We start from the raw sequence: 230686 nt of genomic DNA on the forward strand, positions 1-230686 counted from the left end.
CGGCGGCCACCGATCTTGACCTGGTCGTCGGCGCGCCCCTGGAACAGCAGGCCGGCGCGGTCGAGCGTCACGAGATCACCGCTGCGGTAGGCGCGGTCCCAGCCCAGAGTGGGCATGGGAGCGTACTTCTCGGCGTCCTTCGCCGAATCGAGGTAGCGAGCGAGACCGACACCGCCGATGACGAGTTCACCGGACGCGCCCTCCTCGACGGGGTTGCCGTCGGCGTCCACGACGGCGAGATCCCATCCGTCGAGGGGCAGGCCGATGCGGACCGGTCCGGTGCCGTCCATCAGCGACGCGCAGGCCACGACCGTCGCCTCGGTGGGGCCGTAGGTGTTCCACACCTCGCGTCCCGGAACGGCGAGACGTTCGACGAGATCGGGTGGGCAGGCCTCGCCGCCGAAGATGAGCAGACGCACCGCTTCGAGGGCTTCGGCCGGCCACATCGCCGCGAGGGTGGGCACCGTGGAGACGACGTTGATGTTGCGGGAGACGAGCCACGGCCCGAGGTCCATGCCGGAGCGGACGAGCGCGCGGGGCGCCGGAACCAGGCAGGCGCCGTGCCGCCACGCGAGCCACATCTCCTCGCACGAGGCGTCGAACGCCACGGACAGTCCGGCCAGGACGCGGTCGCCGGGGCCGAGCGGCGCCCCCTGGCAGAACATCCGCGCTTCCGCGTCGACGAAGGCCGCCGCGTTGCGGTGGGTGACGGCGACACCCTTCGGTGTTCCGGTCGAACCGGAGGTGAAGATGATCCACGCGTCGTCGTCGACGTTCGGGCCCCGCACGGCCGGGGTGCCCGACGGCGGTGCCGTGCCCGGTCCGATGCCCTCGTCGGTGACGATGGCGGTGACCTGCGCTTCCGAGAACACGAGTTCGGCCCGCTCGTCGGGATCGTCGGCGTCGACGGGGACGTACGCGGCGCCTGCGGCGAGAATGGAGAGAATCGTCACATACAGGTCGCTGCGCCCGGAGGTCATGCGCACCCCGACCCGGTCGCCGGCCCCGACGCCGGCGTCGTTCAGCGCGTACGCACCGGCGATCACCGCCTCGACCAGTTCGGCGTATTCGAGGACCGTCGAGCCGTCGTCGATCGCGGGGGCGTCGGGATGTGCTTCGGCGGTGCTCCGCAGCAGGTCGACGAGGGTGCGGGCGGGTGGGGCGTGCGACGCGCGGAGGAACTCGTCCGGGATGGGGGACCGGCCGACGGGGGTCGAGGATATGGCTGGCAACTCCGCGGGTCCTTCTGCTCGATGGATCTTCCGGTTATCTCACGTCCGGGTGGACGACAGGTGAACGTTCGGCGCGCAGAACGCGTGTCGTCCTCGTGCGGAGCCGGGCGACACGGGGCGGTGCGGGGTTGACACGGCACGGTCGTCCTGCCATTCTCTTCGCCAGGTCATGAGTACCAGCGTCAAGCCCCGGCTAGCTGGTCGGCAACCCTCCAACCGCGGTGGGGTGCTCCGGGTGACGACCGGGCCGTGAATCCACTACCGGACACGGCAAGCGCGGACTCCGTCGGCGACGAGAATTCTCCGTCGTAGGCGTCACCGGCGGGTCCCCGAGTACACGAGGGATTTGTCATGACTGCTGTAGCCACCGCCACCTGCGTCGCTCCGTTCGCCACCGTTTCCGGCTGTGACGTGCAGGTTCCGCTCGTCCAGGGTGGTACCTGCACCTACGCGAACTTCGACTACGCGGCGAGCGCACCGGCGCTGTCCGCCGTCACCGACCGCATCACCGAGCTGCTGCCCTTCTACGCGAGCGTGCACCGCGGCGCCGGCTACGCCTCGCGGATCAGCACCACCGCCTACGAGGACGCCCGCACCTCCGTGTCGCGCTTCGTCGGCGCGGCCGACGACCAGGTCGTCGTCTTCACGCGCAACACCACCGATTCGCTGAACCTGCTCGCGAGCGCGGTGCCCGGCGATGTCGTGGTGCTCGACATCGAGCACCACGCGAATCTGCTGCCCTGGAAGAACTCTCGCATCGTCGAGGCCGCAGACACTGTGTCGGAGACGGTGTGGCGCCTCGCGGTCGAACTCCAGCGCGCCCCCGCGGCCCTGCTCGCCGTCACCGGTGCTTCCAACGTCACCGGTGAGGTCCTGCCGATCGCCGAACTCGCCGAGCTCGCACACGCTTCCGGTGCCCGGATCCTCGTCGACGGTGCGCAGCTCGTGCCCCACCGCCGTGTCGATCTCGCCGAGCTCGGCGTGGACTACCTCGCCTTCTCCGGCCACAAGCTGTACGCGCCGTTCGGTGCGGGAGCGCTCGTCGGCCGCCGCGACTGGCTCGACGCCGCCGAGCCGTATCTCGCCGGTGGCGGCGCGGTGCGCGAGGTGCGCCTCGATCACACCGAATGGGCCTGCGCCCCTGCGCGTCACGAGGCCGGCACCCCCAACGTGCTCGGTGTCGCTGCTCTTGCCGCCGCGTGCGATGCGCTCGCCGGTTTCGACTCCGACGCGGTGACCCGTCACGAGGAGGCCCTGTGCGCCCAGCTCGTCGACGGTCTGCAGACCATCGACGGTGTGGAAGTGCTTCGGCTGTGGAACGATTCGGCCGACAGCGTGGGGATCGTCACCTTCACGGTCGACGGCTACGAGCCCGGCCACGTCGCCTCCTATCTGTCCGCCGAGCACGGCATCGGCGTCCGTGACGGACGTTTCTGCGCCCACCCGCTGCTCGCACGGGTCGGTCGCGCCGGCGGAGCCGTCCGGGCGTCGCTCGGACTCGGCAGCTCGTCCGACGACGTCGAGCGGCTCCTCGGAGCGCTCCGGTCGCTGGTCGAGAACGGACCGACGTGGGTGCACGCGAAGACCGACGGTGTGTGGAACCCCTCGCCGGAGACGCGCCCCGGTCTCGGAGCGACCGACGGCGACGCATCTCCGTGCGTCTAGCGGTCGACAATTCCCCATAGGATCAGTAGGGTAATTCGCATGGAACGGACGAGGACGATCGCCGCGGCACGCTGGTGCCGTCGCCATGTCGACCTCTGCCGTACGGCATCGGGAATCTGTCCGGACTGAAGGTCTTCTCCCTCACAGTCTTCCGGCTCACAGGCCGATCCCTCCGTGCCGCTCCGCGGCCCGTACCGAGAGGCATCCCATGTCCGTCGCATCCACCGTCACCCCTGTATCCGCAGATCCGGCCACCGCAGACCCGGCCGTCGTCGAGTCCGCCGCGATCCGGCCGTTGCGTGTCGCCGTCGAACTCACCGGTCACTCCGGGCCCGACTACTGGGCCGACCTGACCCTGGGACGTGCCGGCGACCCGCCGCTCGACCTCAGCGCCGATGTATCCAACGTCGTGCGGGTGCGTGCCGCCGACCTGCGTGAGGCCGGGAAACTGCGCGACCGCATCCGTGCGGAGGCCGCCGAGGAGGGCCGCGATCCCGATTCGGTCACGGTGCTCGTCGACGTCGAGGTCATCCTCGCGTCCGATGCCCGCACCGCGCGCACTCGGCGTACCCGTCCGGAATCCACTCGCGGGGAGGCCGCCACGCTGTCCTACGTCGGAACGCCCCACGGTCTCGCCGGGCTGATCGCCGACATCTACGCCGTGCAGGTCGCCGACGGCGTCACGCTGATCCCGCTCGCCGCGCCGTTCACCGTCGAGCATCTCGTCGACGGAACGCTGCCGTGGCTGGAGTCGCGCGGCCTCATCGAGGTCTCACCGACCGTCGTCGAGGTCCTGCGCCGGTTCGGTGAAGGTGCCCAGGCATCCGTGCGCGCTTCCTGACATATATCCGTATCACGAAGGAGGGGCAGGAGTTTCGACTCCTGCCCCTCCTTCGCATGCGTTCACGCCGTGCGGCGGTCGAGTGCTTCGACGACGTGCACGCGCGGATCGGGATCGAACCGGTAGCCCGACCCGCGGACAGTGGTGATGATGTTGCCGAAACGTCCCAGCTTGGAACGGATCCGGGAGACGTGGACGTCGACACTGCGGTTGCCCCGGTCGGTGTCGAAGTCGTCGTTCTCGGAATAGCCGGCGCCGAGCGGCCTCAGTGCCGCGCGGGACACCACGACGCGGGGCCGGCGAACCAGGTGCGCAAGAATCTCGAATTCGCTGTGACTCAACTCGACCCGCTGATTGTCGAGCACCAGCCCGCGGGCCGGCAGATCGATCACCAGAGGGGTCGGGCCGGGGCTGAGGAGGGTGTGGGTGCGCGCACCCGGGAGCAGATCGAGCGCGGTCTCCCGCAGGGCGTCGGCGAGGGCGGCGAGGTCGCCCGCCGACCCGGCGTTCGTGTCCGAGATCTGCACGATGAGAACGAGTTCGGGTGCATCGACCGAGCTGCCGGGCGGGTTCTCGATGGAGGACGTGGTCATGGAAGGGCTCCGCTGGTCGGAAGGTGAACGGCGCCGGACAGGCGACTACCCGCAGTAGTGCGGCGCCGGGAAAGAGGAAGGGATGGTGCGGATCTCAGAACGCACAGAGGCACGAGCGGGTACGGCACAGGTCGACATGCCTGCGGCTCCACGCTCGGACTGTCACGACGGAGAGTGTACCCGGGTGGAGATGCCGGCGGTACCGGTAGGTGGGCGGTCTCAGTCGACGTCGACGTCGATCGCCGCGGTGATGCGCATGAGCTCCGAATAGACGGTCCGGAACAGTGTGTTCGGGCATCCGCCCGACGCCCACAGATCCGGGTAGTGCTGCAGCGCACGGTCGATGTAGGTGGGCAGGTTCGTGGGATGACCGAGTGGTGCGACGCCACCGAGCGGCTGGCCGGTGACCTCCGTGACCAGATCGGGGGAGGCCGGCACGAGCTCGCCGCCGAGCCGCTCGCCGGTCCGTTCGACCGACACGCGGTGCGCGCCGGACACCAGCAGCAGGATCGGGTCGTCGTCGAGCAGGAAGACGAGCGACTTCACGATCGCGCCCACCTCCACACCCACCGCGGCGGCGGCCTGCTCGGCGGTGTGCACGGTCTCCGGCTGCTGGACGATCAGACCGTGATGGCCGCGGGCGATGAGCGTGTCCGAGACGCGGTGGGCATTCGGATGCAGCGACCTGGTCATGGATCAAGAGTAGGAAAATCGCCGCGCTATGGGCGCGGTTCCGAGGACGCATCGTCGTCGTGTCGTGGGGTGCGGTCGGTGCGAAACGAAGATCCACAAGTTACTCTTCAGTAATGTCCGATCACTCGCCCTGGAAAGCGTTCACCGTCGAACGCAAGGATCACGTCGCACAGGTCACGCTCATCGGCCCCGGCAAGGGCAACGCCATGGGTCCCGACTTCTGGGCGGAACTGCCCGTCCTCTTCGGTGAGCTCGACGCCGACCCCGAGGTCCGCGCCGTCGTCCTCGCCGGTTCCGGCCGGAACTTCTCCTACGGCCTCGACCTCGTCGCCATGGGCGGCAGCCTCGGCGCCGTCGTCTCCGGCAAGGCGCTCGCGAAGCCGCGCACGGACTTCCACACGCTGATCAAGAGCATGCAGGCGGCCATCACGGCCGTCGCCGACTGCCGCAAGCCGGTCGTCGCCGCGGTCCAGGGCTGGTGCATCGGCGGAGCGGTCGACCTCATCTCCGCCGCCGACATCCGCTACGCGAGCGCCGATGCGAAGTTCAGCGTCCGCGAGGTCAAGGTCGGAATGGTCGCCGATGTCGGCACCCTCGCCCGGCTCCCGCTCATCATCGGCGACGGTCACGTCCGCGAGCTCGCGCTCACGGGCAAGGACATCGACGCCGCCCGCGCCGAGAAGATCGGTCTCGTCAACGACGTCCACGCCGACGCCGACGCGGTGCTGGCCGCGGCCCACGCGACCGCCGCGGAGATCGCCGCCAACCCGCCGCTCGTCGTCCAGGGCATCAAGAACGTCCTCGACCACACGCGCTCGCCGCAGGTCGACGACAGCCTCCGCTACGTCGCGGCGTGGAACGCGGCGTTCCTGCCGTCGGAGGACCTCACCGAGGCGATCACCGCCGTCTTCGAGAAGCGCCCGCCGCAGTTCAAGGGCGAGTAGGCCCGCATACGACGGATCCCCCGGACGATCGCATCGTCCGGGGGATCCGTATTTGCAGGCTCTGTGTCAGTGCCCGCCGTTGTTCTTCAGGCGCTCGACCGACGCGGTCACCTCGGCCTCGGCCTCGGCGCGACCGACCCAGTCGGCGGCCTCGACGTGCTTGCCCGGCTCGAGGTCCTTGTAGTGCACGAAGAAGTGCTTGATGGCGTCGAGTTCGAACTGCGAGACGTCGCTGATGTCCTGGACGTGATCCCACCGCGGGTCGCCGGCCGGGACGGCCAGGATCTTGTCGTCGCCACCGGCCTCGTCGACCATCTTGAACATGCCGACGGGGCGGGCCTCGACGATCACGCCGGGGAAGACCGACTCGGGCAGCAGGACCATGCAGTCGAGCGGATCGCCGTCCTCACCGAGGGTGTTCTCGATGTAGCCGTAATCGGCCGGGTAGCCGAACGAGGTGTACAGGTAACGATCGAGCTTGACGCGTCCGGTCTCGTGATCGACCTCGTACTTGTTCCGCTGTCCCTTGGGGATCTCGATGGTGACCTCGAACTCCACGCCTTGCCTCACTTCGTCGGTGTTTTTCCGGCGGATACGACATCCGTATCTGCGGTGATGGTCCGCAGAGAGGATAACGGTCGCGGCGCTAGGCTGGAGGTGCAGGTACCGGGGCCCCGAGTGCGTCACAGCAGTATGCGGCCGGCAGCGGGAAGTGCGGGTAGCTGGTCGACCAGTGTGTGCAGGATGCAGCGGAGGCGTGTTGACGGGGCAGGGCGGCAACAAGAAGCAGGGTTCACTGGCAACCAGGCGACGACGGAACATGAAGATCCTCTTCGGGATCTGGGGAGCGGGTTTCCTCGCTCTCGTCGTCGGCGGGGCCTTCGCGATCTACGACGTGCGGGCGTCCGCCGGCGCGGTCGTGCTCCCCGCACCGGCACCGGTGATCGCGACCCCCGCGGTCGCCGCGGTCTCGCCCGACGCTCCGACGCCCGACCCGACCTCGCTGGCGGCGGCACTCGATCCGGTTGTGAACAATCCCGGCCTCGGTGACTTCGCCGGGTCGATCACCGACCCCACGACCGGCACTGTGCTGTGGTCGAAGGACGCCGATCGCGCGCTGATCCCGGCCTCCACGACGAAGATCCTCACCGCCGCGGCCGCCATGCTCGTGCTGCCCTCCGACCATCGGATCACCACGCGCGTCGTCGAGGGTTCGAAGCCGGGGGAGATCGTCCTCATCGCCGGCGGCGACCCCACCCTCTCGGCGATGCCGCCCGGACAGGAGAGCTTCTACCCGGGCGGCCCTCGCATCGCCGACCTCGCCGAACAGATCCGGCGCAGCGGCGCGACGGTCGAGACCGTCCTCGTCGACACGAGCCTGTACAGCGGAGATCCGCTCGCCCCGGGCTGGTTCCCGCAGGACGTCGGCGACGGCTACGTCGCGCCCATCGAACCCGTGATGCTCGACGGCGGCCGGTTGCGGCCGCTCGAGGACGAATCGCCCCGCAGCGCGACGCCCGCTCTGGACGCCGGTCGTGCACTGGCGACGGCGCTCGGTGCCGACCCGGCGCGGGTCGCGCCCGGGTCGGCCTCGCCGGGCGCGGCGCCCATGGCATCGGTGCAGTCGGCGCCGCTCACCGTCCGCCTCGGCCAGATGCTGCGCCGATCCGACAACGTCCTCGCGGAGACCGTCGGACGGGAGGTCGCGGTCGCGACCGGCAACGAGCACTCGTTCGAGGGCACGACGAAGGCTGTGACCGGTACCCTGCAGCAAGCGGGTCTGGACGTCACCGGAGTGACGTTGCGCGACGTCAGCGGGCTCTCGGTCGAGAACCGGATCCCCGCTCGCACGCTCGATCGCGTGATCTCGGAGGCGGCCGGACCGAACAGGACGGAGCTGCGGCCCATGCTCGACTATCTTCCCGTCGCCGGAGCGACCGGCACGCTCGCCGATCGCTACGGCACCACGACCCGTGCCGGCGCCGGATGGGTGCGGGCGAAGACCGGCACGCTGACCGAGGTCAACGGACTCACCGGATACGTCGTCGACTCCGACGGCCGCGTGCTGTCGTTCGCGTTGCTCTCCAACGGCAGGTCCCCGAGCGAGGCCCGGCCCGCCCTCGACGCCGTGGCGTCGGTACTCCGCGAGTGCGGTTGCCGATGACCGGCAAGGAGCGGGCACTCGGCGACGCGATCGACTGGTCGTTCGCGGCCGGGGTCGGCGTGCGCCTCACCCGCTCCGAGCCCGCGATGTCGCGGTACACCCGCGACGCGGTGCAGGACGAGTTGTTCTCGGCCGCCGCGCGCGCCGAGGGACCGGTGCGCGAGCACACGCGTCTCGACGACGGAACCGAGCCGCCGCCCGCGCAGGTCGTCGACCGGCCGGGCTGGGTGTGTGCGGCCGCGGCGTCGATGGCCGACCTCACCGCGACCTCGGGCGAGGATCCGGCCGGCTCCTCCCGCCGCTGGGTGGGTAAACCGGCGGGTGCGCAGGCCGGCGCCATGCTCGCCTACCTGTCGTCCGCGGTGCTCGGCCAGTACGACCCGTTCTCCCGTTCGCTGCTGCTCGTCGCGCCCAACGTCGTCGCGGTCGAACGCGCGCTGAAGGTGCCGCCCGCCGACTTCCGGCTGTGGGTGTGCCTGCACGAGGTGACCCACCGCGTGCAGTTCGCGCAGGCACCGTGGATGGCCGAGCTGATGCGCGAGGCCGCCGCCGACCTCGCCACCGCGGTCGAGGAACCGATGGGCGACGTCGCGACCCGCGTGGTGTCGGCGGTGAAGGACCTGCGCACTCCCGGCGACAAGCCGATGTCGGAGCGCGGCATGCTCGGAGTCGTACGGGCGCTGCAGGCACAATCGCAGCGCGAGTCGTTCGACCGGATCCTCGCCCTCGGAACACTCCTCGAAGGGCACGCCGATCACGTGATGGACGGTGTCGGCCCCGCCGTGGTCCCGTCGGTCGCGCGGATCCGGCGGGCGTTCGACAACCGGCGGCACCGCAACAGCAGCCCGGTGCATCGCCTCATCCGGCTCGTCCTCGGCATGGACGCCAAGATGGCCCAGTACGTGCACGGCAAGAAGTTCGTCGACGCCGTCGTCGCGAAGGTCGGCATGGACGACTTCAACGCGGTGTGGTCCGGTCCGGACGCCCTGCCCACCCTGACGGAGATCGACCATCCCGACGCGTGGATCGCGCGGGTGCTGAGCTGATCGTGGCTTCACCGTCGACCGATCGTCCGCTGCTGCCCGAGGCCCCGGCGATCCACGAGGTGCGCCTCGCCGTGCGGGCCTGGCTGGGCGCGCACCCGGCCGACGCGGTGACCGTCGCGTTGTCGGGCGGGGCCGATTCCGCCGCCCTGACCGCCGCCGCCGTCGCGGAGACCGAGGCGGTGCACGCCGTCGTCGTCGATCATCGCCTCCAGTCCGGTTCCGAGGTCGTCGCCGCGCGGGCCGCGGAGTTCGCCCGGGCCCGCGGCTGCGCGACCGTCACGGTGGTCGGTGTGGACGTCACCGGTGGGGGAGGCCTCGAGGCCGCCGCGCGCGCGGCCCGCTACCGGGCTCTCGACGAGAACCGCGACGGACGGCCCGTGCTGCTCGGGCACACCCTCGACGACCAGGCCGAGACGGTGCTGCTCGGTCTCGGCCGCGGCTCGGGTCTGCGTTCGATCCGGGGGATGGCACCCTTCGACCCGCCGTGGGGCCGTCCGCTGCTCGGCGTGCGCCGCGACACGACCCGCCGGGCGTGCGACGAACTCGGCTACCGCCCGTACGAGGATCCGCACAACACCGACGACCGGTTCACGCGCGTGCGTCTGCGCCGCGAGGTACTGCCGCTGCTCGAGGACGTGCTCGGTGGGGGCGTCGCCGAAGCCCTCGCACGCACGGCCGGGCAACTGCAGGACGACGGCCACGCCCTCGATGTCTGGGCCGGCGACCTGCTCGCGACAGCGCGGCGCGAGGACGACCTGCTCGACACCGACACGCTCGCGGCGGCTCCCGCCGCGGTGCGACGCAGAGCCCTCCGATCGTGGCTGATCGATCACACCGTCACGCCGAACGAGACGATGCTGCGGGCGGTCGACGACCTGGTAGTGGCGTGGCGCGGACAGGGGCCGGTCGCGGTCGGGCGGGGCCCGCGGACGGGGACGAGGTTGGTGGTGTCGCGTCGGCGTGGCACGCTTGCCGTGGAGTACGTCGACCGGGCGAAGGTCCGGGCGACCGGCAGCAGAAGGTAGGGAAGGACCCCGGTGTACGAGAACGACATAGCGTCGGTGCTGATCTCCGAAGAGCAGATCAAGGAGCGGACCGCAGAGCTGGCGCAGTCGATCGCCGAGCGTTACCCGGTGGGTGCGCCGGAAGGCGATCTGCTGCTCATCGGGGTGCTCAAGGGCGCCATCTTCTTCATGACCGACTTCGCGCGCGCTCTGCCGATCCCGACGCAGATGGAGTTCATGGCCGTCAGCTCGTACGGGTCGTCGACGTCGTCCTCGGGTGTCGTGCGCATCCTCAAGGACCTCGACAAGGACATCGCCGGCCGCCACGTCCTCATCGTCGAGGACATCATCGACTCGGGTCTGACGCTGTCGTGGCTGCTCAAGAACCTCTCGACGCGCAACCCCGCGTCGCTCGAGGTCGTCACGCTGCTGCGCAAGCCGGAGGCCGTGAAGATCGACGTCGAGGTCAAGGACGTCGGATTCGACATCCCGGACGAGTTCGTCGTCGGCTACGGACTCGACTACGACGAGCGCTACCGCGACCTGCCCTACATCGGCACGCTGGATCCCAAGGTCTACAGCAGCTGACCTCCGGGCGAGCCGGGTCGTGAGGTCCCCCGGCCCGGGGAACTCCGGTTCCGTCCCGATCGTTGTCGATTACGACGTCTTCCCGGTGTCGGCTCCCGCCGGTGCCGGGGCGACTGCTCGTTGCTACGCGGTAACCTTGCGTTGCCTGGTCAGTGACCGTCGCGGCATGCGGCCACCCCGGGCGCGAAGCGCCGCGACTGCGAGACCCCGACGAACTCGATCGAAAGGACCGGCCGCTCGGGCCGAACCTGTATGAACCGCAAGACAGTGTTCCGTAATCTGGCGATCGTCGCCGGCATTCTGCTGGTGATCTACGCCTTCAGTTACTTCGGCGACGACACGCGCGGTTTCACCCAGGTGGACACGTCCGTCGCGGTGTCCCAACTCGAATCGCAGAACGTCAGCGAAGCCCGCATCGACGACCGCGAGCAGCAGGTCCGGTTGTGGCTCGAGAACGGCAACGACGCGACCGAGGGCAGCACCGAGATCATCGCGAAGTACCCCGCGTCGGCCTCCGAGCAGATCTTCGACCTCGTCGCCGCGTCGGGCGCGCAGAAGTACGACACGAGCGTCACCCAGGAGAGCTGGCTGACGTCGATCCTCCTGTTCGTCCTGCCGATGATCATCCTGCTCGGCGTGTTCTTCTTCGTGATGAGCCGCATGCAGGGCGGTGGTCGCGGCGGCATGATGGGCTTCGGCAAGTCGAAGGCCAAGCAGCTGTCGAAGGACATGCCCAAGACGACCTTCGCCGATGTCGCCGGCGCCAACGAGGCCGTCGAGGAGCTCTACGAGATCAAGGACTTCCTGCAGAACCCGGCGCGCTACCAGGCGCTCGGCGCGAAGATCCCCAAGGGCGTGCTGCTCTACGGCCCGCCCGGCACCGGTAAGACCCTCCTCGCACGTGCCGTCGCCGGCGAGGCGGGCGTCCCGTTCTTCACGATCTCCGGTTCGGACTTCGTCGAGATGTTCGTCGGTGTCGGCGCCTCCCGCGTGCGCGACCTGTTCGAGCAGGCCAAGCAGAACGCCCCCTGCATCATCTTCGTCGACGAGATCGACGCGGTCGGCCGCCAGCGCGGCGCCGGCCTCGGCGGTGGGCACGACGAGCGCGAGCAGACCCTCAACCAGCTCCTCGTCGAGATGGACGGCTTCGGCGACCGCTCCGGCATCATCGTGATGGCCGCGACGAACCGCCCCGACATCCTCGACCCGGCGCTGCTGCGTCCCGGCCGTTTCGACCGTCAGATCCCGGTCACGAACCCCGACCTCGCCGGTCGCCGGGCGATCCTCGCCGTGCACTCGAAGGGCAAGCCGATCGATCCCAATGCGGATCTCGGTGCGCTCGCCAAGCGCACGGTGGGCATGTCCGGCGCCGACCTCGCGAACGTCGTCAACGAGGCCGCCCTGCTCACCGCCCGTGAGAACGGCACGGTGATCACCGAGGCGATCCTCGAGGAATCGGTCGACCGCGTCATCGGCGGTCCCCGCCGCAAGAGCCGCATCATCAGCGAGCACGAGAAGAAGATCACGGCCTACCACGAGGGTGGTCACACCCTCGCCGCGTGGGCGATGCCCGACATCGAGCCGGTGTACAAGGTCACCATCCTCGCCCGCGGCCGCACCGGTGGTCACGCGATGACGGTGCCCGAGGACGACAAGGGCCTGATGACGCGTTCGGAGATGATCGCGCGCCTCGTCATGGCGATGGGTGGTCGTGCCGCAGAGGAGCTTGTCTTCCGCGAGCCCACCACCGGCGCCTCGTCCGACATCGACCAGGCCACGAAGATCGCGCGCGCGATGGTCACCGAGTACGGCATGAGCGCGAGGCTCGGCGCCGTCCGCTACGGCCAGGAGCAGGGCGATCCCTTCCTCGGCCGGTCGATGGGCGTGCAGTCCGACTACTCGCACGAGGTGGCACGCGAGATCGACGAAGAGGTCCGCAACCTCATCGAGGCCGCGCACACCGAGGCGTGGGCTATCCTCAACGAGTACCGCGACGCCCTCGACGTGCTGGCAGGCGAGCTGCTCGAGCACGAGACGCTGACCCGCAAGGACCTCGACAGGATCCTGGCCGACGTGAAGAAGCGTCCGCGGATCACGACCTTCAACGATTTCGGTGACCGGGTCCCGTCCGACAAGCCGCCGATCAAGACGCCCGCCGAGCTCGCGGCCGAGCGCGGCGAGCCGTGGCCGCCGGAACCGCCGTCGCTGACGAAGCCGGCACATCAGCACCCGCAGTATCCGGGTCAGGGTGAGGTGCCCGCTCCCGCCGGTTATCAGCCCGGCGCACAGCCGCAGTACCAGCCGGCGAACGGCTACCCCCAGCCCCAGACGCAGGCACAGCCCCACACACAGGCACAGCCCCAGCCGCAGTCGCAGCCGGTCCCGGCCTCCGAGCCGCTTCCGGGCTTCCAGCCGGCGGCTCCGTACCCCGGTGGTCCGCGGCACGCGACGCGGCCCGACTACGGCGCTCCCGCCGGATGGTCGGCTCCCGGCTGGCCGCCGCGCGAGCAGACCCCGCAGGAACAGCAGGGTCACGGGCAGCAGGGCTCGGGACAACCGCAGGGTTACGGGTATCCGCAGGGCCAGAACCCCCAGGGCTACGGACAGCCCGGCTACGGACAGCCTCAGGAAACGCAGAGTTTCGGGCGTCCGCAGGAGTCGCAGGACGCCGACCGTCCGTCGGACTCCGGCGACAACGGTGCGGGAGATGCGCACCGCGGTGACAACCACGTGGGAGACTCGCAACCGCGCGATGGTTACGGCGCTCCCGAGCCCCCTCCCACACAGCGGTGGGAAGGCCCGGCCGGCCGGCACTGATCCGTGTCGGTGAGTCGGTACCGGGCGCACATCGGGACCGTCGGTTCCGATGGAGACGAGTGAGCGAAGAGTGGAGGGCGAGCGGGTGTCGGTGAACCACCTGAAGTCGGATACGGGTTCCGACCCGGAGGATGTGACGACCCACGAGTTGAGCGTGGACGCGGGACGCACGTTCGATCAGGCCCGAGCCGAAGCGGCCGTGCGCGAACTGCTGATCGCAGTGGGTGAGGATCCGGACCGCGAGGGCCTGCGCGACACCCCCGCCCGGGTGGCCCGTGCCTACCGTGAGGTGTTCGGGGGACTGTTCACGGACCCGGACGAGGTCCTCGACACGACCTTCGACGAAGGCCATCAGGAACTCGTCCTCGTGCGCGACATCCCGATGTACTCGACGTGCGAGCACCACCTCGTGTCGTTCCACGGGGTCGCCCACGTCGGATACATCCCGGGCCCGACGGGCCGCGTGACGGGTCTGTCGAAGCTGGCGCGTGTCGTCGACCTCTACGCCAAGCGTCCGCAGGTCCAGGAGCGCCTCACCAGCCAGATCGCCGATGCCATGATGCGCAAGCTGCAGCCGCGCGGCGTGATCGTCGTGGTCGAGGCCGAGCACCTGTGCATGGCGATGCGTGGCATCCGCAAGCCCGGCGCCAGCACCACCACCTCCGCCGTGCGCGGGTTGTTCCAGACCAGTTCGGCGTCGCGTGCCGAGGCCCTGGACCTGATCCTGCGCCGGTGACCGTCTTTCCTGCCGAACAGTGGCCCGTCGTGATGGGCGTACTGAACGTCACGAGTGATTCCTTCTCCGACGGCGGTCGCTATCTGGACCGCGAGACCGCGATAGCCCGCGGCTTCGAGCTGCGCGAGCTCGGCGTCGACATCGTCGACGTGGGTGGCGAGTCCACCCGGCCCGGGGCCGTGCGCGTCGACCCGGAGGTCGAGGCGTCCCGCGTGGCGCCGGTCATCGCGGCCCTGTCGGAGGCGGGCATCCCCACGAGTGTCGACACGATGCGTGCCTCGGTCGCCGAAGCGGCCGTGGAGGCCGGAGTGACGATGATCAACGACGTCTCGGGTGGGCGGGCCGACGCCGACATGGCCGCGGTGGTCGCCGAGGCCGGGGTGCCGTGGATCCTCATGCACTGGCGTCCCCTCGGCGAGTTCGTCCACGCGGGCGGTTCGACGCACTACGACGACGTCGTCCGCGAGGTCCGCGACGAGCTGCTCACGCAGGTCGACATCGCGGTGGCCGCAGGCGTGGACTCCGAGAAGATCGTGCTCGATCCCGGTCTGGGCTTCGTGAAGGAACCCGACCACAACTGGCAGTTGCTGCAGCGTCTGCCCGAGCTCACCGAACTGGGTTTCCCGGTGCTCATCGGGGCGTCCCGGAAGCGTTTCCTCGGTGCGTTGCTCGCGGCGCCGGACGGCACGGTCCGGCCGCCCGCGGGCCGCGAGGTCGCCACGGCGGTCGTCTCGGCGCTCGCCGCCACCCACGGCGCGTGGGGAGTACGCGTCCACGACGTGCAGGCATCCCGCGACGCGCTCGCGGTGGTGCGTGCCTGGCAGCGCGGCAGCGCGGAAGGAGTGCACGCGTGAGCGACCGCATCGAACTACGGGGACTGAGGGTCCGCGGCAACCACGGTGTCTTCGAGCACGAGAAGCGGGACGGTCAGGACTTCGTCGTCGACGTCGTCGTGTGGCTCGATCTCGCACCGGCCGCGGCGTCCGACGAACTCACCGACACCCTGCACTACGGCGAACTCGCCGAGCGTGCTGCGGCGATTATCGCCGGTCCGGGTCGCGATCTCATCGAGACGGTCGCCGGTGAGATCGCCGACGAGGTGCTCACCGACCCGCGTGTTGCCCGGGTGGAGGTCACGCTCCACAAGCCGTCGGCGCCGATCCCGCTGACCTTCGGCGACGTCGCCGTGGTGATCGACCGCTCCCGCAGCGACGCGACGGGGAACGCCTCATGAGTCGTGCCGTGCTGTCCATCGGATCGAACATCGGCGACCGGCTCGCGCACCTGCGGTCGGTCGTCGACGCATTGGGTGAGCGCGTCGTCGCCGTCTCGGCGGTGTACTCGACGGCACCGTGGGGCGGGGTCGAGCAGGAGGACTTCCTCAACGCCGTCGTCGTCGCGGAGGACCCCGCGTTCGGTCCGCACGACTGGTTGCGGTTCGGTCAGGAACTCGAGGAGGCCGCAGAACGCGTCCGGATCCGGCGCTGGGGTCCGCGCAGCCTCGACGTCGACGTCGTGACCTGCGACAGCGGCGACGGTGAGGTGCGCAGCGACGACCCGGAACTGATCCTGCCGCATCCGCGCGCACACCAGCGGGCGTTCGTGCTCGTCCCGTGGCTCGACGTCGAACCCGGAGCGGTGCTCACCGCCGACGGCCGGCAGTTGAGGATCGGCGAGTGGCTGGGCGAACTCGACGCCGCCGAACGTGAGGGTGTGCACCGCACCGACCTGACGCTGACCGGGCCGACGACCTAGGGGCGCAGCGAGTGCTGAAACAGACCCGGATCCGAGATCTGCTGGCACTGGCCGTGCTGGCAGCGATCGTCGCGTGGCTGCTCGTCCGCACGATGTACGGCTCGCTGCCGCCCATCCCCGTCTACGCGGGCGCCTCGCTGTATCCCGTTGCGATCATCGAAGTGGTCCTGGCGTTCATGATCCGGTCGCGGGTGGGCAAGCACGAGATCGGTGAGGGACCCGGCAGGCTGCATCCCATCACCGCGGCGCGTGCGGTCGCGCTCGCCAAGGCGTCCGCACTGGTGGGTGCCGCGAGCGCCGGAGTGTGGGCCGGCTTCCTGCTGTATCTCGTGCCGCAGCGCGGAGTCGTGCAGGCCGCCACCGACGACACCTCGGGTGTGCTCGTCGGAGCCCTCGCCGGCATCGCGCTGGCGGCGGCCGCGCTGTGGCTCGAATACTGTTGCCGGACACCGGAAGACCCCGACGAACCGAACGAACCGGCGCTCTGACCTCGGATTTCGCGGTGGGGCAGGGCGTGTCGTCCGGCACCGATCGGCGGACCCACCCAAGTACCCTGATGGTCATGGCAACCTCGGCGCGACCAGACAGGAATCGCCGTCCGTGGCGCAGTACCGGCTCGATGATCGTGGCCGGTCTGCTCGCTCTGGCGATGATCGCCTCGCTGTTGTTGATCTTCAGTGAGAGCGTGCAGTTGCTGCGTGTCGCGGTGGTCGTCGCCCTGTGGGCCGCGACCGTCGGAGCCATCGCGATGAACAAGTACCGCCGGGAATCGGCGCTCGACCGGGCGAAGGCCGACGACCTGAAGACGGTCTACGAACTGCAGTTGCAACGGGAGATCGCGGCGCGGCGCGAGTACGAGCTGACCGTCGAGGAGAAGGTCCGTTCCGATCTGAAGCTCGACGCCGGTGAGATGGCGGCCCTGCGCACCGAGCTGGCCACCCTGCGCCGCACGCTCGAGATGTTGTTCGACGGCCGGTTGCCCGACGACGTCGTCGCCCTCGAAGGCCAGGCGGAGAAGCTGCGTGAACTGAGCGAGGCGGCGCGAGTGTCCGCTCCGCGTCCGTCGGGGCCGGCCTTCGCGTCTCCCGACGACGAGCCGGTCACCGCGGAGACCGAATCGGTCGAGGCGGCCATGCGCGCGGCGAAGGCGTCGGAGAAGACACCCACGAAGGGTGACGGCGCAGAACCGCAAACCGAGAAGCAGGCGAAGGTCGAGGCTGCGTCCGGGAAGACGGCTACCGGGAAGACGGCTACCGGAAAGACCGCGACCGGGAAGGGCACGTCCGAGAAAGCTGCGACCGGGAAGGTAACGGCTGGAAAGGCGACCGCAGGACCGGACGTCGAGGACGCCGAGATCGAGGACGCGGAAGTCGAGGAGCCGAAAACCGAGAAGCCGGAGACCGAGAAGCCGAAGACTCCGGACCCGAAGACCGGGGCCACGAAGGCCGCCGGCGCCGAGAAGACGGCGGACGGGAAGCCGGAGCCGCAGAAACCCGGCAAGCACGAGTCCGGATCCGATCCCGACCCGCAGACGGGCGCAGACGAGGCCGGAGCGGCGTCGCAGGGCGATGACCCCGCCGAGGGGGCGAACACCACCGAGAAGGCCGCTGGAGCTGCGGAAACGGCCGAGGGGGACGACGAGGACGACGACGAATCGTCCGGACGTCGCTCCCGGCGCCGTCGTGCCGACGGTGAGGGCCGGACGGTCGCGGAGATCCTCGCATCGTTGTCGGCCGAGCGCTGATCACGGGACGGTCGCGCGGCAGCTCGCGCCTGCCCCACCTCGATCGATGAGGCGCAGATCACTCGGCTCGACCGTGGCGAGCCCCGGAAAGCGCGCGCTATTGTCGAGCGGAACGTCCGGTACCCGCTGAGCGGGACTGGAACGAACGAGAGGACTCCCGTGAATTCCTTCGGGATCACCAACGCACCCGCGCCTGCGCGCCTGTCGGTAGGAATCGTGTCCGCCGGACGGGTCGGCACTGCACTCGGCGCAGCTTTCGAACGCGTCGGTCATGTCGTCGTGGCCTGCTCGGCCGTCTCCGACGTCTCGCGGCACCGTGCCGCCACCCGCCTGCCGGATTCGCAGATCCTGCCGGTCGACGAGGTTGCCGGCCGCTGCAATCTCCTTCTTCTCGCCGTTCCCGACACCGAACTGTCGTCCCTGGTCAAGGGCCTTGCAGCCACCGGTTCGGTCGCTGCCGGCACGATCGTCGTCCACGTCTCCGGTGCCCACGGCACCGCGATCCTCGAGCCGCTGACCGAGCAGGGCGCCGTGCCGCTCGCGATCCATCCCGCGATGACCTTCACCGGCCACGACGAGGACATCGACCGGCTCTCCTCCGCGTGCTTCGGCATCACGGCCGCCGACGAGATCGGCTACGCCATCGCGCAGTCCCTCGTCCTCGAGATCGGCGGCGAGCCGGTCCGCGTCCCCGAGGCCATGCGCACGACCTACCACGCCGCGCTCGCGCACGGCAGCAACCACTTGGTCACGCTGGTCGCCGACGCCGTCGAGGCGCTGCGCAGCGCCCTGCAGGGGGAGGAACTGCTCGGCCAGCAACTCGTCGACGCCGCCCCCGGTGGAGTCGCCGAGCGGGTGTTGCAGCCGTTGCTCTCCGCGGCGCTCGACAACGTGCTGCGGCGCGGGCCCTCGGCCCTCACCGGGCCGGTCGCGCGCGGCGATGCCGACGCCGTGGCCGCGCACCTGCGTGCGCTCGAGGCCGTCGACCCGCAGATCGCCGCCGGGTACCGCGCGCTGTCGCTGCGATCGGCACAACGGACCGGGTCGAAGCCGGAACTGATGGCAATTCTCGAAGGAGCTGAATACGGTGAGTGAAGCAGGACAGCGCGGATACGTGCGAGGTGAACTGACCGTTCACCACGATCCCGCAGGCCTGACCAAGGTCACCCGGGCTCTGCGCGGCGTCGGCCGCACCGTCGCACTCGTGCCGACGATGGGTGCGCTGCACACCGGTCACCTCGAACTCGTGCGCCAGGCCAAGCTCACCGGTGCCGTCGTGGTCGTGTCGATCTTCGTCAACCCGCTGCAGTTCGGGAAGAACGAGGACCTCGACGCCTACCCACGCACTCTCGACGCCGACCTCGAACTGCTCCGCGAAGCGGGCGTCGAACTCGCCTTCGTGCCGACGGTCTCGGCGATGTACCCGCAGGGCCCGCGCACAACGATCCACCCGGGTCCGCTCGGGTCGGAGCTCGAAGGTGCTTCGCGCCCCGGGCATTTCGCGGGCATGCTGACGGTCGTCGCGAAGCTGTTCAACATCGTCGGTCCCAACACGGCGTTCTTCGGTGAGAAGGACTACCAGCAGCTCACCCTGATCCGTCAGATGGTCGCCGACCTGAATCTCGACATCCGCATCCTCGGCGTTCCCACCGTGCGCGAACAGGACGGGCTCGCACTGTCCTCCCGCAACCGCTATCTCGACCCCGAGCAGCGCGAGATCGCGACCACGCTGTCTGCGGCGCTCGTCGCCGGCGCACACGCCGCAGCAGGCGGATCCGAGGCGATCCTGTCCACGGCACGCGACGTGCTCGCGCAGAGCCCGCAGATCGAGGTGGACTATCTCGAGGTGCGCGGCGCCGATCTGGGGCCGGCACCCGAACGCGGCGACGGCCGACTGCTCGTCGCCGCACGGCTCGGCTCCACACGCCTCATCGACAACGTCGGGGTTGCCGTCGGCACCGGTTTCCTCGAACGAGCCACCGGCCCGGTGGATCCTGACGCCGAAGACGACCTGACGAACCGCTGACCCACCGATCGAATTCGGAAACGAGAAAGAAACCGAGGACGAGCATGTTCCGCACCATGATGAAGTCGAAGATCCACCGCGCCACGGTCACCCACGCGGATCTGCACTATGTCGGTTCGGTGACCGTCGACCAGGATCTGATGGACGCCGCGGATCTGCTCGAGGGCGAGCAGGTCTGCATCGTCGACATCGACAACGGCGCCCGGCTCGAGACGTACGTCATCGCCGGTGAGCGTGGATCGGGCGTCATCGGGATCAACGGTGCCGCAGCACGTCTCGTCAGCCCCGGCGATCTCGTCATCCTCATCGCCTACGGCGTGATGAACGAGCAGGAGTGCAAGGACTACAACCCGCGCGTGGTGTTCGTCGACGCCGACAACCGCCAGGTCGAGCTCGGCAACGATCCCGCCCACGCTCCCGAGGGCACGGGCCTGATCACGCCGCGGATGCTGTCGACCCTCGACTCGCCGTCCCTGGTCTAGAGGTGCTCCTCACCGTCGACGTCCGCAACACCAATATCGTCCTGGGGGTGTTCGCGGGCAGCGGCTCGCACGCGCGGCTGCTGCGCGACTGGCGCGTCCGTACCGACCCCAGGATGACCGCCGACGAGATCGCCCTGCTGTTCCGCGGTCTGCTCGGCGAATCCGCCGAGCAGGTCACCGGGGTGGCGGCGCTGTCGACCGTGCCGTCGGTGCTGCGCGAGCTGCGCGTCATGCTCGACCGCTACTGGTCGTCGGTGCCGCACGTCGTGGTGGAGCCGGGGGTGCGCACGGGAGTGCCGCTGCTCGTGGATAACCCGAAGGAGGTCGGCGCCGACCGCATCGTCAACAGTCTGGCGGCCTACCACTTCTACGGATCCCCGTGCATCGTCGTGGATTTCGGGACGTCCACGTGCGTCGACGTCGTGTCGGGCAAGGGGGAGTTCCTCGGCGGGTCCATCGCTCCGGGTGTGGAGATCTCGATGGATGCGCTGGCGTCGCGGTCGGCGGCACTGCGGAAGGTCGAATTGCTCCGTCCCCGAGGTGTTCTGGGCAAGAACACCGTCGAGTGCATGCAGTCCGGGGCCGTCTTCGGGTTCGCCGGGATGGTCGACGGCATCGTGCGGCGGATCTGCGCCGAGGTGCCCGGTTTCGACGGCGACGACGTGGCTGTGATCGGCACCGGCGACAGTGCGCCGCTGATCATGCCGGAGTCGCGCACTCTCGAGCACCACGAGCCGGATCTGACCCTCGAGGGACTGCGTCTGGTGTACGAGCGGAACCAGGTGAGACGAGCGGCACGCGGAACTGCGGGTTCCGCTGAGCGCCATTCTGTGTAAAAATGTTCTTCGTGATCCGTTGCATGAGCACCCAGGAGTGTTGTCGAGGCTGACCGCCGCCTCGACCGATAACACATTCCTGGGAGTTTTCTCATGCGCGCTGCGCTTCTTTCCACCACTTCTGTTTCCACCGCTGCTCCGGTCGCCTTCCACCGGCTTGCCGTCGAGCGCACGTATCCCACCGAACTGTCCGCAGCGGTCGCCCGCGGAGCCGTCGTCGTCGACATCCGCTCGAACGCCGAACGTGCCGCTCAGGGAACACTTCCCGGTGCACTGGCCATCTCCGTCGATCTCGTCGCCGAGCGACTCGATCCGAGCGGCAAGGGCCGTCTCGCCCTCGCCGTCGACCGCGACGTCGAATGGATCCTCGTCTCGTCCGACGGCGTGAGCTCGCACGGTGTGGTCACCGAACTGCACGCGCAGGGTCTGCGCAGGGTCACCCACCTCGTCGGAGGCTACGACGCCATCTGCGCGGCCCGCCTGGTCGGCGCAGTCGCCGAGGCCCAGCACGTCGCGCAGGACGTGGCGCGGGTCACCGCTCACTGAAAGCGCGCATCTGCAGGAATAGTGACCTCGGGTGTCCGATAGTCTGGTTACCCGTGAGTGATGCCACCGTTCAGCAGCCCGACGACACCCCCGAGCAGATGCGGGTCCGCCGCGAGAAGCGCGAACGGCTCCTGGCACAGGGCTCGGACGCCTATCCCGTCGAGATCCCGCGTACCCATACGCTCGCGGAGATCCGCGCCGAGTATCCCGACCTCGAACCCGACACCGCCACCGGTACCGTCGTGGGCGTCGCCGGCCGCGTGATGTTCTCGCGCAACACCGGCAAGCTGTGCTTCGCGACGCTGCAGGAGGGCGACGGCACCCAGCTGCAGGTCATGCTCAGCCTCGCCGGCGTCGGCGAGGAGGCGCTCGCCGCCTGGAAGTCCGAGGTCGACCTCGGCGACATCGTGTTCGTGCACGGCGAGGTCATCAGCTCCCGGCGAGGTGAGCTCAGCGTCATGGCCGACTCGTGGACCATGGCGTCGAAGGCGCTGCGTCCGCTGCCGGTCGCGCACAAGGAGATGAACGAAGAGGCACGGGTGCGTCAGCGCTACGTCGACCTCATCGTGCGTCCCGAAGCGCGCCGCAACGCGCGCATGCGTGTCGCGGTGGTGCGCGAGCTACGCAACGCACTCGAGCGTCGTGGCTTCCTCGAGGTCGAGACGCCCATGCTGCAGACCCTGCACGGTGGCGCGGCGGCCCGTCCGTTCGTGACGCACTCGAACGCGCTCGACATCGATCTGTACCTGCGTATCGCGCCGGAGCTGTTCCTCAAGCGCTGTGTGGTCGGCGGTATCGAGAAGGTCTTCGAGATCAACCGCAATTTCCGTAACGAGGGTGCCGACTCGACGCACTCGCCGGAATTCTCGATGCTCGAAACGTACGAGGCGTACGGCACCTACGACGATTCGGCTCGGATGATCCGCGAGATCATCCAGGAGGTCGCGTTCGCGGTCTTCGGCAGCCATGTGGTGACGCTCGCCGACGGTACGGAATACGACCTCGGGGGTGAATGGAAAACCCTCGAAATGTATCCCTCGCTGTCCGAGGCGATCGGCACGGACGTGACCCCCGACACCACGCTCGAGGAATTGACGGCTCTCGCGGATCGCGTCGGTCTGGAGATTCCCGAGGGTAAGGGCTGGGGCCACGGCAAGCTCGTCGAGGAACTCTGGGAGCACATGTGCGGCGACCAGCTGAACGAGCCGACCTTCGTGCGTGATTTCCCCGTCGAGACGTCGCCGCTGACCCGCGACCACCGCAGCGTGCGCGGGGTCACCGAGAAATGGGATCTGTACGTCCGCGGTTTCGAACTCGCCACGGGTTACTCGGAACTCGTCGATCCGGTGATTCAGCGCGAGCGCTTCGTCGACCAGGCACGCCTGGCTGCGGAAGGTGACGACGAGGCAATGGTCCTCGACGAGGATTTCCTCGCCGCGATGGAACAGGGAATGCCGCCGACCACCGGTACCGGAATGGGAATCGACCGTCTGCTGATGGCACTTACCGGTCTGGGAATCCGCGAAACAATCCTGTTCCCGATTGTCCGACCGAACACCCGTTAATCGGATTTCGCCGCTCCATATTGCGATGCGTTAATCGGCGGGTAGTGTGGTGCCCGTCCCGCGGGGAAGCGCATGCGAGAGGATTTACACCACATGGCGAAGAAAGTCACTGTCACCCTGATCGACGATGTGGATCAGGAATCGGCGGCGGACGAATCGGTGGAGTTCGGTCTCGACGGAGTGACGTACGAGATCGACCTTTCCGAGGACAATGCGGCACGGCTGCGCGAGCAGTTGGAATTCTGGATCGAACACGCTCGCAAGGTCGGTGGCCGTAAGCGGAGCAAGACCGCGGCCGGAACTGCGCCGGCTGCGCGCAAGAGCGGATCCGGAAGTGCGGGTCGCGAGCAGACGGCCGCTATCCGTGAATGGGCACGGAACAACGATCTGCCGGTTTCGGCGCGTGGCCGAATCTCTGCGGAGATCGTCGAGGCGTACAACAAGGCGCACTGACGACATTCTCGTCCGTGGGGCGTCGTCCATCCGTGGACGGCGCCCCACAGTCGTCGGTGGACGGGTTCGGTTGCGACACAGTGGCGCCCGTCACACAACCCGATCGTGCGGTCGAGCCGGCACGATGCGGTCGGGGAGTAGCATCCGCTCATGGCCGAGACCGTGCTCGAACCTGGTTCCACCTGCTGGCGAATCGCGCGAGCGGAGAGGTTGACCTGCATCGTTGACGCGGCCGACTATTTCCGTCACGCCAAGTCGGCGATGCTCCGCGCGGAAAAGCGCATCATGCTGATCGGATGGGATTTCGACACCCGGATCAAGTTCGAACCCGACGGCGCGACTCTCGAGGGACCGAACAAACTCGGTGAATTCCTCGAATGGCTTCCCGAACGACGTCCCGATCTCGATATTTATCTCCTCAAGTGGAACATCGGTGCGTTCAGTGCCCTCGCGCGCGGAATGACGCCGGTGTTCGTGCTCGATTGGCTCACCGACCCACGCTTGCACTTCGAAATAGACGGGGCGCATCCCGTGGGCGCGGCGCATCATCAGAAAATTCTCGTCGTCGACGACAGCATCGCTTTCTGCGGCGGTATCGATATGACCGTCGACCGCTGGGACACCCCGGATCATCCCGACCGGAGCAAATACCGGCGCGAGCCGAGCGGTAAACGCTACGGGCCGTGGCACGACGTGACGACCGCTGTCGACGGTGATGCCGCGCGGGCCCTCGGCGACCAGGCCCGCGCCCGGTGGAAGGCGGCCACGGGGGAGGAACTCGAGCCCGTGCCGGAGCCGGAACCGATCTGGCCCGACGATCTCGAACCGACTCTCCGCGGTGTCGACGTGGGCATCGCTCGCACCCTGCCCACCTACGACGGGAAGGACGGCGTCCACGAGATCGAGGCGCTGTACCTGTCGGTGATCGAGAAGGCCCGGCACACCCTCTACCTCGAGAGCCAGTACCTCGCCTCGCGCAGGATCGCGGACGCGCTCGCCGAACGACTGCAGGAACCGGACGGCCCCGAGATCGTCGTGGTGATCCCGCGCAACGCCGAGGGCTGGCTCGAACGCAAGGCGATGGACGGTGCCCGGCGTGCCCTGCTGCACATGCTGTGGGAGGCCGACGTGCACGGTCGTTTCGCCGCCTACTATCCCGTCACCGCCGGCGGCGAGCCGATCTACGTGCACGCGAAGGTCGTCGTCATGGACGAGACGCTGCTGCGGATCGGGTCGTCGAACCTGAACAACCGTTCGATGGGCTTCGACACGGAGTGCGATCTGGCCATCGAGTCCGCCGAGCGGGGCGACGCGGTCGGCCGCGCCGCCGTCGAGCTGCGCAACATCCTCGTGGCGGAACATCTCGATGTCGATCCCGAGGTGATCGCCGTGGCCACGAAGGACGGTGGTTCGCTCATCTCCACCATCGAGCGGTTGCGCGGCCCGGGACGTTCGCTGCGGCCGTTCGAACCGGGTACGGTGTCGGACGAGGACAGTGTCCTCGCAGAAAGTGCTCTGGCCGACCCCGAACGCGCCTCGCGGAGCCTCGGACGCAGGATCGAGCGATTCTTCGCCCGTTGATCTTCCACTGCCGCTGTTCGCTTGTGGCGTACAGCTTGCGGAAACGTATCCGCCACGTGCAGCGTTAACTTCTGAAACCGGGTTTTCTCGCCGCCTTCCGAAGGGTAGAGGGAAAGCGAGTCGATACCACGACCACTAGAGTGTGGAGTGGGAGCTTGGAACCTCTGAAAGGTTCCGACGAACGACTCGAGTGCCGGAGCTTAAGAGCGGCAGCAGGGTGCGGGACGATCGGCGTACCGGACCGGCGGCCGGAGAGTGTGAGGGAGTGCGATGTTCGAAAGGTTCACCGATCGCGCGCGGCGCGTCGTTGTCCTGGCTCAAGAAGAGGCCAGGATGCTCAACCACAACTACATCGGCACGGAGCACATCCTCCTCGGCCTCATCCACGAGGGTGAGGGTGTGGCGGCGAAGTCGCTCGAGTCGTTGGGTATCTCCCTCGAAGGTGTGCGCAGCCAGGTCGAAGAGATCATCGGCCAGGGTCAGCAGGCGCCCTCGGGGCACATTCCCTTCACTCCTCGTGCCAAGAAGGTCCTCGAGCTGAGCCTTCGCGAAGCGCTCCAGCTCGGACACAACTACATCGGTACCGAACACATCCTGCTCGGTCTCATCCGCGAGGGTGAGGGCGTGGCGGCGCAGGTGCTCGTCAAGCTCGGCGCCGACCTCAACCGGGTGCGTCAGCAGGTCATCCAGCTGCTGTCCGGTTACCAGGGCAAGGAGCCCGCAGAATCCGGCACGAGCCGTGGCGAGACCGGCACTCCGTCCACGTCGCTCGTCCTGGACCAGTTCGGCCGCAACCTCACGCAGGCAGCTCTCGAGGGCAAGCTCGACCCGGTCATCGGCCGGGCGAAGGAGATCGAGCGCGTCATGCAGGTGCTGTCGCGTCGTACGAAGAACAATCCGGTGCTCATCGGCGAGCCGGGTGTCGGCAAGACCGCCGTCGTCGAGGGCCTCGCGCAGGCCATCGTCAACGGTGAGGTCCCCGAGACCCTCAAGGACAAGCAGCTCTACACGCTCGACCTGGGCTCGCTCGTCGCCGGCAGCCGTTACCGCGGTGATTTCGAGGAACGCCTGAAGAAGGTCCTCAAGGAGATCAACAGCCGCGGCGACATCATCCTGTTCATCGACGAGCTGCACACGCTCGTCGGTGCCGGTGCTGCCGAGGGCGCGATCGACGCCGCGTCGATCCTCAAGCCCAAGCTCGCCCGCGGTGAGCTGCAGACAATCGGTGCGACGACCCTCGACGAGTACCGCAAATACATCGAGAAGGACGCCGCTCTCGAGCGCCGCTTCCAGCCGGTGCAGGTCGGGGAGCCGACGGTGGAGCACACCATCGAGATCCTCAAGGGTCTGCGCGACCGCTACGAGGCGCACCACCGCGTCTCGATCACCGACAAGGCGCTCGTCGCGTCGGCAACTCTCGCCGACCGCTACATCAACGACCGCTTCCTGCCGGACAAGGCGATCGACCTCATCGACGAGGCCGGTGCCCGCATGCGCATCCGTCGCATGACCGCGCCGCCGGACCTGCGCGAGTTCGACGACAAGATCGCCGACGCCCGTCGCGAGAAGGAATCGGCGATCGACGCGCAGGACTTCGAGAAGGCCGCGAGCCTGCGCGACAAGGAGAAGCAGCTCGTCGCGCAGCGTGCCGAGCGCGAGAAGCAGTGGCGTGCGGGCGATCTCGACGTCATCGCCGAGGTCGACGAGGAGCAGATCGCCGAGGTCCTCGCCAACTGGACCGGTATCCCGGTGTTCAAGCTCACCGAGGAGGAGACCACGCGTCTGCTCCGCATGGAGGACGAGTTGCACAAGCGGATCATCGGCCAGGAGGACGCCGTCAAGGCCGTCGCCAAGGCGATCCGTCGTACGCGTGCCGGCCTGAAGGACCCGAAGCGTCCGTCCGGTTCGTTCATCTTCGCCGGCCCGTCCGGTGTGGGTAAGACGGAGCTGTCCAAGGCGCTCGCGAACTTCCTGTTCGGCGAGGACGACGCGCTCATCCAGATCGACATGGGCGAGTTCCACGACCGCTTCACCGCGTCGCGCCTGTTCGGTGCGCCTCCCGGCTACGTCGGATACGAAGAGGGCGGCCAGCTCACCGAGAAGGTGCGCCGCAAGCCGTTCTCCGTGGTTCTGTTCGACGAGATCGAGAAGGCCCATCAGGAGATCTACAACACCCTCCTGCAGGTCCTCGAGGACGGTCGCCTCACCGACGGTCAGGGCCGCACGGTCGACTTCAAGAACACCGTGCTGATCTTCACGTCGAACCTGGGCACCGCCGACATCTCGAAGGCCGTCGGGCTCGGCTTCTCGGCCGGAACGGGCGAGCAGTCGAACTACGAGCGGATGAAGAACAAGGTCCACGACGAGCTGAAGAAGCACTTCCGGCCCGAGTTCCTCAACCGTATCGACGACATCATCGTCTTCCACCAGCTCACGCAGGAGCAGATCATCCAGATGGTCGACCTCATGGTCGGACGTGTGGAGACGCAGCTGAAGAACAAGGACATGGGTATCGAGCTCACCGAGAAGGCGAAGTCGCTGCTCGCCAAGCGCGGCTTCGACCCGGTGCTCGGCGCACGTCCGCTGCGTCGCACGATCCAGCGCGAGATCGAGGATCAGCTCTCCGAGAAGATCCTGTTCGGCGAGATCGGCGCAGGCCAGATCGTCCTCGTCGACGTCGAGGGCTGGGACGGCGAGGGCGCCGGCGAGAACGCGAAGTTCACGTTCACGCCGAGCGAGAAGCCGGCCGAGGTCCCGGACACCCCGGCGGTCGCGCTGGCCAAGTCCAGCGAGGGCGAGTCCGAAGCCGGATAAGCGTCCGCTGCCTGAGAGCAGGCACGTGTTGCTGCCTGTGAGAGCAGGCACCTGCTGTACCGAGAGGGGCGGCACCCGAAAAGGGTGTCGCCCCTCTCGCTGTACGTTCAGCCTCGTCGACCGGACCAGGGGGCGCCGGCACGCCCCACCCAGTTCACGAGACGCTCGGTCGGGCCGGCGTCCGGCGCGGGCGTGACCGGTGGACCGAAGGGAAATCCCTCGCGAGGTGATTCGGGCAGGGTGATCTTCATGATCTCGAGGGCTGCCTCCGCGAGTGCCGGGTCGGCCTCCGCATCCTGTCCGGTGGCGACGGCGATGTCCCAGCCGTGCACGAGCAGTTCGTCGAGTTCCATGAACATCGCGACCCGGCCGGGAAAGGTACCCCAGGGGGCGGTGACGGGCTTGTCCAGGAGGGCGTCGTCGTCCCACACCTGCCAGAAGCGGTCGGCCGCGGCATCGAGCACGGCCGGCCAGTCGTCGTTCTCGGAGGTGAGGAATTCCGGGACGGTGCGCGGATCGCGCCCGGAACCGATGGCCGCGCTCCGTTCGAGGGTCGCAGAGAGGTGGCCTATCAGTGTGCGGACGTCGAACTCGGGACACGGAGTGGGAGCGGCGAGGTGCTCGATCGAGACACCACCGACGATCCGGCGTGCGCGGTCCAGGGCCGCGCGGACGAGTGGGCGGGGATCCTGCTGCATCGTGGTCACCGCTCCATGCTGCGCCTGTGCCTGCCGCTCCACCCGAGGATTTCCGGACTCGTCCTTCCGCACTTGACCTCCAGTCGACTCGAGGTTGCACGGTGGTGGTGACCGGACGACGACCAGGAGGTATCGCGATGCGGCAAGTACTGCCCGATCTGTGGGAGACGCAGGAGGACAACCCGTTCCCAGGGCTGAAAACGCACGCCTATCTGTGGACCGGGAGGAACAACGTGCTCTTCTACTCGGTCGCCGGCGAGGCCGATTTCGGCGAACTGGACCGCCTCGGGGGGATCACCGACCAGTACCTGTCCCACCAGGACGAGGCCGGCCCGATGCTCGGCAGGATCGCCGAGCGCTTCGGGCCGAGACTCCACGCGGCGGCGGCGGAGGCCGATGTGGTCGGCCGGCACGCCCGCATCGACGTCCCGCTGACGGAACGTCACGTGGACGGCAACGGGGTGGAGATCGTTCCGACGCCCGGGCACACGGTGGGGAGCATCTGCTATCTGGTGCCCGGCGCGGACGGGACCCGCTACCTGTTCACCGGCGACACGCTGTACCGCGGTGCGTCGGGGAAGTGGCGGGCCGGCTACGTCGAGGGGATGAGCGACGCCCGTGCGCTCGCCGACAGTCTGCGCCTGCTGGCGACGGCGGAACCCGATGTGGTGATCTCGAGTGCGTTCGCGGGGGAGTCGGGCGTGCACCGGATCGACCCCCGGGAATGGGCCGCCCACATCGACCGGGCGCTGACCGGGTTGTCGGCCGTCGTGCAGGGCTGAGCGGAGATCCTCTTCCGGACCGTCCGCCCTGCCGCGGGTCGCGGCCGAGCTTGCTGCCGGATCATCTGCCGATGGTCGGCATGTGCGCGGTGAGTGTCGACAGGGTGCTGGCGACGATCTCGGTGAGTTCGTCGGGGCGGATGTCGAGCGTGCCGTCGAGCCAGCCGCGGACGAGCTCGACGGCACCGGCCATGACGACCACCGCGCACAGTTCGGCCTGCCGGGAGTCGAGGCGGGAGCCCACCGCGTCGCTCTGCTTGGCGAGTTCGTCGGCGGCGGACCGGATGAATGCGCTCTTCCGCTCGGCTAGCGGGGGCGCGTCGGAGATGAGGAAGCGGCCCTGCTGGGGGTTGCGTTCGACGGCGCCGACGATCGCTCCCACCGCGGCGCGCGCCTTGGCGTGCAGCTCGTCGGGGGCCGACGCGATCGCGTCGACGGCGCGTTCGAGCAGGGTCGCGCCGAGCTCGTCGTAGGCGGTGGTGACGAGGTCGGTCATGTCGGTGAAGCTCTCGTAGAAGAAGCGCGGACCGACTCCCGCGGTGGCCGCGACCTTCCGTACCGTCGCCGCCGACCAGCCCTCGTCGGCGACGACATCGATCACCGCGTTCTGGAGACGCGTGCGACGTTCGGCGCGCCGATCGGCCGGTGCGACGCCGCGATACGCGCGGTTGGCTTCGGGCTCGGACACATCGTCGAGTGTGGCACAACACGACCGACCTTCCGGAATCGACTGATTCCGGAATCAAGTGTTTACTAATTGTGGAATCCTTGTCATAGTCGGTCCCCGACATCCGGACGAGGAGGAAACGTGACGATCGATGCCCCGTCGACTGCCCACCTGCACGACCGAACCGATCGACTCGCACCGAAGCCGATCCTGCGAGAGGGCGGCCCGCGTCTGGCGATGTCGTTGCTCGCCGGCGACTCGGTGCGACCCACCCGGGCCCAGGCCCGGGCGTTCGCCAAGTTCGCGCACACCTGCGATCCCGTGGCCGACGATCTCGTCGCCGCGATGCGCCGCGACCGGCTCCGCATCCGCACGCAGTTCGAGCAGGCACTCGAACACGGCATCGAGACCGTGGACGATCCCGCACGCGAGGTGGCAGCGTTCATCGCCACCCTCGACGACGTGCCGTTCTGGGTCGACTACGACAAGCTCGATCTCGCCGCACGAGCGATCGCGCGGATGCCGATGAGCACCCTCATGGCGTTCACCACCGCCATCGCCTTCCCGGCCAGCTACGTCTCCCCGCGCGTCAACGACGTGCTGCTGCGCGGCGGCGACCTCGCGAAGCGCGCCGCGGGTCGGATCGTCGAGACGGTCTCGTGGTCGATGGACTGCACGGCGCCCGGTGGAATGGAGCGCTTCGGAGCGGGGACGAAGAACACCGCCCGCGTCCGCGTCGTGCACGCCTACATCCGTGCCGGGATCGAGCGGGTCGACGACTGGAACACCGACACGCACGGCCGGCCCGTGAACCAGCTGCACTACTGCGTGACGATGATCCCGATCGCCGGGGTGGCCCTCGCCGTCATGGCGGCCGGGCACTGGTACTCGCGACGTGAGCGCGACGCGATCGTCCACCTCTACCGCTATGTCGCCCACACCATGGGCGTGACGGCGGAACTGCAGGTCACCTCCCTCGACGAGCTCCTGCGTCTGATCTGGCTGGCGGTCTGGTCGGAGGTCGACCCCGACGACTCGTCCGCGGCTCTCACCGAGGCCGCGCTGAAGGCCGTCCCCCGCATCTACGGGGTCGACGGCCCCGGCATGGCGAACCGCATCAGGAGCTGGGCGCACTACCACTTCCACGCCGACCTGGCCCGCCTGTCGCTCGGCTCCGGATACGCCGACGCCGTGGGAGTTCCGCGACTGAGTCCGATGGCGGCGCTGTATCCGGTGTGGTTCGCGCGCAATCTCGTACGCGACCGCCTCAGTGTCCTGGTGCCCGGAGGCGCCGGGCGCGCCGCCCGGCGGGGTCACGCCGAGCGCATGTGGGAGATCGCCGAGGTGAAGCGGCGACTCGAGGTGCGGCCCTACGAACGGGACGGAGCCGTGCAGTCGATCCGCGAACGCGACCGCGAACTCCGGGCGCGATCGGCCTGATCCGGACATCGGGAACGCTCTGCCGCGAACGGCCCTCGCCACCACGGTGACTCTGCAAGTGTGGTTCGTGAAGCGCTGTCGCACGCACAGCCGTCGTACGCAGAGAAGGAGAGGTCATGCCCACTCGTACCGCACGGACCGCATGGAACGGGGATCTGCAGAAGGGCTCCGGTCAGGTGGAGCTCACCAGCTCGGGCCGTGGCACGTTCGACGTGTCGTTCCCGAAACGCTCGGCGGAGAACGCGGACGGCACCACCAGCCCCGAGGAGCTCATCGCCGCCGCGCACTCGTCGTGCTACGCGATGCAGTTGTCCGCGCTGATCGCGGAGGCGGGCGGCACACCACAGAGCCTCGAGGTCACCGCCGACGTCTCGCTGGGGCCCGACCCGGCGGGCGGATTCCGGCTCACCGGAATCGAACTGAAGGTGCGGGGCGAGGTCGACGGCCTCGACGCCGACGGCTTCGTCAAGGCCGCAGAGGACGCGAAGGCGGGATGTCCCGTGAGCAAGGCACTCACCGGCGTCGCGATCTCCCTGGACGCCGCCCTCGAGAGCTGACCGGGTTCATGGACCGATCGGCCCGGGAACAGAGCACGTCAGGGCCGGGTTGTACCCGAATATGAGCATGCCCGACGTACTTCTCCCCACAGCCCACATCGAGATCTGGTCCGACATCGCCTGCCCCTGGTGCTACATCGGCAAGCGGCGTTTCGCGGAGGCGCTCGAGTCCTTCGACGACCGCGACCGGATCGAGGTCACCTGGAGGTCGTACCAGCTCTCGCCCGACACACCGGTCGGGCGACGGGTCCCCGAGATCGAGGCGCTCGTCGCGATGAAGGGGATGCCGGCCGAGCAGGTCCGGCAGATGTTCGCCCAGGTCTCGGACACCGCTGCCGACGTGGGACTCGAGATCGACTTCGACAACGTCGTCGCCGCCAACACCTTCGATGCGCATCGGCTCGCGCATCTGGCCGGCGACAAGCGCGACGAGGTCCTCGAGGCGTTGTTCCGTGCGCATTTCGTCGACGGCGAGGTGGTCGACGATGTGGATGTCCTCGTGAAGGTCGCCACCGAGGTCGGGCTCGATCCGGAGTCGACGCGCGCAGCCCTCGACGGCGACGATCCCGCCGGTGAGGCCGCGGCCGACGCCGTGACCGCCGATCTCTTCGACGCACGACGGATCGGCGTGCAGGGGGTGCCGTTCTTCGTGGCCAACCGCGCCGTCGCGGTGTCGGGTGCGCAGCCGGTGGACGTCTTCCGTCAGTTCCTGCGCAAGGCCGTCGACGATGTGACGGTCAAGCTGTGAGTGCCGCGAGATAACGTCGCGCGATCTGCTGCTGGAGCAGGTGCCCGACGGGACCGGCCACCTTCGTATACCAGCGGGCGGGGCGGGAGAACGCGAGCACCGTGCCCCGCACCCGCCCGTCCGCGGTGCGCTCGACGACGAAGGTCTCCTCGCCGCATTCGGGATGGCCCGGGAGTGTGCCGTAGGTGAACCCGCGTACGTCCGGGGTGTCGACGATGTCGATCACGCGGCACCGCGCCGACGCGCGCACCGGACCGAGACCGAAGCCGAGATCCACTTCGACGCCGGGTACTGCGAGGGGCGTACCGGCCGGGATTCGTATGCCCGCGCCGCGATGCATGTCCCACGAGAACAACCGGGCAGCGGCGACCTCGAACACGGTGTCGCCGCTGCCCAGTTCGCTCTCGACCTTCAGGTGCCGATAACCGGAGGGGAGCGGTGCCTCGCCGCGGAAGGCACGCAGGCTCGCTCCCACCTCCGGATAGGTGAACTCACGCCCGGACCCGCCGGACGCGGACATCTCAGGACTTCTTGACGTCGAGGACGACCTCGAACTCGAGGAGCGAGGCGCCGGTCGCGACGGGCTTCTTCGCCTCACCCGCGTGGGCGGCACGTGCGTCGCCGTCGCGCCACGCGGCGAAGTCCTCCTCGGACTCCCACTGCGTCACCACGAAGTACCGGCTCTCGCCGGCGGTGGGGCGGAGCAGCTGGAAACCCAGGAAGCCGGGGGAGTTGTCGACGGTGTGCGCCCGATTGGCGAATCGCTTCTCCAGCTCGGGGCCGGCGCCTTCGGGAACTTCGATTGCGTTGATCTTCACGACTGCCATGCGCGAGAGCCTACTCCGCTAACTTGGTCGATTGTGTTGCACGACGAGGGCGGAACCGGACGACCCATCCTGCTGTTGCACGGCCTCATGGGCAGCGCCCGCACGTGGCGTCGTCACGTGCCGTGGTTACGCGGGCACGGGCACGTGTACACCTTCGACGCCGCCGGTCACGGCCGTCCCGCCCCCGACGAACTCACCACCGAGGCGTTCGTCGCCGACCTCACGGCCCACCTCACCGGGATCACCGAACCGCTCGTCGTGATCGGCCATTCGATGGGCGCCCTGCACGCGTGGTGCTTCGCGGCCGCCCATCCCGAGCGGGTCACCGCGCTGGTGCTCGAGGACATGGCGCCCGACTTCCGGGGGCGCACGGCCGCGAACTGGGCGGCGATGATCGCGCAGTGGCCGCAGCCGTTCCCCACGGAGGACGCGGTGTTCGACTTCTTCGGCGCCGTCGCGGGTCGCTACTTCCTCGATTCGTTCGTCCGCCGCGACGACGGCTGGTATCTGCACGGCGACGTCGAGACCTTCCGCGACATCTCGGAAGAGTGGGGGTCGCGGCACTTCTGGGACGAGTGGAACTCGATCCGCGTGCCCGCGCTGCTGCTCGAAGGCGAGTTCACCATCACCCCCGAGGGACAGATGCGACGGATGGCGACGCGACCCGGCACCGACCACGTCCTCGTCGACGGCGCCGGGCATCTCGTGCACGACGACCGGCCCGACGAGTTCCGCACCGCCGTGGAACACTTCCTGACCACGCACGAGCTGTCGGCGAGCCGGATCTAGGAGGTCGATCCCTCACCGGCGAGCGCGAACCGGCCGTCGTCGGTCTGCTCGACGAGACCGTCCACGAGAAGCGAATGCAGGGCGCGGTCGCGCTGGCCGGGATCGGTGGTCCACACGCTGTCGAGGACGGGACGCTCCACCGGGACGCTGCTCTCGCGCAGCACCGCCATCAGCCGGCCGCGCACCTGCCGGTCGGTGCCGGCGAACTTCTGCACCTTCCGGGGCGGTCCGTCGTGGGCGGGTCGCCCGGCCTGCACCCATGCGCACTCGGGCAGCGGGCAGCGCCCGCAATCGGGTGTGCGGGCGGTGCACACGGTCGCGCCGAGTTCCATCAGTGCCGCGGAGAAGGTCGCCGCACGAGCACGCTGACGCGGAAGGATCGCCTCGACATCGGCGAGATCCCGTGTGGTCGAGGGGTTTCCCGGCTCCGCCCGGCCGTGGACGGCGCGGGCGACGACCCGCCGTACGTTCGTGTCCACCACCGGCACACGCTGTCCGTACGCGAAGCACGCCACCGCTCGCGCGGTGTACGCGCCGACGCCGGGCAGGGTCAGCAGGACGTCGACGTCCTCGGGAACCCGATCGTCGTGCTCGGCGGCGAGTACGCCGGCGCACTCGTGCAGGCGCAGCGCGCGGCGCGGATAACCGAGCTTGCCCCACGCCCGCAACACCTCGGCCTGACTCGACGCGGCCATCGCGGACGGCACGGGCCAGCGCCGCACCCACTCCTCCCAGATCGGGGCGACCCGGGCGACCGGCGTCTGCTGCAACATGACCTCGGACATGAGGATCTGCCAGCCCGTCACCCCGTCGCGGCGCCACGGCAGGTCCCGCGCCTCGGCGGCATACCAGCGCAGCAACGACGGTGCGTCCACGGACATCTCGGGTCTCCTCCGGTCACAGGGGCGGGTGTCGGGATCCGCTGAGGAGATGTCGAACGAAATCGGACATGCGCGCAGGTGAATAATGTACGCATGCCGAACTCCAATCCCATCTCCGCCTGGAAAGCCCTGACCGAGGGTAATCATCGTTTCGTCAGCGACACCCCGCTGCACCCGAGCCAGGGAATCGACCGTCGCGCCGAACTCGTCAACGGTCAGCATCCCACCGCTGTGCTGTTCGGTTGCGGAGACTCCCGCGTCGCCGCAGAGATCATCTTCGACCAGGGGCTCGGCGACATGTTCGTGGTCCGCACCGCGGGCCACGTCATCGACAGCTCCGTCCTCGGTTCCATCGAGTACGCCGTCGAGATCCTCAACGTCCCGCTCATCGTCATCCTCGGCCACGACAGCTGTGGTGCCGTTGCGGCGACCATCGACGCCCTCGACAAGGGCACGGTGCCGGGTGGGCACATCCGCAGCCTCGTCGAGCGTGTCGCTCCGTCGATCCTCATGGGCCGGGCCGAGGGCCTGTCCACCGTCGACGAACTCGAGGGTCGGCACGTCGTCGAGACGGGCAAGCTGCTCACGGATCGTTCGCGGATCATCGCCGACCGCATCGCCGACGGCCGCTGCGCCATCGTGGGCGTCACCTACAAGCTCGACGACGGCAAGGTGAGCCTGCGCGGCCACTTCGGCGACATCGGCGAGGTCTCCGACAACTGAAGACGAGTGCACCTGCCGGTCACAACGATGTGACCGCAGGTCACAGCGACACGCCGACGGCGATGTAGCCGTGCGCAGCCCGCGGCACATACCGTGGGGGGCGTGCTTGAACCGACCGGTCCTCTGCCCCCCGAGATCTACTGGCGACGACGCGTTCTCGCGATCGGAGTCTCGGTGGTCGTGCTGGCTCTGGTCATCTGGCTCGTAGTGGCACTGACCGGCGGCGACGACCCCGACCAGAATCCCGAACCCGCAGCAGCGGAAGTGTCGACCTCCGCCACCACGACGGCGGCCGATGCGTCCGCCGACGCGGCGTCCGCGAGCACCACTCGGAGCGGGGAGGCCTCGGCTTCGTCCGGGTCGCGTGGTGCCGGGGCTTCGGCCGCGGAGGACGCGGACGACGACTCGTCCACGACCACCACCTCCGCTGCTCCGGTTCCCCCGGGGCAGTGCTCCGATCAGTCGCTCGCCGTGCGGGTGACGTCGGACGAACCGAACTACCGGGTCGGTTCCGAACCCGATTTCACGATCGTCATCACCAACATCGGCACGTCGCCGTGCGAACGAGACCTCGGTGCGGGCCTGCAGCAGGTCCTCGTCTACAGCCTCGACGGCAACGAGCGGCTCTGGGCGAACACCGACTGCTTCCCCGAATCGACCGCCGACATCCGGTCGCTCGATCCGGGCGACCAGGCGGCCTATTCCGTCAAGTGGTCGGCGACGACCTCCGAGCCCGGCTGTCAGGCGCCGCGCGAACCGGTCGGTCCCGGCGCGTACACGGTGGTCGGGCAGCTCGGCGGCCTGCGCAGCGTGCCCGAGCCGTTCAACATCACGCCCTGACCCTGCTGCTCGGCGGGTCGCGGTTCAGTCGTAATGGTTGATGGCGGCCTCGGCGAGGCGTGACAGTCCCTCGCGGATGTATCGGGCCCACAGGGCGCCGACCCCGTCGACCGCCTGGAGATCGGCCGCGGTGGCGGCGAGCAGACCCTGCAGCGTGCCGAACGCACCCACGAGCCGGTTGATCTGCCGGGTCTGCAGGCGTGGCACCCGATGGAGCACGCGATAACCGCGGGGACTCATCGAGGTGTCGAGGGCCTCGATGGTGCCCGAATAACCGAAGGAGCGGGCCAGGCTCGTCAGATCGAGCAGATCGACGTCGGTCAGGTGCGCGAGACGCTCGAGAGCCTGCTCGACCTCCTGCTGGGTGGGAACGTGCTCGCCAGCGAGATAGTCGCGCACGATGAGCTGCCGGGCGAGCTGGTTGTCGCCGACGAGTTCCTCGAGCTGGAGGGCCAGCTGGCGACCGTCGGTGCCGAGTTCGAGCACGTCCTGCTCGATCTCCACGGACAGGCGGTGCATCATCTCGAGTCGCTGCGCCACGGTGAGCGCATCGCGCAGGGTGACGATGTCCTCGATCTCGACCACGGACAACTGCCGGGTCACCTCGTCGAGGCGGGCCTTGTAGCGCTCGAGTGTCGCGACGGCCTGGTTGGCCCGGGACAGGATGGTCGCGGAGTCGTTGATGACGTGGCGGCGACCGTCGACGTACACGCTGACGATGCTCATCGACTGGCTGACCGAGACCACCGGATAGCCGGTCTGGATCGCGGTGCGTTCCGCGGCGCGGTGCCGGGTGCCGGACTCCACGGTGGGAATGCTCGGATCGGGCACGAGCTGCACGTTGGCGCGCACGATGCGCGAACCGTCGGTGGACACGACCACGGCGCCGTCCATCTTCGACAGCTCCCGGAGCCGGGTGGGGGCGAACTCGACGTCGAGTTCGAAACCGCCGTCGCACAGCTCGGCGACCTTGTCGTCGAAACCGAGGACGATCAGGCCGCCCGTCCGGCCGCGGAGGATGCGTTCGAGACCGTCGCGTAGCGCGGTGCCGGGCGCCAGACGAGCGATGGTGTCGCTCAGCGTCGATGCCGGCGCCGACTCGGTCATCTGGACTTCCTTCCCCTGTGCGGTCTGCGGTCGTCGTCACAATGCGCGGACTCCCGGATCGGCGCCCCCGACCGCGCAACTACATTACTTGCTTATGCGCAGCACCTGGACTCTGCCCGACGACCTCGTCGTTCCCGAACTGCCGGAAGATCATCCCGGCCCGGGTGCACCGGTACCGCAGCACTGGAACAAATGCTTCGGTTGTGGTGACGACCAGCCCCACGGCCTCGCGATGGAATTCACGATCGGCGAGGGTCTCGAGGTGCTCGGCCGTCTCGACGTCGCCACCCGCTACCAGGGCGGACCGGGATTCATCCACGGCGGCATCCTCATGACGGCCTTCGACGAAGTGCAGGGAATGGCGTGCAACGCCGCCCTGCGGACCGCCGTCGTCACCGGGCACTTCGAGACGGATTTCGCCCGTCCCATCCCGCTGGGCTCGGTGCTCGAGTTCCGAGCCCGCGTCGACGGCACGGTGCGGCGCAAGGTCTACACCAGCGCGGAGGCGCGCATCGTCGACGGTCCCCTGGCCGACCCGGACGTCGTCGTGGCGTCGTCGGTCGGGCTGTTCGTCGTCGTCGGACACGAGCACTTCGCGAAGGGCCGCGACTACGCCGACGGCCTCCCGCAGAACGAACACGACATCTCCGCTGTCTGACATTTCTGCGGATCGGGCCTGTCTCGTTCAGGTTTCCGGCCCGTCGGGGAGCAGCGGAACCCCCGGCCGGTGGTCGCGTCCGAGCAACGCGGCCGAGGTGACCGCGCCCGCGCCGTAGCGGGAATGCAGATCGTCCAGGACCGCATCGAGCGCATGCCGGTCGACCGCGCGGTGAGTTCGCGTGTCGCCGCCACGGTCCGCGGCAGCGTCGACCGGTTCGTCGAACGGCAGCTCGAGTTGTTCGACGCCTTCGCCGACGAGATTCGTCACCGCGATCCCGATGAGGGTGAGGCCGCGCTCGGCGATGAGCGGCCGGGTCTGTTCGAGCAGGTCGCGCGCCGCCGCCGACAACAGGTCGGTGCGTGCGGTGGCACCGGGCAAGGTGTGGGAGCGGGTCGCGCGGGTGTAGTCGGCGAAGCGCATCCGCAGGACCACCGTGCGGCCGAGACGCTCGGCCCGGCGCATCCGCCGGCACACACGGTCGACGAGCAACTGCAGCGTCTCGCCGACCGACTCGATGCTGTGCGGTCCGCGGCCGAGGGCGTGCTGCGCGCCCATCGAACTGCGCCGCCGATGACGGACCGGACGCGGATCGTGGCCGATCGCCAGGGCGTGCAGGTGGCGTCCCGCCGCGCGTCCGAGCAGCGAGACGAGATCGGATTCGGAGTGGGCGGCGACGTCGGCCACGGTCCGCAGACCGTGCGCGTGCAACTTCGCCGCCGTCACCTTGCCGACGCCCCACAATCGCTCCACCGGCAACGGATGGAGGAACTCGAGTTCGGCGTGCGGAGGGACGAGGAGCAGGCCGTCGGGCTTGGCCACCCCGCTCGCGACCTTGGCGAGGAACTTGGTGCGCGCGACACCGACGGTGATCGGCAGCCCCACCTCCTCGGCGACCGTGCGGCGCAGACGTGCGGCGATGTCGACGGGTCTGCCGGCGATGCGCCCGAGACCGGAGACGTCGAGGAACGCCTCGTCGATGGAGATCCCCTCCACGATCGGTGTGGTGCGGTCGAAGATCGCGAACACATCGCGCGAGGCCTGCGCATAGGCCTCCATGCGGGGAGGCACCGTGATCAGTCCCGGGCACAGTGCGCGGGCGGCCCGGCCCGACATCGCAGTGACGATGCCGTGGGCCTTGGCCTCGTAACTCGCCGCGAGCACGACACCCCCACCCACGACGATGGGTTTGCCGCGCAGCCACGGATCGTCGCGCTGCTCCACCGACGCGTAGAACGCGTCGAGATCGGCGTGCAGCACCGTCGCATCGGACACGAACACATGTTCGCACCGACCGCCGACATCTCGGCAGATCGGCGCTGCCGACATGTCCGCAGGTCAGCGCGTGAGCGTCGACAGTGCCTGCGCCACGTTGGACACCTCGAACTTCTTCATGCCCTTCGGGACACCCTCGACATCGCGCGGAACCACCCCGCGGTCGAACCCGAGTCGGTTCGCCTCCGCGAGTCGGCGACCCGCGCCGACGACACGACGGACCTCCCCGGCGAGACCGACCTCGCCGAGCAGCACGGTGCCGGCCGGGACGGGCTGGTCGCGCACGGCCGAGGCGACGGCGAGTGCGAGCGCGAGGTCGGCGGACGGATCGGTGATCCGCATACCGCCGACGGTGGAGGCGTAGACGTCGCAGTTGCCGAGCCGGCCGAGGCCGCAGCGACGCTCGAGCACGGCGAGCACCATCGCCACCCGCGCGGAGTCGAGGCCGCTCACGGCGCGTCGCGGTGACGGATTGTGGGTGGGCACCACGAGCGCCTGGACCTCGCCGAGGAGCGGGCGTTTGCCGTCCATCGTGACCGTGACGGCGGTGCCGGGTACGGCCTCGTCGCGGTGCTGCAGGAACAACCCCGACGGGTCGCTGACGCCGACGATCCCGTCCTCGGCGAGTTCGAAGCAGCCCACCTCGTCGGCGGCCCCGAACCGGTTCTTCACCCCGCGCACCATGCGCAGCGTGGAGTGCTTGTCGCCCTCGAAGTGCAGCACCACGTCGACGAGGTGCTCGAGGGAACGCGGACCGGCGACCGCGCCGTCCTTGGTGACGTGGCCGATGAGCAGCACCGGGATGCCACTGGATTTCGCGAGGGAGGTCAGGGCGCTGGTGACCGCGCGGACCTGCGTGACACCGCCGGTGACACCGTCGACGTCGGCGGCGAGCATCGTCTGGACGGAGTCGACGACCAGCAGCGTGGGCCTGACCTGCTCGACGTGCCCGAAGATCGTCGCGAGGTCGTTCTCGGCGGCGAGATACACACGGTCGTGCACGGCGCCGGTGCGGTCGGCGCGCAGACGCACCTGACCGGCCGACTCCTCGCCGGTGACATAGAGCGCGCGATCGGTTTCGCCGCGCAACGCCCAGCGGTGCACCACCTCGAGGAGCAGGGTGGACTTGCCGACACCGGGTTCGCCGGCGAGCAGGACGACCGAACCGGGGACGACACCGCCACCGAGGACGCGGTCGAGCTCGGGGATGCCCGTGGGCTTCGCATGGGTGGCCTTGCCGTCGATCTGCGACAGCGGGGTGGCCGGGGTGCTCGGCAGCACGGCGGCGGCACCGGCGCGGGCGAGCGAGGTACCCGAGCGCGAGGCGACCGCGACCGGCTGGACGGGCGCTTCGTCCATCGACCCCCACGTTCCGCATTCGGGACAGCGCCCGACCCACTTCGCGACGGTGTGCGAGCAGTCGGAACAGCGGTAGAGGGTCTTGGTCTTTGCCACGGCCGGAGGATAGTCGGTCGCACCGACACCGGAGCGGATGCGAAAGGGCCCGGCCGAGCTGTGCTCGACCGGGCCCTTCTGCGGGAAGTCCTAGTGTGCTTCGCCCACGATCGGCGAGAGCTCCGACTCGTCGCGGGGGAGCTCCGGGCCGGCGTCGATCGGCACGGACAGGGTCACGTCGCCGGCCTCGGCGAACGTGAAGGTCACGGGGATGGTCAGACCCGGGCGGACACCTTCGGAGAGGTTCACGAGCTCGACGTTGTTGACGACGCCGGCCGGCGCGGGGGAGGGGGTCTCCTCGGTGCTGTTCGGACGCGGCGACTCGTCGACCTCCTCGACGAGGGCGGCGTTCTCCTCGGAGACACCGGCGACCACGGAGGACTGCGGCGGAACCTCGAGGCGGGCACCCGTGACGGAGGCTGCGAAATCGGTGGAGATACCGGTGAGCTGATCGCCGACGTACGGGTCGAGGTTGACGATCGTGAAGCCGAGCTGGGCGGTGCCGCCGGGCTCGATGCTGTACTCCTCGGAGTTCGGGTAGATCACGTGCACGTTGCGCAGCGCGAGGCTGCCGGCGTCCACGTTGGAACCGTTGATGGCCGCGACCTGCGTCGAGGTCTGGGTGATCTGACCGGCGCTGCACGCGGACATCGTGAGCGCCGCTCCCGCGGCAAGGGCGAGAGCGGTCACGACTCGGCGAGTCGGCGCTTTGAGAGCAGTCACGGGTTCCTCCACTCGAGTAAGGCTCGCAATCCACTAGGCAGAGTAGTAGTTCCCGTGTGCGCTGTGTACGTCGGGGCCGGATCTCGTGCGGATTCGCGCGCGGAAGACGAGATCGACAGGCGCCCACGGGCGGGTGTGTCGGAGGTCACCCGATACACGGAAGCAACTGCCTGTCAAGCCCTACGCTCAGCGCTCGGTGCCCCTGACCTGCATCGTTGACGGGAGGGTGATGTGGTCACGTGTTAAACTGGGAGAATCGAAAGGGGCACGGGACACATGATTTTCAAGGTCGGAGACACCGTCGTATACCCCCACCACGGTGCGGCGCTGATCGAAGCAATCGAAACACGCACCATCAAGGGTGAGCAGAAGGAATATCTGGTTCTGAAAGTCGCGCAGGGCGACCTGACGGTCCGGGTACCTGCAGAGAACGCGGAGTACGTCGGAGTGCGCGACGTCGTCGGGCAGGAAGGCCTCGACAAGGTTTTCCAGGTGCTGCGCGCACCCCACACGGAAGAACCCACCAACTGGTCACGGCGGTACAAGGCCAACCTCGAGAAGCTGGCCTCCGGCGATGTCAACAAGGTCGCAGAAGTTGTGCGCGACCTGTGGCGCCGGGAGCAGGACCGCGGCCTGTCCGCAGGTGAGAAGCGGATGCTCGCCAAGGCACGTCAGATCCTCGTCGGTGAGCTCGCGCTCGCCGAGGGCACCGACGACGTCAAGGCGGAGACCATGCTCGACGAGGTTCTCGCCGCCGCTTCCTGACGCGCGAGACATCGGCAAACTGCACATGAGCGATCGCAACGGGCCGGTCGTCGGAATCCTTCCGGCGGCCGGCCGCGGTGTTCGCCTGGGAGAACCACTGCCCAAGGCGTTCGTGGAACTGGACGGCCGCACGATGCTCGACCGCTCGGTCGAGGCGATGCTCGCTTCAGCGGTCATCGATCGAGTGGTGATCGTCGCGCCGCCCGAACTGGCTGCGACGCCCGCGGACCGGCTCGTCGGCGAGTCGTTCGCCGACCGGGTCACCGTCGTCGCGGGTGGCGCCGAACGCGCCGACTCGGTGCGCGCCGGTCTTGCGGCGGCATCGGGCGCGCGGTTCGTGCTCGTCCACGACGCCGCGCGTGCGCTCACCCCGGCCGAGCTGTTCGTCCGGGTCGTCGACGCGTTGCGGGCCGGCAGCGACGCGGTGATCCCCGTCCTGCCCGTCGTCGACACCATCAAGAGTGTCGACAAGGACGGAGTCGTCACCGGGACTCCCGACCGGTCGACCCTCCGCGCGGTGCAGACCCCGCAGGGATTCGACGTCGAATTGCTCGAGCGAGCCAACCGGGACGCGGCCGACGCGACCGACGACGCGGGACTCGTCGAGCGGTTGGGGGAGCGGATCACCACCGTCGCGGGCGACCCGCTCGCTTTCAAGATCACCACCCCGCTGGACCTGGTGCTGGCACGGACCGTGCTCGCGTCCGGCGTCCGCACCGAGAAGGAGATGTGAGCATCGTGCGTGTCGGCATCGGAACCGACGTACATCCCGTGGAGGCCGGACGGCCGTGCTGGATGGCCGGTCTGCTGTTCGAGGACGCCGACGGGTGCGCGGGTCACTCGGACGGGGACGTCGCTGCGCACGCGCTGTGCGATGCGGTGCTCTCGGCCGCCGGTCTCGGTGATCTCGGATCGGTCTTCGGCACGGGACGCCCCGAGATGGCCGGCGCCTCCGGTGTCGCCATGCTCGGCGAGGTACGTCGCCTGCTCGCCGACGCCGGCTGGGTGGTGGGTAACGCCGCCGTGCAGGTGATCGGGAACCGCCCGAAGATCGGGCCGCGGCGCGAGGAGGCACAGGCGGTGCTGTCCGAGGCGCTCGGCGGTCCGGTCTCCGTGTCGGCGACCACCACGGACGGTCTCGGGCTCACCGGTCGGGGAGAAGGTGTGGCCGCGGTTGCGACCGCACTGGTCCTGGCGCAGCAGGACGAGCGGTAGGATCGACGGTCGTGACCTTGCGCTTATACGACACCGAATCGCGGGCCGTGCGGGATTTCGAACCGCTGGTCCCCGGCCAGGCCTCGGTGTACCTGTGTGGGGCCACCGTCCAAGGCGAACCCCATATCGGGCACGTACGCAGCGGCGTTGCGTTCGACGTGCTCCGTCGGTGGCTCTCTACCAAGGGTCTCGATGTCTTGTTTGTGAGAAATGTCACAGACATCGAGGACAAGATCCTCCGCAAGGCCGCAGAGGCAGGCCGTCCGTGGTGGGAGTGGGCCGCGACCTACGAACGGGCCTTCAACCGCGCCTACGACGCGCTCGGTGTGCTTCCCCCCTCGGTGGAACCCCGCGCGACCGGCCACATCACGCAGATGGTCGAACTCATCCAGCGCCTCATCGACGCCGGGCACGCCTACGCGGCCGACGGCGACGTCTACTTCGACGTGTTGAGCTACCCGGAATACGGCGCCCTCTCCGGACACCGCATCGAGGACGTCCACCAGGGCGAGAGCGCCGGACTCGGCAAGCGCGACCCCCGCGACTTCACGCTGTGGAAGGCCGAGAAGCCCGGCGAGCCGTCGTGGCCGACCCCGTGGGGACGCGGTCGCCCCGGCTGGCATCTCGAGTGCTCCGCGATGGCGGGCTTCTATCTGGGGGGCACCTTCGACATCCACTGCGGAGGCATGGACCTCGTCTTCCCGCACCACGAGAACGAGATGGCCCAGTCCCGCGCCGCCGGCGACGGCTTCGCCCGCTACTGGCTGCACAACGGCTGGGTGACGATGGGCGGCGAGAAGATGTCGAAGTCGCTCGGCAACGTGCTGTCGATCCCCAACGTGCTCGCCCGCGTCCGTCCGCAGGAACTGCGCTACTACCTCGGCAGCGCCCACTATCGTTCGATGCTCGAATACTCCGACGACGCGCTCGCCGAAGCGGCCGCTGCGTACCGGGGACTCGAGTCGTTCGTGCTCAAGACCCGCGACCGCGCGGGCGAGGTGCCCGTGGGCGAGTGGACCGAAGGCTTCGCCGAAGCACTCGACGACGATCTCGGTGTCCCCAAGGCGCTCGCGGAGATCCACCGCAAGCGCAGCGAGGGCAACAAGGCGCTCGACAACGGTGATCTCGACACGGCCGTGCAGATCGCCGCGCAGGTCCGGAGCATGCTCGGCATCCTCGGTGTCGACCCGCTCGACGAGCACTGGTGCTCCACCGACGATTCCGGATCGGCCGCACTCGCGGCACTCGACGTGCTGGTCGGCGCGGATCTCGAACGCCGCACGACCGCCCGGGCCGAGAAGAACTGGGCGGTGGCCGACGAGGTGCGGGACCGCCTCGCAGCCGCGGGGGTCGAAGTGACCGATACGCCCAACGGACCCGAGTGGTCTCTGAAAGCAGGACAGTGATGGCAGGCAATTCCCAGCGTCGCGGCGCTATTCGTAAGGGCGGCACGAAGAAGGGTCAGGTCGTCGGGTCCGGCGGACAGCGGCGACGCGGCCTCGAAGCGCGTGGCGCCACCCCCAAGGCCGAGGACCGGCCCTACCACCCCGCCGCACGGCGTGCCCGGGCCGCGGCCAAGGCCGCCGACACGCGCGGCGGCGGTCGTCGCCCCGCCGCCGGTCGCAAGGCCGAAGACGGGCCGGAGATGGTGCTCGGCCGCAACCCGGTCGTCGAGTGCCTACGTGCCGGTGTGCCCGCGACCGCTCTGTACGTCGCCCTCGGCGCCGAGGCCGACGAGCGGCTCAAGGAAGCCGTGCAGCGCTCGGCCGAGATGGGCATCTCGATCCTCGAGGTCTCGCGTTCCGAACTCGACCGTCTGTCGTCGAACGGGATGCACCAGGGCATCGGCCTGCAGGTGCCGCCGTACCGCTACGCGCACCCCGACGACCTGCTGGCCCGCGCCGCGGAGAACCACGAGCGTCCGCTGCTCGTGGCCCTCGACAACATCTCCGATCCGCGCAATCTCGGCGCGGTGATCCGTTCGGTCGCGGCCTTCGGCGGCCACGGTGTGGTCATCCCGCAGCGCCGTTCGGCGTCGGTGACGGCCGTGGCATGGCGCACGAGCGCCGGTGCCGCAGCGCGACTGCCCGTCGCGCGTGCCACCAACCTCACGCGCACGCTCAAGGACTGGCAGTCCCGCGGTGTCCGCGTCGTCGGTCTCGATGCCGGTGGCGACACCAACCTCGACGATTTCGACGGCACCGATCCCGTCGTCGTGGTCGTGGGGTCGGAGGGCAAGGGACTCTCGCGCCTGGTGCGGGAGACCTGCGACTCCGTTATCTCCATCCCGATGGCCGGAGACGTCGAGTCGCTCAACGCCTCCGTCGCGGCGGGCGTGGTTCTCGCCGACATCGCGCGGCAGCGCCGGGCCTGATCGGACTGCACCGCAGTCGGGTCTGATCGGGACTGCACCGCAGTCGGGTCTGATCGAGTCTGCCCGAGCTGCGGTCGCGAGGGCCTAGTCTGTCCTCGTGGTCGCATCCCTGCCGTTCCGTACGAAGGTGTTCGCCTTCCTCGAACGCTTCGCCGACAAGTCCATTGCCGACGCGTCCGTCGACGAGATCCCGGCACGTCGTGCTGCGCGCACGAAGCTCCTGTCGTCCCCGGTCGGACGGCTGATCTCGGGCCGGACGCATCCCGGCGTGCGGATCGAGGACCGATGGGTCGATCTCGAGCACGAGGTGATCGACGATCTCGCCCCCGAGGACTCCCCGGTCCGGACCCGTCTGCGGATCTATCGGCCCTCGGCGCGAACGAGCGGTCCGCTGCCGGTCGTGCTGCTGTTCCACGGCGGCGGGTGGGTGCTCGGCAATCCGGAGCAGAACGAGTGGTGGGCGAGCCACACCGCCGCGCGGACCCCGAGCGTCGTGGTGTCGGTGGACTACCGGCTCGCCCCCGAACATCCCTATCCCGCAGCGGTGCTGGACTGCTGGGCGGCGTTCCGGTGGGTCCTCGCACACGCTGCGGAACTCGACGGTGATCCGTCCCGCGTCGTGGTCGCCGGTGACAGTGCCGGAGGCAACCTCGCCGCGGTCGTCGCCGACGTGGCCGGCCGCTCGGGTGGTCCGCTGCCGGCCGGTCAGGTGCTGATCTATCCGGCGACGGAGATGGAGGAGGAGTTCCCGTCGGAGCGGCAGTTCGCGAACGCTCCCGTGCTCACCTCCCGCGGTATGCGGGCGTTCGTGCGCCTGTATCTGGCCGGAGCCGATCCGTATGCGCCGACCGCGGCTCCCCTGCGCGGCACGCTCGCCGGTGCCGCCGTACCGGCCCTCGTCCAGATCGCCGGGCACGACCCGTTGCGCGACAACGCCGTTCGATACGCCGAAGCATTGCGGGCCAAGGGCGGCGACGTCGCGGAGACCGATTATCCCGACACCGTGCACGGCTATCTCAGCCTGCCCGGCATCTCTCCGCCCGCGACACACGCACTCGACGAGGCGATCACCTTCGTACGTCGGGTGACGGCTACCGACCCGACCGACGAGGACGACACCTCCGTGCCGTCACGCGCCTGACGGTCACCCAGCAGCGATCACCGTACCGGCACGAACCGCACCCGCTGTCCGGGACGCAGTTGCGCCGCGACCGGCAGATCGGCGGCGACCGCCACCGCGGCCACCGGATAGCCGCCCGTGACGGGATGGTCGACGAGGAACAGCACCGGATGCCCGTCCGGCGGTATCTGCAGCGAGCCGGGAACCATGCCCTCGCTGGGCATCTCCTCGTGCCGTGCCCGGTGCAGTCGGCCGGGACCGTGGAACCTGATACCCACCCGGTCGAGTTCCGGTGTCACCGTCCACGTCTCGTGGAACAGCGCCCGCAGTGATCCGGGCGTGAACCAGTCGTCGCGCGGGCCGGACCGTACCCGGATCTCTACGGGGTCGTCCATCGGCGGTGGTGGTGGGAACTGCTCCTCGTCGGGCAGGTGACCCGACATCGCCCCGACGAGCAGACTGTCGCCGGCGCGAACGGGTGCCGGTCCGGTGTGCGACAGGATGTCGGTGGATCTACTGCCGAGTACCTCCCGCACGTCGATGCCGCCGCGTACCGCGAGGTAAATCCGCAGGCCTTCGTTCGGGACGCCGATCCGCAGCACGTCGTCGTTGCGGAGGGTGATGCGCGCCCAGTCGCCGACCGGCCGGTCGCACACGGTCACGTCGGCGCGGGCACCGGTCACGGCCACGATCGTCTCGCCGACGCTGCGGACGGCGAGACCACCGCCGGTCACCTCGAGTGTCGCCGCGTCCGGCTGGTTCCCCACGAGCCGGTTCGCGGCGTCGTGTGCGCGCCGGTCGGCGGCACCGGACCGGGTGAGGCCCGAGGAACCGTAACCGGGACGTCCGCGATCCTGGACCGTCGTGAGCATTCCGCCGGAGAGCACCTCGAACCACGCCACGATGTTCATTCTCACTCACCGGCTTCGATCGCACGTCCGCACTCCGGCCGAACGATCGCGTTAGGTTGAAGATCATGAGGAAGGAGGTGACGATCATGGATGAAGCAGACGTCCGGGCGGCGACGACGCGACTGATCGAGAAGGCCGTCGAGGCCGACGACCTTCAGGCCGCGCACGACGCTGTCGCGGAACTGAGCGTCGAACAGGTCGTCGACGTGCTCGAACGGCTCGGTCGGACGGATCGAGCAGTGCTCTACCGGTTGCTGCCCAAGGACCGGGCGATCGACGTCTTCGAACAGCTCGACCCGAGCATGCAGAGCGAACTGCTCCGCGGGTTGCGCGACGATCAGGTGGCCGCAATCTTCGCCGACCTCGAACCCGACGACCGGGTGGAACTGCTCGACGAACTGCCCGCGACGGTCGCGTCGACCCTCATGCGCGGCCTGCCGCCCGCCGACCGCGAGGTGACCGCCACGATCCTCGGCTATCCGCAGCGGTCGATCGGCCGGCGGATGAGCCCGGCCTTCGTGTCGCTGCGGCAGGACATGACCGTCGAGCAGGCGATGGACGCCGTGCGTCGTCGGCTCGACGACGCGGAGACGGTGTACACGCTGCCGGTGGTGGACGACGGTCGTGTGCTCGTCGGGGTGGTCGGTCTGCGCGAGCTGATGACTGCGGCGCCGGGAACGGTGCTCGCCGACATCATGAACGAGCCCTACTGGGCGCGCGTGACCGACGACGCCGAGGAGTCCGCGCGCCGCTGCGCCGAACTCAAACTGCTGGCGTTGATCGTCGTCGACAGCGAGACCAGGTTGGTGGGCATCCTGACCGTCGACGACGCCCTGCGGATCCTCGAAGCCGCCGACAGCGAGGACCAGGCGCGCATCGGCGGTACCGAGCCGCTGCGCCGGCCCTATCTCGCGACACCCGTCGGGCAGTTGGTGCGCTCGCGGGTGGTGTGGTTACTCTTCCTGGCACTCGGCGCGACCCTCACGGTCCAGGTCCTCGAGGTATTCGAGTCGACCCTCGATCAGGTGGTCACCCTGGCGCTGTTCGTGCCGCTGATCATCGGCACCGGGGGCAACACCGGAAACCAGGCCGCCACCACGGTCACCCGCGCATTGGCGCTCGACGACGTGACGCCACGCGACATCGGCGGGGTGATCGCCCGCGAGCTCCGGGTGGGTCTGTCCCTCGGTGTCCTGCTGGGCTCGGTCGCGTTCGTCCTGACGTCCCTGGTCTACGACTCGTCGGTGGGCGCGGTGATCGGGCTGACGCTGGTGAGCATCTGCACCCTCGCCGCCACCGTCGGTGGTGCGATGCCGTTGGTGGCCAAATCGATCCGCGCCGACCCCGCGGTCTTCTCCAATCCGTTCATCACGACCTTCGTCGACGCGACCGGCCTGGTGATCTATTTCCTCGTCGCGAAGGCCGTGCTCGGTATCTGAGCGCAGCGGCGCAGTGGATCCGGGGACGGTTCAGATCGCGACGAAGCGCACCGCACATCCCGGTCGCAGCAGCGCCGCAGGAGTCCGGTCCGGTTGCCACAGCGGGGCATCGGAGTTTCCGATGAGTTGCCATCCTCCGGGCGACTTCCGCGGGTAGACGCCCGAGAACTCACCCGCCAGTCCCACGGCGCCGGACGGGACGGAGGTGCGCGGTGAACTGCGACGCGGCACGTGCAATCGAGAATCCCCGCCGGTGAGATACGCGAAGCCGGGCGCGAACCCGCCGAAGGCGACCGTCCAGAGGCCGCCGGTGTGGGCGGCGATCACGCCGTCCGCGCCGAGGCCGGTCAACTCGCCGACCTCTTCGAGATCGACGCCGTTGTACCGGACTTCGAGCGTCACCTCCTCGATGTCGACGTCGTCCCCGGACACCGGTGGGGTGGTGGTGACCCACTTGTGCACGACCTGCGCGCCGGTCTCCGACGGATCGAAGCACACCAGCAGTGTCCGCGCCGCCGGCACGAGATCGACGACGCCACGCGGCCGCTCGCGGTCGAGTGCCCGGAAGTGGGCGAGAACCTCGTCGAGGGAATCGAATTCGGCGAGCAGGGCGCTGTCTCCGGCACGAAGGATTTTCATCGGTGGACCTCGCGATGTCGGGCGTTCACACGAACGCCCGGATGTCGATCTTCTCGGCGTCGAGCCGGCGGCGCACGGCGACGGCCATCGCCGTGGCGTCGGGGGAGTCGCCGTGGATGCACACCGACTGCGCGTTCACGCGTATGTCGCTGCCGTCGATGGCGGTGACCACCCCCTCGGTGACCATGCGCAGGACCCGCTCGGCGACCTCCTCCGGATCGTGCAGTACCGCACCGGGTTCGCGTCGGGAGACGAGCGTGCCCTCGGGGGTGTAGGCGCGGTCGGCGAACGCCTCGGCGACCACCTTCAGTCCGGCCCGTTCGGCCTCCTCGAGGAAGACGGAGCCGGGCAGTCCGAGGACGGGCAGCGAGGCGTCGTAGGCGCGTACCGCATCCACGACCGCACGGGCCTGTTCGCGGTGATGGACGATCGCGTTGTACAGCGCGCCGTGGGGTTTGACGTAGCTCGCCGACGAACCGGCCGCCCGGGCGAGACCGTCGAGCGCGCCGATCTGGTAGATGATCTCGGCGGTGAGATCCGCCGACGGCACCTCGATGAACCGGCGGCCGAAACCGCCGATGTCGTTGTAGCCGACCTGGGCGCCGATCCGTACCGCGCGCTTCGCGGCGCCGTGGCAGGTGCTCAGCAGGGTCGCCGGGTCGCCGGCGTGGAATCCGCACGCCACGTTGGCGCTGGTGACGATGTCGAGCATGGTCTCGTCGTCGCCGAGACGCCACTGGCCGTAACTCTCGCCGAGGTCGCTGTTGAGGTCGATGCGGGTCACGACCCGAGTCTATGCCCGCTCAGAAGACCGTTCCGGCGTCGCGGACGACGATGTCGTCGAGGGCGCGTTCGACGACGGCGGCGATCGTCATCGACGGGTTGCACGCGGCGGTGTTGCCCGGCATGAGGGCGCCGTCGAGCACGTACAGCCCGCGCTGGCCGAGCACGCGGCCCTCGAGATCGCACACCGTGCCCATGCTCGCGCCGCCGAGTGGATGCCAGGTCGACGGGACGATCGAGTTGGTGTCGGTCAGGATGCTGCGTTCGCCCGCGATGCGGCGCACGGTGGGGTCGATGTGGCCCGTCTGCAGCACCGAGTCCCCTTCGTGCGGCCAGCGCAGGACGGCGTCGTCGCGAGCAGCGTCGTAGACGAAGTGCCCGCGACCCTCACTGACGCCGTAGCCCACCAGTACGGTGCTGCGCATGTCGATCCCGTAGAAGCCGGGGATGGAGGCCTGGATGACGGTGTACGCGGAGCTCGGGTCGTCCCAGTTCTTGCTGCCGTAGACGACGGGACCGCCCTGCACCGCGCCGAACTCCTCCTCGAGGTTCGTCCAGAGGTAGATGCGGTCGGCGTTCGAACCCCAGCCCTGGCCGACGCCGTCGGGCAGGTCGGAGATCAGATCCTTCGCGGCGGCCTTCATCAGCAGCCGGGTGGTGTTCATGGTGCCTGCGGACAGCACCAGCGCGTCGGTGGTGAGGATCTTGTTCTCGACGACGGCACCGGAGGTGTCGATGTGATTCACGTGCACCGTCCACCGGCCGTCCTCGGCACGTTCGATGTCGGTGACCTCGTGCTGCGTCGCGACGGTGACCAGACCGGTGGCCTCGGCCTCCGCGATGTAGGTGACGTCGACGGAGTGCTTGCCGCCGTTGTTGACGCCCATCGCGCCCGAACCGTCGGTGTAGGCCGGGGCCATCTCGCCGCGGAGTTCGGCGAGCGCGTAGTCCCAGTCGATCGGCATCGGGATCTTGTCGATCGGGAAACCGGCCTTCCGCGCACGGTCGGCGAAGATGCGCGAGGTCGCGTAGTTGGGGCTGGCGACGAGTTCGTCCGGTGCCACGGCCAGGCGCAGCATCTGCGCGACGCGCGGGTAATGGACGCGGTCCATGCGTGCCCAGTCGAGTTCGTTCGGGAAGTGGGCGTTGAACACCGCTTCATCGGGTTGCAGCGTCATGCCCTGGTAGACGAGCGACCCGCCGCCGACACCGGCGGCGCACAGGGCCGTCATGTTCTCGCCGACGCACGCCTCGACCAGACCGGTGTAGGGCTCGAAGGCGAGGTGGCGACCGAACACCTCGGGGTTCGACCGGTGCCACAGGAACCGCTTGTCGGGGTTGTCGACGCGAAGGAACGACGCGTGACGTGCTGCACTCTCCACCCCCGATGTCTGTGACGTCCCGTTACCGGAACAACCTCGGGAAACTGGGCGGACATCGAGGAGCGCGTCAAGATCACATCCCGGTGGCGGTGGGGTCAGGCAGTTGCGGCGACCCGCCCGGAACCACGCCGGTTGCGGGCGGTGCCGATCACGCGGCAGATCATGTAGATGACGAACGCGATCGTCGTGATGAACGCCGAGACCGGCACGCCCGGCGCCAGTGCGAGCAGGATGCCGCCGACCGCCGAGATCTCCGCGAAGACCACAGACAGCACCGTGGCGGCGAGCGGACCGTTGACCACCCGGGCCGCCGCGGCGGCCGGGGTGATGAGCAGTGCCATCACCAGCAGCGCGCCGACGATCTGCACACCGAGTGCGGCGGTGACACCGACGAGCACCGCGAACACGATCGACAATGCGCGCACCGGGACGCCGCGTGCAGCCGCGACCTCCGGGTCGGTGCTGGCGAACAGTAGTGGACGGTAGATCACCAGCAGCGTGAGGATCACAACGGCAGCGCACGCGGCGAGCAGGGCGATGCCGGTACCGCCGGGCGCCACGATCTGACCGGTGAGCAGCGAGAAGGCGGCACCGGTGCGTCCGTCGTAGGCCCACAGCAGCAGGACGGCGAGACCGAGACCGAAGGCCATCACCACGCCGATGACGGAGTCGCGCTCTCGGGCACGTGTCCCCAGGACCCCGAAGAGGATCGCGGCGATCACGGCGCCCGCGACCGCACCGATCCCGACGGAGACCCCGATGATGAGCGCCGCCGCGGCACCGGTGAGCGACAGTTCGGAGGTGCCGTGGACGGAGAACGCCATCTGACGGCTGATGATCAGCGGGCCGATCACGCCGGCGAGCAGACCGAGGATCGCACCGGCGACGAGCGCCTGCTGCACGAAGTCGTACTGCAGGAGTTCGACGGTGGTCTCCACGTCGAACATCCGCCCGAGGGCGTCGGTGAACTTGCTGCTCATTCGTGATCCTCGTGATCGTGGTGGACGCCTTCCCCGGGGCGCAGTCCGCCGGCGCTGCCGAGCGCGTCGATGGCGTCGCCGGTGCCGACCACGATCAGGCGGCCGCGCATCTCGAGCACCTCGACGTCGGTGCGGTAGAGCTCGGAGAGCACCTGCGAGGTCATCACCTCGGCGGGGGTGCCGATGCGGAACTGGCCGTCGACGAGGTACAGCACGCGATCCACCAGCGGCAGGATCGGATTGATCTCGTGGGTGACGAACAGGACGGAGGTGTCGTGGTCGCGGCGGCGCCGGTCGATGAGCGCCGACACCAGGTGCTGGTTGGCGAGATCGAGACTGAGCAGCGGCTCGTCGCACAGGAGTACGCGCGGATCTCCCACGAGCGCCTGCGCGATGCGCAGCCGCTGCTGCTCACCACCGGAGAGCGTGCCGATCGGGGCTCCGGCATAGGTCTCTGCGCCGACCTGGATGATCGCGTCGTCGACCGCGACGCGGCGCTGCCGGCGCGTGCGCAGGCCGGTGCCCCAGCGATGTCCGTCCATGCCGAGGCCCACGAGATCGCGTCCCCGCAGCGGGACGCCCTCGTCGAGGGACTTCTGCTGCGGCACGTATCCGACGTGCGAGTTCCCGGTCCGGACGGGCTGCCCGGCGATCGTCGCGGTTCCGGAGGTGAGCGGGAGTTGACCGAGCAGCACCTTGAGCAGCGACGTCTTTCCGGCACCGTTCGGTCCGAGCACCGCCAGGAACTCGCCGGGTTCGACGACGAGGTCGAGTGCGTCCCAGAGGACCCGATCGCCGAATGCCAGCCGGGCATCGCGGAGTTCGACGGTGGGCGTGCGGTCGGATGGAGGAGGTGTCACCGGAGTCCGTGTTCTCGATCGGATGGTCAGGAGGCGGTCTCGAGCGCGGCGGCGAGGGTCTCGGCGGTCCGGGCCTGCCACTGAATGTAGTCGACACCTGCGGGCAGGGTTTCGAAAACCTCGACCACGGGGACGCCCGACGACTCTGCTGCCGTGCGCATCTCGCGGCTGATCCGGTCCTCGGTCTGCGGGTTGTAGAGCAGGACGCGAACCTGCTTGTCGACCAACAACTGCCGTGTGGCTGCGATCGCCGCCGGGGACGGATCGGTGCCGTTCTCGATGGCGTCGGTGAAGTCCGGGGGAGTGACGTCGTCGAGCGTCGCGGCCGAGACGAGGTAGTGGCCGATGGTCTCGGTCTGGGCGACGGGTGCGTCGCCGTGCGCGTCGGCGAGCTTGTCGACGACATCCGCGACGTAGTGCAGGTTCTCGTGGAAGGCCGCGGCGTTGGCCTCGTAGACGGCAGCACCGTCGGGGTCGAGTTCGGCGAGCTGTTCGGCGACGGCGTGCGCGACGGCGTCGGCGGTCGCGAGATCGTACCAGACGTGCTCGTTGATGCCGCCGTGGTCGTGACCCTCGTGCGAGTGCCCGTCGCCGGCGACATCGGCGTCGGACACCTCACTGCTCTCGTGCGAGTGGTCCTCGGAAACGGTTGTCTCCGAGCTGCTCTCGATGGCGTCGTCGGTGCCGTCCTCGTCGCCGTGATCGTGTCCGGCGTGCAGGTCCGAGTACGCGCCGGATTCGAACAGGGCGAAGGCCTCCACGACCGCAGGCTTGTCCCCGGTGGCGCCGAGGATGTCATCGACGAAGTGGTCGTAGCCACCGCCGTTGTAGACGACGAGCGAGGCGTCGGAGATCGCCGCGGCGTCGAGGGGGCTGGCCTCGTAGGAGTGCGGGTCGGCGCTCGGTTCGGTGATGAGCGAGCGGACCTCGATGCGATCTCCGGCCACGGCCTGCGCGATCGACCCCCACACGTTCGTGGAGGCGACGACGCTGATCTCGTCGTCGTCGGCGCCGGAGGTATCGGTACCGCACGCGGCAAGGACGGTCGCGCAGGCTACGGCGGCGGCTGCGAGGGCCGTGCGGGAGGACAGTCGCACAGTTCTTCTCCTGAGGATCGGCGGTCTTCGACGAACGGGGTCCGGAACGACCGAGCGACCGACCCAAACGTTATTGGTAACCGTTACCGTTCCACTTTAGCGGACGACGCGGAGCCCTCCTACCATCCCTGGGTGGTCGTGACCACGGACACAGGGCTACGGTCCTCTCATGTCCAGGTCTCGTCAGCCGCGCCGACAGGCGACCCTGGCGTCGATTGCCGCCGAGTTGAAGATCTCCCGCACCACGGTCTCGAATGCGTACAACCGCCCCGACCAGTTGTCCGCCGAGCTACGCGAACGTGTCCTCGAAGTCGCCAAACGACGCGGATATGCAGGCCCGGATCCGATGGCGCGGTCGCTGCGCACCCGCAAGGCAGGAGCCGTGGGGGTCCTGCTCACCGAAGCGTTGAGCTATTCCTTCCGGGATCCCGCCGCCATGAGTTTCCTGTCGGGACTGTCCGAGGCCTGCGAAGCGGCCGGACAGGGACTGCTGCTCATCCCCGCCGGACCGGGCCGGACCGACGACGAGGCCGCACAGGTCGTGCACCGCTCGTCCGTCGACGGGTTCGTCGTCTACTCGGTCCCCGCCGAGGACCCCTACCTCGCGGCCGTGCTCGAACGGCACCTCCCGGTCGTCGCGTGCGACCAGCCGCGCGGTCTCGAGAACACCCCGGTGGTGGGCATCGACGACCGGCGGGCGATGCGCGATCTCGCCGCCCACCTCATCGAACTCGGCCACCGGCAGATCGGCATGTTGTCGATGCGCCTCGGCCGCGAACGGCACGACGGGGTCGTCGACCTGTCGACCCTCGAATCCGGCGCCTTCCACGTGCAGCGCGAACGCATCCGCGGCGTCCAGGACGCCATGAGCGCCGCAGGTCTGGCCCCCGGATCGCTCACCGTCGTCGAGCGCTACACCCACACCGCGGAGGACGGCCTGTCCGCCGCGGCGCAGATCATGCGCGTCAACCCGCGGATCACCGCGCTCGTGTGCACCACCGACGTGCTCGCGCTCGGCGCTCTCGCCTGGGCCAATCAGATGGGCCTCGACGTGCCCGGGCACCTGTCGATCACCGGTTTCGACGGCATCGACGAAGCGATCCGCGAAGGTCTCACGACCGTGCGGCAACCGCAGAAGGACAAGGGACGGCGCGCCGGCGAACTGCTCCTCGCCGCTCCCTCGCACTCCGGTGTGCCCGCGCTCGAGACCCTGGGGACCCAGCTGTGGTTCGGTGCCAGCTCGGGTCGGGTCGAGAGCGAGTGGTACGCCGAGTGACCGAGCGGTCCCGGCTGGGACCGTAGCTCAGCGGTCCCGGTCGCCCATGGCCTTCGCGCCCGACAGCAGCTGCGCACAGCGCAGCAGACCGATGTGGCTGTACGCCTGCGGGTGGTTGCCCAGCGCACGCTCCGCGACGGGGTCGTACTCCTCGCTGAGCAGGCCGGTCGGTCCGGCCGCCGCGACCAGCTGCGCGAACAGTGCTTCGGCGTCGTTGCGCTGCCCGACCAGCAGGTAGGCCGCGACCAGCCATGCCGCGCACAGGTGGAAGCCACCTTCGGCGCCTGGCAGGCCGTCGTCGCTGTGGTAGCGGTAGACGGTCGCGCCGCTGCGCAACTCCCGTTCGGTGGCCTGCACGGTCGCCCGGAACCGCTCGTCCTGCGGGTCGACGAGTCCGGTGAGGCCGATGAACAGGGTGGCCGCGTCGAGATCGGTGCCGTCGTAGGCCGAGGTGAACGACTGGACCTCGTCGTTCCAGCCCTTCTCGGTGACCTCCTCGGCGATTTCGTCGCGCAGCGCCGCCCATCCCTCGCCGGCGGTCCGGCCGAACTTCTCGGCGAGCGTCAGCGCCCGGTCGACGGTCAGCCACCCCATGACCTTCGAGTACACGTGGTGGCGGGGCGCGTGGCGGATTTCCCAGATGCCGTGGTCCGGCTCGAACCAGCGCCGTTCGACCGCGGTGACCATCGAGCAGACGAGTTCCCAGTCGCGGTCCGTGAGAGCCCGGTCGTGGGGCACGCCGAGTGCCTCGCGGCTGTGCGCGAGATCGGAGATCAGGTCGACGATCGGGCCGAAGACGTCGAGCTGCACCTGCTGGTTCGCCGCGTTGCCGACCCGCACGGGCCGCGAACCGGCGTATCCGGGAAGAGAGTCGATCACGGCCTCGGGCGGGAGCGGTCCGCCGGCGAGTGTGTACAGCGGGTGCAGGCGTTCGGGGCCGGGCACCGTCTCGAGGACGCGGTGGACCCAGTCGAGATAGTTCTCGGCCTCCCCGAGCGATCCGACCCGCACGAGCGCCTGCGCCGTGAGCGCGGCGTCGCGCAGCCAGCAGTAGCGGTAGTCCCAGTTGCGGACACCGCCGATCTCCTCGGGGAGCGAGGTGGTCGCTGCGGCGAGGATCGATCCCGTCGGTCCGTGGACCAGTCCGCGCAGGGTGAGCGCCGAACGCTTCATGAGATCGGGCTTGAGCGGCGGCAGCTCGAGGCGGGACGCCCACGTGTGCCAGTAGGCCTCGGACTGTGCCCGGCGCTCGACCTCCGGCGCAGGGTGCTCGTCGAGATCATCGGTGCCACAACGGAATTCGAGGATGATGTCGTTCTCGGTGGGATCGACCACGGCGTGGGCCGTCTGGTGCACCCCGTCGGTCGTGATGTCCCACCGCACACCGGGGGAGCGAAGGACGTAGGGCTCGTTGAAGCCCATCACGCGGATGCCGTCGTCCTCGACCTCGAGGGTGACCTGGCCCTGCCCGAACTCCGGTCGCGGCGCGAAGGTCACCACCGCGCTCGCGCGCCCGGTGATCACGCGGGTCAGGTCGGTGCGACCGGCCTCGACATCGTGCGGGAGGTAGTCGATCACCGCGAGCGACGCCCACCGGGTCACCACCGTCATCGTCGAGTCGACGTAGCGCTGGCTGAGAGGCAGTGCCTGGCGGGTCGGACCGACGGTGAAATGACCCGCGGCGTCGCCGCCGAGGAGGTGGGCGAACACCGCCGCGGAATCGGGTTCGGGGTGGCACAGCCAGGTGATCGTGCCGTCGGGGGTCACGAGCGCCTTCGAGCGGGGGCTCGCGAGCATCGTCAGACGTTCGATCGGCGCGACATGGGCACCGGACAGCCACGTGCGACGTTCCTCGAGCAGGAACGCGAGCGCAGCGATGACCTCTTCGCTGGTGCGGACGCGGTACTCGGCGGCGGTGTCGCCGTCGCCGATCTTCACGCCGACGTCCGGGCCCTGCAGTGAGCGGAAGGCCTTCTCGTCGGTCACGTCGTCGCCGAAGAAGACCGCTGCGGTGGAGGCCTCCTGGTGCCGGATGACGTCGAGTGCCTTGCCCTTGTCGGTGGGCACCACGGACAGTTCGATCACGGCCTTGCCCTCGGTGACCTGCACACCGGGACGGAGCGCGAGGTCGTTGCGCACGAGGTCGAGGGCCTGCTCGGCATCGGCGGGGGCGGCGTTGCGCACGTGCAGCGCGGCGCTCGCGGGCTTGGTCTCCACCCGCACACCGGCGAACCGGGATGCCACCGAGTCCAGTCCCTCGACGATCGAGACGAGGAGGTCCCTGGCGTCGGGATCGATCTCGTGCACGAATCCGATGTCGAACTCGGAGCCGTGGCTGCCGACGAGTTTGACCTCGACCGGCAAACGCGACAGAGCGGCGAGATCCTTGAGAGCGCGTCCCGAGATGACGGCAGCGGCCGTCGACGGCAGAGCGGCGAGGCCCCGCAGCGCCCGCACCGCATCGTCGTGCGGGTAGGCCTTCTCGGGGTCGCTCACGATAGGGGAGATGGTGCCGTCGTAGTCGGTTGCCACGAGCAGACGAGGCGTCCGCGCGACAGCCACCAGAGCACGTCGAAGGTCAATCGGAAGATCGTGGGCACTCACCTGATCCACGTTAGGTCAGAGTGGGGCACGAATCCGACCCGGTGTGCATTCCGACCACGTGTTTCCGGTTACAGGAAGCGGCGGATCGGACGTCGGGCTTGCGGCGCGAGTACCGTCATGCTTCCGACGCGACCGTCTTCGGTGCTCGTGAGCCGTCGCCGAGCAGCAGATCCACGGTCAGTTCGAGCCGACGGGCGACATCGGTGGCCGACGAACGGCGCGTGAGCCACGCGACGAGATTCGACAGCCATACGTCGCTGATGACGCGTGCGATGGCGAGTTCTTCCTCGGTGGGTTCGCCGTCGTTCATGGCTCGCGCGAACAAGCGGTCCATGAGGATGCCCACCTGGTCGACCTCGGCGGCGGCGGAGGCGTCGGCGAACATGAACGCCCGCGTCATGGCCTCGGTGAGCAGGGGATCGCGCTGCATGGCCTTGGTGATCAGACTCAGGATGAGGTGCATGCGCTCGAGCGGGCTGTGGCCCGGGGGGATCCGGCCCTTGCCCTCGATGCGGGCGAATTCACGGCCGAGGGCGGAGACCAGCAGGTGGACCTTGGACGGGAAGTACCGGTAGAGGGTGCCGACCGCGACGTCCGCGCGTTCTGCCACCGCCCGCATCTGCACGGCCTCGTAACCACCCTTCGACGCGAGCGCCAGGGTGGCGTCGAGAATCCGCTTGCGCCGTTCCTTCTGGGCATTGGAACTGAGATCGTCCTCGGTGAGGGCGGTCAGAGTTCCGTGTCCGTTGGCACGGGAGCGGGACGGGGTGGCCATAGATTCGTTTCCTCACGCCTTGACTCTGAATCGGTGTCATATTAGAACACGTTCTAGCAATGATGTCATTCGGAAGGGCGGAAACCGCTGTGAGTATCGCCACGACCGAGGAGCAGCGGGCCGTCCAGGCGTCTGTCCATGCCTGGTCACGTGCCGTAGACCCCATGTCGACGATACGTCGCACAGGCGACGCGACGTGGCGTGACGGCTGGTCCTCCCTCGCAGAACTCGGAATCTTCGGCGTCGCCGTCCCGGAGGAGGCGGGTGGCCTCGGCGCGACTGCTGTGGATCTGGCCGTCATGCTCGAGCAGGCCGCTCACGAACTCGCGCCGGGCCCGGTCCTGACGACCGCCGTGGCGGCCCTCGTGTTCGGCAGTGCCGGTGAGACCGTCGCCAAGACGACGGAGCGGCTCGCCGAGGGGGAGGTCCCCACCGCGCTCGCGCTCGATTCGACCGTGACCGCGGAGGCGGCGGGCGACGGCGTCGTGCTGCGCGGTGAGGCCGGACCGGCCGTGGGTGCCGAAGCCGGGAGCGCCGTGCTCGTGCGTCTCGAAGGCGATTCGGCCGTGGAGCGCTGGGCGCTCGTCGAACCCGACGATCCGGGTCTGCACATCGAGCCGCTCGAGACCATCGACGCCTCCCGCGCGGTGGCCCGCGTCCGCCTCGACGGCGCGACGGTCCCGGCCGACCGGGTCGCGACCGTCCCGGCCGGCTTCGTGCGCGACCTCACCGCCGGTCTCGCCGCCGCGGAGCTGGCCGGTCTCGCCGGTTGGGCGCTGACCACCGCCGTCGAGTACGCGAAGATCCGCGAGCAGTTCGGGAAACCGATCGGTTCGTTCCAGGCCGTCAAGCACATCTGTGCCGAAATGCTCTGCCGCACCGAGAAGATCCGGGCCGTGGCGTGGGACGCCGCGGTCACCGTCGACGCGCAGCCCGACGAACTGCCGATCGCGGCGGCTGCCGCCGCGGCGGTCGCACTCGACGCTGCGGTGCAGACCGTCAAGGACGCGATCCAGGTGCTCGGCGGCATCGGGTTCACGTGGGAACACGACGCGCACTTCTATCTTCGCCGCGCGGTCGCGACCCGCCAGGTGCTCGGCGGTTCCACCGCGTGGCGATCGCGGCTGACGACCCTGGTCCGCGACGGTGCGCGCCGTCACCTCGGTATCGACCTGTCCGATCACGAGGAGGAACGCGCACGGATCCGCGCGGAGGTCGAGAAGATCACGGCCGCACCCGAATCCGAGCGCCGTGTCGCCCTCGCCGAGTCGGGTCTGCTCGCGCCGCACTGGCCGCCGCCCTACGGTCGCGGAGCCGGCGCCGCCGAACAGCTCGTCGTCCAGGAGGAGCTCACCGCCGCCGGTATCGAACGTCCCGACCTCGTGATCGGCTGGTGGGCGGTTCCGACGGTCCTCGAACACGGAACACCCGAACAGATCGAGCGTTTCGTCATGCCTACCCTGCGCGGCGACGTGGTGTGGTGTCAGTTGTTCTCCGAACCCGGTGCCGGCTCGGACCTCGCGGCGCTGCGCACGAGCGCCGAGAAGGTCGACGGCGGATGGGTGTTGCGCGGACAGAAGGTGTGGACCTCGCTCGCGCAGCAGGCGGACTGGGCGATCTGTCTGGCCCGCACCGACCGTGACGTCCCCAAGCACAAGGGCATCACCTATTTCCTCGTCGACATGAAGTCGGCGGGCATCACGATCTCGCCGTTGCGCGAGATCACCGGCGACGCGTTGTTCAACGAGGTCTTCCTCGACTCGGTCTTCGTGCCGGACGACTGTGTGGTCGGCAATCTCGGCGACGGCTGGAAGCTGGCCCGCACGACCCTCGCCAACGAGCGCGTCGCCATGGGCGGCAAGTCGTCGCTGGGGCCGCGCATCGAGGAACTGCTCGAACTGTCGACCCCCGGCGATCCCGTCGCCGAGGACCGCATCGCGACACAGATCGGGGAGGCGACGGTCGGTTCGCTCCTGGATCTGCGGGCGACCCTCGCGCAGCTCGAAGGTCAGGATCCGGGCGCCGCGTCCAGCGTCCGCAAGCTCATCGGTGTGCGGCAGCGGCAGGACACCGCCGAGCTCGCCATGGATCTCGCGGGCGAGGCCGGCTGGGTGGAAGGTTCGCTCACCCGGGAGTTCCTCAACACCCGGTGCCTGACGATCGCCGGGGGAACCGAGCAGATCCTGCTCACCGTGGCGGCCGAGCGCCTCCTGGGCCTGCCGCGCGGCTGAGCGGTCCTTCCGCGGGGCGCCCGGGAGTGCTACAACTAGAACACGTTCTATTCGAAGGTGGGTGACGGTGGACTTCGCACGTGACGAGACACAGGAGGAGATCGCCGGTGTGGCGGCCGGTCTCCTGAAACGCGGCCTCACCGACGACGCGTTGTGGGCCGCGCTGGCCGACGCCGACCTGCTCTCGCTCGCCCTGCCGGAGCGTCTCGGCGGATCGGGCCTCGGACTCGGCGAAGTCGCCACCGTACTCACCGAGATCGGACGCGGAGCCGCGCAGACCCCGGCGCTGGCCACCCTCGGCCTGGGCGTCCTGCCGATCCTTGCGCTCGCCTCCGAACAGCAGCAGGACGACCTGCTCGCCGGTGTCGCCGAAGGAGCCGTGCTCACGGCCGCGCTCGGCGAACCGGGGCGCGCCTTCCCGGAGCGGCCGGCCGCCACGGCGGTCGCCACCGACGGGGGCCACGCGGTCACCGGTTCGTTCGTCGCCGTGCCCTACGCCGACCGGGCACGCATCGCGCTGCTGCCCACCGACGCGGGCGTGGTCGCGGTGGCTCCCGATGCTGCGGGTGTGACCCTGCGTCCGAGTCCCACCTCGACCGGCTCTCCCGAGTTCTCGGTGCGCGCCGACGGCGCCGTAGGAGTCCTGCTCGCCGGATCCGGAACCGACGCCGTGGCGACGCTCCACCGGATCGCGCTCGCCGCCGTGGCGGCCTTCGCCGACGGACTGCTCTCCGGAGCAACCGAACTCACGGCGAAGCACGTCAGCGAACGACACCAGTTCGGCAAGCCGCTCGCGACCTTCCAGGCCGTCGCACAGCAGATCGCCGACGTGTACGTCACCGCCCGCACCCTGCACGTCGCGGCGCTGTCGTCGGTCTGGCGTCTGGCCGAAGGTCTCGACGCCGCGGACGATCTCGACGTCACCGCCTACTGGATCGCCGCCGAACTGCCGCCGGCCATGCGGGTGCTGCACCACCTGCACGGCGGCGTGGGTGTGGACGAGACCTATCCGCTGCACAAGTACTCGTCGACCGCCAAGGACCTCGCCCGGTTGCTCGGCGGCGCCTCGTTCCGACTCGACCTCGTGGGGGCCCGGTGTTCATCGATCTGACCGACGACCAGCGCGCACTGCAGGCCGAACTGCGGCGCTACTTCAGCAGCCTCGTCTCACCCGAGGAGGCCGCGATCATGTGCACGGAGCGGCACGGCCCCACCTACCGCGAGGTCGTGCGTCGCATGGGCAAGGACGGCTGGCTCGGCGTCGGCTGGCCCGTCGAATTCGGCGGCCGCGGCTTCGGCGACGTGGAGCAGCAGATCTTCGCGAACGAGGCCGTCCGCGCCGACGTCCCGCTGCCGAGCGTCACCCTGCAGACCGTCGGCCCGACCCTGCAGGTCTACGGCACCGACGAGCAGAAGCGGAAGTTCCTGCCCGCCATCCTCGCCGGCGAGGTGCACTTCGCGATCGGCTACTCCGAACCCGAGGCCGGTACCGACCTCGCGGCCCTGCGCACCACCGCGGTCCGGGACGGCGACCACTACATCGTCAACGGGCAGAAGATCTTCACGACCGGTGGGCACGACGCCGACTACATCTGGCTCGCCGTCCGCACCGGCCCCGCCGACTCGCGTCACCGCGGCATCTCCGTCCTCATCGTCGACACCAAGGATCCCGGCTTCAGCTGGACCCCGATCATCACGTGCGACGGCGCCCACCACGTCAACGCCACCTACTACAGCGACGTGCGCGTTCCCGTCGAGATGCTCGTCGGCGAGGAGAACAAGGGCTGGAAGCTCATCACCACCCAGCTCAACCACGAACGCGTCATGCTCGGCCCGGCCGGTCGCGTCGCCGGCATCTACGACCGGCTCGTCGAGTGGGTCCGCGCCCACGAACTCCAGGACCGCCCCGAGGTGCGACGCGCACTCGGCGAGATCCACGCGACCTGGCGGCTCAACGAACTGCTCAACTGGCAGGTCGCGGCGAGCAGCAACGACGCCGTCGACATCGCAGATGCCTCGGCGACCAAGGTGTTCGCCACCGAACGGATCCAGCGCGTCGGTCGCCTCGCCGAGGAGATCGTCGGCGCCTTCGGCGATCCGGCCGCCGACGACACCGCCGATCTGCTCCGCTGGCTCGACATGATGGCCAAACGCAATGTCGTCATCACCTTCGGTGGTGGCGTCAACGAGGTGATGCGCGAACTGATCGCCACCGCCGGTCTGGGCATGCCGCGGGTCCCGCGTTGACACAGGAGAATTCGGTGATACAGAAGAATTCGGTGATACGAGACGTTCCGGGGAGGACCCCCGAGGAGATCCTGCAGGCTGCCGAGAAGGTACGCGGCGACGGCCCGTCCGCGCCGCGGCCCGGCCGCGATCCGGTGAACATGCCGATGATCCGCAACTGGCTCGAGGCGATCGGCGACGACAACCCGATCTACACCGACGAGACCGCGGCGATCACCGCCGGTCACGGTGGTCTCGTGGCCCCGCCCGCGATGGCGCAGGTGTGGACGATGCGCGGCCTCGGCGCCGAACGCGAGAAGGACGACCCGCTCGGCCGGATGACGCAGATCCTCGACGACGCCGGCTACACCTCGGTGGTCGCCACCAACTGCGACCAGATCTACCACCGCTACCTGCGCCACGGCGAACAGGTGACGATCGAGTCCACCCTCGAGGACGTCGTCGGCCCGAAGCGGACCGGACTCGGGGAAGGCTGGTTCTTCACCACCCGCAACCTGTGGAAGGTCGGCGACGAGGTCGTCGCCGAGATGCTCTTCCGCATCCTCAAGTTCGCACCGCCGTCGAAGGACGAGAACGCGGAGACACCGCAGGACCGGCCCGCACCCGCGGTTCCAGACGATCTCGACCCCACGCGGATGCTGCGCCCGTCCGTCTCCCACGACACGCAGTTCTTCTGGGACGGCGTGGCCGCCCACGAGCTGCGCATCCAGCGACGCCCCGACGGCACTCTGCAGCACCCACCCGTCCCGGCGCTCTGGCTCGACAAGACGAAGACCACCGACTACGTCGTGTCCTCCGGTCGCGGAACGGTGTTCAGTTTCGTCGTCCACCACGCGCCCAGGGTGCCGGGGCGGCAGGTGCCCTTCGTCGTCGCACTCGTCGAACTCGACGAGGGTGTCCGGATGCTCGGTGAACTCCGCGACGTCGATCCTGGGCAGGTACGTATCGGGATGCCGGTCGAGGTCACCTTCCTCGATTTCCCCGGCGACGACGAGACCGGCGGGCAGCCGTGGACGCTGTACGCCTGGAAGCCGATCGAGGAGGACGTGTGAGCACCCCGACCGTCACGACGGGCGAGAGCCTGCCTTCCCTCGAGATCCACGCCGATCCCACCTTCATCGTGTCGACGGCCCTGGCCACACGCGACTTCCAGGACGTGCACCACGACCGCGACAAGGCGCAGCAGCGCGGATCGAAGGACATCTTCGTCAACATCCTCACCGACACCGGACTCGTGCAGCGCTACGTCACCGACTGGGCCGGCCCCCGCGCGGTGGTGAAGTCGATCTCGCTGAGACTGGGTGTGCCCTGGTACGCCTACGACACCCTGACCCTCTCGGGCACCGTTGCGTCCGTCGAGAACGGACTGGTCACCGTCGACATCGCCGGCACCAACAGCCTGGGCAAACACATCACGGCCACAGCCACTTTCGTGATCGGAGGCACCGCATGAGCAGCCTGTCGGGTGCAGCGGCGATCGTCGGCATCGGCGCGACCGACTTCTCGAAGGACTCCGGCCGCAGCGAACTCCGCCTCGCGGCCGAAGCGGTGCGCGCCGCCCTCGACGACGCGGGACTGACCCCGGCCGACGTCGACGGCCTCGTCTCGTTCACGATGGACACCAACACCGAAGTGGCCGTGGCCCGTTCGGTGGGCATCCCGCGCCTGAAGTTCTTCTCCCGCATCCACTACGGCGGCGGTGCGGCGTGCGCGACGGTGCAGCAGGCGGCGATGGCCGTCGCGACCGGCGTGGCCGACGTGGTGGTCGCGTACCGGGCATTCAACGAGCGGTCCGGCGCGCGGTACGGACAGGTCAACACCGCCCTTGCCGCGCAGGTGAACTCGTCGGGCACCGACAACGCGTTCTCCTACCCGCACGGGCTGAGCACACCGGCCTCGTTCGTCGCGATGGTCGCGCAACGCTACATGCACGTCTCCGGGGCGACGAGCGCCGACTTCGGCGCCGTGGCGGTCGCCGATCGGGCCCACGCCGCGACCAACCCGAAGGCGTTCTTCCACGGCAAGCCGATCACGCTCGAGGACCACCAGAACTCGCGATGGATCGCCGAGCCACTGCACCTGCTCGACTGCTGCCAGGAATCGGACGGCGGCGTCGCCATCGTCGTCACCAGCGCCGAGCGGGCGAAGGACCTGAAGCAGACCCCGGCGGTCATCGCGGCCGCCGCGCAGGGGAGCGGCCCCGACCAGTACATCATGACCAGCTACTACCGCGACGGGCTCACAGGCCTGCCGGAGATGGGCATCGTCGGCGACCAACTGTGGGAGCAGGCGGGCATCGGACCGCAGGACATCGCCACGGCCGTGCTCTACGACCACTTCACCCCGTACGTGCTCATGCAGCTCGAAGAACTCGGATTCTGCGAACGCGGAGAGGCCAAGGACTTCGTCGCCGACGGCATCCAGGTGGGCGGGAGATTGCCGATCAACACCCACGGCGGTCAGCTCGGCGAGGCCTACATCCACGGCATGAACGGCATCGCCGAGGGCGTCCGGCAGATCCGCGGCACGGCCGTCAACCAGGTCGACGATGTCGACCACGTCCTGGTCACAGCAGGAACAGGAGTTCCGACCTCGGGTCTGGTGCTGTCGCGGTCCTGACACCGTTTCCCTCCCACCGACGGGCGGGCCCGCCTACGATGAGAGCTCACATTCCGGTGGGATCCCTGTGGGAGGACCCGTGTCGGTCACGGACGGACATGTCGTGCATCCGACCCGCGAACAGCGGGTCCAGAACGGTCTCGCCGCTCGGAGGGTCACTCCCGTCGAGTCGCTCGCCGAGCTCGGAAAGTCGTCCCGGGATCCGATCGCCCTGCTCGAGAGTCAGGCGCAGACCCGCGTTCCGCAGCTCGTCCCGGTGCGTTTCGGCCGCATGGCGACATCGGCCTTCGCGTTCTACCGCGGCGCCGCGCTGGTGATGGCCGACGATCTGTCGCGCACACCGAACAGCGGTCTGCACACCCAACTGTGCGGCGACGCCCACGCGAGCAATTTCGGTCTGTTCGCTACCCCCGAACGCAGAACGGCCTTCGACGTCAACGACTTCGACGAGACCTATCCGGGACCGTTCGAATGGGACGTCAAGCGTCTGGTCGCGAGTCTCGAGATCGCCGGTCGCGACAACGGGTTCACCGCGAAGGAACGCCGGAAGATCACCCGCGCATGTGCGGCGGAGTACCGCGAAACCATGTGCAGACAGGCGCAACTCGGGAACATGGCGGTGCGCTACGCGCATCTCGATCCCACCACCGAGATGGCGGAGCTCGGCGACAAGCTGACCACCCGGATGGAGAAGCGCACCCGCAAAGCGCTCGAAAAGGCCTCACGGCGCGACAGTCTCCAGGCCCTGGAGAAACTCACCACCGTCGCCGACGGCCGCCGCCGGATCATCATCGACCCGCCGCTCGTCGTGCCCGTCGAAGAGGTCTTCGCCGACCTCGACGCCGAAGCGATCTACGACGAACTGCACGACCGCGTCCGCTCGTACCGGGCGACGCTGCAGTGGGACCGCCGGGTCCTCCTCGAACAGTTCGAACTGGTCCAGGCCGCGCGGAAGGTCGTCGGAGTGGGCAGCGTCGGCACGCGGGCGTGGATCCTCCTGCTGCGGGGTGCGGACGACGACGATCCGTTGTTCCTCCAGGCGAAGGAGGCCCAGCGGTCGGTGCTGTCGTACTACGTCGACGGTCCGACCTTCCGGAACGAGGGCGAACGCGTCGTCGACGGTCAGCGGCTGATGCAGTCCGCGAGCGACATCTTCCTCGGCTGGCAGCAGGGTGCCGGAGCCGACGGCGTGAACCGGGACTTCTACATACGCCAACTCCGCGACGGCAAGGGTTCGGCGGTGATCGAGGAGATGGTGCCCAAGGGCATGAAACTCTACGGCCGACTCTGCGGCCGGGTCCTCGCCTATGCCCACGCCCGGGCCGGCGACCGGATCGCGCTGGCTGCCTATCTCGGCACCGACGAGGAGTTCGACGAGGCGCTCTCGTCGTTCGCGGTGTCCTACGCCGACCGCAACGAACGCGACCTGCAGGCGCTGCACGAGGCCGTCGAGCAGGGACGAGTGAAGGCCCGGACCGGACTCTGATCTTCGTCTGGTTCCCGGACACGTCCGCTGTCCGGGACTTACTCACCTGTCCTCTCTCCCGGCGCGGTACAAAGGAGGCGATCACGCGCCGACGGAAGGACGTCATGATGGGTTTCGAGGGCAGGGTCGCATTCGTGACGGGAGCGGCGCGAGGCCAAGGACGCTCGCACGCCGTCGCATTCGCCGAAGCAGGGGCCGACGTGGTCGTCTGCGACCGGTGCTCCGACTCACCGGTGGTGGGATATCCGCTGGCGACCGAGGAGGACCTGGCGGAGACGGTGCGACTCGTCGAGGCGACCGGTCGCCGGGTCGTCTCGGCGACACTCGACACCGCCGACCGTCCGGCGATGGACGCTCTGGTTGCCCGTGCTCACGCCGAACTCGGGCGGATCGACATCGCGGTCGCCAATGCCGGGGTGTCGGTGGCGGCACCGGTGCACCGGATGCCGCAACAGATGTGGGACGAAGCGATCTCGTCCAATCTCACCGGGGTGTTCAACACCGTCGCCGCGGTCGCGCCCGGGATGATCGAGCGTGACTACGGTCGCATCGTCACGGTGTCGTCGATGCTCGGCCGAGCGGGCAACACCAACATGGCCGCATATGCGGCGTCGAAATGGGGCGTGATCGGCCTGACGAAGAGCGCGGCCCTGGACCTCGCGCAGAACGGCATCACCGTCAACGCCGTCGCCCCGGGCAACATCTCCACGCCGATGATCCACAACGACGCGCTCTACGGGATGTTGCGGCCCGACCTCGAAGAGCCGACCGCCGACGATGTGGCCCCGGTGTTCGCCTCCCTGCACGCACAACCGGTGCCGTGGCTCGACCCGGCCGAGATCACCCGTGCGGTCCTGTTCTTCGCCGACGAGGCGTCCGCACACATCTCCGGCACCGTGTTGCCGATCGATGCCGGCAACGCCGCCCGGGTGACGGGCTGAGCGATCCGCCTGACGAAGCGATGAGAAAACCTGTCGAACCGTGTCGGTCTCTTCGTGCACACTGTGCTCACCACCACAGTCAGGGAGAAACTCATGGCCGACGCCATAGTTGCAGAAGGACTGATCAAGACATACGGGCAGGTCAGAGCACTCGACGGGGTCGATCTGCGGGTGCCGGAGGGGACGGTCACCGCGCTGCTCGGTCCCAACGGCGCCGGTAAGACCACCACGGTGCGGGTGCTGACGACACTGCTCGTCCCCGATGCCGGTCGCGCCGAAGTGGCGGGATACGACGTCCTCACCGAGGCGCGGGAGCTTCGTTCCCGGATCGGGGCGTCGGGGCAGTACGCGGCGGTCGACGAATATCTCACGGGGTTCGAGAACCTCGAGATGGTCGGCCGGCTGTACCACCTCGGCGTCAAACGGAGTCGCCTCCGCGCCCGCGAGCTCCTCGAACAGTTCGACCTCGAGGAAGCGGGTGATCGCCCGGTGAAGGGTTATTCGGGCGGTATGCGACGCCGCCTCGATCTCGCCGGTGCGCTCGTCGCCGATCCTCCGGTGTTGTTCCTCGACGAACCCACGACGGGTCTCGATCCGCGGGCGCGCCTCGGGTTGTGGGACGTCATCGACACCCTCGTACAGCGCGGCACGACGCTGTTGCTGACGACGCAGTACATGGACGAGGCCGAACGCCTCGCCGACGACATCGTCGTGATCGATCGGGGCGCGGTCATCGCCCGCGGCACGGCCGACGAGCTCAAGAGCCGCGTCGGTGGCGAACGTATCGAACTCGCCGTGACCGACGCCGACCAGCGAGACCGAGCGGTCCGTGAGCTCGAATCGGTGGCGGCTGGGAAGATCAGGGTCGAGCGCAGCACCGGTCGCATCACCGTGCCGGTCAGCGGCGACTCGGGCGGCGGAACCGACGGGCTCGTGGCGGCGCTGGGGAAGCTGTCGGCCGCGGGCATCCGGGTCTCCGACGTTGCTCTGCGGAAACCGACCCTCGACGACGTGTTCCTCACGCTCACCGGTCGCGGGACGGACGAGAAGGTCGAGGAGGCGGTGTCGTGAACACACTCGAGATGGTCGCATCCGACGGCCTGACCATCGCCAAGCGCAACATGATCAAGATCAAGCGTGTGCCGGATCTGCTGGTCTTCACGACGTTGTCGCCGATCATGTTCGTGCTGTTGTTCGCCTACGTCTTCGGCAGTGCGATCGACGTCCCCGGCATCTCGTACCGGGAGTTCCTCATCGCAGGTATCTTCACCCAGACGGTCATCTTCGGGTCCACCTGGACGGGCCTCGGGATGGTCGAAGACCTGCAGAAGGGCATCATCGACCGGTTCCGATCGCTGCCGATGGCCCCGTCCGCGGTACTCATCGGCCGTACCAGCACCGACGTGCTGATCAACGTGCTCAGCCTCGTGGTGATGTCGTTGACCGGTCTCCTCGTGGGGTGGCGGATCAACACCTCGCTGGGCGAGGCGCTCGCCGGCTACCTGTTGCTGCTGCTGTTCGCCTACGCTCTGTCGTGGGTGATGGCCGTGATCGGCATGTGGATCCGCACACCGGAGGTCTTCAACAACGCGAGTTTCATGGTGATCTTCCCGCTGTCGTTCATCGCCAACACGTTCGTCGACCCGTCGTCGATGCCGACGGTGCTGCGCGTCATCGCCGAGTGGAATCCCATCTCGGCGGTCACGCAGGCGGTCCGCGAACTGTTCGGCAACACCAATCCCATGGTGCCGCCGCCCGACGTGTGGCCCCTGCAGAATCCGGTCCTCGCGTCGCTGATGTGGACAGCGTTGATGCTGATCGTGTTCGTGCCGTTCGCGATCCGCAGGTACCAGAAGGCCGTCAGCCGCTGACGGTCGGCGTCCGGCCGGCGGGCGGGTTCATCCCGGGTAGGGCGCGTACTGGCGCTGACGCAACAGTGTCGCCAGGTGCACGGCGTTGCGGGCGACGGATTCGGTGGTCGAGCGCACCGCTTCGGGGATCTCGTCGAGATCCTTGAAGTCGGTGCCCGACATCGCCTCGCCGTTCCAGTAGGTCGAGCCCTGCGCGGGGATCGAGAAACCGATGTCGTTGAGACTCTGGAACAGGTCGGCGACGATCTTGTGCGCGCCGTCCTCGTTGCCGACGACTGCGGCGATCCCGACCTTGCCCACCATGCGTGGACGGTTCTCGTCATCGGTGTTCGACAGTTCGGCATCGAGCCGCTCGAGGACACGTTGGGCGACGCTCGACATGTGTCCCACCCAGGTCGGTGTGGCGACGAGCAGGATGTCGGCCGAGACGATGCGCTCGACGATCTCCGGCCACTGATCCCCGTCGCCCATGTCGGCTTCGACACCGGGCTTGACGTCGAAGTCGACGACTCGGACGGTTTCGACGCTGACGTCGTGCTTCGACAGTGCGTCGAACACGTGCGCCACCATCTTGTCGGTGCTGGACTCGGCGGGGGACGGCTTGAGCGTGCAGTTCAGGGCCACGGCGTGCAGTGCTGTCATGCGCCCGGGATACCCGAGTTACACCACGACAATCAGCTGCAGCACGACAGTCAGCGACCGCGTGCGGCCGCCCAGCCGTCGATCGCCGCCGAGAACTCGAACGAGGTGGGCAGCAGCGCCATCTGGTCGGCCGGGCCGGGCTGCAGCGGGCCGAGTTCCTCGAGGCTGTGGTTCGCGGTGGTGAAGTGCTCGAACTGCAGGGCGGTGTGGGCGAGGGCGTCCCGCAGCGGCTCGACCTGCGCGCAGCTGATGTTCAGGTCCTTGTCGGAGCAGGTGAGCAGCACCGGGGTGTCGACCGCCAGTTCTGCGGCGAGCTCGGCCGGATCAAGCTTGTCGGACTCGAAGAGGAACTTCGCGTTCACGGGGTTCATGCCGAACTGCGCGAGGATCGGGTGCAGATCGGTGGGGAAGGCCCCGGTCGTCCTCAGCGACTCGACGGCACGCGACAGGTCGGCCCGGACCGCCTCGCCGTCGGGGCCGAGCTGTCCGGAATCCACCACGGCATTCAGCTGGACGGTCAGCAGGTCCAGGTAGCGCATCGGCAGCGGAGCGAGAAGTGCGAAGCCGCTTCCGATACCGCGATCGGCGAGTGCGAGGGCGGTCAGTGCACCCTCGCTGTGTCCGAGGACGAGGATCTCCTCGGGGGAGACTCCGGTGCGTTCGGCGAGCAGACGCACCGCCGCCTCGGCGTGGTCGACCTGCTCGGTGAAGCCGTACTCGCCGATGGTCTCGACCGTGTAGGACCCGAGACCCGTCTCACCGGCCCCGATCTTGTCGAAGCGCAGGCTCGCGATGCCGTGGGCGGCGAGTGCGTCCGCGGTGCGCACCAGGGTGTCGGACGCGAAGCCGGGCTGGTTGCCGTTGCGATCGGTGGGGCCGCTGCCCGGGAGCAGCAGTGCGGCGGCGACCGCGGCTCCGTCCGGGTTGCGGAGGCTGCCGTGGAAGGTGGTGCCGTCGGCCTCGAAGGTCACCGGGGCGTCGGTGCCGTTCGACACGGCGACCGAACCCGTGTCGGGAAGGGCCACTGCGGTTCCCGCGAGTGTCACGCCTCCCGCGAGAACCAGCACGGGCACAGCAGCAGCACCGATCCACCTTCGCACGTTCCGCATGGTGCGAACCCTAGCAAAGGACTGCGCTGTGCCCGTGGTGAGCGACGGTGCCCGTGGGAGCTCAGGGGAGCAGAGTGTCGATGAAGGTGTTGCTGAACACCCGATGCGGATCGAGACGGTTGTAGACCGCGCGAGCCGAATCCCAGTTCTCGTCCGACGGAACACCTTCCCGGTAGGTGTCGGGCAGGCCTTGCGTCAGGATCTGCTCGTCGGTGTACGGCAGGTCGGGACCGAACGCCCAGCCCTTCGACCATTCCGGCCGGAAGGTCGAGTCGCTTCCGTTGTACCGCTGCCGCATCCACTGCTCCATCTCCCGGTAGAAGGCGAACATGCCGGGAGTTCCCGGGACACCGAGAACGTTGAGCCAGATGGCGGTGTCCCATTCCGGGTGGTCGGGACGCGGACGGGTCGACGCGATCGTCGGCGGTCCGGCCGACGGGACGAGGACGTCCTCTGGCTGATCCAGTCCGCAGCAACGGATTTCGACCGGACCGTTGAGTGGGAACTGTCCCAGGCTGCGGTAGTGCTCGATGCGTTCGGAGAACCAGTGCGCGAAGTCGTGGATGACGTTGGCGATGTTGGCGCGGTTCGTGAGGACCGCACCGCCACCCTCGGTCAGGCGCAGCGTGGTCGCCTTGATGTAGAACTGCAGGTCCTTCGACCAGCCCCAGATGTCGGACGCTCCCGTCGCCGCGAGACCGGCCACGGTCACGCCGTAGTAGGTCTGTCCGAAAGCCGGTGCGATCGATGTGTTCCCGGCCGTGATCTGCCCCAGCAGGTCGGTGATCGGTTCGGGCACGTTGTCGGAGAACGGGTAGTTGTACGGGCCGGTCACCTCCCGTGAGCCGGCCGGCTTCTCCGGTGCGAGCGACCACACCTTCATCCACGGACGTTCCGTGAACGGATACCAGATCGCCTCGGCCCGCCCCGCCGAATCGACGAACGACTCGAAGGTCCGTCCCGGCGCGCCGGCGGGCGAGAACAGTTCCTGCCAGGTGATATCGGTGAAGGACTGGCAGCGCATGCGGTAGTTCGGTCCGGCCTGCAGCGTGACGGACGTGATGAACGTCCGGCCGAGATGCGTGAGCAGCGGGGTGATCTCGGGATCGGCGCGGGTGAAGGTACGCAGCGTGTAGGCACTGCCGTCCCACACGACGGCCGTCAGTTCGGTCACGAGGTTGCTCAACGACCCGAAGGTGTGGCCGGGGAGGGTGGATTCACCGTTCGCGGGCAGCGCGGCACCGTGCGCGTTGACGGCGAGTGCTCCGGCGATCGACAGGACGCCGGGCGCAGGAAGATTCGCGAGTCCGAGACCGTGGTCCTGCAGTGCCGTGGTGATGGCGTCGAGCGTCGCGCCGGGACCTGCCGTGACGGTCGCGGGGGAGCCGCCGGAGTTCACCTGGACCCAGTTGAGGTGGAGCATGGTGTCGGCGAGGATCACCCGGTCGACGGGTGCACCGTTGACGATCGTCAGCGGTGTCCAGCCGTGCATGGCCCCGCGCGGACGGATGGTGTATCCGTTCTCGTGTGCCCAGTTCACCAGGCGCACCACGTCGTCGGGGGTGCGAGGCGCGCAGGTCCAGATGGCGTCCAGCATGATCTCCTTCGACCAGTTCTGGTACGCCTGCTGGTAGAGATCGATGCCGCCGGGGAACGCCGGGGGAGTGGGGAGCGTCGAGGCCGCGGACCCGGAGGGGACGGCGTGCACCGGGGTCCATCCACCGAGGGCGGAGACCGCCAGCGCACCGGCGCCGGCCGCGAGGAAGCCGCGCCGCGACAGGCGCGGCGACGAATCACGAAGTGTCATGTTCGAATGTCGCTCTTTCGGGAGGGCGTGGCGATCACGCCACGGTGAGTACCACGTCGGCCAGGGCGGGGGCGAGATCGCGTTCGACGACGGAGGCGGTCACGAGCTTGCGGTCGTCGTCGTTCCACACACGCACCCGGAGGGTCTCGCCGGGGAAGACCACACCGGCGAACCGGGCGCGGAATCCCTTCACGCGCGATGCGTCGGCGTCGAGAAGACCGTCGGTCACCGCCTTGCACACGATGCCGTAGGTGCACAGCCCGTGCAGGATCGGTGCCGGGAAGCCCGCCGCGGATGCGAACTCGGGATCGGAGTGGAGGGGGTTGCGGTCGCCGCACAGTCGGTACAGCAGCGCCTGCTGCGGGAGGGTCGGCACATCGAACTCGGCGTCCGGCTCACGATCGGGATACTCCACCGACTCCGACGGGCCACGCTCGCCGCCGAAACCGCCCTCGCCGCGGGCGAAGATCGACGACCGTGCGGTCCACAGGGGATTGCCGTCGAGATCCTCGGTCACCGATTCCTGCACGACGACCGCGGCCTTGCCCTTGTCCCACACCTCGGCGATGCGGGTGATCGTGCGGCCCTTGCCCGAAGCGGGGATGGGCGCGTGCACGGTCACCTCCTGGCTGCCGTGGACGACCTTGGCGAGATCGATCTCGATCCCGGGGAACGAGACCTTCGGCGGCTCGACCTGGTGGAAGGTCGCGGCGACGGTCGCGAAGGTGGGGAGCACCTGGGGGTCCTTGTCCCGCAGGTAACGCAGTTCGCCCGCGTCGGTGGGATGGGACCCGGCGCCGATGCCGAGGTTGTAGAGCTGGACATCGGTGCTGCTCCACTCGAATTCCTGAGCGGGCAGCTCGGCTCCGACGGCAACCGAGGGATCGATGGGCACAGGCGCTTCCTTTCTACGGCTCGAACGCGGGTCGATCGGGTCACACGGTGTCGGCGGATTCTCGCAGCTCCTCGGCGCGTTCGTCACGCGTGCGGTCCAGGATGTCGAGGGCCGCGAGATAACCGAAGGTCATCGCCGGCCCGATGGTGGCGCCCGGCCCGGCGTAGGTGTGTCCCATGACCGGGGCACTGGCGTTGCCGGCCGCGTACAGGCCGTCGATCACGCTGCCGTCCTCGCGCACCACTCGGCCGTGGACGTCGGTGACGAGCCCGCCCTTGGTGCCGAGATCGCCCGGGACCACCTTGAACGCGTAGAACGGGGCCTTGTCGACCACGCCGAGGCTCGGATTCGGCTTGTTGCGCGGATCCCCGTAGTAGTGGTCGTAGTGGGATTCGCCGCGGCCGAAGTCCTCGTCCTTGCCGGCACGCGCGAAGCCGTTGAAGCGCTGCACCGTCTCGGTGAGGGCGTCGGCCGGTACCCCGATCTTCTCGGCGAGTTCGGCGACGGAAGCGGCCTTGACGAGCACCCCGGCCTCGAGCCACCGGCGGGGGAAGGGGGTGCGGGGGGTGATGCCGGCGAAGGTGTAGCGGTCGCGGTAACGCTGGTCGAGGATCAGCCAGCTGGGGATGTTCTCGCCCGGTCCCTCGCCGCGTCCGTGCTCGCCGCCGTACATCGCGTGCGTCGCCTCGACGTAGGGCGCCGACTCGTTGACGAAACGCTTGCCGGCCGCGTTGACCATGAGGCACCCGGGGAGGCTGCGCTCCGACAGTGCGAACCACGAGCCTCCGGTGAGCGTGAAGGACGGACCCCACCAGGCGTCGTCCATGAAATCGACTGCGGCGCCGAGCTTCTGCCCGGCGCGGATGCCGTCGCCGGTGTTCGCCTTTGCGCCCACGGTCCACTCGGTGCCGATCGGCTGACGCTGGTACTGCGCCCGCATCTCGGCGTTGTGCTCGAAACCGCCGCTCGCGAGGATCACGCCCTTGCGGGCACGGATGACGCGCTTCTCACCGTTCGCGACCACCTCGACGCCGCGCACGACGCCGTCCTCGACGACGAGGTCGGTGAGCGCCGTCTCCAGCAGCAGGGGCACACCGGCGTCGCGCAGGCCGATCCGCAGCCCGGCCATGAGCGCCTGACCTCGGACGAGCAGGTGCTTCTTGGTGATGTTCGCCCAGACGAACCGGGCGCCGACCCGCATGGCGCGAACCGGCCCGCGCGGGTTCCGCATGAGCAGGTTCAGCCACTTGTAGTCGGCCTGGGTGATGACGAAGTTCTTGGGAGCGCGCGCGTAGTCGGGTTCGAGGAGGGCGAGATCCTCACCGAGACGGCGGCCGTCGAAGGGTGTCGGTTCGACCGAACGGCCACCGGGACGTCCGCCGGGCGCCTCGGGGTAGTAGTCGGAATAGCCCGGCACCCATTGCAGTTCGAGGGCGCTGTTCTTCAGGACGAAGGAGAGCATCTCCGGTCCGCGATCGATGTAGGTGTCGATCTTCTCGGCGGGCACGTCGTCGCCGATGATGCTGTGGAGGTACTTCCGGGCTTCTTCGGGGGTGTCGTCCACCCCGGCGGCCTTCAGTGCCTCGTTGTTGGGGATCCACACACCGCCGCCCGATCGGGCGCTCGATCCGCCGTAGCGCGGCGCCTTCTCGATCAGGACCACGTCGGCGCCCTTGCGGGCTGCGGTGATGGCGGCGGTCATTCCGCCGGCACCGCTGCCGACGACAACGATGTCGTACTCCTGCTTCGTCATGTAGAACACGTTATAGAAATGGTGGTGCCGAGTCCATCCCCGAATGCGAAGAGTCCTGGACGTGAAGCGAAGACGCGGCGACACCGGGACTGGAACGCGATACGGCCGGACGACGACGAGCGACGGCACCGTCCGATGGGGCGGTGCCGTCGCGGGGTCGATCGGGGGCGGGGTCGATCGGGGCGGAGTCGGTCAGGTGGGCGATCCGTCCGGTACGGGAAGGGTGCCGTCGAGCACGGCCCGGTCGATGCTCTCCCGGAGTTGTGGACACCCTTCGCGCGGTGTGATGGACGAGCCTCGGAGCGAGGCGGTCTCGCGGAAGGTCGGGCACACGGTGTCCGGATCGTCCTGCCACTGCACGCTCGTGTGCGACAGGCTGTTCTTGCGCACCAGCACGCACGTGCCGCACTCGTGGCACTGCACCTCGTGCTGACCCGACTCCAGATAATTGATCTTGTCGATCGCGGTCTGGGCGGCGACGGCCTCGGCCCGCTCGGGCCACTGGGAGAAGTCCGGGGACTTCGCCCATCTGCTCCGCCGGGTCGAGGCGCTCATCGTCACACCTCCGCTTCCTGCTTGCCCTGTTCTTCCTCGCGCTTCTTGCGCTCGAGATTCTCGGCGACCTCCTTCTCCCAGGCCTCGTTGGCCTTGGCGGTGTCGACCTCGAACTCGAAGCGGCCCGTCATCTTCTCCGTCACGTCGGCGACGTCGACGTAGAACTGCTCGTACCAGCGGCGGAGCTGATAGACCGGACCGTCCTCCTCGCACAGCAGGGGATTCTCGATCTTGGTCTTGTTCTTCCAGATCTCGACGTCCTGCAGGAAGCCCTCACCGACACCCTCGGTGAGCTTGGCGGCCAGTACGTCGGACTGCTCGGGTGACATGCCCTGCGGCTTCTTGACGATGATGCCGTACTGCAGCATGAACGAGTCGTGCGTGATCGGGTAATGGCAGTTGATCAGCACGGATTCGGTCTGGTACCCGCCGTAGTTGTTCTTGAGCGGATTGATCATGTAGGAGGGGCCGTAGTAGGCCGCGTACGACTCTAGCGTCGACTCCAGGCCGTACTGCGTCGCCATGCCCTTGTCCGGCCGGCCGCGGGTGTTGAGGTACTGCTCGGCGATGTGCCCCTCGAAGACGTTCTTGAAGAACGTGGGGAAGGCGTAGTGGATGTAGAAGAAGTGCGCCATGTCGACGACGTTGTCGATGATCTCGCGACAGTTGGAGCCTTCGATCCGGATCTGGTTCCAGGTCCAGTCCGTCCACTCGTCCGAGCCGTACTGCTCGATCTCGGGGATGGTGACCTCCGGGGGCGGGGTGTTGCCCTCGGGGTCGTTCCACACGAACAGCTGGCCGTGCTTCTCCATCGTGATCCACGAGCGGGTGCGGGCCAGCGGGGGAACACGCTTGGCGTACGGGATGTCCGTGCACTTGCCGTTGCCGCCCCAGCGCCAGTCGTGGAACGGGCATGCAACCGAATCGCCCTTGATCTCGCCCTGTGACAGGTCGCCGCCCATGTGGCGGCAGTACGCGTCGAGCACCTTCAGGTCGCCGTTGCTGTCGGCCCACACCACGAGTTTCGTGCCGAAGGCCTCGACGGCGTGGGGCTTGCCGTCCTTGAACGTGCGACTGAGGCCGAGGCAGTGCCAGCCTCGCGCGAAACGCGTCCGGACCTCTCCGACGTCGATCTCGCGAATCTGTGCCATGTCCGCTCACTTCCTTCCGGAAATCTCTTCTAGAACACGTTATAGAATTCGCGTCGCGAGGGGAAGGGTTCGGGGACTTTGGTCCCGCCATAGGGATTGTCTACCTGCGAGTGTGGCGTGTCTCGACACGAATAAGAACATGTTCTAGTCTCGGTACAAGCGATCAATTCCTGAACAGACGGGAGCGTCCAGTGGGTGACCACGACAGCCACGAGGTACTGCAGCGGATCGACGCTCTGCTGCCCACGCTGCGAGAACGTGCGCAGGAGGCCGAGAATCTGCGCCGGGTGCCCGACGACTCGATCAAGGAGCTCCAGGAGGCCGGCTTCTTCAAACTTCTGCAACCGGCCCAGTGGGGTGGATACGAGGCCGATCCCGTCACCTTCTTCACCGCGGTGCGCAACATCGCGAGCGCGTGCGGCTCGACCGGATGGGTCTCCGGCATCATCGGCGTCCACAACTGGCACCTCGCACTCTTCGACCAGCAGGCCCAGGAAGAGGTCTGGGGCGACGACACCGACGTGCGCATCTCCTCGTCCTATGCGCCCATGGGCGCCGGTGAGGTCGTCGACGGCGGATACAAGGTCAACGGTGCGTGGGCCTGGTCGTCCGGATGCGACCACGCGAGCTGGGTCGTCGTCGGCGGCCCGGTCATCAAGGACGGCCGCCCCGTCGACTTCGGCAGCTTCCTGATCCCTCGGTCCGAGTACGAGATCGACGACGTGTGGCACGTGGTCGGTCTGCGCGGCACCGGATCCAACACGGTCAAGGTGAAGGACGTCTTCGTCCCGCGCCACCGCTTCCTCAGCTTCAAGGCCATGAACGACCTCGCCTCGCCCGGGCTCGAGCGCAACACCGCGCCCGTCTACCGGATGCCGTGGGGCACCATCCATCCCACGACCATTTCGACGCCCATCGTCGGCATGGCCTACGGCGCGTACGAGGCGCACGTCGAACACCAGGGCAAGCGTGTCCGTGCAGCGTACGCCGGTGAGAAGGCCAAGGACGATCCGTTCGCCAAGGTGCGCATCGCCGAGGCCTCCAGCGACATCGACGCGGCCTGGCGCCAGCTGTCGGGCAACGTCGCCGACGAGTACGCCCACCTCCTCGCCGGCGAGGAGGTTCCGATGGAACTTCGTCTGCGGGCGCGTCGCGACCAGGTCCGCGCGACCGGCCGTGCCATCACGTCGATCGACCGTCTCTTCGAGAACTCGGGTGCCACCGCACTCGCGGACGGCACACCCATCCAGCGTTTCTGGCGCGACGCGCACGCCGGTCGTGTGCACGCCGCCAACGACGCCGAGCGTGCCTACGTGATGTTCGGTGCCGCCGAGTTCGGTCTGCCGATCACCGACACGATGGTCTAGGGGTGGATGTGACCGCAATCGACGAGATCACCTACGAGTCGACCTCCCGTTTCGCGCAGGTCCGCGACGACCTGCGCCTGCACTACCACGAGGCCGGCGTCGGCAACGACACCACGATCGTCCTGCTCCACGGTGGTGGCCCGGGCGCGTCGTCGTGGTCGAACTTCGCAAAGAACATTCCGGTGCTGGCACAACGATTCCATGTGCTGGCCGTCGACCAGCCCGGCTACGGCAGGTCCGACAAGCCGACCGAGCATCCGCAGTACTTCGTGCACAGCGCGTCCGCACTGAAGGACCTGCTCGACACGATCGGGATCACCGACCGCGTCCACCTCCTCGGCAACTCGCTCGGTGGTGGTGCCGCCGTGCGGTTCGCGCTCGACTACCCTGAGCGCGCCGGACGGCTCGTCCTCATGGGACCGGGTGGGCTGAGCGTCAACCTGTTCGCACCCGACCCCACCGAGGGCGTCAAGAATCTCGGCCGGTTCTCGTACGACCCCACCCGCGAGAATCTCGAGGCGTTCCTGCGGATCATGGTCTTCGACCAGTCGCTGATCACCCCCGAGCTCGTCGAGGAGCGGTTCGCGTCGGCGAGCACCCCCGAGTCGCTCGCCGCGGCGAAGGCGATGGGGAAGTCGTTCTCCAGCGCCGAATTCGAGAAGGGGATGCTCTGGCGCGACGCCTACAAGCTCCGTCAGCGGGTGCTGCTGATCTGGGGTCGCGAGGACCGCGTGAACCCGCTCGACGGCGCACTCGTCGCGCTGAAGATGATCCCGCGCGCACAGTTGCACGTGTTCGGTGGATGCGGCCACTGGGCACAGCTCGAGAAGTTCGACGAATTCAACCGCCTGACAGTGGATTTCCTCACGGATGGAGTCGAATAGATGAGTATCCGGTCGCTGGCATATCTCCGGATCGGCGCCACCGACGTCCCGGCCTGGCGCGAGTACGGTCTCAAGGTCCTCGGCATGATCGAGGGCAAGGGCACCGATGCCGAGGCGCTGTACCTGCGGATGGACGACTTCCCGGCCCGGCTCGTCATCGAGCCGCACGAGTCCGACAAGCTGCTCGTCTCGGGCTGGGAGACCGCGAACGCCGCCGACCTCCAGTCGGTTCGCGACAGTCTCTCCGCAGCGGGTGTCCCGTTCAAGGAGGGCACCGCCGAGCAGCTCGCCGATCGTCGCGTCGACGAACTGATCGTCTTCCAGGACCCGTCGGGCAACACCCTCGAGGCGTTCCACGGTGCCGCCCTCGAACACCGCCGCGTGGTCAGCCCGTACGGGCACAAGTTCGTCACCGGTGAGCAGGGCCTCGGGCATGTGGTGCTCTCGACCCGCGACGACGAGGAATCGCTGCGCTTCTACCGCGACGTGCTCGGTTTCCGCCTGCGCGACTCCATGCGGATGCCTCCGCAGATGGTCGGCCGGCCCGCCGACGGAAAACCGGCCTGGCTGAGGTTCTTCGGATGCAACCCGCGCCACCACAGCCTCGCCTTCCTGCCCATGCCCACCCCGTCGGGCATCGTGCACCTGATGATCGAGGTGGAGAACTCCGACGACGTCGGTCTCGCCCTCGACCGCGCGCTGCGGAAGAAGGTCAAGATGTCGGCGACGCTCGGCCGCCACGTCAACGACAAGATGCTGTCCTTCTACATGAAGACCCCCGGCGGATTCGACGTCGAATTCGGTTGCGAGGGGCTGCAGGTCGAGGACGACGACTGGATCGCCCGTGAATCCACGGCCGTGAGCCTGTGGGGCCACGACTTCTCGGTGGGAATGCAGTAATGACCGCGCCGGAGGCCGGAGAGAACGGTGCGATCGACCCGCGGGCCTTCCGCACCGTGCTCGGGCAGTTCTGCACCGGCGTCACCGTCATCACCACCACCGAGGACGACGGGACGCCTGTGGGATTCGCGTGCCAGTCGTTCGCGGCGTTGTCGCTCGACCCGCCGCTCGTGTTGTTCTGCCCCACGAAGCAGTCGCGGTCGTGGGCGGCCATCGAACGAGCGGGCCGCTTCTGCGTCAACGTCCTCGCCGAGGAACAACAGGACACGTGCGCACGCTTCGGATCTCGCGAACCCGACAAGTTCGCGGGAATCGGCTGGTCGCCGTCACCGTTGGGGTCGCCGATCCTCACCGGCTCACTGGCGCACATCGACTGCACCGTCGAATCGGTGCACGACGGGGGAGACCACTGGGTGGTGTTCGGACGCGTCGACTCGCTCAGCGAGGTGCGCGACGAGAAGGAACGCCCGCTGCTGTTCTACCGCGGTCAGTACACCGGCATCGAACCGGAGAAGACTGTGCCCGCACCGTGGCGCGACGACCTCGAGGCGTTCCTCACCACGGCCTCCGAGGACACCTGGCTCTGAGGTTCACCCCGGGTTTTCCCGAGCATCAGGGGTTTTCCCGAGTACGTCGGGTTATCCCGAGCGCCCCGGGTTCTCCCGAGCGCCCCGGGTTCTCCCGAGCGCCCCGGGTTTTCCCGAGCGAACGGTACGGCCGGTCGATTGAAGGAGACGGATGTACCGTTCGCTCGAGAAAAAGGGGGAGAGGCTCGCCCACTCGGTGGTCAGGTGGTGTAGTCCGCGTTGATGCGGATGTAGCCGTCGGTGAGATCGCAGCCGTACGCGGTGAACTCGCCGGCGGCGATTCCCAGATCCACCTCGATGACCACTTCGTCACCCCCGAGGTACTCCTGGAGCGCGGCAAGGCGTTCGGGGGAGGCCGGGACCGGATAGGTTTCGAGACCACCGAACGCGATCCGCACGTTCTCCTCGAGGATGTCGGTTTCGGATTCGCACTTGCCCACGGCCATCGCCACCCGGCCCCAGTTCGGGTCGGCGCCGTGCACGGCAGTCTTGACGAGCGGTGAGTTCACGATCGCCTTGGCGACGAGCTTGGCCTGTGCGTCGTCGCGGGCACCGGTGACCCGGACCTCGATGAGTTTGCTCGCGCCCTCGCCGTCGGAGGCGATCATCCGCACGAGTTCGGTGCACACCTCCAGCAGGGCTGTCTCGAACTCGGTCGGGTCGACGGGACCGGCTGCCCCGGAAGCGAACACAGCAGCGGTATCCGATGTCGAGGTATCGGAATCGACGCTGACCGCGTTGTAGGTGCGAGCCACCACTGCGCGGAAGATCCGGTCGAGGTCTTCCGCGTCGATCTGCGCGTCGGTCGCGATGAACGACAACATCGTTGCCATGTTCGGTTCCATCATGCCGACACCCTTGGCCACCCCGACCACCGTGGCGTTCCCGACCGTGCGGAACGCACACTTGGATCGCGTGTCCGTCGTCATGATCGACTCGGCGACCGCACCGAGGTCGGCGGGCCCGGGTGCGGGCAGAGCGTCCATTCCGGCGAGCATGCGTTCCATCGGGTACAGCACGCCGATGACACCGGTCGAGGCGACGAGCACCTGCTCGTCCGGGCATCCGAGGCGGTCTGCGGCCCAGGCCCGGAGCTGCCGGGCATCCGCGAGCCCCTGCGCTCCGGTGGCGACATTCGCATTGCCCGACACGACGACGACTCCGCGCAGCGCCGACAGATCGACCTCGCGGTCGAGGCGCACGCTCGGGCCGGCGAACCGGGACTGCGTGAACACCGCAGCGGAGGCCGCCTCGGGTGTGTTCACGCCGAGGAGTGCGAAGTCGGGACGGTTGTCTTTGACACCGATGCTCCCGGTGAGCGAGGTGAAGCCGTGGACGGCGGGGATCATGCGTAGTCCTTTCGGGTGAGTTGCTGCAGGGGTCCACTCTGCCGAACGAACGCCGGAAATGGGGACGGCAGGGGTGGATGCGGGGTGGCAGCGAGCTCGTGGAGTGCGGCACCGTCGGCGCCGGGTCGTAGCTCCAGCACGCGGTCGCATACGGCGTGCAGTGCCGCGATGTCGTGGCCGACGAGAAGCACTCCGGTACCCGCCGATGCCTCGGTGGAGACGAACCCCAGTATGTCGATGGCGGTCGCCGCGTCGAGCATCGACGTGACCTCGTCGAGCACCAGGAACTCCGGGTCGAGCGCGACCGCACGTGCGAGGCATGCGCGTTGGAGTTCGCCGCCGGAGACCTCGTGCGGACGTCGTTCGAGCAGCGCGCTGTCGAGCCCGAGGCGGGACGCGAGCGCGTTCGCGTCGACATGAACTCCGGCGAGGCGTGCGGGTAGTTCGATCGTTCGACGCAGTGACAGCCGCGGATCGACCGACTGGCGTGGGTGCTGGGAAACCCATGCGACCCGACGTCTTTCGGCCGGTGCCAGATCCAGCCCGGCGCCGATGGCCTCGGCGCCGTTGAGCGTGACGCGGCCGCTGTCGGGGCTGTCGAGTCGTGCGAGAAGCGCTGCAAGGGTGGATTTTCCGGACCCGGACGAACCGGTGACCCCGACGATCTCACCGGCACGCACCGTGAGATCGGCCGCGTCGACTACCGGCAGCCCTCCGCGTCGGATGGTGACGGCCCGAGCGGTGAGGGCCGGGAGATCGGGGGCGATCACTCGCGGGGCACGGTCCATGGATGCGACGTCGGCGAGAACATCGGCGGGATCGCCCTGCGCGACGATCCGGCCGTCCGCGATCCGGGTGGCGACGTGTGCGATCCGCCGGGCGAGCTCCACGTCGTGCGTGACGACGAGCACGGTGTGCCCGGCGGTCGCGTAAGCGGCGAGCAGGGCACCGACGGTGTGCGACGAGTCGGCGTCGAGCCCGGCGGTCGGCTCGTCCACGAGCAGCACCGGGGGATGGTTGACCATCGCTGCGACGAGTGCGAGGCGCGAAAGTTGGCCGCCGGACAGTTCGTGCGGATGGCGGTCGAGCCAGCGCGGATCGGCACCGGCCGCGTGCGCGAGCTCCTCGAGGTGTTGTGTGTCGCCGGCGGCGAGGTGGGGATGGGCGGCGCCGAACCGGGGACGGTCGCGACCGGCCACGCGCTGCGCTTCACAGAGTTGGGCCGCAATCGTCCTGGTGGGGGTGAACGCCCCTCCCGCCCCCTGAAGGGCGGTCCCCACGATGCGTCCGGACAGTCGGCGGCGTCGCACCCGTTCCGGGACGTGCAGGAGATCGACGGTGGCGTCGCCCGTATCGAGAATCGCGGATCCGGAGATCCGGGAGTTGCGCGGCAACGTGCCGGTCAGAGCGGCCACCACGGTGCTCTTGCCCGCACCGGACGCACCGACCAGCACGTGGACCCTGCCGGGCACGAGGTCGAGATCGATGCCGTTCAGCGCGACCGTGTCACCGTGGGTCACCGCCAGGTCGCGAACCCGAATCGACGCGGCAGCATGCCGGTGGCGGTCGTGCTCATGCATGGTGGTGCTCCTTCTGTCCGGCCAGGCAGCCCGCCAGGCACACGGTGACCGCGACGAGCAGGCCTGCCGGTACAGCGAGGGTCCACCACGCGCCGGAGAGCAGCGCCTGCCGGCCGAGATCGAGCAGAGCGCCGAGCGACGGCTGGTGCGGGGGCAGGCCGAGTCCGAGGAACGTCAGGGTGGATTCGTGCCACACGGCGTGCGGTACGAGCAGCCCGACGGCGACCGCGAGCTGGGCTGCCAGCCGCGGTGCCGCGTGGTACCGCAGCAACTGATATCGCGTGAGGCCCAACGACACCGATGCCCGGTAGAAGTCGCTGGTGCCGAGTGCGAGCAACTCGGCGCGGACGAGCCGGGCGGTTTGGGTCCAGTGGGTCGCCGCGACGACCAGCACGATCGTCAGCAGGGATCCGCGCAGCACCGACGCGACGACGATGCCGAGCAGCAGGTGCGGCACCGCGTTGACGGCATCGACGATCCGCATGCCCCAGCGGTCGACGGCACCGCCGAGCAGGGCGCAGGTGGCGCCCGCGACCGAACCCAGCACGACCGCACCGAATGCACCGGCGAACGCGGCCACCAGGGAGACGCGCAGACCGTGGGCGGCGCGGACGAACACGTCACGCCCGGCGAGGTCGGTGCCGAACGGGTGCAGCAGTGTCGGCGCGGTCGATCCGGTGCCGTAGTCGACGAGATCAGGATCGACAGGCAGCAGGAAGGGAACGGCCACCGCGTACAGCACGAGAAAGCCCAGCCCCACCCCGGCGACGAGGCGCCCCGACGGTAGGGACACGCCCCGGCGCACCCGGGAGAACCCGGCTCGGGCGAGCAGTGCGGAATCAGAGTGCATCGGGATCCGTCCTCGAGTCGATTCGGACGAGGGCGAGGTCGGCGAGCAGCCCGCCGAGCAGCGCCACGACGGTCAAGAACACGGTGGCGGCAGCGAGCAACGCGAGGTCCTGTGCGAGCGCAGCGTCGACGAGACTCTGCCCGAGCCCCGGAAGTCCGAAGATCTCCTCCACAAGCACCGACCCCGCGACGACTTCCGGCAGACGCGCGCCGGCGATCGCGAGCGTCGGGACCGCGGCGGTGGGCAGGACGTGACGGGCCAGGACACGCCACTCGGGCACCCCGCGCAGACGCGCGGCTTCGGTCGCCGTCGTATACAGCTGATCCGTTGTCGCGCGGTGCAGGTGCAGGGTGATCCACGGCAGCTGGGACAGGGCGACGGCCAGCACCGGGAGCACCAGGTGACGTGCTATCTGCTCCGGCGTGACGGGCGCGCCCGGATCGGTGAGCCCCCCGGCAGGGAACCACCCGAATCCCAGGGCGAACACCCCCGTCAACGTCATCGCCACGAGAAACGACGGCAGCGCGGACAATGCCCACAGCACCGCGGTGAGGCCGCGGGCGAACAGACCGTGCGGACGCAGTGCTGCGCCGAGCGCGAGCGCGACACCCGCGACCGCGGCCACGGCGAGTCCGAGCGTCATGAGCAGCAGCGTCCACGGCAGGCGGGCGGTGACGACCGCGGTGACGTCGGCTCGTGCCGAAGTGGACCAGCCGAGATCACCTGCCACCGCGTCCATGCCCCACTGGGTCCACGCCTGCACCCAGTTCCCGTCGCCGAGCAGCGCATCGACGCCGTGCCGGGCCGCGGCGCCGGTGAACTCGTCGCGGGCGCCGAGGAACGCGGCGGTCGCGTCGCTCGGCGCCGCGGCGGCCAAGGCGAAGACGGCGAAGCTGATGGCGACGATCAGGGGGAGTGCCCAGGCCAGGCGCCGGCCGGTGAGCCGCAGCGCTCCCGTCGTGCGCGAGGCGGCGCGCAGCGTCGTCATCGGATGGTCCATTCCTGGACGTTCCACCACGGTCCCCATGCGACACCGTGCTCGTGCGGTTCGACGACGGAGGCCCGGCCTTCCCAATTGTCCAGGCCCCGAGCGACATAGGTGTGCTCGAGCGCGATTGCCGTCACCATCGGAGGGTTCTCCAGCAGCCGGTTCTGCAGCTCGCGGTACAGCTCGTCCCGAATCCGCGCGTCAGGTTCGCGGCGCGCGGCGTCCAGCAGGCGGTCGACCTCGGCGTCGGTGTACATCGCAGGGTTCGAGTACGCGTCGTTCTCGTCGTACGCGGCGAACGAGGAGTGCAGGACACGGTAGGCCTGCGCGTCCGGGTCGTAGGGCATGTCGCCGCCCCCGAGGACGAATGCCTTGTCGCGCATGCCCGCCACCGCGTGGGGGCGGTCGACGCCTTCGAGGCGTACCTCGATTCCCAGTTTCGACATGTCGGACGCGAACGACTGCGCGACATCGCGCCTCAGTGTGTCGTTCGCGAAATACATGAGATCGAAGGAGAATTCGGTCCCATCTTTGACTCGGACCCCGTTCGGGCCGACGGGCCACCCCGCCGCGTCGAGAAGCACTGCGGCGGCGTCCGGGTCGAACTCGAACGCAGCGGCCGGTTCGTAGGCGCCGCCCTGGGCGGGGGTGAACGGGGTGGACACCGCGACCCCGTGGCCGCGCAGAATCCCGTCGACCATGGCCCCGCGGTCGGTGCCGAGATTGAGTGCCACACGCACCGCCGGCTCGGTGAAGAACGGCAGCGTCGACGGCAGCGAGATCGCCCGGAAGTCGGCGGACGGGTTGGTCACCACCTCGAGACCGGGTGCGGTGCCGTCGAGCGCCGCGGCGGTGAGAGGGGAGAGTTGAGCACCGTCGATCTCACCCGAGCGCACCCGCTGTGCGCGGGAGTTCTCGTCGGGTACGAACGTCAGGTGGATCGTGGTGACTGCAACCGATCCGGCCCACCAATCCTCGCGTGCCGCGAGAGTCATCGAGTCGCCGCGCCGCCATTCGGCAACCCGATACGGACCGGTCCCCACCGGTGCCGAGACGAGCGGGGAGTCGGCCACGGACTCCCCGATCGCCTCGGCAGCGGGGATGCCGAGCGTCAGGCGCGCCGGCAGTCCCGCGTAGGGATACGACAGCTCGAACACGACCGTCGACGGGTCGGGCGCGGCTACGGAACGCACCATCTCGTAGTCCGCAGCGAGTGGTGAGCCGTAACCGGGGTCGCGCACCGCCGTGTAGGCCGCGACGACATCCTCGGCATCGAACGCCGACCCGTCGGAGAACGTGACGCCCGGCCGTAGCGGCACCGTCCACGTGATCAGGTCCTCGTCCGGTATCGGCATTCCGGAAGCGAGTCCCGGTGTGAGAGTGCCGTTCTCCGAGACGCGGACGAGTCCGTCATACATCTTTCCGGTGATGCCGAGGGGATATTCGAGCGGGTTGAGCGTCGTGTACTCCGCCGATTCGGCGAGACTCAGTGTCGACGGGTCCGCCGCGGCTCCTCCTGCTGTCCCGGCCGAGCACCCGGCGACCAGGAGGGACACGGCAGCGACATTCGTCGCGACAACGGTGTGGACGGTGATTCTGGGGACGTTCGGCACCGGTACCTCCGGATTCTCGGTCGGGCGTGGTTCAGGAGACGCGGATACGTGGATCCGCGACGCTCTGCAGCACGTCGGCGGTGGTGTTGGCGACGACATACAGCGACCCGAGGACGAACGTCACGCCCGCGATGGCCGGGAAGTCGGAGACCGGAAGGGACGCACCGAGATACGAACCCAGCCCGCCCCACGTGAACACACCCTCGATGAGCAGGACGCCACCGAACATGAATCCGAGCTGCAATGCGCTCATCGACAGCGCCGCATTCACCGAGTTGCGCAGCACGTGCCGCACCAGCACCTGGGTGTCGGTGAGCCCCTTGGATGTTGCTGTCCGCACGAAGTCCGACTCCAGCGTCTCGGTCAGGCTCGACCGAAGGACCCGGCCGATCGCCAGTGCGGGGCCGACGGCCAACGCGAGCGCAGGAAGCACCAGATGCTGCAGTGCGTCGCCCACCGCGGGAAGGTCGCCGTCCAGGAGCGAGTCGAGCACCGTCATCCCCGTCGGGCCGTTCGTGATGCCGCCCCGGCCGGATGCAGGAAGCACCCCGAGCATTTTGTAGAACACCACGAGCCCCACGATGCCCAGCAGGAAGGTCGGAGCGGTCGAGCCGAGGAACAGCAGTCCCCGGAACGGCGCGGTGAGCCGCCAGCGCAGCAGGCTCGACACAGCGAACAGCACGCCGAGCACGAGCGCCAGAACGAACGCGGCGAGAACGAGTTCGACAGTTGCGGGCAGGTAGTTCGCGATGTCGGTCGTGACCGCGCGGTGGGTTCGGAACGAGGTGCCCATGTCACCGGTGACCAGCCCGCCGAGATAGTCGGCGTAGCGGTCGATCGCGGGACGGTCGAGGCCGAGCCGCTCCCGCGCGGCGGCGATCGCGTCGGGTGAGGCGTTTCCGCCGATCGTCGCGGCCACCGGGTCGGCGCCGGAGATCTCCTGCAGGACGAACAGAACGGCCGACAACACGAACAGCAGACCCACGAGCGAGAGCAGCTGGGAGCCGAGGAATCGCAGACGCACCATGGCGGTCACCTCCGGACGAGCCGGTTACGCAGTGCGTCTCCGGCGAGATTCGAGAGCAGGGCGAGGAGCATGACGACGACGCCGGGAACGATCGGGATCCACCACGCGTCGAGGATCTCGACGAGGTTGCGCGAGGTGTCCGCGCCGAGCTCCGGCGCCGGGGCGGGCTGGCCCAAGCCGAGGAAGGACAGGGACGCGAGAGTCATGACGACGTTGCCGATGTCGAGCGAGGCCGTCACGATCGCGGTCGGCACGACACCGGGCAGGACGTGGCGCCACATGATGCGGAACCATCCGGCGCCGGCCATGCGAGCGGACTCCACGTGGGGTCGCGCAACGAGCGCGCGCACCTCACCCCGGATGATGCGGGCGTAGTACGGCCACCACACGACGAGAACGGCGAGCACGGTGTTGGACAGGCCCGGACCGAGCGCCGCGGACACCGCGACCGCCACGAGCATCGACGGCAGGGCGAGGAAGACGTCGGTCATCCGCATGAGCAGCGAGTCGACCCAGCCGCCGAACATTCCGGCCACGACTCCGACGACCGCGCCGATAACCAGCCCGAGTGCCGTGACGAGCACGGACAGCAGCCACGACGTCTGGAGCCCGGTCAGAACGCGGGACAGGGTGTCCCGGCCGATGGAGTCGGTGCCGAGTAGATGCCCGGCGCTGAACATGGGGAGTTTGGGTGCGCCGACCGGCTGCACCGGGTCGTACGGGGCGAGCATCGGCGCGACCAGTGACAGCAGGGTGACCCCGACGAGCAGGCCGATCAGGACCCGATCGACGGCGCGCCGCGCGTCGCCGGTCGCGAACCTCCGCGTGAAGGTGGTGGCCCGCCAACGAGGTGCGGGCAGCGACGGCACATCGGGTGCGTTCGTCCGCGCGGGTGCGACGGCGGTACCGCCGCGTTCGAGGGTGTCGGTCATCGGCTCTCTCCTGCACGGACGCAAGCGACTTCGTGCCGCGCGATGTCGGTTGTGGGGCGGCCGTCGATCGCGACGAGCTGGACGCCGGTGACGGTGTCGGAGCATTCGGGCACAGCGACGGGGCATCGGGGATGGAAGGCGCATCCGGTGGGCGGTGCGAGGGGGCTCGCGGGTTCACCGGCGAGCGGTGTGACGGTCCCGCCGGGCCGTGGAACGGCGTCGACGAGGGTTCGGGTGTAGGGGTGGCGGGGGTGTGCGATGACATCCTCGGCCCGGCCGAGCTCGACGATCCGTCCCAGGTACATCACGGCGATCCGGTCGCCGACGATGCGGGCCACCGCGAGGTCGTGGGTGACGAACATGACGGCGATGCCGAGGTCCCGCCGCAGCTCGTTGACGAGATTGAGAACCGTTGCGGCGACGGATACGTCGAGTGCCGACGTCGGTTCGTCGCACAGCAGGATCCGCGGTGGGACGATCGTCGCGCGGGCCAGCGCGACACGCTGGCGTTGACCGCCGGACAGTTCGCCCGGCCTGGCATCGAGCGTCGCGGCGGGTAGTCCGACGCGTTCGAGGATCGAGCGGATGCGCGACTCGCGTTTGCCGCGGTCCGCGTCGCGGATGCGTTCCTGGAGCAGTTCGCGGATGCTCATCCACGGAGTCAGTGAGCTGCCCGCATCCTGGAACACCATCTGGACGTCGGTGCCGGTGGGCGCGCGCATCGACCCGGTGAACCGCTTCTCGAGCCCGCCTGCGACGCGCAGCAGTGTCGATTTGCCGGAGCCGGATTCGCCGACGATGGCCATCGATTCGCCAGGACGCAGATCGAACGTGACGCCGCGCAGCGCAGCGAGCTGGGCACGTCTGCCTCGTTCGTCACGGACCCGGAATGTGCAGGCCACATCGGCGGCGGCAACGAGTGGTGCGCCCGTGACGATCTCGGGGATCGGCAGCGGGTCGAGTTCCTCGCTACCCGCCGCCGCCGCGAGCACCCGCGCGGTCTCGAAACATGCGGACTCGTGACCTGGCGTCGTGTCCGCGGCGGGCGTGTGTCCCGCGGTGTGGACGGCTTCGAGGAACGGAACGGATTCTGTGCAGCGATCCTGACGGAAGGTGCAGCGCGCGGCGAACGCGCAACCCTCGTCAGTGGAGGGCGCGACGTGAACCGGCGGACTCCACAGCCGACGCGTGCGGTCGGAGTCGAACGACAGACGCGATGCCAGCAGACCACGCGTATAGGGGTGGCGCGGCTGTTCGAGTACCTGCCGCGTGGTGCCGGTCTCCACGATGCGGCCGCGGTACATGACGACGATGCGGTCCGCAACCTGGGCCGCCACCCCGAGATCGTGGGTGATCAGCACGATCGAGCAGCCGATCTCGCCACGCAGCGACCCGAGGAGGTCGAGAACCTGAGCCTGCACGGTGACGTCGAGGGCGGTCGTCGGTTCGTCGGCAACCACCAGTTCGGGTTTGCCGGCCACGGCCATGGCGATCATGACCCGCTGGCGCAGACCGCCGGACAACTCGTGCGGGAACGACCGGTACCGCCGTTCCGGTTGCGGTATGCCGACCGCCCTCAGCAGCCGAATCGCTTCCTCGGACGAACCTGCCTTCTCCTCGACCTGCCGCCCGATGTGCATCGTCGGATTGAGCGATGTCATCGGGTCCTGGAAGACGACACCTACCCGGTTCCTGCGGGCCGTGCGCAACTGCTCGGCCGTCGACGTGCGGACGTCGAGACCGGCTATCTCGAGGCCGCCGTCGACGATCGGCCGCGCCGTGGACGGCAGGAGCCCGAGCATCGCCATGCTCATGACAGATTTGCCGGAGCCGGATTCGCCTACGACGCCGACGATCTCGCCGCGGCCGATCTCCAGGTCGATGCCGTGGAGAACCTGGTTGCGCGTGCTGTTGCGTTCGAGGCTCACGCGGAGGCCGCTGAGCCGGGCCACGGGCCGATCGACGCCGGGATCGGGCGGTTGCCCGCCGAGCGCCTCGGCGCGAAGAGTTGTTGCTGTCACCATTTGACCGCTCCTTCGTGCTGGGGATCGGGTCGGCTCGGGCGCCGCTGGCCGAGGCGTGGTGCCGGGATACTGCCCGGCGGTCTCAGGGGGAATGGACGGGGTCGGGAACATCGTGCTGCCGCGCGGTGGTCCAGGTGAGGCGGTGTTGCCGGGTGCGCGCGGTGACGGCCAACAGCACCGCCACCACGATCGCGAGTGCGCCGGCGCCGAGCCAGATTGCCTGCGCGCCCCACGCGTCGAGGACGAAGCCGCCGGCGACCGGTCCCACCGCGAGCGCCAGCGAATGCGTCAGGCCGTACACACCCTGGTAACGGCCGCGTCGGCGCGGATCGGCGAGATCGGCTGTCAGGGACTGGGCCTGGGGGTGGGACCCCATTTCCCCGAGTGTCCAGATCGCGACCGTGACGAAGTAGAAGGTGAGCGTCGTTGCCCACGCCTGGAGACCGAACCCGACGGCGGTCACGCAGATCGCGGCGACGATCACCGCGTCGCGGGTCCACCGGTTGAGGACACGTGCAGTGGGCAATTGCAGCACGCACAGCAGCACCCCGTTGAGCGTGAGGAGCATGCCGTAATGGCTCGACGGATGACCCTGCTCGGTCAGGACGAGCGGAAGTGTGCTCGTGGACTGTACGTAGACGATGGAGTACACGAACATTACGGCGACGAATGTCATGAACACGCGGTCAGTGAGCACGCCGAGCAGACCGCCGCGTTCGCCGGTCCCGAGCACCGGAGTCGTCGTGGACGTGGGCACATCCGAGCAGGGCGTGGTGGGGACCCGGGTTTCCGGCACCTTCGCGAGCACGACGAGCGTCGACACGAGCACCAGGGCAGCCTGTGCCCAGAACAGAAGGGCGAAGGACGATTCCGCCATGAATCCCGCGGCGAGCGGCCCGATCGCGTAACCGAGATTGACCGCCCAGTAGTTGTAGTTGAAGGCGGTGCGGCGGTGCCGGGGAGCGACGAGATCGCCGATCATGGTGCTGATGACGGGCCCGGCCGCGCCATTGAACAATCCGTACACCGCGAGCAGTCCTGCCACCACGAACTTGCCTTCGACGAAAGGGATCACGACGAGCACGGCGACGCTGAGCAGTTCGCTGCCGACGAGAACTCGCCGCCTGCCGATGCGATCGGCGAGCACGCCGCCGCTCAGCGCGCTCACCACGACACCCACACCGTATGCCGCGACGACCAGTCCCGCTTCGGTCGCGGACATTCCGACCTGCGATGTGAGGTAGATGGTCATGTACGGGACGACGAACCGGCCGATCCACACGACGAGCTGCGCCGTCCACAGCCACCAGAATGTGGTCGGCAAGTCGCGCAACCGGGCATGTCCGGTGTGCGCGTCGGACGGGCTGGACATCGGGGTTTCTCCGTTTCGGGTGGCGCCTTCCGGCGTGCGGTGCAGGGGTTGCGCGGTGCGGGAGGCGGGCCGTCCCACCGCGGGTGGGACGGCCCGTGACTCACTCGGAGGTCGCGACGTCGTCGACGCTCAGCGTCGCGAACGCCAGCGTGGCAGGGGCGGCGATGGAGTGGGACTGTTCCACACCTCCGAGCCAGGGCTGGGTCACCATGAAGTCGGTCGTCCGGGCGAACGTGGGCGCGCACATCGCGTCGTAGGCGGCTTCACCTGCCGCGAAATACTTTTCGTCGGAACCGGCGGCGAGGGCCTCGGCAAGGAGGGAAGACGTCTTGTCGTCGAAACACTGGAGGTGATTGAGTCCACCGTCCCGGTCCCAGAACACGTGCCCGTGCATGTACGGGCTGTTGGAGTCGGGCCACGTCCCCGGGGTGATCATCATGTCCGGCGACGCGGCCGGGTTCTCGTAGAACGAGCCGAACACCTCGGACGATTGGTGAGAGGTCACCGTGGCCTTCATTCCGAGCGCCTGAAGTTGCGCCGCAACGATGTTGGACATCTGCTCGGCGTCCGAACCGCCCGCGGCGTACCCGATCTGGATCGGGGTGCCGGCCGGGAGGGACTGCACCCAGGTGGCGAGTGCCGCGGGATCGTGGACCAGTTCACGGTGATCGAGGTCCGCGGGGAGTGACCCGGTGGGATAGTATCCGGCGGAGACCTGCGAGCTGGTACCGGTGACCTGGTCGACGAGCGCGGCCCAGTCGATGCCCTCGAACAGCGCGGTGCGTGCTGCGGCGCTCGCCAGCAGCGGACGATTCGGATTGAAGTAGGCGACGCCGACCTGGAACGACGGCAGCGAATACGCCGTCAGTGTGTCGGATTCGAGGTAGCCCTGCCTCGATGCGGTGGGGACACTGACGAGCAGCGCGTGCAGATCGCCGTTCTCGAGTTCCATCTGCATCGCGGAGATCTCGGTGTAGACCGGCAGTTCGACCGTGGTGAACTCGGGAACCGTACCGCCCCAGTATTGTTCGAAGTAGGTCAGTTCGTATCGCTCGCCGACCGCAGCCTCGGTCAGTTGGTACGGGCCGGTTCCGGCGTCGTGCGTCGACAGATAGGTCTGCGCGAAGTCGTTGCCGGCCTGCTCCGCCAGGACGGTCGGGCTCATCATGCGCGGGCCGTAGGGTGAGGCGAGGTAGTCCAGGAACGCGGAGTTCGGCTGGGACAGGACCACCTTCACCGTGTACGGGTCGATCTCCTGGACGTCGGAGACGTCTTCCACCATGTATGCGGGTCCGGCGTCGACCGCGGCGCGGCGGTCGAACGACGCCTGCACCGCGGACGCGTCGAAGGGCGTGCCGTCGTGGAAGGTGACGCCCTGGCGCAGCGCGAAGGTGTACTCCGTGAATGCGTCGTTGACCTCCCATGATTCGGCGAGCAGTGGCGCTATCACCGCCTCCTCGTGGTTACCGGGCTCGTACTGCACGAGCCCCTCGTAGACGTTCGTCGTAATCGCAAGCCCGTTGCCGGAGTAGTAGACGTCGGGGTCCGGCGGCTGGCCGATGTCATTGAGGACACCGAGTCGGAGCACTCCGTCGGTGGGAGGTGTTCCGCCGGAGCCGGAGCCGCCGCCCGAGCAGGCGGTCAGCAGGAGTGCGCTCACGCCCAGGAGGGCGGAGGCGCAGAGGACCCGGGAATACCCGCGTGTCGTTCGTCGCATCGTCGAAGCTCTTTCGTGATCGTGGCGTGCCGGGAGGTTGCTGCGCCGAGCGGGTCGGGCGGTTCAGCGGTCGCGGAAGACGGTGTTGCGCCGGTTGCCGTCGGAGTTCAGGCCGAGTGCGTAGGGGTGCGCGTAATTCGGTTCCGTGATGCCGCGGCGGTGCATCGCGATGCCGGTCATCGTCTCCCGAATCGCGCGGTTGGCGAGCAGGGCGGTGATCTCGCCACGGTCGTCGTACGGCGGGGAGACCTCGACGACATCCATGCCGACGATGCCGACTTCGGCCGACAGCCGGCGTACCGCGGTCAGCACGTCGGTGGAGGTCAGACCGCCGGGCTCCGGGGTGCCGGTGCCGGGCGCGAAAGCAGGATCGGCCACGTCGATGTCGAGCGAGATGTAGAGGTGGTCGGCCTGGTCGAGAGCCTCGTCCACCGCGCGTTCGAGGACCTTGGCGAATCCGTCACGGTTGATCTCGGCCATGAAGTGCGTGCGCATGTCGCGCTCGTCCATCCAGTCGAGGGCCTCCTGATCGGGCCAGTAGCCGCGTAGCCCGACCTGGACGAAGTTCTTGCCCGGAACGGCGCCAGACTCGATGAGGTGGCGCATCGGAGTTCCATGGGAGGCAAGGGAACCGGGGGAGTCCGGGCCGGTGTCGGCGTGGGCGTCGAAGTGGACGATGCCGACCTTGCCGTAGCCGTAGTGGTCCGCGACCGCAGTCGCGCACGGCCAGGTGATCGCGTGATCACCACCCATGATGATCGGAATGACGCCGGCGTCGACGACACTGCCCACGAACTTGCGGATGCCCTCGAACGTCGAAGCGGTGTTGCCCACGTGGATTGGGGCGTCGCCGTAGTCGCACATACGCAGGTCGGCGAACGCATCGACGTGGGTGTCGAGTGAGAAGTGCGCGCGTCCGTAGCCTCCTTTGTAGTCGCACGTCCGGATTGCCAGGGGCCCGTGGTTGGTGCCGGACCGGCCGGTTGCCGTTGCATCCCAAGGAACTCCGAGAACAGCAACGTCGATCTCGCCGGCGCGCAGGTCTTCCGGGGTCAGGCAGATGGGCAGTTTCGCGAACGTCTGGATGCCGCTGAAACCGCCTTCGGCGCGGCGGTTCACGTGGATCGGTCCCGGCTTGCGGTCGGTGTTGTAGTCGTCGACGGCCCCGTGGTTCTCGAGTCCCTCGCCGAGGCGGCGCGGCTGCTGCCAGAATCCTTCGGGGGCGAGCGGGTGATGATGGTGGTGACCGTCGTGATCGTGATCGGTCGGATTCGGCTGCTGCGTCATGGGCGCTTCTCCCCGTCCTCCCCTGGAGGACTGTGCTCGGGTTGTTACGCACTGAACGTAAAGGGATGCCTAAACGATTAGCCAGTGCTGAGGGCGCTGTTAACGTGACTTTTACGCACGGAACCCATGGGCCGATTCTGCGTCATTCGCCAGTTCTGTCCCGGTAATTCTGCTGAAACGATTAATCAGCGTGGAGCACGACGCTCGTCGATGCACGATGGTGCACGAGGGTCGGGACGGTGCGCACCGTCCCGACCTCCTGCGCGCCGTCGAGTAGTTCGAGGAGCCGCATCGCGCACGCCCGGCCGAGCGCAAGTGCGGGCAACTCGATCGCGGTGACCGGCGGGTCGCAGTCGTGGAGTGCCGGGGCGTCGGCACAGGCCGCGACGAGCACGTCGCGGCCGGGTTCGCGACCGGCCGCCCGCAACGCGTCGAGCGCGGTGAACACCTCCCAGCTCGACGCGACCAGGACGAGATCGATGTCGGCATGTTGTGCGAGGAACGTGCCGAGCTGCCGGCGCAGGGCCTCGGTCTCGACATCGGCGAACCGACTCTCGACGAACACCGCAGTCAGACCCCGTTCGGAACACCATTCGGCGACGGTCGACCGCAGGACATCGCCCCACCCCGAGTTCGCGTCCGGGGCGACGAGCAGGGGATGACGGGCACCGTGCGCATAGGCGTCTTCGAGGATCTCGCGCACCGCTGTCGCGTGGTCCGCTGTGACCACGTCGCTGGGTGGCAAGTTCGCCGGCAGATGCTCTCCCGCGACCACCGGCAACCGGGACTCCATGAGTTCCCGGGCGCGGGTGTCGTCGCCGATCGGGTCGGTGACGATGACGCCGTCGACGCGCGGCGCGGTGCGACGCGGAGTGCCGGCGTTGGAACTGAGCACGGCGACATCGTGGTCGTGCGCGTGTGCAGTCTCGATCACCCCGGCCAGGAAGTCGCGGAAGTACAGCGTGCCGAGAGCTACCGCGGCGTTCTGATGATGGACACCGAGCGCGTGGGTCCGGCCCGTCCGAAGGCCACGGCCGAGCGCATTGGGCACGTAGCCCAGTTGCTCGGACACCTGCCGGACGCGTTCGCGTGTCTCGTCCGTCATCCGGCCGCGACCGGACAGTGCCTGTGATGCGGTCGCCACGGACACACCGGACTGTGCTGCGACCTCACGCAGGGTCACAGCCGGATTCGGATTCGGGTGCCGTTTCGCCGCCACACGGACACCCTAACGGCTCGCAACCCCCGCGGCGTCCCCGAACGTCATCGCGAGATTCTCGATCGACGACGACACCAGCGCGCGTTTGGGCAGACCCAGTGCCCGCAGTTCGTCGGCGATCGGGTGCGTCCCCAGCCTCAGCTGTGCACCACCGATCCGGGAGCGCATCCCCGTCGGGTTCATGTCCCAGCTCGTCCGGCGCGTCACCGCGTCGAGGTGCGAGTACGCCGCCACGGAAGCGGTCGCGCCCGAACCTGGAATCGAAATACCCGGTGCGACAGTCAGTTCCGCGATGAGATGTCCGTCCTCCGACACCGTGGCGCGTTTGGTGGCACTGCGATGGTCGGTGTCGAAGTCGGCGAGGATCTTCGGGAAGCCCCAGATGCCGCGCCCGGCTGCGAGGGTGAAGTCGCCGTCGACCGGCAGTCGGTGGATCAGCGCGCCTGCACCACCCGATCCGAGCTCACGGAGGTCCTGCAGGACGGTGCCGCCGCGCCGATTGTGGTCGCGGACCAGAAAGCACACTCCGAATTCGTTGTACGGTCCGAGATCTCCGTCGACGTAGTCGACGAACACGAGGGTGCACAGACCGCGGCCGGGCCGGTACTGCAGGATCTCGAGGTCGCTGTCGGCGATCAGTGCCTGCGCGGGTGCGGTGGGCACCGAGTACATCGCTATGAAGGCCGTCGCGGTCCGGACCTGCACGGGCATCACGACCTCCTTGCCGAGGACGTGGTGTGTGCTCGCGGTGTCGCTCATGTCTGCCTTCCCGGAGGCTCGTGGAACGCTCGGATCAAGAATGAGAACGTGTTCCACTATTGGGTCCGGGGGCGACGAAAGCAAGGCCCTACGGTGCGCCCAGGCTCATCTCGTCCGGGTGTATCCCCAGGCGGTTTCCGTTCTCGAGGGTGTCGATCTCGCTCAGATCCAGTTCGGAGAGCTCGAAATCGAACACGTCGATGTTCTGAGCGATCCGGTCCTCGTGCACGGACTTCGGGATGACGATCAGCCCGTTCTGCAGGTGCCACCGGATCAGGACCTGGGCGGGCGACTTGCTGTGCCGGTCGGCGATGCGATCGATGATCGGGTCCGTGAGCAGGGTGTTCGGCTTCGACGCCCGGCCCCAGCCGGAACCGCTGGTGCCCCCGAGCGGGCTCCAGGATTCGACGGCGACGCCGAGCTCCGCCGCGCTCGCGCGGATATCGGTCTGCGGCAGGTTCGGATGCAATTCGACCTGGTCCACGGCGGGAAGCAGTCCGCCGCGATCGGCAAGCAGTTTCAGATGCCGCGGCTCGAAGTTGCAGACCCCGACGGCCTTCGCCTTCCCCGACGACGCGATCGCCTCCATCGCATCCCACGTGCGCAGAAGGCGCTGATCGTCGAGTAACGGCCAGTGCACGAGGTACAGATCGACATAGTCGAGGCCGAGCCGGTCCAGGCTCGCGTCGAACGCCGCCAGCGCCGGCTCGTACCCGTGGTCGGCGTTCCACAGCTTGGTGGTGACGAACAGGTCCTCGCGGGGGACCGCCGACGAGGCGATGCCGCGCCCGACCCCCGCCTCGTTGCCGTACGCGGCGGCGGTGTCGATGTGCCGGTAGCCGGCCTCGTCAATCGCGAATCGCACAATCTGCTCGGTCTGCTCGTCGGTGGCCTGCCAGACTCCCAGGCCGAGTTGCGGGATGGTCGTTCCGGAATTCAGGGTGATCGCCGGAGTGCTCATCGTCCCAGGCTAACCAATCACGCCTCCGCCGCCGCGAGTTCGAGCACCTCCTCTTCGGTCGGCGGACTCTTCGGATGATGCGTCAGGCACAACGGTGTCCGGGTTTTCCGGAATTCCGCTCCTTCGATCGCGGCATAGAAATGCCCGGCGGACAGTCGGCCGATGTCCGGCACCGTGCCGCCCTTGACGCGCGCCATCTCCTGCGCCGCCTGGATCTGGGCCGGGCTGTTCAGTAGTCCGTAGAACTGTGTTGCCGCATTGCCGGGGATCTTGTTGTTCAGTCCCTTGGGAGCCTGGGTCGCGAACACCAGGCCGAGCCCGTACTTGCGGGCCTGCGACGCCAGCGCCAGCGTGCTCTGCGTACATGCGGTGAATCCGCCCGACGGTGCGAAGTTCTGCGCTTCGTCCATGACGAACAGTGCGCCGAGCGGCCGGTCGCCGGCAGGGTTCTTCTTGATCCACGCGAACAACGCCATCTGCAACTGGTTGACGAAGCCCTGGCGCTGGTCGTCCGATGGCAGCCCGGACAGGTTCACCACCGACACGCGGGCCCGTCGGCCGGGGGACGGGGTGAGCAACATACCCGGATCGGCCGCTGCACCCTGTCCCCCGAAGAGGGGATCGTTGGCCATCGACGCCTTGAGGTTCTCCGCGAGATCCGCGGCGATCTTCGTGGCGTCGCGCAGGTTGCTGATGTGCTCGGGCAGGTCCTCGAGCAGCGCGACGAACTGGTCCAGGTTGCCGTGCGAGCGTTCCCCGAAGTATTCGAGCGCCTGCTTGAGCACGGCGCGCGCCTTGTCCGCGGCGGCGGACTTGCCGTCCACCTTCGCGCGCGGAGCCAGCGCCGCGACCGCGGATTCGACCGCGGCGTCGAATTCGTCGGCGTCGTCCACGACGCTTGCGAAGTCCGGCAGAGGCTGGAAAGCGAGTGGGCGACCGTTCTGCCGCCGTGGTGTCCACACGACCACCTCGGTGTGTTCGAGGTACTCGTCGGCCTTGGCCCGGTCTTCCGGGGTCCACGATCGCTCGCCGTCGGGCCACGGGCTGCCGAGTCGCGACAGGTCGTTGTTCGGATCCAGGATGATCGACGAAACACCCTGCAGCGCGCATTCTTCGACGATCCGCCGGATGAGCACGGTCTTACCCGACCCTGATCCGGCGAAGATTGCGGTGTGCTTGCGCAGCGCCTCAAGATCGACGTGTACCTGCTGTCCCGTGTCGACGGTGGTGCCGAGGGGGATGGACGCTGTCCCGGGCGCCGTCTCGGTCGTGACCGGGTCGGGGGTCGCTTCCGTCTCTTCCGGCAGTACTGTGGTATCCATGCAGGATGGTCGATGCCGCGGCGGAATCGAGTTCGTATCCCATTGATCCCGAAGGAATCTCGTCGTCGAGGATGTCGCCCAGCAGATCGGTCCCGTGTGCGGGGCGCCGGGATCGCAACCAGGCGTCGAGATTCTCGGGCCTGTCGTCGAGCATGGTTCGCAGTGTGGCGAACGTGCGCGCGTCTTCCGGCGAGAACGGGATCGTCCTTCCCCCGGCGCGCGTGAACTCGGCGACCGCCGCCTGGGTCTTCGCTCCCGCCGGCCACGGACCGTTGCGCAATACGATCAAGTGACGGCCGTCGACTCCAGAGTTGAATCCGGATGCGCTGCGGAAGAAGGTCAAGATGTCGGCGACGCTCGGCCGCCACGTCAACGACAAGATGCTGTCCTTCTACATGAAGACCCCCGGCGGATTCGACGTCGAATTCGGTTGCGAGGGGCTGCAGGTCGAGGACGACGACTGGATCGCCCGTGAATCCACGGCCGTGAGCCTGTGGGGCCACGACTTCTCGGTGGGAATGCAGTAATGACCGCGCCGGAGGCCGGAGAGAACGGTGCGATCGACCCGCGGGCCTTCCGCACCGTGCTCGGGCAGTTCTGCACCGGCGTCACCGTCATCACCACCACCGAGGACGACGGGACGCCTGTGGGATTCGCGTGCCAGTCGTTCGCGGCGTTGTCGCTCGACCCGCCGCTCGTGTTGTTCTGCCCCACGAAGCAGTCGCGGTCGTGGGCGGCCATCGAACGAGCGGGCCGCTTCTGCGTCAACGTCCTCGCCGAGGAACAACAGGAGACCTGCGCGCGGTTCGGTTCCCGCGAACCCGACAAGTTCGCCGGACTCGACTGGACACCCTCTCCGTTGGGCTCACCCGTCCTGACGGGATCGCTCGCGCACATCGATTGCACGGTCGAGACGGTGCACGACGGGGGAGACCACTGGGTGGTGTTCGGTCGCGTCTCGTCGCTGAGCGAGGTGCGCGACGAGAAGGAACGCCCGCTGCTCTTCTACCGCGGGCAGTACACCGGGATCGAACCGGAGAAGACGACTCCGGCGCCCTGGCGAGACGATCTCGAAGCGTTCCTCACCTCTGTCACGGAGGACACCTGGTTGTAGATCGCAGACCGTGAGTACCGCACGACGAAGCCGGGACGGCCACATCGGATGTGGTCGTCCCGGCTTCGTGTGGGGATCAGGAACGGTCGGTGTCGGTTGCGTCGTCCGGCGACTCCTCGTAGTACTCCGTGGTCACGACGCGGCGCACCAGGCGCGGCTTGCGCTGCCGGTCGGCGTCCGCGCCGCCTGCCGTGTCAGCCTTCGCGTCGGCCGTGCTCGTGTCGGTGTCGGCCGACTGCGGCGGCGTGAAGTGCGCCGGTCCCGTCGGTCCCGGGCCGACGATCTCCTGATCGCTGCCGGTACCGGTGCCGGAAGCCGCGTGGCGGGCGGTGTCCGCCGCCGAGTGCGCGGTGCCGGAGGGTGTGGACGGCGTCGACGCGGTATGTCCGGGCATCGAGTGCTCGAGCGATTCGTCCCGCTGGCCCTCGCTCGGCCGGTAGTTCCCGGCGATCTCCTCACGCGCGACGTCGGGCGGCGTCGGTGAATGCCCGGCGCCCGCTGTCGGCGAGTGCGCGGTCCCCGCGGTAGGCGACTGCGCGGTCCCCGCGGTGGGCGAGTGCGCGGTCCCCGCGGTCGGCGAGTGCGCGGTCCCCGCGGTGGGCGACTGTCCGGTTCCCACCGGCGCGGTGGTGCCGTACGACTCGCCGGTGTGCGGTGCTCCGGTACCGGCCGGACCACCGCCGGCTGCGCCGCCGACGAGACCCCCACCGGCCGCGCTCCGCTCGTCGAGGCCGCTCCGGTCGTCGGTCGGTCCACCCCGATCGTCCGTGAATCCGCCCCGGTCGCCGGTGGTTCCACCTTCGGCAGAGGTGTCCCCGAACCGGCGGTAGTAGCGGTACAGCTCGTCCTCCTCGAGCGGGGTCAGCTCACCGTTCTCGTCGATGTTCGGCGCACCGGTGATGGTGTCCTTGTCGAAGGGCAGGCGCACTCCGGAGCTGTCGAGTTCGGCTTCGTCGATGGGGGCGAAGTGCCGGCGCGTTCCGAACAGACCCGTGACGACGGTGATCCAGGCAGGTCGGCCCGTGTCGTTGTCCAGGTACACCTCTCCGACTCGTCCGAGCTTGTCGCCGTCCGGTCCGTACGCGGTGGCGCGAGCGAGGGTGTCGATGTCGTCGTTGCTGATCATGATGTCCTCATCCGTGGGCGATGCGGCTTCCTGCTGTGCGGATGCCCTCCAGTGCGAGTGACGAAACGCTGCCGTTACACCGCTCGCCGTTGCGTCGACCATCCCCACGTGTTATCCATATTGTCAACAATCCGACAACCGGCACGAGGGTTCGCGCCCTCGGCTGTTCGGAGGGATCGTCATGACCCGTCTTTCACCCCGCCTGCTGCAGGCAACGCCCGTCACCGTCGACCACGCCGAGGGCTGTTACGTCCACGGCACCGACGGACGTCGGTATCTCGACTTCACCGCCGGCATCGGCGTCACGAGTACCGGTCACTGTCACCCGCACGTCGTCGAGGCCGCCCGCCGGCAGATCGGCTCGCTCATCCACGGGCAGTACACGACCGTGATGCACCGGCCCCTGCTCGAACTCACCGAACGCCTGGGCGCGGTGCTCCCCGAAGGACTCGACTCGCTGTTCTTCGCCAATTCGGGCAGTGAAGCCGTCGAGGCGGCGCTGCGTCTGGCCCGCCAGGCGACGGGACGACCCGGAATCGTCGTCTTCCACGGCGGATTCCACGGCCGGACCGTTGCGGCCGCCACGATGACGACCTCGGGAACCCGCTTCTCCGCAGGGTTCTCGCCGCTCATGAGCGGTGTGCACGTCGCTCCGTTCCCCACCGCCTACCGCTACGGCTGGTCGGAAGAGGAGGCGACCGATTTCGCCCTGCAGGAACTGGATTACCTGTTCGCGACCCTCGTGGCACCGGACGAGATCGCGGCCTTCGTCGTCGAACCGGTCCTGGGCGAGGGCGGTTACATCCCCGGCAACACCCGGTTCTTCCGGGGGCTGCGGCAGCGGGCCGACGAACACGGCATCCTGCTCGTCTTCGACGAGATCCAGACCGGATTCGGGCGGACCGGAAAGTTCTTCGGCCATCAGCATTTCGACGTGCGACCCGACATCATCACCATCGCCAAGGGTCTCGCGAGCGGTTTCCCGCTGTCGGGTATCGCCGCCTCCGAGGAACTCATGGAGCGCGCCCGTCCGGGATCACAGGGCGGCACGTACGGGGCGAATGCGGTTTCGTGCGCGGCGGCCGTCGCCACTCTCGACGTGATCGAGAAGGAGGGGCTCGTCGACAACGCCGCCGCGCGCGGGCGTGAACTGCTCTCCGGCGCACGGGAGCACACGACCGACTTCATCGGTGACGTGCGCGGTCTCGGTCTCATGGTGGGCCTCGAGTTCACCACCGACGGAGCGCCCGACCGGGAACGGGCGACCGCAGCGCAACAACTCGCCGCGCAGAAGGGGTTGCTGCTGTTGACCTGCGGCGCACACATGAACGTGGTGCGCATGATCCCACCGCTGATCGTCACCACCCAGCAGATCGAGGATGCGCTCGGGATCTGGTCCGAGGTCCTCGCCGAGGTCCGATAATCCGTCGAACGAGGGAGTCCGCGTGCCCCGATACATCACGATCACTCTCGACAAGCGCGACATCACGTGCAGAGCACGGCTTCTCGACGACGAGGCGCCGCTGACCTGCGCGGCGGTGTGGGACGCCCTGCCGCAGAGCGGCTCGGCGTTCCACGCCAAGTACGCCCGCAACGAGCTCTACACCCTCGTCCCGAGGATCACGGCGGCACCGCACCGGGAGAACCCGACGGTGACGCCGATCCCCGGGGATGTGTGCCTGTTCGACTTCGAACCGTGGGAGATCGGCAATCCCGCATACGGTTACGAACCCGGATCGCAGGCCCATGCGCAGCAGGGAGCGACCGACCTCGCGTTGTTCTACGGCCGGAACAATCTGTTGCTCAACGGCGATGTGGGATGGGTACCGGGCAACGTCTTCGCGACCATCGAGGAGGGCCTGCCCGAACTTGCCGTCGCGTGCAACGACCTGTGGATCCAGGGGGTCGTGGGGGAGACGTTGAGCTTCGCACGCGCATAGACGGTCGTTGCAGGGGAAACGGCACCGCACACAATGTGCGGTGCCGTTTCCCGTGGTGCTCTTCCCGTCTCAGCTCAACGCGTACTCGGCGAACCGCGCGACGGCGAGCAGCAGGTCGTCCGAATGCCGCGGCCCGACGATCTGCAGACCCACGGGCAGACCGGCCGAGGTGGTGCCCACGGGGATGCTGATGGCCGGCTGTTGCGTGAGATTGAAGGGATAGGTGAACGGGGTCCACTGCGGCCACGAGGTCAACGTCGAACCCGGAGGCACGTCGTGGCCGGCCTCGAAGGCGGGGACCGGCATCGTCGGGGTGATCAGCACGTTGTACTTCTGGTGGAAGATCCCCATCGTGATGCCGACCGCCGCGGCGACCGCGCGGGCCTCGAGATAATCGACGGCACCGAGTTGTTCGCCGTGGGACCACACGCGTCCGAGGCCGGGGTCCACCTTGTCCCGCGTGCCCTCGGGGAAGGTCTTCAGCATCGTGGCCGCGCCTGCCGCCCAGAGGTTCTCGAAGGCCTCGAGCGGGTCGGTGAAACCGGGGTCGGCGGCGGTCACGCGCAGTCCGGCCTCGTCGAGGACGCGGACCGCCCGGTCGACGATCTCACCGACCTCGGGGTCCACGTCGACGTAGCCGAGGGTCTTGGAGTAGGCGACGTCCATTCCCACCACTTCGCGGTTGAGGCCTCCGCGGAAGGTCGTCAGCGGCGGCGCGAGGGCCGTCGGGTCCCGGGGGTCGGGCAGCGCGAGGATGTCGGTGAGCAGCGCCGCGTCCTCGACCGTCCGGGTGATCGGCCCGGCGTGCGCGAGCGGCCCGAACGGGCTGGCGGGGAAGATCGGGATCCGGCCGTGGGTGGGCTTGAAACCCACGACGCCGCAGAACGAAGCGGGGATGCGGATGCTGCCCCCACCGTCGGTGCCGACGGAGCACGGACCGAAGCCGGCCGCGACCGCCGCCGCGCTGCCTCCGGACGAGCCACCGGCGGTCTTCGTCGTGTCGGCGGGATTCGTGGTCACCCCGTAGAGTGCCGAATCGGTCACCGCCTTCCACGCGATCTCCGGGGTCGTGGTCTTGCCCACCAACACCATTCCGTCCTCGCGCAGCCGGGCCGCGACCGGGCTGTCGACGTTCCAGTCCTGGTTCTCGTCGATGGCCTGCGAACCCCGCAGGGTCGGCCATCCGTCGGTGAGGAAGACGTCCTTGATCGAGATGGGGACCCCGTCGAGCAGGCCCTTCGAATAGCCGGTCCGCCACCGCTCCTCGGACCTGCGCGCCTGGTCGAGGGCCTTCTCCTCGTCGACGAGGCAGAACGAGTTGATCTCGCGATCGTGCGCCGCGATCCGATCGAGCACGGCCCGCGTCACCTCGACGGGAGACAACTCGCCCGAGGAGAACGCCGACACGAGTTCGACGGCGGTCATGTCTGTGGGCTCCATCGTGCCTCCTTCTCGTCGGACGATGCCGACTCTCACGCGCCGGGCACGTAACCCAGCTTCTTGTCCACCACGTTCCGAAGAGGTCCGCCACTGCGGTGACGGTGGAAGTTGTCGACGAAGACGTCCACCAGCGCGTCGCGCCAGCCCACGAAATCCCCCGAATTGTGCGGGGTGATCGAGACGTTCGGCATGTCCCAGAGCGGATGGCCCTCGGGGAGCGGCTCGACGTCGAGCACGTCGAGCGCGGCGCCGGCGATCGTGCCCGACCGCAGCGCCTCGACCAGATCGTCGGTGCGCACGAGCTCGCCACGCCCGACGTTGACGAAGCGCGCCTGCGGCTTCATCGCGGCGAACATCCGGGCGTCGAACAGGTGCCGGGTCTGATCCGTGAGAGGTGCGGCCACGACGACGAAATCGACGTCGGCCAGGGCGGCCGGAAGGTCGGCGGTCGCGGTGACGGTGCCGAAATCGGGGTCGTCGTCGCGAGAGCGTCGGCCCGAGCCCCGGACCGTCATTCCCACGGCGGAGAGCAGGCGGGCGATCGCGCGACCGATCGGGCCGGTGCCGACGACGAGCACGGAGCGCCCGGCGATGCGTTCGGATTCCCGGTGCTTCCAGATGTGCTCGTGCTGGAGCCGCAGCGATTCGGGGATGTCCTTGGCGAAGGAGAGTATCTGGGCGAGCACGTATTCGGCGATCGCCCCGTCGAAGACTCCGCGGGAGTTGGTGACGACCACGTCGCTGTCGCGCAGCTCGGGGAACATGAGGGCGTCGACCCCGGCCGCGGCGACATGGATCCACTTCAGGGACGCTGCGGCGTGCCAGGCTGCGGGCAGCGCGTCGGTGAGGAAGTCGTACGCGAAGAGGATGTCGGCGCCGTCGAGCGCGTCGGCCAGACCGGCGGCGTCGGTGTAGCGGACCGTGGCGTGCTCGGCCACCGGGGCCATCCACGCACGATCCGGCACGGCTTCGGCATGAAGCACTGCAACGACCGGCTGGGCATCCACGTTGACACCGTATGAGCGCCTCGTATTATTGTCAACAATCCTCAAGGCTGAGGGAACTCTTGACGAAGCCGAGGGACCGTATGGAACTGAACATTCCCGAATTCGAAGGTCCTCTGGCTCAGCGGGGCATCGGTGTGATCGCACCCTTCGATCTCGCCCTGGAACGAGAACTGTGGCGATGGGCGCCGCTCGAGGTGACACTGCACCTCGCTCGAACCCCCTACGAGCCGGTGCCGGTCAGCCGTGCCATGGCCGAGCTGGTGTCCGACCGACGGCACCTCATGGTCGCGACCCGCGACGTGCTGTCGGTGGAACCGGAAGTCGTTGCCTATCTGTGTACCTCGGGCAGTTTCGTCAACGGGGTTGCCTACGAGAAGGCCCTGTGCGACGCGATCTGCGAAGCGGGCGCATCGTGCGCGGTCACGACCTCCGGAGCGCTGCTCGAAGCCCTCCACACACTCGACCTCACCCGCATCTCGGTGATCACCCCCTACGACCGGGAACTCACCGACCTGCTGCACGACTTCCTGAAGGAGGCCGGAACCGAGGTCGTCCGGTCGTCACATCTCGGGCTCGGCGGCGGCATCTGGAAGGTCAACTACCGCACCATCGCCGAACACATCATCGGGGCCGACACCCCGGACTCACAGGCGATCTTCGTCAGTTGCACCAACCTGCCGACCTACGACCTGATCGCGCCGCTCGAACGGGAACTCGGCAAGCCGATCCTCACGGCCAACCAGCTCACCATCTGGGCGTGCCTGGGACGGATGAAGCTGCCCATGACCGGGCCGGGGAAGTGGTTGAGAGGAGTGTTCTGAATGCATCGTGACCGTCCGACCGTCGGGATCGTCTACCCGGATCATGCCGCCGAGGACGACTACCCGTTCGCCGCCGAACTCCTGGGGGTGAACCTGCCCGTCGCCCACATCTACGGAACCGATCTGCACGCCGTTCCCGAACTCCTCGACCTCGGGAGCCCGGCCAAGCTCGCCGGGGGAGCGGCGCAGTTCGCGGACGAGTCCCTCGACGCCCTCGTGTGGGCGTGCACGTCGGGCAGCTTCGTGTACGGACCCGAGGGGGTACGCACCCAGGTCGAGCAACTCTCCCGGGATGCGGGAGGCGTGCCCACGACGAGCACGAGCATCGCGTTCGTCGCCGCACTGCGAGCGCTCGATATCACCCGGGTGGCCGTGGCGGCGAGTTATCCGCGGGATGTCGCCGAACTGTTCGTCGCCTTCCTCGCGGACGCCGGGGTCGACGTCGTCTCGCTCGCCGACGCCGGCATCGACACCGCCGCCGAGGTCGGCACCCTGACCGACGAGGCCGTCCTCGAATTCGCGAGGACCAACGATCATCCCGACGCGCAGGCGGTCCTGGTGCCCGACACCGCGATGCACACGCTGCGGATCATGCGGGAGCTCGAGAAGGAGACCGGCAAGCCCGTGCTGACCGCCAACCAGGTCACCGTGTGGCACGGCCTGGAACTCGCCGGATATACAGTGGAATGCCCGGAGCTGGGCTCACTGTTCGAGGAGGAGACCGATCATGGTGCTCGGTGATCTGGAAGATCTACGTCCTGTCACCCGGCCGTCCACGGCCGAGCTCATCGCCGAACAGATCCGGTCGGCCATCGTCCGGGGTGCACTCGGTCCCGGGGAACAGCTGGGCGAAGCCGAACTCGCCGCGCACTTCCAGGTCTCCCGGGGACCGCTGCGAGAAGCCATGCAGCGGTTGCTGTCCGAAGGTCTGCTCTACAGCATCCGCAACCGGGGCATCTTCGTCACCGAGCTCACCTTCGACGACGTCGTCGACATCTACCGCAGCCGCTGGGTCATCGAGGGCGGCGCCCTCGATCTGGTGCTGGACGGCCGTCGCGAACAGACGTGGAAGGCCCTCGAACCCGCGATCGAGGAGATGCGCACCGCCGCCGAACGCGAGGACGCCACCGGTGTCTCGGACGGCGACCGGCGTTTCCACGAGATCCTCGTGGCCAGTGCCGAGAGCCCGCGGCTCGTGCGAGCGGCCCGCACGCTGCTCGTCGAGACGCGGATGTGCCTCGGCGCGCTGCAGACCACCTATCCCGATCTGCACGTGCAGGTGGACGAGCACGTCGTGCTGCGGGAGGCGATCCGCACCGCCGACCGCGACGACGTGCGGCGCCTGCTCGACGAGCACCTGCACGACACGGTCACCCGGCTCCGCGAGCGTCAGAACGTCGACGGCGTGATCGCGTCCGGCTGATCCCCCGCTCAGGCGGGCGGGGTGAACGACGACAGAGCCGTCGCAGCGATGTGATCGGCGGCGTCCTCCTCCGCCAGCCGTCCTGCCGCGACTTCGGTTGCGGCACAGTGGACCAGGCTGTGAAGGACCGACGCCAGCCAGGACGACGACAGGTCGGTGCGGAAGACCCCCTCGGCACGGCCGCGCTCGATGAGATCGGTCGCGCGGGCGAGGAGGCCGTCGTGCGCGGCGCGGACGTCCTCGGCGGGAAGCGCTTGGTCGGCGGCGGCGAGCAGCGCCCCGGCGTCGGCGGTCAGCGACCACGAACCCGCGATCAGGCGATGCAGGGCGTCGCGGGGATCACCCGTGAGGTCGATCCGGTCCACGGACTCCTCCGCCTCGGCGAGCGCGCGCTGCACCACCGCGGTGACGAGTTCTGCGCGAGTGGGGAAGTGGCCGTAGAGGGTGACACGCCCGACGCCGGCGGCCTTGGCGATCTCCCCGATGCTCGCGTCGGGATCACGACTCAGCGCGATGCGCGCGGCCTCGAGGATCGCCTCGATGTTCCGCTCGGCGTCCGCACGTTTCCTGGTGCGGGGGGAAGCATCGTGGGTGGTCACGGATCCTCCTCTTGTTGAACACTGATGTTCAGGTTACGCTGACCATCAACTCGAACATCACTGTTCAACTCAGGGCGGATCCTCATGACGAGCTCCGACATCACCGTTCCCGTCGATCGACCTGCGACCGGCATCGACCCGAAGGCGCTGCTACGAGGGGTGCTGCGCCGGTGGCCGAGCCTCGTCGCAGTCGCCCTCGCCGCGTTCGTCCTCGCGGACGGGGGCACCGACTTCCCGGCGATCCTCACCGGCGCGGCACTCGTCTATCTCGGTGCCGCCGTACTGGGCCGTCGCAGCGCGGCCTGGCCCCTGTTCCTCGGCGCCGTCGCGCTGATCGGCGTCGGCAAGGTCGCCGTCGTCGCGTTCGGAGTGCCGGTCGAGATCGCCGTCGTGATGGTCGCGCTCGGTGCCGCCGGCGCCGTCTACGGACTCGTGCGCACCCCGGCCGGCCGGGCGATGCTCGTCGGGCCGTCGGCCGTGGCCATGCTGGGTTTCGGTGCCGTCGCGGTGGCCGCGGTGACGGTCACCCCCGTCCCGGCGGGAGTGATCGTCGGGTTCGGACTGCTCGGTCACGCCGCGTGGGACTACATCCACTTCCGCCGGAACACCGTGGTCGCCCGCTCGCTGGCGGAGTTCTGCGGTGTGCTCGACACCCTGCTGGGTGTCGCGGTGATCGTCCTCGCCGTCTCGGGCGCGCTCTCCTGAGTCCTGAGGATCGTCAGACGACGGTCGCGTCGCCGAAGGTCATCCGCAGATCGGGGATCGACGACGAGGCCAGTGCGCGTCGCGGCAGACCGAGCGATCGCAGCTCGTCGGCGATCGGATGCGTCCCCAACCGAAGGGTCGCGCCGCCGAGCCGGGTGCGTACCCCGCTCGGATTCATCTCCCAGGTCGTGCACCGGGTGACGTCGTCGATGTGCGAGTAGGCAGCGAGCGAGGCGGCGAGACCCTTGCCCGGCACCGGGAGTCCGGGCGCCACGGTCAGTTCGGCGATCAGCGCTCCGTCGGCGGAGACCGAACCGCGCTTGGTGCTGCTGTCGTGGTCGGCGTCGAAGTCGGCGAGGGTCTTCGGGAAACCCCAGATGCCGCGCCCCGCCGCGAGAGTGAAGTCTCCGTCGACGGGCAGGTGGTGGATGAGTGCACCGGCCTGCCCGCCGACCAAACTCCGCCAGTCGCCGACGATGCCGTCGCCGCGGTTGTGATGGTTGCGGACGAGGAAGCACACCCCGAACTCGTTGTACGGGCCGAGGTCCCCGTCGACGTAGTCCACGAAGACGAGCGTGCAGATCCCGTGGCCCGGCCGGTACTGCAGGATCTCGAGCCCGGTGTGGGCGACGAGTTCCTGCGCGGGGCGCACGGGAACCGAGAACATACCCATGAACGCCGTGGCCGTTCGGACCTGCACGGGCATCGTGACCGGCTTGCCCAGCACCAGATGCGTCGTCGTCTCGCTCATCGCTGCCTTCCGGAAGTCGGACGTGCGTACCCCGACAATGAGAACACGTTCCAGTTCCGGAGGGAAGGGATCAGGCGGGGGCGCCGATATTCATCTCGTCGGGATGCGCGCCCACCCGCGTGCCGTCGTCGAGCGTGTCGAGTTCGCTGAGGTCGAGCTCGTCGAGTTCGAAGTCGAAGACGTCGATGTTCTGGGAGATGCGCTGCTCGTGCACCGACTTCGGGATGACGATCAGCCCGTTCTGCAGATGCCAGCGGATGAGCACCTGCGCGGCCGACTTGCTGTGGCGGTCGGCGATGCGCGTGACGATCGGGTCGACGAGCAGGGTGTTCGGCTTCGAGTTCGGACCCCAGCCCGAGTTGCTCGTGCCCCCGAGCGGGCTCCACGACTCCACGGCGATGCCGTGTTCGGACCCGAACCGGCGGATCTCCTGCTGCGGCAGGTGCGGATGCAACTCCACCTGATCCACCGCCGGCGGCAGCCCGCCGCGATCGACCAGCAACTGCAGGTGGTGCGGTTCGAAGTTGCACACCCCGACCGCCTTCGCACGCCCGGACTCGGCAATCTTCTCGAGGGCGTCCCAGGTGCGCAGGATCCGCTCGCGGTCCTGCAGCGGCCAGTGGATCAGGTACAGGTCGACGTACTCGGTGCCCAGCTTCTTCAGGCTCGTGTCGAAGGCCTTCAGCGCCGGCTCGTAACCCTGATCGGCGTTCCACAGCTTCGTGGTGACGAAGATGTCCTCGCGCGGCACCGACGACGCGGCGAGCGCGCGGCCGACGCCTTCCTCGTTGCCGTAGGCCGCGGCCGTATCGATGTGCCGGTAACCGGCCTCGTCGATCGCGTATCGGACCGCGCGTTCGGTCTCGTCGTTGGTGGCCTGCCAGACTCCCAGGCCCAGCTGCGGGATCGTCGTTCCGGAGTTCAGCGTGATCGTGGGAGGTGTCATCTTTCCGACGTTAGCGAGCCGCCGCGGCGGGCGCGAGGAATCCCGGACGATCAGGTGTCCTCCGACCCGTCGGTGTCGAACTCACCCGTCGGTGTCGAACTCACCCGTCGGGGGACGGGAGGCGAGGAGCGCCGCCCACGCATCGACCTCCCGGCGGCTCGTCAGCCGCACGACCGGCAGATCGGCGCGCTCGACGAGCAGCGGCCGCACCGCGGTGTACTGCCACTCCGTCACCCAGCGTGGTTGCGCGGTGAACTCCTCGACGTCCTCGCGGAAGGACGGACGCGGCGTCCAGTTCGGTCCGTGGTGGAGCCCGTCGATCTCGACGTGCGGAAGGTCGAGGATCTCCCCGATCCTCGCGGCGAGGGTCGTCCTGCCGGAACCGGACGTCCCCGCCACGAGGACGCGGCGGGGACGAACGGGAAGCGGAACCGAGGAATCGAGGAGGCACATCACCGATCTTTCGCAGGGATCGCCGCCGACGATATTGCTCAGGCGGATACCGCGCTCAGGTATTCGCGCGGTTGCCCGAACAACTGGGCGCTGCCGTGCGCCCGCTTGAAGAACAACTGCGCGTCGTGCTCCCAGGTGATCGCGATCCCGCCGTGCAGCTGCACGGCCTCCGACGCGACCTGCTGGAAGGCCTCCGAACAGTAGATCTTCGCCGCGTACGCGTCCTGCGGATCCTGCGACAACGCAGCCGCATACGACATCGACCGCGCCGTCTCCACGAGCGCGTACATGTCGGCCATGCGGTGCTTGAGCGCCTGGAACGACCCGATCGCGCGACCGAACTGCTTGCGGTTCTTCGCGTAGTCGACGGTCAGGTCGAGCACGGCCTGCGCGGCGCCCACCTGCTCGGCCGACAGGGCGATCGCCGCGGACGCCCGCAACCGGTCGACGAGATCGTCGGACGACGCCAGGCGACGACCGGTCACCGCCGAGAACGACACCTCCGCGAGGGAACGCGTGGGATCCATCGTGGGCACGCGGCGCCGCGACACCCCGTCGGTCTCCGGATCGACCTCGAACAGGCCGACCGTGTCACCGTCGGCGGCGAGCACGAGCAGGGTGGACGCGATGTCGCCGCCGAGCACGTAGTGCGCGGTTCCGGTCAGCACGTCGCCCTCGGCGCTCACGCCGCGACGCTGCCAGCCGGCGGCCGAAGCCCAGCACACCGCGACGACCTCGCCGGCGGCAATGCCGGGGAGCAGACGCGCCGCCGCGTCGGCGTCACCGGACAGCAGCACGGTCTGCGCCGCGAGCACTGCCGACCCCAGGAACGGCGACGGCGTGAGCGTGCGGCCGAGTTCCTCGAGCACCACGTGGGTCTCGACCCACGAGGCGCCCACACCGTCGTATTCCTCCGGGACGGCGAGGGCTGCGACCCCGACCTGCTCGACGAGCATCGTCCACAGTTCGTCGTCGTACCCGCTGCCGGTGGTGATCGCCCGCCGGACGGCAGCCGAATCGGAGTGCTTGGCGAGCAGGGTGCGCACCGAGTCCCGCAGTGCGGCGCGCTCTTCCGTCTCGAACGTCACGACGCCTCGCTCTCGAGTGCCGCGACCACGCGTGCCCGGTGCTCGTCGGGGGTGCCCCACGCGGTGACGAGCGCGCGGACCTTCGTGATCCACAGCGACAGATCGTATTCCTGGGTGTAGCCGATGGCGCCGTGCACCTGCAAGGCCGTACGCGCGGCGAGATAGGCGGCGTCGCCGCACGCGACCTTCGCGGCCGAGACATCCCGGGACGCGGTGGACAGCTCGTCGCGGACGGCGATGGCCGCGCCGTGCAGCAGCGGATGTGCCATCTCCAGCGCGACCGCCACCTCGGCGAGATGGTGCTTGACCGCCTGGAAGGAGCCGATCGCGCGACCGAACTGCTTGCGTTGCTGCGCGTACTCGACGGTGGTGTCGAGCAGGGTCCGGCCCAGGCCCTGGAGCTGAGCTGCGGACGCGAGGACACCGATGTCGAAAGCCGCAGCGGTATCGGCGGATCCGAGCGACTCGCCGACGGTGAGCGAGGCGAGCGTGCGCGACCGATCGACCGACTCGCGCGTGTCTCCGGCGGTGCCGACCGAAACGGTGCCGCCGGCCACGTGCAGCGCGAGGTCGGCGACGTGCGCGTCGACCGCGTACGGCGCGTGGGGGAGCATCGCGACGGTGGCGAGCGAGCCGGCGGCAAGAGGACCGAGACGCTCGGGTGCCACGGCGGCGAGCAGAACCGGTGCCACCGCGACGGTTTCGACCACCGGGCCGGGTACGGCGTGGCGGCCGAGCTGTTCGACGGCGACGACGAGGTCGACCGCGTCGGCCCCGAGGCCGTCGTGCTCCTCGGCGACGAGCAGACCGTTGACGCCGGTCTCGGCCAGTCGCTCCCACACCTGCAGACCCGGTGCCGTGTCGCCGCTGTTCCATGCACGGATCACCTGCGGCATGTCCGACTTGGTGAGCAGGGCGTCGATACTGGACGCGAAGTCCTCATGGGACTCGTCGAGTGCGAATCTCATCGATCACCCCTCGGAAGGCCGAGCAGCCGCTCGGCGATGACGTTCTTCTGGATTTCGTTGGTACCGGCGTAGATCGGGCCCGACAGCGAGAACAGATAACCGTCGGTCCAGCCGTCGACGAGTTCGGCGTCCGCGCCTTGCAGGTCGAGCGCCGTCTCGTGCGCGGCGATGTCCCACTCGGACCAGAACACCTTGTTGATCGACGATTCGGCGCCGAGCTGCCCGCCTGCGGTCAGGCGCGTGACGGTCGCCCAGGTCGACAGCTCGTAGGCGCGGGCCCCGATCCACGCGTCGGCGACGCGGTTGCGCAGCGCGGTGTCGCCGTGGAGGTCGGATTCGCCGTAGGCGCGCAGCAGCCGGTCGGTGGCCGCCAGGAAACGGCCCGGCGCACGCAGCGACAGACCGCGCTCGTTGGAGGCGGTGCTCATCGCGACCCGCCATCCCTCGTTCACCGCACCGATCACACCGGACTCACCGGGACGCTCCGGGTCGTCGGGGACGAAGACGTCCTCGAGGAAGATCTCCGCGAAGCCCGGCTCACCGTCGAGCTGCGGGATCGGTCGCACGGTGACGCCCTCGGCCCGCAGATCGAACATGAAGTAGGTGATGCCCTTGTGCCGCTGGGCCTCCGGGTCGGAGCGGAACAGACCGAAGCCCATGTCGGCGTAGGACGCCCGCGAGCTCCACGTCTTCTGGCCGTTGAGCAGCCAGCCGCCGTCGACCTTCGTGGCGGTCGAGCGCAGCGACGCGAGGTCGGAGCCGGACTCGGGTTCCGACCAGGCCTGGGCCCAGATGTCGTCGGCCCGGGCCATGCGCGGCATGATGCGGGCGAGCTGCTCGGGGTGGGCGTGCTCGAACAGGGTGGGGGCGAGCAGGAAGATGCCGTTCTGGCTCACCCGGCCGGGTGCACCGGCGCGGTAGTACTCCTCCTCGAACACGACCCACTGCTCGAGGGTCGCGTCGCGGCCGCCGAGTTCCTCGGGCCAGGAGACGACCGACAGGCGTGCATCGGCGAGGGTCCGCTCCCACTGCCGGTGTTCTTCGAAGCCCTCGGCCGTGTCCATCGACTTCAGCGGCGTCTTGGGGACGTTCTCGGCGAGGAAGGCGCGTACCTCGTCGCGGAACGCGAGGGTGGTGTCGTCGAGCTGCAGATCCACTACTTCGCCCCTTCCACCGGACGGGCGCTCGCGGCCATCGACTTGGCGTTCATGCCGCCGAGCGAGTCGGCTCCAACCTCGGCGTTGTGCGCGTGTGCGAAGTGGTGCAGGCCGAAGACCGAGTCCATGCCGTTGCGCATGCCCATCTGGTCCTCACACTGGTTGACGGCGCGCTTGGTGAGCGCGAGACCGAAGCGCGGCATCTCCGCGATGCGGGCGGCGAGGGCGAGGGTCTCGTTCTCGAGTTCCTCACGCGGCACGACGCGGCTGACCATGCCCACCTCGTAGGCGCGCTGGGCACTGAAACGGTCACCGGTGTAGAGGATCTCCTTCGCGAAGCGCGTTCCGAGGATCCACGGGTGCGCGAAGTACTCGACACCCGGGATGCCCATGCGCACCACGGGATCGGAGAAGAAGGCGTCCTCGGACGCGACGATCAGGTCGCACACCCACGCCAGCATGAGACCGCCGGCGATGCAGGCGCCCTGTACCGACGCGATGGTGGGCTTGGGGATCTCGCGCCAGCGGCGGCACATCCCCAGGTATACCTCCATCTCACGGGCGTAGCGCTGGTCGCCGCCGGGCTTGTCGACGTGGTCCCACCACATCACGGCCTTGTTGTCGTAGTGGACGTGGTGGTCGCGGCCCGGGGTGCCCAGATCGTGGCCGGCGGAGAAGTGCTTGCCGTTGCCGGCCAGCACGATCACCTTGACCTCGTCGTCCTCGACGGCCCTCTCGAAGGCGGCGTCGAGCGCGTAGGTCATGACCGAGTTCTGGGCGTTGCGGTAGTCGGGTCGGTTGAGAGTGACGATCGCGACGCCGTCGCGCACCTCGTAGGTGACGACATCGGGCTCGAACGGGACGGTCATGACTTCTCCTCACGCAGAACGTTCTTCAGTACCTTGCCGGACGGATTTCGGGGTAGCGCATCGACGAACCGAACCGATCGCGGCGCTTTGAAGTTGGCGAGTTTCTCTCGGGCATACGCGATCACGTCGTCCTCGGTGAGCGGATGTCCGTCCAGCGGGACCACGAACGCCCGGCCGACCTCACCCATGCGCTCGTCGGGGACACCGATCACCGCGACCTCGTGGACTCCCGGCAGACGCAGCAGTGCCGCTTCGACCTCCGCCGGATAGACGTTGAATCCGCCGCTGATGTACATGTCCTTGAGGCGGTCGGTGATGTCGAGATAGCCGCGCTCGTCGAGGGTTCCGACGTCACCGGTGTGCAGCCATCCGTCCTCGTCGACGGTCTTGGCGGTGGCCTCGGGATCGTCGAGATAACCGAGCATGACGTTCGGGCCGCGCAGCAGGATCTCACCCTTGTCGCCGATGCGCACCTCGAACTCGGCGGTGGCGCGTCCGGACGAAGTGGAGACGGTGACGGGATCGTCGTCGGTGCGGCACATCGTCGCGACGACCGCCTCGGTCTGCCCGTAGGCGGTGAGCACCGCGTCGAAGCTCAGTTCGTTCTGCATGCGTTCGACGAGGGAGACGGGCACGGGTGCGGCGCCGGTGACGGCGATGCGCAGGTTGCTCAGGTCGTACTCGCCGCGACGCGGGTGGTCGAGGATGGACTGGTAGATCGTCGGGGCGCCCGGGAGCACGCTGATGCGCTCGGCCGCGACCATCGCCATGACCTTCTCCACGTCGAAGGTCGCGAGGGGGATGACGGTGGAGCCCTCGAGCAGTGCGGCGACGAAACCGGCCTTGTACCCGAAGCTGTGGAAGAACGGGTTGATGATCAGGTAGTTGTCGTCGGTCGTCAGTTCGGCGCACTCAGCCCACGCCTGCGCGACACCGATGCACTGACGGTGGGCGCTGAGCACGCCCTTGCTGCGGCCGGTCGTGCCCGAGGTGAACAGGATGTCGGAGACGTCGTCGGGGGTCACGGCCGCGGCGCGCGCGTCGGCTTCGGTGCGGGCGGCGTCGGTGGCGGAGGACAGGAAGTCCGCCCACTCGACGACCCCGTCGGTCGGCGCGTCGTTCCCGCCCAGCGGGACCCGCACGGTCGTCGGGATCGACAGTTCCGGCGCGGCCTTGCTCAGTTCGGTGTACCGGTTGCTGCCGAGGAACTCGCCGACCACGACGAGAGCCTCGGGGCGGACGCGCTCGACGACGTCGGCGGCCTCGCTTCCGGTGTAGCGGGTGTTGAGGGGTACGACGACACCGCCGGCCCAGTGCGCGCCCAGGGCCGCGATCACCCAGTGGAACGTGTTGGGCGACCAGATGACGACGCGCGCACCGCGTTCGACGCCGCGGGCGACGAGCGCCGCGGCGAAATCGCGGACGTGGTCGCGCAGTTGTGCGAAGGTCAGCCGGGTGTCGCCGTCGGCGATCGCGAGCAGGTCCGGCCAGGTGTCGGCGGCACGTACGAGTGCGGCCGGAGTGGTTCTCGGTCGTGTGTTCACAGAGCTCCCTACCTAGCAATTGCTTGGTAGGTTATCGTACGGATGTGCACGAGAGCGAGAGCCAGGAAAATGCGGAGTTCGCAGCCACCGTTCGGCAGTGGCTCGAAGACAACCTGACCGGCGAGTTCGCCGAGCTCAGGGGCAAGGGCGGACCCGGAAGCGAACACGAGTTCTTCGAACAGCGACTCGCGTGGGACCGGCATCTGGCCGCTGCCGGATGGACCTGCATCGGCTGGCCCACCGAGTACGGCGGTCGCGGCGCGAGCATGGATCAGCGCGTGATCTTCCACGAGGAGTACGCGAAGGCGAACGCCCCCGCGCGCGTCAACCACCTCGGTGAGGAACTGCTCGGGCCCACCCTCATCGCGTTCGGGACCGAGGAGCAGAGGCAGCGCTTCCTGCCCGGCATCCGCAACGTCACTGAACTGTGGGCGCAGGGCTACTCGGAACCGGGAGCCGGCTCCGACCTCGCCAACGTCTCCACCACCGCCCGCCTCGAGGGCGACAAGTGGGTGATCAACGGCCAGAAGGTCTGGACGTCGCTCGCACACGTCGCACAGTGGGCCTTCGTCGTCGCGCGGACCGAACCCGGTTCGAGCCGTCATCACGGCCTGAGCTTCCTGCTCGTACCCCTCGACCAGCCCGGCGTCACGGTGCGGCCCATCCAGCAGCTCACCGGCACCTCCGAGTTCAACGAGGTCTTCTTCGACGACGCCGTCACCGACGCCGACCTCGTCGTCGGTGCCCCCGGCGACGGATGGAAGGTCGCGATGGGTCTGCTGACCTTCGAACGCGGCGTCTCCACCCTCGGGCAGCAGATCGGCTTCGCCCGCGAACTCGACGACATCGTCTCCGTCGCCGAGAGCAACGGTGCGATCGACGATCCGCACCTGCGCGAGCGCATCGCCCGCGCGCGGATCGGGCTGCGGGTCATGCGTGCCCACGCCCTGCGCACCCTCGGCGACGCCGACCCGGGTCAGGCCTCGGTCGCGAAGTTGCTGTGGGCCAATTGGCACCGTGACCTGGGTCAGCTCGCCATGGACGTGCAGGGAGCGTCGTCGCTCGTCGGCCCCGATCACGACCATGCCGGAAAGCCCTCCGACATCACCGATCCCGAGCATCTCGAACTCGCGGAATGGCAGCGGCTGTTCCTGTTCACCCGCGCCGACACCATCTACGGCGGATCCAACGAGATCCAGCGCAACATCATCGCCGAGCGCGTGCTCGGCCTTCCCCGGGAGGCACGTCCGTGACCGCAACACCCCGTCCCGCATCCCCGCTCGCGACCCCGCCGGTCGAGACCCCCGGCCACGGCCTGCTCCGCGACAAGAAGGTCGTGGTCACCGCCGCCGCCGGCACCGGCATCGGATTCGCCACCGCGCGTCGCGCGCTGCTCGAGGGCGCCGACGTGCTCGTCTCCGACTTCCACGAGCGCCGGCTCGGCGAGTCCGCGGAGAAGCTCGCGGCCGAGTTCCCCGAACAGCAGGTCGCGACGATCGTGTGCGACGTGTCGTCCACCGAACAGGTCGACGCCCTCATCGCCGGCGCCGCCGACCGGCTCGGACGCATCGACGTGCTCGTCAACAACGCCGGACTCGGTGGGGAGACGCCCGTCGTCGAAATGACCGACGAGGAGTGGGATCGCGTCCTCGACATCACCCTCACCAGCACCTTCCGCGCGACCCGCGCTGCGCTGCGCTACTTCCGCTCGGTCGACCACAACGGCGTGCTCGTCAACAACGCGTCGGTGCTCGGCTGGCGCGCCCAGCACTCGCAGGCGCACTACGCGGCGGCGAAGGCCGGCGTCATGGCCCTGACCCGCTGCTCCGCGATCGAGGCCGCCGAATACGGCGTACGTATCAACGCCGTCGCCCCGTCCATCGCCCGGCACCCCTTCCTCGCGAAGGTCACCAGCGAGGAACTGCTCGACAACCTCGCCGCCGGTGAGGCCTACGGCCGCGCCGCCGAGGTCTGGGAGGTCGCGGCAACCATCGCGATGCTCGCCAGCGACTACACGACCTATCTGACCGGCGAGGTCGTGTCGGTCTCCTCCCAGCGCGCATGAACCCGCCCTCGGTCGGCTTGAAAGGATGTCCGTCATGACTCCCTCACGCGACGACACCTCCAGCAAGTCCGGACGCCGCGCGGAACTGCTCGACATCGCAGCCGACCTGTTCGCGTCGCGCGGTGTGCGGGCCACGACCGTGCGCGACATCGCCGACGCGGCGGGAATCCTCTCCGGCAGCCTCTACCACCACTTCGATTCCAAGGAGTCGATGGTGGACGAGATCCTGCGCGCATTCCTCGGCGACCTGTTCGACAGCTACCGCAAGATCGTCGCGTCCGACCTGCCGTCGCGTGACACGCTCGCAGCGCTGGTGACGACCTCCTACGAGGCGATCGACCGGTCGCACGCCGCCGTCGCCATCTACCAGGGTGAGGCCAAGCATCTCGAAGGCGACCGCTTCGCCTACATCGGTGAACTCAACATCGAGTTCCGCGACCTGTGGGTGGGCGTGATCGAACGCGGCGTCGCCGACGGTTCCTTCCGTCCGGATCTCGACGTCGAACTCGTCTTCCGGTTCCTGCGCGACACGGTCTGGGTCGCGGTCCGCTGGTACCGCCCGGGGGGCGCGCTCAGCATCGACCAGGTTGCCCAGCAATACCTTTCCATCGTTCTCGACGGACTGTCGAACCAGAATTCTTCCTAAGGAGACATCATGACCGAGGCCTACATCGTCGACGCGGTGCGCACCCCCATCGGCAAGAAGAAGGGTGGGCTCGCGGACGTGCACCCGGCCGACCTGGGCGCGCACGTGATCAAGGCGCTCGTCGAGCGCACGGGCATCGACCCCGCCGACGTCGACGACGTGGTGTTCGGTTGCGTCGACGCCATCGGCGGCCAGGCCGGCAACATCGCCCGCACCGCGTGGCTGGCCGCCGGTTACCCGCAGCACGTACCCGGCGTGACCGTCGACCGTCAGTGCGGGTCGAGCCAGCAGGCCCTGCACTTCGGCGCCCAGGCGATCCTCAGCAACACCGCCGACCTCATCGTCGCCGGCGGCGTGCAGAACATGACGCAGATCCCGATCTCCGCAGCCATGATCGTCGGACAGCAGTACGGCTTCGACACCCCCTTCGGCGGGTCGACCGGCTGGACCGAGCGCTACGGCAGCGACGAGGTCTCGCAGTTCAAGGGCGCCGAGATGATCGCCGAGAAGTGGGACCTCAGCCGCGAGGAACTCGAGAAGTGGGCGCTGCAGAGCCACGAGCGCGCCAAGGCTGCCATCGCCGAGGGACGCTTCGAGAACGAGATCGTGCCGCTCGGTGATGCGGCCGTCGACGAGGGCCCGCGCGAGACCAGCCTCGAGAAGATGGCGTCGCTGCAGCCGCTCGTCGAGGGTGGTCGTCTCACCGCCGCCGTCGCCAGCCAGATCTCCGACGGTGCGTCCGCGGTGCTGCTCGCCTCCGACGAGGCCGTGAAGAAGTACGGATTGAAGCCCCGCGCGCGCATCCACCACCTCAGCGCCCGCGGCGACGACCCGATCTTCATGCTCACCGCTCCCATCCCGGCGACGCAGTACGCCCTCGAGAAGACCGGTCTGACGATCGACGACATCGACCTCATCGAGATCAACGAGGCCTTCGCGCCGGTCGTCCTGGCGTGGATCAAGGAGATCGGCGCCGACCCGTCGAAGGTCAACGTCAACGGGGGCGCGATCGCCCTCGGTCACCCGCTCGGCGCGACCGGCACCAAGCTCATGTCGACGCTGCTCAACGAGCTCGAGCGCACCGGTGGCCGCTACGGTCTGCTCACCATCTGCGAGGGTGGCGGTACGGCCAACGTGACCATCATCGAACGCGTCTGATCTGTTCGTCCGTATCCGCGCGCCCGTTCGTCATCCGCTGCAGCAATTGCTGTAGCGGATGGACAGCGGGCGCGCGGATGTTCGGTTCGGCACTGTATGGTTCGGCACCCGAGCGGCGTCTACCCTCGAAGCATGTGCCGGAACATCACGGAGCTGCGCGGGCTCGAGCCGGCCGCGACCGCCGAGGAGATCGAAGCGGCCGCGCGGCAGTACGTCCGTAAGGTCAGCGGGATCCACAAACTCTCCGACGCCACCCGGGAACCGTTCGAGCAGGCCGTCGCCGAGGTCACTGCGACGACCACGAGATTGCTCGCGTCCCTTCCCGAGCGGCGGCAACCACCGCCGACGGTCCCACCGCTGCGTCGGCCCGAGGTGCAGGCGCGGATCGCCGCACGCGGCTGATCGATTCCGGTTCCTTCGTCGACGCGCGCGAGTAGCGTGACGCTGGTCGAGAATCGAGCACGTTCGAGGCCCGTCGCGACTTCCGCGGACCCGCGGCGAGCCCGGTGAGGAGCCGATATGGCCGTGGACCCGGCGCCACAGAACAGCGAGGTCGAATACCTCCGGACCGATCCCGATCTTCCTCCTGTCGGTGTCGTCGACCGGACACCGATCTCACCGACCGCACGGATCGTCTTCCTCGTACTCGCGATCCTGGGCGCCGTCGCCTGGTCGATCATCGCGCTGGTCCGCGGTGAAGAGATCAACGCGGTTTGGTTCGTCATCGCCGCCGTCTGCACCTATCTCGTCGCGTATCGCTTCTACGCGAAGTTCATCGAACGCAGGATCGTCCAGCCACGCGACGACCGTGCGACCCCCGCCGAGGAACTGGAGAACGGCAAGGACTACATGCCGACCGACCGTCGGGTGTTGTTCGGCCATCACTTCGCGGCGATCGCCGGGGCCGGCCCACTCGTCGGCCCGGTGCTCGCCGCTCAGATGGGTTATCTGCCCGGCACGATCTGGATCATCGTCGGCGTCGTCTTCGCCGGTGCCGTCCAGGACTTCCTCGTCCTGTGGATCTCGTCGCGCCGACGCGGGCGCAGCCTCGGTCAGATGGCCCGGGAGGAACTCGGGCCCATCGGCGGTGTCGCCGCGATCATCGCGGTCCTCGTCATCATGATCATCCTCATCGCGGTACTGGCGCTGGTGGTCGTCAACGCCCTCGCCGAGAGCCCCTGGGGTCTGTTCTCCATCGCGATGACGATCCCCATCGCCCTGTTCATGGGCGTCTACCTCCGGTACCTGCGTCCCGGCAAGGTCGCGGAGGTCTCGCTCATCGGTGTGGTCCTGCTGGTCACCGCGATCATTGCGGGCGGATGGGTAGCCGAGACCGACTGGGGCACCGACTGGTTCACCCTGTCGCCGGTGGCGATCTCCTGGCTGATGATCGCCTACGGTTTCGCCGCGTCGGTGCTGCCCGTGTGGCTGCTGCTCGCCCCGCGCGACTATCTGTCGACCTTCATGAAGGTCGGCACCATCGTGCTGCTGGCCATCGGCATCCTCGTCGCGCGTCCCGTCCTGGAGATGCCCGACGTCACCTCCTTCGCGATCGAGGGCAACGGCCCGGCCTTCGCCGGATCGTTGTTCCCGTTCCTGTTCATCACCATCGCGTGCGGCGCACTGTCGGGATTCCACGCGCTGATCTCCTCGGGCACCACCCCGAAGCTGATCGAGAAGGAGAAGCAGATCCGGCTCATCGGCTACGGGGGCATGCTCACCGAGTCGTTCGTCGCGATCATGGCGCTGGTCACCGCATGCATCATCGACCAGCACCTGTACTTCACGCTCAACGCACCGGCCGCCCTCACCGGCGGCACCCCCGAGACCGCCGCCGCCTACGTCAACGGACTCGGTCTCGGCTCACCGGACATCACCCCGGAACAGATCGCCGCCGCCGCGGAAGGCGTGGGGGAGGAATCGATCATCTCCCGCACCGGTGGTGCCCCGACCCTCGCGTTCGGTATGTCTCAGGTGCTCAGCGACCTGTTCGGCGGCGACAGCCTCAAGTCGTTCTGGTACCACTTCGCGATCATGTTCGAGGCGCTGTTCATCCTCACCACCGTCGACGCCGGCACGCGCGTCGCCCGGTTCATGCTCTCGGATTCGCTCGGCAACCTCGGCGGACCCGCACAGCGGTTCAAGGATCCGTCCTGGCGTCCGGGTGCCTGGTTCTGCTCGTTCGTGGTGGTCGCCGCGTGGGGCGGGATCCTGCTGATGGGCGTGACCGACCCGCTGGGCGGCATCAACACCCTCTTCCCGTTGTTCGGCATCGCCAACCAGCTGCTCGCGGCGATCGCCCTGACGGTGGTGCTCGCCATCGTCGTGAAGAAGGGCCTGGTGAAGTGGGCCTGGATCCCCGGTGTGCCGTTGGTGTGGGATCTGATCGTGACCATGACGGCGTCGTGGCAGAAGATCTTCTCCGGCGACCGTGCGGTCGGTTACTGGGCGCAGCACCGCGCCTTCGTCGACGCGAAGAACTCCGGCGCGACCACCTTCGGGTCGGCGAAGACGGCGGACGAGATAGACGCCGTCATCCGCAACACCTTCATCCAGGGCACACTGTCGATCGTGTTCGCCGTTCTCGTGTTGATCGTCTTCGTGGCCGGGGTGGTGGTGTGCATCAGATCGATCCGTGCCGGAGGCATGCCCACCACCGAGACCCCGGCGGTGCCGTCGAAGATCTTCGCCCCGGCCGGTTTCGTGCCGACCCCGGTGGAACGGGAACTGCAGAAGGAGTGGGACGAACTCATCGCGTCGGGCAAGGTCCGTGCACCGGGCGCCGCGCACGCGTTCGTCGAACATCGGGACCAGGATCTGTCGTGATCACCGCACTGCGACGTGCGTGGTGGTGGATCGGTGCCGTCATGGGCGACCACGACTACGCGCGGTACGTCGAAGTACACCGCCGGAAGCATCCCGATCGACCGCCGTTGAGCGAACGCGACTACTGGCGGGAACGGCACGCCGCGGCCGACTCGAACCCTGGAAGCCGATGCTGCTGAACAGGGGAGGACGGGCATGACGCAGTACGAATCGATCCGCGTCGAGACACGCGATCGGGTGACGACGGTGATCATGACCCGTCCCGAGCGCCGGAACGCCGTCGACGGTCCGATGGCCGCCGAACTCGCCGACGCGTTCCGGGCCTTCGACACCGACCCCGACGCCGACGTCGCCGTCCTCTACGGCGACGGTGGGAACTTCTGTGCGGGAGCGAACCTCAAGGCCATCGGGACCGAGGAACAGAACGTCCTCGGTGAGAACGGCGACGGACCGATGGGGCCGACACGCATGTCGCTGTCGAAGCCGGTGATCGCGGCGGTGGAGGGTTACGCGGTGGCCGGCGGACTCGAACTGGCGATCTGGTGCGATCTGCGGGTGGTGTCCGCCGATGCGGTGTTCGGTGTCTTCTGCCGCAGGTGGGGTGTGCCACTGATCGACGGCGGGACCGTTCGGCTGCCCCGCCTCATCGGCGCGAGCCGGGCCATGGACATGATCCTGACCGGCCGTCCGGTCGATGCCGCGGAAGCGCTCGACTTCGGTCTGGCCAACCGCGTGGTCGAACCGGGAACAACACGCGAGGTCGCCGAGGACATGGCGCGGGAGATCGCCGGCTTCCCACAGACGTGCATGCGCAACGACCGGTGGTCGGTCCACGCGCAGTTCGGCCGTTCCGAATCCGACGCGCTCGCATTCGAGTTCACGGTCGGCATGCAGTCCCTAGAGAGCGATGCGGCCGGCGGGGCCGCCCGCTTCGCGTCCGGGGAGGGGCGGCACGGATCGTTCTCCTGATCCCGATCCCTCGACAAGGGAGGCGTTGTGAACGAATCGGAACCGGTCTCCGGTGATGCGTGGCCGAGGCTGCGCACGGCGGAATGGACCGCGACCCGCGACACCCTCCACATGTGGCTGCAGATCGTCGGCAAGATCCGGATGGCTCACGCGCCGATGGTCAACCACTGGTGGCAGACGACGCTGTACGTCACGCCGCGAGGGCTGAGCACCTCGTCGATCCCGTACCGGAACTCCGTCTTCGACATCGAATTCGACTTCTTCGAGCACCGGCTGCACATCCGCGCGAGCGACGGTCGCAGTCGTTCGGTGCCTCTCGTCGCACAGCCCGTAGCCGAGTTCTACACCCGCACCCTCGGAGCGCTGGACGAGCTGGGTATCGCGACTCGCATCCACGGCACACCCAACGAGGTGGATCCGGCGATCCCGTTCGCTCAGGACCGTGAGCACGACAGTTACGACGCCGAGGCCGCCCACCTCTTCTGGCGGCAGCTCGTGCAGGCCCAGCGTGTCCTGCAGGTGTTCCGGGCGGATTTCCTCGGCAAGGTCGGTCCGGTGCACTTCTTCTGGGGCGCGATGGACCTCGCGTGCACCCGGTTCTCCGGACGCACCGCCCCGCCGCACCCCGGCGGGATCCCGAACTGCCCCGACCGGGTGATGACGGAGGCCTACTCGCACGAGCTCAGCAGCTGTGGCTTCTGGCCGGGTGGTGGGGACGAAGGAGCCTTCTATTCCTACGTCTACCCCGGCCTCGACGAATTCGGCGAAGCCCCGGTGCGACCGGATGCCGCTCACTATTCGGCGGAACTGGGGGAGTTCGTGCTGCCCTACGAGGCGGTGCGGACCGCGGCCGATCCCGACACCGAACTGCTGCAGTTTCTGCACAGCACCTACGAGGCCGCCGCCCGGCTCGGTGCGTGGGATCGGGACACGCTCGAGCGTCGACCCGACGCCCGGTGACGCGACCCTCCTATCGAGCGACGGGCAGTGTCACGAAACTCGGTGAGGCGGGGTTCAGTTCGAGGTGCTGTGGCCGCAGTCCGCTCTCGACCAGCATCGGACCGAGGGGCAGCGAGCGCGGGACGCTCGCGGCGTAGACGTCCACCCGGATGCGGTGGCCCGGTTGCAGCACCGCCTCGGTCGGCGGCGTGCTGATGTCGAGGGCCGTCGGTTGCCCCGGGACGATCGGCTGCCGGGACTCGAGGGTCAGCACCGGATGTGCCTGCGCGTAGTCGCCGTCGGCGGTGAACGTGCTCTTCGAATCGTCGATCGCCCGCAGCGACGAGACGAGGGAACCGGTGGTGAGCACGGTGGACCGTCCGTCCGGAGCCACGTCGTTCACGGAAACCGACCAGAATCCGTCGGTGGCGTCGAGGACGGTCTCGAGGTGCACGTTGACCGGTCCCGAGAACACGGTCGGTTCGGTGACCGGCTCGCTCGTGAACGTGAGGGCCTCGACCTCGTTGAACCGGGCGTCCTTCGTGCATCCGGCGCCCAACAGCACCGCGATGCCGGCGGTGCCCTGTGCGGCCTCACGGGAACAGAAGCCGCGCAGTCCCGGGGCAACGGTGAGTCGTTGCGCGGTTTCGGGCGCCGACGTCGCGAGTGTGCCGTCGTGGAGAGCGTGCCCGGCCGTGCCGCTCGGAGCCGCCGACAGGAAGAGCTTCTCGTGGTCGACGGGGCTGCGTGGGAACTCGTCGTTCGTGACCCAACCGCCGCCCTGCTGCAGCAGGGTGACCGGGCCGTACTCGTCGATGCCGTTGTCGATGTCCTTGAGCCAGCGGTCGAACCAGGCGTGCTGGAGCGCCGTGATGTTCGGCGGATGTCCCGGGGTGCCGAATCCGGTACCGAGAATCGCGTGGTAGCCGTCGCCCATCACCAGTTGCTTGCGGCCGGGTTCGACGGGAATCCGGTTGTAGATGTCGGGCTCGCTGTTGGCGAAGATGTCGTGCCAGTTCCCGAACACGAAGGTGGGCACCTCGATCGACTCGAGTCGGGCCTGCCGTTCCTGGTAGAACGGGCCGTCCTGAGCGACCGCGAGGGCATCGGGGGAGACACCGTCGATGCTCGGCGCGGTGAGGACCTCGAAGAGTTCGGGGATCTTCGTGGCGGGGTTGGCGAGCCTGTCGCGCAACCACTGCGCGTCGAACCGGCCCTGGAGGAGGGCTTGCATATCGGGAACCCACTTGAGCCCGTTGACGAGCCCGAGCCAGGCGGGCATGAAGCCCACGCCCACGGCGCCGCCGGTGCCCACGATGTCGCGCAGCAGGTCGTTGCCGGGTTCGACGGCGAAGACCGCGTCGAGTGCCTCAGGTCGTAGGCCGGCGGCCTGGATCTGGTTGATCGCCGAATAGGACACGCCGGTCGTTCCGACGCGTCCGTTCGACCACGGTTGCTTCGCCGCCCAGTCGATGACCTCGACGGTGTCCTGCTGCTCGCGCGGACCGAGAACGTCCCACTGTCCGTGGGAGAAACCGGTGCCCCGCACGTCGACGATCACCTGCGTGTACCCGTTCTGCACGAGATCGCGGTTGAGTCCGAAGGCGCGGCCGAGTTGGGATGCCGGGGCGGCGAGTTCGGTGATGCCGTCGAAGGGGGCACCGAAGTTCAGGACGGATCCGAGTTCGTCCACGAGTGGGGCGAACTGCGGGTCCTCCATCGCCACCGACGCCAGCGTCGACAACAGTTTCGTGTACGGCGTGAGACCGAGGACGACCGGTGTGGGTTCGTCGATCGGCGTGCCGTCGGCGTGTGCGGGACGGAAGACGTTGGCGCGGAGCACCGTCCCGTCGCTCAGTGTGATGGGTACGTCCCACTCGACGGCGGTGTCGGGATAGGCGTCGGGGGCATCGACGAGGCTCTGCCAGGATGCGCCGGAGGCGCCACCGGTGGGATCGGCGGTCGCCGGTGCTGTGGATGTGATGGTGCAGGCGGCCAGTGCCGCCACGACGAATGCGACCGTGCGTGATCTCACCGGGCCCCCATGCCTGCGGTAAACAGTTCCGCGCACGGTAACGCGAGCTCGGCGGATCCGTCAACGACCGTAGTCAGTCGGATCGGAACCGATGTTGTTGTCGTTGATCCCGGGAAGGATCGACAACAACGTCGGTTCCGATCGTGGGAACTATCCGGACTCGGCCATCACAGTTTCCGCCGGGAATCCATACTCTCTTTGTTTGAGAGTACTGTTCTCCCCATCGAATGGGGACGCGATCACGGAGGTGTCGATGCGAATCGGGCTCACGGGCGGAGCGTCGTCCACGGGCAGGATCGTGAAGCAGGCACAGAAGGCGGAGGCCGAGGGATTCACGTCCCTGTGGTTCGCGAGCACCGTCGCGGGCGACCCGCTGGCGGCTCTCGCGGTGGCCGGTCGGGAGACCGGATCGATCGAGCTCGGCACCGCCGTGCTCCAGACCTACCCGTGCCACCCGCTGCTGCAAGCGAACCGCGCCGCGGCCGTCGCCGAGGCCATGGGCCGGCCGGGATTCACGCTCGGGCTGGGACCGTCGCACGAGCGACTGGTCCGGGACGTCTACGGACTGTCGTACGACACCCCGGGACAGAACACCGAGGAGTATATCCGGATCATCACTGCACTCCTGCGCGGTGAGGAGGTGGACTTCCGGGGCGAGGCATGGTCCACCCGCAGCGCGGGACGGATGGTCGCCGTCGCGCACGAGGTGCCCGTCCTGCTGTCCGCCATGTCGCCGCGGATGCTGCGGGTCGCGGGGGAGTACGCCGACGGGACGGTCCTGTGGATGGCGGCGCCGAAGGTGATCGAATCGCGGATCGCCCCTGCGATCCACGCGGCCGCCGCGCGGGCCGGCCGACCGGAGCCGCGCATCGTGGCGGGACTGCCCGTCGCAGTCCACGACGACGCGGACGCCGCGCGGGATGCGGTCGCCGCGACCGCCACGTCCTACGCGGGGATGCCCAGCTATCGACGGGTCCTGGAGGAGGCGGGCGCGAGTACCCCGGCGGACATCGCGATCGTGGGCGACGAGGAGTCGGTGCGCCGGCAACTGCAGGGTTTGCTCGATGCGGGCGTCACCGACGTCTGGGCGGCGGTCGTCCCCGTCGGCGACGACCAGCGAGCCTCGCTCCGTCGCACCAGGGCTCTGCTGAGTGCGCTCACCACCGAATAGCAGCGACCCCGCCCATCCGCTCGCATTCCGGCCATCCGCTACGGAAATTCGCTGTAGCGGATGATGAATCGGCGAGCGGATGGGCGGGGTCGAAGGGAGAGCTCGGAATCAGGCGGCGGGACGCCCCTGATCGCGCAGGGCCGAGAGGGCGTCGATGCGCTCGACGGCCTCGGCGACGATGCGATCGATCAGCTCCTGGCAGCTCGGCAGGTCGTCGAGCATGCCGACGACCTGGCCCGAGGCGAGCACACCGGCGTCGGTGTTGCCCTCCACCAGGCCGGCCTTGAGGAGCATGGGGGTGTTGGCGGCCATGATGATCTGCTGCCAGGTGCGGTCGCTCGCCTTCTTCATGGCGAGGCCGTCCTTGACGATGGTCGACCACTTCATGCCCGTCATCGATTTGAACTTCGTCGCGTTCCGCGCGGCCGCGACCAGTCCCTTCGCGTAGCTCGACTTCTCGAGGCTGTTCACCAGGTCGGTGTTCAGGACGCGGTGCGGCATGCCGTCGACCTTGAGTGACACGGTGGTGTCCTGCAGGCCCCGCGAAAGGTACTGCTGCTTCACCGAATCCGGAACGGCGCTGTCGCTGGTGAGCAGGAATCGCGTACCCATCGCGATGCCGGCCGCGCCGTAGGACAGTGCGGCGGCCAGGCCGCGGCCGTCGAAGAAACCACCGGCGGCGACGACGGGGATGTCGACGGCGTCGAGGACGCTCGGCAGCAGCAGGGTCGTCGCGACGGGACCGGTGTGGCCACCGCCCTCGCCACCTTGCACGATCACCGCGTCGGCACCCCACGAGGCGACCTTCACGGCATGCTTGGCGGCACCGATCGACGGGATCACGACGATGCCGTGATCCTTCAGCTTGGCGATCAGCTCCTTCTTCGGTGCGAGCGCGAACGACGCGACCTTGACCTTCTCGCGGATCAGCAGGTCGATGCGCTCGCCGGCGTCCGAAGCGTCGGCGCGCATGTTCACACCGAACGGCTTGTCGGTGAGCGACTTCGTCTTTGCCACGGCCGCTTCGAGCTCGGGATAGGTCATCGTCGCCGACGCGAGGATGCCGAGGCCACCGGCGTTCGACGTCGCGGCGGTCAGCCGCGGGCCGGACACCCAGCCCATGCCCGTCTGAACGATGGGGTGCTCGATGCCCACGAGCTCCGTCAGTGCTGTGCGCAGGGTGCTCACAGCGCAACCTCACGGTCGCGGAGTCCCTTGGGGTCGATCACCTCTCGGATCAGACGCAGTTCCTCGGCGGTGGGTTCGCGGGTCACACCGGCCTCGTCGAGACCGGCGACCTCGAAGGACGTGTTCTCGGCGACGGTCTCGGCCTCGACACCCGGGTGCAACGAGAGCGCCCGGAAGCTGTGGCCGGGGCCGCCGAAGTCGAAGACACCGAGGTTGGTGACGACCCGCGCGATGTCCAGGAAGCGGTACGCCGGGTTCTCGGGATCGACCTTGTCGTATCCGACACCCGAGACGATGTCGACCGTGTCGACGAAGACACGCGAGGAATGCTTGCCGACCCAGTAGCTGGTCGCATGGTTGATCGTGTTGCCGGGAGCGCCGCGCACACCGAACATCTGACGCGTCGGCTGCTGGAGCGGACCGAAGGCCGACAGGTTCTGGTTGCCGTACCGGTCGATCTGGTTGGCGCCCATCACGACGTGGCGGCGACCCGACGCGACGACGTCGAACACCTTGCGGAACGGCATCCAGCCTTCGATCGGTGCCTTCGCGCCGAGGGCCGGGACGTCGGCGAGGATGAGTGCTTCACCGTCGGTGATCAACAGGTCGGGCTCGGTGGTGAGCTTGGCCAGGCGTGCGCCGATCTGCGGCAGTGTCGCCATCGGGCTCGCCATGATCTCGCCGGCACCCGAGAAGATGTCGGCGCATGCGATCGCGCAGTACTCGGCGCGGGTCACGGTCTCGGTGGTGGTCATGCCTGCTCCTGTGCGAACTTCTGGACTGCGGCCTGGTAGTCGTCCTCGCTGCCCGAGAGGAAGCGGTCGACGAATGCCTGCCACGCCTCGGGGTCCTTGGCGGACTCGGCGTAGTGGCGCTGGAACTTCTCGTCGCGGCCGTAGCTGTCGCCCGCGAGGGTGAAGTGCGCCCCGTTCGGCGCTTCGACGATCCCGTCGACCATCATGCGGTTGAGCAGGAGTTGCTGGAGCGGAACCTCTTTCACGAGCTGCTCGGTCTCGACGATCTTCTCGACCGAGACGTAGCGCCGCTCGGCGGCCATGCAGTAGAGGTCGTCGAAGTACGGGTCGACACCCTGGTAGCCGGCGTTGCCGTGCTTGTCGCCGATGTTGAGGTGCACGAACGCCGCGTCGAGGTTCAGCGCCGGCATGGCGATGAGGGTCTCGGTGCCGTCCGGGCCGGGATACGGCGAGGTGACGGTCTTCAGTTCGCCTTCCCAGAAGTCGACGACGGCCGAGCCCAGGCCTGCGCGGATGGGCAGGAACGGCAGGCGTGCCGCGGCGGCCTCCAGGCCGCACTTGATCATGCCCTCGTCCATCTCGCGGGCGACGATCTCGCCGCCCGTGCGGGCCTTGGCGAACCACGGATCGTAGAACGGTGCCGAGTCGAGCGAGACGAATCCGTAGTAGGCCTTCTTCACCTTGCCCGCCGAGCACAGCAGGCCCAGATCGGGGCCGCCGTAGGTGACGACGGTCAGATCCTTCACGTCCGAGCGGAGGATCGCCCGCACGAGCGCCATGGGCTTGCGGCGCGACCCCCAGCCACCGAGGCCGATGGTCATTCCGCTGCGCAGCTCGCCGACCACGTCGTCGAGCGACATTCTCTTGTCACGCATGGTGTTCCGAACTCCTGGTGGTGTGAGGCGTCAGCTGTTGCTGCGCGGCTTTCCTGTTGCGACGAACTCGTCGCGGTGCTCGTCGGCGATGCCGGCGAGATTCAGCTCGAAGGTGAAACCCTGCTCGAGGCGGTAGCTCGTCTTCACGTCGACGGGGTCGATGCGGTTGATTGCTTCCTTCGCGCGGCGGATGACGCGGGTGTCCTTCGCGGCGATCGTCTCGGCGACCTCGCGTGCGGTGGCGTCCAGTTCGCTGCGCGGCACGACCTTGTACACCGAACCGAAGTGCTCGAGCTGCTGCGCGGTGACGTTCTGCGCCGTGTAGTAGAGGGTGCGCATCATGTGCTGAGGGACGAGGCGCGCGAGATGCGTTGCGGCGCCGAGCGCACCGCGGTCGACCTCGGGCAGGCCGAAGACGGCGTCGTCGGAGGCGACGATGACGTCCGCGTTGCCGACGAGGCCGATGCCGCCTCCGACGCAGAAGCCGTTGACGGCGACGATCACCGGTACCTCGCAGTCGTAGACGGCGGCGAATGCGGCGGCGCACCCGTGGTTGGCGGCGATCAGGGCGTCGAACCCTTCGGTGGCCTGCATTTCCTTGATGTCCACACCCGCGTTGAAGCCTCTGCCCTCGGCGCGCAGGATCACCGCGTGGGTGTCGAGACTGCGCCCGGCCGTGGTCACGGCCTCGGCCAGGTCGAACCAGGCCTGTGAGGGAAGAGCGTTCACGGGCGGGAAGTCGACGGTGACCGTGGTGATACCGGCGCTGTCGGAGGTCGAGGTGATGCCCATGGCATGTTCCTAACGTCTGTACCGAACCAAGCGATTGCTTGGTAAGTTAGCACAGGATAGCCGCCGGACCCAGAGGGTCGAAGGGTCGTAGGGTCGAAGTACGACCGAACATCGAGGAGAGAAGATGCCCGAAGCAGTAATCGTGTCCGCAGTACGGTCGCCGATCGGCCGAGCGCGTAAGGGCTCGCTCGCGTCGATCCGTCCGGACGACCTCGCGACGCAGATGGTCGCCGCAGCGCTCGCGAAGGTTCCCGAGCTCGATCCCGCCGAGATCGACGACCTCATGCTCGGTTGCGGCCAGCCCGCAGGGCAGTCCGGCTTCAACATCGCGCGTGTCGTGGCGGTCCAGCTCGGCTACGACTTCCTGCCGGGTGTCACCGTCAACCGCTACTGCTCGTCGTCGCTGCAGACCACCCGCATGGCGCTGCACGCCATCAAGGCCGGGGAGGGCGACGTGTTCGTCTCGGCCGGCGTCGAGTCGGTGTCGAGCTTCGTCACCGGTAACGCCGACGGACTGCCGAATACGAAGAACCCGCTGTTCGACGACGCGCAGGCGCGCAGTGCGAAGCTCGCCGAGGGTGGCGTGGCGTGGACCGACCCGCGCAACGAAGGCCTGCTTCCGGACGTCTACCTCGGCATGGGGCAGACCGCCGAGAACGTCGCCTCGCACACCGGCATCTCCCGCGAGGACCAGGACCGCTGGGGCGTGCGTTCGCACAACCGGGCCGAGGAAGCCATCAAGAGCGGCTTCTTCGAGCGCGAGATCACCCCGGTGACCCTCGCCGACGGCACCGTCGTGTCCACCGACGACGGTCCGCGTCCGGGCACCACCTACGAGGCGGTCAGCCAGCTGAAGCCGGTCTTCCGCCCCGACGGCACCGTGACCGCCGGCAACGCCTGCCCGCTCAACGACGGTGCGGCCGCCCTGGTGATCATGTCCGACACCAAGGCGAAAGAACTCGGGCTGACCCCGCTCGCACGTGTCGTCTCCACCGGTGTCTCGGGCCTGTCCCCGGAGATCATGGGCCTCGGACCGATCGACGCGACCCGCAAGGCTCTGGCCAACGCGAACATGGGAATCGACGACATCGACCTGTTCGAGATCAACGAGGCCTTCGCCGTCCAGGTCCTCGGTTCCGCTCGTGAACTCGGTATCGACGAGGACAAGCTCAACGTCAACGGCGGCGCGATCGCGCTCGGTCACCCCTTCGGAATGACCGGTGCTCGCATCACCACGACACTCATCAACAACCTGCGCACCCACGACAAGCAGTTCGGTGTCGAGACGATGTGCGTCGGTGGAGGCCAGGGCATGGCGATGGTGCTCGAGCGGTTGAGCTGAGCCGACCCCGTTCGGGTGGGCCGGGCTCCGGCCCGGTCCACCCGGTGGCGCTCGTGAGGCGCAGGCGTGCGGTTACCAGGGTCCGGACGTGTCGCGCCATCCCTTGCGGATGATCTTCCCAGTAGCGTTGCGCGGCAACAGGGAGGACGTCAGCGTCCACTGCGTCGGCACCTTGAAGTATGCGAGATGCTCGGAAGCGAAAGTCGTCAACTCCTCGACGGTGACCGTGGAGCCTTCGACGAGCACGACCACCGCCGCCACCTCCTGACCCCATTCCGGGTGGGGAGCGCCGGTCACCATGCATTCGCGGACCGCCGGGTGCAGGGAGAGGACGCGTTCGACCTCCGACGGATAGACATTTTCGCCGTTCTGGTGGATGAGGTCGGCGCGCCGGCCCACCAGACGCAGCCGGCCGTTCTCCACAACTCCGAAATCGCCTGTGCGCAACCAGCGGTCGGGCGTGATCGCCTCGGCTGTCGCGGCTTCGTCGTCCCAGTAGCCGAGCATGACGAAGGGGCTGCGCACACACACCTCACCCACGCGGCCGTCGGGCAGCCATGCGCCGGTCTGATCCCGGATCTCGAGGCTCACCGTGATGATCGGCGCGCCCACCGTGCCGGGGAACTCCTCGAGTTCGGCGGCAGAAGCCACCGCGATCGACGTGCTGCACTCGGTGATGGTGTAGCTGTCGACCATGGCGTGCTTGCCGAACGGGAGCCGCTCGCGCAGACGCTGCTTGAACTCGGGTGTCGACGGTTCCGAGGACAGGGTGAAGCGTGTCAACGAGGTCAGGTCGTATCTGTCGAGGTCTTCGTCCTCGAGCATCCGCGCCGCCATCGACGGCACGGCCATCCAATGGGTGACCTGCTCCGCTTCGATGAGTTCGAGCACGGGATGTACCCCGTACCATCCCTGATTCATCACCACGGTGCTGCCGGTGGCCAGGCGCGGCACGATCGTGTTGTGCAGGCTCGTGATGTGGAACAGCGAGGACGTCAGCAGATATCTGGAGTCCGACGGCACCGACCGGTCGTATGCAGCCCCGGTCCAGATCGTCGCGATCGCGTCGAGGTACCGGTGGTAGTCGACCACCGCCAGCAGATTCCGTTGCGAGTGCAACGCACCTTTGGGGTCGCCGCTCGTGCCCGAGGTGTACAGGAGAACGGCGGGATCGTCCTCGGCGACCCGCGGCGGCGGCGGTTGCGCGCCGTCGAACTCCGCGACCAGCCGCGGTAGATCCTCCTCGATCGACAACACCACGGTCTGCGCACGATCGATGCCGGCGACGGCCGCGGTACGCGGACCGTCGACGAACACCACCCGCGGTCGCGAATGGCGGATACCGAACTCCAGTTCCGGCTGGACCCACCAGGCGTTCAATCCCACCGAGATCGCGCCGAGGGCCTGTGTCGCCCAGAACGCGGTGACCCATTCGGGTCTGTTCGCCGACAGGATCGCCACGCGGTCGCCCGAGCGCACCCCGTACCGCTCGTGCAGGGCTGCGGCGAGGGCGTAGGACATGCGTGCGTTCTGGGCGAAAGTGATCCGGCGATCGGCGGTGACCAGGTACTCGCGGTCGCCCCAGACGAGGGACTGCGAGAGCAGATCCGCCACGGCGACGTCACGTTTACGCATGACGGGCATCGCGGTGCCCAGGATTTCCTGCACGACGATCTCGAACTCGCCGCCCGGGCCGGTGAGGCGCGATACCAGCTGATCGAGGAAATGGGAGGGATCGGACGGGATGGTCATCGCCTGTATCCCACCGGTGTCCCTGCACGCTTCACGAACGTCCCCTCCTCCATCGAGTGCGTACCGCCAGAATCTCACGACGGGTCACCCCGACCTCGAATGTACCGGTGAGTGGGACGGGCGGTGACGGTCACCACCGCTCTCCCTAGCCTGTGACCTGGGCGTCTGTGGAAAGCGAGGTCCTGTCTCCGTCGGGCCGCCGCCCGGCGCCCCCATGAGAAAGGACTGAGATCGAATGACCGCAACGACGTCGACGCCCGCGCAGTGGCGAGGCCACGACCTGGGTGCCCGCACGGTCCGATACGACGAACGGGACGCGATCCTGTACGCGCTCGCGGTGGGCGCCGGTGCGACGGACCTCGACCTCGTGTTCGAGGAGCGGTTGCGGGTACTGCCGACGTTCGCTCTGACGCTGGCCCAGTGGGCACCGGATGCTCTCGGTGCGCTCGGTGCCTTCGACACGTCCACCGCGCTCCACGGCTCCCAGAGCCTCGAGGTGCTCGCACCGTTGCCGCGTTCCGGGGAGATCGCGATGTCGGCGCGCGTCGGTGAGGTCTGGGACAAGGGCCGGGCGGCGGTGTTCGAGGTCGTCGTCGAGAGCGAGTTCTTCGTCGCGACCTGGTCGTTGTTCGCACCGGGAGCGGGAGGTTTCGGCGGCGAGCGCGGACCGTCGGCGCCGGCTGCGCCGGAGGGGGAGGCCGACCTGGTCGGCACGCTCACCACCCACGCCGACCAGGCCGCGCTCTACCGGCTGACCGGCGACCGGCACCACATCCACATCGATCCCGAAGCCGCAGCGCGAATCGGACAGCCCCGCCCGATCCTGCACGGACTGTGCACGCTCGCCGCCGCGACGCTGCCCCTGGCCGACATGCTCGGAGCGCACCCGGCCGATCTGACGATGCTGTTCGGGCGGTTCGCGGCCCCCGTCTTCCCCGGCGATGCGGCACAGGTCCGCGCCTGGGGTGACGCAGCGGATGCCCGCTTCGACGTCGTCACGGAGACCGGCGCCGTTCTGTCCGGCGGTCGCGCCGCTTTCGCTTGATCGCCACAACCGTCTGGAGGAAAGACTTGGACACGTTCGCAGAAGTAGTGCGCGCTCGTCACGGTGACCCGAAGGTAGGGTTGCGTTTCGAGGACCAGCAGTGGACCTGGGGCGAGGTGGTCCAGGAAAGTGCCGATCGTGCCGCCGCGATCGTGGCGACCGTGCCCGCCCCGGCAGATCGGCAGCGTCATATCGGGATACTTCTCGAGAACGTCCCGGATTTCGTGTTCTGGATCGGTGCGGGCGCTCTGGCCGGGGCGGCCGTGGTGGGTATCAACGCCAGCCGTAGCGGTCCGGAGATCGCCCGGGACATCCGGCACGCGGATATCGACCTCGTGGTCACCGAGTCCCGCCTCGCCCATCTCCTCGAGGGCACCGACCACGGGTTGCCCGCCGACAGGATCTACGACATCGACGACGCGCGGTACGGGCAGTTCCTCGAGCCGTTCCGCGGCGCGGACCTGCCGGGGACCATCCCGTCCGCCGACGACATCGCGCTGCTGCTGTTCAGTTCCGGGTCCACCGGTGCCCCGAAGGCCGTCATCGTCGGTCAGGGACGATTCGCCCGACTCCTCGGGCCGCTGACCGAGCGTGTGCGCATGCGCGAGGATTCGGTGGCCTATCTGTGCATGCCGCTCTTCCACGGAAACGCGCTCATGCTCAACCTCGGCACGGCCATGCATGCCGGCGCGACCGTCTGTCTGATCCGGAAGTTCTCGGCGAGCAGATTCGCCCCCGACGTCCACCGTTACGGCGCCACCTTCGTCAATTATGTCGGACGCGCCCTGTCGTACATTCTGAGCCGGCCGGAGGACCCCCGTGACCGCGCGAGCACCCTCGAACTCGCGTTCGGCACCGAGGCGTCCGAAGCCGACGTGGCCCGCTTCTCCGAACGCTTCGGCTGCACGGTCGTCGAGGGTTACGGCATGAGCGAAGGTGTCTTCCGCATCAACCGCACCCCCGACACTCCGACCGGATCGCTCGGCGTCGCCGTCGGAGGCGTCGACGTCCGGATCCTCGACGAGGACACGGGGCAGGAGTGCCCTCGCGCCCGTTTCGACGAGACCGGTCGTCTCCTCAACAGTGACGCCGTCGGTCAGATCGTCGCGCGTGGTGCCGCTCATACCTTCGAGGGCTACTACAAGAATCCCGAGGCGATGGCCGACCGGGTCAAGGGCGACGATTTCTGGTCGGGGGACCTCGGGTACCGCGACGAGAACGGTTTCTTCTACTTCGCCGGAAGATCCTCCGACTGGCTTCGCGTAGACAGTGAGAACTTCTCCGCCACCCCGGTCGAGCGCATCATCCTGCGGGTGCCGGGCGTTCTGTCCGCCCCGGTCTTCGCCGTGCCCGATCCCACGACCGGGGATCAGGTCATGTGCGCCGTCGAACTCGAGCCCGGTGCGGAGTTCGATCCGGTGGTCTTCGGGGCGACCCTCGCCGAGCAGCCCGACATGGGTGACAAGTGGTGGCCGCGATTCGTGCGCGTCACCGACCGGATCCCGCTGACGGGGAGCAACAAGGTGAACAAGGCTCCGTTGCGGGCGGTCGCGTGGAACACCTCCGACACGGTCTACGTGCGTGTCGGACGGACCTCCGAGTACGTGCTGCTCGACGACGCGGAACGCGCACGCATCGAGAAGGAGTTCGTCGCCAACGGCCGGGCGGCCCTGATGCCGACCGCCGAGCCTGCCCCGGTTGCGTGATCGCGGCCCGGCGCGGTCTCAGGACGGCGGAAGGTCTCGACCAGTGAGATGTCCTCATCAGGGGTGATACCGATCACCTAGCGTTTCGGTCGTATCGCGACGGAATGCTCCAGCGGACTCCGCCGCCTGACCTCCTCAACGCTTCCCTCCCGAAAGGACGGACGACCGTGAGCATCGGCACTTCCGAACAATCCGAGATCCGCGAGATCGTCGCCGGGTCGGCTCCCGCCCGCTTCGCCCGAGGCTGGCACTGCCTCGGTCTGTCGAAGGATTTCAAGGACGGCAAGCCGCACTCGATCGAGGCCTTCGGGACCAAGCTCGTGGTGTGGGCCGACAGCAACGACGAGATCAAGATCCTCGACGCGTACTGCCGGCACATGGGTGGGGATCTCAGCCAGGGCACGGTCAAGGGCGACGAGATCGCGTGTCCGTTCCACGATTGGCGCTGGGGTGGAAACGGGCGCTGCAAGAACATCCCGTACGCGCGGCGCGTTCCTCCCATCGCCAAGACCCGTGCGTGGCACACCCTCGATCAGGACGGCATGCTCTTCGTGTGGCACGACCCTCAGGGGAACCCGCCGCCCGCCGACGTGACCATCCCGCGCATCGAAGGCGCGACGAGCGACGAGTGGACCGACTGGGTCTGGTACACCACCGAGGTCGACACCAACTGCCGGGAGATCATCGACAACATCGTCGACATGGCGCACTTCTTCTACGTGCACTACTCCTTCCCGGTCTACTTCAAGAACGTCTTCGAAGGCCAGGTGGCCAGCCAGTTCATGCGGGGCCAGGCCCGTGAGGACACCCGTCCGCACGCGGCAGGACAACCGAAGATGCTCGGAAGCCGCTCCGACGCAAGCTACTTCGGACCGTCCTTCATGATCGACGATCTCGTCTACCAGTACGAGGGTTACGACGTCGAGTCGGTCCTCATCAACTGCCACTACCCGGTCTCCCAGGACAAGTTCGTCCTGATGTACGGCATGATCGTCAAGAAGTCCGATCGCCTCGAAGGCGAGCAGGCCCTGCAGACCGCCCAGCAGTTCGGGAACTTCATCGCGAAGGGCTTCGAGCAGGACATCGAGATCTGGCGGAACAAGACCCGTATCGACAACCCGCTCCTGTGCGAGGAGGACGGCCCCGTCTACCAGCTGCGACGCTGGTACGAGCAGTTCTACGTCGACGTCGAGGACGTCGAGCCGGCGATGACCGACCGCTTCGAGTTCGAGATGGACACCACCCGCCCGGTGGCCGCCTGGATGAAGGAAGTCGAGGAGAACATCGCCCGCAAAGCCCTCGAAGAGCAGTCCACCCCTGCGGGCTAGGAGCGGAGAACATGCAGAACCGGATGGCGCCGTTGCGGTGCGGTGAATGCGCCGCGCAGGTGCTCGTGCAGAAGAACAGCTGGGAGCACACGTCCATCCAGTGGAACACCGACGCGCGCCGTCGTTGCCCCGTCGTCCGGGACGACGACGGGCGCGAGGGCCGCCCCGGTGCGCCCCGGATGTCGTGCTCGAACCTCGACGCCGCGATCGCGAAGGCGGCCGCCTCGGGTGTCATCGAGGTCTTCGACGACACCCCGATCCGAGCCCCCATCGTGCAGTGACCGTTCCCTCCCGACCTTCCGCTCCCGACTACTTCTCGAAGGACCGACGATGCCAGAATCCCTCGACCTCGATCGCTCGTACTACGGCCCGTGGGCTGTCATCGCCGGCGGCTCCGAAGGCGTCGGCGCCGCGTTCGCCGACGAATTGAGCGGCGCGGGTTTCGATCTCGTGCTCATCGCGCGTAAACCGGAACCACTGGAAGAGACGGCGGACAAGGTGCGGAGCAACGGCGTGCAGGTGCGCACCCTCGCGCTGGATCTGCTCGACGACGACGCCGTCGAGCAGATCCGCACGGCCACCCAGGACATCGAGGTCGGCCTGTTCATCTTCAACGCCGGCGCGAACAGTTACGGCCACGAGTTCGTCACCGGCGACCTCGACGGGTTCCGCGGCGTGATCGACCTCAACGTCCACCGGCAGATCGAGTTGTCGCACCTGTTCGGTGGGCCGATGAAGGAGCGTGGCCGCGGCGGCATCATGCTGCTCGGGTCGCTCTCCGGATACATGGGTGCCGAACACCAGAGCATCTACGCGGCATCGAAGGCGTTCAGCCGCGTCTTCGCCGAGAGCCTCTGGCTCGAACTCGCACCGCACGGTGTGCATGTGGTCGAACTCGTCCTCGGTGTCACCCGCACCCCGGCGATGGTGCGTGCGGGTCTGAACTTCGACATTCCGGGGATGCTCGTCGCCGAGCCGGAGGATGTCGCACGTGAAGGTCTCGAGCACCTGACCGACGGCCCCGTATGGGTCGCCGGCGGCAACTACGAGGCCGCGGTCAAGCGCAGCGGGTTCCCGAGGAACAAGCTCGTCGAGGGTGCAGCAGCAGCGATGCGGGCCCTGCTGAACCGCTGATCAGCGCGATCCCCACCTACTCGTCCCCGGGTGCCGTACGGCACCCGGGGACGCTCCATTTCACGACGCTGCGTCGTACGCGGAGTGCATCCGTTCCCGCACGATCTCGCCCGGACGGACGAAGGCCCCGCACCGCAAGAGGCGGTACAGGGCCTTCGGTTCGCTACGGCCGGTTCAGAAGTCGATGCGCACGTTCTTGCTCTTGGGCCTGGCCTGGCATGCGAGGACGTATCCGTTGGCGATGTCCTCCTCGTCGAGGATCGCCGACGGCGGGGTGTCCACCTCTCCTTCGACGACGGTGCACGCGCACGAGCCGCACTCGCCCTCTCGGCAGGAGTAGGGCACGTCCAGGCCCTTCGACAGCATGATGTCGACCAGGGTGGCACTGCGCGGCCACACGAGGTCGTGTTCCTCGCCGTCGAGCTGCACCGTCACGGAGGCGGCGTCGGTGTCCGACTCGTCGATCTCCACGGCGGGCACGTCGGCGAACGGATCGCCGGACAGAGAGGTGAAGACCTCGGCGTGGATCCGGTCCTTCGGGACGCCGGCCAGCAGCAGGCCTTCGCGGACGGTGTCCATGAACGGCCCGGGTCCGCACATGTATGCGCGGTGATCGGCGAAGGAGGAGATCAGGGTCGCGAGCTGCTGCGGGGACGGCAGGCCCTGCACGCTCTCGAGCCAGTGGACGACGGTGAGGGCGTCGGAGTGGCGTGCGGCGAGCTCACGGAGTTCTTCGGCGAAGATGACGGATTTCTCGTCGCGATTGCCGTAGACCACCACGACATTGCGGTTTCCGCTGTGCAGTGCCGACTTGAGGATCGACATCACAGGGGTGATCCCGCTTCCGCCGGCGAACAGGACGAGCTTCTCGGTGAGGTCGACCGGGGTGAAGACTCCTGCGGGTGGCAGCACCTCGATGCTCTGACCGGCGGTGACGTTGTCGCACAGCCAGTTCGAACCGTATCCGGCCGCGGTGCGCTTGACCGTGACCTTGAGGGGTTCGTCGGCGTGCGGTGAGCTCGCCAGGGAGTAGCACCGCGCAACGGAACCCGTCATGTCGCTCGGAATGCGCAGGGTCAGGAACTGTCCCGGTTTGTAGGTGAAGTCCGCTCGGCGGTCCTCGGGTACGTCGAACACCAGTGAAACGGCGTCGGCGGTTTCCTGGACGACTGCACTGACGGTCAGCACGATGGAGCGTGAGCCGACCGGTGTCTCAACGGCTGTCATCACAGTGGGTTCCCTTCGATACGAAAACTTCTCGATCGGACCACGGTAGAACGACGCCGACACCGACGCCCGTCTCCTCCCGGTAATCGGGACAGCGGGAGGAGACGGGCGTTCGGATCAGGCGGTGCGCGCGGTGCGCGGGATCAGCACGGTGATCCCGATGGTCACCACGGAAAGCGCGATGAGCATGCCGCCGACCATGTTGATCCCTGCGAGGGGGGTCGCAGCGAACGCGAGCAGCATGGTCGCGATCGACGTTCCGACACCCTGGCCCGCGGTGCGCAGCACGGCGTTCGTGCCGGTCGTCTCGCTGGTGTTGTGCTCGGGCACGGACTCGACGATCAGGTTCGGAATCGCCGTGTAGGCGAAGGCGGTCGCGACCGACACCACGACGACCATGGCGGTCATGGCCACCACGGAGTGGTGAGCGGTGAGCATGACGACGACGCCGACGATGAACAGGGCGGTGCCGAGCAGCATCGAGGCGCGTGAACCCACTGCGGCGGAGATCCGGCCGCTCAGCGGGGTGCAGACGAATCCGAAGAAAGAACCGATGAACGAGAGCCAACCCGCGTGTGTCGCACTCAGGCCCAGGCCGAAGTCGCCGGTGGACGGCGTCTGCATGATGATCGGGATGATCATGGTGACCACGCCCAGCGGACCCGCCGCGATCGCGACGGTCGCCAGCATCGTGAGCGAGAACTTGCGGTCGGCGAACAGTCGCACGTTGATGATGGGGGAGGGAGTGCGCAGTTCCCACCGCACGAGCAGGACGAGGGCGGCGGCGCCACCCAGGATGAGACCGAGGGTGCGCGGGTCCGACCAGCCCCATGCCTGGGACTTGTTGACACCGAGCAGGATCGCGGCGACCGCACCGGCGAAGGTGACCGCGCCGATGTAATCGATCTTCTCGGAGGTCCCGGTGGGCCGACGCCACGGCAGGACGAACCAGACGAGCAGCAGAGCGAAGATCGCATATGCGGCTGCGACGACGAAGATCATGTGCCAGCTGGCGTTGTCGATCAGCAGACCGGCGACGAGCAGCGACGCGGAACCTGCTGCGACTGCGGAGCCGGAGATCAATGCGACGGCAACGGGGACGCGGGAGGCGGGAAGGTGCTCACGGGCCAGCCCGATGCACAGCGGCAGGATCGCGCCGGCCACACCTTGGATCGCGCGGCCGATGATGATGCTGGTGAGACTGTCGCCGACGGCGCTGACGATCGAGCCGAGCGCCGCGACGGCGAGCAGGACCATCAGGATGCGTTCCCGGCCGTACATGTCGCCGAGTCGTCCGCACACGGCGGCCGAGGCAGCCGAGACGAGGAGGAAGGCCGTCACCGCCCATCCGACCGTCGATGCGTCGCTGTCGAATTCGGTGATCAACGTCGGGATCGCGGCGAACATCATCGATGTTTCGAACGCGCTGATGATCTCGACGGCGATCAGGACCGACACGATCACCCATACCGGTTGCTGCCGGTCGAACCGGCTCCGCCCCTTCGGGGTTGCGGCTTCCGGCTGGGAGAGTTCATTGGCGTAGGAAGTCAAAGCACATTCCAGACTCTCGGCGGCCCGAGCGCGGGCCGTGTTTCCCTGCCCCACGAATGGGAGTGGCTCGGATCACTTGGTATCGCAGGTGAGAGCTGTCACGCTGTGCTATCTCGCTGAGCGAGAACGCCTTCGGGATGTCAGATCAGCGCGGCCTCGTGTACCGAGCGGTCGAACTCGGGGAGTTCCGCGCCGTTGCGGAGGGTTGTCGCGAGAGAAGGGTCGGCGAGATGCAGACGTCCGATGGCGATCAGATCGAACTCGTCGTCGCCCAGCCGTCGTTCGAGTTCGGGAACGTTGTTGCGCGCGGGCGCGCTGCCCTGGAGGCGGCTCTCCCGCAACGTCGTCGCGATTCCGACACTGCCCACGGCCATCGAATGTGCGCCGGTGACCTTCTTGGCCCAGCCCGCGAGGGTCAGGTCGCTGCCTTCGAATGCCGGAAGGTCGAAGCGGCGGATGCTCGCGTCGAACACGTCGACGCCGGCTTCCTTCAAGGGGGTGAGGACGGCCTTCAGTTCGTCGGGGGTGTGGGCGATCCGGGCCTCGTAGTTCTGCTGCTTGTGCTGCGAGAAACGGTAGAAGATCGGCAGGTCGTCGCCGATGCGCGAGCGGATGGCGGCGACCACCGTCGCGGGGAAGCGGGTGCGGCGCTCGAGGTCGCCGCCCCATTCGTCGTCGCGGAGGTTGGTGCCTTCCCAGAGGAACGCGTCGAGCAGGTAGCCGTGCCCTCCGTGGAGTGCGATGCCGTCGAACCCGGCTTCGGCGGCAGCGGCGGCTGCGTCGGCGTAGGCATCGACGACCTGTTCGATGTCCTCGGCGGTCATGGCTCGCGTGGGTGCGGAGGCTCGGGCGATGTAGTCCTCGCCGTAGGACGTCACGCCGAGCTCGCCCCAGATCCCGGACGGTCGCATGGGGACGAGGTCGGGGTCGACATCCGCGCTCATCGCGCCCCAGAGGGGGCCGACGTGCCAGAGCTGGGGAACGATGCGTCCGCCCTCGGCGTGGACCGCATCGACGACGCGACGCCAGCCTTCGAGAGCTGCTTCGCCGTACATGTGGGGCACGCGGGGGTTGTCGACTGCCGTCGGGTGCTCGATGGCGACGCCCTCGGTGACGATCAGGGCGGTGCCGCCCGCGGCGCGTCGCCGGTAGTACTCGACCACGTCCGGTCCGGGTACGCCACCCGGGGAGTGGGAGCGGGTCATCGGGGACATCACGATGCGGTTGCGGAGCTCGAGGGAGCGCACCGTCAGGGGGCGGAAGAGGGGGGACTCGGTTTCTGACATCTCGGTCTCGACTCTTTCGGCTCGGCGGGCGACGGGTGCAGGCAGATTCCGCCCACATCCGAGGTTGTACCCATCGCTCGGCCCGGGGGACAGGGACCTCCTGCTCAGTGAGACGTGTCGGCGGACGCTCGGTGAGGAAGACGCGGATCGCGCAATCGGCCCGGTCCGCTGATCGGGAATTGTGCAACAGGTCACTCGCCGAGTACTCTGGCATCCGCTCACAAGAATCAATTTCAGTTTTTCTCTCGTGGGTGATCGGATTCCGGAGAAAGGGTGGCGATGTCCGAGGCACAACGTACGCAGGTCTCCCAGGCACCGAAGCGCGAATTGCCTGCATCGATGGTCGAGAGAATGACCCTCATCCTCGATGCCTTCGACGATCTCTCATCGCGGCTCACCCTCGAGGAAGTCGCGTGCCGCACCCAGCTTCCGCGTTCGACGGTCCACCGCATCCTCGACCAGATGGTGCGACTCGACTGGATCGACCATGCGTCGTTCGGCTACTGCCTCGGTCGCCGCGCAAAGGCCATGGGAGAGGGCGACAACGGACACATCCGTGTCCGCGAGGCCGCGGCACCGCTCCTCCACGAACTGCACATGACCACCGGGATGGTCGCGCACCTGTCCGTGCTCGACGGGCCCGACTGTGTCTACCTCGACAAGATCGGCGGCCAGCTCGCCGCGACGCTGCCGTCGCGGGTCGGTGGACGTGTACCCGCCTACTCCACGGCGGGCGGGAAGGCGCTGCTCGCCGGACTCGAGCCGGAACAGGTCGATGCTCTCTACCCCGGCCCGCACCTGCCGCGTCGCACCGAGCGGACCATCGCCGACCTGTCGACCCTGCACCTCGAACTCAATCGCATCCGCCGTCGTCACGGCCTGGCGTTCGAGACCGGCGAGGCCACCACCGGTATGTCCTGTGTGGGCGCCGCGATCCGCAGCCCCGCATCGCCGGTCGCCGCGATCTCCCTGTGCGGTCCCACCCGTCCCGGCCACCTCGAGCGCATCGCACCCCTGGTCGCCGGCGCGGTTCGCGACATCTCGCACACGCTGTACCCGGAGCTGAGCGCACCTCGTCGCAATCGTGCCGCGCGGAACACTGCAGACTCGTGGTCTCCGCAGGTCATGGAGCAGATGCTCGCCACGCAGTCGGACGGCTGGATGTAACCTGCATACGCTCACCGGCCGCCGGCACGTCCGGAACATCCCGGTGATCGGGAGCGTCCGCGCGACGTGAGGGGAATCACTGGAAGCCTCGTCGGTATGACGACGGAATTCACTTTCGAGAACACGGCGCGGGAACTCGCGACCGACCGCGGCACCCTTCGCTACCACGAAGCCGGCACGGGCGAGCCGCTTCTGCTGCTCCACGGCTCCGGACCGGGCGTCACCGGCTGGCGGAACTACCGCGGTGTGCTCGCCGACCTCGCCGAGCACTTCCGGTGCCTCGTTCTGGAGTTTCCCGGCTTCGGAGTGAGCGACCCGTGCGAAGGACACCCGATGGCCATGGCGTCGGTGGCGGTCACCGATTTCCTCGACGGTCTCGGACTCGACCGCGTCTCGATCATCGGTAACTCGATGGGCGGCATCGTCGGAACGCAGTTCGCGATCGCGCACCCCGATCGGGTCGAAAAGCTCGTCACCATCGGGGGCGCGGGACGATCGGTCTTCGCGCCGGCACCCGGCGAGGGCATCCGGTTGCTCATGGAGTTCACCGACGATCCGACCCGCGAAAAGCTCGTTCGCTGGCTGCGTTCCATGGTGTACGACCCCGCGGTCATCACCGACGAGCTCATCGAGGAGAGGTGGACGCTCGCCACCGAACCGAAGACCCTCGAGATCGCGCGGCGTATGTACAGCACTGCGGCCTTCGCTGCGGGGGCGAAGGCCGCCGCCGCGTCCGACGCCACTCCGTACTGGGCGCAGCTCCACAAGATCACGGCCCCGACCCTGCTCACCTGGGGTCGCGACGACCGGGTCAGCCCCGTCGACATGGCCATGCTGCCCATGCGCGAGCTGCGCCACGGCGAGCTGCACGTATTCCCCAATTGCGGCCACTGGACGATGATCGAGGCCCGTGAGGCATGGCTCTCGGCCGTCCTCGCGTTCCTCACCCGAGAAGACTCCTAGGCAGCGGTCGCCGGGGGTCGGTTCCTCGACCCCCGGCGAGCGCCAGGGTGTTCCCGCTCAGTGGAACTCCGGCAATGGAAGTGTTGTTCTCCTGCGACTGTAGGCACCAACGGAACCGACGCTCGCCACGCCGTATCGGGGGCGTCACCCTCACAGGTGGGAGAGATCATGGGACAGGTGCTCGACTCCGTTTCGGAGTTCGCAGACGAGATCCGCGCGGACGGTGCCGAAGGCGACACGCTCATGCGTCTGACCGACCGCAGCGCCAAACGGCTTCGTGATGCCGGCGTCATCCGGCTCCTGCAACCGAAGGAATTCGGGGGTCTCGAGGCGCACCCGCGCGAGTTCGCGGAGACCGCCATGGCCATCGGCGCGATGGACGGCGCGACCGGCTGGGTCAGCGGCATCGTCGGTGTCCACCCCTGGGAGATGGCCTTCTTCGACCCGAAGGCGCAGGAGGAGGTGTGGGGCGAGAACCCGGACACCTGGATCGCCTCCCCGTACGCGCCGATGGGTGTCGCAACTCCCGTCGACGGCGGATACATCCTCAACGGCCGCTGGTCGTTCTCCTCGGGCACGGACCACTGCGATTGGGTCATGATCGGCGCTGCCGTCGGCGACAAGGACGGCAACCGGCTGAGCCCCCCGCAGAGCCTGCACGTGCTGCTGCCGCGATCGGACTACCGCATCGACCACGAGAGCTGGAACGTGGTCGGTCTGCGCGGCACCGGCTCGAAGGATCTGATCGTGGAGAACGCCTTCCTGCCCGAGTACCGCACCCTGCGCGCCGAGCGTGTCATGGGCGGCGTGGCGTGGCAGGACGCCGGACGTGACGAGACGCTCTACAAGTTCCCGTTCTCGTGCATCTTCCCGCTGGGTATCACCTCGTCGCTCATCGGTATCGCCGAGGGTGCCCTGAACTGCTACATCGAGTCGCAGCGTGAGCGGGTCACGGTCTCCGGCACCGCGATCAAGCAGGATCCGTACGTGCTCTCGGCTCTCGGTGGGGCCGCTGCGGAGATCGCTGCTTCGCGCGCCGCGATCCTCGACACCGTCGATCGGTTCTGGGACATGACGGAGAAGGGCATCGAGGTCACCTTCGAGCAGCGCGCGATCGGTCGGCGCACGCAGACCGCCGCCGCCTGGCGGGCCGTGGCAGCGGTCGACGAGATCTTCTCGCGTGCCGGTGGTGGCGCACTGCAGTTGAGCAACCCGCTGCAACGCTTCTGGCGCGACGCGCACGCCGGTCTGAGCCACGCCATCCACGTGCCCGGTTCGATCTTCCATGCCGCGACGCTCACCCAGCTCGGCGAAGAACCGCAGGGCGTGATGCGGTCGATGATCTGACATCACATCCATTACGGCGAAGGAACATTCGGATATGACGGACATCCGGGGACTGGGTTATCTCAGGATCCAGACCACAGACATCGCACGGTGGCGCGAACTCGTCGTCGACGGACTCGGGATGGCGATCGGCGCCGGCCCCGAGGCCGACGGCCTGTACCTGCGCGTCGACGAGCGGCGGGCACGGTTGATCGTGCTGCCCGGTGAGGTCGACAAGGCACTCGCCGTCGGCTGGGAGGTGCGCGACGAGTTCGCGCTGCGTCGCGTGCGCGAAGCGGTCGAGAAGGCCGGCATCACCGTCGAGGTCCTCTCCGAGGAGGAGTCGACCTATCGCGACGCCGAGCAGGTCATCGCATTCGACGATCCGGGCGGCACCCGCACCGAGGTGTTCTTCGGCCCGGTGCTCGACCACAGCCCGGTCGTGACGCCCTTCGCCGGTGTCTTCCACACCGGCGAGGAGGGGCTCGGCCACGTCGTCCTACCCACCGCCGCGTTCGCGGAGTCCTACGAGTTCTACACTGAGGTACTCGGTTTCCTGCCGCGCGGAGCGACGCGGCTCGGTGGCCTGTCGGCACCGCCGCCTGTGCGACGCGTGCGGTTCCTGGGCGTCAACCGCCGTCACCACAGCCTCGCGTTGTGCCCGGCGCCGCCCACCGCCGAACCCGGTCTCGTGCACCTGATGCTCGAGGTCGACACCCTCGACGCGGTCGGTCAGGCCCTGGACCGGGTGAACAAGCTCGGGTTCTCGATTTCGTCGACGCTGGGCCGCCACACCAACGACAAGATGGTCTCGTTCTATGTCCGGGCTCCGGGCGGATGGGACATCGAGTTCGGCACGGAGGGGATGCTCGTCGACGAGACCTTCTACACCGCAGAGGAAATCACCGCGGACAGTTACTGGGGTCACGACTGGTCGGGTTCCGAACCGCTCGCGGCGTTCTCGCCTCCGGTGGGCTGATCGAGTTCGTTCACCCGGGTACTTTCCGACGATGCCACGGCGTACGACGCCGTGGCATCGCCGCGTCGGCGGCCTGTTCGCTCGCCTGTCACTGTCGGCTACGACATGACCGCGCGGCTCGATCTCGAACCGGCATTCTTCGAGGCTCGAGGATTCCGTTCGGTGCGACGTGAGGCGATCACCGAGGAATCGGAGACCACTGGTGGATACGCGACAGCGCCGTGAAGTACAACCCCGCCTGCCACTACACGGGTGCCCCATCGATGCGTTGTGCGCGCTCGTCCGTCAACACGGCCGGCGGCCGGGCGATATCGTGAACATCGAGGTCCGGCTCGATCCCGGCGCCTACAGTCGGCAGGTGTCACACACGCCGGCAAAGCGTATCGAACCCGACCGTCGTGCCACGATCCACGGAGCCTTCAACATCCCCGTGACTGGGGAGACGCTGTGGTTGCACACGGAGGCACAGGGGTCGGCGCGTGAACCCGGATATGCTGCGGGGGAGACGCACACACGACACGAGGAGTCCGATGACCGCCGACGACGTTCTGGGCGCGGTCCGCGAATTGACCCCGGGGATCGCCGATCGGGCCGCACGTGTCGACCAGTTCGGCCGCATTCCCGACGAGGCGATCCGCGATCTCGTCTCGGCCGGAGTGTTCCGCATGTTGCAGCCCCGCCGGTACGGCGGATGGGAGACCGAACCCGCACGCTTCTACGAAGTGGTGCGGACGATTTCGGAGGCGTGCGGTTCGACGGGGTGGATCGCCTCCATCGTCGGTGTCCACCCCTGGCATCTCGCTCTGTTCGACGATCGGGCGCAACGCGACGTGTGGGGGGAGGACGATTCCGTGCTCATCTCCTCGGCGTACGCCCCGGTCGGAAGACTCGTCCCCGTCGACGGTGGTGGTTACCGCCTGTCCGGAACGTGGATGTTCTCCTCCGGCTGCGGGTTCGCGTCGTGGGCGCTGCTGGGTGCGGTGATCGTCGGGTCGGAGGGGCGGCCCGTCGATTTCGTCACTGTTCTCGTTCCGAAGTGCGACTACGTGATTCGCGACGTGTGGAACGTCGTGGGATTACGGGGAACGAGCAGCAACGAGATCGTCGTCGACGACGTGTTCGTCCCCGACTACCGGGCCAAGAGCAACTACGAGACCTCGCAGCTGCGGGGTCCGGGCCGGAAGGTCAACACCGGTCCGCTCTATAGGCTTCCGTTCGCCGCCATGTTCACCACCACCGTCGCCGTGCCCATCGTGGGAGTGGTCGCCGGATGTTACGACGAGTATCTGTCGGCGATGCGCGAACGCGTGCGGCTGAGCCTGGGCGGGGGACGTTTCGTGGACGATCCGTTCGCGCAGGTCGCCGTGGGACGGGCAGCATCGGATATCGACGCGGCGACGCTCCAACTCGACCACAATATGCGTGAGCTGTGGAAGCTGGCGCGGGCGGGCACGGAGATTCCGCTGCAGTTGCGCTTGCGTACCCGACGGGATCAGGTGCGGGCCACCGAACGAGCGGTCGAGGCGATCGACCTGTTGTTCAAGACGGCCGGGGGGACGTCGTTGTTCCTCGGTGGAGTCATCGAACGTGCCTGGCGCGACGCGCATGCCGGAAGCGTCCACGTCGCGAACGAACCGGAGCGGGCCTATGCCTTGTACGGACGGGACGCATTCGGGTTGCCGGTCGAGGACAACCTCGTCTGATCTCTGCGCTCGCGGTGGGGACGCCGCGAGTGTTTCGGCCCGTCCTCCCGAACACCGGGAAGTTCTCACCGCCGAGGGGGAACGGCGTCTACGGTCCGAAGGGATCGCTCCACCCTCTGCGGAATCGTGTGCCGCTCTCCGTTCTCGGAAGGACCTCCCATGAGCACTTCTCCGGTTCGCCCTGTTCCTGCGGGCGAGATCGAACGCTGGGATCTCGAAGCCGACGTCGTGGTCGCCGGTTTCGGTATCGCCGGTGTCTCCGCGGCGATCGGTGCGGCCGAGAGTGGCGCGGATGCGCTGGTGCTCGAGCGTACCGGTGGCGGTGGGGGAGCGGCGGCGCTCTCGGGCGGCATCGTCTATCTCGGCGGTGGCACGCGACTGCAGAAGGCCTGCGGATTCGACGACACCCCCGAGCAGATGAAGACCTTTCTCGCCGCGGCTCTCGGTCCGGGGGTGGACGAGGACAAACTCGACGTCTACTGCGAGGGCAGCGTCGGCCATTTCGAGTGGCTCGAAGCATGCGGCGTGCCCTACAAGGAGAGTTTCTGGTCGCAGCCGGGGTGGGAGTGCCCCGTGGACGACTCGCTCATGTACAGCGGTGGTGAGAACGCCGCGCCGTTCGCCACACTCGTCGGCCCCGCTCCCCGGGGGCATCTCGCTCAGGTGCCGATGCCGCGCAACGGTGATCAGGCTGCCGGCTACGTGCTCATGACCACCCTGATCGCGAAGGCCGCCGATCTCGGCGTGCGTGTCGAATCCGATGTTCGGGTCCAGTGTCTCGTCGTCGACGAGACCGGACGTGTCGTGGGGATCGTCGCCACGAGGTTCGGTGCTCCGCTCACGGTACGTGCGCGCGGCGGTGTCGTACTCGCCACCGGGTCGTTCGCCTACAACGACGAGATGATGCAGGCGCACGCCCCGCGGTTGTACAAGCGGCCGGCCGCGACCGTAGAGGAGCACGACGGTCACGGTATCGCGATGGCTCAGGCACTCGGTGCGCGACTGGCGCATATGGACGCCTGTGAGGTCGCGTTCTTCTGCGACCCGCAACTGATCGCGCGAGGCATCCTGGTCAACGGCCGGGGGCAGCGTTACGTCACCGAGGACACCTATCCCGGGCGGATCGGCCAGCTCACCATGTACCAGAACGACAATCAGGCGTTCCTGGTCATCGACGAACAGGCCTACGAGGAAGGAATGGCCACACCGACCTCGAGTCCGCAACTCCGTCACCGGCCGACCTGGGTGTGTGAGACGGTGTCGGAACTCGAGTCCGAAATGGGTCTTCCCGCAGGAACTCTCGTCTCGACGGTGGAGCTCTACAATCGGCACGCCGAATCGGGGACGGATCCGGTACTCGGAAAGAAGTCGGAGTGGGTGCGGCCCCTCCGATCGCCGATCGCCGCGATCGATCTGCGCGGCATGACCGGAGGTTTCACTCTGGGCGGACTGCAGACCTCGGTGGACTCGGAAGTCCTTCACGTGGACGGAGAACCGATTCCCGGTCTGTATGCGGCGGGGCGCTGTACATCCGGTCTTTCCGCATGGGGCTATTGCAGCGGCATCTCTCTCGGCGACGGTAGCTTCTTCGGCCGGCGCGCAGGGAGGCGTGCGGCGACGAAGTGAGTGGCACCGGAATGTCCCCTCGGGTGCGATGAGCGGGGCATTCCGGATCCGAGTCCGGGAGGGCTCCGCATCTCGTGTCGTGCGAGCCTGCCGCGGGGGAATGCCGGGTTCGGCGACCCCAGCCGTGCGCCGGCTCTGCAATTCGCGCCGGAGGCCGGCGACCGGACCTCGGTGCCGGGTGGGCGGCCTGATCGGGTAGTCGAACACGCGAGGAGCGTTGTCGCCGTACACGGAAAGGGCGGACCTCCTCACTGCCCTCCGCACGCATTGTGTATGTTCGACGCCGCGAACAGGGGGGTATCGATGAACGAACACAGGGCTGGGCACGGTTGCCGGGGGCCGGCGGGGGCGGGCTGCCGCCGGGATTCCTCATCGTCTCCGGTGCGGACGTGTCCGGTCCGGCCCTCGACGACGGTGCTCGTCCTTCGGCGATCGACGGTTCGGCCGACCGGTTCGTAGGGGGCCGGTCCTCGGGCGAGGCCGACCGGCACGGAATTCGTCTCCGTGCCCGGGACGAAGTATTTACCCGCACGCGGATCTGGTGTAGAACGTTCCGAAAAGATGCTACTTATGTCCGAAAAGCACGTTCTTCTGATCGTGAAAGGGAGATCCGAGAAGTGGATCCGAGCCGAATACGTGCCCTGCAGATCGGCCGCTGGCGTCTCAAATACAGACTCGCGGCCGTGCTGTCGATTCCCCTCGTCGTCGCTGTCGCTCTCGGTGCCGTACGCGTCACGACTCAGCTCGACGAAGCGCAGCGGTCGGCCGCATTGTCCGAACAGACCGTTGTCGCCCCGGCACTGCTCGACTTCTCCACCGCTCTGATCAGCGTCGCTACCGCCACGAGCCTCGGATTCACCCCCAAGAACGCAACTTCGGACGATGTGACGCAGTCCATGGCCACGCTCAGGGAACTCGCCGCAGGAGCCGATCTCAACTCCGATGTCGCCGTAGAACTCGATGCGCTGCTCGCCGACGGCGACCAGCTCTACGCCGCGGTCATGAACTCCTCCCTCGGCGTCGACGAGCTCGGTCGCCGGACCACCGACTTCCTGGTGCGGTGCAAGAATCTCTTCCGGGACCTGTTCGACCTGTTCGAGAACCACGACGCTCTCGTCGACGCCACGAACCTGCTCGTGATGTGGGACGCGCAGCTCAACCTCCTCGACCAGATGGAGTCCTTCCGGCTGCTGTCCACCAACCCCGAGGCCGCCCGGCTCCTGGCGACCAACGCCATGAACACCGAAGAGTCGACGCTGCGACTCCTTCGAGGATCGGGGCTCGATACCGGGCAGATCGACGGGATGCTCGGCGATATCGAATCGCGCCGTAGACTGATCGAGAACTTCACGCCGAGCAGGCAATTCGGGGAAGACCTCCGCAACGCCATGATTTCGGCGTCCCAGCCTTATGCGGAGGGGATCGACAGCGCCAGCGCGCGCATCATCGGGACGCTCGAAGAACTGGCGGACGAGACACGTACCGCGGCCACCCGCGACGCGCTCCTCGTCACGGCAGCACTCGTACTCGCCCTGCTCCTCGCGATAGCAGTCATCCGTTCCCTGTCGGTGCCCCTGGGGCGTCTACGGGACAACACTCTCGCAGCGGCGAACACCGAGCTTCCCGCCGCCATCGCGGCGGTCAAGGACGGGGCCGACATCGACTCCGTCCGTCTCGCTCCCGTCGGCACCGATACGGACGAGGAGATCGGCGAACTCTCCCGAGCGGTGGATTCGATGAACACGCAGGCGCTGCGTCTCGCCGGCGAGCAGGCCCACCTGAGGAAACAGGTGAACGTGATGCTCGAGACGCTGGCACGTCGCAACAAGACCCTCGTCGAACAGCAGCTCTCGCTGATCGAATCTCTCGAATACGAGGAGAAGGATCCCGCGCGGTTGCAGAGCATGTTCGCTCTCGATCATCTGGCGACGCGCATGCGGCGTACCGGCGAATCCCTGTTGGTTCTCGCGGGCACGCGCCCGCGTACTCGCAGCGGGCCCGCACCGCTCGGCGACGTGCTCCGCGGTGCGGTGTCCCAGGTGGAGAACTACCAGCGGGTGCAGATCGGGAACACCCCGCACGGATATCTCGTCGGTAAGGCGGTGAACGACGTGGTGCATCTGGTGGCCGAACTCGTCGACAACGCGCTGCGGGCTTCCCCGCCCAGCACTCCCGTCAGGTTCGAGTTCTCCTCCGCCGTGGAGGGTGGCCTGCTTCTCGATATCGCCGATCGCGGAATCGGTATTCCCCGAGATGCCATGGAGGAGATCAATATCCGTCTCGCGGCGGGTGAGAATGCCGATGTCGACGCCCCGCGGCAACTGGGATTGTTCGTGATCGGGCGTCTGGCGGCCCGCAACGGCATGAGCGTGCGTCTGAGGCCGACCTTCGACACCGAGACGAACGCCGGTGTCACGGCGTCGGTCTACTTCCCGGCCGCCCTCCTCAGCGAGGTGCACATGGTCCAGCCCACCGTGATGACGGAACGTCCCCGCCGGCTCAGGACCGAGGAACTTCCGTCCTTGGTGCCGTCGACGACGCCCGCCGGAGGTATTGCCCACGGAAAGCATCGTGGTTGACGTGTGACCGGAAGTGATGCCACCGCCGTCTCGACGGCGGTGGCATCACTCGTACCGCAGGTGTTCCGGTCTGCCGGTGGTCTCGGCCGGCCACCGAACCGTGCTCGCGCGGTACCCCCGGCTCACATCCCCCCGACGGACCCGTCGGGAAGATGCACTGCGGACCCGGTGGGCCGCGGCCACGGATGCCCCGTCAAGCGTTCGATGTCGTTGTTGAAGCGTTCGAGCCACCCTGCGAAGGTGGCGACCTCGTCCTCGGACCAATCGGTCAGCACGCGCTCGAGCGCGGCGACTCCGTGGGCGCGCTCGGCGGCGAGCTTCTCCTCGCCCGAGGAGGTGATCCGGAATTTGCGGGCCATCCCGCCGTCCGGGTCGGGGATACGTTCGACCAGCCCGGCGGCGGTCATCGCCGAGGTCTGCCGGTTGAGTGTCGAACTGTCCAGATCGAGTGCGTCGCTGAGTTGGCCGATCGACATCGGGCCCTGCATGCTGATGCGGCTGAGAACCGTATAGGCGCTGCGGTCGAGCGAATGCCTGCCGCGTTTGCGGCTGTTGATGTTCGCCAGGTGCCGGCCGAGCAGCATCGCTTCGAACTCGATCAAGTGGGTCGGCTTGGTCATCGAAAGTCTTTCGTGAAGAACGTCACCCGAGTAGGTCGCCACGTTGCGGCGTCATCAGTATGTACTGTACACATCGAATGCATGATGCGTCGAATATGCATCATGCATATTTCTTTTCTTTCAGGAGTTCTATGACAGACATATCCGAAAATACCCCGGTCCGTTCCGGGGCTCTCGTCGGTGTCCTCGCCTTCACCGGCATCATCGCGGCGCTCATGCAGACCCTGGTCGTGCCCTTGATCGTGGACCTGCCGACCATGGTGAACACCTCTGCCGCGAACGCGTCATGGGTGATCACCGTGACCTTGCTCGCCGGTGCCGTGGCGACTCCGGTCACCGGACGACTGGGCGACATGTACGGCAAACGCCGCATGATGCTCGTCTGCCTCGTGCCGGTGATCGCCGGTTCGATCGTGTGTGCGCTCTCGTCCACACTCGTGCCGATGGTGATCGGTCGCGGTCTGCAGGGAATCGGCGTAGGTCTGATCCCGTTGGGAATCAGCCTCCTTCGGGACGTACTGCCGTACGACCGTCTGCATTCGGCCGTGGCACTGATGAGTGCGTCCATGGGCGTCGGCGGCGCTCTCGGACTGCCTGCATCTGCCGCCGTTGCACAGTACGTGCATTGGCGGTTCCTGTTCTGGGGCGTGGCGGTGCTCGGTGCGGTGGCGCTGGGTGCGTTGTGGTGGGTTCTCCGCGATGTTCCCGTCCTGCAGTCCGGCGGACGCTTCGACGCGGTGGGAGCGGTCGGTCTGAGTGCGGCCCTCGTCTGTCTGTTGCTGGCGATCTCCAAGGGCGCCGACTGGGGCTGGTCGAGCACCCTCACGATCGGTTTCCTCGCCGCTGCCGTCCTGCTGCTCGTAGTGTGGGGATGGTGGGAGCTGCGGGTCCGCGATCCGTTGGTGGATCTGCGCGTCACCGCCCGCCGGCCCGTGCTGCTCACCAACAGTGCTTCGATCGTGGTGGGTTTCGCGATGTACGCCCAGTCGCTGATTCTCCCGCAGATCCTGCAGCTGCCGGAAGAGACCGGTCACGGACTGGGCCAGTCCATGATCATGATGGGTCTGTGCATGGCACCGGGTGGTCTGATGATGATGGCGGTCTCTCCCATCGGAGGAAAGCTCTCGGCTCACCGCGGTCCGAAGACCACGCTGCTGGTGGGCTGCCTGATCATCGCTCTGGGGTACACGGTGGGGCTGCTGTTGATGGGATCGGTCCTGGGCCTGGCGGTCGTCGCCGCGATCTGCAGCACGGGAGTCGGGTTCGCATACGGTGCGATGCCCGCCCTGATCATGGGGGAGGTCCCTGCCACGGATACGGCATCCGCCAACAGCGTGAACAGTCTCATGCGGTCGGTCGGCACGTCCTCCGCTTCCGCCGTCATCGGTGTCGTCCTCGCGCAGATGAGTGCGCCGTTCGCCGGTCATACCATTCCCACGGAGTCCGGCTTCCGGGTCGTCCTGCTGACGGGCGCAGGCGTCGCGCTTCTCGCGGCCGTCCTCACCGCCGCCGTTCCGCAGTCGCGCCGGGCCCGTCTCGCGAAGGTCGACGCCGATGCGACGCCCTCCGTGAGGGTGTGACGACGACTTCCTCCGCCCGCCGGTAGCGGCGGGCGGAGGAAGTATCGGCGGAGTTACCGCGCGTCGAGCCCGAACGCCCCGCGGTAGAACACCATCGGACTCTGGTCGCCGACGCACTCCAGTTCGGCGACACGTCCGATGACGACATCGTGGTCACCTGCCACGTGCACATCCTCGACCGAGGCGTGCACCCGCATGAGAACGCCGGGTAGCGACGGAGTGCCCCAGCGGGACAGATCCCAGTCGAGACCGTCGAACTTGAGGCCGCGGCCGGACCCGAAGCGAGCGCACAGATCGGTCTGGTTCTCGCCGAGGACGTTGACGGTGAACCAGCCGGTACGGCGCAACCGCGGCCATGCACGCCCACGGTGGTCGGCGCAGAACAGCACGAGGGGCGGCTCGAGCGAGACCGACGCGAACGACTGGCACGCGAAACCGGTGGGGCCGTCCTCGTCGAGGCCGGTCACGACGGTGACGCCGCTCGCGAAGCGCCCCATGGCGCGGCGCATCTCGTCCGGGCCGGGCACGTCGACGTCGAACTCGGCTTCGTAGGTCGGTATCCGGGTCTGCATGTGACTCACTCCGATTCGCTCTGGTCGCTGCCTCCGGCGACGTCCTTCGAATCGAGCGTATGGGTGACGCGTGACACCTCGGAACGGCTTCTCGCTGAGTGGACTTCCTGCCGGAACGACCCGGGTCGGCGAGGCCCCGAGCTCCCACCGTTCGGGACCGCAGAAAAACCGCGATGCGACAATCTGCCCGACGGCGCGGGACAGAAACGACGGGCCGTCATCGTGGAAAGGGGAACCGGTGCCCAGAATCGGTAAGGCGCGGGACGGAGCCGAGCCGACCTCGGCCGAGCAGCGGCGACGGCAGGTGCGGATCCTCGAGGCCGCAGCACGGCTGGGATCCGAACACGAACTGGCCCGCGTGCAGATGACCGAGGTCGCCAAGAGTGCCGGGGTGGCGATCGGGACCCTCTACCGGTACTTCCCGTCGAAGACGCACCTGTTCGTGGCGGTGCTGCTCCACCGGCTCGAACTCGGCGCGGATCGGTTGCCGGCGCGGAAACCGGGTATGAGTGCCCGGGATGCGATCACCGAGGTGCTGATCGAGATGACCAGGCGGTTCGTCGACCGGCCTCTCCTGGCCTCCGCGATGTTGCTGTCCAACAGCACCGCCCCCGCGGCGGTGGTGCCGGATTCCGAAGAGGTGAGGCGGACGTTCCACCGCATCCTGTTCGACAAGGCGGGCCTCGACGACCCGACCGAAGAGGATCGGAACGCCGTGCGGCTGCTGTCGATGATGTGGTCCGGTCTGCTGGTCGCGTATCTCAACGGTGCAGCGACGCTCGAGGAGACCGAGGCGGACGTGCGGAGCAGCTGCGAGTTGTTGCTCGTCCATCTGACGGAGTAGCGACAGGTCCGGATACGACGCGAGTCCCTCTCCCGTGTGGGAAAGGGACTCGCGTCGTGAGTGCGGGCCGGCTATCCGGCGGCGCCGATCGAGGGTGCGGTGTCGAGGACGTCCCCGAGCGCAGCGGCGGTCGCGTCCGCCCCGCCGAAGGTGAACGCCAACTGCCGTCCCCACAGGAAGTAGCGGTGGATCGGGTAGTCGATGTCGGCGCCGATACCACCGTGCAGGTGCTGGCCGGTCAGACCGACCCGCACACCGCCGCGGGATGCCCACCACTTGGCGACCAGCGCCGCGGACTCGGCTTCGTCCTCGCGTCCGACGTCGATCAACCATGCCGCCTTGCGCACCGTGAGCCGGATCGCTTCGGTGTCGAGGTAAGCGTCGGCCGCGCGCACCGCGACAGCCTGGTTCGTCGACAGCGGGCGTCCGAACTGCACGCGTTCGGAGGTGTACTTGGCCGTCGCCCGCAGCGTCTCCTCGCACACCCCGAGCTGAACGGCAGCAAGAGCGATGCGGATACGACGACGGGTCCAGGCCGCGATCTCCTCACCGTCACCGGGCAGGACGTCCTCGGCTCCGATGTGCACGTCCGTGAAGCGCACCGCCGCTTCGGCGCCACGTCCGGTCACGGCGACCGGGACAGCCTCGACGCCGGTCGCGTCCACCGGCGCCACCACCACGGCGACCGAGTCGTCGTCACAGCGGACCGGGACGACGACGCCGGCGATGATGGGAGCCCACGGAACGGACGGAATCTCACCGCTGATGACGAGGTCGTCGCCCTTGCGGATCGCGGTCACGGTGGGGCTCGCGCCCGGAGTGTCGTCGAACGCGCCGGTCAGGACGACCGACCCGTCGATGAGCTTCGGAACGTAACGCTCGACCTGGGTTTCCGTGCCGAACTGTGCGAGCGGAAGAGCCGCACCGGCCACGGTGGACCATACGGGAACGGGGGCGACGCGACGGCCCTGCTGCTGCAGGATCGTCGTGAGCCCGAGCATGCCCATTCCGGCGCCGCCGACGGACTCGGGTAGAGCGAGTCCGAGGAGCCCGGCGTCGGCGAGTGCCTGCCACAGGGTGGCGTCGAAGCCGCCTTCCTTGCGCTCCACCTCGACCACACGCTCGACCTTGGCCAGCGAACCGAAGACCTGCGACGCGAGGTCCTCGACCGCGATCAGGTCGTCATCGAGTTCGAATTCCATGTCAGCTCCTCGTCTCGGCCGGCGTCTTCACCGCAGCCTGTGCCGTCGCGTCGGGGCGCCTACGGGCGCCCAGGGTCATTCCGAGGGTCTTCGCCGCCACGATCTCGCGCATCACCTCGTTGCTGCCACCACCGAAGGTGTTGTTCTGCGCGCGTCGGCCGAGCGCTTCGACGCGGCCTTCGATCACGGCGCCGTGGCTACCGGGACGCAGCAGACCGCGGGCGCCGAGCACTTCCTGCAACATGCCGTAGGCCGCGACCACGCCCTCGGTTCCGAACACCTTCGCCGCGGCGGAGTCACCACCGTCGAGGGTGTTGGCCGCGATGTCCGACACCAGACGAAGGTTCACCAGGTCGGCGGCCGACAACAGCGCGTAGACCTCGGCCAGAGTCGAACGGACCCACGGGACGTCGAACAGCACGCCGGGGCCGAAGGGCTCCTGCTTCGCCCAGGCGAGAACCTCGTCGTACATCTCGTTGGCGATGCCACCGCGGGCGGCCAGCGCGACACGCTCGTGGTTGAGCTGGCTCGTGATCAGGGTCCAGCCGCCGTTGAGCTCCCCGACGACGTTGCTCAGCGGAACGCGGATGTTCTCGTAGTACGTGACCGCCGTGCTGATTCCGCCGACGGTCTGGATCTCGGTGGCGGAGAAGCCCGGCGACGAGGTCGGCACGAGAACGACCGAGATCCCCTTGTGGCGGGGCGCGTCCGGATCGGTGCGCACGGCGAGCCAGATCCAGTCGGCGAAGATGGCCGAACTCGTGAACAGCTTGTTGCCGTCGATGACGAGTTCGTCACCGTCGATGCGGGCCCGCGTCTGGAGCGCGGCGAGGTCGGTGCCGGCGCCGGGCTCGGTGTACCCGATCGCGAACTTCAGTTCACCCGTAAGGATCTTGGGAAGGAAGAAGTCCTTCTGCTCCTGCGTGCCGTACTTCATCAGGGCCGGGGCGACGGTGTTGAGCGTGACCAGCGAGACCGGCGCGCCGGCGCGGATCGTCTCGTCGTAGAAGACGTAGAGCGCCTCGGGGTCCTCACCACGTCCGCCGTACTCCTCGGGCCATCCCAGGCCGAGCCAGCCGTCGGCGCCCATCTGCCGGTAGATCTTGTCGAAGACCGGTCCACCCTCGGTCTGATCGACCAGGGCGCGTCGATCGTCGTCGTCGATGATGCGGGCGAAGTACTCCCGCAGTTCGGTGCGCAGCCGCCGTGACTTGTCGGACAGCTCGGGATGCATGTGGTCTCCTGAGAGGTGGTCGGGGCCCGGGTTGCGGGCCTAACGGTCGGCCGAGAGGACGATCGCGCTGTGCGGCACCGGCGATCCGCCTGTGACGAGCACGTTGTCGAGTGTCTTCGCCGGCTGGTTCACGGAGGTGCCGCGGATGAGCCGGACGCCTTCGGCGATGCCGTTGACGCCGTGGATGTAGCCTTCACCGAGCTGACCGCCGTGGGTGTTGATCGGCAGTCGCCCGTCCACCTCGAGGTTGCCGTCGGCGATGAAGTCCTTCGCCTCACCGCGACCGCAGAAGCCGTACTCCTCGAGCTGGAGCAGGACCATGGGGGTGAACGCGTCGTACAGGATCGCGGCGTCGATACCTTCGGGGCCGAAACCGGCCTGTGCCCACATCTGCCGGGCGACGAGCTCCACCTCGGGCATCGCGTCGATGTCCTCGCGGTAGTAGCTGCTCATCGAGATCTGCTGAGGGCCGACACCCTGCGCTGCAGCGGTGATGATCGCCGGCGGGTGCGGAAGATCCCGTGCGCGTTCGGCACTCACGATGACCAGTGCCTGGCCGCCGTCGCTCTCCTGGCAGCAGTCGAGCAGACGCAGGGGGTCGGCGAGCATCCGCGAGTTCTGGTGGTCGTCGAGGGTGATGGGCCGCTCGTAGAACCAGGCCTTGGGATTGTTCGCCGCGTGCTTGCGCGAGAGCACCGAGATCTGCCCGAAGTCCGCGCTGGTCGCCCCGTACTTGTGCATGTAGGTGCGGGCCAGGAAGGCCTCCTGCTGAGCGGGAGTGAGCAGACCGTACGGGTTGATCCAGTTCCGGTATTCCTGGTCGGTGCTGGAGTTGTAGGCGAAGGGCGGCGGCCCGGCGCCGAAACGGTGGCCCGAGCGCTCGTTGAAGGCGCGGTAGACGACCACGACGTCGGCGACACCGCTCGAGACGGCCAGCGCGGCCTGCTGCACGGGCGCGCAGGCGCCGCCACCGCCGTGCGGGATCCGGCTGAAGAACTTCAGTTCCGGGATGCCGAGCGCGCGGGCGACGGCGATCTCGGGGTTGGTCTCCATGGTGAACAGCGCGAAGCCGTCGACCTCTTCGACGCCGATCTGTGCGTCCTCGAGAGCGGCGAGGACCGACTCGCACGCGAGCTGCCATTCGCTGCGGCCGGAGTTCTTGGAGAACTCGGTGGCTCCGATACCGGCGATAGCGGCGGCTCCGGAGAAGCCCTTGACGGTCATCGGCTCTTCCTCTCGTACGGCTCCACCACGACCTCCGCGGTGACGTGGACGCCTCTGCTGTTGCGGCCCTGCACCTTCACGGTGACGGCCGCGCCGTCGACGGCGGTCACCTCACCGTTCATGTGCATGGGGTCGCCGGGGAAGCAGGGAACGCCCAGGCGCAGCGACGCGCGGCGCACCCGCGCCGACGGTCCGGTCCAGTCGGTGACGTACCGGTCGACGAAACCGTTGGTGGCGTTGATGCTCATGAACACGTCCGGGGTGCCGCGTCCGAGTGCGGCAGCCGGGTCGTGATGCACGTCCTCGAAATCCTGTGACGCGATCGCGGTGGCCACGATGGTCGTGCGATCCATCGGCAGGACGAGTTCGGGAAGCGACTGTCCGACAGTGCATTCGGTGAGATTCATGCGTCTCCTCCGGGCTTGCGCAGCTGGGGCAGGATCTCGCCGTGCGCGTGCTCGGAGAATCCCACCTCGAGTTCCATGCCGATCTCGAGGGTGTCGTGGTCGACGCCCGCGATGTCGGCGACGATGCGGATTCCTTCGTCGAGGTCGATCAGCCCGACGGCGAGCGGGTACTCGAAGGCCGGATCCTGCGGGTGGTGGATGATCGTCCAGCTGTGAAGCGTTCCGCGCCGCGAGGATTCGACGGTCTTCCACTCGAACGAGCGGCACGCGGGACAGGCCGGTCCTGGGGGATGGCGCAGAGTGCCGCAGTCGCTGCACTGCTGGATCTCGAGTCGGCCCTCACGGACGGCGTCGAACCAGAACTGGTTGTCCTGGGTGATGGTGAGCCGGGGGACGGCGGTCATCGCGTCTCCTTGTCGGTGTTCGGGTTGAACCGGAGCATCCGGAAGCGTTCCTCGGCGACGACTTCGCCGTTCTGGCCCTCGTAGCGCTTGTACAGTGTGAAGAATCGGCCGTCGCCGAGACCCGTTCGCTTGATCTCCGATACGGACTCGATCGTGTAGTGGGCAGTGATGTGATCGCCCGGGACGAGTTCGCGGTGATAGTCCTGCTCGACGTTCGTCGCCACGACGGAGGTGAAACCCTCGCGATCGAGGTCGGCGAGCATCCGGGAGTACGCGAAATCCTCCACGACGCCCTCGGCCCGCTTGCGCTGCACATCACGCCAGCGGCGGTAGCCGGCCATGATCCAGGTGGAGATCATGGCGGGCGGGCAGACGATGGAGTCGCGCCCGGTTTCGCGGGCGGCCTCGGCGTCGACATAGATCGGGTTGAAGTCGTCGTGGGCCTCGACCCAGTTGCGGATCATGGCGTCGTTGACGGCGTACCGGGCCACGCGGGGTGGTTCGGCCACCTGCCCGACGTATTTCTCGTAATCCTGCTCGACGGTCTGCATGGCCCAGTCACTCCTCTTCGACACGCGCGTTCGTCGTCACGCTAAGTGGGGCCGACAAGCAAGTTTCCGTGATTCCCACTGAGCAGGAGCAGCGGCGGAGGACGAGGGGGAGCAGTACCAAACCAAGCGATTGCTTGGTAAGTTGTCAACGCGAGACCCGCGCATCCTGCGGGGTGAACGACGTGGAGGCAGCGAATGGATCTGGGACTCGACGGCGCGGTCGTGCTCGTCACCGGGGGAATACGAGGAGTCGGTGCGGGCATCACCAGGGTGTTCCTGCGCGCCGGAGCGACCGTCGTGACATGCGCACGCAACGAACCCGAACAGCCTGTCGAAGTGGACGGGCGGACCGCGGAGTTCCTGAAGTGCGACGTTCGCGACGCCGATCAGGTCGGCACGTTGATCGAGACCATCGTGGAGCGTCACGGTCGGCTCGACGCCGTGGTGAACAACGCCGGCGGGTCGCCGTACGCACTGGCGGCCGATGCCAGCCCGAAGTTCCACGCCAAGATCGTGGAACTGAACCTGCTGTCCCCGCTGCTGGTCGCGCAGGCCGCCAACGCGGTGATGCAGAAGCAGGACAACGGCGGTTCGATCGTCAACATCTCGAGCGTGAGCGGGTCGCGCCCCTCGCCGGGCACCGCGGCCTACGGTGCGGCCAAGGCGGGTGTCGACAGCCTCGCCCAGTCGCTCGCCGTCGAGTGGGCCCCGAAGGTACGGGTGAACTCGGTGGTGGTCGGCCTGGTCGAAACCGAACAGTCGCACCTGTTCTACGGCGACAAGGCAGGCGTCGCCGCAGTGGGCGAGACCGTTCCGCTGGGGCGGCTGGCCCAGCCCGAAGATATCGGCCACTGCGCCGCATTCCTGGCCTCTCCGCTGTCGGCCTACGTCAGCGGATCGACATTGACCGTCCACGGTGGCGGTGAACGCCCTGCCTACATGGCAGCGGCCGAAACGAAGGAGACGAAGTGAGTGGACTGCTGGACGGGCGCGTCGTCATCGTGACCGGCGCCGGGCGAGGACTGGGCCGTGCCCACGCCCTCGCCTTCGCCGCGGAGGGTGCGAAGGTCGTCGTCAACGACATCGGTGTCGGCAGCGACGGAACGGCGACGGGGGAGAGCCCCGGCGAACTGGTGGTCGAGGAGATCCGGGCTGCCGGCGGCGAAGCCGTCGTCAACGGCGACGACGTCGCCGACTGGGCCGGCGCCGAGAACCTCGTCAGGACCGCCCTCGACAACTTCGGCCGGCTCGACGTGCTCGTCAACAACGCCGGGTTCCTGCGCGACCGCATGCTCGCCAACATGAGCGAAGAGGAGTGGGACGCCGTCATCCGCGTACACCTCAAGGGGCACTTCGCGCCGATGCGGCACGCCATGACCTACTGGCGCGCCGAGTCCAAGGCCGGCAACCCCGTCGACGCCCGCATCATCAACACCAGTTCGGGTGCCGGACTGATGGGCAGCATCGGTCAGGGCAACTACGCCGCCGCCAAGGCCGGTATCGCGACGCTCACGATCCAGGCCGCAGCCGAATTCGGCCGCTACGGCGTGACCGTCAACGCGATCGCACCTTCGGCACGCACCCGCATGACCGTCGGCGCCGGCGGCGCGATGGCCGAGGCGATGGCCGCACCCGAAGAGGGTTTCGACGCCATGGCGCCGGAGAACGTCTCGCCGCTCGTCGTGTGGCTCGGCAGCGCCGAATCGAAGGACGTGACCGGTCGCGTGTTCGAGGCCGAGGGCGGCAAGGTGTCGTTGGCCGACGGATGGCGGCACGGTGAGGCGATCGACAAGGGCGACCGCTGGGATCCGAAGGAACTCGGGCCCGTCGTCGAGAAGCTGATCGCGGCGTCGCAGCCGCCGACGCCGGTCTACGGAGCGTGATGTCCTCGTGCGCGTTTCCGGTGGTCGTCACCGGAAACGCGCACGGACGGCGCCGCCGGTCTAGGCGGGCGTACGGATGATGAGGGTGGAGCCGGGGAAGTAGGCGGCCAGTTCGGAACGCGCCTGCTTGAGCGTGGCGGTGCCGTAACCCTGCTTGCGGAATTCGGGATGCACCCAGATCCGCACGTCGACCTCGTTGCCGGTCAACTCGCCGAACGCGAACCCGATGGCCTTCGGCTCGTCGCCCGAAAGATCCTCGGCCACAAGCCACATCCCGGACTCGTCGTCCATCAACTCGGTGCCGCGCTGTCGCTCGGACTCGACCCGCTCGTCGCTGTCGTCGCCCAGTTGGTCGGCGCAGCGCTGCTTGAACAGCGCCGTGTCGGCCGCACTGTGGGAGATGGGCCGCAACCGGAAATGCGCGCCGGTCGCGTACGGACGCGCCGCCGTCGTCCACTGCAGCACAGCATCGAGATCGTCGAGTTCTTCACGGATCTTCTTCCGCTCCGCCTGCGTCAGGCGGCGGAACGGAAGGTTCAGCACGGCCTCCGCGCAGAACTCGTCGGTGTCGAGCAGCGAGGCGAGCTTCGCGACCGCGTCGCCCCGATCCTTGCTCTCGACGATCACGTCGAGCACCTCGTGGCGTCGTTCGAGCGCCCGGAGCAGCGCGGCCGCGATCTCCCGCCGGTCGAGCACCTTGTCGTGATTGGTGGTTGCCATCGTGCGACATCCCTTCGTCGAGAACCTGGACGTACGAGACTCAGTATTCCCGCACGGGACCGTCCCGGCGAACCGTGCCGGCCGGGACGCTCACTCGCACACGACGACGGGAATCACCCGGTCGGTCCATGACTGGTACTTGTCGAAGTCCGGGTACATCGCGGTGAGCATCGGCCAATACCGCGCCCGCTCCTCCTCGTTCGCGACCCGCGCGTGCATCGTCCGCACCCGCGACTTGATCTGTACCGTGACCTCCGGGTTCGCCTGGATGTTGCGGAACCACAAGGGGTGCTTGGGCAGTCCGCCCTGGGAGGCGACGAGGATCACCTTGTCGCCGTCCTCGAGGAACAGCAGCGGGGCCGTCCGCGGCTGCCCGGTCTTCCGCCCGATGGTGGTCACCAGGCACACCGGGATGCCCCACGGGAAGGCGCTTCCCACGCGCCACTTCCCGCCGATGCGACCACCGGTCGCTCGGTACGCCGCGACGTTGAACCGCGACATCCACTTGATGATCGAGACCGTGGCCTTCGAATCGAGGCCCTTCGGTGCCGTTTCGGTGCCCATGTCAGATGCGCTCGATGATGGTGCCCGTCGCCAGCGCGCCGCCGGCGCACATCGAGATCAGAGCGGTCGACGCGTCGCGCCGCTCGAGTTCGTGCAGCGCGGTGGTGATGAGGCGGGACCCGGTCGATCCGACGGGGTGGCCGAGCGCGATCGCGCCACCGTTGACGTTGATCTTGTCCATGTCGGGTCCGTGCACCTGTGCCCAGGACAGCAGCACCGACGCGAACGCCTCGTTGACCTCGAACAGGTCGAGATCGCCGATGCTCATGCCCGCCTTGTCGAGAACCTTCGCCGTGGCCTGGACCGGGCCGTCGAGGTGGAACTCGGGTTCGGCGCCGACGAGTGCCTGCGCGACGATCCGCGCCCGCGGCTTCAATCCGAGTGCCTTCGCCCGGTCGGAGTCCATGAGCAGCACGGCGGCGGCTCCGTCGGAGATCTGCGACGAGGTGCCGGCGGTGTGGATGCCGCCCTCGAGCACGGGCTTCAGCTTCGCCAGCGACTCGGCCGACGTCTCGCGCAGACCCTGGTCGCGGGTGACGGTCGCCTTCTCGCCGGTGCGGTTGCCCTCCTTGTCGACGACGGGTGCGACGACCGGCAGCACCTCGCGGTCGAACCGGCCCTCGTCCCAGGCCTGCTTCGCGAGCTGCTGCGAGCGCACGCCGAGGGCGTCGACATCCTCGCGGGTGATGCCGCGGCGCCGCGCGATGCGTTCGGCGGCCTCGAACTGATTGGGCATGTCGATGTTCCAGGACTCCGGCCGGCGCGGGCCCGCCTGGTCGCCGACGTTGGCGCCGAGGGGCACCTGGGTCATCGCCTCGATACCGCACGCGATGCCCACGTCGATGGCGCCGGTGGCGATGAGGCCTGCGATGAGGTGGTTGGCCTGCTGCGCCGATCCGCACTGGGCGTCGATGGTGGTCGCGCCGACCTGCCAGGGCAGGCCCGCGTTGAGCCACGCGGTGCGGGTGATGTTGTTGGACTGGGCGCCCGCCTGGGTGACGCAGCCACCGATGACCTGTTCGACGAGCTCGGCGTCGATGCCGGCGCGTTCGACGAGTCCGGCCTGGACGGCGCCCAGGATCTCGGCAGCGTGCAGGCCCGCGAGCCATCCACCCCGCTTGCCGATCGGGGTCCGTGCGGCCTCGACGATGACTGGTGTGCCCACTTCGGGCTCCTTTCTCCTACGTTCTTCGCAAAATAGAACAGGTTTCTCCGAGAGGCAACAGAACTTGATTATCACACGGGACGTGCGGATCTCTTGGTCGCACGGCGCACCTGTGTTTGAATGGTTCTAGAACGTGTTACAAATCACGCGAGCGGTACTCGCCAGGGCAGGAGAGATATCAGTGGCGCAGCCGAACATCCCCGAAGACATCGACTTCACCGATCCCGATCTGTACGCAGACCGTATGCCGTTCGAAGAGTTCGCGGAACTGCGCAAGACGGCACCGGTGTGGTGGAACAAGAAGTCTCCCGACGTCGGTGGTTTCCACGACGAGGGTTTCTGGGTTGTCTCCCGGCACGAGGAGGTCCGTGAGGTCTCCCGCCGGAGCGACGTGTTCTCCAACTGGGAGAACACTGCGATTCCGCGGTTCAACGACGACATTCCGCGCGAGGCCATCGAACTGCAGCGCCACGTCCTGCTCAACAAGGACGCCCCCGAGCACACCAAGCTGCGCAAACTCGTCGCCCGAGGCTTCACGCCCCGTGCGATCAACGGCCTGCGCGACGAGCTCGACCGTCGCTCCAAGATGATCGTCCAGGAGGCCTGCCAGGCCGGTCAGGGTGACTTCGTCACGCAGATCGCCGCGGAACTGCCGCTGCAGGCGATCGCCGATCTCATCGGCGTCCCGCAGGAGGACCGCGCGAAGATCTTCGAGTGGTCCAACCAGATGACGGGCTACGACGACCCGGACAACACCGCCGATCCGGCGGCCGCCTCCATGGAGGTGCTGGGCTACGCCTACCAGATGGCCGCCGCCCGCAAGGAGAACCCGGCCGACGACATCGTCACCACCCTCATCGAGGCCGACATCGACGGCGACGAGCTGGCTCCCGAGGAGTTCGGCTTCTTCTTCATCGTCCTCGCGGTGGCTGGCAACGAGACCACCCGCAACGCCATCACCCACGGCATGGCGGCCTTCCTCGACAACCCCGAGCAGTGGGAGATCTTCAAGCGCGACCGGCCGAAGACCGCCGCCGACGAGATCATCCGCTGGGCCACCCCGGTCACCTCGTTCCAGCGCACGGCGCTCGAGGACACCGAGCTCGGCGGACAGACGATCCGCAAGGGCGAGCGCGTGGTCATGCTGTACGCCTCGGCCAACAACGACGAAGAGGTGTTCGAGAATCCCCGCGAGTTCGACATTCTCCGGGATCCCAACCCGCACCTCGCCTTCGGTGGCACCGGTGCGCACTACTGCCTCGGCGCGAATCTCGCCCGCATGGAGATCGACCTGATCTTCAACGCGATCGCCGACCACATCCCCGACATCACCAAGATCGGCGACCCGCACCGTCTGCGGTCGGGCTGGCTCAACGGCATCAAGGAGTTCCAGGTCGACTACAAGACCTCGGGTGGGTGCCCGGTCCAGCACTGACCGAACCGAACACCGACCGAACCGAACATCGAGGTCCCCGGCCACCCCTGCGCGCCGGGGACCTCGCACATCCCGTGTCGTCTACCGGGCCTCGGACCTGCGGGCGATCCACCACATCGCGGCCCCCGTCGCGAGCACACCGGCTACCGATACACCGGTCGTCAGAACCGTCCACGAGTCCGGCGCCCACCCGGACGGGGAACCGGTGAGAGGCGTGTAGGCGGTCCATCCGAATCGGGTGAGCAGAGGCAACGCCATCACGGCGGGCAGCGAGAAGGAGGCGGCGGTGACCGCGCTCGTCGACGGTAGTGCCGCGCTGATCGTGTACGCGGCTGCCACCGGAAGAACGAAGAGGGTCGCCAGGAGGTGGACGTTGTCCCAGGGCGTACGAGTGAAGATCGCCGTGATCGTGACGAACGCGAGCACGCCCACTCCGGCCATCGGCATCGGCGCGCGACGGCCCAGCCACGCGCCGACGGCGGCGAGCACGACCATCACGGCCGGCAGGAACCATCCGCCGGGTATCCACGAGGGAGCGGTACCCGCGGCGACGGCCACGGCGAAGGCGGCGAGCAGGACCGATCCGATTCTCTCGCGCAGCCACAGGGCAGCACCGATCACAAGTGGGACAGCGACGATGCCCCACAGCCATCGTCCGTTCCCGCCGGGATTCGCATCCGGAGACCACACGGCACTGTGAAGAGACCGATACAGCACGACGGCAACGAGCGGTAGGCCGATACCGACCACCGTTTCCCTCACATCCCATCGTCGTTCGTCGACCGAAGCGGGAGCACCGGCACGCATCACGAGAGCCGCTGTTGCCACCGCGATGACAGTCGCCGAGAGAACCGTCCACACCGCGTTGGCGGGCTGCGCCGACACCTCGAGGTACACGGCGCTTCCGGGCGAGGAGGCCGCGAACTCCCGGTATTCCGCGATGGGTTCTGCGGTGAGCAGCGCGGCGACGACGCCACCGGTCATCACCGCGGGGAGTCGGGTGCCCGCGATTCGGGCGCAGCAGACGACGAGGGCACCGAGCACCAGGCCTGCACCGACCGCCGAGACGTACATGTCGAACCGCCACGCACCCGGCATGGCGACAACCGCCACGAGTGCGGCTCCGGCCACGACGGTGACGAGCGCGCCCACCCGGTGGCGTAACCACAGCGTGATCAACACGGTGACCAGCGCTCCCGTGGCAGACGCGGTGATACCCGAAGTCTCCACGGCACCGAATCCGAACCCGGTATCGAGTGGATAGGTGTCGACGCTCGGCGCGGCGAGGACGGTTCCGGCGGTGAAACTGCCGACGGCTGCGAGCGCGTAGAGAATCCAGGAGAGCACCCCCTACCTTCTCCGAGCGGTCACCGGGACGCGACGCCGACACGCCGGACGGCGACGCGGTCAGGTCAGGCGGCGAAGATCCTCGGAGGTGTCGACGTCTCCGGGGTCGCCGAGCCCGGTGCAGTCGAGACGCTGCACGCGGTCACGATTGCGGGTGAGGAAGGACCGCGCGCCCTCGTCGCCGGTGGCCTCCTCGGCGGCAGTGAACGCGTCGGCGAGGTCGAACACCACCGGGTGACCGGGACGATCCTCGAAGACGGGGAGCGTGACCGTGCCCGGCCGGTGCTCAGCCAGGACGTGGCGCACCAGATCGGCCGTGATGCCGGGAAAGTCGACGACGGTGAGCGCGACCCGGTCGTGGGTGCGCGCCGCGTCCACCCCGCGGCGCAGGGAGGTCGACATGCCGTCGGACCAGTCGGGATTGTGCACCGCCGTGGCGCCGGCCGGACAGGCTGCGGCGACCTCGTCGCCGAACGCACCGACCACCACCACGACCTCGTCGCAACCACCGCCGAGCAGCGCATCGACGACGGTATGCAGCAGGGGGCGGCCACGGTGGGGGAGCAACGCCTTCGCGCGTCCACCCAACCGCGAGCCGTCCCCTGCTGCGAGAACGATTCCGGCGGTCGGCATACCGCCGATGCTACGAGACCGGTCGCAGAGTCTTCATCGCGCGATCCACTTCCCAGAACGCACGCAGCGACACGATCTTCCCGCCGCCGTCGACCCGGTAGACGAACACGCCCTCCGCGTCGATGAGATTGCCCGCCATCGTCGTGCGGATCGTGCCGATGTTGACGCATTCGTCGCCGCACACCAGCACGTCGTCGACGAGGAACTCGAGCTTGTCGGTGTTCGCGATGGTCATGTCGTAGAACTTCGCGATCGCCTCGTGCCCGTGGTGTCCCTTGCCCTCGGGATCGAAACCGGACGGGCCGACGGGATCTTCGACGCACGCATCCTCGGCGAACAGCGCGAGCCACTCGTCCTTGCGTTTCCCGCTCGCCGCCGTCTGCGACGCCCGGGCCGCCACGCGCGCCGGATGTTCCTCGCTCATGCCGCGTCCTTTCCGTGGATGTACTTGTCGGCGAACTTCCGTAGCGATTCCTGCTTCGCCTCGAGCGGCGAGTCGAATCCGTGCCCGTCGAAGATCCACGGCACCACGATGATGTCGGTGACCCCGGCGTCGGCGAGTTCGGCATAACCGGAGCTGCCGAACCTGTCGACGCACACGGCCTGGATCTCGAACGGCTCGTCGCTGCGGCCGTACTCGGCACGCAACTCGCGCAGGCGCGTGATGACCTCGACGAGATCGTCGTACTTGATCATCGCCGACGTCCAACCATCCCCGACCCGGGCCGCGCGCCGCAGCGCCACATCGGTGTGCCCACCGACGTAGAACGGCACCGGCTCGGTGGGGGCGGGGCTCATCTGGAGCCGGTCGAAATCGTAGAACTCGCCGTGGTGCTCGACCATGCCACCGCCGAGGATCAGCTTCAGCACGTCGATCATCTCGTCCACGCGCTTGCCGCGCTTGGCGTACGGGACGCCGCACCACTCGAATTCCTCCGGCGCCCATCCGATCCCGACACCGAGACCGAACCGGTTGCCGGTGAGATTGGCGACCGAACCGACCTGCCGGGCCAGCAACACCGGATTGCGCGAGCCGAGTTTGAGCACCTGCGTGTAGAACCGGATCGTCGACGTGGCGGCCGCCATGGACGCCGCGGCGATGAGCGGATCGACCCACGGGGTGTCGGGTGTCCACATCCGCGAACCGTCGGGGGTGTACGGATAGTCGACCGTCTGCTTCTCCATGTAGAACAGGGAGTCGGGCAGGGCGATCGACGTGTATCCGCACTCCTCGGCGGTCTGCGCGATGCCGGTGAGCTGGTCGAGCGGGGTCATCGCGACCCCGACGGTGAACGAGACCATGCCCGCCTCCTAGTTCGTGGGCCGGTCGGAGCCCACGACCCACATCGAGAAGTACTGCGAGCCACCACCGTAGGCGTGGCCGAGCGCCTTGCGGGCACCGTCCACCTGGTGGTCTCCCGCCTTGCCCATCACCTGGATCGCGGCCTCGGCGAAGCGGATCATGCCCGACGCACCGATCGGGTTGGAGCAGAGCACGCCGCCGGACATGTTGATCGGCAACTGGCCGCCGATGGCCGTCTCGCCGGCCTCGGTGAGCTTCCAGCCCGAACCCTCGGGGGTGAAGCCGAGATTCTCGAGCCACATCGGCTCGAACCACGAGAACGGCACGTAGATCTCGGCGCAGTCGATCTCGGTGAGCGGATCGGTGATACCGGCCTGCTTCCACAGCGCCGCGGCGGCGACCCGGCCGGCCTCCGGATTGACCTGGTCGCGACCGGCATAGGTGGTCGGTTCGGTGCGCATCGCGGTGGCGTGGATCCAGGCCACCTTGCGGCCCGACTGCTCGGCGGCCTTCGCGGTGTCCTCGTCGCCGAGCACGACTGCGCACGCACCGTCGGACGACGGGCACGTCTCGTCGTACCGGATCGGGTCCCACAGCATCTGCGAGGCCTGCACCTTCTCCAGGGTGATCTCGGGCTGCTTCAGATGGGCGTACGGATTCTTGGCGCCGTTGAGACGGTCCTTGACCGCGACCATCGCTCCGATGTGCTCGGGCGCGCCGGACCGGCGGATGTACGAACGGACGTGCGGCGCGAAGTAGCCGCCCGCACCGGCACCGACCGGCATGGTGAACGGGACCGGTGTGGACAGCGCCCACATCGCGTTCGACTCGGACTGCTTCTCCCAGGCCACCGCGAGCACCCGGCGGTGCACACCGGCCTGTACGAGGCTTGCCGCGACGTTCGCCGTCGAGCCCCCGACGGACCCGGCGGTGTGCACGCGCAGCATCGGCTTGCCCGTGGCGCCGATGGCGTCGACCATCGACAGTTCGGGCATCATGACGCCCTCGAACAGGTCGGGGGCCTTGCCGATCACGACGGCGTCGATGTCGTCCCAGCCCACCTGGGCGTCTGCCATGGCTCGGTCGATCGCCTCGCGGACGAGGCCGGACATCGACACGTCGTGCCGCTTGGCGACGTAGTGGGTCTGCCCGGTTCCGAGGACAGCTGCGGGTTGCTTCGCCATCAGTTGCGTCCCTCCAGAACGGCTACCAGATTCTGTTGCAGCACAGCACCGCTCGTCGCATGCGCGAGTGCACGTCCGGCCGTGCCGTCCATGATCGCCTGCGCTGCGTAACCGATGCGCTCGAGACCGCCGGAGAACATCGGGTTGCCCGTCAGCGGTCCGCCGGACGGGTTGATCGTCGTCGAATCGTCCAGGCCGATCGCCTCGCGGAGGATGAGCTCCTGATGCGTGAACGGCGCGTGCAGTTCGGCGACGTCGAAGGCGGTGTCGCCACCGGTGACCGCCTGCGCGGCAGCCCGTGCGGAGGCCGACACCGTGAGGTCGAGCGAGCCGAAGTTCGGTGAGTCGGTGCGATGTTCGATCCCGGTGATCCACGCGGGGTTCTCGCACAGCTCGCGGGCCCGGTCGCCGCTCGCGAGGACGATCGCGGCGGCACCGTCGGTGACCGGAGCGCAGTCGTGCTTGCGCAGCGGATCGGCGATGTACGGCTGCGAGAGCAGGTCCTCGATGTCGAGATCACCCGAGAGCTGGGCCTTCGGGTTGTTCTTCGCGGCCGCGCGGCTGCGCACCGCGACCTCGGCCATCTCGCGGTCGGTCCACTTGCCGGAGTCGAGACCCATGCGGGCCTGCAGGCCGGCGAGTGAGACGGAGTCGACGCCGAGCGGTGCCACGAGGTACGGATCGAGCTGCAGGGAGAGGGTGCGCCGCAGGGTGCCGGCCGAGGACTTGCCGAAGCCGTAGACGAGGGCGGTGTCGACCTCACCGGTGATGAGCTTGACCCACGCCTCGTAGAGCGCCCAGGCCGCGTCCATCTCGACATGCGACTCGTTGATGGGCGGGACCGCACCGATCGCGTCGATCGCCGAGATGAACGAGAACGCGCGTCCGGCAAGGTAATCGGAGGAACCCGAGCACCAGAATCCGATGTCGGACTTGGTGATGCCGAGCTTGTCGTACAGCTCCTGGAAGCACGGGACGAGCATCTCGACGCCGTTGGTGGTGCCGAACGTCTCGCGCACGTGCGGAGCATGCGCGAAGCCGACGACTGCAATGTCTGTCATGGTGTCCGCTGCTCCTAGAGGTGGTGTTTGAAGGTGTCGTAGTCGGCGTCGGGTTCACCGGTGGGCCGGAAGTACTCGATGTTGCGCAGCGTGTGGTCCCACTCCTCGCGCGGACGCCACTTGGCCTCGACGCGCATGCCCATCCGCACCTCGGAGGCGTCGCACTCGAGGATCAGGTGCAGGAACGGGATGTCGGCGCCGTCGAGCAGCACGTAGGCGGCGACGTAGGGCGGCTTGATCTGCTGGCCCATGAACGGGACGTTGACGATGCAGAAGGTGGTGACGATGCCCTTGTCGGAGACCTCCACCGGTTCCTTGGTGGGCACGCCGTCGGTCGGGCTCGCGCCGCGCGGCGGCACGTAGACCTTCCCGCCGGGGCCGGTGCGACCGCCGATGATCTTCCCCTCCGCGAGCCCGCGCAGGTACCAGGACTCCTCGGGGGAGGCCGAATGGCGGTAGTGCAGGTCGACGGGAGTGGTGATCATGGTGACCGGTTCACCGTCGGCCGCTTCCACGGTGAGGGTCGACTCGCCGGGTTCGAAGGCCTCGATGTCGTGGATCACGCCCGTGCGCTCGGCCGCCCAGCGCACGCGCACACGCAGACCCGTCCCGATCTCGTCCGGGGACGCGACGTCGACGGCGTGCAGCAGCGTCGTGTCGGCTCCGTCGAGACGGATCAGCGCCCACGCGAACGGCCGGTCGAACGGCTGTCCGGGCAACGGCTCGGCGTTCCACGTCCAGCTCACCACGGTGCCGGTCTGCCCGACCTCGACGAACTCGGTGAGCGGTTCATGGGTGACCGCGTCGAATTCGGGGGGCGGGACGAGGACCCGTCCGTCGGATCCGCGCGCGCCGAGAATGCGGCCGTCGCGCAGTCCGGTGACGAACGCTCCGACGGTCGGCCCGGTGGATCGTGTGTAGTCGAACTTCAGATTCAGCGGTGCGCTCAGCGGTGGCTCGGCAACCGCGCTCTTTCCCAGGCTCACAATTTCGAGTAGAACAGGTTCTAGTGTTGCTGGCAAGAGCGGCGCGCGAACTGCACCTCGCCGCGATTCGTCCGACAGGAAAGGCGTCCAATGAAACTGGGACTGCAACTCGGTTACTGGGGTGCCCAGCCGCCCCCGAACGCACCGGAACTCGTTGCTGCGGCCGAGGCCGAAGGATTCGACGCCGTCTTCGCCGCTGAATCGTGGGGATCCGACGCGTTCACTCCGCTCGCCTGGTGGGGTTCGTCCACCGAACGGGTGCGGCTCGGGACGTCCGTCGTGCAGATCTCCGCGCGCACACCGACGAGCTGCGCGATGCATGCGCTGACGCTCGATCACCTCTCGGGTGGCCGGCATATCCTCGGCCTCGGCGTCTCGGGGCCGCAGGTGGTGGAGGGCTGGTACGGGCAGCCGTTCGCGAAGCCCCTGGCGCGCACCCGCGAGTACGTCGACGTGATCCGCAAGGTGCTCGCGCGCGAAGAGCCGGTGACCAGCGACGGACCGCACTTCCCGCTGCCCTATGCGGGCGCCGGCTCCACCGGGCTCGGCAAACCGCTCAAGCCCATCACGCATCCGTTGCGGTCGGACATCCCGATCTGGATCGGCGCCGAAGGCCCGAAGAACGTCGCACTCACCGCCGAGATCGCCGACGGCTGGCTCGCGATCTACTACACCCCGCGGCTGGCGTCGATGTACGACGAGTGGCTCGACGAGGGGTTCGCCCGTCCGGGTGCCCGGCGCACCCGCGAGGACTTCGAGATCGCCGCGACCTGCCAGGTGGTCGTCACCGACGACCGCGCGGCGACCATCGCGGCGATGAAACCGGTGACGGCGCTGTACGTCGGGGGAATGGGCGCGCCGGAGTTGAACTTCCACGCGCAGGTCTACCGGCGGATGGGGTACGACGCCGTGGTCGAGGAGGTGACCGCGCTGTTCCGTGCCGGTCGCAAGGACGAGGCGGCCGCCGCGATCCCGGACGAGATGATCACCGAGACGATGATCGTCGGTAACGCCGACGAGGTACGCGAGGGCGTGAAGCGGTGGGAGGAGGCCGGCGTGACGATGCTGCTGGTCGGTTGCCGCGACGTCGACCAGGTCCGCACGATCGCCGACGTGGTGCTGCGCTAGACGGTGATGTTGCGCTGGGCCGTGGTGCTGCGCTGGACACAGCAGCGGGCGGAAACCGTTCCGTGAGGACGGCTTCCGCCCGCCGCGTATGGCGTCAGGAAGCGTAGGCCGCCTTCAGCTTGCCCTTCACCAGCTTGCCCGTGGGGGTACGGGGCAGTTCGTCGACGAAGTCCACCGACCGCGGCACCTTGAAGTGGGCGACCCGATTTCGGACGTACGCGATGAGCTCGTCGGCGAGATCGGGTGATGCGGTGGCATCGGACGACACCTGCACGACGGCCTTGACCTCCTCGCCCATCTCCGGATGCGGCACGCCGATCACGGCGACGTCCTCGACGGCCGGATGCAGGGCGAGGACGTTCTCGATCTCCTGCGGATAGATGTTCACCCCGCCGGAGATGATCGTGAACGACTTGCGGTCGGTCAGATACAGGTAACCGTCCTCGTCGAGATAACCGAGGTCGCCGACCGTGGTCCAGGTGGGGTGCTCGGGATGCTGCGACGCCGCGGTCTTCTCGGGATCGTTGTGGTACGAGAACGGCACCTTCTCGTACTCGAGATAGATCGTCCCCACCTCGCCGGCCGGAAGTTCGCGCCCTTCCTCGTCGCAGATGTGCGCGGGCCCGAGCACACTCTTGCCGACCGAGCCCGGGTGTTCGAGCCATTCCTGACTGTTGATGAACGTGATCCCGTTGGCCTCGGTGGAGCTGTAGTACTCGTAGATCACCGGTCCGAGCCAGTCGATCATCGCCCGCTTGACCTCCGGCGGGCACGGCGCGGCGGCGTGAACGAGCACGCGCAGACTCGACAGGTCGTGGCGGGCGCGGATTTCGTCGTCGAGCTTGAGCATGCGCACGAACATCGTCGGCACCATCTGCCCGGCGGTGATCTTGTGCTCCTCGATGTGCCGGAGTGCGGTCTCGGCGTCGAACTTCTCGGCGAGGACCACCGTGCCGCCGAGCGCGTGGATCGCCCCACCCCAGCGCAGAGGCGCTGCGTGATAGATCGGGGCGGGGGAGTAGTAGACGTCGGAGTCGGTGAGGCCGAAGAGGAACTGCGCCACCGTCACCAGCGGCTCACCGGGTTCGTCGACGCGACGTTCCGGGAGATCCGGCTGGATTCCCTTGGGGAAGCCCGTGGTTCCGGACGAGTACAGCATGATGGCGCCGCACGGCTCCTCGTCGAGCCGTGGACCGGCCGCGGCGAGGGCGTCCTCGTACGACTCGAAACCGCGCACGGCGCCGCCGAACGCGAGTCGCGCGGAACCGATCGTGACCTTCTCGCCGACCTGCTCGGAGAGATCGCCCAGTGTGGCCGACACGATCAGGGCCTTGGCGCCGCTGTCCTCGACGATGTACGCCACCTCGCCGGCGGTGAGGTGGCTGTTGACCGCCGTGATGTACAAACCGGACCGCATTGCGGCCCAGAACACCTCGAAGGCCTCCGGCTGATTCTCCGTGAGGAGGGCGACGACGTCGCCGGGGCGGAGCCCGGAATCGTGCAGCACGCGGGCGAGCGCTGCCGACCGGTCGTCGAGTTCGCGGTAGGTCAGGCTCCGGCCGCTGTCGGCCAGGACGACGGCGAGCTTGTCCGGGGCGGTGCGGGCGTGGACTCCTGGATACATGGGCTCCTCATTACCTCGGCGAACGCTGTGGCCTTGTGTTGTGGGTCACAGCAGGCAATGTAGCAGAGCTAATGACATGACTGTGACCGCGCTCTCACGGATGGGAGCGCGGTCCACAGCGGCGCAGGTCAGGAGCCGGTGAACTTCGGGGCACGCTTCTCGGCGAATGCCCGCGGACCCTCTTTGGCGTCTGCGCTCTTGAAGACGGCGGCACCGAGCTCGGCGTCGATCCGGAATGCCTCCTCCTCGTGCAGACCTTCCGAGTTGCGGATGGTCCGGAGGATGGCCTGCACCGCGACCGGGCCGTTGTTCGCGATCGTCTCGGCGATCTCGAGGGCCTTGTCGAGTGCGGTGCCGTCAGGGACGACGTAACCGATGAGCCCGATCTCCTTGGCCTCGGCGGCCTTGATGTGGCGGCCGGTGAGCAGGATGTCGGCGGCGATCGTGTACGGGATCTGCCGGACGAGACGCACGGCGGATCCGCCGAGCGGGAACAGTCCCCACTTCGCCTCGGAGACACCGAATTTCGCGCTCTCGCCGGCGACACGGATGTCGGTGCCCTGCAGGATCTCGGTGCCGCCGGCGATGGCGGCGCCCTCGACGGCCGCGATCAGCGGCTTCGTCAGGCGGCGACCCTTCAGCAACGCCGGCAGGCGCGACAGGTCCCACCCACCCCCGTTGCCATTCCCGTCGCTCCGCTCGCCCTGCTCGAACTTGTCTCCGGGAGGCGCTGCATTCATGGCCTTGAGATCGGCACCCGCGCAGAACGCGCCGCCGGCGCCGGTGAGGATCGCGACGCGGATCTCGGGATCGTTGTCGACGCGGTCCCACGCCTCGTTCATGATCGCCATCATCTCGCCGGACAGCGCATTTCGTGCTTCGGGGCGGTTGAGCGTGACGATCAGGACGTGGCCGCGTTGCTCGACGAGGCAGTGCGGTTCGCGGGACGAGATGTCCGAATCGGCTGCGCCGGGGGCTTCGGTAGCGGACACTGGCAGGACTCCTCGCGGTGTTGTGAACTGGATCATATTCGGGTCTTGTCAGAAACGGTAACACGTTCTACTTTTGTCAGCGTGGCCCTAAACATCGCAGACCTCGTCGAACACGCAATCGACCTCGTTCCCGAGCGCGTCGCGCTGGCCTCGGACGGACGTGAGGTCACCTACGCACAGCTGGAGGAACGAGCCAACCGACTTGCTCATTACCTGCGCGAACAAGGAGTGGAGCCGGGCGACAAGGTCGGCATCTACTCCCGGAACACCATCGAGGCCGTAGAGGCGATGATCGCGGTCTTCAAGATCCGCGCCATCATGATCAACGTCAACTACCGCTATGTCGAGAACGAGTTGCAGTACATCTTCGACAACTCCGACATGGTGGCCCTCATCCACGAGCGCCGGTACTCCGACAAGGTGGCGAACGTCCTCCCGAGCACACCGCTGGTGAAGACCGTCGTGGTGGTCGAGGACGGCACCGACGTCGACTTCTCGGCCTACGGCGGCGTCGAATACGAAGCGGCACTGGCGCAGAGCCCGCCGGAACGCGACTTCGAAGACCGTAGCGCCGACGACATCTACATCCTCTACACCGGTGGCACCACCGGCCACCCCAAGGGCGTGATGTGGCGTCACGAGGACGTTTGGCGCGTCCTCGGTGGCGGCATCAACTTCATGACCGGCGAGTGGGTCAAGGACGAATGGCAGCTGGCGAAGGAGGGCGCCGAGAATCCCGGTCTCGTGCGCTATCCCATCCCGCCGATGATCCACGGTGGCGCCCAGTGGGCGCTGTTCCAGTCGCTGTTCAGCGGCGGCAAGGTCATCATGCACCCCGAGTTCTCGGGCCACGAGGTGTGGCGCATCATCGACGACCACAAGGTCAACGTCATCTTCATCACCGGCGACGCGATGGCCCGCCCCATGCTCGACGCACTCGAGGAGGGCAACCCGAAGACCGGTCAGCCCTACGACCTCTCGACGCTGTTCGCCATGGCGTCGAGCGCCGCTCTGTTCTCCCCGTCCATCAAGGATCGTTTCCTCGACCTGCTGCCCGGCAAGGTCATCACCGACTCCATCGGTTCGTCCGAGACCGGCTTCGGCGGCATCGGTATCGCCGAGAAGGGCAAGACCCTCGGTGGCGGCCCCACGGTGAAGATCGACGAGTCGACCACCGTCCTCGACGACGACGGCAACCCGATCGAACCGGGCTCCGGCAAGGTCGGCATGGTCGCGCGCACCGGCAACATCCCGCTCGGCTACTACAAGGACGAAGCCAAGACCAAGGCGACCTTCCGCGAGTACAACGGGATCCGCTACTCGATCCCCGGCGACTACGCACGCGTCGAGGCCGACGGCACCGTCACGATGCTCGGCCGCGGTTCGGTCTCGATCAACAGCGGCGGCGAGAAGGTCTACCCCGAGGAGGTCGAGGGCGCACTCAAGCAGCACCCGGCGGTCTTCGACGCCCTGGTGGTCGGTGTGCCGGACGAGCGCTTCGGCGAGCGGGTCTCCGCCGTCGTCGCCCTGCGTGAGGGCGAGCAGACGACGCTCGACGAACTCATGTCGACGGCACGGTCGAAGATCGCAGGGTACAAGGTGCCGCGCGCGGTGTGGTTCGTCGACGAGATCAAGCGGTCGCCGGCCGGCAAGCCCGACTACCGGTGGGCCAAGGACCAGACCGGATTGCGTCCTGCCGACGAGGTCTACAGCAACGGCGACGGCAACGGCGCCGCGGCGACGGGATAGAAGGACACATGCAGACCGGCCTCAGCAAGAAGTTCGGTATCGAGTATCCGATCTTCGGATTCACGCCCTCCGAACACGTCGCGGCGGCGATCAGCCGCGCAGGCGGACTCGGCGTCCTCGGGTGCGTGCGGTTCAACGACCCGGAGGAACTCGACGCCGTCCTGACCTGGATGGACGAGAACACCGACGGCAAACCGTACGGCGTCGACATCGTGATGCCCGCCAAGGTGCCCACCGAGGGCACCGCAGTGGACCTCGACAAACTGATCCCCGCCGAGCACCGTGCCTTCGTCAATCGCACGCTCGACGAACTCGGTGTCCCGCCGCTGTCCGACGACGTCGGCGAGGCGAGCGGTGTTCTGGGCTGGCTGCATTCGGTCGCGCGCTCGCACGTCGACGTCGCCCTCGCCCACCGGCCCGCCCTGATCGCCAACGCACTGGGATCGCCGCCGAAGGACGTCATCGACCTCGCGCACGAGAAGGGGGTGCCGGTCGCGGCACTCGCGGGTGCGGTCGAGCACGCGAAGCGGCACGTCGAGAACGGTGTCGACATCGTGATCGCGCAGGGCTACGAGGCCGGCGGGCACACCGGTGAGATCGCGTCGATGGTGCTGTGGCCCGAAATCGTCGATGCACTCGGCGATTCCGCGGCAGTGCTTGCCGCCGGCGGTGTGGGATCGGGACGGCAGGTCGCGGCGGCGCTGGCCCTCGGCGCCTCCGGTGTGTGGATGGGTTCGTACTGGCTCACCACCTCGGAGTACAAGCTCGGAGCGGCCGCGCACGGCCCCTCGTCGATCCAGCGCGCGTTGCTCGGAGCGAGCTCGTCCGACACCGTGCGGTCGCGGATCTACTCGGGCAAGCCCGCGCGTCTGCTCAAGACCAAGTGGACGGAGGCGTGGTCGAAACCCGATGCGCCCGAACCGCTGCCGATGCCGCTACAGAACATCCTCGTGAGCGAGGCGCACCAGCGCATGTCGGCGGCCGACGACCCCGAGGCCGTCGCGATGCCGGTCGGGCAGGTGGTGGGGCGGATGAACGAGATCCGTCCCGTCGCGGAGATCATGGCCGAACTCGTCCGGGGCTACGACGAGGCGGTCGATCGGCTGAACGAGGCGCGCTAGACAGGACCACGGTGGCGGGGTGGCAGGTGCCCGGGGTGGAGTGATCCACCCCGGGCATCGTCTGCTCGGGAGCGGCGCCGGAGAAGGGCCAGGGCCGAGAGGGATCAGCGGCGGACCAGGATCTTCAACAGCTCTTGGATCTGCGTGGCCGTGGGGGAGGGCAGGCTGTCGCGGCCGTACAGGAAGCCGATGCCCGCGTAGACGAGGGTGCCGGCGCGCAGCTCGGCTTCTTCCTCGTCGAAACCCAGTTCGAGGAAACAGTTTAGGACGACGGCCATGATGCGCTGGTCGAGTGCGCGAACCGACTCGGCGACCTGCGGGTCGCTGCGCGCCCATTCGCGGACCGCGACCTCGGCCTCCCAGGCGCGTTCGTCGACGAGCATTGCTCCCATGTGGGCGAGCCGTTCGTCGACGGGCAGTTCCTCGAGGCTCGTCAGACCGCGCGCGGCGTCGTTGTCCTGCGAGGTGTAGCGGGTGGCGATGGCCTTCATCAGGTCGTCGATGTCGGAGAAGTGCCAGTAGAAGCTACCTTTGGTGACTCCGAGGTCGTCGCACAGGCGCGAGATCTTCACGGCGCTGCGTCCTTCGGAGACGAGCAGGCGCAGGCCTGCCTCGGTCCAGTCGTCGAGGGACAGTCGTGGTCGTCTGCCCGACCGGCGACCGCTCCTCGCCGGTTGCTCTGCCACAGATGGTCACCTCGTCTCGATCGGATCCGAAATCGAGACTACATGCCCGAACCGGGCAGTGCCGTGAGGACGGCATCGCGTGCCGAGCCATCGTGGGGGAGTGCCCAATGGTGAACGCATGGTGACGAATCCGGCCCGGGAAGCGTGACCGCGGTCGAGGTGGGCAGCGCCCCGTTCTCGGGCGGGACGACGAGTCCGTCGCAGCGGGAGACGATGTCGGTGTAGTCGATCCCGGCCGTGGGCGCTCCGCGCGCATGCAGGTCGCGTAGAAGATCCGATCCGGTGATGATCTCGCGGCATCCGGCACACAGGGGGTCGACGAGCGGCTTCTCGAGGGTGAGGACCGCGTCGTAGGTGCCGAGGTCGCGGCTGGTCTGCTCGGCGGCGGCCAGTCCGGCGATCTCCGTGCCGTGCCACATCGGGCCGAGTGTGGTCAGCGACCGGACCCGATCGTTGCCGTGATCCTGCAGGTATCGCTGGGTGACGAGGGAACCGGCGCCGTGCGCCACGACGTCGACCGTGCACTGCGATCGCTGCCCGCACAGCTCGTCCAGGGCGTCGGCCAGGTCGCGTGCGCCCGCGTCGACGCCCCGCAGGCCGGCGAGGGGGACCGGGACATCGGTGCCCGCCGGTTCGCCCCAGGTGACGGGGACGGTGCAGAAGCCGGCTCCGGTGAGGTCGGCGCGCAGATCGGACCACACGTCCGGAGTGCTCGCGAGGTCGTGGACGAGCGCCACGGCAGCGTCTGCGCCGGAGCACGGCGCAGGGCTCGGATCGGCCGCTGCGGGCGCCGGAGCCACCGCGCCGAGGGTGAGAACAGCGACCGCCGAAACCATCGCCGAGCAGGGGGATCGAGTCATCTGCACTCCTCTGTGCGCACTATTGACCAAACCATACCGTATGGTACTGTGGCGGCGGTCACGATGACTGTCCGCATCGACTCCCGATCCGGAACACAGAAAGCCGCGTCATGCAGAGACTCACCCGTAGAACCCTTCTCGCCGGGCTCGCCGCAGGAACCGGTGCGGTGCTTCTCGGTGGCCGAGCGTTCGCGGACGGGCCGGACATCTCCCGCCCCCTGTTGTTCCACTCCCCACGACTCGAACCCTTCGTCGACGGCCTGCCCGTCCTGCCGCGTCTGGACTCGTCGTCCTACTGGATCGACGCCGTCAGCACGATGCACAGCTTCCACCGCGACCTTCCGCCCGGTCCCGCTCTCGCCTACGGCGACAACACCTACGGCGGACCGACTCTCGTGGCGCACCGTGGGCAGGAGACGTCGATCGAGTACCGCAACCGCATCGACGCGCATCCCTTCGCCGTCGACTTCGACACCTCGCTGCACGGTCTGAGCGAACGCGACCGCACCGACGTCCCCACCTCGATGCACCTGCACGGTGGGGTCACGCCTCCGGAATTCGACGGCAACCCCGAGCAGATCTCCCGGCCCGGACAGGGATTCACGTACCGCTTCCCGAACCGTCAGGACGCGACGACGCTGTGGTACCACGACCACGCCATGGCCGTCACCCGACTGAACGCCTACGCGGGACTGGCCGGCATGTATCTGCTCCGCGACGACTACGACACCGGACTGCCCGGCAACCCGCTGGGCCTGCCCACCGGCGAGTTCGAACTCGATCTGGTGCTGCAGGAGAAGATCGTCAACGGCGACGGTTCGCAAAGCATCCGTTCCACCCCGATCGTCCCGCAGGGTCGCTGGGAGGGCGGCGCCGTCGGCGACGTCGGCGTCGTCAACGGCAGGATCTGGCCCGAGGCCCGGGTCGCGCGAGGGCTCTACCGGGTCCGGCTGCTCAACGCGGCGTCGTTCAGCATCTGGGACCTGCACTTCTCCAACGGCATGCCGTTCTGGGTGATCGGCATGGAAGGTGGCCTGCTCGACGCGCCCGTCCCTACGACCCGCGTGCGACTGTCGCCCGGCGAACGCGTGGACCTGCTCGTCGACTTCGCGCAGCTCGACGCGGACGCCACCGTCGAATTGCGCAACTCCGAACCCGCCGCACCGCAGGCCGCGCAGATCGGTGCCGTGCTCATGCCGCTGTTCATGCGCTTCCGAGCCGAATCCGGCCGCGGGTTCACCGGTCCGGTCCCGGACCGCCTGCGCGGCGGCCCCGGTCTTCCACCCGCGGTCGGGCCGATCCCGGTGCCGCAGAACGTACGGAACGTATCGCTGAGCCAGCCCTCGGAGGTGCGGATCCCGCCGTCGATCATGTCGCTGAACAACCTGATGTACCACAGCACCGACATCGAGATGCCGCGTCAGGGCACCGTCGAGCAGTGGAACATCGTCAACGCGACGCCCGACCCGCACCCGATCCACCTGCACCTGGTGCACTTCCGCGTTCTGGGACGGCAGGCGATCGACACCCTCGCGATGTGTGCGCGGCAGCCGCAACCGCCCATCGGGCTCAAGTGGACGCCCGATCCCGACCCGTACGTCGTCGAACCGATGCGGGGACCGGAGCCGTGGGAGACCGGCTACAAGGACACGGTCATCTGCGATCCGAACTCGGTGACCCGCATCGTCGCGTACTTCCCGACGGCCGACGAACTCGGCTTCGACCCCGACGCGACGTTCTCGCGCGCGGTCCACACCTTCGATCCGCACCGCGCCGGCCACGGCAAACACGGTGACCACGCCGACCACGGCGACACTGCCGGCGGCGACCTGCAGGGATATGTGTGGCACTGCCACATCCTCGACCACGAAGACCACGACATGATGCTCAAATACCGGACGGTGACATGACTTCCACCAGTTCCACCACGACCCGAGACCACTTCCAGCGCATCCCGTACGAACCGGCGAACGACGGTCGCGTCGAGATGCACTCCGGGCTCAGCCGCCACTACGCGACGCTGCACGGCAACCTCGTCGCGCAACCCGGGTACTCGAAGGACGTCGGTGTGGTCATGTGCCACCCGGCCTCGAACTTCCTGAGCCACTTCCTGCTCCGCGCCTTCGCCGAAGCAGGCGTCCCCGCAATGGGACTCAACACCCGCTACTCGTCCAACGAACCGGCACTCATCATGGAGCGGGCCGCCTTCGACCTCGGCACCGGAGTGCGGTGGATGACCGACGAACTCGGCTTCGAGAAGGTCGTACTCCTCGGGTTCAGCGGTGGCGGGTCGCTCGCGTCGTTCTACCAGTCGCAGGCGCAGAACCCGACCGTGACGACCACACCCGCGGGCGGCCCGGCACCGTTCGCCGAGGCGAACCTGCGACCGGCCGACGCCCTGATGCTCGTCGGCGCGCACCCCGGCCGGGCACGGGTTCTCCGGCACTGGATCGACGGCGCGGTCACCGACGAATCCGACCCCTACGCCACGGATCCCGATCTCGACCTCTACGCCCCCGGGCGCACCGCACCGCTCGATCTCGAATGGGTGCAGCGCTACCGCGACGCGCAGCTCGCGCGGATGCGCCGCATCGACGCCTGGGCGCTCGAGCAGCTCGCCGACCTCGAACGCACGGGTGCCTCCGATCGCGGTTTCGTGGTGCACCGTACCGTCGCGGACCCGCGCTTCGTCGACCTGAACCTCGACCCGAGCGACCGCGAACTCGGCTCCATGTACGGAGATCCGAAGGCGGCCAACACCGCCGCCGGTGGTCTGGCCCGCTTCGTCACGGTGCGTAGCTGGCTCAGCACGTGGAGCGTCGACCACACCCACGCCGACGCCCTCACCGATCTCCGCAACGTCACCACCCCGACGATGGTGATGAGCCTGCTCGGCGACCAGGCGGCCTTCGCCGAGGACTCGCGGTTGATGTACGACGCGCTCGCCGGTACTCACAACGAACTGATTGAGATGCGCAACCTCAACCACTATCTCGTGGATCAACCGGACGGTCTCTCCGACGTCGTCGGACGGCTCGTCGCGTGGATCCGCCGAACGGTACTCGAGGAGGTATCGGCATGACCCGAACGCTCGCCGGTCCCGGAACCACCACGCAGGACCGATGCCCGAGCGCCTTTCCCTACTGGCAGGCGCTCGACAAGCCCGGAGTGAAGCGCACCCGTGGTCTCGTCCGCCGGCTCACCGGCTTCGACTTCCTGCCCACCGACGAGCAGGCTCGGGCCCTGTGCAACGACCTGTTCAGCGGCGACCCCACGGCCGAGCGCTTCGTCGACGAGGTCTACCACGGTGAACTCGGGCCGAAGAAGACCCGCGAGATGCTCGACAAGGCCCTCGTCGACGGCATCGACTCGCTCGACGACGTGCCCGACGCGATGAAGGCACTGTTCGAGGAATTCGAGACCGTGCCCGACTGGGTGCAGCCCGAACTCGTCGAACAGGGCGCCGCGATCTGGCGTCGCTGGGGCACGATGTTGTTCAGCTTCGCGGGCGCCGAGACCCTCGAGATCTACACCGAGGCGGCCGTCGCGACACCGCTGTCGCTCGCCGGAGGCTATGCCGGCGACAACGCCCTACGACGTTTCCTCGAGACCTGCCGGTTCTGGATCGACGTATCCGAACCCGGTGCCCTGCTCACCCCGGGTTCGAAGGGGCGGGCCACCGCGCTGAAGGTCCGCGTGATGCACGTGTCGGTGCGCTCCCGTGTCGCGAAGCACCCCGAATGGGACATCGCCAAGTGGGGACTGCCGATCAGCCAGACCTACATGCTGCTCACCCTCATCGCGGGCAGCCTCACCCCGGGCCTGGCCCTGTGGACCCTCGGCTACCACACCACCCCACGAGAGATCCGCGCGCTCATCCACTTCCAGAAGTACATGGGCTACCTGCTCGGGGTGCGCATGCAGTGGTACCCCGAGACCATCGCCGACAGCATCCGCGCGCTCATGACCACCGTGATCTCCCGTTCGTACGACTCGGGTGAGCACGGCAAGGAACTCATCGAGTCCTACCCGCAGGCGTTCGCGCCCCGCGACGGGCACCGCGGTCTGAAGAGACTGCGGGAGCACTACAACTTCCGCATCAACTCGGTGTACTCGGCGATGTTCATGGGACCGGGCACGCGACGCAAGTACTCGATGCCGAAAGTGCTTCCGTGGATGATCATCCCGATCGTCCGCTTCCCGCTCATCACCGCGATGGAACTGGCCCGGCGGTTCGTCCCCGGCGCGGCCGGCGTGCACGAGAAGATCATGTGCGCCCACCGCGAGAACTGGTACCGCGCCCAGATGGAAGGCCGCGAAGCGCAATTCGACGCCAGCGGAGCGCTCCGGAGATAACCGGCCCGCCCCACTTCACCCTCGTACGGAGAGAACCCAATGACCCTGCAGATCATCGAAGCCTGGAACGGCCCCGGACGACGCGACGGCGAGATCACCGCCGTGGAGGCCGCCGACAACGGCGCCCACCCGTCCACCGACAAGCACGCCTTCGAACACTGGTACTTCGACGCCCATCTCGACGACGGACGGATCGTCGTGGCGATGATCCAGACCCGGGAGCTGGTGCACCGCAAGCCCGGTGTGGAGATCCACGTCTACAGCGCGGACGGCAAGCGACGCGAGGCGAGCCGGTCGTACACCGACGCCGACCTCTCGGTGTCCACCGAACGGTGTGACGTGCGTGTCGGTCAGAGCTTCGCGAAGCTCGTCGGCGAGGAGGACGGGCTGCCCGTCTACCATGTGTCGGTGTCCGAAGGAGATCTCGCCTTTGACCTGACCTTCACCGCCGAGGTCCCGCCGTGGATGCCCGGTCGTGGCCAGACCAGTTACAACGAACGCGAATTCTTCGCGTGGGTCGTCGGCGCACCCCGAGCGCGGGTCGCAGGGACGGTGACGGTGGACGGGAAGACCACCGAGGTCACCGGTCGTGGCTACCACGACCACAACTGGGGCGTCGGCGACATGAAGCGCCTCATCGACAAGTGGTACTGGGGCCGGCTGTACACCGAGGACTTCACCCTCGTCTACGCCATGGTGCACACCCAGAAGAAGTACGGATCGCACTGGTCGCAGCCGGTGATGGTCGCGCAGGGGCGCGAGGTGGTCCTCAGCAACGGCGAGGTGGAACTGACGGAGGGGCCGATCGTGCACAACGCGGTCGCCGACCGCACCTACCCGGCGTGGATCCGCCTCCGCATCCCGGGCTCGCTCGACGTCAAGCTCACCGTCCGCGAGATCGTGCACGCCCACAACCTGCTCGAGGACGTTCCACTCGCGTCGAGCAGGTTGCTCAAGCCTCTCGTCAACCGGCTCGTCGGTCATCCCGGTTACTTCCGCTTCCGGTCGGATTTCACGATGACGGTGACCGTCGACGGAACCGATCACGAGCGTTCGGGTTCGACGCTGCACGAGATGGTCGCGTTGACATGAGCGAGCGCGCGGACGTCGGTGTGGAGCCCGGCTTCGCGGGCATCGAGTATCTGCACGGCTTCGGCAACGAGCACCACAGCGAGGCCGTTCCGGGTGTGCTTCCGTGGGGACAGAATTCGCCCCAGCGGGTCGCGTACGGGCTCTACGCCGAACAACACTCGGCCACCGCGTTCACCGAGCCCCGCGAGATCAACCGCCGCACATGGACGTACCGGATCATGCCGTCCGCCGCGCACGGTCCCTTCGAGCGGATCGACGACGCCGGCTGGGTGTCGGCACCCGACGCCGGGGGAGTGCTCACCCCGAACCGGTTGCGATGGGATCCGCAGCCGGAACCGGCACCGGGCACGGACTTCCTCGACGGCGTGACGACCTACGCAGTCAACGGGGACGTCCGCGCCCGCACCGGCGTCGCCGTCCATCTGTACGCGGCGTCGCAGTCGATGACCGACCGTTACTTCGTCGATGCCGACGGAGAACTGCTGTTCGTCCCGCAGGACGGCGCGCTGCTGCTGTGCACCGAACTGGGACGGCTGCTCGTCGAACCCGGTGAGATCGCGGTGATCGGACGAGGTCTGCGGTTCCGCGTGGATCTGGTGGGTGAGAAGGCGACCGGTTACCTGCTCGAGAACTACGGGGCCGCCCTGGCCCTGCCGGAACTCGGCCCCATCGGCGCGAACGGTCTCGCCCACGCCCGCGACTTCCTGTACCCGACGGCCTGGTACGAGGACCGTTCGGGCACGGTGCAACTCGTGCAGAAGTTCGGTGGGCACCTGTGGGCCACCGAACTCGACCACTCGCCCCTCGACGTCGTCGCCTGGCACGGCACGCACGGTGCCTACAAGTACGATCTGGGCCGCTTCAACGCGATGACCACGGCCGGCTGGGACCATCCCGATCCGTCGATCTTCACCGTGCTCACCTCGCCCACCCCGATTCCGGGGCAGGCCAATGTCGACTTCTGTGTCTTCCCCGACCGCTGGGTGGTCGGAGAGCACACCTTCCGGCCGCCGCACTTCCACCGCAACGTCATGACCGAGTTCATGGGACTCGTTCGTGGACAGCACGACTCGAAGGCGGAAGGATTCGTCCCGGGCGGTGCGTCGCTCCACAACCAGTGGGGCGCTCACGGACCCGACGTCGAGACCTTCGATCTCGCGACGTCGGCCGAACTGAAGCCGGTCAAGCTCGTGAACACCCTGTCGTTCATGTTCGAGACGAGACTCGCCCTCTCCGTCACCGACGCGGCCCATCGCGCAGCGCATCGCCAGCCGAACTACGACTCCTCGTGGTCCGGCCTCACCCGACGCTTCACCCCACCTTCTCCCCAGGAGTCGTGATGACCGAACTGTCCACCCCCGCACCCGTCGTCGTACCCGACCCGCAGCTGCGGATCGGCGGCCGGGCCGTGCCCGCCCGTTCGGGTGCCCACTTCTCGTCGATCAACCCGGCGACGGAAGAGGTCGTCGCCGAGGTCGCGGCGGGTGGGGCCGCCGACATCGACGCGGCTGTCCTCGCCGCGCGCGACACCTTCGAATCCGGTGTCTGGTCGCGCATGGCCGGTGCCGAACGCGGCCGGATCCTCTCCCGCGCCGCCGACCTCATCGAGCAGCACGCCCCCGAACTGTCGGCGCTCGAGACCGCGGAGATGGGCAAGCTCTACGCCGACACCGTCGCCGGGGACATCCCCGCCGCCGCGGCGTCGTTCCGGCACTACGCAGGCTGGGCCGACAAGATTGCCGGTGAGGCGATGATCCTGCCCGATGTGGGTCCGCAGCACCGCTTCGGATTCACCCTGCGCCAGCCCCTCGGTGTGGTCGGTGCGATCACCCCGTGGAACAACCCGACGGTCGTCGCGGCCTGGAAGATCGCCCCGGCCCTGGCCGCCGGATGCTCGGTGGTCGTCAAACCCGCCGAGGACGCCTCGCTGTCGACCCTGAAGCTCGCCGACCTGCTCGCCGAGGCCGGAGTACCGGACGGCGTGTTCAACGTCGTGCCAGGTCTCGGTCCCGAAGCCGGTGCTGCGCTGGCCGCCCACGAGGGCATCGACAAGATCACCTTCACCGGCAGCCCGGCCGTCGGGAAGACCATCACCTCGCTCGCCGGCGAGAAGTTCCGGAAGGTGACCCTCGAACTCGGTGGCAAGGCCCCGCAGCTGATCTTCCCCGACGCCGACCTCGAGGCGTCGCTGCCGTGGATCGCGATGGGCAACTTCTACCACCAGGGCCAGGTGTGTGCGGCCGGCACGCGCGTGATCGTGCACGAGTCGATCGCCGATCAGGTCGTCGAGGGACTCGTCGAGTTCGCCCGCGGAGCGGTGATCGGTGATCCCTTCGACGCGTCGACGACGCAGGGCACCATCGTCAACCGCAAGCAGCTCGACCGCATCCTCGGCTACATCGAGAAGGGCAAGAACGAAGGTGCTCAGCTGCTGACCGGCGGGTCGCGGGTGGGGGAGCGCGGTTTCTTCGTGGAGCCGACCGTCTTCCGCGGCACCAACGACCTCACCATCGCCCGCGAGGAGATCTTCGGCCCCGTCGCCACGGTCATCACCTTCGAAACCACCGAGGAGGCCGTGCAGCTGGCGAACGCCACGAAGTACGGTCTCAACGCGTTCGTCTTCAGCCAGAACCTGTCGACCGTGCACAGCGTGATCCCGCAGTTGCGTGTGGGCACGGTGTGGGTCAACGGCTGGGGTGTCCCCGATCCGGCACTACCCTGGGGTGGACGTGACGCGAGCGGCATCGGGCGTGAACTGGGCCGCAGCGGGCTCGAAGCGTTCACCGAGGAGAAGACGGTTCACCTCGGTTACTGACCAGAGGACGGAAGAGGCAGTGACACAAGTCGAGTCGACACAAGGCGAGTCGCAGGCAGCGGGAGCGCTCGCGGACATCAGGGTGCTCGAACTGGGAACCCTGATCGCCGGTCCGTATGCAGGACGTCTGCTCGGCGACATGGGTGCCGACGTCATCAAGATCGAGGATCCGAAGCGTCCCGACCCGCTCCGCACCTGGGGACAGGGTGAGCGGGACGGGCATCGCTACTTCTGGACGGTGCACGCGCGCAACAAGCGCTGCGTCACCCTCGATCTGCGGGCACCCGACGGGCAGGAACTGTTCCGGCGTCTCGTCGCCGAGTCCGACGTGGTGGTCGAGAACTTCCGTCCCGGCACGCTCGAGAAGTGGGGGCTCGGCTACGACGTGCTCTCCGAGATCAATCCGGGCATCGTGCTGGCTCGCGTCTCCGGCTACGGGCAGACCGGCCCCAAGGCCGGGCAGGCCGGTTACGCGTCGGTGGCCGAGGCGGAGAGCGGGTTGCGGCACCTCAACGGATATCCCGGCCAGGCACCCCCGCGACTCGCGCTGTCCCTCGGCGACTCCCTCGCCGGGATGTTCGCCGTGCAGGGCATCCTCGCCGCGTTGCTCGGCCGCGAACGGACCGGACGCGGGCAGGTCGTCGACGTGGCGCTCACCGAGGCGTGCCTCGCGATCCAGGAATCGGTGATCCCCGACTACGACGTCGCAGGGGTCGTCCGCGGCCCCTCCGGTACCCGCCTCGAGGGCATCGCCCCGTCGAACCTGTACCGGACGTCCGACGACATGTGGATCGTCATCGCCGCCAACCAGGACACGGTGTTCCGTCGCCTGTGTGCGGCGATGGAACGCCCCGAGCTCGCCGACGACCCGCGCTTCGCCGACCACCTCGCGCGTGGCGTGAACCAGGACGAGCTCGACGCCCTCATCGGTGAGTGGGCGGCGACGTGGACGCTGGACGACCTGCTGGCGCATCTGTCGTCGTCGGGTGTGGTGTCCGGGCCGGTGAACACGGTCGCGGAGGTCGTCGCCGATCCGCAGTTCCAGGCACGGGAGATGATCGTTCCGCATCACGACGAGCGCACCGGCGCAGACGTACTCGGCCCCGGTGTGGTGCCGACGCTCACCGGGACGCCGGGTTCGGTGCGTCGCGCCGGCCCGCCCGTCGCGGGATACGACAATGCGGCGGTCTACGGCGAGATCCTCGGACTGAGCGACATCGAGCAGAAGGAACTCCGCGAGCGGGGAATCATCTAGCACGGCATCATCCGAGGTACGCAACGCGAGGTGAAGGCTCGCAACATCGGCAGTGACTGCCGATGTTGCGAGCCTTCGTCCGTTGTTGCGTGCCTTCCGCACAGACCCATCTGGCACTAAGGTAGAACGTGTTCCAGTCTTGCGCCTTTCTATCGAGGAGTGCCGAATGCACACGCCCATCTGCGACGAACTCGGCATCGAGTTCCCGATCTTCGCGTTCACCCACTGCCGCGACGTCGTCGTCGCCGTCGCCAAGGCCGGCGGCTTCGGCGTCCTCGGCGCCGTCGGGTTCACGCCGGAAGAGCTCGAAATCGAGCTGAACTGGATCGACGAGCACATCGGCGACCGCCCGTACGGCGTCGACATCGTCATCCCCAACAAGTACGAAGGCATGGACGCGAACCTCTCCGCCGAGGAACTCACGAAGATGCTGCAGTCGATGGTGCCGCAGGAGACCCTCGAATTCGGCCGCAAGATCCTCACCGACCACGGCGTCCCCCTGCCCGAAGGCGACGATAACGCGTTGCAGCTTCTCGGCTGGACCGAGGCCACCGCGACCCCGCAGGTGGAGGTGGCGCTGCAGCATCCGAAGGTCACGCTCATCGCCAACGCGCTCGGCACCCCGCCGGCCGACATGATCGAGCACATCCACCAGGCCGGTCGCAAGGTCGCGGCACTGTGCGGCTCGCCGAAGCAGGCCCGCAAGCACGCCGACGCCGGAGTCGACATCATCATCGCCCAGGGCGGCGAAGGCGGCGGGCACTGCGGTGAGGTCGGCTCGATCGTGCTGTGGCCGCAGGTCGTCAAGGAGGTCGCACCGGTCCCGGTGCTGGCGGCCGGTGGTATCGGCAGCGGCCAGCAGATCGCCGCGGCGCTCGCGCTCGGCGCCCAGGGTGCGTGGACCGGTTCGCAGTGGCTCATGGTCGAAGAGGCCGAGAACACCCCGGTGCAGCAGGAGGCCTACATCAAGGCGAGCAGCCGCGACACCGTCCGCAGCCGGTCGTTCACCGGCAAGCCCTGCCGCATGCTCCGCAACGACTGGACCGAGGCGTGGGAGCAGGAGGGCAACCCGAAGCCCCTCGGAATGCCGTTGCAGTACATGGTGTCCGGTATGGCCGTCGCCGCCACCCACAAGTACCCCGACGAGTCGGTCGACGTCGCGTTCAACCCTGTCGGTCAGGTCGTCGGGCAGTTCACGAAGGTCGACAAGACCTCCGCCGTCATCGAACGCTGGGTGCAGGAGTACCTCGAGGCGACCGGCACGCTGGAGAAGCTGAACGAGGCCGCGAGCGTCTGATCCGTTCGGATTCGTCTCACGGGGAGGGACGAGGGTGCTCGAGGTTCGGTCCGGGTGCGATCCGGATCGGACCTCGAGCCGTCTCCACGTCCACCGGTTCTCCCTTCTGCGTGATCACCACGTGTTCACTGCGTTCGAGTTCGGCGGCCACCGAGCGGGCGGTGTCCATCAGGTCGCGCCACGCTTCCCCGCCGGCGACCCGCGCGGCGTCGCTCGGGCAGATGGTCGACGGATCCCGTTCCCGGAGCAGCGCGCAGATCGTGGCCGCGAGCCGTTCGCGGGCCGCGTCGTCGTCGAGCGGGTCCCACCACGGATGCCCGCGTTCACCGAGCGCGACCTTGGCGTCCTGGACACGATGTCGCGCGGCGTCACCCTCGCTCTTCACGAGACGACGGGCCCGCATCAGCTCCGCCACCAGCTGTTTCCGCAGAGGTTCGGGAATCGCGGGATCGGTGGCACGCCAGCGCCGCCCCTTCACCACCACATATCTGCCGTCGGGCGTGCGTTCCGCCTCGCCGGATGACCCGTCGGTGTCCATCGGCCCCGCCCGTCGCTCAGTTCGGCGGCGACAGAAGCCCTTCCAGACTCGTCGCCGAATAACCACCGTCGCGGCACAACTGTACCGTGGGGGCGCGGCGCCCCGGGTACTCGATGCACGGCATGTTCCGTGCTCCGCGCACCGCGATGGGGGAGTCCGCCGGCAGCTTGCAGTACAGGTCGGGCGGGGTGTCGGGCACGTCGAACTCGGTGGGTGAGCGCCGCTGTTCCGGCGGCAGGAAGCCGGTGATGCACGGTGGCGGGTCGTTGAAGGTCGCCGTGAAGTAGGTGTTCTGCGACGGGTTGTCGACATTGGGCAGACCCGCCGACTGGGTCGACGCCATGATCGACGGGAACAGCACCAGCATCTGTTCGAGCGACGGCCGGTACACCGCGGCGACCTGCTCGACGGTGACGAGATTGGCGAGCAGCAGGGGCAGGGTCGGTTCGGCCTCCTCGAACAGTGCCTGCACCTGTGCGGCGGCGGGGGCCGTCACGCCGAGGAGTGTGCGCACGTCGCTGTCGGAGTCGCGCAGCTGCGCGGTGGTGCCCGCCAGGGAGGACGCCCAGCGGGCGATCGCATCCGACGACGCGACCTGCGTGTCGAGCAACGGGCCGACCTGATCGATCAGCGCCGCGGTGATGTCCGCGTTCGCAGCGGCCTCGGCGCTCACCGCCGCACCGGCCTCGACGAGGATCCGCAGGGCGTCGCCGGAATCGGCCACCGCTGTGTGGGTCTCGTCGAGCAGCAGGGCGAGGCGGTCGGGACCCACGGACTGCAGCGTGGCGTCGAGCTGGTCGAGTGCACCGCCGATCGGTTCTGGCACGGAGATGCGATCGCGGGGAACGATCGAGCCCGCGGTCAGATACGGGCCGTCCTCGCCGTCGGGCAGGAACTCGACGTACTGCTCGCCGATTGCCGACATGCTGCGGATCTGCGCCGCCGCATCGGCCGGCACCGGAACATCCGAGTCGAGTGACAGGACCGCCTTGGCGCCGCTCGTGGTCATGGTCAGCGACGTCACCCGGCCGATCTCGATGCCGCGGTAGGTGACGTTCGCCGAGGGATACAGGCCACCGGCGTCGGTGAGGTCGAGACGCACCTCGTAGCGCCCCACCCCGAGCAGGGCGGGCACTTCGACGATGAACAGCGCGACGATCAGCACCGCCGCGATCCCGACCGAGAAGAACACCGCCAGTTTGCGGCGCAGCACCGCGGCCGGGCTCATCGGGTCGGCTCCGACACGGGCGGGACGAGCAGTGACACCAGATCCGGTACGGGTCGCCCGCCACCGGTGAGTGCGTTCTCGAAGGGCGTGCCGAGCAGCAGTGCGTTCTCGAGGGTCGGCAGGGTGAGGTCGAGGATGACCGTGCCGTTCGCGTAGTCGCCGCGCACCGCGTTGCGGTAGGTGTCGATGGGGAACGGGAAGGTCAGCAGGTAGCGCAGCGACTCGGTGAGCGAGTCGCCCGCCGACGCGAGCGAGGCCAGCACCGGTTCGAGATCACGCAGATTCGCGACGACGTCGTCGCCGCTCGCCTCGACGACCTCGTTCGCGACACGCCCGAACTGCCCGAGGGCGTCGGCGGCGCGGGTCAGGTCGTCGCGCTGGGTGGACAGCACCTCCATGGCGGGCGCGAGATCGTCCGTCGCCGCGGCGATCTCGGTGTTGTGCTCGGCGACCTCGACGGCGAGTGCGTCGAGCGATTCCATCGCGCTCACGATCTGCTCCTTCTGACCGTCCAGCCCGGCGAGCACCGCGTCGAGACGGGTGAGCAGGGCCCGCACCGACTCCTGCCGCCCGTCCATCGCCCGGTTGAGTTCGCGGGTGATCTCCTGGGCCTGGGCGAGACCACCGCCGCTGAGCACCAGCGACAGCGACGACAAGGTCTGCTCGGTGGTGGGGAACGCACCCGCCCGTTCGAGGGGGATGACGTCGCCGTCCCCGAGCCGGCCGCGGGCGGGTTCGGCGAGCGGGGGAGAGAGTTCGACGTGGGCGGACCCGAGCAGGCTCGTCTGCCCGATCTTCGCGACGGTGTTCTCCGGGAGCACTGTGCTGCCGTCGACCATCACCGTCACGAGCGCATATCCGTCGCCGAGCCGCAGGTCGGCGACCCGTCCGACGGTGACGTCGCCGACGCGGACCCGCGAATTGCGTTCGAGGGTCGTGACGTCGGACATCTCGATGGTCACGGCGAAGGCGTCGTCGCCGCGACCGTGCGTGCCGGGAAGCGGCAGGCTGTTCAGGCCGCGCCACTCGCACCCGGCGGTCAGCGCCAGGCAGGCGAGGACACCGATCGTGCGCAGGACTCGTGTTCTCACGGCGCCCCCGGGGAGAGCAGGTCGGCCAGCGAGGTCGGCGACGGTGCACCGGGCGCCGGCATCAACTCGGGCTCGGTGTAGACGAGCTGGTCGGGCAGCGCGCCCACGCCGCGCGTCGGATTGATGCGCACGGGCGGGTAGTCCATCGCGAGCAGCGGCAGGATCGGGCCGAGATACTGCACGCACAATTCGGACGCGGTGTGCGCGTCGACCTGCTCGGCCGCGGCGAGCGCGGAGCACACGAACTGGGCGGGATTGGCGAAGTTGGTCAGCGACAACGCCGAGACCACCGTGTTGTGCGCGGGCTGGTAGATGCCCTGCAGGTTCGACAACGCCGTCGGTGCGACGTGCAGTACCTGCGCGATCCCGTCACGCTGTGCCGCCAGGGTCTCGGTCAGTGCGGCCGTGCGATCGACGGTCGTGTCGACGTGCTCGCGGTTGTCGCGGACGAACCGCTCGACGTCGACGAGGACGGCGTCGAGTCCCGCCAGGGCGGCGCCCATGTCGTCGCGGTTGGCGTCGAGGATCTCGGTGACGGACGCGAGCCGGTCGTGGAACGAGACGATCTGATCGCCACTCATCGACAGCGCCTCGACGAACACCTGCAGGTTGCCGAGGGTGCCGAACAGGTCGTGCCGGCCGTCGGAGATCGTGCGCATCGCCGTCGCGAGTTGCTGCAGGCTGTCGCGCAGGGCGGGACCGTGTCCCTCGGCGTTGGCGGCCGCGACGTCGAGGACCTCACCGAGCGCGCCCTGCGGGTCGGTGTCGTCGGGCCCGAGTTCGGTCGTGAGCCGCGTCAGCTGTTCGGTGATCTCGTCCCATTCGACCGGGACCGCGGTGCGTTCGACGGGAATCGTTGCTCCCACCGGGAGTTCGGGTCCTCCCGTGTGCGGTGGGGTGAGCTGGACGAAGCGGGCCGAGACCAGGGTGGGGGCGACGATCGCGGCCTGCGCGTCGGCGGGGATGCGGCGGTCGGAGTCGACGTCGAAGCGCACGAGCACGCGATCGCCGCGCGGCTCGATCTTCGTCACGCGTCCCACCTCGACACCCATGATGCGCACGTCGTCGCCGACGTACAGACCACGGCTCGAGGTGAATTCGGCCGCGTACTCGTCGGCCGACCGCCACGGAGCGACGGTGAACGACACCACCGCGACGACGGCGAGAAGCAGGATCGGGACACCCCACGAGATCAGGGGACGCAGTCGCGTCACGGTGTACCTTCCGGCGGCGTGATGCCGGCGTTCTCGAGCGCGGCGGTCAGGGCCGGCTCGATGATCTGCATGGGCAACAGGTTCTGGATGTACGAGTTGAAGAACGGGCCGGACGCGACGGCCTCGCCGAGTTCGGTCGCGTACGGGCCCAGCCGCTCGATGGCCAGGGCGATGTCGTCGCGGTTGCGTTCGAGGATCCCGAGGACGGCGTTCAGCTTGCCGAGGGTGGGTTCGAGTTGTGCCTCGTTGTCGGCGACGAGATTCGAGATCTGGATCGACAGCGCATCGACGTTCGCGAACAGGGTCTCGAGAGCGGCTCGGCGACGGTGCAGTTCGCCGAGGATGCGGTCGGCATCGACGATCAGGGCATCGATCGCGTCGCTGCGCTCGGCGAGGACCTCGGTGACCTGTTCGGCGTGCGCGAGCAGCGCCCGCAGGGATTCGTCCCGCGACGCGACGGTCTCGGACAGTCGCCGCACACCGTCGAGCGCCGCACCGACGTCGTCGGGCGTCTCGCGCAGGGTGTCGGACAGCACTTCCATCGACTCGCGCAGTTGCTCGGTGTCGATCGCCGCGGCGGTGTCGGTGAGATCGCCGAGGGCGTCGGTCAACTGATAGGGCGCGACGGTGCGGTCGAGGTCGATGGTGGCGCCGTCCTCGAGTCGTCCCGGACCGGCGGGACGCACGCGCAGGTTCCGTGCCCCGAGCGCGGTGGCGGTGGCGATCTCGACGGTGGTGTCGGTGCCCAGGACCACCGCCCCGTCGACCGTGAACGTGACGGCCACGGCGTCGTGGTCGATGTCGATGTCGGTCACCCGCCCGGCGTCCTTGCCCGCGACCTGCACGGTGTCGCCGGTGTTCAAACCGCCGGCGTCGACGAATCTCGCCCGGTAGGTCGTGCCGCCGTCGAGGAACGGCAGGGAGCGGATGTTCAGGGCGCCGAGCACGAGCACGACGAGCACGATCGTGCCGACGACGCCGACACGCACGGGATTCATCTCGCGGAACTGGGTCATGCCGGAGCGCACCTGCCCGTCGTCTGCCCGAACAGCGGTGAGGTGACCTTGTTCCCGGACAGGTCGTTGATCTCGATGAGCATGCCGCACAGGTAGTAGTTGAAGAATCCGCCGTAGGCGCCGAGTCGCGTGAGGGCCTTGTAGGCGTCGGGGAGTTCGGTCGTCAGTTGCTCGACGGTCTCGCTGCGCGAGTCGACCTGCGCGGCGACGTTGCCGGTCTCGCGGATCGTGCCGGCGAGCGAGGTGCGGGACTGCGCGAGCAGATCGGTGAGCGACCCGCCGATCGCATCGATGTGGGTGACGGCGTCGCCGACGAGCGTGGCATCCTGCGCGAGTCGCGCGGCCACCTCGTGGGCACGCACCAGCGCGGTGTCGAAGGTGTCGCGGTGCGCGGCGAGATTCGCGAGCACCGAGTCGAGGTTCGTGATCACCTGCCCGACGAGCACGTCGCGGTCGGCGATGTGGGAGGTCAGCGAGGCCGCCTGGGCGAGGACGGATTCGACGGTGCCGCCCTGGCCCTGCAGCACGGTGATGAGATCGGCCGACAACCGGTTGACCTGTTCGGGTTCGAGCGCGCGGAACAACGGTGTGAAGCTGCCGATGAGCACGTCGAGATCGAGTGCCGGCCGGGTCCGGTCGGTGCCGATCGTCTCGCCCGCCGCCATGGGCGTGGGATCACCGGCGCCGTCGGACAATTCGAGATAGCGGTCGCCGACGAGGTTGAGATAGCGCACGGTGGCGATGCTCGCGCGGGTCGGGGTGTACGACGAGTCGACCTCGAAGGTCACGTCGATGCGGTTGTTCTCGCCGAACTCCACGGCGGTGACCCTGCCGACCTCGACCCCGGAGACGCGGACGAACTGGCCCTCCTCGAGACCGGAGACGTCGTCGAAGACCGCGTGGTAGCGCGTGTGTTCACCGAACCGGACCTGGCCGAAGACGACGAACAGTCCGGCCAGGATCAGAATCATGACGAGGGCGTAGATGCCCGCGGCGATCGCGGTGCGTGTCATCCGGCCCCTCCGGTGAGCAGTTCGAACAGCGAGTCGGGGACGAAGACCGGCGAGGTGTTCCCGGCCTCGAACGGATTGGCGCCGGTGTTCGCCACGACGTACGGGGCGGGGGTCTCGTCGGCCGTCACGATCGGCAGGGGACCGCAGCGTGGCCCGCCGGTGGCCTCGACCACCGGAAGGTTGCGCGGATATTCGTACGGGTCGGTGCCGAGCAGGAAGGTCGACTTCAGCATCATCGACGAGCCGTTGCCGCCCGAGGCCGGTTCGGCGAGCTGCCGGGCACGGTCGGCGCCCTGCAGGAAACAGGGGAGCACCGGTGAGTACTCCTCGAGGAGGGAGGCCGTCGGGCGCAGCAGGTCGAGCACGTCGACGATCTGCTCGCTGTTCGGCTCGAACACGCGGCGACCGGCGTCGCCCATGCCGATCGCGGCGAGCAGGACGCGGTCGAGGTCGTCGGCGCGGTCGACGAGGGTCGTGCCGGTGACGGCGAGATTGTCGAACGACGCCACGATCCCGTCGGTGGCTCCGGTGTAGATGTCGGCGGTCGTCTCGGCGGCGGCGAGATCGCGTCGCAGTGTCTCGGTGCGCGGTTCGATCCGGGTGAGGACGGCGTCGGTGTCGACGAGCGCGCGGCCGAGCGACTCACCCTGTCCGCGCAACGCCGACGACAGCGCACCGAGCGTGCGGTTCAGCTTCGCCGGATCGACCGCCTGCAGGACGTCGGACAGCGACTCGAAGACGGTGTTCGTCTCCACGGTCACGCTCGACGCGCGCAGCACCGTGCCCTCGGCCAGGCCGACCGGCCCGGGCGACGGCGGGTCGGTGAGGGTGACGTACTTGGCGCCGAAGACGGTCGTGGCGCGGATGTCGGCGCCGGGGTCCGCGGGCAGCCGGGCGGCGGCGTCCGGATCCAGGCGCAGTTCGATCACCGCGCCGGACGCCGTCTGCTGCACCGCGGTGACGCTGCCGACGTGCACACCGTGCGCCTTGACCATGGCGCCGTCCTCGAGCATCAGACCGGAACGGCCGCTCTCGACGGTCACCGTCACGCCGGGCGTGAACGAGCCGCGGAAGCCGTGGTAGACGAACACGAGAACGAGCGCGGAGACGACGACGAAGCACGTCGCAGCGACCTTCGGCAACCAGGTGGGCACGATCCTCACCCCGCCAGGTGCAGCTGGCGGCTGCTGCCGTAGAGGACCAGGGAGATCAGCAGGGTCACCGTCACCACCGCGATGAGCGACATCCGCACCGCGCGACCCGTCGCGACACCGACACCGGACGGTCCGCCCGTGGTGGTGTAGCCGTAGTAGCTGTGCACGGTCATGACGACCACGGCCATGGTGATCGCCTGCCCGAAGGACCACAGCACGTCGGTGGGACGCAGGAAGGTCGCGAAGTAGTGGTCGTAGACGCCGGGCGACTGGCCGAGCACCACGACGGTCGCGATGCGGCTCGACAGGAACGACGCCAGCACCGACAGCGAGTACAGCGGCACGACGGCGATCAGGCCCGCCAGGATCCGGGTGCCGACGAGATACGGCACCGACTTGATGGCCATGACCTCGAGCGCGTCGATCTCCTCGCTGATCCGCATCGCGCCGAGTTGCGCGGTGGTGCCGGCGCCGATGGTCGCGGCGAGACCGACACCGGCCGTCACGGGCGCGACGACCCGGACGTTGACGTAGGCGGACAGGAAACCGGTGAGCGCTTCGACACCGATGTTGCCGAGCGAGGTGAAGCCCTGAACGGCGACGGTCGCGCCGGCGAACAGGGTGAGGAAACCCATGATGGCGACGCTGCCGCCCACCATCGCGAGCACACCGGTGCCGAGACCGATCTCCGAGACGACGCGCAGTGTCTCCCGCGGATAGTGCCGGGCCGCTCGCACCGTCGAGAACAGCGCGCCGACGAGGAAGACGACCTGGCGCCCCAGGGTGTCGATGCTGCGCGAGATCCCATGGCCGACGCGGCGCACCACCTGCGCAGTCCGCCCGGTGGCCGCCCCCGTGACACTCATCGGCTCATCACCACGCTCATCGCGTTCACCGACCCATCACTGCGATACCGATCGAGGTGAGCAGCATGTTCGCGAGGAACAACGCGACGAACGCGAAGACCACCGTCTCGTTGACGGCCTCGCCGACGCTCTTCGGGCCGCCGCTGACCGAGAGTCCGCGATGGCACGCGATCAGGCCCGCGAGCAGACCGAAGACCGCCGCCTTGATCTCCGAGAGCAGCAGCTCACCGGGACCGACGAGCAACGTGACTCCCGCGGCGTACGCGCCGGGGTCGACGTTCTGGAGTGTCACCGAGAAGAAGAACCCGCCGATCAGGCCGATCGCGCACACCGCCCCGTTGAGCGTGACCGCGACGGCGGTCGACGCCAGTGCGCGCGGCAGCACGAGCCGGGCGGCGGGGTCGATGCCGAGTACCTCGAGCGCGGCGATCTCGTCACGGATGGTGCGGGAACCGAGGTCGGCGGCGATCGCGGTGGCGCCGGCCCCGGCGACGACCAGCACCGTCACGAGCGGGCCGATCTGTGTGATGGCGCCGAGCCCGGCGCCCGCTCCGCTCAGGTCGCCGGCACCGATCTCGAGCAACAGCGAGTTGAGCGTGAACACGACGAGGACGGTGAACGGGACGGACATCAGGATCGTGGGCACGAGCGACACCCGGGCGATGAACCAGAACTGGGTGAGGAATTCGCGCCACTGGAAGCGGGAGCGGAACAGGGCGGTGAACGCGTCGAGGGACAGCGCATAGAAACCGCCGAGTGCGTGTGCGGTCGCGCGTGGCACCGATCCCATGAATCCTCGCTTCTTCCACGGTCGCATCGACGAAACCGCGTCCCGACCTCTCGGGTGCGCCGAACATACTCCAGGGTATGTAGAGCGGCAAGGGAGCGATCCCGGGTCCCGGGACGACGCTATCGCGCAGAAGTGCCGACGGAGGCGGGTTCGAGAAGGTGCACCAGTTCGTCTGACAACAGCCGGAATTCGGAATCACCACGTTCCCGGAGCCACACCGGATCGCTGCAGGACCAGCGTTCGGCAGCCAGGGAACGGGTCAGGACCTTGAAGGTCGCGGTGCGGGGGAACTCGCTGCAGACACGGATCAGACCGGGCATCTGCTTGGGTCCGAGATCGGTCTGCGCATCGAGGAAACGGGCGAACGCCACCGGATCGAAGTCGGAGCCTGCCGCCGGGATCACCGCGGCCATCACGCGGTCGCCGACGTTGCGGTCGGGCACCCCGTACACCGCGACCTGAGCGAAGCCCTCGTACCGCATCAGAATGCGCTCGATGGGTGCCGCACCGAGATTCTCCCCGTCCACCCGGAGCCAGCCCGAGCTGCGTCCGGCGAAGTAGACGAAGTCGTTCTCGTCCCGGTAGGCGAGGTCGCCGCTGTGATAGCGCCCGTCGCGGAGTCGTTCGGCGTCGGCCTCGGGATTGTTGTAGTAGCCGTCGAACAGACCGGCGCCGCGCACGTTGACCAGTTCGCCCGTCGCGGCGTCGGCGTTGGTGATCCTGCCGTTCGCGTCGAACACCGCGGGAGGGCAAGGTCGCCCCGTCTCGGGGTCGAGGATCTCGATGCCCTCGGGAAGCCGGCCGAGGGCGCCGACCGGTGCGTCGGGTGCCGACGCGATCGCGATGCCGCCCTCGGTCGAGCCGAACCCGTCGACCACCCGCGCGCCGAAGCGCCGCGTGAACTCGGTGACGTCGGCGGCCGACGCCTCGTTGCCGTACACGATGCGCAGCGGGTTGTCGTGGTCGTCGGGCTGCTCGGGAGTCGCCACCACATACGACAGCGGCTTGCCGACGTAGTTCGCGAAGGTCACGCCGTAGCGGCGGACGTCGGGAAGGAAACCCGACGCCGAGAACCGGCGACGCAGGGCGATGCTGCCGCGCGCCGCGAGCCCGATCGACCAGCCGGCGATCATCGCGTTGGAGTGGAACAGCGGCATCGACACGTACACGGTGTCGTCGGGGCCGAGACCGAACCGCGTGGCGAGCATCGTCGCGGGATCGGTGAACTTGCGGTGCGTGCACCGCACGGCCTTCGGGTCGCCGCTCGTGCCCGACGTGAAGATCAGCATGAACAGGTCGTCGGGGGAGGGCGCGGCAGTCTCCACGACGGTATCGGCGAACGGGGCGAGCATCGTCGTCCACTCGGGGGAGTCGACGTCGATCACCCGCACGTCGCCGAGATCCACACCGTCGAGCAGGGACGCATGGGCGGCCTCGGTGAACACGACCCGGCAGTCGGCGAGCGCGATGTCGCGGGCGAGCGCCGCGCCGCGCCGGGTCGTGTTCAGGCCCACCACCACCGAACCGGAGAAGGCTGCGGCGCCGAGCAGCAACGAGAACTCCGGGACGTTGTCCATGAGGATCCCGATGTGCTTCGGCGCCGGGCCGTCGAGCAGGTCGCGCAACAGTGCGGCGCGTCGCCGGGACTGCGCGACGTGCTCGCGCCACGACAGTTCGGTCTCCTCGAAGCGCAGACCCCGATCGTCGACGTCGGCGAGTCGTTCGAGCAGTTCGGTGACGGTGAGGGCGGTCATGCGATCAGGCCGGGACGTCGGCGAGTTCGCGTCCGAGCGCGCGCAACTGGTCGGTGGCGGAGCCGAGCAGGAACTCGTGGTGCTTGGCCGCGAGGAAGTAGCGGTGCACCGGGTGGTCCTCGTCGAGCCCGACACCGCCGTGCACGTGCACGGTCGTGTGCGCGACACGGTGTCCCGCATCGGCCGCCCAGAAGGCCGCGGTGCGCAGGGCGTCGTCGTGACGCTCACCCGAGGCCATGCGGAAAGCGGCCTGCCACAAGGTCAGTCGCACCGCCTTGACGTCGATGTAGGCGTCGGCGAGTCGCTGGGAGACGGCCTGGAAACTGCCGATCGGGCGGTCGAACTGGACGCGTTCGCGCGCGTACTGCGCGGTGAGCTCGAGCGCCTGTTCGAGGACGCCGCACTGGTAGGCGGCGGAGCCGAGCAGGCTGCGGTCGCGCAACCACGTCGCCACGGCGAGGCCGTCGGTGCCGAGGACACGGTCGGCCGGGAGCGCGACCTGCTCGAGGGTGACGATGCCGCGACTGTCGAAGTCGGTGGTCTGCTGGCGGGTGATCGAGACACCCGGATCGTCGGGTCGCACGAGGAACACCGCCACCGAGTCGCCGACGGTGGCCGGGACGAGGAAACCGTCGGCGACCGGCGCGGCGTCGACGACGATCTTCACGCCGTCGAGCACGTGCCCGTCGCCCGTGGCCTGCGCCCGGGTCGCGGGGGCCGTGGGGTCGGGGTTCAGTTCCTCGGCGAGCGCGGCGGAGAGGATCTGCTCGCCGGTCGCCGCGGGGCGTCCCCACTCGGCCTGCTGCTCGGCGGTGCCGAACTCCGCGATCGCCGACGCGCACGCGGCGATCGAGCCGATGTACGGAACGGCGGCGACGCCGCGGCCGAGTTCGCGCAGGATGCTCGCCTGCTCGAGCGGCCCGTACCCGTCTCCGCCGAGCGACTCGGGAAGAGCGGCGCCGAGCACGCCCGACGATGCGAGCGTGTCCCACAGGGTGCGGTCGATGCGGTCCTCGGAGGCGTCGAGTGTGCGCAGATGCTCGTTGGTGACGATGTCCGCGACGATGCTGCGGGTCAGTTCTGCGAGATCCTGCTGGGCCTCGGTAAGGGTGAAGTCCACGTGCGCGTCCTTTTCTAACGCTTGGCGGGCGGCTGGCCGAGAGCGGTCATCGCGATGATGTCGCGCTGGACCTCGTTGGTGCCGCCACCGAAGGTGAGGATGAGGGAACTGCGGTGCATGCGTTCGATCCGGCCGCGGAGCAGTGCGCCGGCCGAGTTCTGCCGCACTGTCGCCGCGGGGCCGAGGACCTCCATGAGCAACCGGTAGGCCTCGGTCGCGAATTCGGTTCCGAACACCTTGTTGGCGGAGGCGGCCTCCGGGCCGAGCGGGGTGGTGCCGGCGCTCGAGGCGATGTCCCAGTTCATCAGCTGCAGGTATTCGGCCTTGGCATGGACGCGTGCCAGATTGATCTGCACCCATTCCTGGTCGATCACCCGTCGCCCGTCGGGCAGATGCGTCTCCTGCGCCCAGCGCCGGACCTCGGTCAGCGCGGTGCGCACGGGACCGGCGGAGGTGAGCGCGACCCGCTCGTGGTTGAGCTGATTGGTGATGAGCGCCCACCCGCCGTCGACCTCACCGACGAGCGCGGACGCCGGGACACGCACGTCCTGGTAGTAGGTGGCGCTCGTGTCGGGGCCGGCCATCGTGTGCACGGGGGTGTACGAGAAGCCCGGAGCGTCGGTCGGCACGATGAAGACGCTGATCCCCTTGTGCTTCTTGACATCCGGGTTGGTGCGCGCGGCGAGCCAGACGTAGTCGGCGTAGGCGATCAGGCTCGTCCACATCTTCTGCCCGTTGATGACCCACTCGTCGCCGTCGCGCACCGCGGTGGTGCGCAGGGAGGCGAGGTCGGTACCGGCGCCGGGTTCGGAGTAGCCGATCGAGAAGTGCAGTTCGCCCGCGGAGATGCGGGGGAGGAAGAACTCCTTCTGCTCGTCCGTGCCGTAGTGCATGATCGTCGGCGCGACCGAGTCGATGGTGAGGAACGGCACGGGCGCGCCGGCGATGGCCGCCTCGTCGGTGAAGATCAATTGGTCCATCGCGGAACGGTTCTGACCGCCGTACTCCTCGGGCCACCCGAGAGTGAGCCAGCCGTCCTTGCCCATCTGCTGCACGACCTCGCGGTACACGTTGCCGGAGCCGTACTCCCCGGTCGTGGCCGCGAGCGCCTCGCGGCGCTCGGGTGTCATGATCTGTGCGAAATAGGCCCGCAATTCCTCGCGGAGGGCTTGTTGCCCAGGGGTGTAGGAGATGTCCACGAACGCTCCGTTTCGTCGCTGCGTGTCCCCGCGAATCGTCTCTGTGGGATCATCGCGAATCATTGCACAGAATTGGAACGCGTTCTAGTCTGGACGCGATCGGTCGGCGCGAATGTGAAACGAGGTCCCGGAATGGATGTCAAGGTCGACTTCGACCGCTGCGAAGCGAACGGCGTGTGTGTCGGGCTGGCGCCCGACGTCTTCGATCTCAACGACGACGACGAGCTGATCGTCACGCATCCCGTACCCGAGGGTAGTGAGGACGCCGTCCGCGAGGCCGTCGCCCAGTGCCCGCGTGCGGCGCTCGCCGAGGCGTGAGCGCCGGACGGTGACCGGCCCCGGCCCTTGTCAGGAAAAATAACAAGTTCTACATTTTCGGTGCCCCCGGGTCCTGGTGGGGAGAGTACCGGCGTACGGCCGGCAATCGGCCCGAATCTCGAGGAGTACGTGGATGAGTGCGGACGCCAACGGTGGCGTGGAGAACGACGATCGGGTGTCTCTCGAAGGACGGGTCGCCGTCGTCACGGGAGCCGGAGCGGGTCTCGGACGTGCCGAGGCGCTCGCGCTCGCGCGGGCCGGAGCATCGGTGGTGGTCAACGATCTCGTGGAGAACGACGCGGTGGAGGACACCCTCGCGCGGATCCGCGATCTCGGTGCCGAGGCGGAGTTCGTGCCCGGCAGCGTCGCCGAGCGTGAGACGGCCGATGCGATGCTCGCCGCGGCGCAGGGCAAGTTCGGCGGTCTCGACATCGTCGTCAACAATGCGGGCATCACGCGGGATCGGATGCTGCCCAACATGTCCGATGACGAATGGGACTCGGTGGTCGCCGTGCACCTGCGCGGTCACTTCCTACTCTCCCGCAATGCCGCGGCCTACTGGCGCGACCGGTCGAAGCAGGAGGGTGGACCGGTCTACGGGCGCCTGGTCAACACGTCCTCGGAGGCCGGTCTGCTCGGTCCGCCCGGGCAGCCCAACTACGGCGCCGCCAAGGCCGGCATCACCGCACTCACCCTCTCGGCCGCTCGTGGTCTCGAGCGGTACGGGGTCCGGGCGAACGTGATCTGCCCCCGCGCGCGCACGTCGATGACCGAAGCGGTCTTCGGCGACGCGCCGGACGACGGCATCGATCCGCTCTCGCCCGACCACGTCGCGAATCTGGTCGCCTATCTCGCCTCCCCGGCGGCCGATCGCGTCAACGGGCAGGTCTTCATCGTCTACGGACCCATGGTGGCCCTGATGGCCGCACCGGTCGTCGAACAGCGTTTCGATGCCGCCGGGCAGTGGACCCCCGCCGCGCTCGCCGACGAGCTCGGCGGTTACTTCGCCGATCGTGACCCGGGCCGGACGTTCTCGGCCTCGGCGGCACTCGATCTCTAGTTCCGGCCCCCTGCTGTTCCCGCTCGGGGACAGCAGGGGTCCGTGTCTTCGCCCCCGGGCCGGATCCTGCAACCACGGGTGACGGACACCGGGGATTCCGGTAGCGTCACGCCCACTCGGGCTGTTTCTCCGGCTTTCGCCAGGCCTCGTATTTCTGCCTGGTACGTGTTCTAGTTTTGTTTCGTCGTCACGACCCGCTCGCGAGTGTGACGACCTCCTGTGGCGACGTGGTCGAGCTCGGTTCCTGCGTCGGAAATCTCAGCGAAACCCCAGTGTAAACCCACTTATGAGCGTGTCGATGCGCGTCGGTCGACGCCCGTGTGTCCGTTCGGACGGAAATGGATCGAGATGCCCCTCGGCGGATCTTTGACAGGTGAACACGTTCTAGTTACTATGACCCGGGTCACAGCACACGCCATCGATCGGCCGCGCGCCGACGACGTGAGGATCGAAGGGGGCACACGATGGTAGACCTCCTCGAGGTCCCCTTACGGGCCGTCGGCGGACTGTTCGCCATGACCGGCGAGACCGCCCGGGCGGCCTTCCGTCGCCCCTTCCAACGGCGCGAGTTCATCGACCAGGCATGGTTCGTCGCCCGCGTCTCACTCGTGCCCACCGTGCTCGTCGCGGTGCCGTTCACGGTCCTGGTGAGCTTCACCCTCAACATCCTGCTCCGGGAGATCGGCGCGGCCGACCTCAGTGGAGCGGGCGCGGCCCTCGGCGCGGTGACGCAGGTCGGTCCCATGGTCACCGTGCTCATCGTCGCCGGCGCCGGTGCCACCGCGATCTGCGCCGATCTCGCGGCGCGCACCATCCGCGAGGAGATCGACGCGATGCGTGTGCTCGGCATCGATCCGATCCAGCGTCTCGTCGTGCCCCGGGTGCTCGCGTCCACCGTCGTCGCCCTGCTGCTCAACGGTCTCGTGTGCACGATCGGCATCCTCGGCGGGTTCGCCTTCTCGGTCTTCCTCCAGGACGTCAACCCCGGCGCGTTCATCAACGGCATCACCCTGCTCACCGGCTTCGGAGAACTGATGATCTCCCAGGTCAAGGCGGGGCTGTTCGGCATGATCGCGGGGCTGGTCGCGTCCTATCTCGGTCTCAATGTCAAAGGTGGAGCGAAAAGTGTCGGCGACGCCGTCAACCAGACGGTCGTGTTCGCGTTCATGGCGCTGTTCGTGGTCAACCTCCTCGTCACGGCCGTCGGCATCAAGCTGACCGCGGGATGAGGGGAGCGGAGATTTCATGGCAGTGATGTCCTGGCGCTTCCCCCGTGCGGTTCGGCGCATGTCACGTGCGTCGTCCACGGTGGACCGAGTGGGGGAGCAGGCGCTGTTCTTCGGGCGCGCCCTCGCGACGGTCCCCCGGGCGCTGATGCACTACCCCAAGGAGACGGTCCGTCTGGTCGCCGAGATCAGCATGGGCACCGGCGCACTCGCCGTCATCGGTGGCACCGTCGTGATCGTCGGGTTCCTGACGCTCTTCACCGGCGGCATCATCGCCGTGCAGGGCTTCAGCTCCCTCGGCAACATCGGCGTCGAAGCGCTCACCGGTTTCTTCGCGGCCTTCATCAACGTGCGTATCGCGGCCCCGACGATCGCCGGTATCGGACTGGCGGCCACCATCGGCGCCGGCTCCACCGCCCAGCTCGGCGCCATGCGTGTCTCCGAGGAGATCGACGCGCTCGAGACCATGGCGATCCCGTCCATTCCGTATCTGGTGTCCACGCGCGTGCTCGCCGGGATGATCGCGATCGTCCCGCTGTACTCGCTCGCCGTGATCGCCTCGTTCGTCGCCAGTCGTTTCGCGACGGTGGTGCTCTACGGCCAGTCGGCCGGCGTGTACGACCACTACTTCACGACCTTCCTGATACCCACCGACATCCTGTGGTCGTTCGTCCAGGCCATCGTGATGGCGATCGCCGTGATGCTCATCCACACCTACTACGGCTTCACCGCAGGTGGCGGCCCCGTCGGTGTGGGTGTCGCTGTCGGCAACGCGGTGCGGGCCTCGCTCGTCGCGGTCGTCACCGTCACCCTGCTCATCTCGCTCGCCGTCTACGGCGCGACCGGCAACTTCAACCTGTCGGGATAGGGCGCGCGACATGGACACTCCTTCGTGGAAGAAGAAGCTCGCCGCCTTCGGTCTCGTGGGCGGCCTCGCCGCGATCGTCGCGGTGGCACTGACGATGTTCGCCGGTGGGTTCACCTCGACGGTCCCGCTCACCGTCACCTCACCCCGCTCCGGTCTGGTGATGGAGCCCGACGCCAAGGTGAAGATGCGCGGCGTCGAGGTGGGCCGCGTGGCGTCGATCGAGCACACACCCGCCGGCGCGGTCCTGCATCTCGACATGCAACCCGGGCAGATGCAACTCATTCCGTCGAACGCGCGGGTGGCGATCGAATCCACCACCGTCTTCGGTGCCAAGTTCGTCGACATCGTCGTCCCCGACGATCCGTCCTCCGTGCCGATGCAGGAAGGCGCCGTGATCGCGGCCGACAACGTCACCGTCGAGTTCAACACCGTCTTCGAGCACCTGTCCGACGTGCTCGCCCAGATCCAGCCCGAGAAGCTCAACGCCACCCTCGGAGCGTTGTCGGAGGCGCTCAACGGACGCGGCGACGCCCTCGGCGCCGCCCTGTCCGAGGCCGATGCGTATCTCGCCGAGATGAATCCGTCGCTGCCGCAACTGCAGGCCGATCTCGTCTCGGCCGCGCAGGTCACCGACGTCTACGCCGACACGGCACCCGACCTCATGACCACGATCGGCAACGCCACCGACGTCGGAAACACCGTCGTCGACGAACAACAGCAGCTCGACCTGCTGCTCATGAACCTCACCGGTCTCGCGAACACCGGACGGGACGTCCTGGGGGAGAACGAAGCACAGTTGACCACCGCACTCGACAGTCTGAGCCACACCACCGGTCTGCTCGGTGAGTACTCGCCCGAACTGACCTGCTTCATCGTCGGCCTCAACGACGCCCGGGTGGCGTTCGAGCCGATGGCCGGCACCGGCGAGTACGCGGCCCTGACCCTGAGCACGAGCTTCATGGGTGGTGCCACGCCGTACAACGACGCCCAGGATCTGCCCGTGGTCGGCGCGAGCGGCGGACCGAACTGCTGGGGCCTGCCGAACTTCGACCCGCGCCGCGACGGTCACGCGCCGTTCGTCGTGACGAACACCGGTGAAACGCCCTACAAGCCCGCAACGGAGGCCTGGATCCGCTACCCGACGATCTTCCAGTACCTGTTCGGCGACCATCTCGCAGGCGGGCGGTGACGATGAGAGCGACCACCGTCAAGTTCCTGATCTTCGCCATCACGATGGCATTGATCTTCGCCGGGCTCGCCGTCGTGTTCAGCCAGGCGCGGTTCACCGGCACCGAGAACTACCGGGCCACCTTCACGGACGTCTCCGGTCTCGGTACCGGCGACAAGGTCCGCATCGCCGGGGTGCAGGTCGGCTCCGTGAAGAAGGTCGACATCGGCCCCGACAACACCGCCGAGATCGAGTTCGACGTGGACGCGAAGCACACGCTGTTCACCAGTACCCGCGCCACCGTGCGGTACGAGAACCTCGTCGGCGACCGGTATCTCGAACTGCTCGAAGGCGCCGGCAGCGTCGACGTCCTGCCCGCCGGTGGCAGCATCCCGATCGAGCAGACCGAACCGGCCCTCGACCTCGACCTGCTCCTCGGCGGGTTCAAGCCGCTGCTGCAGGGCCTCGACGCGCAGCAGGTCAACGACCTCTCCGGAGCACTCTTGCAGGTCTTCCAGGGTCAGGGTGACACGCTCGTGTCGCTGCTGGGGAACACCAACTCGTTCACCAACTCCCTCGCCGACCGCGACCAGCTGATCGGCGACGTCATCGACAACCTCAACGCCGTCCTCGGCACGATCGACGATCACGATCGCGAGTTCGAGAACACCATCGAACAACTGCACACCCTGGTGGGCGGGCTGTCCGCCGACCGTGATCCCATCGGCGCGTCGATCCCGCAGATCGCTACCGGCACTGCGGATCTCGCCGCACTGCTGCAGAACAACCGGCCCGACCTGCAGACGGTCATCGCCGAGACGAACCGCACCATGACCCAGCTCGACCTCGGCAAGGACGACATCAACCGCACGCTCGAACGCCTGCCCTCCGATTACAAGAAACTCATCCGCGTGGGTGCATACGGAAACTTCTTCCAATTCTTCCTCTGTGCCAATACTTTCAAGTTCTCCGGACCGGACGGCACCACCATCCGGTACACCACGGCGAACCACGACACGGGAAGGTGTGCGAAGGTCGAATGAGTGCACCTCGTGACCCCAACTACATCCGGACGGGCATCATCGGCCTGGCCGTGTCCGCCGCGATCGTGCTCGCCGGTCTGCAGTACGACCAGCTGCACTTCCTCTCCGGTGGCCTGAGCTACTCGGCCCGTTTCCAGGACGCCGGTGGCCTCGTCCCCGGCGACGACGTCATGCTCGCCGGCGTGAACGTCGGCGACGTCACCGACGTGCGGCTCGACGATCAGGCCGTGCTGGTCACCTTCCGTATCCGCGACGGTATCGGGCTCGGCGACACCACCGGTGCCGACATCAAGACCAACACCGTTCTCGGTCGGAAGTCCCTGGCGCTGCGCCCCGGTGGCGACGGCGTGATGCGCCCGGGCTCGGTGATCGCGCTCGAACGCACCAACTCGCCGTACTCGCTGACCGACGCTCTCGGCGACCTCACGACCTCGGTCTCCGAACTCGACACCGACCGGATCAACGAGTCGCTCGACGCGTTGTCGCAGTCGCTCGAGAACACCCCGCCCGAGATCCAGGGCGCATTGGAGGGCATGACCCGCCTGTCGCAGTCGATCAACGCCCGCGACGAATCGCTGGACCAGTTGCTCGAACGCGCCGAGGGCGTGACGAGCATCCTCGCCGAGCGCAGCGACCAGGTCAACGCGCTCATCGTCGACGCGAATGCGCTGTTCGGCGAACTGAGTCTGCGCCGCGACGCCATCACCGAACTGATCGCGAACATCTCGTCCGTCTCGCGTCAGCTCACCGGCCTCGTGCAGGACAACCAGGCGCAGATGGCACCGACGCTCGAGAAGCTCAACCTCGTGACGGCCAACCTGCAGGCGAACAAGGAGAACATCGCCGGCGCACTCGACGGTCTGGGCCCGTACATCAGCGCACTCGGCGAATCCGTCGCCAGCGGACCGTTCTTCAACGCCTATGTGTCCAACATCCTGCCGGCACCGTGGTGGAAGGCCGTGGTGGACAGCCAGGTCGCACCCGATCTCCTCCCCGAGGATCTGCAGGACGTGATCCCGGACGAACCCCCGACGATCAAGAGGGACGGCGAATGAGTACCGATACCGCCGCAACGACCCGGCGGCGCCCACCCTGGCTGATGGCGGCGATCATCGGTGCCGTCGTCGTGCTCGGCGCCCTCGCCGTGTTCGTCCTGCCGGACCTCGGCAAGCGCACCATCCACGCCGAATTCGCTTCCACCAGCGGCCTGTACGAGGGCGACGACGTGCGGGTGCTCGGAGTGTCGGTGGGACGCATCAGCGACATCGAACCCCGCGACGACCTCGTGCGCGTGACGATGCAGGTCGACAGCGACGTCGAGATCCCGTCCGACGCAAAGGCCGTCGTCATCGCGCAGAGCCTCGTCTCGGCGCGTTTCGTCCAGCTCACCCCGGTCTACTCGGGTGGTCCGACGATCGAGGACGGCACGACGATCCCGATGCAGCGCACGGCCTCTCCGGTCGAATGGGACCAGATCAAGACCGAACTGATGCGGCTGTCCGAAGCGCTCGGACCCGAGGAACTCGATCCGCAGGGATCCCTCGGCCGGTTCATCGACACCGCCGCCGACAATCTCGAGGGCAACGGGCAGACCGTGCGTGCGGCCCTGCGCGAGTTGTCGGACACCATGCGCACGCTCTCCGAGGGGCGCACCGACCTGTTCTCGACGATCCGCAACCTGCAGACCTTCGTATCGGTCCTCTCGTCGAGCAACGAGCAGATCGTGCAGTTCGGCGGTCGACTCGCGTCGGTCTCGGACGTGCTCGCGCAGAGCTCCGACCAGCTCGGGGTCTCGTTGTCCGAGTTGAACATCGCCGTCGGCGACGTGCAGCGGTTCGTGCAGGACAACCGGGCCGGTCTCACCGAATCGGTGCAGCGACTGGCCGACGCGACCGAGGTGCTCGCCCGCAAGCGACCCGAGATCGAGCGGGTACTGCACTCGGGCCCGACCTCCCTCGCGAACTTCTACAACATCTACAAGCCGGCGCAGGGTTCGCTCACGGGCGCACTCGCGATCAACAACCTCGCCAACCCCGTCGAGTGGATGTGCGGGTCGGTCGCGGCCGCCGCCAACGCGACCTCCGAGCGCAGCGAGGAACTGTGCCGCCAGCAGCTCGGACCGGTGCTGTCGTCCATCAACGCCAACTACCTTCCGCTGCTGGTCAACCCGCTGGCCGGTGTGCAGGCCTTCGACGGTGACATCGTCTACACCGAACCCTGGCTCGAAGGGGCGTCGGAAGGACGCGGCACCGCACCCGGTCCGTCGCTGTCGGAAGCGGCGTCGCCGCTCGACGGGATCCTCGGCGGCCTGCCGTCGCTGCAGGTCCCGCAGGATCTCGGTTCCCTGCTGCAGCCGGGAGGAGGACGATGACCGGCCGATCGATGTTCCGCCGCCTCGGTGTCGCGGTCACCGCCGTCGCGGTGGGCACGACACTCACCGCGTGCGAGTGGGGTGGACTCAACTCGATTCCCATGCCCGGCACCGCCGGCCGCGGAGAAGGCGCCTACCGGGTGCAGATCGAGATGCCCAACGTGACGACCCTGACCCAGAACTCGCCCGTGCGAGTCGACGACGTCACCGTCGGGTCGATCTCGGGGATCGAACTCGACGGCTGGCACGCGCTCGTGACGGTCTCGCTCGACGAAGGCGTGATCGTTCCGGCCAACTCGCTCGCGCGGATCGGTCAGACGAGCCTGCTCGGATCGCAGCACCTCGAACTGATCCCGCCCGTCGGCGAACCCCCGGAGGGCCGCCTCGAGGACGGCGACGTCATCCCACTCGAACGCGCCGGTGCGTATCCGACCACCGAACAGACGCTCTCGTCGTTGTCGGTGGTGCTCAACGGTGGTGGACTCGCGCAGATCAACGACATCACCACCGAGCTGAACGCGGCGCTCGTCGGCCGGGAGGACTCGATCCGGAACCTGCTCCCGCGCCTGGACGAACTGGTCTCCACTCTCGATACGCAGCGCGGTGACATCATCGCCGCGCTGGAGGGCATGGACCGTCTGGCGGCGACCGTGAACGACCAGAACGCGACACTCGTCCGGGCTCTCGAGGAACTGCCGCCCGCGATCGAGGTGCTGGCCGACCAGCGATCGAACCTCACGGCCGCGATGAGTTCGCTCGGCGAGCTGAGCACCGTGGCCAGCCGGGTCGTGGAGACCTCGAACGACGACCTGAAGGCGAACCTCGAGGGGCTCGCACCGACGTTGAAGGCGCTGGCCGATTCGGGCAGTGCCCTGACCGAGGTGCTCGGTGTGCTGCTCACCTATCCCTTCCCGCAGGCGGGCATCAACAACATCATCCGCGGCGACTACGCCAACCTCGCGATGACGATCGACCTCAGTCTCGAACGTCTCGACCTGAACTTCCTGTCCGGGACGCCGCTCGCGGGACGTCTCGCGGGTCCGGAGGGGATCCTCGGCCGCGACGCGGGACTCGCTGCGCAGGCGACCGATCCGTTCCGTGCACCGCTCGAACCGCCACCGCCGCCACCGCCCGGTCCCGAAGGGAAACTGACGATCCCCGGCATCGGTGAGATCACCATTCCCGGCCTTCCCCTGGGGGTGCCCGCACCATGATGCTCACGCGGTTCGTCCGCATCCAGCTCACGATCTTCGCGATCCTCACGGTCGTCGGACTCGTCGTGATGGCGCTGATGTACGTGCGGCTGCCCGCCCTGTTCGGGGTCGGGCGGTACGAGGTGGTCGTCGAACTCCAGTCGACCGGCGGCCTGTACCCGCATTCGAACGTCACCTACCGCGGCAACACCGTCGGCACCGTCCGGAGCGTCTCGCTGTCGCCGGTGGGCGTCGAGGCGAAGTTGTCCATCGACAGCGACGCGAAGATCCCCGCCGACGTCGACGCGGCCGTGCGCAGCGTGTCGGCGGTCGGCGAACAGTACGTCGATCTCGTGCCCCGGGCCGACGGCTCGGGCGGCGAACGTCTGGCCGACGGCGACGTGATCCCGGTCGACCGCACGACGGTGCCTCAGGAGGTCGGTGCCCTGCTCGACCAGGCCGACGTGCTGCTCGCCTCGATCGGCGACACGCGACTGCAGACGGTGGTCGACGAGGCGTTCGACGCGTTCAACGGCTCCGGACCCGAACTGCAGGAACTGATCGACTCGACGCGCCTGTTCGTGCAGGAGGCCTCGGCGAACAGCGCCGAGACACGGCAGTTGATCGATCAGATCGGTCCGCTGCTCGACACGCAGGTGGTCACGAGCGACGCCATCCGGTCGTGGACACGCGACATGGTGACCTTCACCGATCGTCTGCGCGAGAGCGATCCCGACCTGCGGGCCCTGCTCGACGTCGGGCCGGGAGCCGCTGCCGAAGCCGAATCGTTGCTGCAGGACCTGAAACCGACGCTGCCGCTGCTGCTCGCGAATCTGGTGAGCGTCGGCGAGGTGGGCGTCATCTACAACGCCGGCATCGAGCAGATCCTGGTGCTGTACCCGCCGATGACGACGGCCCTGATCACCGCGGCCGGCGACGGCCCACCGGAAGACGGTGCCGTGGTGGACTTCCATCTGCAGCTGCACGATCCGCCGCCGTGCCTGGCCGGTTTCGTGCCGCCGGAACAGTGGCGCAGCCCGGCCGACACGTCCATGGTCGACACCCCGGGCGACGTCTTCTGCCAACTGCCGCAGGACTATCCGAATGCGATCCGCGGTGCCCGGAACCTGCCGTGCATGGAGTACCCGGGCCGTCGCGCACCGACGCCCGACATGTGCCGCACCGGGTACAGCCCCACCTACTCGGACAATCCGTGGACCGGGCCGCCCACGCCGGTGGCCTCGGAGAATGTCGCACCCACACCCGCCTCCTACGGCGGGGGAGACGACACGGCTCCCGCCGGGGTCGCGGCGCGACGGATCGATCCGCAGACCGGGACGTACATTGGTCCCGACGGCACCGTGTACACGCACGCCGATCTCGGTGGAGATCGGAGCTTGGAGAGTTACATGAAGGCGCAGCAGGGCTGATGGCAGACGAGATCGACATGAAGACGAAGCCGAGATGGGCCAAGCCGGTCGCGATCATCGCGTCCGTGCTGGTGATCGCACTCGTGGCGGTCGGGGCCTGGCTCATCGTCGACCGGCAGTCCGCGAACGAACGCGACGAGCGTCGGGAGGCGTACCTGCAGGCCGCGCGGCAGACGGTGCTCAACCTGACCACCATCAACGCCGACACCGCCGACGCCGACGTCGCGCGTCTGCTCGAAGGCGCGACGGGTGATTTCAAGGCCGAGTTCGAGGGCCGCGAAGGACCTTTCGTGGAGGTCGTGCAGCAGGCCGGTGTCGACACCACCGGTGAGGTCCTCGAGGCGGGGATCCAGAACGAGGACGGCACGTGCGCGTCGTCGCTCGTCGCCTCCCGCGCGATGGTGAGCAACGCCGACCAGACCGAACCCGAAGCGCGCGACTTCCGTCTGCGGGTGACGATCTGCGACGAGAACGGCAGATTGTTGGCGTCGAAGGTGGAGTTCGTGCCGTGACCGACGAGAAGGACGATCGCGTGACGCTCGACAAGACCGACGAAGCCGTGTCCGGCACTGTGTCCGACAAGACCGAGGAGACGGGCGGATCCACCGCCGCCGCCGAGACCTCGGCCGCCGCCGCCTCGGTCCCGGACGCGACTTCGGATCCGAAGGCCTCGTACCTGCCGCACATCGCGATCGGATTGTCGATCGTGGCACTGGTTTTCGCGGTCCTGGTGGGGTGGCTCGCCTACGGCACCGTCCAGCAGTCCGCCGCCGAGACGGCGCGGACCGACGCGCGGGTCGCTGCGGAGGAACAGGCGGTCGCGATGCTCGCCTACACCCACGATCAGGTGGACGCGCAGACCGAGGCCGCTGCGGAAGGCCTCACCGGCGACTTCCGCGACGAGTACACGAATCTGATGAAGAACATCATCGCGCCGGGCGCCAAGGAGAAGGCGATCAGCGTGCAGGTGAGCGTGCAGGCGTCGTCGGTGGTCTCCGCCGACGCCGACAGTGCCGTGACCCTGCTGTTCCTCAACCAGATCACGACGAGTTCGGAGAACCCCGAAGCGGTGAGCAGCGGCAGCCGGGTGCGCGTCGAACTCGAAAAGCAGGACGGGCGTTGGCTCGTCAGCCGGCTGACGCCGATCTAGGAGGGGGCCGTCAGGTGGGGTCGGGTTCGCCGGCCTCACCCGGCGCGATCAGCGCGCGCCCGGCGGCATTGGTGTTGGCGAGAGTGTCGAGGAACGAACGGGCCCAGCGGTCCACATCGTGCGTGAGCACCTGACGGCGCAGCGCACGCATCCTCTTGCGGCCGTCCTCGCGCGGCACCTCGATCGCGGCCTGGATCTTGTCCTTGACGTCCTCGAGGTCGTGCGGGTTGCACTGGAACGACTGCCGCAGTTCGGCTGCGGCACCGGTGAACTCGCTGAGCACCAACGCGCCGCCGAGATCGCTGCGGCACGCGATGTACTCCTTGGCGACGAGATTCATACCGTCGCGCAAGGGGGTCACGAGCATGACGTCGGCCGCGACGAAGAACGCGATGAGCTCGTCGCGGGGGACCGGCCGGTGGATGTAGTGCACCACCGGACGCCCCACCTCGGCGTACTCGCCGTTGATGCGGCTGACCGTCCGCTCGATCTCGCCGCGCATGTGGACGTAGGAATCGACGCGTTCCCGGCTCGGGGTCGCGAGCTGCACCATCACGGTGTCCTTCGGGTCCATGCGACCCTCGGCGAGGAGTTCGTGCACCGCGTCGAGCCGCACGTCGATGCCCTTGGTGTAGTCGAGCCGGTCGACGCCGAGCAGGATCTTCTTCGGGTTGCCGAGTTCCTTGCGCAACGCCTTGGCACGATCGCGGATCGCCTTGCTGCGTGACTGCTGGTCGAGCCGGCCCGATTCGATGGAGATGGGGAAGGCACCGACACGCACCGAGCGGAAGCCGACCTGGACCACGCCGAGCTTCGACCGGATACCGATGTTGCCGCGGGAGGTCTGGGCCCCTGCCAGACGTCGGGCGAGATACAGGAAGTTCTGGGCACCACCGGGGAGGTGGAAGCCGATGAGATCGGCGCCGAGGAGACCCTCGACGATCTCGGTGCGCCACGGCAGTTGCATGAACAGCTCGATCGGCGGGAACGGGATGTGCAGGAAGAAGCCGATCGTCAGATCGGGGCGGAGCATCCGCAGCATCTTCGGCACCAGCTGCAGCTGGTAGTCCTGGATCCAGACGGTCGCGCCCTCCGCGGCGGCCTTCGCGGTCTCCTCCGCGAAGCGGCGGTTGATCTCGACGTAGGAGTTCCACCATTCGCGCCGGTACTCCGGGCGCACGATCACGTCGTGGTAGAGCGGCCACAGCGTGGCGTTGGAGAACCCCTCGTAGTAGTCGGCGATGTCCTCGGTGCTCAACCGCACCGAGTGCAGGGTCAGACCGTCCTCGACGATGACGCCGGACTCGGCGTCGGCCACACCGGCCCAGCCGACCCAGGCGCCGTTGTTCGAACGCAGGATCGGCTCGAGCGCGGTGACGAGGCCGCCCGGACTGCGCTTCCAGCGGGTGGTGCCGTCGGGAAGCCGTTCGAGGTCGACCGGCAGGCGATTGGCGACGACCACGAAGTCCGACCCGGCGTGCGAGTCGTGGTTCCCCGCTGCGTCCGCTTCGCCTGCTGTCACGTTGTGGTCCTCTTTCGGGGCCGGTGCCGTCGCCGGCCCGGCAGGGTGGGTGCCGTCACCGGCCCGGCAGGGTGGGTGCCGTCACCGGCACCGTGGTGGGTGTCGTGCTCGTCAGTGCTTGTCGCTGGGACCGATGCCGAGCATCGACAGCAGCATGCGGCACTCGTCCGCATTCTCTGCGTAGGCGGCGACGACTCGCTGCGCCTGTCGTGCGGTTTCGTCGGCGACGGGTTCGAGATCCTCGTCGGCGATGTCGTTCGCGGTGGTCGGGTCCGCGGCCATGATGTCCTCCCGGGGTCGCTGCTCTGTGCGAGCACGCATCGTCCTTCGACTCTAGGAGAATCGGACAGCTCGCCGCCACCCGCCTTCCGAGGTCGGTCCTGGCACGGTCCTGCACGTCTACGTCGCGGTACCGTAGGACGGTCGTGCTGTAGGTACACCGTGTGTGTTTCCGGTGCGCGACGTCACGGCGCCGACCCGCGGCGCACAACCGCGCTCTCGTCGAGGAAGGTATTCATGCCCATTGCCACCGTGAACGGCATCCCGCTGAACTACCAGGTCAAGGGAACGGGCGATCTCGTCGTCCTCATCATGGGAACGGGTAGTCCGGGGCGCGTGTGGGATCTGCACCAGGTGCCCGCGCTCGTGAAGGCCGGCTACCGGGTCGCCACCTTCGACAACCGCGGCATCGCACCGTCGGGCGAGAGCCTCGGCGGCATGACCATCGACGACCTGGTGAAGGACACCGCCGGCCTGATCGAACTGCTCGGCGGTCCCGCCTACGTGATCGGCACGTCGATGGGTGCGCGTGTCGCGCAGGAGTTGACGCTCGCCCGTCCCGAGCTCGTCCGCAAGGCCGTCTTCCTGGCCGGCCACGCCCGCATGGACCAGTTCCAGCTGACGCTCACCGAGGGGGAGCGCCAGCTCTACGACAGCGGCGTCGAACTGCCACCGAAGTACCAGGCCGCCGTCACGGCGGTGATGAATCTGTCGCCGGCCTCGCTGGCCGACGAGCACACCGCCCGCGACTGGCTGGACGTCTTCGAGTTCAGCGGCGGAAAGGTGTCGGCGGGCGTGCGCGCGCAGCTCGGCATGGACCGGGAGTTCGATCGGCGCGCGGCCTACCGGGGCATCACCGTGCCGTGCCTGGCCGTCGGATTCGCCGACGACCGGATGATCCCGGCCTATCTGTCGCGCGAGGTCGCGGACGCCATTCCGGGTGCGCGCTACGAGGAGATCCCGGACGCCGGGCACTACGGCTATCTCGAGCGGCCCGAGGCGGTCAACAAGATCCTGGTGGACTTCCTGGCTTCGTAGGGGAGTCCCCTGGCAGGGGAAATCGGCAGGCGGGCGCGGTGGAATCAGTCACGATCCACCGCGCCCGTCGTCTGCGAAATGCGACGAAGGTCCCTGTGATCCGGGAGATCGTGACGTCCCGCGGACCGTCGGGCACTGGTACGCTCACCGAACAAAGGTTAGCCTGAGCTACCTTCGAGTCTCGTACGAACCGATCACGGGCCCCTCCGGCCCCCCTAGTACGGAAGTTGAGTGATGACCGACCGTTCCAGCCTTGTCGCCGATGACGCGGGGAGGTCGGAGGGCAACTCGCAAGGAGACGTCTTCGACCTCGTCGGTATCGGTTTCGGCCCCTCGAACCTGGCGCTCGCGATCGCTGTCGAGGAGCACAACACCGACAACCCCTCCTCGGCGATCCGGGCACGATTCTTCGAACGTCAGTCGGCCTTCGCCTGGCACCCGGGCATGCTGCTCGAGGGCGCCACGATGCAGATCGCGTTCCCCAAGGATCTGGTCACCTTCCGTAACCCCACGAGCTCGTACAGCTTCTTCTCCTACCTGCACGACCGTGGCCGTCTCGTGGACTTCGTCAACCACCAGACGTTCTTCCCCACGCGTCACGAGTTCCAGGACTACCTGCAGTGGGCGGCCACGCGCGTCGACGCCGACGTCCGCTACGGAACCGAGGTCGTCTCGGTCGAGACCGTCCGCAACCACAACGGGATCGCCGACCTGTTCGCCGTGCGGACCGCCGACGGCGCCGTCGTGTACGCGCACAGCGTCGTGGTCGGAGTCGGACTGCGTGCCCGGCTCCCGAAGTGGGCGGTCGCGTCTGCCCGCTGCTTCCACAACCACCACTTCCTCTTCCACATCGAGGACATGCCGGAGCCGCAGCACCAGCGCTTCGTGGTGGTCGGCGCAGGGCAGAGCGCTGCCGAGGTCGTGCAGTACCTGCACACGCACTACCCGCAGGCCGAGGTCCACAACGTCTTCAACCGCTTCGGGTACAGCCCCGCCGACGACAGCCCGTACGCGAACCGCATCTTCGACCCGCAAGTCGTCGACGAGCTGCACGCGGCCCCACTGTCCGAGCGTGAGCGGCTGCTCGCCCTGCACCGCAGCACCAACTACTCGGTCGTCTCGCCCGAACTCATCGAGGCGCTCTACGCGACCGAGTACCGCGAACGGGTGAGCGGTCGTCGCCGACTGTTCATGCGTCGTGCCTCGGAGGTCGTATCGGCGCTCGAGAGCGACGCAGGAGTCACCGTCGAGATCCGCGACAATCTCGAAGGCGACACCGAGACCCTCCAGTGCGACGCGGTGGTCCTCGCGACCGGCTTCGAGCCCGCGCCCCTCGCACCGCTGCTGGGCGATCTCGCGCCCGAGACGCCGGTCCTGTCCGTCGCCCGCGACTACCGTCTGCCGCTGCCGGAGAACGTCACGGCCGACGTCTACCTCCAGGGCGGAACCGAGAAGACACACGGTCTGACCGCGTCGTTGCTGTCCAACGCAGCGATCCGCGCGGGTGAGATCCTCACCTCGATCGTCGAACGCCGAGAGCTCCGTCTGCCCGGAGCCGGGGGAGGAATCGACGAGCTTGGTAGGATATCGGACCATCACACCTACGCAACAAGTGAGGCGAGATGAGCACGAATCCATTTGACGACGAAGACGGCCGCTTCTACGTCCTCATCAACGATGAGGAGCAGTACTCGCTGTGGCCGACCTTCGCCGAGGTTCCGCAGGGGTGGCGGGTGGTATTCGGCGAAGAGTCGCGCGCCGCTTGCGTCGAGTACGTCGAGCAGAATTGGACCGATATGCGTCCGAAGAGCCTTCGCGACGCAATGGAAGCCGACGAGAAGGCCCGCCAGGGCAGCTGAACGCTTCCGTCAGATCCGCCGAGAGTCACGCCCGCGCCGAAAGCGCAGCGTGGCTCTCGTCGTCTGTACGGACGATCCCGACTCCCTGCTCGACGACCCGTGTGAATCGACGGGTATCGGGCCCGTGGCCAGCGGACCCGACGCGATCGGGCCCGTGGGTATCGGGCCGGTCGCGATCGGTCCCGTCGCGATGGGGCCCGTCCCGGGAGCTGTGGGTATCGGGCCGGTGTGCGCTGTGGGAATCGGGCCGGTGTGCAGCGATCCCATCGGGATGGGACCGGTGGCGGGGCCGGGCGCCGGGCGCCACACCGGGCGGTTCGTGTCGAGCCGGATCCGGGGGATCCGCCGCAGCTGCGGGCGACGCAGCGCACCGACGCGCAGGACACCGCGCGGATTGCGGGTGCGGCGGGCGAGCCACTCACCGAGCGTGACACCCGCGGCGAGCGCACATCCGATACCGAACGCCGAGAACAGCGCCGTCATGCCGGTGGCCATCTGATTGCGGAGCATCGCGTACAGGCCGCGATAGAGGGCGAGACCGGGCAGCAGCGGCGTGATGCCGGCGACCGCGACGACCAGCGGCGGCGTGAGCGCGCGGCGGGCCATCAGACCACCGGCGAAACCGATGACGGTCGCGGCCAGCGCCGACGAGATGATCGGGCCGAGCGACAACCCGAGCGCGAGCTGGTAGCCGAGGCTGCCGGTGGCGCCGGCGAGCGCGGCGACCGTGAGGGCCCGACGTTCGGCGTAGCAGGCGAGGGCGTAGAACAACGCCGCCGCGGCACCGGCGAGGATCTTCGTCGGCAGCTGTGTGAGGTCGGGGAGTGCCTCGTAACTGATGAGGGGGAGTTCGGCGCCGAATACCGACGCGACCCGCAGGGTCGTTGCGACGCCCGCGATGATGCCGCCCGTCATCATCAGCACTTCGAAGAAACGCGCCGACGCCGTGATGGGGGCACCGGTGATGGCGTCCTGCACCGAACCCACGAGCGACAGACCGGACAGCAGCACCGTCACGCCGGCCGCGATGATCAGTCCCGGCGACACTTCGATCCCGATGGTCTCCCGTATCCCGTACAGCGTGATCGCCGGGGCCGTCGCGACGATGCCGCCCACCAGATGCTGGAAGAAGAACGGCAACCCGGCCGCGTTGAGTTTGCGGTTGACGCGGTCGATCACGAACGTCGAACCGAAGGCGACGAGCGCGACCAGCGCGTCGCCGCCGAGGAGCACGGAGATCGAGGCGGCCATCGCCGACCACGCGACCGTCGCCACCCAGCGGTTGTACGGATGCGCCTTGGTGGTGATGGCGAGCAGTTCCTCGTGCGCCTGCGCCGGGGAGATCGCGTCGCGGCGGATGCGTCGGGTCAGACGGTCGACGGCCGCGAGTCGCGTGAAGTCCATCGAGCGGTAGTGCACCACCCGCATCGTGCTCGACGGCGGCATCGTCGGTCCGCGATAGGCCGACAGCACGATCGAGTTGTAGGTGACGTCGACGTCGCACTGCGCCAGGCCGTAGGTGGCGGCGACGAACCGCACCTGCTCGGCGGTGTCGATCGCACCGGTACCCGAGGCGAGCAGGACCTCACCGACACGCACGGCGACGTCGAGGGCCTCGGCGACCACCGCATCGTCGGTCAGATCGATCGGCTGGAGTGGCGCCGGAGCCTCGGTGACCGCGTCGATGGTCGCGCGGCGGGTACCGAGAAGTCGATCGAGGAATTCGTCGAAGCGGCTCACCGTCCGCGGCCTCCGGTACGGCTGGGGGAAACGGGGAGGGTGGGCATGCAATCCACCGTAACGAAGGCGGGTGGGTGCGCGCCGGGAGTGTGACGCGCTATATGATGGCGTCGCTCACGCGTCGTCCGCGACCGTCGAGTTCTGTGCCTCCTTAGCTCAGTGGTAGAGCACTCGCCTTGTAAGCGAGCGGTCGTCAGTTCAATCCTGACAGGGGGCTCCGGTAGGGCCCGTCGCGTACAGCGTGCGGGCCTGTTTCATCCGGTGCTGCTGTGAACCGCTGCGAAGACCACGAACACGGCGAACAGTGCCGCAGCGCCCAGGCAGGCACCGGCCAGGGCCTCACGGTGATTCGTGGCCGTGCCCTTGTCGGCACGTTCGAGACCGATCCATCCGCACACCACCGCGACCAGCCCGACAGGGATCGCGACGAAGTCTCCGATGACGGGGACGAATGCGAAGACGAGGGCGACGATCCCCGCGATCAGTGCCGCATTCCCGGTGCCGTTGTGCAGAACAGGGGGAGCAGGAGGAACAGGCAGGTCGTCGTGCATGAGTTCCTCCGCTCACGGGGCTGTGTCCGGTTGTCGATCCGGAGATCTCAGGCCTCGAACAGCGGCCGACCCCAATAGTCTTCCCCCACCGTTCCGGGTGGGCATGCGAACACGGCCGATCCGACGTGCTGGATGTACTCGTTGAGGCCGTCGTGCCGGGCGAGTTCGAGCTGCATCGGTACGAACTGTTCGAGCGGGTTGCGGCAGAAGGCGATGAAGAACAGTCCGGCGTCGAGATGACCGAATCCGTCGGATCCGTCGGTGAAGTTGTAACCGCGCCGCAGGATCCGGATGCCACCGAGATGCTGAGCGGACGCGAGCCGCACGTGGGCGGTGGTGGGAACGAACG

The 230686-nt window shown here is 68.2% G+C and carries 216 protein-coding genes, 1 tRNA gene, 3 pseudogenes and 1 riboswitch (2 of these 221 only partly in view); of the genes and pseudogenes, 116 read left to right on the top strand and 104 right to left on the bottom strand.

Annotation, left to right across the window (positions count from 1 at the left end; all coding sequences use genetic code 11):
* Positions 1-1232 carry the beginning of a Pls/PosA family non-ribosomal peptide synthetase gene (locus tag AC0LPE_RS02130; RefSeq protein WP_145692868.1) on the bottom strand. It extends 2674 nt beyond the left edge of the window, so only the first 1232 of its 3906 coding nucleotides appear in the window; its start codon is at positions 1230-1232; its stop codon lies off the left edge, out of view.
* Between the two features lie 165 nt (positions 1233-1397).
* Positions 1398-1515: riboswitch (SAM riboswitch) on the top strand.
* Positions 1516-1583: 68 nt separating this feature from the next.
* Here AC0LPE_RS02130 and AC0LPE_RS02135 point away from each other — a divergent pair.
* Together AC0LPE_RS02135 and AC0LPE_RS02140 are read left to right on the top strand one after the other, a co-directional pair.
* A complete protein-coding gene (locus AC0LPE_RS02135) occupies positions 1584-2897 on the top strand; it encodes an aminotransferase class V-fold PLP-dependent enzyme (protein WP_088899071.1) in 1314 nt (437 codons plus the stop codon).
* A 208-nt stretch (positions 2898-3105) separates the two neighbouring features.
* Positions 3106-3738, top strand: a complete 633-nt coding sequence (locus AC0LPE_RS02140; protein ID WP_490605512.1) for a hypothetical protein — start codon at positions 3106-3108, stop codon at positions 3736-3738.
* Between the two features lie 62 nt (positions 3739-3800).
* Here AC0LPE_RS02140 and AC0LPE_RS02145 read toward each other — a convergent pair whose 3' ends face one another.
* Together AC0LPE_RS02145 and AC0LPE_RS02150 are read right to left on the bottom strand one after the other, a co-directional pair.
* Positions 3801-4331, bottom strand: coding sequence for a winged helix-turn-helix domain-containing protein (locus AC0LPE_RS02145; protein ID WP_145692866.1), 531 nt, complete (start codon positions 4329-4331; stop codon positions 3801-3803).
* 219 nt (positions 4332-4550) lie between these two features.
* Positions 4551-5024, bottom strand: a complete 474-nt coding sequence (locus AC0LPE_RS02150) for a YbaK/EbsC family protein (RefSeq protein WP_088899068.1) — start codon at positions 5022-5024, stop codon at positions 4551-4553.
* 113 nt (positions 5025-5137) lie between these two features.
* Here AC0LPE_RS02150 and AC0LPE_RS02155 point away from each other — a divergent pair, with 113 nt between their 5' ends.
* Positions 5138-5968 (top strand): crotonase/enoyl-CoA hydratase family protein, encoded by an 831-nt coding sequence (locus AC0LPE_RS02155; RefSeq protein WP_088899067.1) that lies wholly within the window; start codon positions 5138-5140, stop codon positions 5966-5968.
* Between the two features lie 66 nt (positions 5969-6034).
* Here the strand turns inward: AC0LPE_RS02155 and AC0LPE_RS02160 are convergent, their stop codons facing one another.
* Positions 6035-6526, bottom strand: a complete 492-nt coding sequence (locus AC0LPE_RS02160) for an inorganic diphosphatase (RefSeq protein ID WP_006550524.1) — start codon at positions 6524-6526, stop codon at positions 6035-6037.
* Between the two features lie 262 nt (positions 6527-6788).
* Here AC0LPE_RS02160 and dacB point away from each other — a divergent pair, with 262 nt between their 5' ends.
* From dacB to AC0LPE_RS02260, 20 genes are all read left to right on the top strand, one after another.
* A complete protein-coding gene (gene dacB / locus AC0LPE_RS02165) occupies positions 6789-8132 on the top strand; it encodes a D-alanyl-D-alanine carboxypeptidase/D-alanyl-D-alanine endopeptidase (RefSeq protein ID WP_016692979.1) in 1344 nt (447 codons plus the stop codon).
* On the top strand, positions 8129-9178 hold the full coding sequence (locus AC0LPE_RS02170) for a zinc-dependent metalloprotease (RefSeq protein WP_172415018.1): 1050 nt from the start codon (positions 8129-8131) through the stop codon (positions 9176-9178). The genes dacB and AC0LPE_RS02170 overlap by 4 nt, the downstream gene beginning before the upstream one ends.
* Complete coding sequence (gene tilS, locus AC0LPE_RS02175; RefSeq protein ID WP_088899065.1) at positions 9154-10203, top strand: tRNA lysidine(34) synthetase TilS; 1050 nt, start codon at positions 9154-9156, stop codon at positions 10201-10203. Before AC0LPE_RS02170 ends, tilS begins: the two co-directional genes overlap by 25 nt.
* 12 nt (positions 10204-10215) lie before the next feature.
* Positions 10216-10770, top strand: coding sequence for a hypoxanthine phosphoribosyltransferase (hpt, locus tag AC0LPE_RS02180; protein ID WP_016692982.1), 555 nt, complete (start codon positions 10216-10218; stop codon positions 10768-10770).
* A 252-nt stretch (positions 10771-11022) separates the two neighbouring features.
* A complete protein-coding gene (gene ftsH, locus AC0LPE_RS02185; protein WP_160876937.1) occupies positions 11023-13587 on the top strand; it encodes an ATP-dependent zinc metalloprotease FtsH in 2565 nt (854 codons plus the stop codon).
* Between the two features lie 49 nt (positions 13588-13636).
* Complete coding sequence (folE, locus tag AC0LPE_RS02190; protein WP_202400287.1) at positions 13637-14323, top strand: GTP cyclohydrolase I FolE; 687 nt, start codon at positions 13637-13639, stop codon at positions 14321-14323.
* A 32-nt stretch (positions 14324-14355) separates the two neighbouring features.
* Positions 14356-15177 (top strand): dihydropteroate synthase, encoded by an 822-nt coding sequence (gene folP, locus AC0LPE_RS02195; RefSeq protein WP_172415020.1) that lies wholly within the window; start codon positions 14356-14358, stop codon positions 15175-15177.
* On the top strand, positions 15174-15557 hold the full coding sequence (folB, locus tag AC0LPE_RS02200) for a dihydroneopterin aldolase (protein WP_490605513.1): 384 nt from the start codon (positions 15174-15176) through the stop codon (positions 15555-15557). The genes folP and folB overlap by 4 nt, the downstream gene beginning before the upstream one ends.
* Positions 15554-16078, top strand: coding sequence for a 2-amino-4-hydroxy-6-hydroxymethyldihydropteridine diphosphokinase (gene folK, locus AC0LPE_RS02205; RefSeq protein WP_490605514.1), 525 nt, complete (start codon positions 15554-15556; stop codon positions 16076-16078). Before folB ends, folK begins: the two co-directional genes overlap by 4 nt.
* 11 nt (positions 16079-16089) lie before the next feature.
* Complete coding sequence (locus AC0LPE_RS02210; RefSeq protein WP_159416840.1) at positions 16090-16566, top strand: DUF3180 domain-containing protein; 477 nt, start codon at positions 16090-16092, stop codon at positions 16564-16566.
* 74 nt (positions 16567-16640) lie between these two features.
* Positions 16641-17822, top strand: coding sequence for a DUF6779 domain-containing protein (locus tag AC0LPE_RS02215; RefSeq protein ID WP_490605515.1), 1182 nt, complete (start codon positions 16641-16643; stop codon positions 17820-17822).
* A gap of 159 nt (positions 17823-17981) precedes the next feature.
* A complete protein-coding gene (locus tag AC0LPE_RS02220) occupies positions 17982-18917 on the top strand; it encodes a Rossmann-like and DUF2520 domain-containing protein (protein WP_120281262.1) in 936 nt (311 codons plus the stop codon).
* Positions 18910-19848 (top strand): pantoate--beta-alanine ligase, encoded by a 939-nt coding sequence (panC, locus tag AC0LPE_RS02225; protein ID WP_490605516.1) that lies wholly within the window; start codon positions 18910-18912, stop codon positions 19846-19848. The genes AC0LPE_RS02220 and panC overlap by 8 nt, the downstream gene beginning before the upstream one ends.
* 44 nt (positions 19849-19892) lie before the next feature.
* A complete protein-coding gene (gene panD, locus AC0LPE_RS02230; RefSeq protein WP_490605517.1) occupies positions 19893-20330 on the top strand; it encodes an aspartate 1-decarboxylase in 438 nt (145 codons plus the stop codon).
* Between the two features lie 2 nt (positions 20331-20332).
* Positions 20333-21166, top strand: a complete 834-nt coding sequence (locus AC0LPE_RS02235) for a type III pantothenate kinase (RefSeq protein WP_006550509.1) — start codon at positions 20333-20335, stop codon at positions 21164-21166.
* A gap of 93 nt (positions 21167-21259) precedes the next feature.
* Positions 21260-21712 carry a rhodanese-like domain-containing protein gene (locus tag AC0LPE_RS02240; RefSeq protein WP_490605518.1) on the top strand — a complete coding sequence of 151 codons (453 nt, stop codon included), beginning with the start codon at positions 21260-21262 and terminating at the stop codon, positions 21710-21712.
* 98 nt (positions 21713-21810) lie between these two features.
* Positions 21811-23277: a lysine--tRNA ligase gene (lysS, locus tag AC0LPE_RS02245; RefSeq protein WP_230788602.1), complete on the top strand. Its 1467-nt coding sequence runs from the start codon at positions 21811-21813 to the stop codon at positions 23275-23277.
* Between the two features lie 93 nt (positions 23278-23370).
* Positions 23371-23730, top strand: a complete 360-nt coding sequence (locus tag AC0LPE_RS02250; RefSeq protein WP_006550504.1) for a histone-like nucleoid-structuring protein Lsr2 — start codon at positions 23371-23373, stop codon at positions 23728-23730.
* 150 nt (positions 23731-23880) lie between these two features.
* A complete protein-coding gene (locus AC0LPE_RS02255) occupies positions 23881-25311 on the top strand; it encodes a phospholipase D-like domain-containing protein (protein ID WP_490605519.1) in 1431 nt (476 codons plus the stop codon).
* Between the two features lie 270 nt (positions 25312-25581).
* Positions 25582-28125 (top strand): ATP-dependent Clp protease ATP-binding subunit, encoded by a 2544-nt coding sequence (locus tag AC0LPE_RS02260; protein WP_219129870.1) that lies wholly within the window; start codon positions 25582-25584, stop codon positions 28123-28125.
* A gap of 107 nt (positions 28126-28232) precedes the next feature.
* On the opposite strand, the gene AC0LPE_RS02265 is transcribed toward AC0LPE_RS02260, so the two are convergent.
* Positions 28233-28823, bottom strand: a complete 591-nt coding sequence (locus AC0LPE_RS02265; RefSeq protein WP_253250143.1) for a TIGR03086 family metal-binding protein — start codon at positions 28821-28823, stop codon at positions 28233-28235.
* A 137-nt stretch (positions 28824-28960) separates the two neighbouring features.
* Between AC0LPE_RS02265 and AC0LPE_RS02270 the strand changes: the two genes are divergently transcribed.
* Entirely contained in the window at positions 28961-29605 is a 645-nt protein-coding gene (locus AC0LPE_RS02270) for an MBL fold metallo-hydrolase (RefSeq protein WP_490605520.1), read from the top strand.
* Positions 29606-29666: 61 nt separating this feature from the next.
* Here the strand turns inward: AC0LPE_RS02270 and AC0LPE_RS02275 are convergent, their stop codons facing one another.
* Positions 29667-30293, bottom strand: a complete 627-nt coding sequence (locus tag AC0LPE_RS02275) for a TetR/AcrR family transcriptional regulator (RefSeq protein ID WP_088899053.1) — start codon at positions 30291-30293, stop codon at positions 29667-29669.
* Positions 30294-30413: 120 nt separating this feature from the next.
* On the opposite strand from AC0LPE_RS02275, the gene AC0LPE_RS02280 reads away from it, so the two are divergent.
* The 3 genes from AC0LPE_RS02280 (at position 30414) to AC0LPE_RS02290 (ending at position 33017) form a co-directional block, all read left to right on the top strand.
* Complete coding sequence (locus AC0LPE_RS02280) at positions 30414-31712, top strand: oxygenase MpaB family protein (protein ID WP_088899052.1); 1299 nt, start codon at positions 30414-30416, stop codon at positions 31710-31712.
* A 116-nt stretch (positions 31713-31828) separates the two neighbouring features.
* Positions 31829-32269 (top strand): OsmC family protein, encoded by a 441-nt coding sequence (locus AC0LPE_RS02285; protein ID WP_490605521.1) that lies wholly within the window; start codon positions 31829-31831, stop codon positions 32267-32269.
* Positions 32270-32330: 61 nt separating this feature from the next.
* A complete protein-coding gene (locus tag AC0LPE_RS02290) occupies positions 32331-33017 on the top strand; it encodes a DsbA family oxidoreductase (protein WP_120281270.1) in 687 nt (228 codons plus the stop codon).
* Here the strand turns inward: AC0LPE_RS02290 and AC0LPE_RS02295 are convergent.
* Both AC0LPE_RS02295 and AC0LPE_RS02300 read right to left on the bottom strand, forming a co-directional pair.
* Positions 33007-33537: a DUF1990 domain-containing protein gene (locus AC0LPE_RS02295; protein ID WP_160876957.1), complete on the bottom strand. Its 531-nt coding sequence runs from the start codon at positions 33535-33537 to the stop codon at positions 33007-33009. The genes AC0LPE_RS02290 and AC0LPE_RS02295 overlap by 11 nt on opposite strands.
* Position 33538: 1 nt before the next feature.
* The gene (locus tag AC0LPE_RS02300) at positions 33539-33844 is read right to left on the bottom strand and encodes an antibiotic biosynthesis monooxygenase family protein (protein WP_490605522.1); all 306 of its coding nucleotides are present in this window, start codon (positions 33842-33844) and stop codon (positions 33539-33541) included.
* Between the two features lie 33 nt (positions 33845-33877).
* Between AC0LPE_RS02300 and AC0LPE_RS02305 the strand changes: the two genes are divergently transcribed.
* Entirely contained in the window at positions 33878-34633 is a 756-nt protein-coding gene (locus tag AC0LPE_RS02305; protein ID WP_490605523.1) for an alpha/beta fold hydrolase, read from the top strand.
* Here AC0LPE_RS02305 and AC0LPE_RS02310 read toward each other — a convergent pair.
* On the bottom strand, positions 34630-35514 hold the full coding sequence (locus AC0LPE_RS02310) for an HhH-GPD family protein (protein WP_016693348.1): 885 nt from the start codon (positions 35512-35514) through the stop codon (positions 34630-34632). The genes AC0LPE_RS02305 and AC0LPE_RS02310 overlap by 4 nt on opposite strands.
* Positions 35515-35607: 93 nt before the next feature.
* Between AC0LPE_RS02310 and AC0LPE_RS02315 the strand changes: the two genes are divergently transcribed.
* Positions 35608-36237, top strand: a complete 630-nt coding sequence (locus tag AC0LPE_RS02315; RefSeq protein WP_016693347.1) for a carbonic anhydrase — start codon at positions 35608-35610, stop codon at positions 36235-36237.
* 102 nt (positions 36238-36339) lie between these two features.
* Entirely contained in the window at positions 36340-37077 is a 738-nt protein-coding gene (locus AC0LPE_RS02320; protein ID WP_088899047.1) for a hypothetical protein, read from the top strand.
* Positions 37078-37101: 24 nt separating this feature from the next.
* On the opposite strand, the gene disA is transcribed toward AC0LPE_RS02320, so the two are convergent.
* The gene (disA, locus tag AC0LPE_RS02325; RefSeq protein WP_088899046.1) at positions 37102-38184 is read right to left on the bottom strand and encodes a DNA integrity scanning diadenylate cyclase DisA; all 1083 of its coding nucleotides are present in this window, start codon (positions 38182-38184) and stop codon (positions 37102-37104) included.
* Between the two features lie 94 nt (positions 38185-38278).
* Between disA and AC0LPE_RS02330 the strand changes: the two genes are divergently transcribed.
* Positions 38279-38842, top strand: a complete 564-nt coding sequence (locus tag AC0LPE_RS02330) for a PaaI family thioesterase (RefSeq protein ID WP_229566916.1) — start codon at positions 38279-38281, stop codon at positions 38840-38842.
* 27 nt (positions 38843-38869) lie between these two features.
* On the opposite strand, the gene dinB is transcribed toward AC0LPE_RS02330, so the two are convergent.
* From dinB to AC0LPE_RS02345, 3 genes are all read right to left on the bottom strand, one after another.
* Positions 38870-40123: a DNA polymerase IV gene (gene dinB, locus AC0LPE_RS02335; protein ID WP_088899044.1), complete on the bottom strand. Its 1254-nt coding sequence runs from the start codon at positions 40121-40123 to the stop codon at positions 38870-38872.
* A 57-nt stretch (positions 40124-40180) separates the two neighbouring features.
* Positions 40181-41572: a DNA repair protein RadA gene (gene radA / locus AC0LPE_RS02340; protein ID WP_229566917.1), complete on the bottom strand. Its 1392-nt coding sequence runs from the start codon at positions 41570-41572 to the stop codon at positions 40181-40183.
* A gap of 90 nt (positions 41573-41662) precedes the next feature.
* Positions 41663-42295: a copper chaperone PCu(A)C domain-containing protein gene (locus tag AC0LPE_RS02345; RefSeq protein ID WP_026061386.1), complete on the bottom strand. Its 633-nt coding sequence runs from the start codon at positions 42293-42295 to the stop codon at positions 41663-41665.
* Positions 42296-42571: 276 nt separating this feature from the next.
* On the opposite strand from AC0LPE_RS02345, the gene carD reads away from it, so the two are divergent.
* The 6 genes from carD (at position 42572) to AC0LPE_RS02375 (ending at position 47790) form a co-directional block, all read left to right on the top strand.
* Positions 42572-43060 (top strand): RNA polymerase-binding transcription factor CarD, encoded by a 489-nt coding sequence (gene carD, locus AC0LPE_RS02350; RefSeq protein WP_006550486.1) that lies wholly within the window; start codon positions 42572-42574, stop codon positions 43058-43060.
* A gap of 25 nt (positions 43061-43085) precedes the next feature.
* Positions 43086-43793 carry a 2-C-methyl-D-erythritol 4-phosphate cytidylyltransferase gene (gene ispD, locus AC0LPE_RS02355; protein WP_088899041.1) on the top strand — a complete coding sequence of 236 codons (708 nt, stop codon included), beginning with the start codon at positions 43086-43088 and terminating at the stop codon, positions 43791-43793.
* Between the two features lie 5 nt (positions 43794-43798).
* Positions 43799-44275 (top strand): 2-C-methyl-D-erythritol 2,4-cyclodiphosphate synthase, encoded by a 477-nt coding sequence (gene ispF / locus AC0LPE_RS02360; RefSeq protein ID WP_026061385.1) that lies wholly within the window; start codon positions 43799-43801, stop codon positions 44273-44275.
* 11 nt (positions 44276-44286) lie between these two features.
* Positions 44287-45681: a cysteine--tRNA ligase gene (gene cysS, locus AC0LPE_RS02365; protein WP_088899040.1), complete on the top strand. Its 1395-nt coding sequence runs from the start codon at positions 44287-44289 to the stop codon at positions 45679-45681.
* Complete coding sequence (gene rlmB, locus AC0LPE_RS02370; protein ID WP_229566918.1) at positions 45681-46649, top strand: 23S rRNA (guanosine(2251)-2'-O)-methyltransferase RlmB; 969 nt, start codon at positions 45681-45683, stop codon at positions 46647-46649. Before cysS ends, rlmB begins: the two co-directional genes overlap by 1 nt.
* A gap of 97 nt (positions 46650-46746) precedes the next feature.
* Complete coding sequence (locus AC0LPE_RS02375) at positions 46747-47790, top strand: alpha/beta hydrolase (RefSeq protein WP_490605524.1); 1044 nt, start codon at positions 46747-46749, stop codon at positions 47788-47790.
* A gap of 17 nt (positions 47791-47807) precedes the next feature.
* Here the strand turns inward: AC0LPE_RS02375 and AC0LPE_RS02380 are convergent, their stop codons facing one another.
* Positions 47808-48680 carry a 5-oxoprolinase subunit C family protein gene (locus AC0LPE_RS02380; protein ID WP_064061071.1) on the bottom strand — a complete coding sequence of 291 codons (873 nt, stop codon included), beginning with the start codon at positions 48678-48680 and terminating at the stop codon, positions 47808-47810.
* An 86-nt stretch (positions 48681-48766) separates the two neighbouring features.
* Between AC0LPE_RS02380 and mgtE the strand changes: the two genes are divergently transcribed.
* Positions 48767-50119 (top strand): magnesium transporter, encoded by a 1353-nt coding sequence (gene mgtE, locus AC0LPE_RS02385; protein ID WP_024102862.1) that lies wholly within the window; start codon positions 48767-48769, stop codon positions 50117-50119.
* A gap of 30 nt (positions 50120-50149) precedes the next feature.
* Here mgtE and AC0LPE_RS02390 read toward each other — a convergent pair whose 3' ends face one another.
* The 6 genes and pseudogenes from AC0LPE_RS02390 to AC0LPE_RS02415 form a co-directional block, all read right to left on the bottom strand.
* Complete coding sequence (locus AC0LPE_RS02390; RefSeq protein WP_490605525.1) at positions 50150-50758, bottom strand: 5-oxoprolinase subunit B family protein; 609 nt, start codon at positions 50756-50758, stop codon at positions 50150-50152.
* Between the two features lie 25 nt (positions 50759-50783).
* A complete protein-coding gene (locus tag AC0LPE_RS02395) occupies positions 50784-51542 on the bottom strand; it encodes a LamB/YcsF family protein (protein ID WP_088899037.1) in 759 nt (252 codons plus the stop codon).
* A 19-nt stretch (positions 51543-51561) separates the two neighbouring features.
* Positions 51562-52899, bottom strand: a pseudogene (locus tag AC0LPE_RS02400) (GMC oxidoreductase); the annotation flags it as partial.
* 119 nt (positions 52900-53018) lie between these two features.
* The gene (locus tag AC0LPE_RS02405) at positions 53019-53903 is read right to left on the bottom strand and encodes a metal ABC transporter permease (protein ID WP_088899036.1); all 885 of its coding nucleotides are present in this window, start codon (positions 53901-53903) and stop codon (positions 53019-53021) included.
* Positions 53900-54763, bottom strand: coding sequence for a metal ABC transporter ATP-binding protein (locus AC0LPE_RS02410; RefSeq protein WP_490605526.1), 864 nt, complete (start codon positions 54761-54763; stop codon positions 53900-53902). The genes AC0LPE_RS02405 and AC0LPE_RS02410 overlap by 4 nt, the downstream gene beginning before the upstream one ends.
* A gap of 26 nt (positions 54764-54789) precedes the next feature.
* Entirely contained in the window at positions 54790-55860 is a 1071-nt protein-coding gene (locus AC0LPE_RS02415) for a metal ABC transporter solute-binding protein, Zn/Mn family (RefSeq protein WP_490605527.1), read from the bottom strand.
* 169 nt (positions 55861-56029) lie between these two features.
* On the opposite strand from AC0LPE_RS02415, the gene AC0LPE_RS02420 reads away from it, so the two are divergent.
* Entirely contained in the window at positions 56030-57136 is a 1107-nt protein-coding gene (locus AC0LPE_RS02420) for a LacI family DNA-binding transcriptional regulator (RefSeq protein ID WP_120281292.1), read from the top strand.
* A gap of 27 nt (positions 57137-57163) precedes the next feature.
* On the opposite strand, the gene otsB is transcribed toward AC0LPE_RS02420, so the two are convergent.
* Together otsB and kstR are read right to left on the bottom strand one after the other, a co-directional pair.
* The gene (otsB, locus tag AC0LPE_RS02425; protein WP_490605528.1) at positions 57164-59740 is read right to left on the bottom strand and encodes a trehalose-phosphatase; all 2577 of its coding nucleotides are present in this window, start codon (positions 59738-59740) and stop codon (positions 57164-57166) included.
* 115 nt (positions 59741-59855) lie between these two features.
* Positions 59856-60515 carry a cholesterol catabolism transcriptional regulator KstR gene (gene kstR / locus AC0LPE_RS02430; RefSeq protein ID WP_490605529.1) on the bottom strand — a complete coding sequence of 220 codons (660 nt, stop codon included), beginning with the start codon at positions 60513-60515 and terminating at the stop codon, positions 59856-59858.
* 89 nt (positions 60516-60604) lie between these two features.
* Here kstR and AC0LPE_RS02435 point away from each other — a divergent pair, with 89 nt between their 5' ends.
* The 10 genes from AC0LPE_RS02435 to AC0LPE_RS02480 all read left to right on the top strand — a co-directional run bounded on the left by AC0LPE_RS02435 (position 60605) and on the right by AC0LPE_RS02480 (position 71910).
* Complete coding sequence (locus AC0LPE_RS02435) at positions 60605-62746, top strand: acyl-CoA dehydrogenase family protein (RefSeq protein ID WP_490605530.1); 2142 nt, start codon at positions 60605-60607, stop codon at positions 62744-62746.
* A gap of 67 nt (positions 62747-62813) precedes the next feature.
* Entirely contained in the window at positions 62814-63857 is a 1044-nt protein-coding gene (locus AC0LPE_RS02440) for an acyl-CoA dehydrogenase family protein (protein WP_490605531.1), read from the top strand.
* The gene (locus AC0LPE_RS02445; RefSeq protein WP_160876995.1) at positions 63842-64993 is read left to right on the top strand and encodes an acyl-CoA dehydrogenase family protein; all 1152 of its coding nucleotides are present in this window, start codon (positions 63842-63844) and stop codon (positions 64991-64993) included. The genes AC0LPE_RS02440 and AC0LPE_RS02445 overlap by 16 nt, the downstream gene beginning before the upstream one ends.
* Before the next feature lie 32 nt (positions 64994-65025).
* The gene (locus tag AC0LPE_RS02450; protein WP_490606301.1) at positions 65026-66045 is read left to right on the top strand and encodes a bifunctional MaoC family dehydratase N-terminal/OB-fold nucleic acid binding domain-containing protein; all 1020 of its coding nucleotides are present in this window, start codon (positions 65026-65028) and stop codon (positions 66043-66045) included.
* Positions 66042-66446, top strand: a complete 405-nt coding sequence (locus AC0LPE_RS02455; RefSeq protein ID WP_490605532.1) for a MaoC family dehydratase — start codon at positions 66042-66044, stop codon at positions 66444-66446. Before AC0LPE_RS02450 ends, AC0LPE_RS02455 begins: the two co-directional genes overlap by 4 nt.
* The gene (locus tag AC0LPE_RS02460) at positions 66443-67612 is read left to right on the top strand and encodes a lipid-transfer protein (protein ID WP_490605533.1); all 1170 of its coding nucleotides are present in this window, start codon (positions 66443-66445) and stop codon (positions 67610-67612) included. The genes AC0LPE_RS02455 and AC0LPE_RS02460 overlap by 4 nt, the downstream gene beginning before the upstream one ends.
* A gap of 79 nt (positions 67613-67691) precedes the next feature.
* Positions 67692-69098 carry a DUF2252 domain-containing protein gene (locus AC0LPE_RS02465; RefSeq protein WP_490605534.1) on the top strand — a complete coding sequence of 469 codons (1407 nt, stop codon included), beginning with the start codon at positions 67692-67694 and terminating at the stop codon, positions 69096-69098.
* 104 nt (positions 69099-69202) lie between these two features.
* A complete protein-coding gene (locus tag AC0LPE_RS02470; protein ID WP_172415016.1) occupies positions 69203-70039 on the top strand; it encodes a mycofactocin-coupled SDR family oxidoreductase in 837 nt (278 codons plus the stop codon).
* A gap of 93 nt (positions 70040-70132) precedes the next feature.
* Complete coding sequence (locus AC0LPE_RS02475) at positions 70133-71110, top strand: ATP-binding cassette domain-containing protein (protein ID WP_088899072.1); 978 nt, start codon at positions 70133-70135, stop codon at positions 71108-71110.
* Between the two features lie 11 nt (positions 71111-71121).
* Positions 71122-71910: an ABC transporter permease gene (locus AC0LPE_RS02480; RefSeq protein ID WP_172415019.1), complete on the top strand. Its 789-nt coding sequence runs from the start codon at positions 71122-71124 to the stop codon at positions 71908-71910.
* Positions 71911-71937: 27 nt separating this feature from the next.
* Here AC0LPE_RS02480 and AC0LPE_RS02485 read toward each other — a convergent pair whose 3' ends face one another.
* The 7 genes from AC0LPE_RS02485 to AC0LPE_RS02515 form a co-directional block, all read right to left on the bottom strand.
* Positions 71938-72552 carry a flavodoxin family protein gene (locus AC0LPE_RS02485; RefSeq protein WP_019290163.1) on the bottom strand — a complete coding sequence of 205 codons (615 nt, stop codon included), beginning with the start codon at positions 72550-72552 and terminating at the stop codon, positions 71938-71940.
* A 50-nt stretch (positions 72553-72602) separates the two neighbouring features.
* Positions 72603-73661, bottom strand: a complete 1059-nt coding sequence (locus AC0LPE_RS02490; protein WP_490605535.1) for an alpha/beta hydrolase family protein — start codon at positions 73659-73661, stop codon at positions 72603-72605.
* A 61-nt stretch (positions 73662-73722) separates the two neighbouring features.
* Positions 73723-75468 carry a cholesterol oxidase substrate-binding domain-containing protein gene (locus tag AC0LPE_RS02495; protein WP_088899029.1) on the bottom strand — a complete coding sequence of 582 codons (1746 nt, stop codon included), beginning with the start codon at positions 75466-75468 and terminating at the stop codon, positions 73723-73725.
* 34 nt (positions 75469-75502) lie between these two features.
* Entirely contained in the window at positions 75503-76363 is an 861-nt protein-coding gene (locus tag AC0LPE_RS02500; protein WP_088899028.1) for a MaoC/PaaZ C-terminal domain-containing protein, read from the bottom strand.
* 40 nt (positions 76364-76403) lie between these two features.
* On the bottom strand, positions 76404-78116 hold the full coding sequence (kstD, locus tag AC0LPE_RS02505) for a 3-oxosteroid 1-dehydrogenase (protein ID WP_172415015.1): 1713 nt from the start codon (positions 78114-78116) through the stop codon (positions 76404-76406).
* A 192-nt stretch (positions 78117-78308) separates the two neighbouring features.
* Positions 78309-78671, bottom strand: coding sequence for a hypothetical protein (locus AC0LPE_RS02510; RefSeq protein ID WP_026061376.1), 363 nt, complete (start codon positions 78669-78671; stop codon positions 78309-78311).
* Positions 78672-78673: 2 nt separating this feature from the next.
* Positions 78674-79822: a 3-ketosteroid-9-alpha-monooxygenase, oxygenase component gene (locus AC0LPE_RS02515; protein ID WP_016693309.1), complete on the bottom strand. Its 1149-nt coding sequence runs from the start codon at positions 79820-79822 to the stop codon at positions 78674-78676.
* Positions 79823-80013: 191 nt separating this feature from the next.
* Between AC0LPE_RS02515 and hsaA (AC0LPE_RS02520) the strand changes: the two genes are divergently transcribed.
* The 4 genes from hsaA (AC0LPE_RS02520) to hsaB (AC0LPE_RS02535) are packed head-to-tail and all read left to right on the top strand — an operon-like array spanning position 80014 to position 83560.
* Positions 80014-81189, top strand: a complete 1176-nt coding sequence (gene hsaA / locus AC0LPE_RS02520; RefSeq protein ID WP_016693308.1) for a 3-hydroxy-9,10-secoandrosta-1,3,5(10)-triene-9,17-dione monooxygenase oxygenase subunit — start codon at positions 80014-80016, stop codon at positions 81187-81189.
* A gap of 8 nt (positions 81190-81197) precedes the next feature.
* The gene (hsaD, locus tag AC0LPE_RS02525; RefSeq protein ID WP_088897605.1) at positions 81198-82073 is read left to right on the top strand and encodes a 4,5:9,10-diseco-3-hydroxy-5,9,17-trioxoandrosta-1(10),2-diene-4-oate hydrolase; all 876 of its coding nucleotides are present in this window, start codon (positions 81198-81200) and stop codon (positions 82071-82073) included.
* On the top strand, positions 82074-82973 hold the full coding sequence (gene hsaC / locus AC0LPE_RS02530; protein WP_145692937.1) for an iron-dependent extradiol dioxygenase HsaC: 900 nt from the start codon (positions 82074-82076) through the stop codon (positions 82971-82973).
* Positions 82973-83560: a 3-hydroxy-9,10-secoandrosta-1,3,5(10)-triene-9,17-dione monooxygenase reductase subunit gene (gene hsaB / locus AC0LPE_RS02535; protein WP_490605536.1), complete on the top strand. Its 588-nt coding sequence runs from the start codon at positions 82973-82975 to the stop codon at positions 83558-83560. Before hsaC ends, hsaB (AC0LPE_RS02535) begins: the two co-directional genes overlap by 1 nt.
* Positions 83561-83760: 200 nt before the next feature.
* Here hsaB (AC0LPE_RS02535) and argJ read toward each other — a convergent pair whose 3' ends face one another.
* The 15 genes from argJ to AC0LPE_RS02610 all read right to left on the bottom strand — a co-directional run bounded on the left by argJ (position 83761) and on the right by AC0LPE_RS02610 (position 102560).
* A complete protein-coding gene (argJ, locus tag AC0LPE_RS02540; RefSeq protein WP_490605537.1) occupies positions 83761-84909 on the bottom strand; it encodes a bifunctional glutamate N-acetyltransferase/amino-acid acetyltransferase ArgJ in 1149 nt (382 codons plus the stop codon).
* The gene (locus tag AC0LPE_RS02545) at positions 84906-86489 is read right to left on the bottom strand and encodes an ABC transporter ATP-binding protein (RefSeq protein ID WP_490605538.1); all 1584 of its coding nucleotides are present in this window, start codon (positions 86487-86489) and stop codon (positions 84906-84908) included. The genes argJ and AC0LPE_RS02545 overlap by 4 nt, the downstream gene beginning before the upstream one ends.
* Positions 86482-87339 carry an ABC transporter permease gene (locus tag AC0LPE_RS02550; RefSeq protein WP_490605539.1) on the bottom strand — a complete coding sequence of 286 codons (858 nt, stop codon included), beginning with the start codon at positions 87337-87339 and terminating at the stop codon, positions 86482-86484. Before AC0LPE_RS02550 ends, AC0LPE_RS02545 begins: the two co-directional genes overlap by 8 nt.
* Positions 87329-88327 (bottom strand): ABC transporter permease, encoded by a 999-nt coding sequence (locus AC0LPE_RS02555; RefSeq protein ID WP_490605540.1) that lies wholly within the window; start codon positions 88325-88327, stop codon positions 87329-87331. The genes AC0LPE_RS02550 and AC0LPE_RS02555 overlap by 11 nt, the downstream gene beginning before the upstream one ends.
* A complete protein-coding gene (locus AC0LPE_RS02560) occupies positions 88324-89883 on the bottom strand; it encodes an ABC transporter substrate-binding protein (protein ID WP_490605541.1) in 1560 nt (519 codons plus the stop codon). Before AC0LPE_RS02560 ends, AC0LPE_RS02555 begins: the two co-directional genes overlap by 4 nt.
* Positions 89884-89971: 88 nt before the next feature.
* Positions 89972-90967, bottom strand: a complete 996-nt coding sequence (locus AC0LPE_RS02565) for an ABC transporter permease (protein ID WP_490605542.1) — start codon at positions 90965-90967, stop codon at positions 89972-89974.
* Between the two features lie 5 nt (positions 90968-90972).
* A complete protein-coding gene (locus AC0LPE_RS02570) occupies positions 90973-91899 on the bottom strand; it encodes an ABC transporter permease (protein ID WP_490605543.1) in 927 nt (308 codons plus the stop codon).
* A complete protein-coding gene (locus AC0LPE_RS02575; RefSeq protein ID WP_490605544.1) occupies positions 91896-93923 on the bottom strand; it encodes an ABC transporter ATP-binding protein in 2028 nt (675 codons plus the stop codon). Before AC0LPE_RS02575 ends, AC0LPE_RS02570 begins: the two co-directional genes overlap by 4 nt.
* A gap of 82 nt (positions 93924-94005) precedes the next feature.
* Positions 94006-95295 (bottom strand): MDR family MFS transporter, encoded by a 1290-nt coding sequence (locus tag AC0LPE_RS02580; RefSeq protein WP_490605545.1) that lies wholly within the window; start codon positions 95293-95295, stop codon positions 94006-94008.
* 100 nt (positions 95296-95395) lie between these two features.
* Positions 95396-96955 carry an ABC transporter substrate-binding protein gene (locus AC0LPE_RS02585; RefSeq protein WP_490605546.1) on the bottom strand — a complete coding sequence of 520 codons (1560 nt, stop codon included), beginning with the start codon at positions 96953-96955 and terminating at the stop codon, positions 95396-95398.
* Between the two features lie 120 nt (positions 96956-97075).
* Entirely contained in the window at positions 97076-98299 is a 1224-nt protein-coding gene (gene speB / locus AC0LPE_RS02590; protein WP_490605547.1) for an agmatinase, read from the bottom strand.
* Between the two features lie 181 nt (positions 98300-98480).
* A complete protein-coding gene (locus tag AC0LPE_RS02595; RefSeq protein ID WP_490605548.1) occupies positions 98481-99518 on the bottom strand; it encodes a LacI family DNA-binding transcriptional regulator in 1038 nt (345 codons plus the stop codon).
* A 9-nt stretch (positions 99519-99527) separates the two neighbouring features.
* Positions 99528-100277, bottom strand: a complete 750-nt coding sequence (locus AC0LPE_RS02600) for an acetoacetate decarboxylase family protein (protein ID WP_490605549.1) — start codon at positions 100275-100277, stop codon at positions 99528-99530.
* Positions 100278-100365: 88 nt separating this feature from the next.
* On the bottom strand, positions 100366-101238 hold the full coding sequence (locus AC0LPE_RS02605; RefSeq protein WP_490605550.1) for an aldo/keto reductase: 873 nt from the start codon (positions 101236-101238) through the stop codon (positions 100366-100368).
* A gap of 17 nt (positions 101239-101255) precedes the next feature.
* On the bottom strand, positions 101256-102560 hold the full coding sequence (locus AC0LPE_RS02610) for an ATP-binding protein (protein ID WP_490605551.1): 1305 nt from the start codon (positions 102558-102560) through the stop codon (positions 101256-101258).
* Between the two features lie 323 nt (positions 102561-102883).
* On the opposite strand from AC0LPE_RS02610, the pseudogene AC0LPE_RS02615 reads away from it, so the two are divergent.
* A pseudogene (locus AC0LPE_RS02615) lies at positions 102884-103087 on the top strand (VOC family protein); the annotation flags it as partial.
* Positions 103087-103674: a 3-hydroxy-9,10-secoandrosta-1,3,5(10)-triene-9,17-dione monooxygenase reductase subunit gene (hsaB, locus tag AC0LPE_RS02620; protein ID WP_016693305.1), complete on the top strand. Its 588-nt coding sequence runs from the start codon at positions 103087-103089 to the stop codon at positions 103672-103674. The pseudogene AC0LPE_RS02615 and the gene hsaB (AC0LPE_RS02620), both read left to right, overlap by 1 nt.
* 76 nt (positions 103675-103750) lie before the next feature.
* Here the strand turns inward: hsaB (AC0LPE_RS02620) and AC0LPE_RS02625 are convergent, their stop codons facing one another.
* Positions 103751-104800, bottom strand: coding sequence for a PRC-barrel domain-containing protein (locus AC0LPE_RS02625; protein WP_490605552.1), 1050 nt, complete (start codon positions 104798-104800; stop codon positions 103751-103753).
* Positions 104801-104981: 181 nt separating this feature from the next.
* On the opposite strand from AC0LPE_RS02625, the gene AC0LPE_RS02630 reads away from it, so the two are divergent.
* Entirely contained in the window at positions 104982-106223 is a 1242-nt protein-coding gene (locus tag AC0LPE_RS02630; RefSeq protein WP_088897600.1) for an aspartate aminotransferase family protein, read from the top strand.
* Positions 106224-106245: 22 nt separating this feature from the next.
* Positions 106246-106740 (top strand): DUF3830 family protein, encoded by a 495-nt coding sequence (locus AC0LPE_RS02635; RefSeq protein WP_088897599.1) that lies wholly within the window; start codon positions 106246-106248, stop codon positions 106738-106740.
* Between the two features lie 69 nt (positions 106741-106809).
* On the opposite strand, the gene AC0LPE_RS02640 is transcribed toward AC0LPE_RS02635, so the two are convergent.
* Positions 106810-108180, bottom strand: a complete 1371-nt coding sequence (locus AC0LPE_RS02640; RefSeq protein ID WP_490605553.1) for an amidase — start codon at positions 108178-108180, stop codon at positions 106810-106812.
* Between the two features lie 32 nt (positions 108181-108212).
* The gene (locus AC0LPE_RS02645) at positions 108213-109127 is read right to left on the bottom strand and encodes a D-2-hydroxyacid dehydrogenase (RefSeq protein ID WP_490606302.1); all 915 of its coding nucleotides are present in this window, start codon (positions 109125-109127) and stop codon (positions 108213-108215) included.
* A 140-nt stretch (positions 109128-109267) separates the two neighbouring features.
* Here AC0LPE_RS02645 and AC0LPE_RS02650 point away from each other — a divergent pair, with 140 nt between their 5' ends.
* From AC0LPE_RS02650 to AC0LPE_RS02660, 3 genes are read left to right on the top strand one after another with little or no spacing between them, the layout of a single operon-like run.
* Positions 109268-110008, top strand: coding sequence for a maleate cis-trans isomerase family protein (locus AC0LPE_RS02650; RefSeq protein WP_397518205.1), 741 nt, complete (start codon positions 109268-109270; stop codon positions 110006-110008).
* Positions 110009-110749, top strand: a complete 741-nt coding sequence (locus tag AC0LPE_RS02655) for a maleate cis-trans isomerase family protein (RefSeq protein WP_397518204.1) — start codon at positions 110009-110011, stop codon at positions 110747-110749.
* Entirely contained in the window at positions 110736-111431 is a 696-nt protein-coding gene (locus AC0LPE_RS02660; RefSeq protein WP_016694730.1) for a GntR family transcriptional regulator, read from the top strand. Before AC0LPE_RS02655 ends, AC0LPE_RS02660 begins: the two co-directional genes overlap by 14 nt.
* Positions 111432-111439: 8 nt before the next feature.
* On the opposite strand, the gene AC0LPE_RS02665 is transcribed toward AC0LPE_RS02660, so the two are convergent.
* A complete protein-coding gene (locus tag AC0LPE_RS02665) occupies positions 111440-112030 on the bottom strand; it encodes a TetR family transcriptional regulator (RefSeq protein WP_160877774.1) in 591 nt (196 codons plus the stop codon).
* 84 nt (positions 112031-112114) lie between these two features.
* Here AC0LPE_RS02665 and AC0LPE_RS02670 point away from each other — a divergent pair, with 84 nt between their 5' ends.
* Positions 112115-112735, top strand: a complete 621-nt coding sequence (locus tag AC0LPE_RS02670) for a hypothetical protein (protein ID WP_490605554.1) — start codon at positions 112115-112117, stop codon at positions 112733-112735.
* A 13-nt stretch (positions 112736-112748) separates the two neighbouring features.
* Here AC0LPE_RS02670 and AC0LPE_RS02675 read toward each other — a convergent pair whose 3' ends face one another.
* From AC0LPE_RS02675 to AC0LPE_RS02710, 8 genes are all read right to left on the bottom strand, one after another.
* A complete protein-coding gene (locus AC0LPE_RS02675) occupies positions 112749-113486 on the bottom strand; it encodes an acetoacetate decarboxylase family protein (protein WP_160877770.1) in 738 nt (245 codons plus the stop codon).
* Positions 113487-113556: 70 nt separating this feature from the next.
* Complete coding sequence (locus AC0LPE_RS02680; protein WP_490605555.1) at positions 113557-114432, bottom strand: aldo/keto reductase; 876 nt, start codon at positions 114430-114432, stop codon at positions 113557-113559.
* 81 nt (positions 114433-114513) lie between these two features.
* The gene (locus AC0LPE_RS02685) at positions 114514-114885 is read right to left on the bottom strand and encodes a P-loop NTPase family protein (RefSeq protein ID WP_490605556.1); all 372 of its coding nucleotides are present in this window, start codon (positions 114883-114885) and stop codon (positions 114514-114516) included.
* Between the two features lie 38 nt (positions 114886-114923).
* The gene (locus AC0LPE_RS02690; protein WP_160877764.1) at positions 114924-115973 is read right to left on the bottom strand and encodes an acyl-CoA dehydrogenase family protein; all 1050 of its coding nucleotides are present in this window, start codon (positions 115971-115973) and stop codon (positions 114924-114926) included.
* A complete protein-coding gene (locus tag AC0LPE_RS02695) occupies positions 115970-116941 on the bottom strand; it encodes an acyl-CoA dehydrogenase family protein (protein WP_160877762.1) in 972 nt (323 codons plus the stop codon). The genes AC0LPE_RS02690 and AC0LPE_RS02695 overlap by 4 nt, the downstream gene beginning before the upstream one ends.
* On the bottom strand, positions 116938-118098 hold the full coding sequence (locus AC0LPE_RS02700) for an acyl-CoA dehydrogenase family protein (RefSeq protein WP_088897587.1): 1161 nt from the start codon (positions 118096-118098) through the stop codon (positions 116938-116940). Before AC0LPE_RS02700 ends, AC0LPE_RS02695 begins: the two co-directional genes overlap by 4 nt.
* Positions 118098-118967 carry an enoyl-CoA hydratase gene (locus tag AC0LPE_RS02705; protein WP_019290144.1) on the bottom strand — a complete coding sequence of 290 codons (870 nt, stop codon included), beginning with the start codon at positions 118965-118967 and terminating at the stop codon, positions 118098-118100. The genes AC0LPE_RS02700 and AC0LPE_RS02705 overlap by 1 nt, the downstream gene beginning before the upstream one ends.
* A complete protein-coding gene (locus AC0LPE_RS02710; RefSeq protein WP_088897586.1) occupies positions 118964-120511 on the bottom strand; it encodes a FadD3 family acyl-CoA ligase in 1548 nt (515 codons plus the stop codon). The genes AC0LPE_RS02705 and AC0LPE_RS02710 overlap by 4 nt, the downstream gene beginning before the upstream one ends.
* Before the next feature lie 44 nt (positions 120512-120555).
* Between AC0LPE_RS02710 and AC0LPE_RS02715 the strand changes: the two genes are divergently transcribed.
* The 9 genes from AC0LPE_RS02715 to AC0LPE_RS02755 all read left to right on the top strand — a co-directional run bounded on the left by AC0LPE_RS02715 (position 120556) and on the right by AC0LPE_RS02755 (position 129135).
* Positions 120556-121764, top strand: a complete 1209-nt coding sequence (locus AC0LPE_RS02715; protein ID WP_258261131.1) for an acyl-CoA dehydrogenase family protein — start codon at positions 120556-120558, stop codon at positions 121762-121764.
* Positions 121761-122576, top strand: coding sequence for an SDR family oxidoreductase (locus AC0LPE_RS02720; protein ID WP_490605557.1), 816 nt, complete (start codon positions 121761-121763; stop codon positions 122574-122576). Before AC0LPE_RS02715 ends, AC0LPE_RS02720 begins: the two co-directional genes overlap by 4 nt.
* 34 nt (positions 122577-122610) lie before the next feature.
* Positions 122611-123222 (top strand): TetR/AcrR family transcriptional regulator, encoded by a 612-nt coding sequence (locus AC0LPE_RS02725; RefSeq protein WP_088897583.1) that lies wholly within the window; start codon positions 122611-122613, stop codon positions 123220-123222.
* Between the two features lie 9 nt (positions 123223-123231).
* Positions 123232-124380, top strand: coding sequence for an acetyl-CoA C-acetyltransferase (locus AC0LPE_RS02730; RefSeq protein WP_455408039.1), 1149 nt, complete (start codon positions 123232-123234; stop codon positions 124378-124380).
* 132 nt (positions 124381-124512) lie between these two features.
* Entirely contained in the window at positions 124513-124782 is a 270-nt protein-coding gene (locus AC0LPE_RS02735) for a DUF2277 domain-containing protein (protein WP_059382537.1), read from the top strand.
* 117 nt (positions 124783-124899) lie between these two features.
* A complete protein-coding gene (locus AC0LPE_RS02740) occupies positions 124900-127206 on the top strand; it encodes a carbon starvation CstA family protein (protein ID WP_059382536.1) in 2307 nt (768 codons plus the stop codon).
* The gene (locus tag AC0LPE_RS02745) at positions 127203-127385 is read left to right on the top strand and encodes a YbdD/YjiX family protein (protein WP_189637500.1); all 183 of its coding nucleotides are present in this window, start codon (positions 127203-127205) and stop codon (positions 127383-127385) included. Before AC0LPE_RS02740 ends, AC0LPE_RS02745 begins: the two co-directional genes overlap by 4 nt.
* A gap of 16 nt (positions 127386-127401) precedes the next feature.
* Positions 127402-128175 carry a crotonase/enoyl-CoA hydratase family protein gene (locus tag AC0LPE_RS02750; RefSeq protein WP_059382535.1) on the top strand — a complete coding sequence of 258 codons (774 nt, stop codon included), beginning with the start codon at positions 127402-127404 and terminating at the stop codon, positions 128173-128175.
* Positions 128176-128202: 27 nt separating this feature from the next.
* Positions 128203-129135 (top strand): DUF5996 family protein, encoded by a 933-nt coding sequence (locus tag AC0LPE_RS02755; RefSeq protein ID WP_106200686.1) that lies wholly within the window; start codon positions 128203-128205, stop codon positions 129133-129135.
* A 10-nt stretch (positions 129136-129145) separates the two neighbouring features.
* On the opposite strand, the gene AC0LPE_RS02760 is transcribed toward AC0LPE_RS02755, so the two are convergent.
* Positions 129146-131149, bottom strand: a complete 2004-nt coding sequence (locus AC0LPE_RS02760) for a CocE/NonD family hydrolase (protein WP_490605558.1) — start codon at positions 131147-131149, stop codon at positions 129146-129148.
* A 253-nt stretch (positions 131150-131402) separates the two neighbouring features.
* Here AC0LPE_RS02760 and AC0LPE_RS02765 point away from each other — a divergent pair, with 253 nt between their 5' ends.
* Positions 131403-132320 (top strand): TIGR03564 family F420-dependent LLM class oxidoreductase, encoded by a 918-nt coding sequence (locus tag AC0LPE_RS02765; RefSeq protein ID WP_490605559.1) that lies wholly within the window; start codon positions 131403-131405, stop codon positions 132318-132320.
* Between the two features lie 108 nt (positions 132321-132428).
* On the opposite strand, the gene ipdC is transcribed toward AC0LPE_RS02765, so the two are convergent.
* Genes ipdC through echA20 form a run of 4 tightly spaced genes read right to left on the bottom strand, consistent with a single transcriptional unit; the run spans position 132429 to position 135930 of the window.
* The gene (gene ipdC, locus AC0LPE_RS02770) at positions 132429-133508 is read right to left on the bottom strand and encodes a (3aS,4S,5R,7aS)-5-hydroxy-7a-methyl-1-oxo-octahydro-1H-indene-4-carboxyl-CoA dehydrogenase (RefSeq protein ID WP_490605560.1); all 1080 of its coding nucleotides are present in this window, start codon (positions 133506-133508) and stop codon (positions 132429-132431) included.
* Entirely contained in the window at positions 133505-134263 is a 759-nt protein-coding gene (gene ipdB / locus AC0LPE_RS02775) for a cholesterol ring-cleaving hydrolase subunit IpdB (protein WP_088897577.1), read from the bottom strand. Before ipdB ends, ipdC begins: the two co-directional genes overlap by 4 nt.
* On the bottom strand, positions 134260-135138 hold the full coding sequence (ipdA, locus tag AC0LPE_RS02780) for a cholesterol ring-cleaving hydrolase subunit IpdA (protein ID WP_183070638.1): 879 nt from the start codon (positions 135136-135138) through the stop codon (positions 134260-134262). The genes ipdB and ipdA overlap by 4 nt, the downstream gene beginning before the upstream one ends.
* 30 nt (positions 135139-135168) lie before the next feature.
* Positions 135169-135930, bottom strand: coding sequence for a (7aS)-7a-methyl-1,5-dioxo-2,3,5,6,7,7a-hexahydro-1H-indene-carboxyl-CoA hydrolase (gene echA20, locus AC0LPE_RS02785; RefSeq protein ID WP_120281339.1), 762 nt, complete (start codon positions 135928-135930; stop codon positions 135169-135171).
* Between the two features lie 124 nt (positions 135931-136054).
* Here echA20 and AC0LPE_RS02790 point away from each other — a divergent pair, with 124 nt between their 5' ends.
* Complete coding sequence (locus AC0LPE_RS02790) at positions 136055-137272, top strand: acetyl-CoA C-acetyltransferase (protein WP_120281340.1); 1218 nt, start codon at positions 136055-136057, stop codon at positions 137270-137272.
* Positions 137273-137344: 72 nt separating this feature from the next.
* On the opposite strand, the gene casG is transcribed toward AC0LPE_RS02790, so the two are convergent.
* Positions 137345-139024, bottom strand: coding sequence for a steroid-24-oyl-CoA synthetase (gene casG / locus AC0LPE_RS02795; RefSeq protein ID WP_490605561.1), 1680 nt, complete (start codon positions 139022-139024; stop codon positions 137345-137347).
* A 235-nt stretch (positions 139025-139259) separates the two neighbouring features.
* On the opposite strand from casG, the gene AC0LPE_RS02800 reads away from it, so the two are divergent.
* From AC0LPE_RS02800 to AC0LPE_RS02820, 5 genes are all read left to right on the top strand, one after another.
* On the top strand, positions 139260-140069 hold the full coding sequence (locus AC0LPE_RS02800) for a MaoC/PaaZ C-terminal domain-containing protein (protein ID WP_120281342.1): 810 nt from the start codon (positions 139260-139262) through the stop codon (positions 140067-140069).
* Positions 140070-140095: 26 nt separating this feature from the next.
* On the top strand, positions 140096-141775 hold the full coding sequence (locus tag AC0LPE_RS02805) for an AMP-binding protein (protein ID WP_160877746.1): 1680 nt from the start codon (positions 140096-140098) through the stop codon (positions 141773-141775).
* Positions 141776-141942: 167 nt separating this feature from the next.
* Positions 141943-143103, top strand: a complete 1161-nt coding sequence (locus tag AC0LPE_RS02810) for a 3-ketosteroid-9-alpha-monooxygenase, oxygenase component (protein ID WP_160877748.1) — start codon at positions 141943-141945, stop codon at positions 143101-143103.
* 11 nt (positions 143104-143114) lie between these two features.
* Positions 143115-143384, top strand: coding sequence for a hypothetical protein (locus AC0LPE_RS02815; protein ID WP_120281345.1), 270 nt, complete (start codon positions 143115-143117; stop codon positions 143382-143384).
* A gap of 49 nt (positions 143385-143433) precedes the next feature.
* Positions 143434-144237 (top strand): SDR family NAD(P)-dependent oxidoreductase, encoded by an 804-nt coding sequence (locus AC0LPE_RS02820; protein ID WP_490605562.1) that lies wholly within the window; start codon positions 143434-143436, stop codon positions 144235-144237.
* Positions 144238-144411: 174 nt separating this feature from the next.
* Here the strand turns inward: AC0LPE_RS02820 and AC0LPE_RS02825 are convergent, their stop codons facing one another.
* The 3 genes from AC0LPE_RS02825 to AC0LPE_RS02835 all read right to left on the bottom strand — a co-directional run bounded on the left by AC0LPE_RS02825 (position 144412) and on the right by AC0LPE_RS02835 (position 148301).
* Entirely contained in the window at positions 144412-145464 is a 1053-nt protein-coding gene (locus tag AC0LPE_RS02825; protein ID WP_455408044.1) for a 2Fe-2S iron-sulfur cluster-binding protein, read from the bottom strand.
* Between the two features lie 117 nt (positions 145465-145581).
* The gene (locus AC0LPE_RS02830; RefSeq protein WP_490606303.1) at positions 145582-146928 is read right to left on the bottom strand and encodes an MFS transporter; all 1347 of its coding nucleotides are present in this window, start codon (positions 146926-146928) and stop codon (positions 145582-145584) included.
* 227 nt (positions 146929-147155) lie between these two features.
* Positions 147156-148301 carry an oxidoreductase gene (locus tag AC0LPE_RS02835; protein WP_160877752.1) on the bottom strand — a complete coding sequence of 382 codons (1146 nt, stop codon included), beginning with the start codon at positions 148299-148301 and terminating at the stop codon, positions 147156-147158.
* Between the two features lie 279 nt (positions 148302-148580).
* On the opposite strand from AC0LPE_RS02835, the gene AC0LPE_RS02840 reads away from it, so the two are divergent.
* The 7 genes from AC0LPE_RS02840 to AC0LPE_RS02870 all read left to right on the top strand — a co-directional run bounded on the left by AC0LPE_RS02840 (position 148581) and on the right by AC0LPE_RS02870 (position 158644).
* Positions 148581-149468, top strand: coding sequence for an IclR family transcriptional regulator (locus AC0LPE_RS02840; protein WP_159419045.1), 888 nt, complete (start codon positions 148581-148583; stop codon positions 149466-149468).
* Positions 149469-149564: 96 nt separating this feature from the next.
* A complete protein-coding gene (locus tag AC0LPE_RS02845) occupies positions 149565-150431 on the top strand; it encodes an alpha/beta fold hydrolase (protein ID WP_159416773.1) in 867 nt (288 codons plus the stop codon).
* A 168-nt stretch (positions 150432-150599) separates the two neighbouring features.
* Entirely contained in the window at positions 150600-151778 is a 1179-nt protein-coding gene (locus AC0LPE_RS02850; RefSeq protein ID WP_490605563.1) for an acyl-CoA dehydrogenase family protein, read from the top strand.
* A 34-nt stretch (positions 151779-151812) separates the two neighbouring features.
* Positions 151813-152736 (top strand): biphenyl-2,3-diol 1,2-dioxygenase, encoded by a 924-nt coding sequence (gene bphC / locus AC0LPE_RS02855; RefSeq protein WP_106200679.1) that lies wholly within the window; start codon positions 151813-151815, stop codon positions 152734-152736.
* A 530-nt stretch (positions 152737-153266) separates the two neighbouring features.
* Positions 153267-154439 (top strand): 3-hydroxy-9,10-secoandrosta-1,3,5(10)-triene-9,17-dione monooxygenase oxygenase subunit, encoded by a 1173-nt coding sequence (gene hsaA / locus AC0LPE_RS02860; RefSeq protein ID WP_490605564.1) that lies wholly within the window; start codon positions 153267-153269, stop codon positions 154437-154439.
* 159 nt (positions 154440-154598) lie between these two features.
* The gene (locus AC0LPE_RS02865; protein WP_490605565.1) at positions 154599-156065 is read left to right on the top strand and encodes an FAD-dependent oxidoreductase; all 1467 of its coding nucleotides are present in this window, start codon (positions 154599-154601) and stop codon (positions 156063-156065) included.
* A 683-nt stretch (positions 156066-156748) separates the two neighbouring features.
* Positions 156749-158644 carry a sensor histidine kinase gene (locus tag AC0LPE_RS02870; RefSeq protein WP_490605566.1) on the top strand — a complete coding sequence of 632 codons (1896 nt, stop codon included), beginning with the start codon at positions 156749-156751 and terminating at the stop codon, positions 158642-158644.
* Positions 158645-158766: 122 nt separating this feature from the next.
* Here the strand turns inward: AC0LPE_RS02870 and AC0LPE_RS02875 are convergent, their stop codons facing one another.
* Positions 158767-159264 carry a MarR family winged helix-turn-helix transcriptional regulator gene (locus tag AC0LPE_RS02875; RefSeq protein WP_160873683.1) on the bottom strand — a complete coding sequence of 166 codons (498 nt, stop codon included), beginning with the start codon at positions 159262-159264 and terminating at the stop codon, positions 158767-158769.
* Between the two features lie 131 nt (positions 159265-159395).
* On the opposite strand from AC0LPE_RS02875, the gene AC0LPE_RS02880 reads away from it, so the two are divergent.
* The gene (locus AC0LPE_RS02880) at positions 159396-160844 is read left to right on the top strand and encodes an MFS transporter (protein ID WP_226950058.1); all 1449 of its coding nucleotides are present in this window, start codon (positions 159396-159398) and stop codon (positions 160842-160844) included.
* 53 nt (positions 160845-160897) lie between these two features.
* On the opposite strand, the gene AC0LPE_RS02885 is transcribed toward AC0LPE_RS02880, so the two are convergent.
* On the bottom strand, positions 160898-161416 hold the full coding sequence (locus AC0LPE_RS02885) for a flavin reductase family protein (RefSeq protein WP_490605567.1): 519 nt from the start codon (positions 161414-161416) through the stop codon (positions 160898-160900).
* Positions 161417-161654: 238 nt separating this feature from the next.
* On the opposite strand from AC0LPE_RS02885, the gene AC0LPE_RS02890 reads away from it, so the two are divergent.
* Positions 161655-162260, top strand: coding sequence for a TetR/AcrR family transcriptional regulator (locus tag AC0LPE_RS02890; protein ID WP_490605568.1), 606 nt, complete (start codon positions 161655-161657; stop codon positions 162258-162260).
* Between the two features lie 71 nt (positions 162261-162331).
* Here the strand turns inward: AC0LPE_RS02890 and AC0LPE_RS02895 are convergent, their stop codons facing one another.
* Genes AC0LPE_RS02895 through AC0LPE_RS02920 form a run of 6 tightly spaced genes read right to left on the bottom strand, consistent with a single transcriptional unit; the run spans position 162332 to position 167282 of the window.
* Positions 162332-163462: an acyl-CoA dehydrogenase family protein gene (locus tag AC0LPE_RS02895; RefSeq protein ID WP_159416768.1), complete on the bottom strand. Its 1131-nt coding sequence runs from the start codon at positions 163460-163462 to the stop codon at positions 162332-162334.
* Between the two features lies 1 nt (position 163463).
* Entirely contained in the window at positions 163464-164696 is a 1233-nt protein-coding gene (locus AC0LPE_RS02900) for an acyl-CoA dehydrogenase family protein (RefSeq protein ID WP_016694679.1), read from the bottom strand.
* Positions 164697-164735: 39 nt separating this feature from the next.
* Positions 164736-165920: a lipid-transfer protein gene (locus AC0LPE_RS02905; protein ID WP_088897563.1), complete on the bottom strand. Its 1185-nt coding sequence runs from the start codon at positions 165918-165920 to the stop codon at positions 164736-164738.
* Positions 165917-166327, bottom strand: coding sequence for a hotdog family protein (locus AC0LPE_RS02910; RefSeq protein ID WP_490605569.1), 411 nt, complete (start codon positions 166325-166327; stop codon positions 165917-165919). The genes AC0LPE_RS02905 and AC0LPE_RS02910 overlap by 4 nt, the downstream gene beginning before the upstream one ends.
* Positions 166324-166731, bottom strand: a complete 408-nt coding sequence (locus AC0LPE_RS02915; RefSeq protein WP_088897562.1) for a Zn-ribbon domain-containing OB-fold protein — start codon at positions 166729-166731, stop codon at positions 166324-166326. Before AC0LPE_RS02915 ends, AC0LPE_RS02910 begins: the two co-directional genes overlap by 4 nt.
* Positions 166728-167282, bottom strand: a complete 555-nt coding sequence (locus AC0LPE_RS02920) for an FAS1-like dehydratase domain-containing protein (RefSeq protein WP_490606304.1) — start codon at positions 167280-167282, stop codon at positions 166728-166730. The genes AC0LPE_RS02915 and AC0LPE_RS02920 overlap by 4 nt, the downstream gene beginning before the upstream one ends.
* A 195-nt stretch (positions 167283-167477) precedes the next feature.
* Between AC0LPE_RS02920 and AC0LPE_RS02925 the strand changes: the two genes are divergently transcribed.
* Positions 167478-168254 (top strand): SDR family oxidoreductase, encoded by a 777-nt coding sequence (locus tag AC0LPE_RS02925; protein WP_490605570.1) that lies wholly within the window; start codon positions 167478-167480, stop codon positions 168252-168254.
* Positions 168251-169165: an SDR family oxidoreductase gene (locus tag AC0LPE_RS02930; RefSeq protein ID WP_490605571.1), complete on the top strand. Its 915-nt coding sequence runs from the start codon at positions 168251-168253 to the stop codon at positions 169163-169165. Before AC0LPE_RS02925 ends, AC0LPE_RS02930 begins: the two co-directional genes overlap by 4 nt.
* Positions 169166-169225: 60 nt before the next feature.
* Here AC0LPE_RS02930 and AC0LPE_RS02935 read toward each other — a convergent pair whose 3' ends face one another.
* The 3 genes from AC0LPE_RS02935 to AC0LPE_RS02945 all read right to left on the bottom strand — a co-directional run bounded on the left by AC0LPE_RS02935 (position 169226) and on the right by AC0LPE_RS02945 (position 171614).
* A complete protein-coding gene (locus AC0LPE_RS02935; protein WP_443208654.1) occupies positions 169226-169885 on the bottom strand; it encodes a GNAT family N-acetyltransferase in 660 nt (219 codons plus the stop codon).
* Between the two features lie 90 nt (positions 169886-169975).
* Positions 169976-170449, bottom strand: a complete 474-nt coding sequence (locus AC0LPE_RS02940; protein WP_430716461.1) for a nitroreductase family deazaflavin-dependent oxidoreductase — start codon at positions 170447-170449, stop codon at positions 169976-169978.
* Position 170450: 1 nt separating this feature from the next.
* A complete protein-coding gene (locus tag AC0LPE_RS02945; RefSeq protein WP_430716462.1) occupies positions 170451-171614 on the bottom strand; it encodes a steroid 3-ketoacyl-CoA thiolase in 1164 nt (387 codons plus the stop codon).
* A 181-nt stretch (positions 171615-171795) separates the two neighbouring features.
* On the opposite strand from AC0LPE_RS02945, the gene AC0LPE_RS02950 reads away from it, so the two are divergent.
* On the top strand, positions 171796-173049 hold the full coding sequence (locus AC0LPE_RS02950) for a cytochrome P450 (protein ID WP_016694670.1): 1254 nt from the start codon (positions 171796-171798) through the stop codon (positions 173047-173049).
* Positions 173050-173130: 81 nt separating this feature from the next.
* Here AC0LPE_RS02950 and AC0LPE_RS02955 read toward each other — a convergent pair whose 3' ends face one another.
* Genes AC0LPE_RS02955 through AC0LPE_RS02985 form a run of 7 tightly spaced genes read right to left on the bottom strand, consistent with a single transcriptional unit; the run spans position 173131 to position 179563 of the window.
* Positions 173131-174396 carry a hypothetical protein gene (locus AC0LPE_RS02955; protein WP_229566966.1) on the bottom strand — a complete coding sequence of 422 codons (1266 nt, stop codon included), beginning with the start codon at positions 174394-174396 and terminating at the stop codon, positions 173131-173133.
* 60 nt (positions 174397-174456) lie between these two features.
* Positions 174457-175029, bottom strand: coding sequence for a nucleotidyltransferase family protein (locus tag AC0LPE_RS02960; RefSeq protein WP_229566967.1), 573 nt, complete (start codon positions 175027-175029; stop codon positions 174457-174459).
* Positions 175030-175039: 10 nt separating this feature from the next.
* Positions 175040-175453, bottom strand: coding sequence for a nuclear transport factor 2 family protein (locus tag AC0LPE_RS02965; protein WP_229566968.1), 414 nt, complete (start codon positions 175451-175453; stop codon positions 175040-175042).
* Complete coding sequence (locus AC0LPE_RS02970) at positions 175450-176331, bottom strand: TIGR03619 family F420-dependent LLM class oxidoreductase (protein WP_120281366.1); 882 nt, start codon at positions 176329-176331, stop codon at positions 175450-175452. The genes AC0LPE_RS02965 and AC0LPE_RS02970 overlap by 4 nt, the downstream gene beginning before the upstream one ends.
* A gap of 9 nt (positions 176332-176340) precedes the next feature.
* Positions 176341-177516, bottom strand: a complete 1176-nt coding sequence (locus AC0LPE_RS02975) for a thiolase family protein (protein ID WP_120281367.1) — start codon at positions 177514-177516, stop codon at positions 176341-176343.
* Complete coding sequence (locus tag AC0LPE_RS02980; RefSeq protein ID WP_060653743.1) at positions 177516-178577, bottom strand: thiolase family protein; 1062 nt, start codon at positions 178575-178577, stop codon at positions 177516-177518. The genes AC0LPE_RS02975 and AC0LPE_RS02980 overlap by 1 nt, the downstream gene beginning before the upstream one ends.
* Before the next feature lie 14 nt (positions 178578-178591).
* On the bottom strand, positions 178592-179563 hold the full coding sequence (locus tag AC0LPE_RS02985; RefSeq protein WP_159416763.1) for a Zn-ribbon domain-containing OB-fold protein: 972 nt from the start codon (positions 179561-179563) through the stop codon (positions 178592-178594).
* A gap of 90 nt (positions 179564-179653) precedes the next feature.
* Between AC0LPE_RS02985 and AC0LPE_RS02990 the strand changes: the two genes are divergently transcribed.
* Positions 179654-180691, top strand: coding sequence for an LLM class F420-dependent oxidoreductase (locus AC0LPE_RS02990; RefSeq protein WP_230788377.1), 1038 nt, complete (start codon positions 179654-179656; stop codon positions 180689-180691).
* A 94-nt stretch (positions 180692-180785) separates the two neighbouring features.
* On the opposite strand, the gene AC0LPE_RS02995 is transcribed toward AC0LPE_RS02990, so the two are convergent.
* On the bottom strand, positions 180786-182315 hold the full coding sequence (locus tag AC0LPE_RS02995; RefSeq protein ID WP_490605572.1) for an AMP-binding protein: 1530 nt from the start codon (positions 182313-182315) through the stop codon (positions 180786-180788).
* A 128-nt stretch (positions 182316-182443) separates the two neighbouring features.
* A complete protein-coding gene (locus tag AC0LPE_RS03000) occupies positions 182444-183343 on the bottom strand; it encodes a crotonase/enoyl-CoA hydratase family protein (RefSeq protein ID WP_490605573.1) in 900 nt (299 codons plus the stop codon).
* Positions 183344-183388: 45 nt separating this feature from the next.
* Here AC0LPE_RS03000 and AC0LPE_RS03005 point away from each other — a divergent pair, with 45 nt between their 5' ends.
* Both AC0LPE_RS03005 and AC0LPE_RS03010 read left to right on the top strand, forming a co-directional pair.
* Complete coding sequence (locus tag AC0LPE_RS03005; RefSeq protein ID WP_490605574.1) at positions 183389-185056, top strand: acyl-CoA synthetase; 1668 nt, start codon at positions 183389-183391, stop codon at positions 185054-185056.
* 8 nt (positions 185057-185064) lie between these two features.
* The gene (locus AC0LPE_RS03010; protein WP_160873698.1) at positions 185065-186177 is read left to right on the top strand and encodes an NAD(P)H-dependent flavin oxidoreductase; all 1113 of its coding nucleotides are present in this window, start codon (positions 185065-185067) and stop codon (positions 186175-186177) included.
* 104 nt (positions 186178-186281) lie between these two features.
* Here AC0LPE_RS03010 and AC0LPE_RS03015 read toward each other — a convergent pair whose 3' ends face one another.
* Together AC0LPE_RS03015 and AC0LPE_RS03020 are read right to left on the bottom strand one after the other, a co-directional pair.
* Positions 186282-186863 (bottom strand): TetR/AcrR family transcriptional regulator, encoded by a 582-nt coding sequence (locus AC0LPE_RS03015; protein ID WP_490605575.1) that lies wholly within the window; start codon positions 186861-186863, stop codon positions 186282-186284.
* 38 nt (positions 186864-186901) lie between these two features.
* Entirely contained in the window at positions 186902-187723 is an 822-nt protein-coding gene (locus tag AC0LPE_RS03020; RefSeq protein ID WP_490605576.1) for an esterase/lipase family protein, read from the bottom strand.
* Positions 187724-187833: 110 nt separating this feature from the next.
* Between AC0LPE_RS03020 and AC0LPE_RS03025 the strand changes: the two genes are divergently transcribed.
* The 8 genes from AC0LPE_RS03025 (at position 187834) to AC0LPE_RS03060 (ending at position 198538) form a co-directional block, all read left to right on the top strand.
* A complete protein-coding gene (locus AC0LPE_RS03025; RefSeq protein ID WP_490605577.1) occupies positions 187834-189633 on the top strand; it encodes a multicopper oxidase family protein in 1800 nt (599 codons plus the stop codon).
* The gene (locus AC0LPE_RS03030; RefSeq protein ID WP_490605578.1) at positions 189630-190805 is read left to right on the top strand and encodes an alpha/beta hydrolase family protein; all 1176 of its coding nucleotides are present in this window, start codon (positions 189630-189632) and stop codon (positions 190803-190805) included. The genes AC0LPE_RS03025 and AC0LPE_RS03030 overlap by 4 nt, the downstream gene beginning before the upstream one ends.
* Positions 190802-192079 (top strand): oxygenase MpaB family protein, encoded by a 1278-nt coding sequence (locus tag AC0LPE_RS03035; protein ID WP_106200657.1) that lies wholly within the window; start codon positions 190802-190804, stop codon positions 192077-192079. The genes AC0LPE_RS03030 and AC0LPE_RS03035 overlap by 4 nt, the downstream gene beginning before the upstream one ends.
* 39 nt (positions 192080-192118) lie before the next feature.
* Entirely contained in the window at positions 192119-193171 is a 1053-nt protein-coding gene (locus AC0LPE_RS03040) for a lipocalin-like domain-containing protein (RefSeq protein ID WP_490605579.1), read from the top strand.
* Positions 193168-194511, top strand: a complete 1344-nt coding sequence (hmgA, locus tag AC0LPE_RS03045; protein ID WP_490605580.1) for a homogentisate 1,2-dioxygenase — start codon at positions 193168-193170, stop codon at positions 194509-194511. The genes AC0LPE_RS03040 and hmgA overlap by 4 nt, the downstream gene beginning before the upstream one ends.
* On the top strand, positions 194511-195986 hold the full coding sequence (locus tag AC0LPE_RS03050) for an aldehyde dehydrogenase family protein (RefSeq protein WP_490605581.1): 1476 nt from the start codon (positions 194511-194513) through the stop codon (positions 195984-195986). Before hmgA ends, AC0LPE_RS03050 begins: the two co-directional genes overlap by 1 nt.
* A 19-nt stretch (positions 195987-196005) precedes the next feature.
* Positions 196006-197241, top strand: a complete 1236-nt coding sequence (locus tag AC0LPE_RS03055) for a CaiB/BaiF CoA transferase family protein (protein WP_490605582.1) — start codon at positions 196006-196008, stop codon at positions 197239-197241.
* 166 nt (positions 197242-197407) lie between these two features.
* The gene (locus AC0LPE_RS03060) at positions 197408-198538 is read left to right on the top strand and encodes a nitronate monooxygenase (protein ID WP_016692392.1); all 1131 of its coding nucleotides are present in this window, start codon (positions 197408-197410) and stop codon (positions 198536-198538) included.
* Between the two features lie 16 nt (positions 198539-198554).
* Here AC0LPE_RS03060 and AC0LPE_RS03065 read toward each other — a convergent pair whose 3' ends face one another.
* The 12 genes from AC0LPE_RS03065 to AC0LPE_RS03120 all read right to left on the bottom strand — a co-directional run bounded on the left by AC0LPE_RS03065 (position 198555) and on the right by AC0LPE_RS03120 (position 211521).
* Positions 198555-199076, bottom strand: coding sequence for a DUF3253 domain-containing protein (locus tag AC0LPE_RS03065; protein ID WP_160873705.1), 522 nt, complete (start codon positions 199074-199076; stop codon positions 198555-198557).
* Between the two features lie 16 nt (positions 199077-199092).
* The gene (locus AC0LPE_RS03070) at positions 199093-200304 is read right to left on the bottom strand and encodes an MCE family protein (RefSeq protein ID WP_490605583.1); all 1212 of its coding nucleotides are present in this window, start codon (positions 200302-200304) and stop codon (positions 199093-199095) included.
* Positions 200301-201395, bottom strand: a complete 1095-nt coding sequence (locus AC0LPE_RS03075) for an MCE family protein (protein WP_490605584.1) — start codon at positions 201393-201395, stop codon at positions 200301-200303. Before AC0LPE_RS03075 ends, AC0LPE_RS03070 begins: the two co-directional genes overlap by 4 nt.
* A complete protein-coding gene (locus AC0LPE_RS03080; protein WP_490605585.1) occupies positions 201392-202609 on the bottom strand; it encodes an MCE family protein in 1218 nt (405 codons plus the stop codon). Before AC0LPE_RS03080 ends, AC0LPE_RS03075 begins: the two co-directional genes overlap by 4 nt.
* Entirely contained in the window at positions 202606-203625 is a 1020-nt protein-coding gene (locus tag AC0LPE_RS03085) for an MCE family protein (protein WP_490605586.1), read from the bottom strand. Before AC0LPE_RS03085 ends, AC0LPE_RS03080 begins: the two co-directional genes overlap by 4 nt.
* The gene (locus AC0LPE_RS03090) at positions 203622-204638 is read right to left on the bottom strand and encodes an MCE family protein (RefSeq protein ID WP_145692980.1); all 1017 of its coding nucleotides are present in this window, start codon (positions 204636-204638) and stop codon (positions 203622-203624) included. Before AC0LPE_RS03090 ends, AC0LPE_RS03085 begins: the two co-directional genes overlap by 4 nt.
* On the bottom strand, positions 204635-205792 hold the full coding sequence (locus tag AC0LPE_RS03095; protein ID WP_490605587.1) for an MCE family protein: 1158 nt from the start codon (positions 205790-205792) through the stop codon (positions 204635-204637). The genes AC0LPE_RS03090 and AC0LPE_RS03095 overlap by 4 nt, the downstream gene beginning before the upstream one ends.
* Positions 205793-205797: 5 nt before the next feature.
* Positions 205798-206658: an MlaE family ABC transporter permease gene (locus tag AC0LPE_RS03100; protein ID WP_443209388.1), complete on the bottom strand. Its 861-nt coding sequence runs from the start codon at positions 206656-206658 to the stop codon at positions 205798-205800.
* Positions 206659-206683: 25 nt separating this feature from the next.
* Positions 206684-207448 (bottom strand): MlaE family ABC transporter permease, encoded by a 765-nt coding sequence (locus tag AC0LPE_RS03105; RefSeq protein WP_016692401.1) that lies wholly within the window; start codon positions 207446-207448, stop codon positions 206684-206686.
* 119 nt (positions 207449-207567) lie between these two features.
* On the bottom strand, positions 207568-209202 hold the full coding sequence (locus AC0LPE_RS03110; protein WP_490605588.1) for a long-chain-fatty-acid--CoA ligase: 1635 nt from the start codon (positions 209200-209202) through the stop codon (positions 207568-207570).
* 4 nt (positions 209203-209206) lie between these two features.
* Positions 209207-210322, bottom strand: coding sequence for an acyl-CoA dehydrogenase family protein (locus tag AC0LPE_RS03115; protein WP_016692403.1), 1116 nt, complete (start codon positions 210320-210322; stop codon positions 209207-209209).
* Positions 210323-210336: 14 nt separating this feature from the next.
* Positions 210337-211521 (bottom strand): acyl-CoA dehydrogenase family protein, encoded by a 1185-nt coding sequence (locus AC0LPE_RS03120; protein WP_016692404.1) that lies wholly within the window; start codon positions 211519-211521, stop codon positions 210337-210339.
* Between the two features lie 132 nt (positions 211522-211653).
* On the opposite strand from AC0LPE_RS03120, the gene AC0LPE_RS03125 reads away from it, so the two are divergent.
* The 12 genes from AC0LPE_RS03125 (at position 211654) to AC0LPE_RS03180 (ending at position 223348) form a co-directional block, all read left to right on the top strand.
* Positions 211654-211839 carry a ferredoxin gene (locus AC0LPE_RS03125; protein ID WP_016692405.1) on the top strand — a complete coding sequence of 62 codons (186 nt, stop codon included), beginning with the start codon at positions 211654-211656 and terminating at the stop codon, positions 211837-211839.
* A 133-nt stretch (positions 211840-211972) separates the two neighbouring features.
* Complete coding sequence (locus AC0LPE_RS03130; RefSeq protein ID WP_016692406.1) at positions 211973-212899, top strand: 3-oxoacyl-ACP reductase; 927 nt, start codon at positions 211973-211975, stop codon at positions 212897-212899.
* A gap of 464 nt (positions 212900-213363) precedes the next feature.
* Positions 213364-214128, top strand: a complete 765-nt coding sequence (locus AC0LPE_RS03135; RefSeq protein ID WP_006551898.1) for an MlaE family ABC transporter permease — start codon at positions 213364-213366, stop codon at positions 214126-214128.
* A gap of 16 nt (positions 214129-214144) precedes the next feature.
* Positions 214145-214993 carry an MlaE family ABC transporter permease gene (locus tag AC0LPE_RS03140; RefSeq protein ID WP_026061170.1) on the top strand — a complete coding sequence of 283 codons (849 nt, stop codon included), beginning with the start codon at positions 214145-214147 and terminating at the stop codon, positions 214991-214993.
* 10 nt (positions 214994-215003) lie between these two features.
* Positions 215004-216182: an MCE family protein gene (locus tag AC0LPE_RS03145; protein WP_016692408.1), complete on the top strand. Its 1179-nt coding sequence runs from the start codon at positions 215004-215006 to the stop codon at positions 216180-216182.
* Positions 216183-216184: 2 nt separating this feature from the next.
* Positions 216185-217204 carry an MCE family protein gene (locus tag AC0LPE_RS03150; RefSeq protein ID WP_033096865.1) on the top strand — a complete coding sequence of 340 codons (1020 nt, stop codon included), beginning with the start codon at positions 216185-216187 and terminating at the stop codon, positions 217202-217204.
* Positions 217201-218259 (top strand): MCE family protein, encoded by a 1059-nt coding sequence (locus AC0LPE_RS03155; RefSeq protein ID WP_033096864.1) that lies wholly within the window; start codon positions 217201-217203, stop codon positions 218257-218259. Before AC0LPE_RS03150 ends, AC0LPE_RS03155 begins: the two co-directional genes overlap by 4 nt.
* Entirely contained in the window at positions 218256-219575 is a 1320-nt protein-coding gene (locus AC0LPE_RS03160; RefSeq protein ID WP_490605589.1) for an MCE family protein, read from the top strand. Before AC0LPE_RS03155 ends, AC0LPE_RS03160 begins: the two co-directional genes overlap by 4 nt.
* Positions 219572-220789, top strand: coding sequence for an MCE family protein (locus tag AC0LPE_RS03165; protein WP_016692412.1), 1218 nt, complete (start codon positions 219572-219574; stop codon positions 220787-220789). Before AC0LPE_RS03160 ends, AC0LPE_RS03165 begins: the two co-directional genes overlap by 4 nt.
* A complete protein-coding gene (locus AC0LPE_RS03170; RefSeq protein WP_490605590.1) occupies positions 220786-222198 on the top strand; it encodes an MCE family protein in 1413 nt (470 codons plus the stop codon). Before AC0LPE_RS03165 ends, AC0LPE_RS03170 begins: the two co-directional genes overlap by 4 nt.
* Positions 222198-222710, top strand: coding sequence for an Rv1363c family protein (locus AC0LPE_RS03175; RefSeq protein ID WP_064851526.1), 513 nt, complete (start codon positions 222198-222200; stop codon positions 222708-222710). Before AC0LPE_RS03170 ends, AC0LPE_RS03175 begins: the two co-directional genes overlap by 1 nt.
* Complete coding sequence (locus tag AC0LPE_RS03180; RefSeq protein ID WP_039585845.1) at positions 222707-223348, top strand: Rv1363c family protein; 642 nt, start codon at positions 222707-222709, stop codon at positions 223346-223348. Before AC0LPE_RS03175 ends, AC0LPE_RS03180 begins: the two co-directional genes overlap by 4 nt.
* A gap of 10 nt (positions 223349-223358) precedes the next feature.
* Here AC0LPE_RS03180 and AC0LPE_RS03185 read toward each other — a convergent pair whose 3' ends face one another.
* The gene (locus tag AC0LPE_RS03185) at positions 223359-224870 is read right to left on the bottom strand and encodes an alpha,alpha-trehalose-phosphate synthase (UDP-forming) (protein ID WP_016692416.1); all 1512 of its coding nucleotides are present in this window, start codon (positions 224868-224870) and stop codon (positions 223359-223361) included.
* Between the two features lie 111 nt (positions 224871-224981).
* Positions 224982-225191, bottom strand: coding sequence for a hypothetical protein (locus tag AC0LPE_RS03190; protein ID WP_016692417.1), 210 nt, complete (start codon positions 225189-225191; stop codon positions 224982-224984).
* A gap of 195 nt (positions 225192-225386) precedes the next feature.
* Between AC0LPE_RS03190 and AC0LPE_RS03195 the strand changes: the two genes are divergently transcribed.
* The 3 genes from AC0LPE_RS03195 (at position 225387) to AC0LPE_RS03205 (ending at position 228046) form a co-directional block, all read left to right on the top strand.
* A complete protein-coding gene (locus tag AC0LPE_RS03195) occupies positions 225387-226187 on the top strand; it encodes an alpha/beta fold hydrolase (protein WP_016692418.1) in 801 nt (266 codons plus the stop codon).
* Positions 226188-226421: 234 nt separating this feature from the next.
* Positions 226422-227813: a lysine N(6)-hydroxylase/L-ornithine N(5)-oxygenase family protein gene (locus AC0LPE_RS03200; protein ID WP_145692987.1), complete on the top strand. Its 1392-nt coding sequence runs from the start codon at positions 226422-226424 to the stop codon at positions 227811-227813.
* Positions 227810-228046 carry an MbtH family protein gene (locus AC0LPE_RS03205; RefSeq protein WP_006551884.1) on the top strand — a complete coding sequence of 79 codons (237 nt, stop codon included), beginning with the start codon at positions 227810-227812 and terminating at the stop codon, positions 228044-228046. Before AC0LPE_RS03200 ends, AC0LPE_RS03205 begins: the two co-directional genes overlap by 4 nt.
* A 342-nt stretch (positions 228047-228388) precedes the next feature.
* On the opposite strand, the pseudogene AC0LPE_RS03210 reads toward AC0LPE_RS03205, so the two are convergent.
* Positions 228389-229786: pseudogene (locus AC0LPE_RS03210) on the bottom strand (threonine/serine exporter family protein); the annotation flags it as partial.
* 145 nt (positions 229787-229931) lie between these two features.
* On the opposite strand from AC0LPE_RS03210, the gene AC0LPE_RS03215 reads away from it, so the two are divergent.
* Positions 229932-230003: transfer RNA gene (locus AC0LPE_RS03215), tRNA-Thr, on the top strand.
* Between the two features lie 37 nt (positions 230004-230040).
* On the opposite strand, the gene AC0LPE_RS03220 is transcribed toward AC0LPE_RS03215, so the two are convergent.
* Entirely contained in the window at positions 230041-230337 is a 297-nt protein-coding gene (locus AC0LPE_RS03220; RefSeq protein ID WP_145692988.1) for an FHIPEP family type III secretion protein, read from the bottom strand.
* Between the two features lie 47 nt (positions 230338-230384).
* Positions 230385-230686 carry the 3' portion of an iron uptake transporter deferrochelatase/peroxidase subunit gene (gene efeB, locus AC0LPE_RS03225; protein ID WP_490605591.1) on the bottom strand. Its footprint extends 955 nt past the window's final position, so 302 of the gene's 1257 nt are visible here — the last part of the coding sequence; its start codon lies off the right edge, out of view; its stop codon occupies positions 230385-230387.

The sequence above is a fragment of the Rhodococcus sp. S3 genome (assembly GCF_058211795.1).

Excerpts from the sequence above, each read along its gene's own strand:
- AC0LPE_RS02135 (WP_088899071.1), top strand. The coding sequence starts at position 1,584 with ATGACTGCTGTAGCCACCGCCACCTGCGTCGCTCCGTTCGCCACCGTT.
- AC0LPE_RS02140 (WP_490605512.1), top strand. The coding sequence starts at position 3,106 with ATGTCCGTCGCATCCACCGTCACCCCTGTATCCGCAGATCCGGCCACC.
- AC0LPE_RS02145 (WP_145692866.1), bottom strand. The coding sequence starts at position 4,331 with ATGACCACGTCCTCCATCGAGAACCCGCCCGGCAGCTCGGTCGATGCA.
- AC0LPE_RS02150 (WP_088899068.1), bottom strand. The coding sequence starts at position 5,024 with ATGACCAGGTCGCTGCATCCGAATGCCCACCGCGTCTCGGACACGCTC.
- AC0LPE_RS02155 (WP_088899067.1), top strand. The coding sequence starts at position 5,138 with ATGTCCGATCACTCGCCCTGGAAAGCGTTCACCGTCGAACGCAAGGAT.
- dacB (WP_016692979.1), top strand. The coding sequence starts at position 6,789 with ATGAAGATCCTCTTCGGGATCTGGGGAGCGGGTTTCCTCGCTCTCGTC.
- AC0LPE_RS02170 (WP_172415018.1), top strand. The coding sequence starts at position 8,129 with ATGACCGGCAAGGAGCGGGCACTCGGCGACGCGATCGACTGGTCGTTC.
- ftsH (WP_160876937.1), top strand. The coding sequence starts at position 11,023 with ATGAACCGCAAGACAGTGTTCCGTAATCTGGCGATCGTCGCCGGCATT.
- folE (WP_202400287.1), top strand. The coding sequence starts at position 13,637 with ATGGAGACGAGTGAGCGAAGAGTGGAGGGCGAGCGGGTGTCGGTGAAC.
- folP (WP_172415020.1), top strand. The coding sequence starts at position 14,356 with ATGGGCGTACTGAACGTCACGAGTGATTCCTTCTCCGACGGCGGTCGC.
- folK (WP_490605514.1), top strand. The coding sequence starts at position 15,554 with ATGAGTCGTGCCGTGCTGTCCATCGGATCGAACATCGGCGACCGGCTC.
- AC0LPE_RS02215 (WP_490605515.1), top strand. The coding sequence starts at position 16,641 with ATGGCAACCTCGGCGCGACCAGACAGGAATCGCCGTCCGTGGCGCAGT.
- panD (WP_490605517.1), top strand. The coding sequence starts at position 19,893 with ATGTTCCGCACCATGATGAAGTCGAAGATCCACCGCGCCACGGTCACC.
- AC0LPE_RS02240 (WP_490605518.1), top strand. The coding sequence starts at position 21,260 with ATGCGCGCTGCGCTTCTTTCCACCACTTCTGTTTCCACCGCTGCTCCG.
- lysS (WP_230788602.1), top strand. The coding sequence starts at position 21,811 with ATGCGGGTCCGCCGCGAGAAGCGCGAACGGCTCCTGGCACAGGGCTCG.
- AC0LPE_RS02250 (WP_006550504.1), top strand. The coding sequence starts at position 23,371 with ATGGCGAAGAAAGTCACTGTCACCCTGATCGACGATGTGGATCAGGAA.
- AC0LPE_RS02255 (WP_490605519.1), top strand. The coding sequence starts at position 23,881 with ATGGCCGAGACCGTGCTCGAACCTGGTTCCACCTGCTGGCGAATCGCG.
- AC0LPE_RS02260 (WP_219129870.1), top strand. The coding sequence starts at position 25,582 with ATGTTCGAAAGGTTCACCGATCGCGCGCGGCGCGTCGTTGTCCTGGCT.
- AC0LPE_RS02265 (WP_253250143.1), bottom strand. The coding sequence starts at position 28,823 with ATGCAGCAGGATCCCCGCCCACTCGTCCGCGCGGCCCTGGACCGCGCA.
- AC0LPE_RS02270 (WP_490605520.1), top strand. The coding sequence starts at position 28,961 with ATGCGGCAAGTACTGCCCGATCTGTGGGAGACGCAGGAGGACAACCCG.
- AC0LPE_RS02285 (WP_490605521.1), top strand. The coding sequence starts at position 31,829 with ATGCCCACTCGTACCGCACGGACCGCATGGAACGGGGATCTGCAGAAG.
- AC0LPE_RS02290 (WP_120281270.1), top strand. The coding sequence starts at position 32,331 with ATGAGCATGCCCGACGTACTTCTCCCCACAGCCCACATCGAGATCTGG.
- AC0LPE_RS02295 (WP_160876957.1), bottom strand. The coding sequence starts at position 33,537 with ATGTCCGCGTCCGGCGGGTCCGGGCGTGAGTTCACCTATCCGGAGGTG.
- AC0LPE_RS02300 (WP_490605522.1), bottom strand. The coding sequence starts at position 33,844 with ATGGCAGTCGTGAAGATCAACGCAATCGAAGTTCCCGAAGGCGCCGGC.
- AC0LPE_RS02310 (WP_016693348.1), bottom strand. The coding sequence starts at position 35,514 with ATGTCCGTGGACGCACCGTCGTTGCTGCGCTGGTATGCCGCCGAGGCG.
- AC0LPE_RS02315 (WP_016693347.1), top strand. The coding sequence starts at position 35,608 with ATGCCGAACTCCAATCCCATCTCCGCCTGGAAAGCCCTGACCGAGGGT.
- disA (WP_088899046.1), bottom strand. The coding sequence starts at position 38,184 with ATGACCGAGTCGGCGCCGGCATCGACGCTGAGCGACACCATCGCTCGT.
- AC0LPE_RS02330 (WP_229566916.1), top strand. The coding sequence starts at position 38,279 with ATGCGCAGCACCTGGACTCTGCCCGACGACCTCGTCGTTCCCGAACTG.
- carD (WP_006550486.1), top strand. The coding sequence starts at position 42,572 with ATGATTTTCAAGGTCGGAGACACCGTCGTATACCCCCACCACGGTGCG.
- ispD (WP_088899041.1), top strand. The coding sequence starts at position 43,086 with ATGAGCGATCGCAACGGGCCGGTCGTCGGAATCCTTCCGGCGGCCGGC.
- rlmB (WP_229566918.1), top strand. The coding sequence starts at position 45,681 with ATGGCAGGCAATTCCCAGCGTCGCGGCGCTATTCGTAAGGGCGGCACG.
- AC0LPE_RS02380 (WP_064061071.1), bottom strand. The coding sequence starts at position 48,680 with ATGAACATCGTGGCGTGGTTCGAGGTGCTCTCCGGCGGAATGCTCACG.
- mgtE (WP_024102862.1), top strand. The coding sequence starts at position 48,767 with ATGGATGAAGCAGACGTCCGGGCGGCGACGACGCGACTGATCGAGAAG.
- AC0LPE_RS02390 (WP_490605525.1), bottom strand. The coding sequence starts at position 50,758 with ATGAAAATCCTTCGTGCCGGAGACAGCGCCCTGCTCGCCGAATTCGAT.
- AC0LPE_RS02405 (WP_088899036.1), bottom strand. The coding sequence starts at position 53,903 with ATGAGCAGCAAGTTCACCGACGCCCTCGGGCGGATGTTCGACGTGGAG.
- AC0LPE_RS02420 (WP_120281292.1), top strand. The coding sequence starts at position 56,030 with ATGTCCAGGTCTCGTCAGCCGCGCCGACAGGCGACCCTGGCGTCGATT.
- kstR (WP_490605529.1), bottom strand. The coding sequence starts at position 60,515 with ATGGCCACCCCGTCCCGCTCCCGTGCCAACGGACACGGAACTCTGACC.
- AC0LPE_RS02460 (WP_490605533.1), top strand. The coding sequence starts at position 66,443 with ATGAGCAGCCTGTCGGGTGCAGCGGCGATCGTCGGCATCGGCGCGACC.
- AC0LPE_RS02470 (WP_172415016.1), top strand. The coding sequence starts at position 69,203 with ATGATGGGTTTCGAGGGCAGGGTCGCATTCGTGACGGGAGCGGCGCGA.
- AC0LPE_RS02475 (WP_088899072.1), top strand. The coding sequence starts at position 70,133 with ATGGCCGACGCCATAGTTGCAGAAGGACTGATCAAGACATACGGGCAG.
- AC0LPE_RS02480 (WP_172415019.1), top strand. The coding sequence starts at position 71,122 with ATGGTCGCATCCGACGGCCTGACCATCGCCAAGCGCAACATGATCAAG.
- AC0LPE_RS02485 (WP_019290163.1), bottom strand. The coding sequence starts at position 72,552 with ATGACAGCACTGCACGCCGTGGCCCTGAACTGCACGCTCAAGCCGTCC.
- AC0LPE_RS02490 (WP_490605535.1), bottom strand. The coding sequence starts at position 73,661 with ATGCGGAACGTGCGAAGGTGGATCGGTGCTGCTGCTGTGCCCGTGCTG.
- AC0LPE_RS02495 (WP_088899029.1), bottom strand. The coding sequence starts at position 75,468 with ATGACACTTCGTGATTCGTCGCCGCGCCTGTCGCGGCGCGGCTTCCTC.
- kstD (WP_172415015.1), bottom strand. The coding sequence starts at position 78,116 with ATGACGAAGCAGGAGTACGACATCGTTGTCGTCGGCAGCGGTGCCGGC.
- AC0LPE_RS02510 (WP_026061376.1), bottom strand. The coding sequence starts at position 78,671 with ATGAGCGCCTCGACCCGGCGGAGCAGATGGGCGAAGTCCCCGGACTTC.
- AC0LPE_RS02515 (WP_016693309.1), bottom strand. The coding sequence starts at position 79,822 with ATGGCACAGATTCGCGAGATCGACGTCGGAGAGGTCCGGACGCGTTTC.
- hsaC (WP_145692937.1), top strand. The coding sequence starts at position 82,074 with ATGAGTATCCGGTCGCTGGCATATCTCCGGATCGGCGCCACCGACGTC.
- hsaB (WP_490605536.1), top strand. The coding sequence starts at position 82,973 with ATGACCGCGCCGGAGGCCGGAGAGAACGGTGCGATCGACCCGCGGGCC.
- argJ (WP_490605537.1), bottom strand. The coding sequence starts at position 84,909 with ATGATCCCCGCCGTCCACGGCTTCACCTCGCTCACCGGGAGCATCGGT.
- AC0LPE_RS02545 (WP_490605538.1), bottom strand. The coding sequence starts at position 86,489 with ATGCATGAGCACGACCGCCACCGGCATGCTGCCGCGTCGATTCGGGTT.
- AC0LPE_RS02550 (WP_490605539.1), bottom strand. The coding sequence starts at position 87,339 with ATGCACTCTGATTCCGCACTGCTCGCCCGAGCCGGGTTCTCCCGGGTG.
- AC0LPE_RS02555 (WP_490605540.1), bottom strand. The coding sequence starts at position 88,327 with ATGACGACGCTGCGCGCCGCCTCGCGCACGACGGGAGCGCTGCGGCTC.
- AC0LPE_RS02565 (WP_490605542.1), bottom strand. The coding sequence starts at position 90,967 with ATGGTGCGTCTGCGATTCCTCGGCTCCCAGCTGCTCTCGCTCGTGGGT.
- AC0LPE_RS02570 (WP_490605543.1), bottom strand. The coding sequence starts at position 91,899 with ATGACCGACACCCTCGAACGCGGCGGTACCGCCGTCGCACCCGCGCGG.
- AC0LPE_RS02575 (WP_490605544.1), bottom strand. The coding sequence starts at position 93,923 with ATGGTGACAGCAACAACTCTTCGCGCCGAGGCGCTCGGCGGGCAACCG.
- AC0LPE_RS02580 (WP_490605545.1), bottom strand. The coding sequence starts at position 95,295 with ATGTCCAGCCCGTCCGACGCGCACACCGGACATGCCCGGTTGCGCGAC.
- speB (WP_490605547.1), bottom strand. The coding sequence starts at position 98,299 with ATGACGCAGCAGCCGAATCCGACCGATCACGATCACGACGGTCACCAC.
- AC0LPE_RS02600 (WP_490605549.1), bottom strand. The coding sequence starts at position 100,277 with ATGAGCGACACCGCGAGCACACACCACGTCCTCGGCAAGGAGGTCGTG.
- AC0LPE_RS02605 (WP_490605550.1), bottom strand. The coding sequence starts at position 101,238 with ATGAGCACTCCGGCGATCACCCTGAATTCCGGAACGACCATCCCGCAA.
- AC0LPE_RS02610 (WP_490605551.1), bottom strand. The coding sequence starts at position 102,560 with ATGGATACCACAGTACTGCCGGAAGAGACGGAAGCGACCCCCGACCCG.
- hsaB (WP_016693305.1), top strand. The coding sequence starts at position 103,087 with ATGACCGCGCCGGAGGCCGGAGAGAACGGTGCGATCGACCCGCGGGCC.
- AC0LPE_RS02625 (WP_490605552.1), bottom strand. The coding sequence starts at position 104,800 with ATGATCAGCAACGACGACATCGACACCCTCGCTCGCGCCACCGCGTAC.
- AC0LPE_RS02630 (WP_088897600.1), top strand. The coding sequence starts at position 104,982 with ATGACCCGTCTTTCACCCCGCCTGCTGCAGGCAACGCCCGTCACCGTC.
- AC0LPE_RS02640 (WP_490605553.1), bottom strand. The coding sequence starts at position 108,180 with ATGGAGCCCACAGACATGACCGCCGTCGAACTCGTGTCGGCGTTCTCC.
- AC0LPE_RS02645 (WP_490606302.1), bottom strand. The coding sequence starts at position 109,127 with ATGGCCCCGGTGGCCGAGCACGCCACGGTCCGCTACACCGACGCCGCC.
- AC0LPE_RS02650 (WP_397518205.1), top strand. The coding sequence starts at position 109,268 with ATGGAACTGAACATTCCCGAATTCGAAGGTCCTCTGGCTCAGCGGGGC.
- AC0LPE_RS02655 (WP_397518204.1), top strand. The coding sequence starts at position 110,009 with ATGCATCGTGACCGTCCGACCGTCGGGATCGTCTACCCGGATCATGCC.
- AC0LPE_RS02660 (WP_016694730.1), top strand. The coding sequence starts at position 110,736 with ATGGTGCTCGGTGATCTGGAAGATCTACGTCCTGTCACCCGGCCGTCC.
- AC0LPE_RS02670 (WP_490605554.1), top strand. The coding sequence starts at position 112,115 with ATGACGAGCTCCGACATCACCGTTCCCGTCGATCGACCTGCGACCGGC.
- AC0LPE_RS02675 (WP_160877770.1), bottom strand. The coding sequence starts at position 113,486 with ATGAGCGAGACGACGACGCATCTGGTGCTGGGCAAGCCGGTCACGATG.
- AC0LPE_RS02680 (WP_490605555.1), bottom strand. The coding sequence starts at position 114,432 with ATGACACCTCCCACGATCACGCTGAACTCCGGAACGACGATCCCGCAG.
- AC0LPE_RS02685 (WP_490605556.1), bottom strand. The coding sequence starts at position 114,885 with ATGTGCCTCCTCGATTCCTCGGTTCCGCTTCCCGTTCGTCCCCGCCGC.
- AC0LPE_RS02695 (WP_160877762.1), bottom strand. The coding sequence starts at position 116,941 with ATGAGATTCGCACTCGACGAGTCCCATGAGGACTTCGCGTCCAGTATC.
- AC0LPE_RS02705 (WP_019290144.1), bottom strand. The coding sequence starts at position 118,967 with ATGACCGTCCCGTTCGAGCCCGATGTCGTCACCTACGAGGTGCGCGAC.
- AC0LPE_RS02725 (WP_088897583.1), top strand. The coding sequence starts at position 122,611 with ATGACTCCCTCACGCGACGACACCTCCAGCAAGTCCGGACGCCGCGCG.
- AC0LPE_RS02730 (WP_455408039.1), top strand. The coding sequence starts at position 123,232 with ATGACCGAGGCCTACATCGTCGACGCGGTGCGCACCCCCATCGGCAAG.
- AC0LPE_RS02735 (WP_059382537.1), top strand. The coding sequence starts at position 124,513 with ATGTGCCGGAACATCACGGAGCTGCGCGGGCTCGAGCCGGCCGCGACC.
- AC0LPE_RS02740 (WP_059382536.1), top strand. The coding sequence starts at position 124,900 with ATGGCCGTGGACCCGGCGCCACAGAACAGCGAGGTCGAATACCTCCGG.
- AC0LPE_RS02750 (WP_059382535.1), top strand. The coding sequence starts at position 127,402 with ATGACGCAGTACGAATCGATCCGCGTCGAGACACGCGATCGGGTGACG.
- AC0LPE_RS02765 (WP_490605559.1), top strand. The coding sequence starts at position 131,403 with ATGCGAATCGGGCTCACGGGCGGAGCGTCGTCCACGGGCAGGATCGTG.
- ipdB (WP_088897577.1), bottom strand. The coding sequence starts at position 134,263 with ATGACCACCACCGAGACCGTGACCCGCGCCGAGTACTGCGCGATCGCA.
- ipdA (WP_183070638.1), bottom strand. The coding sequence starts at position 135,138 with ATGCGTGACAAGAGAATGTCGCTCGACGACGTGGTCGGCGAGCTGCGC.
- echA20 (WP_120281339.1), bottom strand. The coding sequence starts at position 135,930 with ATGGGCATCACCTCGACCTCCGACAGCGCCGGTATCACCACGGTCACC.
- AC0LPE_RS02790 (WP_120281340.1), top strand. The coding sequence starts at position 136,055 with ATGCCCGAAGCAGTAATCGTGTCCGCAGTACGGTCGCCGATCGGCCGA.
- casG (WP_490605561.1), bottom strand. The coding sequence starts at position 139,024 with ATGACCATCCCGTCCGATCCCTCCCATTTCCTCGATCAGCTGGTATCG.
- AC0LPE_RS02800 (WP_120281342.1), top strand. The coding sequence starts at position 139,260 with ATGACCGCAACGACGTCGACGCCCGCGCAGTGGCGAGGCCACGACCTG.
- AC0LPE_RS02815 (WP_120281345.1), top strand. The coding sequence starts at position 143,115 with ATGCAGAACCGGATGGCGCCGTTGCGGTGCGGTGAATGCGCCGCGCAG.
- AC0LPE_RS02820 (WP_490605562.1), top strand. The coding sequence starts at position 143,434 with ATGCCAGAATCCCTCGACCTCGATCGCTCGTACTACGGCCCGTGGGCT.
- AC0LPE_RS02825 (WP_455408044.1), bottom strand. The coding sequence starts at position 145,464 with ATGACAGCCGTTGAGACACCGGTCGGCTCACGCTCCATCGTGCTGACC.
- AC0LPE_RS02835 (WP_160877752.1), bottom strand. The coding sequence starts at position 148,301 with ATGTCAGAAACCGAGTCCCCCCTCTTCCGCCCCCTGACGGTGCGCTCC.
- AC0LPE_RS02840 (WP_159419045.1), top strand. The coding sequence starts at position 148,581 with ATGTCCGAGGCACAACGTACGCAGGTCTCCCAGGCACCGAAGCGCGAA.
- AC0LPE_RS02845 (WP_159416773.1), top strand. The coding sequence starts at position 149,565 with ATGACGACGGAATTCACTTTCGAGAACACGGCGCGGGAACTCGCGACC.
- AC0LPE_RS02850 (WP_490605563.1), top strand. The coding sequence starts at position 150,600 with ATGGGACAGGTGCTCGACTCCGTTTCGGAGTTCGCAGACGAGATCCGC.
- bphC (WP_106200679.1), top strand. The coding sequence starts at position 151,813 with ATGACGGACATCCGGGGACTGGGTTATCTCAGGATCCAGACCACAGAC.
- hsaA (WP_490605564.1), top strand. The coding sequence starts at position 153,267 with ATGACCGCCGACGACGTTCTGGGCGCGGTCCGCGAATTGACCCCGGGG.
- AC0LPE_RS02865 (WP_490605565.1), top strand. The coding sequence starts at position 154,599 with ATGAGCACTTCTCCGGTTCGCCCTGTTCCTGCGGGCGAGATCGAACGC.
- AC0LPE_RS02875 (WP_160873683.1), bottom strand. The coding sequence starts at position 159,264 with ATGACCAAGCCGACCCACTTGATCGAGTTCGAAGCGATGCTGCTCGGC.
- AC0LPE_RS02880 (WP_226950058.1), top strand. The coding sequence starts at position 159,396 with ATGACAGACATATCCGAAAATACCCCGGTCCGTTCCGGGGCTCTCGTC.
- AC0LPE_RS02885 (WP_490605567.1), bottom strand. The coding sequence starts at position 161,416 with ATGCAGACCCGGATACCGACCTACGAAGCCGAGTTCGACGTCGACGTG.
- AC0LPE_RS02895 (WP_159416768.1), bottom strand. The coding sequence starts at position 163,462 with ATGGAATTCGAACTCGATGACGACCTGATCGCGGTCGAGGACCTCGCG.
- AC0LPE_RS02900 (WP_016694679.1), bottom strand. The coding sequence starts at position 164,696 with ATGCATCCCGAGCTGTCCGACAAGTCACGGCGGCTGCGCACCGAACTG.
- AC0LPE_RS02905 (WP_088897563.1), bottom strand. The coding sequence starts at position 165,920 with ATGACCGTCAAGGGCTTCTCCGGAGCCGCCGCTATCGCCGGTATCGGA.
- AC0LPE_RS02910 (WP_490605569.1), bottom strand. The coding sequence starts at position 166,327 with ATGAATCTCACCGAATGCACTGTCGGACAGTCGCTTCCCGAACTCGTC.
- AC0LPE_RS02915 (WP_088897562.1), bottom strand. The coding sequence starts at position 166,731 with ATGACCGCCGTCCCCCGGCTCACCATCACCCAGGACAACCAGTTCTGG.
- AC0LPE_RS02920 (WP_490606304.1), bottom strand. The coding sequence starts at position 167,282 with ATGCAGACCGTCGAGCAGGATTACGAGAAATACGTCGGGCAGGTGGCC.
- AC0LPE_RS02925 (WP_490605570.1), top strand. The coding sequence starts at position 167,478 with ATGGATCTGGGACTCGACGGCGCGGTCGTGCTCGTCACCGGGGGAATA.
- AC0LPE_RS02935 (WP_443208654.1), bottom strand. The coding sequence starts at position 169,885 with ATGGCAACCACCAATCACGACAAGGTGCTCGACCGGCGGGAGATCGCG.
- AC0LPE_RS02940 (WP_430716461.1), bottom strand. The coding sequence starts at position 170,449 with ATGGGCACCGAAACGGCACCGAAGGGCCTCGATTCGAAGGCCACGGTC.
- AC0LPE_RS02960 (WP_229566967.1), bottom strand. The coding sequence starts at position 175,029 with ATGCCGACCGCCGGAATCGTTCTCGCAGCAGGGGACGGCTCGCGGTTG.
- AC0LPE_RS02965 (WP_229566968.1), bottom strand. The coding sequence starts at position 175,453 with ATGAGCGAGGAACATCCGGCGCGCGTGGCGGCCCGGGCGTCGCAGACG.
- AC0LPE_RS02970 (WP_120281366.1), bottom strand. The coding sequence starts at position 176,331 with ATGGTCTCGTTCACCGTCGGGGTCGCGATGACCCCGCTCGACCAGCTC.
- AC0LPE_RS02975 (WP_120281367.1), bottom strand. The coding sequence starts at position 177,516 with ATGGCGAAGCAACCCGCAGCTGTCCTCGGAACCGGGCAGACCCACTAC.
- AC0LPE_RS02980 (WP_060653743.1), bottom strand. The coding sequence starts at position 178,577 with ATGACAGACATTGCAGTCGTCGGCTTCGCGCATGCTCCGCACGTGCGC.
- AC0LPE_RS02990 (WP_230788377.1), top strand. The coding sequence starts at position 179,654 with ATGAAACTGGGACTGCAACTCGGTTACTGGGGTGCCCAGCCGCCCCCG.
- AC0LPE_RS02995 (WP_490605572.1), bottom strand. The coding sequence starts at position 182,315 with ATGTATCCAGGAGTCCACGCCCGCACCGCCCCGGACAAGCTCGCCGTC.
- AC0LPE_RS03000 (WP_490605573.1), bottom strand. The coding sequence starts at position 183,343 with ATGATCCAGTTCACAACACCGCGAGGAGTCCTGCCAGTGTCCGCTACC.
- AC0LPE_RS03010 (WP_160873698.1), top strand. The coding sequence starts at position 185,065 with ATGCAGACCGGCCTCAGCAAGAAGTTCGGTATCGAGTATCCGATCTTC.
- AC0LPE_RS03020 (WP_490605576.1), bottom strand. The coding sequence starts at position 187,723 with ATGACTCGATCCCCCTGCTCGGCGATGGTTTCGGCGGTCGCTGTTCTC.
- AC0LPE_RS03025 (WP_490605577.1), top strand. The coding sequence starts at position 187,834 with ATGCAGAGACTCACCCGTAGAACCCTTCTCGCCGGGCTCGCCGCAGGA.
- AC0LPE_RS03030 (WP_490605578.1), top strand. The coding sequence starts at position 189,630 with ATGACTTCCACCAGTTCCACCACGACCCGAGACCACTTCCAGCGCATC.
- AC0LPE_RS03035 (WP_106200657.1), top strand. The coding sequence starts at position 190,802 with ATGACCCGAACGCTCGCCGGTCCCGGAACCACCACGCAGGACCGATGC.
- AC0LPE_RS03040 (WP_490605579.1), top strand. The coding sequence starts at position 192,119 with ATGACCCTGCAGATCATCGAAGCCTGGAACGGCCCCGGACGACGCGAC.
- hmgA (WP_490605580.1), top strand. The coding sequence starts at position 193,168 with ATGAGCGAGCGCGCGGACGTCGGTGTGGAGCCCGGCTTCGCGGGCATC.
- AC0LPE_RS03050 (WP_490605581.1), top strand. The coding sequence starts at position 194,511 with ATGACCGAACTGTCCACCCCCGCACCCGTCGTCGTACCCGACCCGCAG.
- AC0LPE_RS03060 (WP_016692392.1), top strand. The coding sequence starts at position 197,408 with ATGCACACGCCCATCTGCGACGAACTCGGCATCGAGTTCCCGATCTTC.
- AC0LPE_RS03065 (WP_160873705.1), bottom strand. The coding sequence starts at position 199,076 with ATGGACACCGACGGGTCATCCGGCGAGGCGGAACGCACGCCCGACGGC.
- AC0LPE_RS03070 (WP_490605583.1), bottom strand. The coding sequence starts at position 200,304 with ATGAGCCCGGCCGCGGTGCTGCGCCGCAAACTGGCGGTGTTCTTCTCG.
- AC0LPE_RS03085 (WP_490605586.1), bottom strand. The coding sequence starts at position 203,625 with ATGACCCAGTTCCGCGAGATGAATCCCGTGCGTGTCGGCGTCGTCGGC.
- AC0LPE_RS03090 (WP_145692980.1), bottom strand. The coding sequence starts at position 204,638 with ATGACACGCACCGCGATCGCCGCGGGCATCTACGCCCTCGTCATGATT.
- AC0LPE_RS03100 (WP_443209388.1), bottom strand. The coding sequence starts at position 206,658 with ATGAGTGTCACGGGGGCGGCCACCGGGCGGACTGCGCAGGTGGTGCGC.
- AC0LPE_RS03105 (WP_016692401.1), bottom strand. The coding sequence starts at position 207,448 with ATGGGATCGGTGCCACGCGCGACCGCACACGCACTCGGCGGTTTCTAT.
- AC0LPE_RS03110 (WP_490605588.1), bottom strand. The coding sequence starts at position 209,202 with ATGACCGCCCTCACCGTCACCGAACTGCTCGAACGACTCGCCGACGTC.
- AC0LPE_RS03125 (WP_016692405.1), top strand. The coding sequence starts at position 211,654 with ATGGATGTCAAGGTCGACTTCGACCGCTGCGAAGCGAACGGCGTGTGT.
- AC0LPE_RS03130 (WP_016692406.1), top strand. The coding sequence starts at position 211,973 with ATGAGTGCGGACGCCAACGGTGGCGTGGAGAACGACGATCGGGTGTCT.
- AC0LPE_RS03135 (WP_006551898.1), top strand. The coding sequence starts at position 213,364 with ATGGTAGACCTCCTCGAGGTCCCCTTACGGGCCGTCGGCGGACTGTTC.
- AC0LPE_RS03140 (WP_026061170.1), top strand. The coding sequence starts at position 214,145 with ATGGCAGTGATGTCCTGGCGCTTCCCCCGTGCGGTTCGGCGCATGTCA.
- AC0LPE_RS03145 (WP_016692408.1), top strand. The coding sequence starts at position 215,004 with ATGGACACTCCTTCGTGGAAGAAGAAGCTCGCCGCCTTCGGTCTCGTG.
- AC0LPE_RS03150 (WP_033096865.1), top strand. The coding sequence starts at position 216,185 with ATGAGAGCGACCACCGTCAAGTTCCTGATCTTCGCCATCACGATGGCA.
- AC0LPE_RS03155 (WP_033096864.1), top strand. The coding sequence starts at position 217,201 with ATGAGTGCACCTCGTGACCCCAACTACATCCGGACGGGCATCATCGGC.
- AC0LPE_RS03160 (WP_490605589.1), top strand. The coding sequence starts at position 218,256 with ATGAGTACCGATACCGCCGCAACGACCCGGCGGCGCCCACCCTGGCTG.
- AC0LPE_RS03165 (WP_016692412.1), top strand. The coding sequence starts at position 219,572 with ATGACCGGCCGATCGATGTTCCGCCGCCTCGGTGTCGCGGTCACCGCC.
- AC0LPE_RS03170 (WP_490605590.1), top strand. The coding sequence starts at position 220,786 with ATGATGCTCACGCGGTTCGTCCGCATCCAGCTCACGATCTTCGCGATC.
- AC0LPE_RS03175 (WP_064851526.1), top strand. The coding sequence starts at position 222,198 with ATGGCAGACGAGATCGACATGAAGACGAAGCCGAGATGGGCCAAGCCG.
- AC0LPE_RS03190 (WP_016692417.1), bottom strand. The coding sequence starts at position 225,191 with ATGCGTGCTCGCACAGAGCAGCGACCCCGGGAGGACATCATGGCCGCG.
- AC0LPE_RS03195 (WP_016692418.1), top strand. The coding sequence starts at position 225,387 with ATGCCCATTGCCACCGTGAACGGCATCCCGCTGAACTACCAGGTCAAG.
- AC0LPE_RS03200 (WP_145692987.1), top strand. The coding sequence starts at position 226,422 with ATGACCGACCGTTCCAGCCTTGTCGCCGATGACGCGGGGAGGTCGGAG.
- AC0LPE_RS03205 (WP_006551884.1), top strand. The coding sequence starts at position 227,810 with ATGAGCACGAATCCATTTGACGACGAAGACGGCCGCTTCTACGTCCTC.
- AC0LPE_RS03220 (WP_145692988.1), bottom strand. The coding sequence starts at position 230,337 with ATGCACGACGACCTGCCTGTTCCTCCTGCTCCCCCTGTTCTGCACAAC.